Origin of the sequence: Microbacterium sp. 22179 (assembly GCF_052045715.1) — a bacterium.
Classification (GTDB): Bacteria; Actinomycetota; Actinomycetes; order Actinomycetales; family Microbacteriaceae; genus Microbacterium; species Microbacterium galbinum.
In genome coordinates this window covers 273,803-457,723 of sequence record NZ_JBQEPJ010000003.1, presented here as the reverse complement: position 1 = coordinate 457,723, position 183,921 = coordinate 273,803, and the positions used below count along the sequence as shown (strand labels likewise).

178 protein-coding genes, 1 tRNA gene and 1 riboswitch are annotated in these 183,921 nt (G+C 69.9%); of the genes, 100 read left to right on the top strand and 79 right to left on the bottom strand.

Annotation, left to right across the window (positions count from 1 at the left end; genetic code table 11):
- The first annotated feature begins 112 nt into the window (after positions 1-112).
- The 3 genes from ACTJKK_RS09865 to ACTJKK_RS09855 all read left to right on the top strand — a co-directional run bounded on the left by ACTJKK_RS09865 (position 113) and on the right by ACTJKK_RS09855 (position 4,477).
- Positions 113-1,582: an amidohydrolase gene (locus ACTJKK_RS09865; protein WP_440747855.1), complete on the top strand. Its 1,470-nt coding sequence runs from the start codon at positions 113-115 to the stop codon at positions 1,580-1,582.
- Entirely contained in the window at positions 1,582-3,159 is a 1,578-nt protein-coding gene (locus ACTJKK_RS09860) for an amidohydrolase (protein ID WP_440747854.1), read from the top strand. Before ACTJKK_RS09865 ends, ACTJKK_RS09860 begins: the two co-directional genes overlap by 1 nt.
- Before the next feature lie 181 nt (positions 3,160-3,340).
- On the top strand, positions 3,341-4,477 hold the full coding sequence (locus ACTJKK_RS09855) for a CaiB/BaiF CoA transferase family protein (RefSeq protein WP_440747853.1): 1,137 nt from the start codon (positions 3,341-3,343) through the stop codon (positions 4,475-4,477).
- Between the two features lie 331 nt (positions 4,478-4,808).
- Here ACTJKK_RS09855 and ACTJKK_RS09850 read toward each other — a convergent pair whose 3' ends face one another.
- Positions 4,809-6,287, bottom strand: coding sequence for a PucR family transcriptional regulator (locus tag ACTJKK_RS09850; protein WP_440747852.1), 1,479 nt, complete (start codon positions 6,285-6,287; stop codon positions 4,809-4,811).
- A gap of 73 nt (positions 6,288-6,360) precedes the next feature.
- Between ACTJKK_RS09850 and ACTJKK_RS09845 the strand changes: the two genes are divergently transcribed.
- From ACTJKK_RS09845 to ACTJKK_RS09770, 16 genes are all read left to right on the top strand, one after another.
- Positions 6,361-7,467 (top strand): DUF917 domain-containing protein, encoded by a 1,107-nt coding sequence (locus ACTJKK_RS09845; protein ID WP_440747851.1) that lies wholly within the window; start codon positions 6,361-6,363, stop codon positions 7,465-7,467.
- Positions 7,464-9,038, top strand: coding sequence for a hydantoinase/oxoprolinase N-terminal domain-containing protein (locus tag ACTJKK_RS09840; RefSeq protein WP_440747850.1), 1,575 nt, complete (start codon positions 7,464-7,466; stop codon positions 9,036-9,038). The genes ACTJKK_RS09845 and ACTJKK_RS09840 overlap by 4 nt, the downstream gene beginning before the upstream one ends.
- A gap of 62 nt (positions 9,039-9,100) precedes the next feature.
- On the top strand, positions 9,101-10,690 hold the full coding sequence (locus ACTJKK_RS09835; protein ID WP_440747849.1) for an ABC transporter substrate-binding protein: 1,590 nt from the start codon (positions 9,101-9,103) through the stop codon (positions 10,688-10,690).
- Position 10,691: 1 nt separating this feature from the next.
- Complete coding sequence (locus ACTJKK_RS09830) at positions 10,692-11,735, top strand: ABC transporter permease (RefSeq protein WP_247624291.1); 1,044 nt, start codon at positions 10,692-10,694, stop codon at positions 11,733-11,735.
- 3 nt (positions 11,736-11,738) lie between these two features.
- Complete coding sequence (locus ACTJKK_RS09825) at positions 11,739-13,568, top strand: dipeptide/oligopeptide/nickel ABC transporter permease/ATP-binding protein (protein ID WP_440747848.1); 1,830 nt, start codon at positions 11,739-11,741, stop codon at positions 13,566-13,568.
- Entirely contained in the window at positions 13,565-14,332 is a 768-nt protein-coding gene (locus ACTJKK_RS09820; protein ID WP_440747847.1) for an ABC transporter ATP-binding protein, read from the top strand. The genes ACTJKK_RS09825 and ACTJKK_RS09820 overlap by 4 nt, the downstream gene beginning before the upstream one ends.
- A complete protein-coding gene (locus ACTJKK_RS09815; protein WP_440747846.1) occupies positions 14,332-15,546 on the top strand; it encodes a M20 metallopeptidase family protein in 1,215 nt (404 codons plus the stop codon). Before ACTJKK_RS09820 ends, ACTJKK_RS09815 begins: the two co-directional genes overlap by 1 nt.
- Positions 15,547-15,773: 227 nt before the next feature.
- Positions 15,774-17,117 (top strand): MFS transporter, encoded by a 1,344-nt coding sequence (locus tag ACTJKK_RS09810; RefSeq protein WP_336641562.1) that lies wholly within the window; start codon positions 15,774-15,776, stop codon positions 17,115-17,117.
- A complete protein-coding gene (locus tag ACTJKK_RS09805) occupies positions 17,114-18,379 on the top strand; it encodes a CaiB/BaiF CoA transferase family protein (RefSeq protein ID WP_440747845.1) in 1,266 nt (421 codons plus the stop codon). The genes ACTJKK_RS09810 and ACTJKK_RS09805 overlap by 4 nt, the downstream gene beginning before the upstream one ends.
- On the top strand, positions 18,379-19,152 hold the full coding sequence (locus ACTJKK_RS09800; RefSeq protein WP_247624297.1) for an enoyl-CoA hydratase/isomerase family protein: 774 nt from the start codon (positions 18,379-18,381) through the stop codon (positions 19,150-19,152). The genes ACTJKK_RS09805 and ACTJKK_RS09800 overlap by 1 nt, the downstream gene beginning before the upstream one ends.
- A 190-nt stretch (positions 19,153-19,342) precedes the next feature.
- The gene (locus ACTJKK_RS09795; RefSeq protein ID WP_440747844.1) at positions 19,343-21,265 is read left to right on the top strand and encodes a helix-turn-helix domain-containing protein; all 1,923 of its coding nucleotides are present in this window, start codon (positions 19,343-19,345) and stop codon (positions 21,263-21,265) included.
- Between the two features lie 170 nt (positions 21,266-21,435).
- Positions 21,436-23,064, top strand: coding sequence for an ABC transporter substrate-binding protein (locus tag ACTJKK_RS09790; protein WP_440747843.1), 1,629 nt, complete (start codon positions 21,436-21,438; stop codon positions 23,062-23,064).
- A 128-nt stretch (positions 23,065-23,192) separates the two neighbouring features.
- Complete coding sequence (locus ACTJKK_RS09785) at positions 23,193-24,212, top strand: ABC transporter permease (protein WP_247633638.1); 1,020 nt, start codon at positions 23,193-23,195, stop codon at positions 24,210-24,212.
- A complete protein-coding gene (locus ACTJKK_RS09780) occupies positions 24,209-25,081 on the top strand; it encodes an ABC transporter permease (protein ID WP_247624301.1) in 873 nt (290 codons plus the stop codon). Before ACTJKK_RS09785 ends, ACTJKK_RS09780 begins: the two co-directional genes overlap by 4 nt.
- A complete protein-coding gene (locus tag ACTJKK_RS09775) occupies positions 25,078-26,808 on the top strand; it encodes an ATP-binding cassette domain-containing protein (protein ID WP_440747842.1) in 1,731 nt (576 codons plus the stop codon). Before ACTJKK_RS09780 ends, ACTJKK_RS09775 begins: the two co-directional genes overlap by 4 nt.
- A gap of 317 nt (positions 26,809-27,125) precedes the next feature.
- Positions 27,126-31,376 carry a discoidin domain-containing protein gene (locus ACTJKK_RS09770; protein ID WP_440747841.1) on the top strand — a complete coding sequence of 1,417 codons (4,251 nt, stop codon included), beginning with the start codon at positions 27,126-27,128 and terminating at the stop codon, positions 31,374-31,376.
- 23 nt (positions 31,377-31,399) lie between these two features.
- Here the strand turns inward: ACTJKK_RS09770 and ACTJKK_RS09765 are convergent, their stop codons facing one another.
- From ACTJKK_RS09765 to ACTJKK_RS09755, 3 genes are all read right to left on the bottom strand, one after another.
- Complete coding sequence (locus ACTJKK_RS09765) at positions 31,400-31,525, bottom strand: hypothetical protein (RefSeq protein WP_281731258.1); 126 nt, start codon at positions 31,523-31,525, stop codon at positions 31,400-31,402.
- 91 nt (positions 31,526-31,616) lie between these two features.
- Entirely contained in the window at positions 31,617-32,801 is a 1,185-nt protein-coding gene (locus tag ACTJKK_RS09760) for a type II toxin-antitoxin system HipA family toxin (RefSeq protein ID WP_440747840.1), read from the bottom strand.
- On the bottom strand, positions 32,794-33,099 hold the full coding sequence (locus tag ACTJKK_RS09755; protein WP_440747839.1) for a helix-turn-helix domain-containing protein: 306 nt from the start codon (positions 33,097-33,099) through the stop codon (positions 32,794-32,796). Before ACTJKK_RS09755 ends, ACTJKK_RS09760 begins: the two co-directional genes overlap by 8 nt.
- A 174-nt stretch (positions 33,100-33,273) precedes the next feature.
- Between ACTJKK_RS09755 and ACTJKK_RS09750 the strand changes: the two genes are divergently transcribed.
- Together ACTJKK_RS09750 and ACTJKK_RS09745 are read left to right on the top strand one after the other, a co-directional pair.
- On the top strand, positions 33,274-34,395 hold the full coding sequence (locus ACTJKK_RS09750) for a VanZ family protein (RefSeq protein ID WP_440747838.1): 1,122 nt from the start codon (positions 33,274-33,276) through the stop codon (positions 34,393-34,395).
- Between the two features lie 56 nt (positions 34,396-34,451).
- Positions 34,452-35,078: a DUF1684 domain-containing protein gene (locus ACTJKK_RS09745; protein ID WP_440747837.1), complete on the top strand. Its 627-nt coding sequence runs from the start codon at positions 34,452-34,454 to the stop codon at positions 35,076-35,078.
- 16 nt (positions 35,079-35,094) lie between these two features.
- Here ACTJKK_RS09745 and ACTJKK_RS09740 read toward each other — a convergent pair whose 3' ends face one another.
- Positions 35,095-36,453, bottom strand: coding sequence for an MFS transporter (locus tag ACTJKK_RS09740; RefSeq protein ID WP_440747836.1), 1,359 nt, complete (start codon positions 36,451-36,453; stop codon positions 35,095-35,097).
- Between the two features lie 239 nt (positions 36,454-36,692).
- On the opposite strand from ACTJKK_RS09740, the gene ACTJKK_RS09735 reads away from it, so the two are divergent.
- Positions 36,693-37,187: a sigma factor-like helix-turn-helix DNA-binding protein gene (locus ACTJKK_RS09735; RefSeq protein WP_440747835.1), complete on the top strand. Its 495-nt coding sequence runs from the start codon at positions 36,693-36,695 to the stop codon at positions 37,185-37,187.
- Between the two features lie 43 nt (positions 37,188-37,230).
- On the opposite strand, the gene ACTJKK_RS09730 is transcribed toward ACTJKK_RS09735, so the two are convergent.
- Both ACTJKK_RS09730 and ACTJKK_RS09725 read right to left on the bottom strand, forming a co-directional pair.
- Entirely contained in the window at positions 37,231-38,154 is a 924-nt protein-coding gene (locus tag ACTJKK_RS09730) for a DUF1295 domain-containing protein (protein ID WP_440747834.1), read from the bottom strand.
- 27 nt (positions 38,155-38,181) lie between these two features.
- Positions 38,182-40,032 carry an AMP-dependent synthetase/ligase gene (locus ACTJKK_RS09725; protein WP_440747833.1) on the bottom strand — a complete coding sequence of 617 codons (1,851 nt, stop codon included), beginning with the start codon at positions 40,030-40,032 and terminating at the stop codon, positions 38,182-38,184.
- 278 nt (positions 40,033-40,310) lie between these two features.
- Here ACTJKK_RS09725 and ACTJKK_RS09720 point away from each other — a divergent pair, with 278 nt between their 5' ends.
- The 3 genes from ACTJKK_RS09720 to ACTJKK_RS09710 all read left to right on the top strand — a co-directional run bounded on the left by ACTJKK_RS09720 (position 40,311) and on the right by ACTJKK_RS09710 (position 42,264).
- A complete protein-coding gene (locus tag ACTJKK_RS09720) occupies positions 40,311-40,655 on the top strand; it encodes a hypothetical protein (protein WP_440747832.1) in 345 nt (114 codons plus the stop codon).
- On the top strand, positions 40,656-41,393 hold the full coding sequence (locus ACTJKK_RS09715) for a hypothetical protein (RefSeq protein ID WP_440747831.1): 738 nt from the start codon (positions 40,656-40,658) through the stop codon (positions 41,391-41,393).
- Between the two features lie 244 nt (positions 41,394-41,637).
- Positions 41,638-42,264: a flavin reductase family protein gene (locus tag ACTJKK_RS09710; RefSeq protein WP_440747830.1), complete on the top strand. Its 627-nt coding sequence runs from the start codon at positions 41,638-41,640 to the stop codon at positions 42,262-42,264.
- 33 nt (positions 42,265-42,297) lie between these two features.
- Here ACTJKK_RS09710 and ACTJKK_RS09705 read toward each other — a convergent pair.
- A tRNA-Gly gene (locus tag ACTJKK_RS09705) sits at positions 42,298-42,368 on the bottom strand.
- Between the two features lie 103 nt (positions 42,369-42,471).
- Here ACTJKK_RS09705 and ACTJKK_RS09700 point away from each other — a divergent pair.
- Positions 42,472-43,149 (top strand): GAP family protein, encoded by a 678-nt coding sequence (locus tag ACTJKK_RS09700; RefSeq protein WP_440747829.1) that lies wholly within the window; start codon positions 42,472-42,474, stop codon positions 43,147-43,149.
- Positions 43,150-43,171: 22 nt separating this feature from the next.
- Here ACTJKK_RS09700 and ACTJKK_RS09695 read toward each other — a convergent pair whose 3' ends face one another.
- The 6 genes from ACTJKK_RS09695 to ACTJKK_RS09670 all read right to left on the bottom strand — a co-directional run bounded on the left by ACTJKK_RS09695 (position 43,172) and on the right by ACTJKK_RS09670 (position 46,174).
- Positions 43,172-43,585 (bottom strand): hypothetical protein, encoded by a 414-nt coding sequence (locus tag ACTJKK_RS09695; protein ID WP_440747828.1) that lies wholly within the window; start codon positions 43,583-43,585, stop codon positions 43,172-43,174.
- 20 nt (positions 43,586-43,605) lie between these two features.
- Positions 43,606-43,986 (bottom strand): hypothetical protein, encoded by a 381-nt coding sequence (locus tag ACTJKK_RS09690; RefSeq protein WP_440747827.1) that lies wholly within the window; start codon positions 43,984-43,986, stop codon positions 43,606-43,608.
- Positions 43,987-44,163: 177 nt separating this feature from the next.
- On the bottom strand, positions 44,164-44,532 hold the full coding sequence (locus ACTJKK_RS09685; protein WP_440747826.1) for a hypothetical protein: 369 nt from the start codon (positions 44,530-44,532) through the stop codon (positions 44,164-44,166).
- A gap of 13 nt (positions 44,533-44,545) precedes the next feature.
- Positions 44,546-44,941, bottom strand: a complete 396-nt coding sequence (locus ACTJKK_RS09680) for a hypothetical protein (protein ID WP_440747825.1) — start codon at positions 44,939-44,941, stop codon at positions 44,546-44,548.
- Between the two features lie 179 nt (positions 44,942-45,120).
- A complete protein-coding gene (locus tag ACTJKK_RS09675) occupies positions 45,121-45,492 on the bottom strand; it encodes a hypothetical protein (protein WP_247957067.1) in 372 nt (123 codons plus the stop codon).
- Positions 45,493-45,757: 265 nt separating this feature from the next.
- Positions 45,758-46,174, bottom strand: a complete 417-nt coding sequence (locus ACTJKK_RS09670) for a hypothetical protein (RefSeq protein WP_440747824.1) — start codon at positions 46,172-46,174, stop codon at positions 45,758-45,760.
- Positions 46,175-46,319: 145 nt separating this feature from the next.
- On the opposite strand from ACTJKK_RS09670, the gene dcd reads away from it, so the two are divergent.
- A complete protein-coding gene (gene dcd, locus ACTJKK_RS09665; protein ID WP_247624321.1) occupies positions 46,320-46,925 on the top strand; it encodes a dCTP deaminase in 606 nt (201 codons plus the stop codon).
- A gap of 1 nt (position 46,926) precedes the next feature.
- Positions 46,927-47,565: a hypothetical protein gene (locus ACTJKK_RS09660; RefSeq protein ID WP_440747823.1), complete on the top strand. Its 639-nt coding sequence runs from the start codon at positions 46,927-46,929 to the stop codon at positions 47,563-47,565.
- Positions 47,566-47,823: 258 nt separating this feature from the next.
- Here ACTJKK_RS09660 and ACTJKK_RS09655 read toward each other — a convergent pair whose 3' ends face one another.
- Positions 47,824-48,702 carry a hypothetical protein gene (locus ACTJKK_RS09655; RefSeq protein WP_440747822.1) on the bottom strand — a complete coding sequence of 293 codons (879 nt, stop codon included), beginning with the start codon at positions 48,700-48,702 and terminating at the stop codon, positions 47,824-47,826.
- A 107-nt stretch (positions 48,703-48,809) separates the two neighbouring features.
- Between ACTJKK_RS09655 and ACTJKK_RS09650 the strand changes: the two genes are divergently transcribed.
- Positions 48,810-49,367: a MarR family winged helix-turn-helix transcriptional regulator gene (locus tag ACTJKK_RS09650; protein ID WP_440747821.1), complete on the top strand. Its 558-nt coding sequence runs from the start codon at positions 48,810-48,812 to the stop codon at positions 49,365-49,367.
- A 15-nt stretch (positions 49,368-49,382) separates the two neighbouring features.
- On the opposite strand, the gene ACTJKK_RS09645 is transcribed toward ACTJKK_RS09650, so the two are convergent.
- Positions 49,383-50,789, bottom strand: a complete 1,407-nt coding sequence (locus ACTJKK_RS09645; RefSeq protein ID WP_440747820.1) for an MFS transporter — start codon at positions 50,787-50,789, stop codon at positions 49,383-49,385.
- Positions 50,790-50,996: 207 nt separating this feature from the next.
- Between ACTJKK_RS09645 and ACTJKK_RS09640 the strand changes: the two genes are divergently transcribed.
- Positions 50,997-52,109: an MFS transporter gene (locus tag ACTJKK_RS09640; protein ID WP_440747819.1), complete on the top strand. Its 1,113-nt coding sequence runs from the start codon at positions 50,997-50,999 to the stop codon at positions 52,107-52,109.
- Between the two features lie 189 nt (positions 52,110-52,298).
- On the opposite strand, the gene ACTJKK_RS09635 is transcribed toward ACTJKK_RS09640, so the two are convergent.
- A complete protein-coding gene (locus ACTJKK_RS09635; protein ID WP_247633657.1) occupies positions 52,299-53,213 on the bottom strand; it encodes a helix-turn-helix domain-containing protein in 915 nt (304 codons plus the stop codon).
- Between the two features lie 85 nt (positions 53,214-53,298).
- Between ACTJKK_RS09635 and ACTJKK_RS09630 the strand changes: the two genes are divergently transcribed.
- On the top strand, positions 53,299-53,760 hold the full coding sequence (locus ACTJKK_RS09630) for a DUF3817 domain-containing protein (RefSeq protein WP_247633658.1): 462 nt from the start codon (positions 53,299-53,301) through the stop codon (positions 53,758-53,760).
- Between the two features lie 15 nt (positions 53,761-53,775).
- Here ACTJKK_RS09630 and ACTJKK_RS09625 read toward each other — a convergent pair whose 3' ends face one another.
- Both ACTJKK_RS09625 and ACTJKK_RS09620 read right to left on the bottom strand, forming a co-directional pair.
- The gene (locus tag ACTJKK_RS09625) at positions 53,776-54,432 is read right to left on the bottom strand and encodes a hypothetical protein (RefSeq protein WP_440747818.1); all 657 of its coding nucleotides are present in this window, start codon (positions 54,430-54,432) and stop codon (positions 53,776-53,778) included.
- A gap of 58 nt (positions 54,433-54,490) precedes the next feature.
- The gene (locus ACTJKK_RS09620) at positions 54,491-55,417 is read right to left on the bottom strand and encodes an NAD(P)/FAD-dependent oxidoreductase (RefSeq protein ID WP_440747817.1); all 927 of its coding nucleotides are present in this window, start codon (positions 55,415-55,417) and stop codon (positions 54,491-54,493) included.
- Between the two features lie 292 nt (positions 55,418-55,709).
- Between ACTJKK_RS09620 and dnaK the strand changes: the two genes are divergently transcribed.
- The 5 genes from dnaK to ACTJKK_RS09595 all read left to right on the top strand — a co-directional run bounded on the left by dnaK (position 55,710) and on the right by ACTJKK_RS09595 (position 60,453).
- Positions 55,710-57,575, top strand: a complete 1,866-nt coding sequence (gene dnaK, locus ACTJKK_RS09615) for a molecular chaperone DnaK (protein ID WP_247633661.1) — start codon at positions 55,710-55,712, stop codon at positions 57,573-57,575.
- A 2-nt stretch (positions 57,576-57,577) separates the two neighbouring features.
- A complete protein-coding gene (locus ACTJKK_RS09610) occupies positions 57,578-58,237 on the top strand; it encodes a nucleotide exchange factor GrpE (protein WP_247624333.1) in 660 nt (219 codons plus the stop codon).
- Between the two features lie 7 nt (positions 58,238-58,244).
- Positions 58,245-59,231, top strand: coding sequence for a DnaJ C-terminal domain-containing protein (locus tag ACTJKK_RS09605; protein WP_247624334.1), 987 nt, complete (start codon positions 58,245-58,247; stop codon positions 59,229-59,231).
- A 90-nt stretch (positions 59,232-59,321) separates the two neighbouring features.
- Entirely contained in the window at positions 59,322-59,738 is a 417-nt protein-coding gene (locus tag ACTJKK_RS09600) for a heat shock protein transcriptional repressor HspR (protein WP_247624335.1), read from the top strand.
- Between the two features lie 52 nt (positions 59,739-59,790).
- Complete coding sequence (locus tag ACTJKK_RS09595; protein WP_247633663.1) at positions 59,791-60,453, top strand: GntR family transcriptional regulator; 663 nt, start codon at positions 59,791-59,793, stop codon at positions 60,451-60,453.
- An 83-nt stretch (positions 60,454-60,536) separates the two neighbouring features.
- On the opposite strand, the gene ACTJKK_RS09590 is transcribed toward ACTJKK_RS09595, so the two are convergent.
- The 5 genes from ACTJKK_RS09590 to ACTJKK_RS09570 form a co-directional block, all read right to left on the bottom strand.
- A complete protein-coding gene (locus ACTJKK_RS09590) occupies positions 60,537-61,841 on the bottom strand; it encodes a cytochrome P450 (RefSeq protein ID WP_440747816.1) in 1,305 nt (434 codons plus the stop codon).
- 62 nt (positions 61,842-61,903) lie between these two features.
- On the bottom strand, positions 61,904-62,320 hold the full coding sequence (locus ACTJKK_RS09585) for an ATP-binding protein (RefSeq protein ID WP_440747815.1): 417 nt from the start codon (positions 62,318-62,320) through the stop codon (positions 61,904-61,906).
- Positions 62,310-62,642 carry an STAS domain-containing protein gene (locus tag ACTJKK_RS09580; protein WP_247633666.1) on the bottom strand — a complete coding sequence of 111 codons (333 nt, stop codon included), beginning with the start codon at positions 62,640-62,642 and terminating at the stop codon, positions 62,310-62,312. The genes ACTJKK_RS09585 and ACTJKK_RS09580 overlap by 11 nt, the downstream gene beginning before the upstream one ends.
- On the bottom strand, positions 62,626-64,590 hold the full coding sequence (locus ACTJKK_RS09575; protein WP_440747814.1) for a glycosyltransferase family 2 protein: 1,965 nt from the start codon (positions 64,588-64,590) through the stop codon (positions 62,626-62,628). Before ACTJKK_RS09575 ends, ACTJKK_RS09580 begins: the two co-directional genes overlap by 17 nt.
- Positions 64,587-65,747, bottom strand: a complete 1,161-nt coding sequence (locus ACTJKK_RS09570) for a PP2C family protein-serine/threonine phosphatase (protein WP_247957051.1) — start codon at positions 65,745-65,747, stop codon at positions 64,587-64,589. The genes ACTJKK_RS09575 and ACTJKK_RS09570 overlap by 4 nt, the downstream gene beginning before the upstream one ends.
- A 163-nt stretch (positions 65,748-65,910) precedes the next feature.
- Here ACTJKK_RS09570 and ACTJKK_RS09565 point away from each other — a divergent pair, with 163 nt between their 5' ends.
- From ACTJKK_RS09565 to ACTJKK_RS09505, 13 genes are all read left to right on the top strand, one after another.
- Positions 65,911-66,879 (top strand): tripartite tricarboxylate transporter substrate binding protein, encoded by a 969-nt coding sequence (locus ACTJKK_RS09565; protein WP_247957050.1) that lies wholly within the window; start codon positions 65,911-65,913, stop codon positions 66,877-66,879.
- 65 nt (positions 66,880-66,944) lie between these two features.
- Entirely contained in the window at positions 66,945-67,484 is a 540-nt protein-coding gene (locus ACTJKK_RS09560; RefSeq protein WP_440747813.1) for a tripartite tricarboxylate transporter TctB family protein, read from the top strand.
- A complete protein-coding gene (locus ACTJKK_RS09555) occupies positions 67,481-69,136 on the top strand; it encodes a tripartite tricarboxylate transporter permease (protein ID WP_440747812.1) in 1,656 nt (551 codons plus the stop codon). Before ACTJKK_RS09560 ends, ACTJKK_RS09555 begins: the two co-directional genes overlap by 4 nt.
- Positions 69,133-70,002 carry a dihydrodipicolinate synthase family protein gene (locus ACTJKK_RS09550; RefSeq protein WP_440747811.1) on the top strand — a complete coding sequence of 290 codons (870 nt, stop codon included), beginning with the start codon at positions 69,133-69,135 and terminating at the stop codon, positions 70,000-70,002. Before ACTJKK_RS09555 ends, ACTJKK_RS09550 begins: the two co-directional genes overlap by 4 nt.
- Positions 70,003-70,213: 211 nt before the next feature.
- Entirely contained in the window at positions 70,214-70,657 is a 444-nt protein-coding gene (locus ACTJKK_RS09545; protein ID WP_247624341.1) for a DoxX family protein, read from the top strand.
- 302 nt (positions 70,658-70,959) lie between these two features.
- Positions 70,960-72,249, top strand: coding sequence for an ABC transporter substrate-binding protein (locus ACTJKK_RS09540; RefSeq protein WP_440747810.1), 1,290 nt, complete (start codon positions 70,960-70,962; stop codon positions 72,247-72,249).
- Between the two features lie 80 nt (positions 72,250-72,329).
- Complete coding sequence (locus ACTJKK_RS09535; protein WP_440747809.1) at positions 72,330-73,295, top strand: carbohydrate ABC transporter permease; 966 nt, start codon at positions 72,330-72,332, stop codon at positions 73,293-73,295.
- Positions 73,292-74,164 (top strand): carbohydrate ABC transporter permease, encoded by an 873-nt coding sequence (locus ACTJKK_RS09530; RefSeq protein WP_440747808.1) that lies wholly within the window; start codon positions 73,292-73,294, stop codon positions 74,162-74,164. The genes ACTJKK_RS09535 and ACTJKK_RS09530 overlap by 4 nt, the downstream gene beginning before the upstream one ends.
- Positions 74,165-74,193: 29 nt before the next feature.
- Entirely contained in the window at positions 74,194-75,027 is an 834-nt protein-coding gene (locus ACTJKK_RS09525) for an SDR family oxidoreductase (protein ID WP_440747807.1), read from the top strand.
- A complete protein-coding gene (locus ACTJKK_RS09520) occupies positions 75,021-75,941 on the top strand; it encodes a dihydrodipicolinate synthase family protein (RefSeq protein WP_440747806.1) in 921 nt (306 codons plus the stop codon). The genes ACTJKK_RS09525 and ACTJKK_RS09520 overlap by 7 nt, the downstream gene beginning before the upstream one ends.
- 124 nt (positions 75,942-76,065) lie before the next feature.
- The gene (locus ACTJKK_RS09515) at positions 76,066-77,049 is read left to right on the top strand and encodes a LacI family DNA-binding transcriptional regulator (protein WP_440747805.1); all 984 of its coding nucleotides are present in this window, start codon (positions 76,066-76,068) and stop codon (positions 77,047-77,049) included.
- Positions 77,050-77,262: 213 nt separating this feature from the next.
- Positions 77,263-78,789 carry an FGGY-family carbohydrate kinase gene (locus ACTJKK_RS09510; RefSeq protein ID WP_440747804.1) on the top strand — a complete coding sequence of 509 codons (1,527 nt, stop codon included), beginning with the start codon at positions 77,263-77,265 and terminating at the stop codon, positions 78,787-78,789.
- Positions 78,786-80,417, top strand: a complete 1,632-nt coding sequence (locus ACTJKK_RS09505; protein WP_440747803.1) for a fucose isomerase — start codon at positions 78,786-78,788, stop codon at positions 80,415-80,417. Before ACTJKK_RS09510 ends, ACTJKK_RS09505 begins: the two co-directional genes overlap by 4 nt.
- Before the next feature lie 91 nt (positions 80,418-80,508).
- Here the strand turns inward: ACTJKK_RS09505 and ACTJKK_RS09500 are convergent, their stop codons facing one another.
- Together ACTJKK_RS09500 and ACTJKK_RS09495 are read right to left on the bottom strand one after the other, a co-directional pair.
- The gene (locus tag ACTJKK_RS09500) at positions 80,509-81,807 is read right to left on the bottom strand and encodes a glycoside hydrolase 5 family protein (RefSeq protein ID WP_440747802.1); all 1,299 of its coding nucleotides are present in this window, start codon (positions 81,805-81,807) and stop codon (positions 80,509-80,511) included.
- Between the two features lie 162 nt (positions 81,808-81,969).
- The gene (locus ACTJKK_RS09495; RefSeq protein WP_440747801.1) at positions 81,970-83,313 is read right to left on the bottom strand and encodes a DUF2252 domain-containing protein; all 1,344 of its coding nucleotides are present in this window, start codon (positions 83,311-83,313) and stop codon (positions 81,970-81,972) included.
- 49 nt (positions 83,314-83,362) lie between these two features.
- Here ACTJKK_RS09495 and ACTJKK_RS09490 point away from each other — a divergent pair, with 49 nt between their 5' ends.
- Positions 83,363-83,848, top strand: a complete 486-nt coding sequence (locus tag ACTJKK_RS09490) for a GNAT family N-acetyltransferase (RefSeq protein WP_440747800.1) — start codon at positions 83,363-83,365, stop codon at positions 83,846-83,848.
- Positions 83,849-83,890: 42 nt separating this feature from the next.
- Here ACTJKK_RS09490 and ACTJKK_RS09485 read toward each other — a convergent pair whose 3' ends face one another.
- The gene (locus ACTJKK_RS09485; protein ID WP_247624354.1) at positions 83,891-84,478 is read right to left on the bottom strand and encodes a hypothetical protein; all 588 of its coding nucleotides are present in this window, start codon (positions 84,476-84,478) and stop codon (positions 83,891-83,893) included.
- 121 nt (positions 84,479-84,599) lie between these two features.
- Here ACTJKK_RS09485 and ACTJKK_RS09480 point away from each other — a divergent pair, with 121 nt between their 5' ends.
- Together ACTJKK_RS09480 and ACTJKK_RS09475 are read left to right on the top strand one after the other, a co-directional pair.
- A complete protein-coding gene (locus ACTJKK_RS09480) occupies positions 84,600-85,814 on the top strand; it encodes a glycosyltransferase (protein WP_440747799.1) in 1,215 nt (404 codons plus the stop codon).
- Positions 85,815-85,819: 5 nt separating this feature from the next.
- Positions 85,820-87,052 (top strand): glycosyltransferase, encoded by a 1,233-nt coding sequence (locus ACTJKK_RS09475; RefSeq protein WP_440747798.1) that lies wholly within the window; start codon positions 85,820-85,822, stop codon positions 87,050-87,052.
- Between the two features lie 10 nt (positions 87,053-87,062).
- Here the strand turns inward: ACTJKK_RS09475 and ACTJKK_RS09470 are convergent, their stop codons facing one another.
- Both ACTJKK_RS09470 and ACTJKK_RS09465 read right to left on the bottom strand, forming a co-directional pair.
- Positions 87,063-87,707, bottom strand: a complete 645-nt coding sequence (locus tag ACTJKK_RS09470; protein ID WP_440747797.1) for a hypothetical protein — start codon at positions 87,705-87,707, stop codon at positions 87,063-87,065.
- Positions 87,708-87,851: 144 nt separating this feature from the next.
- Positions 87,852-88,013, bottom strand: coding sequence for a hypothetical protein (locus ACTJKK_RS09465; RefSeq protein WP_247624357.1), 162 nt, complete (start codon positions 88,011-88,013; stop codon positions 87,852-87,854).
- An 85-nt stretch (positions 88,014-88,098) separates the two neighbouring features.
- Between ACTJKK_RS09465 and ACTJKK_RS09460 the strand changes: the two genes are divergently transcribed.
- Positions 88,099-89,070, top strand: a complete 972-nt coding sequence (locus ACTJKK_RS09460) for a GlxA family transcriptional regulator (RefSeq protein ID WP_440747796.1) — start codon at positions 88,099-88,101, stop codon at positions 89,068-89,070.
- Positions 89,071-89,261: 191 nt separating this feature from the next.
- On the opposite strand, the gene ACTJKK_RS09455 is transcribed toward ACTJKK_RS09460, so the two are convergent.
- A complete protein-coding gene (locus ACTJKK_RS09455) occupies positions 89,262-90,269 on the bottom strand; it encodes a LacI family DNA-binding transcriptional regulator (protein ID WP_440747795.1) in 1,008 nt (335 codons plus the stop codon).
- Positions 90,270-90,394: 125 nt separating this feature from the next.
- Positions 90,395-91,096, bottom strand: a complete 702-nt coding sequence (locus ACTJKK_RS09450) for an NRDE family protein (protein ID WP_440747794.1) — start codon at positions 91,094-91,096, stop codon at positions 90,395-90,397.
- A gap of 484 nt (positions 91,097-91,580) precedes the next feature.
- Between ACTJKK_RS09450 and coaBC the strand changes: the two genes are divergently transcribed.
- Entirely contained in the window at positions 91,581-92,795 is a 1,215-nt protein-coding gene (gene coaBC / locus ACTJKK_RS09445) for a bifunctional phosphopantothenoylcysteine decarboxylase/phosphopantothenate--cysteine ligase CoaBC (RefSeq protein ID WP_440747793.1), read from the top strand.
- 100 nt (positions 92,796-92,895) lie between these two features.
- Positions 92,896-95,109 carry an ATP-dependent Clp protease ATP-binding subunit gene (locus ACTJKK_RS09440; protein WP_247633688.1) on the top strand — a complete coding sequence of 738 codons (2,214 nt, stop codon included), beginning with the start codon at positions 92,896-92,898 and terminating at the stop codon, positions 95,107-95,109.
- 209 nt (positions 95,110-95,318) lie between these two features.
- Here ACTJKK_RS09440 and ACTJKK_RS09435 read toward each other — a convergent pair whose 3' ends face one another.
- The 11 genes from ACTJKK_RS09435 to ACTJKK_RS09385 all read right to left on the bottom strand — a co-directional run bounded on the left by ACTJKK_RS09435 (position 95,319) and on the right by ACTJKK_RS09385 (position 105,587).
- Positions 95,319-95,906 carry a nitroreductase family protein gene (locus ACTJKK_RS09435; protein ID WP_247957034.1) on the bottom strand — a complete coding sequence of 196 codons (588 nt, stop codon included), beginning with the start codon at positions 95,904-95,906 and terminating at the stop codon, positions 95,319-95,321.
- Positions 95,907-96,074: 168 nt separating this feature from the next.
- Positions 96,075-97,184, bottom strand: a complete 1,110-nt coding sequence (locus ACTJKK_RS09430) for an ABC transporter permease (protein WP_440747792.1) — start codon at positions 97,182-97,184, stop codon at positions 96,075-96,077.
- Entirely contained in the window at positions 97,181-98,077 is an 897-nt protein-coding gene (locus tag ACTJKK_RS09425; protein WP_247957032.1) for an ABC transporter ATP-binding protein, read from the bottom strand. Before ACTJKK_RS09425 ends, ACTJKK_RS09430 begins: the two co-directional genes overlap by 4 nt.
- Before the next feature lie 87 nt (positions 98,078-98,164).
- Positions 98,165-99,376 (bottom strand): benzoate/H(+) symporter BenE family transporter, encoded by a 1,212-nt coding sequence (locus ACTJKK_RS09420; RefSeq protein WP_440747791.1) that lies wholly within the window; start codon positions 99,374-99,376, stop codon positions 98,165-98,167.
- A 54-nt stretch (positions 99,377-99,430) separates the two neighbouring features.
- Positions 99,431-100,132 carry a response regulator gene (locus ACTJKK_RS09415; RefSeq protein ID WP_247633692.1) on the bottom strand — a complete coding sequence of 234 codons (702 nt, stop codon included), beginning with the start codon at positions 100,130-100,132 and terminating at the stop codon, positions 99,431-99,433.
- Positions 100,129-101,418 (bottom strand): sensor histidine kinase, encoded by a 1,290-nt coding sequence (locus ACTJKK_RS09410; RefSeq protein WP_440747790.1) that lies wholly within the window; start codon positions 101,416-101,418, stop codon positions 100,129-100,131. The genes ACTJKK_RS09415 and ACTJKK_RS09410 overlap by 4 nt, the downstream gene beginning before the upstream one ends.
- 236 nt (positions 101,419-101,654) lie before the next feature.
- Positions 101,655-102,359 (bottom strand): hypothetical protein, encoded by a 705-nt coding sequence (locus ACTJKK_RS09405; protein WP_440747789.1) that lies wholly within the window; start codon positions 102,357-102,359, stop codon positions 101,655-101,657.
- Positions 102,356-103,327, bottom strand: coding sequence for a hypothetical protein (locus ACTJKK_RS09400; RefSeq protein ID WP_440747788.1), 972 nt, complete (start codon positions 103,325-103,327; stop codon positions 102,356-102,358). Before ACTJKK_RS09400 ends, ACTJKK_RS09405 begins: the two co-directional genes overlap by 4 nt.
- Positions 103,314-103,829, bottom strand: a complete 516-nt coding sequence (locus ACTJKK_RS09395) for an RNA polymerase sigma factor (RefSeq protein WP_440747787.1) — start codon at positions 103,827-103,829, stop codon at positions 103,314-103,316. The genes ACTJKK_RS09400 and ACTJKK_RS09395 overlap by 14 nt, the downstream gene beginning before the upstream one ends.
- Positions 103,830-103,918: 89 nt before the next feature.
- The gene (locus ACTJKK_RS09390) at positions 103,919-104,731 is read right to left on the bottom strand and encodes a Cof-type HAD-IIB family hydrolase (RefSeq protein ID WP_440747786.1); all 813 of its coding nucleotides are present in this window, start codon (positions 104,729-104,731) and stop codon (positions 103,919-103,921) included.
- Positions 104,732-104,741: 10 nt separating this feature from the next.
- The gene (locus ACTJKK_RS09385) at positions 104,742-105,587 is read right to left on the bottom strand and encodes an exodeoxyribonuclease III (protein ID WP_247633704.1); all 846 of its coding nucleotides are present in this window, start codon (positions 105,585-105,587) and stop codon (positions 104,742-104,744) included.
- A gap of 114 nt (positions 105,588-105,701) precedes the next feature.
- Between ACTJKK_RS09385 and pyrE the strand changes: the two genes are divergently transcribed.
- The 3 genes from pyrE to ACTJKK_RS09370 all read left to right on the top strand — a co-directional run bounded on the left by pyrE (position 105,702) and on the right by ACTJKK_RS09370 (position 108,527).
- Positions 105,702-106,262: an orotate phosphoribosyltransferase gene (pyrE, locus tag ACTJKK_RS09380; RefSeq protein WP_247624376.1), complete on the top strand. Its 561-nt coding sequence runs from the start codon at positions 105,702-105,704 to the stop codon at positions 106,260-106,262.
- The gene (locus tag ACTJKK_RS09375; RefSeq protein ID WP_440747785.1) at positions 106,259-107,161 is read left to right on the top strand and encodes an ROK family protein; all 903 of its coding nucleotides are present in this window, start codon (positions 106,259-106,261) and stop codon (positions 107,159-107,161) included. The genes pyrE and ACTJKK_RS09375 overlap by 4 nt, the downstream gene beginning before the upstream one ends.
- A 205-nt stretch (positions 107,162-107,366) precedes the next feature.
- Positions 107,367-108,527, top strand: a complete 1,161-nt coding sequence (locus ACTJKK_RS09370) for an anhydro-N-acetylmuramic acid kinase (RefSeq protein ID WP_247957023.1) — start codon at positions 107,367-107,369, stop codon at positions 108,525-108,527.
- 13 nt (positions 108,528-108,540) lie between these two features.
- Here ACTJKK_RS09370 and ACTJKK_RS09365 read toward each other — a convergent pair whose 3' ends face one another.
- The 10 genes from ACTJKK_RS09365 to ACTJKK_RS09320 all read right to left on the bottom strand — a co-directional run bounded on the left by ACTJKK_RS09365 (position 108,541) and on the right by ACTJKK_RS09320 (position 115,885).
- A complete protein-coding gene (locus ACTJKK_RS09365; protein WP_247633707.1) occupies positions 108,541-108,705 on the bottom strand; it encodes a hypothetical protein in 165 nt (54 codons plus the stop codon).
- On the bottom strand, positions 108,702-109,268 hold the full coding sequence (locus ACTJKK_RS09360) for a YdeI/OmpD-associated family protein (RefSeq protein WP_440747784.1): 567 nt from the start codon (positions 109,266-109,268) through the stop codon (positions 108,702-108,704). The genes ACTJKK_RS09365 and ACTJKK_RS09360 overlap by 4 nt, the downstream gene beginning before the upstream one ends.
- Position 109,269: 1 nt before the next feature.
- Positions 109,270-110,082, bottom strand: coding sequence for an HAD-IIA family hydrolase (locus ACTJKK_RS09355; RefSeq protein WP_247624381.1), 813 nt, complete (start codon positions 110,080-110,082; stop codon positions 109,270-109,272).
- 64 nt (positions 110,083-110,146) lie between these two features.
- Entirely contained in the window at positions 110,147-110,773 is a 627-nt protein-coding gene (locus tag ACTJKK_RS09350) for a hypothetical protein (RefSeq protein ID WP_440747783.1), read from the bottom strand.
- Between the two features lie 35 nt (positions 110,774-110,808).
- A complete protein-coding gene (locus tag ACTJKK_RS09345; RefSeq protein WP_440747782.1) occupies positions 110,809-111,480 on the bottom strand; it encodes a hypothetical protein in 672 nt (223 codons plus the stop codon).
- Positions 111,481-111,567: 87 nt separating this feature from the next.
- Positions 111,568-113,181: an alpha/beta hydrolase gene (locus tag ACTJKK_RS09340; protein ID WP_440747781.1), complete on the bottom strand. Its 1,614-nt coding sequence runs from the start codon at positions 113,179-113,181 to the stop codon at positions 111,568-111,570.
- Positions 113,178-113,483 (bottom strand): hypothetical protein, encoded by a 306-nt coding sequence (locus tag ACTJKK_RS09335; protein WP_440747780.1) that lies wholly within the window; start codon positions 113,481-113,483, stop codon positions 113,178-113,180. Before ACTJKK_RS09335 ends, ACTJKK_RS09340 begins: the two co-directional genes overlap by 4 nt.
- Positions 113,484-113,574: 91 nt before the next feature.
- Positions 113,575-114,207, bottom strand: coding sequence for a metal-dependent transcriptional regulator (locus ACTJKK_RS09330; protein WP_404597234.1), 633 nt, complete (start codon positions 114,205-114,207; stop codon positions 113,575-113,577).
- Between the two features lie 43 nt (positions 114,208-114,250).
- Positions 114,251-114,550 carry a hypothetical protein gene (locus ACTJKK_RS09325; RefSeq protein ID WP_247624386.1) on the bottom strand — a complete coding sequence of 100 codons (300 nt, stop codon included), beginning with the start codon at positions 114,548-114,550 and terminating at the stop codon, positions 114,251-114,253.
- Positions 114,551-114,586: 36 nt separating this feature from the next.
- Positions 114,587-115,885, bottom strand: coding sequence for an Nramp family divalent metal transporter (locus tag ACTJKK_RS09320; RefSeq protein WP_440747779.1), 1,299 nt, complete (start codon positions 115,883-115,885; stop codon positions 114,587-114,589).
- Positions 115,886-115,955: 70 nt separating this feature from the next.
- On the opposite strand from ACTJKK_RS09320, the gene ACTJKK_RS09315 reads away from it, so the two are divergent.
- Complete coding sequence (locus ACTJKK_RS09315) at positions 115,956-116,585, top strand: TrmH family RNA methyltransferase (protein ID WP_440747778.1); 630 nt, start codon at positions 115,956-115,958, stop codon at positions 116,583-116,585.
- A gap of 62 nt (positions 116,586-116,647) precedes the next feature.
- On the opposite strand, the gene ACTJKK_RS09310 is transcribed toward ACTJKK_RS09315, so the two are convergent.
- Entirely contained in the window at positions 116,648-116,839 is a 192-nt protein-coding gene (locus ACTJKK_RS09310; RefSeq protein WP_440747777.1) for a hypothetical protein, read from the bottom strand.
- 117 nt (positions 116,840-116,956) lie between these two features.
- Positions 116,957-118,279 (bottom strand): MATE family efflux transporter, encoded by a 1,323-nt coding sequence (locus ACTJKK_RS09305; protein WP_440747776.1) that lies wholly within the window; start codon positions 118,277-118,279, stop codon positions 116,957-116,959.
- Between the two features lie 216 nt (positions 118,280-118,495).
- On the opposite strand from ACTJKK_RS09305, the gene ACTJKK_RS09300 reads away from it, so the two are divergent.
- From ACTJKK_RS09300 to ACTJKK_RS09285, 4 genes are all read left to right on the top strand, one after another.
- Positions 118,496-119,053, top strand: a complete 558-nt coding sequence (locus tag ACTJKK_RS09300) for a DUF1992 domain-containing protein (RefSeq protein ID WP_440747775.1) — start codon at positions 118,496-118,498, stop codon at positions 119,051-119,053.
- 65 nt (positions 119,054-119,118) lie between these two features.
- Positions 119,119-121,083: a M13 family metallopeptidase gene (locus tag ACTJKK_RS09295; RefSeq protein WP_440747774.1), complete on the top strand. Its 1,965-nt coding sequence runs from the start codon at positions 119,119-119,121 to the stop codon at positions 121,081-121,083.
- Positions 121,084-121,193: 110 nt separating this feature from the next.
- Positions 121,194-122,129, top strand: a complete 936-nt coding sequence (locus ACTJKK_RS09290) for a serine hydrolase (RefSeq protein ID WP_440747773.1) — start codon at positions 121,194-121,196, stop codon at positions 122,127-122,129.
- 32 nt (positions 122,130-122,161) lie between these two features.
- The gene (locus tag ACTJKK_RS09285; RefSeq protein ID WP_440747772.1) at positions 122,162-122,557 is read left to right on the top strand and encodes a hypothetical protein; all 396 of its coding nucleotides are present in this window, start codon (positions 122,162-122,164) and stop codon (positions 122,555-122,557) included.
- A gap of 25 nt (positions 122,558-122,582) precedes the next feature.
- Here ACTJKK_RS09285 and ACTJKK_RS09280 read toward each other — a convergent pair whose 3' ends face one another.
- The 3 genes from ACTJKK_RS09280 to ACTJKK_RS09270 form a co-directional block, all read right to left on the bottom strand.
- Complete coding sequence (locus tag ACTJKK_RS09280; protein ID WP_440747771.1) at positions 122,583-124,022, bottom strand: MFS transporter; 1,440 nt, start codon at positions 124,020-124,022, stop codon at positions 122,583-122,585.
- A gap of 49 nt (positions 124,023-124,071) precedes the next feature.
- Positions 124,072-124,485: a VOC family protein gene (locus ACTJKK_RS09275; RefSeq protein ID WP_440747770.1), complete on the bottom strand. Its 414-nt coding sequence runs from the start codon at positions 124,483-124,485 to the stop codon at positions 124,072-124,074.
- Positions 124,486-124,555: 70 nt separating this feature from the next.
- Positions 124,556-126,025, bottom strand: coding sequence for a peptide MFS transporter (locus ACTJKK_RS09270; protein ID WP_440747769.1), 1,470 nt, complete (start codon positions 126,023-126,025; stop codon positions 124,556-124,558).
- A 135-nt stretch (positions 126,026-126,160) separates the two neighbouring features.
- Here ACTJKK_RS09270 and ACTJKK_RS09265 point away from each other — a divergent pair, with 135 nt between their 5' ends.
- A complete protein-coding gene (locus ACTJKK_RS09265) occupies positions 126,161-127,546 on the top strand; it encodes a glycine--tRNA ligase (RefSeq protein ID WP_247624398.1) in 1,386 nt (461 codons plus the stop codon).
- Between the two features lie 137 nt (positions 127,547-127,683).
- Entirely contained in the window at positions 127,684-128,166 is a 483-nt protein-coding gene (locus ACTJKK_RS09260) for a hypothetical protein (RefSeq protein WP_440747768.1), read from the top strand.
- Positions 128,167-128,203: 37 nt separating this feature from the next.
- Here ACTJKK_RS09260 and ACTJKK_RS09255 read toward each other — a convergent pair whose 3' ends face one another.
- Genes ACTJKK_RS09255 through ACTJKK_RS09245 form a run of 3 tightly spaced genes read right to left on the bottom strand, consistent with a single transcriptional unit; the run spans position 128,204 to position 130,608 of the window.
- A complete protein-coding gene (locus tag ACTJKK_RS09255) occupies positions 128,204-128,629 on the bottom strand; it encodes a DUF1801 domain-containing protein (RefSeq protein WP_440747767.1) in 426 nt (141 codons plus the stop codon).
- A 2-nt stretch (positions 128,630-128,631) separates the two neighbouring features.
- On the bottom strand, positions 128,632-129,207 hold the full coding sequence (locus tag ACTJKK_RS09250) for an HhH-GPD-type base excision DNA repair protein (protein WP_404597245.1): 576 nt from the start codon (positions 129,205-129,207) through the stop codon (positions 128,632-128,634).
- 57 nt (positions 129,208-129,264) lie between these two features.
- On the bottom strand, positions 129,265-130,608 hold the full coding sequence (locus tag ACTJKK_RS09245) for a glutamyl-tRNA reductase (RefSeq protein WP_440747766.1): 1,344 nt from the start codon (positions 130,606-130,608) through the stop codon (positions 129,265-129,267).
- 83 nt (positions 130,609-130,691) lie between these two features.
- Between ACTJKK_RS09245 and hemE the strand changes: the two genes are divergently transcribed.
- The 11 genes from hemE to ACTJKK_RS09190 all read left to right on the top strand — a co-directional run bounded on the left by hemE (position 130,692) and on the right by ACTJKK_RS09190 (position 140,069).
- Positions 130,692-131,720 (top strand): uroporphyrinogen decarboxylase, encoded by a 1,029-nt coding sequence (gene hemE, locus ACTJKK_RS09240; RefSeq protein WP_440747765.1) that lies wholly within the window; start codon positions 130,692-130,694, stop codon positions 131,718-131,720.
- Positions 131,721-131,837: 117 nt separating this feature from the next.
- On the top strand, positions 131,838-133,355 hold the full coding sequence (gene hemG, locus ACTJKK_RS09235; protein ID WP_440747764.1) for a protoporphyrinogen oxidase: 1,518 nt from the start codon (positions 131,838-131,840) through the stop codon (positions 133,353-133,355).
- A 124-nt stretch (positions 133,356-133,479) separates the two neighbouring features.
- Positions 133,480-133,956: a hypothetical protein gene (locus ACTJKK_RS09230; RefSeq protein ID WP_440747763.1), complete on the top strand. Its 477-nt coding sequence runs from the start codon at positions 133,480-133,482 to the stop codon at positions 133,954-133,956.
- Positions 133,957-133,958: 2 nt separating this feature from the next.
- Positions 133,959-134,369 (top strand): phage holin family protein, encoded by a 411-nt coding sequence (locus ACTJKK_RS09225; RefSeq protein WP_247633729.1) that lies wholly within the window; start codon positions 133,959-133,961, stop codon positions 134,367-134,369.
- Positions 134,356-134,625 (top strand): hypothetical protein, encoded by a 270-nt coding sequence (locus tag ACTJKK_RS09220; protein ID WP_247624410.1) that lies wholly within the window; start codon positions 134,356-134,358, stop codon positions 134,623-134,625. The genes ACTJKK_RS09225 and ACTJKK_RS09220 overlap by 14 nt, the downstream gene beginning before the upstream one ends.
- Before the next feature lie 103 nt (positions 134,626-134,728).
- Entirely contained in the window at positions 134,729-135,406 is a 678-nt protein-coding gene (gene hemQ, locus ACTJKK_RS09215; RefSeq protein WP_440747762.1) for a hydrogen peroxide-dependent heme synthase, read from the top strand.
- 7 nt (positions 135,407-135,413) lie between these two features.
- Entirely contained in the window at positions 135,414-136,406 is a 993-nt protein-coding gene (gene hemC, locus ACTJKK_RS09210; RefSeq protein ID WP_440747761.1) for a hydroxymethylbilane synthase, read from the top strand.
- The gene (locus ACTJKK_RS09205; protein WP_247624413.1) at positions 136,406-137,206 is read left to right on the top strand and encodes a uroporphyrinogen-III synthase; all 801 of its coding nucleotides are present in this window, start codon (positions 136,406-136,408) and stop codon (positions 137,204-137,206) included. The genes hemC and ACTJKK_RS09205 overlap by 1 nt, the downstream gene beginning before the upstream one ends.
- Complete coding sequence (hemB, locus tag ACTJKK_RS09200) at positions 137,203-138,180, top strand: porphobilinogen synthase (RefSeq protein ID WP_440747760.1); 978 nt, start codon at positions 137,203-137,205, stop codon at positions 138,178-138,180. The genes ACTJKK_RS09205 and hemB overlap by 4 nt, the downstream gene beginning before the upstream one ends.
- Positions 138,181-138,212: 32 nt before the next feature.
- Complete coding sequence (gene hemL, locus ACTJKK_RS09195) at positions 138,213-139,538, top strand: glutamate-1-semialdehyde 2,1-aminomutase (protein ID WP_440747759.1); 1,326 nt, start codon at positions 138,213-138,215, stop codon at positions 139,536-139,538.
- Between the two features lie 81 nt (positions 139,539-139,619).
- Complete coding sequence (locus ACTJKK_RS09190; protein ID WP_247624416.1) at positions 139,620-140,069, top strand: hypothetical protein; 450 nt, start codon at positions 139,620-139,622, stop codon at positions 140,067-140,069.
- 77 nt (positions 140,070-140,146) lie between these two features.
- On the opposite strand, the gene ACTJKK_RS09185 is transcribed toward ACTJKK_RS09190, so the two are convergent.
- Entirely contained in the window at positions 140,147-142,135 is a 1,989-nt protein-coding gene (locus tag ACTJKK_RS09185; protein WP_440747758.1) for an ATP-binding cassette domain-containing protein, read from the bottom strand.
- 112 nt (positions 142,136-142,247) lie between these two features.
- Here ACTJKK_RS09185 and ACTJKK_RS09180 point away from each other — a divergent pair, with 112 nt between their 5' ends.
- The 3 genes from ACTJKK_RS09180 to ACTJKK_RS09170 all read left to right on the top strand — a co-directional run bounded on the left by ACTJKK_RS09180 (position 142,248) and on the right by ACTJKK_RS09170 (position 147,464).
- A complete protein-coding gene (locus tag ACTJKK_RS09180; protein WP_440747757.1) occupies positions 142,248-143,309 on the top strand; it encodes an enoyl-CoA hydratase/isomerase family protein in 1,062 nt (353 codons plus the stop codon).
- Between the two features lie 157 nt (positions 143,310-143,466).
- Positions 143,467-145,194, top strand: coding sequence for an ABC transporter ATP-binding protein (locus tag ACTJKK_RS09175; protein WP_440747756.1), 1,728 nt, complete (start codon positions 143,467-143,469; stop codon positions 145,192-145,194).
- Positions 145,191-147,464, top strand: coding sequence for an ABC transporter ATP-binding protein (locus tag ACTJKK_RS09170; protein WP_440747755.1), 2,274 nt, complete (start codon positions 145,191-145,193; stop codon positions 147,462-147,464). Before ACTJKK_RS09175 ends, ACTJKK_RS09170 begins: the two co-directional genes overlap by 4 nt.
- Before the next feature lie 597 nt (positions 147,465-148,061).
- Here ACTJKK_RS09170 and ACTJKK_RS09165 read toward each other — a convergent pair.
- On the bottom strand, positions 148,062-149,693 hold the full coding sequence (locus ACTJKK_RS09165) for a D-alanyl-D-alanine carboxypeptidase (RefSeq protein WP_440747754.1): 1,632 nt from the start codon (positions 149,691-149,693) through the stop codon (positions 148,062-148,064).
- An 83-nt stretch (positions 149,694-149,776) separates the two neighbouring features.
- Positions 149,777-149,888: riboswitch (TPP riboswitch) on the top strand.
- On the opposite strand from ACTJKK_RS09165, the gene ACTJKK_RS09160 reads away from it, so the two are divergent.
- The 3 genes from ACTJKK_RS09160 (at position 149,879) to ACTJKK_RS09150 (ending at position 152,810) form a co-directional block, all read left to right on the top strand.
- Positions 149,879-150,565, top strand: coding sequence for an ECF transporter S component (locus ACTJKK_RS09160; RefSeq protein ID WP_440747753.1), 687 nt, complete (start codon positions 149,879-149,881; stop codon positions 150,563-150,565). (Overlaps the previous riboswitch by 10 nt.)
- Positions 150,565-152,022, top strand: a complete 1,458-nt coding sequence (locus tag ACTJKK_RS09155) for an ABC transporter ATP-binding protein (RefSeq protein WP_440747752.1) — start codon at positions 150,565-150,567, stop codon at positions 152,020-152,022. Before ACTJKK_RS09160 ends, ACTJKK_RS09155 begins: the two co-directional genes overlap by 1 nt.
- Positions 152,019-152,810 (top strand): energy-coupling factor transporter transmembrane component T family protein, encoded by a 792-nt coding sequence (locus ACTJKK_RS09150; RefSeq protein WP_247633740.1) that lies wholly within the window; start codon positions 152,019-152,021, stop codon positions 152,808-152,810. Before ACTJKK_RS09155 ends, ACTJKK_RS09150 begins: the two co-directional genes overlap by 4 nt.
- Positions 152,811-152,831: 21 nt before the next feature.
- Here the strand turns inward: ACTJKK_RS09150 and ACTJKK_RS09145 are convergent, their stop codons facing one another.
- From ACTJKK_RS09145 to ACTJKK_RS09135, 3 genes are all read right to left on the bottom strand, one after another.
- Entirely contained in the window at positions 152,832-153,527 is a 696-nt protein-coding gene (locus ACTJKK_RS09145) for a potassium channel family protein (RefSeq protein ID WP_440747751.1), read from the bottom strand.
- A 37-nt stretch (positions 153,528-153,564) separates the two neighbouring features.
- Positions 153,565-154,893, bottom strand: a complete 1,329-nt coding sequence (locus tag ACTJKK_RS09140; RefSeq protein WP_440747750.1) for a TrkH family potassium uptake protein — start codon at positions 154,891-154,893, stop codon at positions 153,565-153,567.
- A gap of 71 nt (positions 154,894-154,964) precedes the next feature.
- Positions 154,965-155,690: a phosphotransferase gene (locus ACTJKK_RS09135; protein WP_440747749.1), complete on the bottom strand. Its 726-nt coding sequence runs from the start codon at positions 155,688-155,690 to the stop codon at positions 154,965-154,967.
- Between the two features lie 123 nt (positions 155,691-155,813).
- Between ACTJKK_RS09135 and ACTJKK_RS09130 the strand changes: the two genes are divergently transcribed.
- Both ACTJKK_RS09130 and ACTJKK_RS09125 read left to right on the top strand, forming a co-directional pair.
- Positions 155,814-156,578, top strand: coding sequence for an SDR family NAD(P)-dependent oxidoreductase (locus tag ACTJKK_RS09130; protein ID WP_440747748.1), 765 nt, complete (start codon positions 155,814-155,816; stop codon positions 156,576-156,578).
- A 37-nt stretch (positions 156,579-156,615) separates the two neighbouring features.
- Complete coding sequence (locus ACTJKK_RS09125) at positions 156,616-157,446, top strand: SDR family oxidoreductase (RefSeq protein WP_247624426.1); 831 nt, start codon at positions 156,616-156,618, stop codon at positions 157,444-157,446.
- Positions 157,447-157,682: 236 nt separating this feature from the next.
- On the opposite strand, the gene ACTJKK_RS09120 is transcribed toward ACTJKK_RS09125, so the two are convergent.
- The 3 genes from ACTJKK_RS09120 to ACTJKK_RS09110 form a co-directional block, all read right to left on the bottom strand.
- Positions 157,683-158,432, bottom strand: a complete 750-nt coding sequence (locus ACTJKK_RS09120; protein ID WP_440747747.1) for a sulfite exporter TauE/SafE family protein — start codon at positions 158,430-158,432, stop codon at positions 157,683-157,685.
- 7 nt (positions 158,433-158,439) lie between these two features.
- On the bottom strand, positions 158,440-159,081 hold the full coding sequence (locus ACTJKK_RS09115) for a bifunctional 4-hydroxy-2-oxoglutarate aldolase/2-dehydro-3-deoxy-phosphogluconate aldolase (RefSeq protein ID WP_440747746.1): 642 nt from the start codon (positions 159,079-159,081) through the stop codon (positions 158,440-158,442).
- Positions 159,082-159,154: 73 nt separating this feature from the next.
- Complete coding sequence (locus tag ACTJKK_RS09110; RefSeq protein WP_440747745.1) at positions 159,155-159,625, bottom strand: hypothetical protein; 471 nt, start codon at positions 159,623-159,625, stop codon at positions 159,155-159,157.
- A gap of 70 nt (positions 159,626-159,695) precedes the next feature.
- Here ACTJKK_RS09110 and rlmN point away from each other — a divergent pair, with 70 nt between their 5' ends.
- Positions 159,696-160,997, top strand: coding sequence for a 23S rRNA (adenine(2503)-C(2))-methyltransferase RlmN (gene rlmN / locus ACTJKK_RS09105; RefSeq protein WP_440747744.1), 1,302 nt, complete (start codon positions 159,696-159,698; stop codon positions 160,995-160,997).
- On the opposite strand, the gene ACTJKK_RS09100 is transcribed toward rlmN, so the two are convergent.
- Positions 160,946-161,572 (bottom strand): NAD(P)H-dependent oxidoreductase, encoded by a 627-nt coding sequence (locus ACTJKK_RS09100; RefSeq protein ID WP_440747743.1) that lies wholly within the window; start codon positions 161,570-161,572, stop codon positions 160,946-160,948. The genes rlmN and ACTJKK_RS09100 overlap by 52 nt on opposite strands.
- A 66-nt stretch (positions 161,573-161,638) precedes the next feature.
- Here ACTJKK_RS09100 and ACTJKK_RS09095 point away from each other — a divergent pair, with 66 nt between their 5' ends.
- From ACTJKK_RS09095 to ACTJKK_RS09080, 4 genes are all read left to right on the top strand, one after another.
- A complete protein-coding gene (locus tag ACTJKK_RS09095) occupies positions 161,639-162,214 on the top strand; it encodes a TetR/AcrR family transcriptional regulator (RefSeq protein WP_440747742.1) in 576 nt (191 codons plus the stop codon).
- 84 nt (positions 162,215-162,298) lie between these two features.
- Entirely contained in the window at positions 162,299-163,816 is a 1,518-nt protein-coding gene (locus ACTJKK_RS09090; RefSeq protein WP_440747741.1) for a DUF4407 domain-containing protein, read from the top strand.
- A 118-nt stretch (positions 163,817-163,934) separates the two neighbouring features.
- On the top strand, positions 163,935-164,420 hold the full coding sequence (locus tag ACTJKK_RS09085; protein ID WP_440747740.1) for a hypothetical protein: 486 nt from the start codon (positions 163,935-163,937) through the stop codon (positions 164,418-164,420).
- 62 nt (positions 164,421-164,482) lie between these two features.
- Positions 164,483-165,496, top strand: a complete 1,014-nt coding sequence (locus ACTJKK_RS09080) for an aldo/keto reductase family protein (RefSeq protein ID WP_247633749.1) — start codon at positions 164,483-164,485, stop codon at positions 165,494-165,496.
- Positions 165,497-165,636: 140 nt separating this feature from the next.
- Here ACTJKK_RS09080 and ACTJKK_RS09075 read toward each other — a convergent pair whose 3' ends face one another.
- From ACTJKK_RS09075 to ACTJKK_RS09060, 4 genes are all read right to left on the bottom strand, one after another.
- Complete coding sequence (locus ACTJKK_RS09075) at positions 165,637-166,842, bottom strand: aminotransferase class V-fold PLP-dependent enzyme (RefSeq protein WP_440747739.1); 1,206 nt, start codon at positions 166,840-166,842, stop codon at positions 165,637-165,639.
- A gap of 87 nt (positions 166,843-166,929) precedes the next feature.
- Positions 166,930-167,439: a glycine cleavage system protein R gene (locus tag ACTJKK_RS09070; RefSeq protein WP_440747738.1), complete on the bottom strand. Its 510-nt coding sequence runs from the start codon at positions 167,437-167,439 to the stop codon at positions 166,930-166,932.
- 257 nt (positions 167,440-167,696) lie between these two features.
- Entirely contained in the window at positions 167,697-168,764 is a 1,068-nt protein-coding gene (locus ACTJKK_RS09065; RefSeq protein ID WP_440747737.1) for a PLP-dependent cysteine synthase family protein, read from the bottom strand.
- 19 nt (positions 168,765-168,783) lie between these two features.
- The gene (locus tag ACTJKK_RS09060; protein WP_440747736.1) at positions 168,784-169,278 is read right to left on the bottom strand and encodes a hypothetical protein; all 495 of its coding nucleotides are present in this window, start codon (positions 169,276-169,278) and stop codon (positions 168,784-168,786) included.
- On the opposite strand from ACTJKK_RS09060, the gene ACTJKK_RS09055 reads away from it, so the two are divergent.
- Entirely contained in the window at positions 169,259-169,411 is a 153-nt protein-coding gene (locus ACTJKK_RS09055) for a hypothetical protein (RefSeq protein ID WP_440747735.1), read from the top strand. The genes ACTJKK_RS09060 and ACTJKK_RS09055 overlap by 20 nt on opposite strands.
- A 343-nt stretch (positions 169,412-169,754) precedes the next feature.
- Here the strand turns inward: ACTJKK_RS09055 and ACTJKK_RS09050 are convergent, their stop codons facing one another.
- The 3 genes from ACTJKK_RS09050 to ACTJKK_RS09040 are packed head-to-tail and all read right to left on the bottom strand — an operon-like array spanning position 169,755 to position 171,981.
- Positions 169,755-170,579 carry a GntR family transcriptional regulator gene (locus tag ACTJKK_RS09050; protein ID WP_247624439.1) on the bottom strand — a complete coding sequence of 275 codons (825 nt, stop codon included), beginning with the start codon at positions 170,577-170,579 and terminating at the stop codon, positions 169,755-169,757.
- A 1-nt stretch (position 170,580) separates the two neighbouring features.
- A complete protein-coding gene (gene rbsD / locus ACTJKK_RS09045; RefSeq protein WP_440747734.1) occupies positions 170,581-170,985 on the bottom strand; it encodes a D-ribose pyranase in 405 nt (134 codons plus the stop codon).
- Positions 170,986-171,021: 36 nt separating this feature from the next.
- A complete protein-coding gene (locus ACTJKK_RS09040; RefSeq protein WP_247633754.1) occupies positions 171,022-171,981 on the bottom strand; it encodes a ribokinase in 960 nt (319 codons plus the stop codon).
- 121 nt (positions 171,982-172,102) lie between these two features.
- On the opposite strand from ACTJKK_RS09040, the gene ACTJKK_RS09035 reads away from it, so the two are divergent.
- The gene (locus tag ACTJKK_RS09035; RefSeq protein WP_247624442.1) at positions 172,103-172,765 is read left to right on the top strand and encodes a transaldolase family protein; all 663 of its coding nucleotides are present in this window, start codon (positions 172,103-172,105) and stop codon (positions 172,763-172,765) included.
- A gap of 216 nt (positions 172,766-172,981) precedes the next feature.
- On the opposite strand, the gene ACTJKK_RS09030 is transcribed toward ACTJKK_RS09035, so the two are convergent.
- Positions 172,982-173,659: a FadR/GntR family transcriptional regulator gene (locus ACTJKK_RS09030; protein ID WP_247624443.1), complete on the bottom strand. Its 678-nt coding sequence runs from the start codon at positions 173,657-173,659 to the stop codon at positions 172,982-172,984.
- A 47-nt stretch (positions 173,660-173,706) separates the two neighbouring features.
- Between ACTJKK_RS09030 and ACTJKK_RS09025 the strand changes: the two genes are divergently transcribed.
- From ACTJKK_RS09025 to ACTJKK_RS08995, 7 genes are all read left to right on the top strand, one after another.
- Positions 173,707-174,669 carry an amidohydrolase family protein gene (locus tag ACTJKK_RS09025; RefSeq protein WP_440747733.1) on the top strand — a complete coding sequence of 321 codons (963 nt, stop codon included), beginning with the start codon at positions 173,707-173,709 and terminating at the stop codon, positions 174,667-174,669.
- Positions 174,670-174,775: 106 nt separating this feature from the next.
- The gene (locus tag ACTJKK_RS09020; RefSeq protein WP_247956977.1) at positions 174,776-175,144 is read left to right on the top strand and encodes a DUF6507 family protein; all 369 of its coding nucleotides are present in this window, start codon (positions 174,776-174,778) and stop codon (positions 175,142-175,144) included.
- Positions 175,144-177,108, top strand: a complete 1,965-nt coding sequence (locus ACTJKK_RS09015) for an alpha/beta hydrolase (protein WP_440747732.1) — start codon at positions 175,144-175,146, stop codon at positions 177,106-177,108. The genes ACTJKK_RS09020 and ACTJKK_RS09015 overlap by 1 nt, the downstream gene beginning before the upstream one ends.
- Positions 177,105-177,551, top strand: a complete 447-nt coding sequence (locus tag ACTJKK_RS09010; RefSeq protein WP_247956975.1) for a hypothetical protein — start codon at positions 177,105-177,107, stop codon at positions 177,549-177,551. Before ACTJKK_RS09015 ends, ACTJKK_RS09010 begins: the two co-directional genes overlap by 4 nt.
- A 739-nt stretch (positions 177,552-178,290) precedes the next feature.
- Complete coding sequence (locus tag ACTJKK_RS09005; protein WP_440747731.1) at positions 178,291-178,746, top strand: hypothetical protein; 456 nt, start codon at positions 178,291-178,293, stop codon at positions 178,744-178,746.
- Positions 178,747-178,889: 143 nt separating this feature from the next.
- Positions 178,890-179,267, top strand: coding sequence for a hypothetical protein (locus ACTJKK_RS09000; protein WP_440747730.1), 378 nt, complete (start codon positions 178,890-178,892; stop codon positions 179,265-179,267).
- Positions 179,254-179,715 (top strand): hypothetical protein, encoded by a 462-nt coding sequence (locus ACTJKK_RS08995; protein ID WP_440747729.1) that lies wholly within the window; start codon positions 179,254-179,256, stop codon positions 179,713-179,715. Before ACTJKK_RS09000 ends, ACTJKK_RS08995 begins: the two co-directional genes overlap by 14 nt.
- A 146-nt stretch (positions 179,716-179,861) precedes the next feature.
- Here the strand turns inward: ACTJKK_RS08995 and ACTJKK_RS08990 are convergent, their stop codons facing one another.
- Positions 179,862-180,614, bottom strand: coding sequence for an SDR family NAD(P)-dependent oxidoreductase (locus ACTJKK_RS08990; RefSeq protein WP_440747728.1), 753 nt, complete (start codon positions 180,612-180,614; stop codon positions 179,862-179,864).
- Positions 180,611-181,471: a fumarylacetoacetate hydrolase family protein gene (locus ACTJKK_RS08985; protein WP_440747727.1), complete on the bottom strand. Its 861-nt coding sequence runs from the start codon at positions 181,469-181,471 to the stop codon at positions 180,611-180,613. Before ACTJKK_RS08985 ends, ACTJKK_RS08990 begins: the two co-directional genes overlap by 4 nt.
- Positions 181,472-181,595: 124 nt before the next feature.
- Between ACTJKK_RS08985 and ACTJKK_RS08980 the strand changes: the two genes are divergently transcribed.
- Both ACTJKK_RS08980 and ACTJKK_RS08975 read left to right on the top strand, forming a co-directional pair.
- On the top strand, positions 181,596-182,891 hold the full coding sequence (locus ACTJKK_RS08980) for an L-fuconate dehydratase (protein WP_440747726.1): 1,296 nt from the start codon (positions 181,596-181,598) through the stop codon (positions 182,889-182,891).
- On the top strand, positions 182,878-183,849 hold the full coding sequence (locus ACTJKK_RS08975; RefSeq protein ID WP_440747725.1) for an aldo/keto reductase: 972 nt from the start codon (positions 182,878-182,880) through the stop codon (positions 183,847-183,849). The genes ACTJKK_RS08980 and ACTJKK_RS08975 overlap by 14 nt, the downstream gene beginning before the upstream one ends.
- The last annotated feature ends 72 nt before the right edge of the window (positions 183,850-183,921 follow it).

Genomic DNA, 183,921 nt, shown 5'->3' with positions numbered 1-183,921 from the left:
ACCCGAAGGACCTCTTCGGGTTCGCGACCTCGCCCGTCCCCGTCGCCTGACCGGCGCCCGCACCCGCCGACCCCGACCATCCCCGCGCGCACCGCGCGCCGAGAGGAGCAGCATGACCGAGTCCCTCACCCTGCGGGACGTGCGCCCGTACGACGGCGGTGAGCCGGTCGACGTGCTCGTGCGCGACGGAGTGATCGCCGAGATCGCCCCCGCCGGAACGGTCGCGCCCGCGGGCGAGGTCGTCGACGCGGGCGGTCGCTGGATCGGCCCGGGGTTCTGGGACGCGCACGTGCACTTCACGCAGCACGTGATCCGTCGCCGGCGCCTCGACCTCACCGAGACCCGCACCGCCGACGACGTGCTCGACATCGTGCGGCGGGCGCGCGCCGAGGGCGCCCCGCTGAGCGACGGGATGCTGATGGGCTACGGATTCCGCGACGGGCTGTGGCCCGTGCCCGCCTCGCTCGCGGCCCTCGAGGCCACGGTCAGTGACATCCCGGTCGTGCTCGTGAGCGGCGATCTGCACTGCGGCTGGATGAACCGTGCCGCGGCCGCGCGCCTGGGTGTCGAGCTCGACGAGACGGGCCTGCTGCGCGAGGGGCCGTGGATCGGCATCCTGCACGATTTCGACGAGGCCGCGCAGCTGCCGGCGGACGCCTATGCGGATGCCGCGTCGGCCGCCGCCGCCCGCGGCGTCGTGGGCATCGTCGAGTACGAGAAGACCGACAACATCGCCGAGTGGTCGGCGCGCACGGCGGGCGGGCTCACGAGCCTGCGCACCGACATCGCGGTGTGGCCCGACCTGCTCGAGCAGGTGATCGCCACGGGCGTGCGTACCGGCGACATCGTCGACGAGGCGGGTCTGGTCACCTTCGGCCGGCTCAAGGTCGTCGTCGACGGCTCGCTGAACACCCGCACCGCCTGGTGCTGGGACCCGTACCCCGGCATGGACCCCGGTCACCCGCACGCCTGCGGCATGGAGAGCGTGCCGATCCCGGAACTGCGCCGCCTGCTCGAACGCGCCCGCGGCGCCGGCATCGAGGCCGCCGTGCACGCGATCGGCGACCGCGCGAACACCGAGGTGCTCGACACCTTCCAGGCCCTCGACATGAAGGGCGTGATCGAGCACGCCCAGCTCGTGCGCGACGACGACTTCGCCCGCTTCGCCGCGCTCGGCCTGATCGCCAGCGTGCAGCCCGAGCACGCCATGGACGACCGCGACGTCGCCGACCACCACTGGGCGGGCCGCACCGGTCGCGCCTTCGCGTTCGGTTCGCTGCACCGCTCGGGCGCGACCCTGCGCCTGGGATCGGATGCCCCGGTCGCCCCGCTCGACCCGTGGATCTCGCTCAGCGCGGCCACCGCGCGCAGCCGCGGCGACCGCGACGCCTGGCACCCCGAGCAGCGTCTTCCGCTCGACGTGGCGCTCGCGGCATCCGTTCGCACCTCGTTCGCCGTCGGGCAGCCCGCCGACCTCGTGATCGGCGACCGCGACCCCTACGCGAGCGACCGCGACGAACTGCGGTCCATGCCCGTCGCCGCCACCCTGCTCGGCGGCCGCTTCACCCACCGGGAGCTGTGATGACCACTTTCACCAACGGCCGTGTCTTCACGGGCGAGAGCGAGACCGCGTTCGCCTCGGCGTTCCGCGTCGTCGACGGGATCGTCGACTGGGTCGGCGATGCGGCGGACGTGAGCGATGCGGACGCCGTCGACCTCGGCGGCCGCACCGTGCTGCCCGGACTGCTCGACAGCCACACGCACCCCGCCCTGCTCGCCGGAACCGCGGCGGCGGCGGAGTGCTTCCCGCCCGCCGTGCTCAGCGCCGACGACCTCGTGCGCGTGCTCGACGCGCACGCCGCGACGATCAGCGGGGCAGATGCCTGGGTGCTGGGGCGCGGATTCGACGACACCAAATTCCCGGAGGGGCGGATGCCGACGGCCGCCGACCTCGACCGCATCGCCACCGATCGCCCGGTGCTGGTCTGGCGCTGCGACGCGCACTCGGCCGTCTGCAACACCCGCGCGCTCGAGATCGCCGGCATCACCTCCACGACGGTCGACCCCGAGGGTGCCCGGTTCGAACGCGACGCCGACGGCAACCCGAACGGGGTGCTCACCGAGATCGCGGCGGTCAACGTGGTGGCAGCCTTCATCCCGGCGCCGAGCCGCGACGAGCAGATCGATGCGATCGTGGCGATCGGCGACGAGCTCGCATCGCGCGGCATCGTGGCGGTCTGCGACCTGCTGTCGTCGCGCATCGATCGCCCGCTCGAGACCTTCCGCGCCGCTGCCCAGCGAGGCCTGCGCACCCGCGTCGCGCTGTATCCGGGGTGGGACCCGGAGGCGCCCCTCGGGGAGTTGACCGACGACGACCGCACCGGGCCGATCCGCATCGCGGGCGTGAAGGTCGTGCTCGACGGCGCGTACTCCAACCGCACCGCCTGGGTGCACGAAGCCTACCCCGACTCCTGCGACCACGGCCTGCGTCTCGTCGACGACGCCGACGTGCTCGCGGCCGGCGACTGGGCGCGCCGCAACGGCGTGCAGCTCGCCGTGCACGCGATGGGCGACCGGGCGCTCGACCGCGTCGTGGAGCTGTTCGAGGATCAGGAGCCGTGGCTCGACGGCATCCCCTCGGTGCGCATCGAGCACGCGACGATCGTGAGCGACGCGTATCTCGCGCGACTGGGAGCGGGTCGGATGTCGTTCGGCATCGCCACGCACACGGTGTTCTTCTTCGCCGAGTACGACGGGTACGAGAAGGCGCTGCGCGTCGAGCAGGTGCCGGATGCCTACCCGATCGCGCGCCTGTACGCGGGGCTCGAGCCGTTGGCGCTGTCGTCGGACCGGCCGGCCACCGCGTGGAGCGGCGCCGACGACGTGATGCTCTCGGTCGAGGCCGCCGTGCGGCGCCGTACCTACAACGGCATCGAGTTCGGCGCCGAGGCGGCGATCACCGTGCCGCAGGCGCTGCTGCTGTACACCTCGCGGGCGGCCTCGCTGTCGCCGCTGGAGGGTGTCGGGCGCCTCGCGCCGGGGCTCGACGGCAGCTTCGCCGTGCTCGACCGCGACGTCTTCACGGTGCCCGACGACGAGATCGCCGCCGTGCGCGTGGCCGAGACCTGGATCCGCGGCGAGCGGGTGTTCGTGCGCTGAGGGTGGTGGGGATTCCTGCGACGCTTCGACAGGCTCAGCGACCCAGGAATCGGTTCCTGCCCGGGAACCGGGTCCCTGAGCCTGTCGAAGGGCCCACCCCGCGCCCCGTTCGGTGTGCGCAGCACCCATCGCCGACGGCATCCGCTCGTCGATAACCTCGCTCGGGAGCGAAGGGGCGACGATGACTGACGGAGATTTCCGGCCGCTCGAGGGCGTGCGCGTGATCGACTTCACCCGGCTGCTCGCCGGACCGTACGCGACCATGACCCTCGCCGAACTCGGCACCGACGTGATCAAGGTCGAGCAGCCGGGCATCGGCGACGAGACCCGGCACTGGGGGCCTCCGTTCGTGCACGGCGCGAGCGCGTACTTCCACGCGATCAACCGCGGCAAGCGCAGCATCGCGCTCGATCTCGCCGACCCCGCCGATCGCGAAACGGCGCACGAGCTGATCGGCACGGCGGATGTCGTGGTCGAGAGTTTCCGTCCGGGGGTCGCCGACCGACTGGGGATCGGTGCCGACGCGATGCGCGAACGGTTCCCGCGACTGGTCTACGCCTCGATCAGCGGCTTCTCGCAGGAGGGCCCGCTCGCGGCCGGACCGGGCACCGCCGTGACGGTGGAGGCCGAGTCCGGGCTCATGCACGTGACCGGGTACGAGGGTGCCGATCCCGTGCGCTCCGGGGTGGCGATGGTCGACATCGCGACCGGGATGTCGATGATCAACGGCGTGCTCGCCGCTCTTCTCGAACGCGGGCGCACCGGTGTCGGCCGTCGGCTGGAGTTCTCGCTGTTCGCGACCGCGCTCAGTTCGCTGGGCACGGTGATCGCCGCGACCTCGGCCGGCGGACCCCCGTCGAAGCCGTGGGGCAGTTCGCACCCGTCGATCGTGCCGTACCGCGCGTTCGCGGCATCCGATGGTCATGTCGTGCTCGGCGCGACCAACGACGCGATGTTCGCGCGTCTCGTGGCGGCGCTCGACCTGGGCGCCGTGCTCGGCGGGCCGGAGTGGGCGGGCAACCGGGCCCGCGTGGAAGGGCGCGACGAGCTCGAGCGCATCCTGGCCGCTCGGGTGGGATCGCTGCCGCTCGAGACGGTGGTCGGATGCCTGCAGGCGGAGCGTGTGCTCGTGGCGCGCGTGCGCACCCCGGAAGAGGCGGCCCGCGGCCCGCAGGCGGATGCTCTCGGCCTGATCGAGCACGACGACGGGGTGTCGATCGCCCGATCGGCGCTCGGCACGAACGGCACGGTGCGGCTGGCGCGCGCGCCCGGTCTCGACGCCGACGGCGCGGCGCTTCGCGCGGAGCTCGGTCGCTGACCCGGTGAGGGGTCACGACACGCCGCGCGACGGCATCCGTTCGCGGCGTGTTGTGACCCCTCACACCTGACCTGGTGACCCGCACGTGGTTCGGTTCCGCCGCCCGTCCGCACAACTTCGGAGATTCGGGACGACGCGCCGAGGAGCGGATGCCGCAACGCGGCGTGTCTCGCCGGAACTCCGGAGTCGTGCGGGGCGGGACCCTTCGACAAGCTCAGGGACCCAGTGGGGCTCAGGGACCCAGTTTCCGCCGGTGAGGGGTCGCAACACGCCGCGCCTCGGCGCTCGCTTGCGGCGTGTCTTGACCCCTCACGGGCGGGGCGACCGCGACCTACCCCGCCCCGAGCAACCTCACGCGGCAGGCGAGCTCGACGGCGAAGCGGGCGTCGGGGTCGGCGAGGTCGATGCCGAGCAGCTCGCGGATGCGCCGCATCCGGTACCCCACGCCGTTCGGGTGCAGCATGAGCTCGCGGCCGGCGTGCACGAGCGACCCCTCGTGCGCGAGGTACACGAGCAGGGTGCGCACCGACTGCAGCGCACGCTCGGGGCCGAGGTCGTCGAGCGGACGCAGGATGTCGTGCAGCAGCTCACGGCTGATCGGCGAGGCGTAGACGTCGAGCAGCACCCGCCGCAGGCCTGTGACATCGGTGAGCTCGACCCCGCCGAGGCGTCCGGCGGCGATCGCCGACTCGGCTGCGATGCGCGCCTCGGCCGCCGACTGCCGCAGCCCCAGCGCGCCGACCTGCGGGGTGCCGAGCCCGAGCGTGTAGGCCCAGTCGGAGCCGGCGATCTCCTGCGCCCGCTCCTGGATGAGCATCGCGACCTCGCGCACGCGGCGCTGATGGTCGCCGGCCCCGTGCTCCTCGGTGCAGACGAGCAGCAGGTCGTCCTGCAGGAAGGCGACGTGCCACATCTCCTCGCGCGCCTCGACGAGTTGCAGCGCGAACAGTTCGAGCGCGGGTTGCACGCTGCGCGGCGCCCGGGCGTCGGGGTCGGCGGTGCCGGTCGGGGCGAGCCAGGCGACCGCGTGCGACTGGGGGAGGGGCAGCCCGAGACGCGCGGCCTGGGCGACGAAGCCCTCGGCGCGCGAGGGCTCGGCGAGTACGAGCTCGACGAGCAGGTCGGCGCGCGACTGCGTGGGGGCGAACCGGTCGCGGCTCTGCCGCTGCGCGACGCGTGAGAGCAGCGAGGCGATCACGGGCAGCGACACCTCGGTCGCGCCGTCGGTGCGATCGGCCACGAGGCGCCCGATGAGCACCTCGCCGATGAACACGGCATCCGCATCGGTCCACGCCACGGCCTGGTCGGGGGCGATCGACAGGGCGACCCCGAGGGCGCCGCCGGCGACCGACAGGATGCTCTCGGTCGTGCTGTCTGCGGATGCCGCGGCCTCGGTCGCGAGGGCGATGGCGTGCGCGCCGCGCATCATCGCCTCCGACGCCCCGCCCGAGATGGCCCGGTCGATGGTCTTCGCGAGGTCGGCGGCGCCGACGCCCACGGCCGAGAACACGGGGACGCCGGCGCGCTCGGCGAGCACGCGCGCGGTCTCGGCGAGTGTGAGCGGGGCGGTGAAGACGAGGCCGGCGAGGCCGCGGGCGCTGGCCTGCCGCAGGGCGACGTCGATGCGGAAGGGCGGCGGCTGCTCCTCGCCGTCGATGATCGCGAGGGTGCCGGTGGCGAGGGCGTCGAGGCGGTCGACGGCGGCGAGGTCGACGCGCACGATCCGCCGGTCGTCGACGGGGCCGGCGTGCGAGCGCAGCCCGAGTCGGTCGGCGTCATCACGGAGATCCCGCAGTGTGTACTGTGCCATGCGCACAGTATGCCCGGAAACACTGGATGCGGGAAACATTGCCGGGAGGTGAACGGCTCCGTACCGTGAACACATGGCCCAGACTTCCTCCGTCGCACGCACCGCGGCTCCGATCACCGAGATCACGGCAGACGACATCGCCGCGCTCGGCGTCGGCACCGCGATCTTCGGCACCGGCGGCGGTGGCGCCGTCTACACCTCGCAGATCATGGTCGAGACCGCGCTGCGCGAGCACGGCCCCGTGCGGCTGGTGCAGGTCGACGACCTCGGCGCCGACGACGTCGTCATCCTGATGTCGGGCATCGGCGCCCCGACGGTCGGCATCGAGATGCTGGCCGCGAAGGACCAGATCCACGCGCTGCTCGCCGAGGCCGAGCGGCTGCTCGGCCGCAAGGTCACGACGCTCATGGCGGCCGAGATCGGGGGAAGCAACGGCGTGCAGCCGATCGGTTGGGCCGCCCGCCTCGGCCTGCAGATCCTCGACGCCGACGGCATGGGCCGCGCGTTCCCGGATGCCGCGATGGTGGCGATGAACGTCGCCGGTGTCCCCTGCGCATGGGCCGTGCAGAGCGACGTCGTCGGCAACATCTCGGTCATGAAGACGGTCGACCTGCACTGGCTCGAGCGTCACGCCCGCGCCCTCACCGTCGCGAGCGGCTCGATCTGCATCGGCGCGCACTACCCGATGACTGCCGACCAGGTGAAGGGCTCGGTCATCGAGGGCACGGTGAGCGCCGCCATCCGCGTCGGCCACGCCCTGATGTCGTCGTCCGACCCGGTCGCCGCCGTCGCCGCGGAGCTCGACGCCCGGGTGCTCATGACCGGCAAGATCACCGACCTCGACCGCCGCACCGTCGGCGGATTCGTGCGCGGCTCGGTGACCATCACCGGCACCGGCGCCGACCGGGGCCGCCTGCAGCGTCTGGAGCTGCAGAACGAGAACCTGCTCGTGCTCGAAGACGGCGAAGTGCTGGTGAGCGTCCCCGACCTCATCACGATCATCGACGCCGAGACCGGCCACGCGATCACCACCGAGATGCTGCGCTTCGGCCAGCGCGTCTCGGTTCTCGCGTGGGCCTGCGACCCGATCTGGCGCACGCCCCGCGGCCTCGAACTCGCCGGGCCCCTGGCCTTCGGCTACGACTTGCCATACGTCCCGTCCGAAGGAGCGACCCGATGACCGCCCGCGACCTCTCCATCGGCGTCGACGTCGGCGGCACGAACACCGACGCGGTCGTGCTCGACGGCGACGGCCGGGTGCTCGCGTGGACCAAGCGCGCCACGACCGACGACATCACCGGCGGCATCCGTGCCGGTATCCGCGACGTGCTCGCCGCGATCGGCGACGACCGCTCCCGGGTCTCGCGCGTCATGCTCGGCACGACCCACGCGACCAACGCGATCGTGCAGCGCCGCCAGCTCGACCGGGTCGCGATGATCCGCCTCGGCGCCCCGGCCGCGACCGAGTACCCGCCGCTGACCGGCTGGCCCGACGACCTCGTGCGCATGGTGCTCGCCGGCGCCACGATGCTCGGCGGCGGCCACATGGTCGACGGCACCCCGATCGCCCCGCTCGACCGCGACGGCATCCTGCGCTTCGTCGATGGCCTCGACGACTTCGATGCGATCGCCGTGGCGGGCATCTTCAGCCCCTCGTCGCCCGAGCAGGAGCTCGAGGTCGCCGACCTGCTGCGCGGCCACCTGGGGCAGGACACCCGCGTGTTCCTCAGCCAGGACATCGGCCCGACGGGTCTGCTCGAGCGCGAGAACGCGACGCTCCTCAACGCCGCGCTCTACAGCGTGGCCCGGTCGGTGACCGAAGCTCTCGTGACGGTCGTCGCCGAGGAGGGCCTCGACGCGACCACCTTCTTCGCTCAGAACGACGGCACCCTGATGTCGCTCGACTACGCCGCGCAGTACCCCGTGCTCACGATCGGATCGGGCCCCGCGAACTCCATCCGCGGCGCCGCGTACCTCTCGGGCCACGACGACGCGATCGTGATCGACGTGGGCGGCACGACCTCCGACCTCGGCGTGGTCGTGGGCGGATTCCCCCGCGAGTCGACGCTGCCGCGCGAGATCGGCGGGGTGCGCACGAACTTCCGGATGCCCGACATCCTCAGCGTCGGCATCGGCGGCGGCACGATCGTCGACGTCGCCTCGGGCCGCGTCGGCCCGGACTCCGTCGGCTACCGCATCGACCGGGAGGGCCTGCTGTTCGGCGGCTCCACCCCGACGCTGACGGATGCCGCGGCACTCGCCGGCAGCCCCGTCGCCGGTCGTACGCTGCCCGCGCTGTCGTCGCAGGTGACCGAGGCGCTCGAGCAGGCGCTCGCGAAGGTCGCCGATCGCCTCGACGAGGCCGTCGAACGCCTCTCCCTCGGCCGCATGGATATCCCCCTCGTCGTCGTCGGCGGCGGCGGATTCCTCGTTCCCGACAGCCTCGCGAGTGCCGGCAGCATCCTGCGTCCCGACCACGGCGGCGTCGCCAACGCGGTCGGCGCGGCGATCTCGCTCGCCGGCGGCCGAGCCGATCAGATGGCCCCGATGGGCGATCGCGACCAGGCGATCGAGCAGGCATCCGAAGCCGCCATCGCGAAGGCGATCCAGGCCGGCGCCGACCCGCTGCAGGTGTCGATCGTCGAGGTCCTCGAGACGCACGTGCCCTACACCGCCCAGCCCACCGTCAACGTGACGGTCAAGGCCGCGGGCCCGCTCGCGCGGCTCTCGGCCGAGGTTCCGGTCCGCTGACCGGAAGAAGAAGACCACAGCATCCGCAGCTCCACCCCCTCACCCGAAATCAGGAGATCGCTATGAAACGCAGTACCGCAGTACCCGTGGCCGCCGTTCTCTCTGCGCTTGCGCTGACACTGACGTCCTGCGCGGGCTCGAACGATCAGTCCGCGCCCTCCGAGGGCGACTACGTCTCCGGCGGCACCTTCGTGACCGCCGTCGGCGACGACCCGGGCGACCTGAACCCGCTCAAGGCCGTCTCGCCCGACACGTTCGCGGTCGTCAGCCTCGCCTACGAATCGCTGATCGCCGTCACCGACGAGGGGGACCTCGTGCCCTGGCTCGCCGAGAGCTGGGAGGAGACAGGCACCGAGGTCGTCTTCACCCTCAAGGACGGCATCACCTGCACCGACGGGTCGGAGTTCACGGCGCAGACCGTCGCCGACAACCTCAACTACAACGCCGACCCCGCCAACGCGACCTTCTCGTACGGCTCGGTCATCGACGAGACGATCTCGGCCACGGCCGACGGTAACGTCGTGACGGTGACGAGCACCGAGAACAACCCGTTCCTGGCCGTCAACGTCGGCACGATCATGCTGGTCTGCGACGCCGGCCTCGCCGACCCGACCACGCTGTCGGACGCGACCGACGGCACCGGACTCTTCGGCCTGAGCGACGTCAAGCCGGGCGACACCTACACGTTCACCAAGCGCGACGACTACACGTGGGGTCCCGACGACGTCACGAGCGAGACCGTCGGTCTGCCCGACACGATCCAGGCGCGCGTCGTCACCGATGAGAGCACGGCCGCCAACCTGCTCGTCTCCGGCGAGATCAACGCGGCGACGATCTCGGGCGCGGACCGAGCCCGTCTCGACGGCGCCGGACTCACCCACTCGGGTGTGCGCAACCCCGTCGGCATGATCCTCTTCAACGAGAAGGAGGGGCGTCCGTTCTCCGACCCGCTCGTGCGCGAGGCGCTGTCGATCGCGATCGACCGCGACGAGGTCGGCACGGTGATCGCCGACGGCGAGGCACTGGAGTCCGTCTCGCTGGTGACCAAGAACCCGCTGCTCTGCGTCGCCGACGGCCCGAAGTGGGAGCTGCCCGACACCGACCTCGACCGGGCGGCCGAGCTGCTCGACGAGGCCGGCTGGACGGTCGGCTCCGACGGCACGCGCACCAAGGACGGCCAGCCGCTGACCATCAAGTTCGTCTACAACGCCCCCACCTCGACGCACGCGGCCGCGGCCGAGCTCGTCAAGGAGACGTGGGACGAGCTGGGCGTGACGACCGAGCTGTTCGCGAACGACGCGGCGGCCTGGTCGGAGCAGCTCTGGTCGACCTTCGACTGGGACACCGGCTGGGTGCAGGTGGCGCCGGGCGGCCCGGTCGTGCTGTCGACGTTCTTCGACGGCGCCACCCCCGACCAGGGCGGTCTGAACTTCATGTGGGTCGACAACCCCGAGTACTCCGCTCTCGCCGCCGAGGCCTCGAGCGCGAGCCCCGAGGAGACCTGCGGCATCTGGCAGGACGCCGAGGCCGAGCTCATCAACCGCTTCGACGTGTTCCCGGTGACGGACAACATCCTGCCGACCTACCAGTCGGGCGCGGTGTTCGAGCAGCCGAACTTCATCCAGCCGACCTCGATCCGGATGCTGGGCTGACATGACGACGACTCCTCCTCCCGCGACCGCCGAGGTGGTCGACACCACCACGGCCGCCCTGGCGGCGCGGGTGGAGGAGCGCCGCCTGCGTCGGGGGCTCTCCCCGCGCACCGCGTTCCTGCTCCGCCGCCTCGGCCGGCTCGTGATCTCACTGGCCGTGGTGATCGTCGCGTCGTTCCTGCTCATGTACCTCGTGCCCGGCGACCCCGTGCGCGCGGCGCTGGGGCAGAGCGCGACACCGCAGCTCGTCGAGGCGACCCGCACCCAGCTCGGCCTCGACCGGCCGATGTGGGAGCAGTTCTTCCGCTTCATCGGCGGTCTCTTCACGGGCGACCTCGGCACCTCGGTGCGGTTGCAGCGACCGGTGGCGGACGTGCTCGCGCAGCGCTTCCCGACGACGCTGCTCCTCGCGGTGCTCGCCTTCATCATCGCCGTGATCGGGGCGCTGCCCGCCGGTATCGGCGCGGCGGTGCTCGCGCGCTCCGGCCGTCGCCGCGGCCTGTCGATGACGCTGTCGGCCGTGCTCGGCATCCTGATCGCCGTCCCCAGCTTCCTCGTGGCGGTCGGTCTCATCTCGCTGTTCGCGGTGCAGCTCGGCTGGCTGCCGGCGGCGGGATGGGGCAAACCGGCGGATGCCGTGCTGCCGGTCATCGCCCTCGCGATCGGCCCGATGGCGTACCTCGTGCGCATCGTGCAGGTCGAGATGCTGGCGGTGCTCGACACCACCTACATGACCACCGCCCGGGCCAAGCGCCTGCCGCGGCACCTGATCCACCTGCGGCACGCGCTGCCGAACATCGTCACCGCGTCGCTCACCGTCGGCGGGCTCATCCTCGCCGGCCTCACCGCCGCGACCGTGCTCATCGAGACCGTGTTCGCGATCCCCGGACTCGGCACCATCATGGTCTCGTCGGTCGGGGCCAAGGACTACCCGATGGTGCAGGGCGTCGTCATCGTCTACGCGCTCATCGTGCTGGGCGTGAACCTCGTCGTCGACGTCATCCTCGCCACCATCGATCCGCGCTCGTCGATCACGGAGGGCTGAGACATGTCCGTGCGCAAGAAACTCCTCAACGCCACCGCGATCTCCGCCCTCGCCGGCAGCGCGCTCCTGGTGTTCCTCGCCGTCGCCGGTCCCACGATCTGGGGCCCGGCCGCCGACACCACCGATGTCTCCTCGCGGCTGCTCGGCGCGAGCACGGCACACCCGTTCGGCACCGACGAGCTGGGCCGCGACATCCTCGCCCGCGTGCTCACCGCGACGCGCCTCACGCTTCTGCTCACGCTCGGCGCCACGGCGATCGCGCTCGCCGGCGGCATCGTGTTCGGTCTCGTCGCGAGCATCCTGCCCAAGTACCCGCGGCGCTGGTTCACGGGCCTCCTCGACATCCTGCTCGCGTTCCCCTGGCTGCTGATGGTGCTGTTCTTCACCGTCATCTGGGGCGCGACGGCGACCGGGGCGATGCTCGCGATCGGCTTCGCCGGCATCCCCTCGTTCGCCCGTCTCGTGTACAACCTCGCCTCCTCCGTGTCGGGCCGCGACTACGTGCGGGCCGCCCGCGTGGTGGGCGTCGGGCCGGTCGGCATCCTGCTGCGGCACGTGCTGCCGAACATCGCCAACCCGTTCTTCGTGAACGCCGCCGCGACCGCGAGCGTCACGCTGCTGTCGTTCGCCGGTCTCTCGTTCCTCGGCCTCGGGGTGCAGGCGCCCGCGTACGACTGGGGGCGGATGCTGCAGGAGGGCATCCTGCGCATCTACGTGAACCCGCTCGCGGCGATCGGCCCCGGCATCGCGATCGTGCTCGCCGGTCTCGTCTTCACGCTGCTCAGCGAAGCCGTCGCCGCCAGCCGCGGCTCGGGCTTCCGCGCCGTCGCCGCCCGGGCCGCCGGCGGGGTGACGATCACCTCGCGCCGACGCAACCCGGCCCCGGCCGCCGCGGCGCCCGAGAGCGACGTGGTCGCCGAGATCACCGACCTGCACATTGCCTTCCCCACCGCCGACGGCGGCGTGGTCGAGCGGGTGCGCGGCGTCGACCTGCGGGTCGCCCGGGGAGAGATCGTCGGCATCGTCGGCGAGTCCGGGTCGGGCAAGTCGCTCACCGCGATGGCGCTCGCCGGACTCCTCGGCGACGACGCGATCATCACGACCTCGGCGCACCGCTTCGACGACCTCGACATGACCGGGCAGCTGACGGCATCCGATCGTGCCCGCTTGGGCGTCGAGCTCGGCATGATCTTCCAGGACCCGCTCACCTCGCTGAACCCCGCGCTCACCATCGGGCGCCAGCTCACCGAGGTGCCCGAGGTGCACATGGGCATGCGCCCGAAGGAGGCGCGCGTGCGCGCCGCCGACGCGCTGACCGCCGTCGGGATCCCGGATGCCGCGAACCGGCTGAAGCAGTACCCCCACGAGTTCTCGGGCGGGATGCGTCAGCGGGCCATGATCGGCATGGCGCTCACCGGCAAGCCGCGGCTGATCATCGCCGACGAGCCCACGACCGCGCTCGATGTGACCGTGCAGCGCCAGGTGATGGGCGTGCTCCACCGGGCGCAGGAGGAGACGGGAGCGGCGATCGTGTTCATCTCGCACGACATCGCCCTCGTCTCGGCGTTCTGCGACCGGGTGATCGTGATGAAGGACGGGCGGGTCGTCGAGGCGCTCTCGGCCGGCCGCATCCGGCAGGACGCGCAGCATCCGTACACGCAGGCGCTCATCGCGTGCCTCCCCGACATGACGAGCGACCGCACGCAGCCGCTGCCGGTGATCCCGCCGGAGCTGATGCCCGAGGCGTTGGACGATTCCGCGCCGACGGAGGAGCCGTCGGATGCCCGCGAAGGCTCCCACGACGGGGCTCACGAGAAGGAGGTGCCGGTGTGAACGCGCTCGAGATCACGGACCTGAGTGTCCGCTACGGCCGTACCCGCGTGGTCGAACGGGTGAGCCTGTCGGTGCCGAAGGGCCGCACGGTCGGACTCGTCGGCGAATCCGGGTCGGGCAAGAGCACGATCGCGGCCGCCGCCGTCGGGCTCGTGCGCCCCGAGTCCGGATCGATCCGCGTCGACGGCGTCGAGACGGCGACCGGTGGGACGGCCGCACGCCGCGCGCGCCGCCGCATGCAGCTCGTGTTCCAGGACCCGTTCTCGGCCCTCGACCCGCTCATGCCCATCGGCGACTCGATCGCCGAGGCTCTGCGCGCCACCGGGCGCCGGTGGACCCGCGCCGAGCGCATCGCCCGCGTGCGCGAGCTGCTCGCCCAGGTGCACCTCGACCCCGACCGCGCGGGCGAGCGGCCCGGCGCCTTCTCGGGCGGACAGCGCCAGCGCATCACGATCGCGCGCGCCCTCGCGGGCGAGCCCTCGGTGCTCATCGCCGACGAGGTCACCAGCGCCCTCGACGTCTCGGTGCAGGGCGCGATCCTCAACCTGCTGCGCGAGGTGCAGCAGGAACTGGGCCTGTCGATGCTGTTCATCTCGCACAACCTCGCGGTCGTGCGGTACATCAGCGACGAGGTGTGTGTGATGCGACATGGCAAGCTGGTCGAGGCCGGGCCGACCGAAGCACTGCTCGCGAACCCCGCCGACCCCTACACGGTGGACCTGCTCGATGCGGTCCCCGTTCTCGGCGAGAGGATGCAGTTCTGATGGGTTCCGGTTTGGACGCGGGTTCTGGTTTCGACGGCGGGTTCGGGGGTGCGGCGGAAGAACTGCGCGCGCACCTCACGGCCGTGCGGCGCGAGCTGCACGGGGCGGTCGAGATCGGACTCGACCTGCCGAACACGCAGGCCATCCTGCTGCGCGAGCTCGAGGGTCTCGGACTCGAGATCACCGTCGGGCAGTCGCTGTCGTCGATCACCGCCGTGCTGCGCGGCGGGCGTCCGGGCCCGGTGGTGCTGCTGCGCGGCGACATGGACGGGCTGCCCATCACCGAGGCATCCGGTCTGCCGTTCGCCGCGACCTCGGGCGCGATGCACGCCTGCGGCCACGACCTGCACATGGCCGGAGTGCTCGGTGCCGTGCGGCTGCTGGCCGCCCGCCGCGACGAACTCCCCGGCACGGTCGTCTTCATGTTCCAGCCCGGTGAGGAGGGGCAGGCCGGCGGTCGCATCATGATCGAGGAGGGCGTGCTCGACGCCGCCGGGTCGCGGCCGGTCGCGGCGTACGCGATCCACGTCGACAGCGCCACCCCGCGCGGACAGCTCGTCACCCGCGAGGGCGCGATGATGGCGAGCGCCAGCGCGCTGCGCCTGACCCTGCACGGCACCGGCGGCCACGCCGCCTTCCCGCAGCTCGGCATCGACCCGGTGCCGGTGGCGGCGCAGCTCATCCTCGCGGTGCAGACCTTCGCCGCACGCCGCCTGCCCGCCACCGACCAGGCCGTGATCTCGATCACGCGCCTGAGCAGCGACTCCGAGGCGAGCAACGTGCTGGCGGCGACCGTGTCGCTCGAGGCCAACATCCGCACCCTGTCGATGCAGACCCTCGACACGGTGCGCGAGCAGCTGCCGGTGATGCTGGCGGGGATCGCCGAGGCCAACGGATGCCGGTTGGAGTCGGAGTTCATCGCCTCGTACCCCGTGACCTACAACGACCCCGCCGAGACCCGCGAGGTGCTGGAGGTGCTCGACGAGCTCGTCGGGGAGGAGCGCGTGACCCGGCTCGCGGCGCCGTCGATGGCATCCGAGGACTTCTCGTACGTGCTGCAGGAAGTGCCCGGTGCGTTGGTGTTCGTCGGTGCCGCCCCCGACTCGGGCCCGATGCCCCTGCACTCCGAGCAGGCGATCTTCGACGACGAGGTGCTTCCGCTGCAGGCATCCGTCCTCGCCGAGCTCGCCTGGCGCCGGTTGCTGCGCGGCTGAGGCCGCATCTCGCGGGGGACGCTTCGACAGGCTCAGCGACCCAGCTTTCGCCGCACCCGCAACAGGGTCCCTGAGCCTGTCGAAGGGCCCCGCCCCGCGGATGCCTTGGCTCGAAGCGCCACACGGAGGCCACAGGTGTATGCGAGCGAGACATAGGCCCGGGCCTCCCGCCCTGACAGGCTGATCCCTGGCCGGCGTCAGCGGAGACGCCGCGGAAAGGGAACCCCATGACCTCGGCATCCACCGCCCGGCGCGACGCGCCTCCCGCGGAGCGCTCGCAGATCCGCACGATCGTCGCATCGAGCGTCGTCGGCACGACCGTCGAGTGGTTCGACTTCTTCGCCTACTCGACGGCGGCGGCGCTGATCCTCAACAGCCTGTTCTTCCCCGACTACGACCCGCTCGTCGGCACGATCCTGGCGTTCGGCGGTATCGCTGTCGGGTACTTCGGCCGCCCGCTCGGGTCGATCGTGTTCGGGCACTTCGGCGATCGCATCGGACGTAAGCGGATGCTCGTCATCTCGCTCGTCCTCATGGGCGTCGCCACCTTCCTCATCGGTCTTCTGCCGACCTACACCGCGATCGGGGTCGCCGCCCCGATCCTGTTGATGGTGCTGCGTTTCGTGCAGGGCTTCGCTCTCGGCGGCGAGTGGGGCGGTGCGGTCCTGCTCGTCGTCGAGCACGCCGAGCCGCGTCGTCGCGCGTTCCTCGGCAGCTTCCCGCAGGTGGGGCTCGCGCTGGGGCTGACGCTGTCGACCCTGGTGTTCCTGCCGCTGGTCGCCCTCCCCGGCGACGCGTTCCAGGCGTGGGGCTGGCGGGTGCCGTTCCTCATCAGCGCGGTGCTGGTGCTGGTGGGCCTGTTCATCCGTCTCAAGATCAGTGAGACCCCCGAGTTCGAGAAGATGCGCGATGCCGGCAAGGCCGCCCGCGTGCCGCTCTGGGAGACCCTCAAGACCCACCCGGGCCAGGTCGTCTTCGCGGCCCTCAGCTTCGCCGTCATCGGTGCGGTCTTCTACATGCTGTTCACGTTCAGCCTCACCTACGGCACTCAGTTCGTGGGTCACACGCAGCCCGAGATGCTCACGATCGCGACGATCTGCTCGCTGCTGGCGCTGGTCGGGCTCCCGCTCGCGGGGTGGCTCGCCGACCGCTTCGGCGTCGCGAAGGTCTTCGCCTCCGGCACGATCCTCTCGGTGCTCCTCGCGTTCCCGGCGTTCTGGCTGATCGACACCGGCAGCCTCGCCGCCGCATACGTCGCCTACATCGCGACGACGATCGGCTTCTGCGCGACCTACGGCACCCTCGGCGTGCTCTACGCGCAGGCGTTCGACGTGCGCATCCGTTACACGGGCATGTCGCTCGCGCTCGGCATCGGCACGATCGTGGGCTCGGCGTTCGTGCCGATCATCTACCTCGAGCTGCTCGACGTGTTCGGCGGCTCGTGGGCGATCGCCCTCTACATGGTCGTCGCGGGCATCGTCACCCTCGTCTCGGTCACCCTGCTCCACCGCCTCTCGCGTCGCGCCGCCGCGCGTGCCGCCGCTCCCGCCCCGGAAGGATCCTCTCGATGATCGATGACGCCACCCGCGCCCTGCTCGCCGGACTCGGAGGAGTGGATGCCGCTCCCGGTTCACTCGCGGGGGTGGTGGTGGTCGACGTCACACGTGTCGTCGCCGGACCCTACTGCTCGATGATCCTGGCCGACCTGGGCGCAACGGTCATCAAGGTCGAGAACCCCGGCGACCCCGACTACACGCGCACCTTCCCGCCGATGCTGCCGCGCGAGGATGCGGAGCCGCTGAGCGGATTCTTCGCGCAGTACAACCGCAACAAGCTGGGCGTCACGCTGAACCTGAAGAGCCCGGGTGCCGCCGAGGTGCTCGACCGGCTCGTGGAGCGCGCCGATGTGCTGGTCGAGAACTTCCGCCCCGGCACGATGGACCGTCTCGGGCACGGCTACGAGCGTCTGCGTCGGGTGAACCCGAAGCTCGTGTACGCGGCGCTCAGCGGCTACGGCCAGTCGGGTCCGTACCGGCTGCGCCCCGCCTACGACAACAGCGCGCAGGCCACCGGCGGACTGTGGTCGATGAACGGTGAGGCCGGTGGCCCGCCCACCCGTGTGGGCACGATCATCGGCGATCTCGCCGCCAGCCTCTACGGCGTGATCGGGGTGCTCGCGGCGCTCCGGCACGCAGAGCAGACGGGCGAGGGGCAGCTCGTCGACATCTCGCAGCAGGACTCCGTCCTCACCCTCACCGAGAACGCCGTCGTGTCGTACACGGTCGACGGTGTCGTGCCGGAGCCCCTCGGCAATCAGCATCCGTTCGTGCGCCCCTACGAGCTGTTCCCGTGCGCCGACGGCTTCGTCTTCTTCGGCGGGTACACCGACAAGTTCTGGCGCATCTCGTGCGAGACGTTCGGCAGCCCGGCCGACTGGGACGACAACCCCGATCTGCACAGCATGGCCACCCGCTTCGATGCCGAGGTCTACCAGGAGAGGGTCAAGCCGATGGTCGTGCGCTGGTTCGCCGACCGCACCAAGGCCGAGCTCGAAGCGCTCGCCGGAGATCTCGTGCCGTTGAGCGCGGTGAAGGACATCGGCGAGGTGGTCGAGGATCCGCAGATCGCTGCGCGCGGCATGATCGTCGACAACGACTACCCGGGCCACGGGTCGCTGCGCACCTTCGGGTCGCCGGTGAAGCTCGATCGCACGCCCGCGCAGACCGCGGGGCTCGCGCCCGACATGGGTGAGCACACCGATCGGGTGCTGGGGGAGTTCCTCGGCTACTCGGCCGACGAGGTCGCCGCGCTGCGCACGGGAGGCACGATCTGATGGGCATCCGTCTCGACCGCACGGGTGGCATCGGCGTCATCACGATCGACCGCCCCGAGAAGCTCAACGCACTGACGCTCGCGATGTACGACGAACTCGGCGCCGCGTTCGCCGAGGTGCAGGGCGACCCGCGCATCGGTGTGGCGGTGCTCACGGGCGCCGGCGAGCGTGCGTTCTGCGTCGGTGCCGATCTGGGCGAATCGATCCCGGCGCTCACCGAGGAGCGCTTCGACATCAGCGAATGGGATGCCGCGCACCAGAAGCACTCGACGCTCGAGAAGCCGGTGGTCGCGGCGATCAACGGACTGTGCCTCGGCGGCGGGTTCGAGATCATGCTGTCGACCGACATCCGTCTCGCCTCCGCCGATGCACAGTTCGCGCTGCCCGAGACCGGTGTCGGCGTCGTGCCGGCCGGGGGCACGCTCGTGCGGCTCATCCGGCAGATCCCCTACGCGTTCGCGATGGACCTCATGCTGCGCGGCGACCGCATCGACGCCGAGACCGCGCTGCGGTACGGGCTCGTGAACCGGGTGGTCGAGGCATCCGCTCTGCACGACGAGGCGATCGCCGTCGCCGAGCAGCTGCTGACGAAGAGCGCCACGGCGCTGGCGACCGTGAAGCGGGCCGTGCGTGCGCTCGCCGACCTGCCCGAGTCGGAGGCGTTCCGCCTCGAGGCGGTGCTGGGGCAGCAGGCGTTCGCGAGCGACGACGCCCGCGAGGGCCTCGCCGCCTTCGCCGAGCGCCGCCCCCCGCGGTTCCCGTCGCGGGGCTAGCTGGTCCCCGAGCCTGTCGAAGGGTCCCGCCCGCATGACTGGGTCCCTGAGCTTGTCGAAGGGTCCCGCCCGCATGACTGGGTCCCTGAGCCTGTCGAAGGGTCCCGCCCGCATGATTGGGTCCCTGAGTCTGTCGAAGGGTCCCGCCCCGAGCGAGTGGGCGTGGGAAGGTGGGGGTGAGAGGAGCCTCATGGCCGAGAACACCGCGTCCGCGCTCGTGCGCGAGGTCGTCGCGGCCGCGCGCGCCGAGCCGGGGGAGCGGATGCTCGCGCTCACGCAGTTGCTCACCGAGGCGGATGCCGCGGCATCCGATGTCGAGGAGGTCCTCGCCGCGGTGCAGGAGTCGCAGCAGCAGACCGCGCGGCTGCGCAGGCGCACCGTCGAACTCGAGGCTCTGTTCTCGACCGCGCGAGAACTCGTGCGGCTGCAGGACGTGACCGATGTGCTGCGCCGCCTCGTTCAGCGCGCGCACGAACTCATGGGCACCGACGTCACGTATCTCTCGGAGGTCGACAACGCGCAGGGCGATCTGCGCGTGCGGTATTCGGCGGGCACGGTGACCCCGGAGTTCCGCGACCTGCTCGTGCCCGCCGGGTACGGCCTCGCGAGCCTGGTCGCCGACTCCCGCGAACCGGTCTGGGTGCGCGAGTACACGCGCATGGCGGATGCTCCGCACGACCCCTCCATCGACGATGCGGTCGCGCGTGAGGGGCTCGTCTCGTTCCTCGGCGTGCCGCTGGCCGTCGGCGACGAGGTGCTCGGAGCGCTGTTCGCCTGCAACCGATTCGCCCACGACTTCACGCCCGACCAGGTGCTGCTGCTGTCGGCGTTCGCCGATCATGCCGCCGCCGTGCTGCACAGCGCCCGCGTGCTGGCCGAGAACGCGGCCGCCCGCGCCCGCGCCGAAGAGGCGTACGCCGAGCTGGAGCGCCACCTCGCCGCGACGCAGATCGTCGGCGGCATCCATGAAGAGCTCACGGCCGCCGTCGTCTCGGGCGCGACCCTGATCGACCTCGTCGCGACGGTGTCGGATCGCCTCGGGCGGCGCGTGCGCGCGGTCGACGAGACGGGGCTTCCCCTCGATGCGGGAGCGGACGCCCGTGCGGGCCTGCCGCGCCGCAGGCCCCTCACCGATGCGATCCGGGAGAGCCGGGCGAGCGGGCATGCCGTCGCGGTGGTCGACGGGGAGCGCCGGTGGCTGGTGGTCGCGATCCTCGGTGCCGACCGGGTGCTCGGTGCGATGGTCGCCGACGATGAGGACGCCGTGCCCGACGACGTCGCCCGCCCCACGCTCGAGCGCGCCGCGCAGGTCGCCGCCCTCGTCTCCTTCAAACGCGATGCCGTCTCGGCGATCCGCGCCGAACGCCGCGCACGCGTGCTCGGTGCGGTGCTCGACGGTTCGGCCGAGGCATCCGCCCTCTCGACCGAGGTCGTGCACCCGCTCGTGGGCGCGGCCGCGATCGACGTGCGCGGGCGCGAGGGTGCGCTGACGGTGGCCGCGGATGCCGTCGGCGACCACGGCCTCGTCGCGGTGCGCGAACACGGGCTCGTGGTCGCGTGGACGGCATCCGTCGACGGGCCCGGGGCCGGGGCCGGTCTCGTGGCCGCGACCGAGCGGGTGCGGCGGATCCTCGCCGAGAAGCTCGACGATCCGTCGGTCACCGCGGTCGTCGGCGCGACGGTCGATGGGGTGCCGGCGCTGCGCGCGTCGGTCGAGCGTGCCGTGCGCGATCTGCGGTTCCTGGGGCCGCTCGGGGTGTCGGGGGCGACTGTGCGGTCGGACGACTTCGCGCCGTATCACGTGCTCTCCTCGGGGGAGCCGGAGGCGGCCGCCCGGTTCGTCGACGGGATGCTCGGGCCGGTGCGCGCGTGGGACGAACGGCGCGGCACGGCGCTCGTCGACACCCTCGTCGCGTACTTCGACGCGGGGGAGAGCCGCCAGGGGGCGGCGACCGCGCTGCGCGTGCACACGAACACGGTGCAGCAGCGCCTCGACCGGATCTGGACGCTGCTCGACGGCGACCCCGCGGATGCCGAGTACCGGTTCCGCCTGCAGGCCGCCGTGCGACTCGAGCGCCTCCGGCGGGAGTTGCTCGGGCTTCCCGGTTCCTGAGCGAGGAGCGAAGCGACGAGACGAAGGGCGCCGACCCTAGCCCACTCGCCCTCGCAACTCACCCGTGTGACGCAATCTGACGCACGGTGTCGCCCTGTGTAGCCCGGGGCGACCGGCATCCGCGGGCCTGGATAGCGTCGGAAGCCCGTGCCGACCCGAGAGGACCCATCGTGGCATCCGGAATCCCCCGTCGCCTCGGCGCTGCCGTCGCAGCAGCCGTCGTCACCGCTCTGACCCTGACCGCCTGCGCCTCGGCCGCCCCCGAGTCCTCGGGTGACGACGGCGAGCCCGTCACCGGCGGCGACCTCGTCGTCGCGGCCCGCTCCGAACCGCCGCAGCTCAACCCGCTCGTCGACCAGATGGGCGGCGCGCACGTGCTGACCCCGGTCGTCGACTCCCTCGTGTGGGACAACGGCGACGGCACCTACGGCACGTGGCTCGCGACCGACTGGGAGGTGTCCGACGACGCCCGCGTGTACACGTTCACGCTGCGCGACGACGTGACCTTCCACGACGGCACCCCGTTCGACGCCGAGGCCGTGAAGGTCAACTTCGATTACGTCGCCGACCCGGCCAACAAGTCCACGGGTTCGGTCGCGAAGCTGGGCCCGACGGCCGAGGTGCTCGACGAGTACACCGTGCGCATCACGCTCGAGCAGCCGGAGTCGAGCTTCCTCACGCTGATCGCCGCCCCGTACTTCGGCATCGTGTCGCCGACGCAGCTGCTCGACGACCCCGACTCGCTCGCGTCGACCGTGGTCGGCACCGGTCCGTTCGTCTTCGACGAGTGGGTCAAGGGCCAGAGCATCAGCTACGTGCGCAACGACGACTACGACTGGGGCCCCGAGGGCACCCACGAGGGCGCCGCGTACCTCGACAAGATCACGTACCGCTTCCTGCCCGAGGACCAGACGCGCTACAACGCGCTGCTCACGGGCGAGGCCGACATCGTCGACTACATCGCTCCCGAGTACGCCGAAGAGGTCAAGGCCGACGACCGCTACGAGTCCGACGAGTTCCTGCTGCCGGGCGTCGGCTTCACGCTGCACCTGAACACGCGCACCGCGCCGTTCGACGACGTGAACGTGCGTCGCGCGCTGCTCACCGGCATCGACCGCGAGGCGATCGTCAAGAGCGCGACCTTCGGCGCGTACCCCGTGCAGGAGTACCTGGCGACCACGACGCCCGACTACAAGACCGACCTCGAGAACGTCATCGAGTTCGACGCGGATGCCGCGGGCGCATTGCTCGACGAGGCCGGCTGGACGGGAACGGATGCCGACGGCTACCGCACTAAGGACGGCGAGCGCCTGAGCACCACCGTGCCCTACGCCGACAACGACCAGCTCGCCCAGCGCACGCTGGAGCAGGTGCAGATCGACGCGAAGGAGCTCGGCTTCGAGCTCGTGCTGCAGCCGGTTCCGGCGGCGGACTTCTCGCAGCGCCTGTACACCGGCGAGTACGGCATCATGCCGTCGTTCCAGTCGGAGGCGACCGGCATGCAGCTCTGGCGCCTGTACGGCGGCGACAACGTGTCGGACGGTTCGTCGATCGGCTCGAACGCGTCGTTCCTGGCGGATGCCGAGCTCGACGGCATCCTGGCCCAGGCGCGCGCCAGCGCCGACCCGGCCGCCCGCGCCGACTTCTACGGCCAGGCGCAGGAGCTGCTGCCCTCGCTCGCCCCGTCGATCCCGCTGTATTCGCGGGCCCGCGTGGTGGCCTGGCAGCCGAACGTGCACGGCGTCGCGTGGGACTACGCGTGGCCGCAGCCGTACCTGTTCGACGCCTGGAAGAACTGAGTCCGTTCGGACCGGCCCTTCGTCTCGTCGCTACGCTCCTCGCTCAGGAACCGGTGAGTGCCTCCGGTTCCTGAGCGAGCGAAGCGAGACGAAGGGCCGCCCCGAGACGCACACGGAGGAGGAACGACATGAGCACGGTCTGGCGAGTACTGCGCCGTCTCGGCGTGAGCCTGATCACGCTGTGGGGTGCGGCGACCCTCACGTTCTTCGCGCTGCGGCTCGTGCCGGTCGACCCGGCGTTCGCGATCCTCGGCGCCGGTCAGCAGCAGGTCGACATCAGCCCCGAGGTTCTCGCCGTCGTGCGGCAGGAGTACCACCTCGACGAGCCGCTGATCGTGCAGTACTTCCTCTACCTCGGTCGTCTGCTGCGCGGAGACCTCGGCATGTCGTACGTGCAGGAGCAACCGGTCGCCCCGCTGCTTGCCGCGCAGGCGGGTCCGACGATCGCCCTCGCGCTCGCCGCGATCGTGCTCGCCGTCGTGATCTCGCTCGCCGGCGGTGTGCTGACCGCCGGTCGCCGCCTGCCCAGCTGGATCTCCTCGGGCGTCGAACTGGTGCTCGCGTCGACCCCGGTGTTCTGGCTCGGCTTCGTGCTGATGCTGGTGTTCGCCGTGTGGCTGCGCGCGCTCCCCATCCTCGACAGCGGCGATCTGCGCTCGCTCGTCCTCCCCGCCCTCACCCTCGCGCTGCCGACGGCCGCCCTGCTGCTGCAGGTGCTGCGGCAGTCGCTCGACGATGCGCTCGAGCAGCCCTTCATCCTCTCGGCTCGTGCGCGCGGTCTCGGGTCGCTCGCCGTGACCGTGCGGCACGCGCTCCGTCACGCCGCGGTGCCGTATCTGACCATGCTCGGGTTCTCGTTCGGGGCCCTGCTCGGCGGTGCCGCGATCACCGAGACCCTCTTCAGCCGTCCGGGGCTCGGGCGCCTGCTCGTCGACTCGGTGGCCTCGCAGGACATCCCGGTCGTGATCGGCGTCGTGCTCGTCGGCACGGCGGTGTTCATCCTGGTGAACACGCTCGTCGACCTGTCGTACGCGCTCGTCGATCCGCGGGTGCGCGACGCCGACCGCGTGATCGCCCCGTCGAAGGACGACGCCGCCGCTGCGGCATCCGAACCTACGGACGCCGACCGAACGGAGGCCACCGCATGAGCGGGGGAGTCGTCGCTGAGGCCGTCACCGCCCGGCAGCACGTGCGCTGGCGCGGCTGGGTGCGCCTGGCCGCCGACATCGGCACACTGCTGTGCGCGCTGGTGCTGGTGCTGTTCGTACTCGCCGCGCTGTGGCCGCAGCTGCTCACCGGGCAGGACCCGCTCGCCGCCGATCGGGCATTGATCCTCGCGCCTCCGGGGCCGGGGCATCCGCTCGGCACCGACGAGATCGGACGCGACGTCTACGCCCGCATCGTCTTCGGTGCGCGCAGCTCGCTCGTGCTCGGGTTCGGCGCCGTCGTCATCTCGCTCTTCTTCGGAACGATCCTCGGCCTCGTCGCCGGGCTGTCGAACCGGGTGATCTCGACCGTGACGCTGCGGCTCACCGACATCGGAGCGGCGTTCCCCGAGCTCGTGCTCGCGATCCTCATCCTGGCGCTCTTCGGCGGAGGACTCGCCACCGCCACCATCGCGATCGGCATCGCCGGCATCCCGTACTACGTGCGCGTCGTGCGCGGCGAGACGCTGCGCGTGCGCACCTCGACCTTCATCGAGGCGTCCCGAGGCATGGGGCTGTCGCGCGCCCGCGTGCTCGGGCGACACCTGCTGCCGAACGCCGTGCGCCCGGTCGTCGTGATCGCGACCATCGGCCTCGGCGGTGCGACGCTCGCCGGCGCCGCCCTGTCGTTCCTCGGTCTCGGCAGCCCGCCGCCCACTCCCGAATGGGGTTCGATGCTCTCGAACGCGCGCAACTTCCTGACGCTGGGGTGGTGGGCCGCGGTGTTCCCCGGTCTCGCGATCACCCTCTTCGTCATCAGCACGACCGTGCTCGGTCGTCGCCTGCAGGCACGTCTGGAGGGTCGCGGATGAACGCGCTGATCCGGGTCGAGGGCCTGACCGTGTCGTTCGGTGGTCGCACGGCCGTCGAGGGTGTCGGTTTCGAGATCGGCCCCGGCGAGTGCGTCGCGCTGGTCGGCGAGTCGGGATCGGGCAAGTCCGTCAGCGCGCGCAGCCTGCTCGGGCTGGTCGGCGCGGGATCCCGGGTGGATGCCGAGGTGCTCGAGATCGACGGCGTCGACGCGCGACGGTTCTCCGAACGCCGCTGGCGCCGCATCCGTGGCCGCCGCATCGGGTACATCCTGCAGGACGCCCTATCGTCGCTCGACCCGCTGCGCACGGTGGGCAAGGAGGTGCGCGAGGCGATCGCCGCGACCGGCGGACCGCGCGGACGGGCCGGCCGCGAACGTGCTCTCGAACTGCTGCGCCGCACTCACGTGCCCGATCCCGAGACGCGCATCGACGAGCGTCCGGCGCAGCTCTCCGGCGGTCAGCGTCAGCGCGCGCTCATCGCCACCGCGCTCGCCGGAGACCCCGCCGTGCTCATCGCCGACGAGCCGACGACCGCGCTCGACGTGTCGGTGCAGAAGCAGATCCTCGCCCTGTTCAGCGAGCTCAAGCAGCAGGGCATCGCGCTGCTGCTCATCAGTCACGACCTCGCCGTGGTGTCGCAGCTCGCCGACCGCGTGCTGGTGCTGCAGGGCGGCGCCGTGGTCGAGAGGGGCGAGACCGCCGACGTCCTGTCGAACCCTCAGCATCCGTACACCCGCTCCCTCATCGACGCCGCCCCGCGGTTCGACAGCGGCCCCGCCCCGCACAGTTTCGGAGATTCGACCGGACACGCCGGGCCGCAGCATCCGATCTCCGGGGTGTCGCCTCAGATCTCCGAAGTTGTGCAGGGAACGGATGCCGTCACCGACTCGGATGCCGTGACGGAAACCGGGACCCTGACGGAAACCGGGCCCCTGACGGAAACTGGGTCCGTGAGCCTGTCGAAGGGTCCCTCCGCGCAGGCATCCGACGTCGTCCTCGCCGCCGAGCACGTGAGCAAGACCTTCCGCCTGCCGGGTGGCGCGACGCGCCCCGCGGTGAAGGACATCTCGATCGCCGTGCGCCGCGGGCGGTCGCTCGGCGTCGTGGGCGAATCCGGGTCGGGCAAGACGACGGTCGCGCGCATCCTCGCCGGGTTCGAGACCGCGGATGCCGGCACCGTGCGCCGTGCGAGCGACGACCCGCGCGACGTGCAGTTCGTCTACCAGGATCCGGGGTCGTCCTTCGACCCGCGCTGGACCGCGGGACGCCTTCTCGACGAGGCGATCGGGCTGCGGCATCCGTCCCTGTCGCGCACCGAGCGCGGTGCGCGCGTGCGGGACTGGCTCGAGCGTGTCGGACTCCCGGCGGACTTCGCCGACCGGCGGCCCTCGTCGCTGTCGGGCGGTCAGCGCCAGCGGCTCGGCATCGCCCGGGCGCTCGCCGTGGAGCCTGCGGTGGTCGTGCTCGACGAGCCGGTGTCGGCGCTCGACGTGGCGGTGCAGAAGCAGATCCTCGAACTCATCGCGCGCCTGCAGGCCGAGACCGGCGTCGCATACCTCTTCATCTCGCACGATCTCGGTGTGATCCAGAAGGTCTGCGACGAGGTCGTGGTGCTTCAGGGCGGCGTGGTGCGCGAGCAGGGTCCCACCTCGCAGGTGCTGCGTGCCCCGGCCGACGCGTACACGCGCCTGCTGATCGACGCGGTTCCCTCGCTCCCCGCCGTCTGAGTCGCAGCCTGCCCGCCGTCTGCCCGCCGTCTGCCCCACCGTCTGACCCACCGCTTCAGGAGGAGATCTCGGCGTGGGGAGGAGAAATCCCTCCTGTTTCTCCGCCCGACACGGAGATCTCCTCCCGAAGCGCGCCTCGCGCGACCGAGCGTCGTCGCGGCATCCACCGAGGTAAACCGGTTCTTGACGCGCCCGTGACGCGCGGGTTACTGTTGCTCCACCCCGTTCTGACAGCGTTGTCATTCCGAATCTTCCGATGTGACTCCTGTCGATCCGTACGCGGCGCCCCGAAGCCCGCTGAATCCAGGAGACACCCCATGGCCCGCTCCGGCCCCGCCCGCCCCCACCGCGCGACCGACCGCCCCTCCCGCGCGACCGCCCGCCCCCACCGCGCGACCGACCGCCCCTCTCGCGCGACCGCCCGCTCCCGTCGCCTCGGCATCCTGAAGCGCACCGTCACCCTCGCCCTCGCCGCGGCCCTCGCTGCCCCGATCGCCGCCCTCGCGCCCGCGGTGCAGGCATCCGCCGCTCCGGTCGTGAAGACCGCGGCCTTCGGCGCCCCCGACGACATCGCCGCCGACTACTACGCGGCCCTGCTGCGCCACACGCGCTGGGTGAACACGGTCTGGGATCCGGCCATCGGCGCCTACCAGTTCAAGGACTTCAACTTCGCCGTCGTGCTCGGCAACGCCGTGATCCTCACGCACGGCGAGTACGACGCCTCCGTCACGGGCATCCCGAAGGAGCAGCTGCAGCAGCGCACGGTCGACACGATCCGCTACTACGCCGCGAAGAACCGCTTCGTCGATCCGAACGGCACCTGGGGCAAGAAGCTCTTCTGGGACTCGACGTTCCAGTCGTACTTCCTCGACGCCGGGCGCGTGCTCTGGGACCAGCTCGATGCCACGACGCAGAAGAACCTCGAGACCATCGCGGTCGGGCAGTCCGCGTACACGTCCGATCTGAACTACGGCAACGACCCGCTCTCGGGCTCGTGGACCGCCGATTGGCCGACCGGCAAGCACGAGGGAGACACCGCGCAGGAGGAGGCCGGCGTCTACACGCAGGCCCTCGCCCCGGGGCTGGCCTGGGCGCCCGACCACGCGGATGCCGCCCGCTGGGACGCGCAGCTCGGCGACTGGGCGCGCAACGCCGCCGGCCAGCCGACCGCCGACCTCAACAACCCGGCGATCGTCGCCGGCAAGCCCGTGTCGACGAACACGATGCAGACGATCTACGACACGTACCTGGTCGAGAACCACGGGTCGTTCGGTCCGCACTACCAGTCCGACATCTGGCGCTCGGGCGGACGCAACGCGATCCAGTTCGTGCTCAACGGCCAGCCGATCCCCGAATACCTGAAGCACCAGCCCAACTCGGCGGAGCTCTGGGAGGCGATCAAGATGGTGATGTCGAACCAGGGCGAGCCGTTCATGCCCATGGTCAACGACCGCGAGTACCTGTACGGGCGCGACGTGATCCCGATGGCGTTCCTCGGCCAGGTGCTGCGCGATCCCGACGCCGTGCGGGCCGAGGCGAACATGGCCGCCTCGCTCGAGGCGTATCAGGCCTACGCCCCGGTCGATCGCCTGGCGAAGTTCTCGGGTGAGCCGAAGTACGAGCCCGAGGCGCGGGCCGAGATCGCGATCTCGTACCTCCTGCACGTCGCGGCCGCCGAGTCCGAGGAGGGGCCGGTCGCCCCGACCCCGCAGGACGAGTTCTTCGCGCGGCTCGCGGGCGTGCGCGACTTCGGCGCCGGTCCCGGGCTCTCGGTGCAGCAGACCGCGGATGCCTGGGCCGCGGCATCCAGCAAGAAGGGGTTCCTGAAGTTCCCGTGGGTGCCGGGCCACGACTCGTGGCTGTTCGCCCTCTCCGGCGCGACGCCGTACCTCTACCCGAACTCGGCCGCCACGGTCGACGACCGGCGCACGAGCACCTTCACGACCCCGCGCGACGGCTTCGAGGGCACCTCCTCGGTGTTCCGCATCGGCGACGGCTACGCCGGACAGGTCACCCTGCCGAACGGAGCCGCGCTCTACGCGTCGACGGGGGCGGGCTGGCAGGACGGCTCGGTGTCGGTGCGCAACCTCGACATGGGCGGGTACAACGGCCTCGACGGCTCGCGCACGTACGTCACGGCGGAGGGCTCGGCGACCGACACCCTCCCCGTCGTGACGCCGCCGGACCCCGCTGACGCGAACGCCGCCCGCGTCGACGACCTGTCGTTCGACCCGGTGCCGGCGCGCTACGTGCGCATGCAGGGCCAGCAGGGCAACGCGCAGTTCGGCTATTCGCTGTACTCGTTCCACGCCTACGGTGCGGATGCCGAGGCCACGACCGACCTCGCCGCCGGCCGCCCCGCGACCGCATCGAGCGAGGACCCGGCGCGCCTGGCCGCGACCGTCACCGACGCGAACCCGACGACACGGTGGGCGGTGGCGCGCGCGGATCGCACGCGGGCCGACTCGTGGATCCAGGTCGATCTCGGCAGCGAGCGCACCGTCTCCGCGGTTCGTCTGGCCTGGGAGTCGAGCGCGGGTGAGCGCTACCTCGTGCAGACCTCGGTCGACGGCCAGACCTGGACGACGCAGACCGCTCGCACGGGCGGCGTCGACGCGAACGTCGCCCGCCTCGACACGGTCGACCTGACGCCCGCCGGCGCGACTGCGCCCGCACCCGTCGAGACCCGCTTCGTGCGCATGCAGGGCGTGCAGGGCGACCCCGCCTACGGCTACTCGCTGTACACGATGCGCGCGCTGACCGCGGCCGGCGTCGATGCGGCGGCGGGCAAGCCGGCCACGGCATCCAGCGCCGACACCGGTCGTGCGCCCTCGAGCGTCACCGACAACGACGCGTCCTCGCGCTGGGCGGTGTCGCGCGCCGACCGAACGCGCGCCGATTCCTGGATCCAGGTCGACCTCGGCGCCCCGACCGCGATCGCCCAGGTGCAGTTGGGGTGGGAGGCCTCGGCCGGTCGCGAGTACCGGATCCAGACCTCCGCCGACGGCGTGACGTGGACGGATGCCGCGAGCTTCCGGTACACCGGCGACGAGGTGACCTCGACCGAGGGGTCGTGGATCAACGTCGAGGAGCGGGCCGGATTCGTCGTGCGCGGCGGTCAGGCCCCGATCACGGTGTCGGCCGAGAAGCCCGGCATCAACGCGCTCCGGCTCGGCGGCGGCGATCGCCCGCTGCTCGTCGAGATGGTGCCGGGCGACGCTGCGGCGACGGCGGCTCAGGACGCCGCGCCGCAGCCGTCGGCCGAGGGGTTGCTGGTCAGCTCGCTCGGCGGCTACCTCAGCGCGTTCAACCTGTCCGGCACCGAGGTGACGACCGACGTCACGATTCCGTACGTCGGCGACACGGTGTCGCTGTTCGCGGGGGAGCAGACGCTCGGCGCGGATGCCTCGACCCTCCGGGTCACGGTTCCGGCCGGGCAGGCGGTCGTGCTCGCTCCGCGCGCCACGGTGCCCACCGACGTCGCGCGATCCGCGGGCGTCGGAGTCTCGGTGGTCGACGGACGCACGATCCGAGTCGCGGATGCCGCCGCCGATGCGCGAGCGGAAGCATCCGCCGCGGCACCGACCCTCGAGGTGATGAACGCCGAGACGGGCGAGACGCGGGCGCTGCCGGTGGGCGAGCCCGTCGTGGCCGCCGCCGCGAGCTTCCCCGGTGCGACGCCGTTCCCCGTGCCCGACCGGGCGCTGAGCACGCTGACCTTCCCGGCATCCGTCCTGCCCGAGGGCATGACCTCGCCGCAGGGCGCGGTCGACGGCGACGAGGCGACGTCGTGGACGCCGGGCGTCGACGGCCGCATGGTGACCGATCTCGGGTCCGCGCAGCCGATCGGCACCGTCACGACGCTGTGGGACGGATCGGATGCCCCCGCCGCCACCGTGTCGGTGAGCGACGACGGCGTCACGTTCCGCGATGTCGGCACGATCGAGGCGGGAACGACCCACGGTGCCGTGTCCGTCGATGCGACCGCGCGCTACGTGGCGTTGAGCACCGCGTGGAAGACCGGGCACCCGGGCCTCACGGCACTCCGCGTGCTCGCTCCGGGTGCCGTCGACGACGCCGCCCCGGGCGCGATCCGGGGCGAGGTCCCCGCGCTCGTGGTCGGTGCGAACGTGAGCGGCGCCCTGCAGGCATCCGGTGTTCCCGCCCCGACGTACGCGGTCGTGGCCGGGGCCCTGCCCGACGGGGTGACCCTCGATCCCGACACGGGCGCGCTCGCGGGTGCGCCGACGACGGTCGGTGCGTACGCCTTCACGGTCGCCGCCGACAACGGGATCGGCGAGGCATCGACCCGTGCCTTCGCCGGAGAGGTCACCGCGGTGCCGGTCGATCCGGGTCAGCCCGGAGAGCCCGGAGAGCCCGGGGAGCCCGGCACTCCCGGCGGCGGCTCGGGCGGGGGCGCCGGCGGAGGCGGCTCGGGATCCGACGGCGATCTCGCCGCGACCGGCCTGGTGCTCGGGTGGTCGCTCGCGGCCGCACTGCTGCTGCTGGCCGCCGGCGGACTGCTCGTCGCGCGACGCCGCAGGCTCGCCCTGTCGTCCGAGGACTGACGCTCCGACCCCTCGGCGGACGGTCAGTCCTCGTCGGGCTCTTCCGGCGCGCCGCCCGAGGCCGTGTCGGCCTCCTCGTCGGCGCCGGGCGTGCCCTGCGTGTTCTGGTGATCAGCGTCGTGCAGGTCGTTGCTCACGGGATCGCTCATGTCGTCCTCCTTCGGTGTGAGTGGACCTGCACCGTACGTCCGCTCCGACGCGTCCGCGCAGGGGGTTGACGGGCGACGCGGCCGCACTCGTTCAGCGGAGGTCGCGGATCGCTGATTCGATCCGCGAGCCCATCACCTCGACGCTGCGAGCATCCGCGCCATGCGCCGAGGCTCGACGGGGGAGGGTCTCCAAGGTCGGTCGCACCTGCGCGAGGAAATCGCGCGCCGCCTCTTCGGTGATCCGGAAGAGGCTGAGCGCATCGGCTGTCAGCAGTGACGCGATCCGCACCTCGTGGTCGCCGAGGAGTGCGAGCTGGTGCCGATCGCCGTCGCCCAGCGGCTCGGGGTTCACATCGAACGCGGGAGCGAGCGCCCAGTTCGCGCCGCGTCGCAGGAATCCGTGGTTCCGCAGATGGTCGTCGAGGTTGCCGACGAGAGCGCCGAACGCGGCACGCTTCCACAGTTCCGACGTGTCGGCGCCCGACATCTGAGCGAAGTCGACGACGTCCATCCAGTCCCCGCCCTCGCCGTCGACTGCTTCCAGAGCGTTCATGGCGGAGAGGTAGGGGATGCGGATGCCGTCATCCGTGCGGTCGAAGCGGCGCAGGAACAGCACGGTGCGCGCCGTTCCATCGACGACGATCTGCTTCGTCTTGTGCGCAGCGACGTGGATGCCGCAGGCGCTCATGGCATCCAGCAGCGAAGCCTCCCAGGCGATGACGTTCCATTCATCACCGATCGGCTTCGGGAACTTCGCCAACCAGAGGTCATCGCCGAGGATGACGTTCGCCTTCGGGCGTGCACCACCGAGCGAGCCCGTCGCTCGGAACAGGCGTCGCACGGCAACGTCGTCGATGTCGGTCTCGCCACGTTCGATCTGATCGGCGATGTGGATGATGCTCGACAGCTCGGCTTCGGTCGGTACACCGTCGCCATCCGCAACCGCGGTGCCGTCGTCCCAGAAGCGGGTCGCTCCCTGCCGCCCGTGGTCGTTGACTCCGAGCATGAGGGTGAGTTCGTCGAGGCGGCGACCGGCCGCACGATTCTGGACCTTGCGCCCCCACGTGTCGGGCGCCGAGTCGCTGAAGGGATTGGTGGGGGCGAGCGGCTGTGGCCCGGGGTGGAGCCCGAGTGCGGGGCTGAGTGCGAAAGCGTCGCGCCGACGGAGGTATTCGGTGTCGTACTCGAACGCTCCGGAGGCGCGGGTGCGGTAGATCCGCCCGGCGGAGACCTCGTCCCGGCCGATCACCGTCGTCACCCGGTAGCTGTCAGCCATCGGAGCGCACCCGCACTCGTTCGGGCAGCTTCTCGTCCGCCATCAGTCGCCCGCGTTCGGTCGCGTAGGGGTCGGTCGCCGATACGACAGCGTCCATCAGCCCGAGAACACGCAGCACGCGGAGGGTGATCTCCAGCGACGCGCCCTCTCCGTTCTCGAGCCTGCTGATGGTCGGAGCCGTGGTGCCCGCGCGCTCGGCCACCATCTTGGCCGTCAGGCCCAACAGCTTGCGTTGTGTGGTGAGGTTCTGACCGATCGCGCGCAGTGATCGCGAGATCGGTACGGGTCGGTTCGCCATGCGGGCGAGTTTACATCAACAAAATATGCATTAAACAGTCTTTGCATAAAGTTCGCTTTATCTAAAATTACAGCCTACTGCCGCGGCGTGGCGTGAGACGGTGGCGGACGACAGTCATCGTCGGGCTCCTCCGGCGCTCCGCGGCGAGCACGATGCGCTCCTAGGATGGAGCGGGTGACGGGGTGGACGTGGCAGGCGTGGTTCGGACTCATCGGCGGAACGGCGATCTTCTTCGCGGTACTGGTGCCGATGCTTCTGGTGCAGGTGCGGCGCTACGGCGGATTCTCGTTCCGACGTCTCCTGGGCGCCGCTGCGGTGAGCGTGTACGCCGTGGCGCTCGTCGCCTACACGCTTCTTCCCCTGCCCGAGGCGCGGGCGAACTGCGCGGGGGGAGTGACCACTGCGGAGTGGATCCCCGGGCACTCGATCGGTGACATCCTCCGCGAGACCGAGGGACTCTCCCTGGCCGCCACGCTCACGAGCAGGGCCACGCTGCAGGTGGTGTTGAACGTGGCGCTGTTCGTGCCGTTCGGCATGATCGCCCGGCGCTATTGGAACCGCGGACCGGTGGTGTCGATCCTCCTCGGCGGGGCGCTGTCCGTGCTGATCGAGGCGACGCAGTTCACGGGTGTGTGGGGTCTGTACGACTGCGCCTACCGGGTCGCCGATGTCGACGACGTCATCGCGAACACGGCCGGGGCGGCGATCGGCGTGCTCCTCGCGCCGTTGCTGCTCTCGTGGATGCCGAGCGCGCGCAGCCTGCGTGAGTTCCGGTCGACGCCCCGTCCTGTCACGGTCTGGCGTCGCTGGTTCGGCATGATCCTCGATGCGATCGCCGTGAACGTCGCCATCAGTGTCATCTCCCTGGTGCTGCTCGTGCCCAGACTCGTGTTCTCCGACGGTCGTGCGCCCGCCGACCCGCAGAGCGTGGTCGAGGTGATCGCGATCGGAGTGGGGGCCGTGGCGCTCGTCGTCGTGATTCCGGCGCTGATGTCGGAGGGCGCCTCGATCGGTCAACGCCTCGTCTGGCTGACGCCCGTCTGGCGGGACGGGCGCGGATCCATGCCCCGGCGGTTGTATCGCGCCTCGATCGTGGCTCTCCCCTACACGCTGGCGACGGTGGCTCAGCAGTGGCCCGGGGCCGAGACCGGTATGACGCAGACGATCGTGGGAGTGGTCGGCATCGTCAGCTCGCTGATCGTGTTCATCGCCGTCGTGTCGGTGCCGTTCAGTCGTGAGCGCCGAGGGCTGTCGCTGATCGTCTCCGGAGGCGGTCTCCGCGATTCGCGCGAGTGATGACCGGGACGTGCCGCGCGGAGCGGTTCGTCGAAGAACCCCCGTAGCCTGGACGCATGTCGACCCCCGCATCGCGCACCGCCCTCGACGTCGCCGACTGGCGACGCCGTGTCTTCGCCCTCTACGCCGCCGTGCGCGAGGCCGATTCGCCCGAAGACGCCCACGAACTGTGGCGCATCGAACGGGACGACCTGATGCTGCACCACCCCGCCACCGCGCTGCTGCCCGAGGGCCGCGTGATGTTCGAGGGGCTGCCGATCGCCTCGTACGACGCGCAGTGGCGGTTCGAGCTGCCGATCCTCGAGGCCGAGCCCGGCGGATTCGACTTCGCGACCGGCACCGACGGCGTCGTGCCGTTCGAGCGCATCGGTCGGGTCGAGGTGCCGGATGCCGGGTCGCTCGACGTGTGGCGGTTGACGACGTACGGCGGCGGGCTGTTCATCCCGGTGCGCGATGCGCTCGCCGGCAAGCCCGGCGGCACCTATGGCGGCGGCCGCTACCTCGTCGACACGATCAAGGGCGCCGACCTCGGATCGGATGCCGCGGGCGGAACGCTCGTGCTCGACTTCAACTTCGCGTACAACCCGTCGTGCGCCTACGACCCGGCCTGGGCGTGCCCGCTCGCCCAGCCCGGCAACGTGCTCCCCGTCGCGGTGCCGGTGGGGGAGATGTACGCGGGCTGAGCTCTCCGCGCAGACCTCATCTCGTGGAGACCGACTCGTCGGTCGTGTCGGTCGGCGCAGCGGCATCCGCCCGGTGCAGCGTCTCGGGCAGCACGGAGATGCCGATCAGTCCGATGACGCTCAGGCCGACGAGGTAGCCGGCGACCAGCCAGGGAGCGCCCTCGGCGAGGCGGACGAGCGCGGTGGCGACCAGCGGGGCGGTGCCGCCGACGAGGGCGGCCGGGATCTCGCGCGAGATCGCGATGCCGCTCCAGCGCATGCGGGTGGGGAAGAGCTCCGCCAGCATCGCCGCGGACACGCCGATCGTCGCTCCCTGCACGATCGCCAGACCGAGGATCAGGCCGAGGGCGACCAGTACCGAGTTCTCGGTCTGGAAGAGCATGAACATCGGGAACGCGAAGGCGATCGCGAAGATCGCCGCGCCGATGAGCACGGGCTTGCGGCCGATGCGGTCGGCGAGACGCCCGAACCCGAGGGTGGCGGGGATGGTGAGCAACTCCGCGACGATGAGGCCGATGAGAGCGTGCGTGGGGTTCACCGAGAGCGTGCCTGTCGTGTACGAGATCGAGAACGTCTGCACGACATAGACCCACGGCAGGGCGAACACGAACAGCGCCATGCCGGCGAGCAGGGTGCGCCAGTGCGAGCGCACCGCCGTGACCAGCGGCGCACGCGTCACCTCGCCATCGCGCTCGGCGGCCTCGAACGCCGCGGTCTCCTTGACGCGCAGGCGGAAGTACAGCGCGAATGCCACGATCACGATGCTCGCGATGAACGGGATCCGCCATCCCCACGCCTGGAACTGCTCGACCGGCAGCAGGCTGATGAGGGCGAAGGTGGCGGTGGCGAGCGCCATGCCCACGTAGACGGATGCTCCGGGGAAACCCGCGATGAAGGCGCGGTTGCGCGTGTCGGACGACTCGCTCGCCATCGTCATCGCGCCGGCGAACTCCGCACCCGCGCCGGCGCCCTGGAAGAGGCGCAGGACGATCAGCAGGATGGGCGCCCAGATGCCGATGGTCTCGGCGGTCGGCAGCAGGCCGATGAGGGTCGTCGCGATGCCCATCATGAGGAGCGTGGCCAGGAGGGTGCCCTTGCGGCCGATCCGGTCTCCGAAGTGCGCGAACACGAGGCCGCCGATCGGGCGGGCGCCGAAGCCGACGGCGAACGTCGCGAACGCGCCCAGCAAGCCGGCGAAGTCGCCGCCGCCCGGGAAGAACAGCGGCGCGAAGACCAGGGCCGATGCGAGCCCGTAGAGGGTGAAGTCATACCACTCGATGATGGTTCCGACCGAGCTTCCGATGACGGCCCGTCGGCGTTGTGCGCGGGGGTCCAGTCCGGGGCGATCGATGTCGTCGGCGATGTCGATGTCCATGGCACTCCTGTGTGTCGAGGTGGAGGTCCGCGCGCCGACGTCCGTCGGTGGGCGCGCGAACCTCACTCAGGCTAGACAGATCGTCCACAGGTCTTCATGTGCCCAGGGCACAGGGTCGGACGGTCGAAATGAGTGCACCGCACATGCGCGGCGTCCAGCGCGGCCGGTCGGTGATAGCAGCATTCAGTCGTGCGTTCAATGGCTCCCGGGAGATCGAGCCGGGGTGGAACCATCGGAGCATGGATGCCGCAGTCGTGGTCGAGGTCCCCGCGGGGAATGACGAGGCGCTGCTGCGGAAGCTCGTAGAGGCTGCGGCAGGCGGGGATCAGGAGGCCATTGCCCAGGTGTACGACCTCACCTGCGTTCCGGTTCTGCGTCTCATCCGCGACGTCGTCGACGACCCGACGGTCAGCGATGAAGCCCTTCAGGCGACATACCTCGAGATATGGCGTCGCGCGCACGAGGGCGCTTCGACGCGGGGGTCCGTGATCGGGTGGATCTCGGAGATCGCTTACGCGGAGTCGGTGGCCCGGCGCGCTCCGGGGGCCTGGCGCCCGTTGCCGGATGAGCAGCGCCGATGCCTCGCGCTCGCACACTACTTCGGTCTCTCCCAGGTCGAGATCGCATCGGTGACCGGCACGACCCTCGCGATCGTTCGCGCGCTGACGCGCGCCGCGCTCACGAACATTCGGGGCGAGTCCGGCCCCGAGCGCATCGCCGACCTCGCCAGCTGACGGTCTGCCGGAGCGACCGACCGATCGGCCGACGAGGGACTCCTTACCGGGCCGTCTCGCTCACTCGGGGCCGCGTGAGACGCGGCACCAGCACCGGCGTGCTGTCGCGATAGGCGACGTAGTCGGCGCGATCGCCCCACTTCTTCTCGGCGCGCGCCTCGAGCAGCGGGATACCGCTCACGCGCGTGAGCAGCAGGATCACGAACAGCGGCGAGAGCACGGCGGCCCACTGCCACCCGGTGAGCACGGGCGCCGCGGTGATGAAGACTCCCACCCAGATCACGATCTCGCCGAAGTAGTTGGGGTGGCGCGACCGCGACCACAGGCCGGTGCGGATGAACTCGTCCCGATTGCTCGGGTCCTTCCGGAACGCAGACTTCTGGGCGTCGGCGACGATCTCGACCACCATGCCGAGCGCCCACACGACGACCCCGACGATGCTCAGCCATCCGAGGGGCGGCCGGGCCGCGGCATCCGTGCTGATCGCGATCCACGCGGCCGCCGCCGTCAACGACACCCACGCGCCCTGGATCACCCATACCTGCAGGAAGCGCAGCGGCGAGCCCTTGATCTCGTCGAATCGGCCGTCCGATCCCGCCTTGTGCACGCGCATGGCGAGGAATGAGCCGAGGCGCGCGGCCCACAGCATCACCATGCCCGCGAGGATCCAGCTGCGCGCGTCGGGCATCGGCGTCAGCAGCACGAGAACCACGGAGATCACGAAGAAGGTGGCGCTGCCGGTGAGGTCGAAGAAGCGCTCGGTGCGCAGGAGGAATGCGGGGATGAAAGCGAGGATCTGGATGACGAACGCCGCCGCGACCGCGACCGCGAACAGCGGGATGCCGCCGACGGATGCGCCGTTCTGACTGCCGGCGAGTGCGACGAGCGCGCCGATGACGAGGGCGGCGACGATCGCGATCAGCGAGGTGCGCGAGGAGCGGGTGTTCGTGGGCGTCGGCGACGACATGGCGTTCTTTCCGTTTCTCAGGGTGGTTCAGAGGTAGAGGTCGTTGACGGTGACGGCGGCGCGATCGAGCACGACGTTCCGCTTGAGCTTCATGGTGGGTGTGACGAGTTCGCGGTCGTCGAGGTCGGCGAGCACGACGCTGAAGCGGCGCACCTGCTCGCTGTGCGCCACGAGTGCGTTGGCGGCGTCGACGGCGCGCTGCAGGTGGGCGCGCAGCGCTGGATCGGCGACCGTGCGGATGTCGTCGATCGGACCCGAGGGGAGCGCGATGCCTTCGGCGGATGCCCAGGCCCGCGTCTGCTCGGGGTCGAGGAGCAGCAGCGCCGACAGGTAGGGCTTGCCCTCGCCGACCATCACCGCGTGCGAGACCAGCGGATCGGCTTCGACCGTGCTCTCCCAGCGGGTCGGCACGACGGTCTTGCCGTTCGAGGTGACGATCACGTCTTTGAGCCGGCCCTCCAGGAACAACCGGCCCTGGTCGTCGAGTCGCCCGAGGTCGCCGGTGCGGAAGAAGCCGTCGATGAAGGCATCCTCGTTGTGTGCCGGATTCCGGTAGCCGTCGAAGACGCCGATCCCGCGGGCGAGGACTTCGCCCTCGTCGCTGATGCGCACGGTGAGTCCGGGCAGGGGCGTGCCGACGCTGCCCGAGGCGATGAGACCCGGCAGGTTGCCGGTGAGCGGCGCCGTCGTCTCGGTCAGCCCGTACCCCTCGATGACGGGCACGCCGAGGCCGCGGAAGAAGAGCGAGAGCTCGGGGTCGAGCGCGGCTCCGCCCGAGAGGATGTAGCCGACCCGCCCGCCCATCACGGTGCGGAGGCGGCGGTAGAAGAGGGCGTCGAAGAAGCGGTGGCGCAGGCGGAGCCCGCGGCGGTTCGGGATTCTCCGACGCGCGTCGATCCGCTCGGCGCGGCGGCCCCAGGCGACGGCCGTCTCGTGAGCCTTCGCCCAGACGCGACTCAGGCCCTTGTCCGCAGCCTTCGCTGCGGCGGCAGCCTGGATCTTCTCCAGCACGCGCGGCACGACGACCAGGAACGTGGGGCGGAGAGTGTCGAGGGTCGAGACCACCGTGGACGGGTCGGAGAGATGCGCGATCCGCATGCCGCTGGCCAGGCAGATCAGCTGGAGTCCGCGCGCCAGGACGTGGGCGAGGGGCAGGAAGATGACGGTGTTGCCGTTCTCGTTCACGATCTCGCGGTACGCGGCGGCGATGTTGAGCACCTGGCCGAGGAAGTTCCGATGCGAGAGCACGACGCCCTTGGGCTCGCCCGTGGTTCCCGAGGTGTAGACGATGGTCGCGGGGGCGTCCTGCGTGGCGTGCGTTCGGCGTGCCTCGACTTCGTCATCGGCGACGTCGGAGCCCAGCGCGACCAGGTCGTCGAGGGTTCCGGATGCTGCGGCTCCGGGGTCGGAATCGTGCGGGGTGTCGGCATCCATCGTCCACGCGCCGAGCGTCGGTGCGCCGGACTGCGCGAGAGCCGCCTGCAGGAGCTCGGTGTGCGCCGGGCTGCCGCCGATCGCGAGGCGCACACCGGCGTCGGCGACGATCGCGTTCACCTGCGAGGGTGACGACGTCTCGTAGATCGGCACGACGACGGCACCGGCGAACCAGGCGGCGAGATCGGCGACGGCCCACTCGTAGCGCGTCGGCGCCATGATCGCGATCGGATCGCCGGTGCGGATGCCGCGGGCGATGAGCCCCTTCGCGAGGGCCCGTACCTCGTTCGCGAACTCCCGGGTGGTGACCGGCTGCCAGCCGCCGTCGCGGTCGACCTCGAAGGCGACGTGATCGGGGGCATCCGCTTCGCGCCGGGCCAGCAGGTCGGTGACGTTGCGGTAGCCGTCGAGGGCGGCGAGGGGTGGGGTCGACGACTCGATCATCGGGGCTCCTCTCGGTCTGCGGGCGCGCCAGAGCCGCCCGTCGGGTGCTGTTCGGAGCCGGTGGGGATTCGGATGGGGGTCGGGAGGCCTCAGAATCGTTCCGCCTGGTCCCTCATTGTCGGAGCGGACCTGACCACGGTGACGGTGCGAACGGTGCGCCTGCCCCCCTTTCGGGGTCAAACGAATGCTCCACACGATGTGGCGAGCGCGCGTCGCGTATCTTTTCGTCAGGGATCGGCCGGATCACGCGGGTCGACAGCACGGGGCGAGGTGTCGATATGGGCGACGAGAGCATCTGTCAGCTTGCGGAGACGGGTGCCGATCACTCCGTGATCGCGATCGTCGCGCTTCTCTTGCTGGTCAGTGGAGCTGCCCTGATGATCGCGCGCGCACGCGGCGGGAAGCGCGGCATCGGAACGGTTGCAGGGGGTGCGCTCATCGTGATCGGGGTGCTCGTGTTTGCTCCGGTAATCGCCCCCAGCGCTTCCTACGCGGACAGCGGTGACCTCGATTGCAGCTACGAGGATTCCAGCCCGAGTTCACCATTGAGCGCGGAGCAGCCTCTGCCGACGTCGACGCCCTCGCCGTCGCCGTCGCCGTCGCGCCTACCGTCGCCGGCGTAGATGACGGTGACGCCGACCGCGCCGGTCATGGTCGCGTCGGATGTCTGCGGCGTGACGTCTGAAGTGCGGATCCCGGAAGCCCCCGGCGTCGTGTACTCGCAGAGCGTGACGGGATTCGTCGTCACCGTGGGTGCTCAGGCCGCGCCGGGCTACGTCTTCCCGCAGGATGCGACGACGACGTGGACTTTCGACACCACGCCTGAGGAATGCGCCTGCGTGCCTGCGGCGGTTCCCTGGGATGGCGGGGCGATCACCGGCTACGCGGTGTCGTCGGTCAGTGGCGAGATCACCGTGACCTTCGGCCCGAACGGCTGGCTGGATTCCCTCGCTCCGTTCGCGCCTACGTTCGCCGTCGAGCTGGTCCGCACCGATTCTCGAAGCTACAGCTTGGTGGCGACGGGGCCCGCGGGCATGCCGGATGAGCTGGTGGCGACGAACGGCCTGATCTCGGCGAGCAATGTCGACCGTTACAGCGCGGAATCGGGTTCTGTCGTCTCTCCCGACACGGTCTCTTTCGCCCCGGACCGGTCGAGCACCAACGACGACCTGTGGGCGAAGCTCGATGAACGGTACGTGGAGCTCGTCGCTCGATATCCCGACGCCGGGCTGGTCGAGGTCGGTCGAGGTAACTCGGACTCCAACACGCTCGACGTCACCGTGACCGTCATCAATTCCTGCGGTGCCGCGGAGTCGCGGACCCTCACGCAGCGCTCGGGCGGTGGTGGGGGCGGCATCTGACGACTACGCGCGAGCTGCCGTGCGCAGGGTCTGCTCGAACAGTCACCCGGCCGCACGTCACGCAGGGGTAGCGTCTTCCCGACCGGGGGTGCGCCTCGGCACCTTCACGTCGCCGATCCAACTTCCTCTACTCGCCAACCTGATCGTCCGCGCATCGACAGCTTTCCGGTGCGGCACGGACGTGACGCGCCCGGGCGAGGCGCTTCGTTTCACGCGGCGCTGTTCCGGCCGAGAAGATGAAGGGATGGAGAGAACGCGAGACGTCGACCTGCCCGTGCTCTATTTCGGAACTCCGGTCGCGTTGATCACCACGGTGAGCCCCGATGGCTCATCCAACATCGGGCCGATCTCCTCGGCTTGGGCACTCGACGATCGGTACCTGCTCGGACTGGGATCCGAAGGTCACACCCTGGCGAATCTCCGGCGCGTGCCCGACCTCGTCATCAACCTTCCGTCGCCGGAACTCGTCGAGGCCATCGAGGCGATCGCCCCGACCACGGGATGCTCCCCCGTCCCCGAGTCCAAGCGCCCCGCCTATCGGCACGAGCCCGACAAGTGGAGTCTCGGGGGGTTCACGCCGGTCGCGTCCGACCTCGTCCGCGCTCCGCGCATCGCCCAGTGCCCTGTGCAGATCGAAGCGCGCGCGGAGCAGTTCCTCCCGATCGGGGACGGCGGCGCTGTCGCCGTCGAGGCGAAGGTGCTGCGCGTGCACGTTCACGAGAGCATCGTCCGAACGGGGAAGGGCGATCGTATCGACACGGATGCTTGGCAGCCGCTCTACTACTCGTTCCGCCACTACTTCGCACAGGGGCAGCGCGTCGGGAGCAACTTCCGCGCAGAACTCCTCGACCCGTCGTCAGCTGTCAGCTGACCGGGCGGACCGGTGTCCCGCGGGAAAAGACGGAGGGGCTGACGGGAATCGAACCCGCGCTGTCTGCTTGGGAAGCAGAAGTTCTACCATTGAACTACAGCCCCGAACCCCGCATCCTCGCGGAACGGGGTGACGCCAGCCTACCTGCCACCCGGCCCGCGACCAAAGCGCTCACTCGGCCCGTCGGATCCGCGCCATGATGTCGGTATGGGCAGTGTCATCGGGGAGCTTCTTCCGTTCGCGCTCGGTATCGCGATCAGTCCGCTGCCGATCATCGTCGTCATCCTCACGCTGCTCAGCCCGAAGGCGCGCACGAGCAGCCTCGGGTTCCTGATCGGGTGGGTCGTCGGCATCCTGGTGGTGATCGGCGTGCTCACGGCGCTGTCGACGTTCCTGCCCGACCGCGACGATTCCGAACCTGGAGTTGCGGCGGGCCTCGCCAAGCTGGTGGTCGGCGTGCTGCTCGTGGTGCTCGCAGTCGGCCAGTGGCGCAAGCGCCCGAAGCACGGCAAAGAGCCGAAGCTGCCGGGATGGATGCAGAAGGTCGACGCGTTCGATTTCGCCGCGGCCCTGCGGTTCGGCCTCTTCCTCTCGGCCGTGAACCCCAAGACCTACATCTTCAGCCTCAGCGTCGCGATCGACCTCGGCGTCTCCGACCTCGAGGGCACCGAGCTGCTCGTGCCGATCACGGTGTTCGCGGTGATCGCAGCATCCACCGTGCTCGTCCCCGTCGTCGCCTACGCGATCGCCGCCGACCGCCTGCGCGCACCGCTCGCGGCGCTGCACGTCTGGCTCAGCCGAGAGAACAACACCATCATGTGCGTGCTGTTCCTGGTGCTCGGCTTCTCGGCGGTCGGCAGCGGCATCGGCATCCTCTGGCCGTAGCGGATGCTGCGCTCTGTCGCGTCTAGATGTAGATCCGCGGGTTGGACGTGGCCGAGAGGTTGAGGGGAGTTCCCTGGATGCTCTGGACGGTGATCTTCACACGCCCTCGATACTTGCCGAACGAGCAGTACTTACTGCCGAAGTTCGGGATGATCGTGCCCTGGCAGAGCAGTTGGCCTCCCGGCTTTCTCACCGTGTAGCGGTGCGGTCCTCGCGGGTAGCTCGATGTCACTTTGAACTGCACGTCGCTGTAAGCATTGACGGTGAGCGTGCAGGGCGGCGGGTCGTAGAGTCCGCGACAGTACGTCGTCTTGTGTTCGGCGGCGGCGGCCATCTGAGGGATCGCGATCAATCCACCAGCGGCGACGAGCGCCGCGAGGGTCATCGCCTGCCAGCGTCGCAGATGCTTCTTGTCGGGGGACATGGTTCTGTTCACCTCTTCTCTTCCGCGCCTGCTCAGGAGAACGCCGAGATCGTCGCCTGGCTCGATAGCCCGGTCGACACCTTGACGGTCACCGTGCCCCGGTAACCGAACGAGCAGCTCCGCCAGGAACCGGACGTCATCGTGCCCTTGCACAGAGTCTTTCCCGATGCGGTCTTCATGTTCCACGCCATCTTCGTTCCGCGCGGCACGGTCGCCGTCGCGCGGAACTGCACCACTCCGTACGGGGCTTTGATCTTCACCTGGCACGATCCGGTGAACCAGACGGTGGTGCACGTGGTGGATTTCGCTGCTGCGCTCGCCGCTTGTGGCACGGCAATCGATCCGCCGGCCAGCACCAGTGCGGCCAGGGCGAGCGCCTGCCATCGGGTTGTCTTCCTCGTCTTCAGCGACATGTCTTCTCCGGTCTCGTTCAAAAGGGGAGCGGACCGGATGCGGCCCGTCGCAGCAAAGACGAAGTGAATCGCGGAATCGGTCGTCGCGTACGGGCATACCTTCCCTGCGCCCGGTGCTGACGAAAGAAGCGCACCTCCGGAGGGGTACCGGAGGTGCGCTTCGATCTCACTCGTGCATCAGTACGCCACGATGCTCGGGAAGCTCCATGCCGGCGCCTTGACGGCGACCGTGACCTTGCCCGAGTATGTGAACGAGCAGATGCGCAGCTGCCCCGATGCGGCCTTGCCGCTGCACAGGGTGCGCCCGCTGCTCGTCTTCACCGTGAAGGGCATGCTCTTGCCCATGGCGTTCGCGGTCACCCGGAAGTGGATCACTCCGTTCGCCTTCGTCGTCACCTTGCACGTACCTGCCTGATAGCTCGTGCAGTTGACCTGCTTCTTCGCCGCAGCATCCGCCGCCTGCGGTACCGCCACCGATCCCGCCATTACGAGGGCCGCCAGCGCGACGGCCTGCCAGCGGTTCTTCGTCTTCGTGTTCGTCATCATCGTGATGAGCCCCTCAGTACCGGACCGTGAGCGTCGCTCCGAAGAGCGCCGGCTTGCTGATGGTGACCTTCACGGCGCCGTCGTAGTTCGGGAAGTAGCAACCCTTCGTGCTCCCACCGTGCTTGATGGTTCCCTTGCACAGGAGCTTTCCGCCGTTGGTGCGCACCGTGTATCGCGCTTCGGTGTTGATGCCGTAACTCGTCGTGGTCAGGAGGATGCGGTGCTGCGAGGTCTTCACTTTCACGCTGCACGAGGTCGGCCCGAAGTAGCATCCCTGGGTTGTCGTCACGGCGTTAGCGGCCTGCGGCACGGCCACAGAACCCGCGAGGACCAGGCCAGCCAGCAGGATCGCCTGCCATCGCCCCTTCTTCTTCGTCGTTTCTCTGGTGTTGTTCGTCAGCATTGACATGTGTGATCTCCGGTCGTTCTTTCTTGGGGGATACCGGGCCCGGGGTCGAGCCCGTTGTCTACCAGACGACGAGCGCCGGCGAATCGGTCGTCGCGGACCGGTATGCCTCGGATCGACGCAGAAGCGCGCCTCCGGAGGGGGATTCGGAGGCGCGCTTCTTCGAGGTCACGTTGGAGCGATCACCGCAGAACGACGATCTTCTCCTCCACGCCCCACTTGTTCTCGATGGTGATCTTGACGCGTCCGGTGTACGTGCCGAACCAGCAGCTCTTGCTGCCCGCGTTGGGAGCGATGTCGCCCTTGCAGAGCAGGCGCCCGCCGGGAGTGCGGACCGTGTACCGGTGCGAGCCCTGGTTCGAGTCGGTGGAGAGCCGGAACTTCACACTCTTCTTCGCGTTCACGTACGTCGCGCACTGATCCGTGGAGAACCACTTCGCGCAGGTCGCGGTCTGCGTATAGGCGCTCGCCGCCTGCGGCGCAGCCACGGTTCCTCCCGCCACCACCAGGGCGGCCAGTGCGATCGCGGCCCAACGGTTCTTCTTCGTCTTCATCGACATTCTTCTTCTCCAGTCATCATTGATGGATGACGCACCCGGGGGAGCGCGTCGTAAGTCCAGACGGTCGAGATTCCCGAATCGGTCGTCGAATGCGGGCATACTTCGCGTACGTGAGCGGAGGTGTCGATTTCATCGATGAGGCGACGGACGCGAGCATCCGTCGCCTCACTGATGACGGGGCCTTCAGGGATTCAGCCCTCTCGTGCCGGGGGCACGTGCGGCGGCATACGTCTCGTCTCGATCAGAGGCAGAAGGCCGCTTAGCGGAAGCTGTCGGCGATGTCGACCTTAAAATTGGGGTGCCAGCCTTGTGCCACCGTGACTCGGACCCGGCCGCGATAACCGTCGAGGTTACAAATCGGACCAACCGTGTTCGTAGCGACCCGCCCCCTGCAGAGCAATTTTCCACCCGCCGTTCGCACCGTGTAATTGTGCGAGATGTAGTACTTACCGCTTGTCATGATGCCTACAACCGGCTTGGTCGCGTTGATCGCCACGATGCACACCCGAGAGCCGGGACAGCTCTTTTTTGCCCACGCGGCGTTCGCAGCCTGCGGTACGGCCACCGAGCCTGCGATCATCAGTCCGGCGAGCAGGACTGCTTGCCACCGGCCTTTCCTCTTCTTCGTCTGCGTTTTCGCTTCCTGCGGGGTGCTGCTCTGAACAGGCGTCGACATGTTCTTCGTCTCCGGTCTTCACTCATCGATGGGTGACGCACTCGAGGGAGTGCGCCACAAGGCTTGACGGTCGAGATTCCCGAATCGGTCGTCGGATACGGGCATACTTCGTGAGCACGAACCATGCGGCAACTAGGCTGAACCCGTGCTTCTCAGCGATCGCGACATCAGGGCAGAACTCGCTTCCGGAAAGATCGGGCTCTCGCCGCACGACCCGGCGATGGTGCAGCCGTCGAGTGTCGACGTGCGGCTCGACCGGTACTTCCGGCTGTTCGACAACCACAAGTACCCCTTCATCGATCCCTCGGTCGATCAGCCCGAGCTCACCCGCCTGATCGAGGTAGACCCCGACGAGCCGTTCATCCTGCACCCGGGCGAGTTCGCACTCGGAGCGACGTTCGAGCAGGTCAGCCTGGCCGACGACGTCGCCGCCCGCCTCGAGGGCAAGTCGTCGCTCGGACGCCTCGGCCTCATCACCCACTCCACCGCCGGGTTCATCGACCCGGGCTTCACCGGACACGTCACGCTCGAACTCGCCAACGTCGCAACGCTGCCGATCAAGCTGTGGCCGGGCATGAAGATCGGGCAGCTCTGCTTCTTCCGCCTGACCTCGCCCGCCGAGAACCCCTACGGCTCCGGCCCCTACGGCAACCGGTACCAGGGACAGCGGGGGCCGACGGCATCCCGTTCCTTCCAGAATTTCCATCGCACAGACGTCGGCGTCACAGACGTCGGAGCTCTCGGAGGCTGACATGACCAGCGACAGCACCACCCCGCCCGACCCCGACAAGCGCGAGAACGGCGAGGCGGATGCCGTCGTCCCGCCGCCTCCCGTCTTCGACGATGCCGCGGCCGCCGCGGTCGTGCCGCCGCCCCCGGTCTTCGACGACAATCGGGCCGACCTCGTCGTGCCCGCGCCGCCCGCGTTCGACGGTCCGCTGACCGGGTCGGTTCCACCGTTGTCGGCGTCCACCGACGACATCGTTCCCCCGCCTCCCGCCTTCGAGGGAACGACCGGTGACGCTGTGGTCCCTCCGCCACCGGTGTTCGACGGAGATGCCGCGGGTGCTCCGGCATCCGCATCGCTGCGTCGTCGTACCCCGCCCGCGTCGGTGCCCGCCGTCGTTCCCGACGCCGCGTCGACCGCGCCCGAACCCGACCCGGCATTCGTGGCACCCGAGGTTCCGGCATCCGGCGGGTACCGGGCGTGGACCGTCGCGATCTTCAGCATTCTCGTGCTGCTGCTCGCCGGCGCGATCGCCCTCGTCATCTACCTCGCGACGAGCACGACCCTGGACATCCCGGGCTTCGACGATGCCTCGTCCGACCACGGATCGAGCACCCTCGTGGCCGCGGCGCCGGTGCCTGGCTCCGACGCTCTGCCGATCTGACCCCGTTTCCCCGTTCATAACTCCGGAGAAACGGGACGCGAAGGCCCGGAAACCCGGATTTCGGGGGTTGCGGCGAGTGATTTTGAGGAGTTGTGAACGGGGAGCGTGGCACTAACTCAGGACGGATGCCGTGAATCGGCGCCGTTTCGGCCGATTCGACGGGTGTGAGCGCCATTCTTCCTGAGTTGGGTACAGGGCACGACGCGAAGAGGGGCGGATGCCGAAGCATCCGCCCCTCTCTCGATGGGGTGACTCGGGTCAGGCGTCGCGCCCGCGGCTGAAGCCGGCGTCGAAACCGCGCTCGTACGCGTGCTGCGCCAGGCGGGCCGCGCGGTGCGGACCATGCCCGCGGCGGTCACCGTGGGCGTGGGGTCCGTGGCCGCGCTCGCCGTGGGAGCCGTGGGAGCCGTGGGAGCCGTGGCCGCAGTCTCCGTCGTGGCCGGAGCCGTGTCGGGGGCCGAAACCGTGTCCGGGGCCGAAGTCGTGACGGGGTCCGAAGTCGCGCTCGCCGTCGGCGTCCGGTCCGAAGCCGTGCTCCGGTCCGAAGCCGTGCCCCGGTCCGAAACCGCGACCGGGGCCGAAGCCGTGACCGGGGCCGAAGCCACGACCCGGGCCGAAGCCGGGGCCGAAACCGTGACGGCGGCCGAAGCCGTGCCGCGGGCCGGCGTGCTTTCCGAAGCGTCCGCGGGGGCCGAAGCCGTGGCGGCGCGACCGGGGGAGAGGAGTCTCCTCGTACCACCCGAAGGCGCGGGCGATCTTCTCGAGCGAGGCGAGGGTGGTGGCGAGCTCGTCTTCGGAGACGGCTCCCGTGACCTTCGCGCGGATGCCGTCGACGATCGCGCCGAGGCGGTCCTTCGCTGCGCGTCCGTCGTCGGTGAGAGTCCAGCCGTCGCCGTCGCCGTCGGCGATGACCCAGCCGCGCTCGATGAGGCGGTGCAGCTTGTGCTCGTTGAGGGGGCGTCGCGCCGGCATCGTGCCATCGACGACGTTGAGGAGGCGCCAGTCACGGCGACCGACCTCATCGCCCTCGCGGTCGAAGGCGGCGGCGAACTCGGCCGCCATGAGGCGGTCGACGGCCTTCAGCCAGTAGCCGAAGGGGCGGGTGGTGTTCTCGGGGTTCTGTTGAGAGGTGTTCATGGGTTGCGTCCTTTTGCATGTCAGGGTGCACGTGTATGTCACTGTGCATGTACATGTAGTGTGACATGCGATGTGAATGCATGTCAAGTCGCATGTAAAATCGACGTGTGAGCACCGAAGAGATCGACCCCGCCGAAGCGATCGCCCAGGCCCTGTCCCGTCTGCGCGGGCGTCGGCCGGGAGACCGCGGCGACCGCGGGCCCCATGATCACGGGCACGGCGGTCCGCACGGCTGGCGCGGCGGACCGCGCGGGGGAGAGCGCGGGGGACCCTTCGGCCACGGGCACCCCGGCATGCCGCCGTGGATGGGCGATCCCTCCGGCCGCCTCGGCGGACCCGCGCGCATGCGGATGCTCGAAGCCCTCGCGGCGGCATCCGCACCGCTCAGCGTGAGCGAGCTCGGCGTGGCGATCGGTGTCGACCAGCCGCGCGCCTCGCGGCTCGTGCAGCAGGGTGTCGACCACGGGTTCCTGCGGCGCGAAGCCGATCCCGATGACGCCCGTCGCACGCGCATCGCACTCACCGACGAGGGCCGCAGCCTCGCCCGCGGCATGCGGGGCGAGCGACGTCAGCTGCTCAGTGGCGCTCTCGCCGCGTTCACCGACGAAGAGCGCACCGAGCTGGCCCGTCTTCTCAACAAGCTCGCCGACAACTGGCAGCGCTAGCCCGCGGGGCTCCGATCAGCGCGGCGCCTTCACCGGCAGCAGCAGCAGGAAGCCGACGAGCAGCACGATCATGATGCCCAGGATGCCGAACGCGGTCTGCGCCGTGAGCACGATGAGCAGCGTCCAGGCGCCCGAGGCCATCCAGCTCGCCGCGCGACCGGTCGTCGCGTAGAGGCCGAAGATCTCGCCCTCGCGTCCGGCCGGGGTGACCCGGGCGAGGAACGAACGCGCGGCGGCCTGCGCCGGTCCGACGAACGCGCACAGGATGAGTCCGCCGATCCAGAACACCATCGCCCCGCCGTCGCGCAGCAGGAAGACCGCGAGTCCGGCGACGATCATCGAGCCGATCGATACGAGGATGATGCGCTTGGGGCCGACGCGGTCGTCGAGACGCCCGGCGAGGATCGTCGAGACCCCGGCGATGAGGTTCGCGGCGATGCCGAAGATGATGATGTCGTCGGTCTCGAACCGGAACACGGCAGTGCCGATGATCGCCCCGAATGCGAACACCCCGCCGAGGCCGTCGCGGAAGACGGCGCTCGAGAGCAGGTACCAGAACGTCGGGCGCGTCTCGGGTTCGCGATAGAGACCGGCGACGTCCTTCACGAGCAGCACGTAGGAGCGGAAGAATCCGACCTTGCGCTCGGGGCGGCCGAGCGAAGGCTCGGGCACGTTGAGGAAGATCGGGATGCTGAACACGATCGCCCACACCGCGCAGCCGACCGCGATCAGGCGGTAGACGAGACCGTTGTCGGTCGGCATCCCGAACCAGCCGACCGCGTTCAGCGCCACCACGATCGCGAGGGCGATGATGCCGCCGAGATATCCGAAGCCCCAGCCGAGACCCGAGATGCGTCCGACGTTCTGGGGGTTGGCGATGCCGATGAGCATCGCGTTGGAGTTGACCGCCGCGATCTCCTGGAACACCGTCGCCGCCGAGATCAGCGCGACACCCAGCCAGAACAGGCTCGGCGTCGGCTCGACGAACCACAGCCCCAGCATGCACAGGATGAGGGCGCCGGTGCCGATGCCCAACCAGAGCTTCTGTCGCCCCGCGGCATCCGCTCGCTGGCCCAGCACGGGCGCGAGCAGCAGGATGCCGAACGCCGCGATCGTCGATCCCAGGCCGAGGCCCGAGGTCAGGTCGGCCTCGGCCGCCAGGCGCACCGGGTCGTTCTCGTCGAGCGCCGCGATGTCGGCGGGCAGGAACCCCTCGCCCACGAGGTAGAGGGCGGTGAAGACGAAGGTCAGGATGACGGTGTTGAAGGGCTGCGTCGCCCAATCCCACAGCGCCCACGAGAAGACCTGCTTCTTGGGGGCCGGTGTCTCGCCGCGCAGCTCGAGGCCGATGACGGCGACGGCGCCGCTGTTCGCCGTGGCGACCGGCTCGGGGGCGCCGGGCTGGGGTTCGGGTGCGCTCATGAGTCGAAGTCTGGCCGCACCCGGTGAACGGGCGGTGACGGCGCGCCGTGCCGCAGGCCCCGGACGATCGGTCGGATGCCGTGGACGGGCGGTCGGGCGCGCGGCATCCGTGTGCACCAGGCTGGACGCATGACGATCACCTCCCCCGTGCCCACCACCGCATCCGCCCCGGCCGGACGGATGCGCTAGGGCGGGCTCATCGTCGTCATGCTCATGAGCTTCCTGCTCGTGACGGCGGAGTTCCTGCCCAACGGCGTGCTCACCGAGATGGCCACCGCGCTCGGCGTGACGCCCGGGCAGGCCGGTCAGACCGTGACGGTCACCGCGCTCGTCGGATTCATCGTCGCCCCGACCATCGGGCTCGTCTTCCCGCGCCTCGACCGCCGGTCGCTGCTGGTGTGGATGGCGCTCGCCGCCGCCGTCTCGAACCTCATCGTGGCGATCGCCCCCAACCTGATCATCGTGCTGCTCGCCCGGTTCCTGCTGGGGGCGGCGATCAGCGCCTTCTGGTCGATGTCGATCACCGTCGCGGCGCGCATCGCGGGCCCCGAGCGCCTCGGCCGCGCCGTGATGTTCACTGCCGCCGGCACCTCGCTCGCAACCGTCGCGGGTGTGCCGCTCGGCGTGATGCTCGCCGAAATCGTCGATTGGCGCACGGTGTTCGCGATCGCGGGCGTCGCCACCGGGCTCCTCGCGATCGCCCTGCGCGCGCTGTTGCCCTCGGTGCCCGCGGCGCAGGCGTCGAGCATCCGCCTGCTGGTCGACACGGTCCGTCAGCCCGGTATCGGACTCGGTCTGATCGGTCACGTCTTCGTCGTTCTCGGGCACTTCCTCGCCTACACGTACGTGCGGCTCGCGCTCGAGCGCATTCCCGATGCGGATGCCACGACCATCGTCGTGCTGCTCGCGCTGTTCGGCGCCGGCGGTCTGATCGGCAACCTCGTCATCGGTTTCGTGATCGACAAGACCTTCGCGTTCTTCGCCGTGCTCGCGCCGCTGGTGATCGCCGTGTCGGTCGCCTCGATGCTGCTGCTCTCGGGCTCGGTCGTCGGGATCGCGGTCGTCGTGTTCGTGTGGGGCTTCTTCTTCGCCTCGTGGCTGATCGTGGTGAACACGTGGGTCGGGCATCGGATGCCGTCGCGACTGGAGGCCGGCGGAAGCCTGGTGGTCGTCGGGTTCCAGGGCGCCATCATGCTCGCGGCCGGACTCGGCGGATTCCTCGTCGACGGAGCCGGGGTCGAGGTCGCCTACGTGCTGGGGGCGTCACTCCTGGTCGTCGGCGCCGTGCTCTTCGGGCTCTCGAACCGCGTGCGCGGCTGAGCGGCGGGCGACGGTTCGAGGGGGATCGTCGCCCCGCCATCCGGCACGACTTCGGAGATTCGGAACGACACGCCGCGCACGAGCGCGTTTAGACGGGGTGTCGGCCCCAGAACTCCGAAGTTGTGCCGTCCTCGGAGGGGAGGACGGGCGAAGGAACGGGGACGCGAAAGGGCGGGCGGACGCCGTGGTTTACGCCGAGACCGGCGTCCGGTGGGCCAGGCGCCACGACGACGGCGTCATGCCGGTGCGTCGGCGGAAGGCGCGGCTGAACCCCTCGTCGGAGGCGTAGCCCAGAGCGCGCGAGATGTCCGACACCGACCGCCCGGCGTCGAGCATCCGCTTGGCCTGATCGACGCGCACCTCGGTGACGTACTCGGCGGGGGAGCGTCCGATCGCGCTGCGGAACCGCTCCGCGAAGGTCGAGCGCGACATCGCGCCGACGCTCGCGAGGCGCTCGACGGTCCAGTCTCGGCCGGGCTCGTCGTGGATCGCGTCGATCACGCGGTCGAGGAACGGGTCGCTCGACGTCTGCAGCCACCCGGCGGGCGCGCAGCCGTTCTCGGCCCACGCGCGGATCACCGACAGGAACACGGTGGTCGCCATGAGCTTGCAGATCACCGGATCGGTGCGCCGGAGCGGGAACTGCGTCGGGTCGACGAGTCCCATGCTGGCGGCGAGCGTGGCGGCGGCGGGTTCGAGAGCGTCGAAGCCGGTGACGGTCACGAGATCGGGAAGCAGGGCGAGCAGCGGGGATGCCGCGTCGGCGAGTTCGATGTCGAGCACGATGAGAGTGGTGTCGCCGTCGGCCTCGAGAGCGAAGGGGGAGCCGCCCCGTGTGAGGAAGGCGTCGCCCGAGACCAGGAGATCGCGCGGTGCGCCGGCATCGACCGACACCTCCTGCGAGGAGCGATCGACGTCGAGGCGGCATCCGGCCTGGAGCGGCGGATGCCCCGCCACCCCGCCCTCGGCGACGTAGACGAGCGTCATTGCGTCGGGCATCATCGGCAGCAGCTCGCCCGAGGAGATGGGGACGCGGCGGGCGAAGCCCACGCGGAGGTCGACGGTCGCGAGCACGCGCGCCAGAGCATCCGCATCCACAGTCATGCTTTCGGAAACGCGGTCGTGCCCGGCCTTATTCCGCTCATAGGAGCCGCCGATACCCTGGAACCACCCCCACCCGAGGAGTCCCGTGTTTCGAACGCCCGACCGCCTGTACCGAGTTCTCGCGATCGCGGAGGCGATCACCTGGACCCTCCTGATCGGCGCGATCATCGCCCGCGCCCTCGGCGCCCCGGGGATCGTGGTGACGATCGGCGGAGGCATCCACGGGTTCGTGTTCCTCGCCTACGGGGCGACTGCGCTGCTCGTCGCCGTCAATCAGCGCTGGCACGTCGGGGTCGCGATCCTCGCGGTCGCGAGCGCCGTGGTGCCGTACGCGACGATCCCCATGGAGATCTGGCTGCACCGCACCGGCCGCCTCGCGGGAGCCTGGCGCCTCGAGGCCACCGACGACCCGCGCGACCGCCGCTGGTACGACCGCCTCATGCGCTGGTTCCTGCGCCGGCCGGTCGTGCTCGTGCTCCTGCTGGCCGTGGCGATCGTCGCCCTCTACGTGATCCTGCTGATCGCGGGTCCTCCCGGCGGCAAGTGAGCGCGTCCGCAGTCCTCAGGGCGTGACGACGACCGAGTTGGTGTCGGCGATCTCGCCGAGCACAGCCGCGGGGTCGCCGGTCGTGCAGTCGACGATGACGTACAGCCCGACGCCGACCTCGCTGAACGCGCGAGCCGCCATGATCCAGGTGCGGCCGGTGTCCTGGCCGACCACCTGGCGGTTCTCGACCGCGTCGTTGCCGCCGACCTGGTAGCTGAACGCGCCCGTCGTCGCGTTCGGGGTGATGTCTTCGGGAGATCCTCCGAGGACGGCGGCGATGACGGCATCCGAGGTGGCGCTGTCGTCGCCGACGACCTGCATGTCGGCACCGATCGTGCCCTGCCAGAAGTGCGCCGTGCAGGATCCGTCGACCGTGGCGTAGCTCCAGTTGCCCTGCCCGTCGTCGGGCGAGGCCATCTCCCACCCCTCGTCGACGAGCAGTCCGTCACCCCACTGGATGTAGGCGGTCGACGGGAGGGAGAGACCGTCGTCGAACGACAGCGTGGTCGGGATGCCGTCGGCGGTCGACGTCTCCTCCGGCGCGGGGGTGGTCGTGTCCTCCGCTGCGGGCGCGTCGGCGGGGATCTGGGCGTAGATGCAGCCGCTCAGCGGAAGGAGGGCCGCGGTCACGACGAGGACGGCGGCGAGACGGGGCAGGGGCATCGAGGGCATACGGGGAGCCTAATCACTCGCGTTCACCTCGCACAGGGGCAGGACTGCCCATGCGGCGTCAGTGCGAGGTCGCGATCCCGAGCCCGTCGTGCACGATGACCGCCGCGACCCGCGCGCCCGCTCCCGCCGCCACGATCAACTGCTGGGGGCCGGGCGCCGCCGCATCGCCCGCCGCGTACAACCCCGCGACGTCGGTGCGCCCGGAGCGATCGGTGAGCAGGTGGCCCGCGGCGTCGCGCGCCGGGTCGATGCCGTCGAGGAAGGGCAGAGAGGCATCCCACTCCGGGCGGACGAACCCGCCCTCGATCGCGACGGAGGTGCCGTCGGCGAGCCGCACGGCCTCGAGCTGCCCGCGGTCGCCGACGAGCTCGACGATCGGATGCCGCTGCACCACCGCTCCGGCGGCGGCGAGTTCGGCCTCCTCCTGCGCGCTCACGACCGAGGCGCCGTTCGTGAACACCGTGAGGCTCTCGGTCCAGCGCGAGATCAGGCGGGCGCGATCGGCGAGGTCCGTCGTCTCGCCGATCAGGGCGAGTGTGCGCCCCTGCAGCTCCCACGCATCGCAGGCGGCGCAGCTGAACAGGCTCATGCCGTAGAAGCCGCGCAGATCCGGCACCGCGGGGAGCGTCTCGCGCAGGCCGGTCGCGATCAGCACCGCCGGGGCGGATGCCGTTCCCGCGGGCTCGCGGCGGCCGATCTCGGCCGTGAACCCGGCATCCGTCCGTCGCAGCGAGACCACCCGCACCCGTGAGCGGATCTCGACGTTCGGATACGCCGCGAGCTCCGCGCGGGCGAGCCGGCGCAGCTCGTGCGGCGGGATGCCGTCGCGCGTCAGAAATCCGTGCGAGGCGAGTGTGGCGGCGTTGCGCGGCCGGTCGGCGTCGACGACGAGCACCCGGGCGAGGGAGCGGCCGAGGTTGAGGGCGGCCGAGAGTCCGGCGGGGCCGCCGCCGATGATGATCACGTCGTATTCGGTGTGGTCCACAGCATCCTCCTGACCTGCGTTCGTCGCGCACGCGGTCTCGGATGGGATGCGGCTGCGCCGCCCGGGCGACGCCGCCGCGAGCCGCATCGGGTAAGGCTCGCCTTACTTCCATCCTGCCATGCGACTCCGCCGATGGCCCACATCGCTCTCGGATTCAAAGTTGAGCCAGTTCATATCAAGTTTGTTTGACAGTCATCTCGCGTCGATGTACAGTTGAGCCATCGCGACTCAGGTTTCCTGTTCGCCGCAGATTTTCAGACCAACCATCGTCAGCAACACAAAGGAGAACAACATGGCACGTGCTGTGGGAATCGACCTCGGTACGACGAACTCCGTCGTCAGCGTCCTCGAGGGCGGCGAGCCGAAGGTCATCGCCAACGCCGAGGGCTTCCGCACCACCCCGTCGGTGGTCGCCTTCACCAAGGACGGCGAGGTGCTCGTCGGTGAGACCGCCAAGCGCCAGGCCGTCACGAACGTCGACCGCACCATCGCGTCGGTCAAGCGTCACATCGGAACCGACTGGACCTTCGACGTCGACGGCAAGAAGTGGACGCCGCAGGAGATCTCCGCGCGCATCCTCATGAAGCTCAAGCGCGACGCCGAGTCGTACCTGGGCGACACGGTGACCGACGCGGTCATCACCGTCCCCGCGTACTTCAACGACGCCGAGCGCCAGGCCACCAAGGAGGCCGGCGAGATCGCGGGCCTCAACGTCCTTCGCATCATCAACGAGCCCACCGCCGCGGCCCTCGCGTACGGCCTCGACAAGGGCAAGGAAGACGAGCTCATCCTGGTCTTCGACCTCGGTGGTGGAACGTTCGACGTCTCGCTGCTCGAAGTGGGCAAGGACGACGACTTCTCGACGATCCAGGTGCGCGCCACGGCCGGTGACAACCGCCTCGGTGGAGACGACTGGGACCAGCGCCTCGTCGACTACCTGATCTCGCAGTTCAAGTCCACGACCGGTGTCGACGTCTCGGGTGACAAGATCGCCCTGCAGCGCCTCAAGGAGGCTGCGGAGCAGGCGAAGAAGGAGCTCTCGTCCTCGACGAGCACCTCGATCAACCTCCCGTACCTCTCGCTCACCGACTCGGGCCCCGTCTCGCTCAGCGAGACCATCACCCGCGCGAAGTTCGAGGACCTCACGAAGGACCTGCTCGACCGCACCAAGAAGCCCTTCGAGGACGTCATCCGCGAAGCCGGCATCAAGGTCGCCGACATCGACCACATCGTGCTCGTCGGTGGATCGACGCGTATGCCCGCCGTCGCCGAGCTCGTCAAGCGCGAGACCGGCAAGGAAGCCAACAAGGGCGTCAACCCGGACGAGGTCGTCGCCGTCGGCGCCGCTCTGCAGGCCGGTGTCCTGAAGGGCGAGCGCAAGGACGTCCTCCTCATCGACGTCACCCCGCTGAGCCTCGGCATCGAGACCAAGGGCGGCATGATGACGAAGCTCATCGACCGCAACACCGCGATCCCGACCAAGCGCAGCGAGACCTTCACCACGGCCGACGACAACCAGCCGTCCGTCGCGATCCAGGTCTTCCAGGGCGAGCGCGAGTTCACCCGCGACAACAAGCCGCTCGGAACCTTCGAGCTCACCGGAATCGCCCCGGCCCCCCGTGGCATCCCGCAGGTCGAGGTGACCTTCGACATCGACGCCAACGGCATCGTGCACGTGTCCGCCAAGGACAAGGGCACGGGCAAGGAGCAGTCGATGACGATCACCGGCGGCTCGTCGCTGTCGAAGGACGACATCGAGCGCATGGTGCGCGAGGCCGAGGAGAACGCTGCCGAGGACAAGAAGCGCCGTGAGGCCGCCGAGGTCCGCAACCAGGCCGAGACCCTCGCCTACTCGATCGACAAGCTGATCAAGGACAACGAGGACAAGCTCCCCGCCGACGTCAAGGAGTCGGTCCAGGCCGACGTCGACGCCCTCAAGACGGCTCTCGCCGGCGAGGACGACGACGCCGTGAAGACCGCGTTCGACAAGCTCAACGAGTCGCAGACGAAGCTGGGCGAGGCGATCTACGCGCAGTCCCAGGCGGATGCCGCGGCCGGTGCCGCCCCCGAGGGCGACGCTCCTCAGGGTGATGCATCCTCGTCCGACGAGGATGTCATCGACGCCGAGGTCGTCGACGACGAGGACGAGAAGAAGTAATCATGGCTGACAAGGACTTCGAAGAGAACAACGGAGTCGCAGGCGAGGGGTCGGATGCTCAGGCATCCGGCCCCGCGCCGCAGAATCCGGACTCCACCGAGGCCGCAGCGGCCGAGGGCTCGGACGAGACGCCGGTCGACGCGATGGATTCGGTTCCTGAGCCTGTCGAAGGGCTCACGGTCGACGACATCCTCGGCGCGACGCAGACCGGTGAGGCCGCGGCGGAGGACGCCGTGCTCGCCGACCTCGAGTCGACGCTGCTCAATGACCTCAAGCGCCTGCAGGCCGAGTACGCGAACTACCGTCGCCGCACGGAGGAGTCGCGCCAGGTCGAGATCGAGCGCGCGAAGGGCGAGGCCGTCAAGGGCCTGATCCCGGTGCTCGACGATCTCGATCGCGCCAGCCAGCACGGCGACCTCGTCGACGGCACCCCCTTCGCCGTGATCGCCGAGAAGGTGCGCGCGGTCGTGGAGCGGCTCGGCGTCGTCTCGTACGGCGAGAAGGGCGAGGAGTTCGACCCGCAGCGCCACGAGGCCATCTTCCAGCAGCCGACGCCCGGCGTCGACAAGACCACGATCCTCGAGGTCGTCGAGGTGGGATACCGCCTCGGAGACGTCGAGCTGCGTCCTGCGAAGGTCGTCGTCGCCGTCCCCGCGGAGTAGGTGATGCATGGCTAGCCAGGATTGGTTCGACAAGGACTTCTACAAGACCCTCGGGGTCTCGAAGGACGTGAGCGAGGCCGACCTCAAGAAGGCCTACCGCAAGCTCGCACGGAAGTACCACCCGGATTCCAACCAGGGTGATGCCAAGGCAGAGGCGACCTTCAAGGAGATCAGCGAGGCGTACTCGGTGCTCTCCGACGCCGAGCAGCGCAAGGAGTACGACGAGATCCGCGCCATGGGCTCGGGCGCCCGCTTCACGGCGGGCGGCTCGGGTGCCGGCGGGTTCGAAGACGTCTTCAGTCGCTTCGGCCAGGGAGGGCGCGGGCAGTCCGCCGACTTCGAGGACATCTTCGCGATGTTCAACCAGGGTCAGGGCGGAGGAGGCTTCGGCAACGGACGCTTCGGGCAGACGAGCGGCGGATTCCGCGGCTTCGGCGGCCCGCAGCGCGGTGCCGATGTCACGGCCCGCACCACCCTCGACTTCGTCACCGCCGTGCAGGGGGAGACGATCTCGCTACAGGGTGACGACGGCAAGCCGTTCAAGGTGAAGATCCCGGCCGGGGTCGCCGACGGGCAGAAGATCCGTCTGCGCGGCCGCGGTCGGCCTTCGCCGGACGGGGGCGAGAGCGGTGACATCGTGGTGCAGATCACGGTGCGCCCGCATCCCGTCTTCACCCGTGACGGCCTCAACCTGCGCGTCGTCGTGCCGGTGACCTTCACCGAGGCGACGCTCGGCGCGACCATCGAGGTCCCCACGCTGAGCGGAGACGTCGTCAAGCTCCGGGTCGCCCCCGGCACCCCCTCCGGGCGGGTGCTGCGGGTCAAGGGCCGCGGCGTCACGACCGGCAAGGGCACCGGCGATCTGCTCGCCGAGCTGCAGGTGGCCGTGCCGACGCACCTCGACGAGGCGGCGCGCGAGGCGCTCGAGAAGTTCCAGGCCCTGGAGCCGACCGAGAACCCCCGCGCCGAGCTCATGGCGAAGGCGCGGCGATGACGTCCTTCGTCTCGCTCCGCTCGCTCAGGAACCGGGCACTTTCACCGGTCCCTGAGCGAGGAGCGGAGCGACGAGACGAAGGGGCCCGCCATGGACGCTGACACCCCGGTCTTCGCGATCGCCGTCGCGGCCGAGCTCGCGGGCATGCACCCGCAGACGCTGCGCCAGTACGACCGCATCGGCCTGGTCACCCCCGGCCGCACGCGCGGCGGTTCTCGCCGGTACTCGCATCGCGACATCGAGCAGCTCCGTGAGGTCGCCCAGCTGTCGTCCGAGGGGATGAGCCTGCCGGCGATCGCCCGACTCCTCGACCTCGAGGACGAGAATCGGATGCTCCGCCGCCGCATCGCCGACCTCGAGGCCTCTCTGCGTTCCGAGCGCGAGAATCGCCCCGGAGTGCGCGTGTTCGCGGCGGGTTCATCCGGTGTGGTGCCGATGCCGTCGGGCCGACGCCTGCGTCGTTCGACCGAAGTGGTGCTCTGGAGCCCGCGCGACGGGCGCAACTGACCTCTCCCCACCGACCGGTGTGTATCCTGTCAACTGTTAACAGGAGGTCGGCGTGACACAGATCGTCAAGCGGGCAGAGTCGCTCGGAGCCCAGGTGGCACGCGTGCTGCGTCAGCGCATCGTGCGCGGGGACCTCGCGCCCGGCACCCGCATCACCGAGGAGGCGCTCGCCGAGGAGTTCGACGTGAGCCGCGGTCCGATCCGCGACGCCCTCACGCAGCTCAGCTTCGAGAACCTCGTCGAGGTGCAGCGCCCGCGCGGCGTGTACATCACCGGACTCACGAAAGACGACGTCGACCAGCTCTACAGCCTGCGCGGCGCTCTCGAGCAGCTCGCCCTCTCTCGGGCGATGCGCGTCGACGACCCAGCGCGCTGGGCGCCGATGGCGGCGGCCGTCGGGCGCATGAGTGCGGCTGCGGATGCCGGTGATCACGCGGCTTTCGTGACCGCAGACCTCGACTTCCACTCGCAGATCTACGCGCTCGCCGACCACCCGCGGCTCGAGGGGGCGTGGAGTCAGTACCTCCCGACGTTCGCCGCGCTGCTCGAGGTCACGATCAACCACGACGAAGACCTTCACGAGTCCTCGGGCGACCACTTCACGCTCATGGACGTCATGCGCACCGGCACTTCGGAGGAGGCATCCGCCGTTCTGGCCGCGCACCTCGACGGTGCCCGCGATCGGATGCTGAGCGAGATCCAGACGCGGGCCTGATCTCCCTCGGCGTTTCGAGTCGCGCGTCCCGCGGGTCTCGCCAGGCGAAGAGCGCCAGGTGAGCGGTGCGAAAGCCGGGGGCGTCAGCCCCGGCGGTGGAAGGGGCAACCGCGGACTCGACCTCCGGACGCCGGCATGGTCGGCAGGCGGCGGAGGTTCACGTCGAGGCCCTGGTCGAGGATCTCGACCCGTCGGTCGCTCAGCGCGGAGACCGCGGCCGCGAGCCCCGCGATGGCGAGCTTCTCGCCGGGGCAGCGGTGTCCCGTACGCGGATCCGCTCCGCCGTGCGGGACGAAGGTCTCGATCGCCTCGTAGTCGTCGATCCCGACGAACCGGTCCGGAACGAAGTCCGCGGGACGGTCCCACGACGCCGCATCCATGTTCGTGCCGAGGATGTCGAGCACGACGCGGTCGCCCGCCTCCACCCGCTCGCCGTCCAACTCCACGTCCTCCGTCGCCCAGGCGGGAAGCATCGGCACGAACGGCGAGGTGCGGCGGATCTCCTGCGCGAACGCCGTCGCCAGCGGGCCGCCGGTCAGCGAACCCCGCTCGGCTGCCTCGGTCGCGATGCGCCCGCGCCATTCGGGACGCTCGTGCAGTCGCTTCGCGGCGTAGGCGACGAACCGCGCCACGGCGATCATCGGGCGCAGCACGTTCTGCAGTTCGATGCCCGCGAGGCGAGGAGACAGCAGCACGCCCGTCTCATCCCTGTGCCAAGCCCACTCGTGCAGGGCGGTCCCCGCGACGGTCTCGAGCTCGCCGCGCCGCACGGCCATGATGAGGTTCTCGGCGTGGCGGTCGGACCATGCCCGGTTGAACTGCGCGCTGAGGAAGGCGAGGGAGTAGGGCGCACCGAATCCGTCCACGATCTGCGCGAGCCGCTCGGCCCACCGAGTCTTCGCCCGCGCCGTCCCCGGGAGCCCGGCCCAGCGCATGACGGCGCGACCGAAGGCGCCGATCGCGGCCTCGTAGGCGGAACGCCGGCTCGTACCGGCCGCCCAGGCGTCGACCTCGCTCCGCCACTCGCGCTCGAGGTACGGCGCGAGACGCGCGACCTGCTCGTCTTCGTACGCGACGTCGAGGAAGGTCGTCTTGCGGTGGCGGTGCGTCGCGCCGTCGAGGCTGTGCACCGAGCCCTTCCCGAAAAGGGTGTTCTGAACGAGAGCGGGCATCGCGCCGTGCCGGGCGATCCGGTCCCCGTCGTAGAACAGCGACACCGCCTCGGCGCCGCGCACGAACAGCGCAGGCTTTCCCAGCAGGCGCATCCCGACGGCGCGGGCCCCCGGTTCCGTGCGCCGCCAGAGGTGCTCGCCGAGGCGGTAGCCGCGGGTGAGCAGACCGATCGAGTCGTCGTGCAGAGGGCGGGGAGTACTCGATCGCGTCAGCATGCGCCCACTGTCCCCGCACCGATGCGCCGGCGATAGGGGCTTGCACGAAGGGCGAAGCCTGCTTAGGGCGCGAGACTCCGCCGCAGACGCCAGGTGTTGCCGCGGGGGTCGGCATAGTGTCGCAACTCGTCGAGCGCGGCGGTGGAGAGCGCCAGTCCTCGGCCGCTCTCGCTGTCGGCATCCGGCATCTCGACGCCGTCCCAGTCGATCTCCGCCGGCGGGGCGGTATCGGTGAGGGTCGCGAGGAGGTCGTCCGACGAGACGCGGATGTCGACGGTGAGGGTGACCCCGTCCGGGTCGTCGGTGTGCTGCACCATGTTGGTCGCCACCTCGCTCACGGCGAGGGTGAACAGCGTGCGGTCCCGGTCGGCGACGTGCGGGGCGTCCGCCCACAGCCCGTCGAGGGCGTCGAGGACGTGGTCGACGAGCTCGAGCCGGGCCGGCCCGTCGATGTGCACCGCGCGGGTCTCAGCGTCCATCGAACGCCGACTCCGGCGTCGGGTGGTCGCGCAGCACGCGGTCGAGGTTGGTGAGGTGCAGCACGGTCTGCACCGCTTCGGGCACGGCGGCGATGCGCAGGTCGCCGCCGGCGACGCGCGCACTCTTCAGCCCGCCCACGAGGGCGCCGAGTCCGGACGAGTCGACGAACAGCAGACCCGCCATGTCGATGACGATGTTCGATTCGCCCGCGGCGATGAGGTCGCTCACCGCGTTGCGCAGCAGCGGTGCTCCCGTCGCGGTGAGTCGACCCGTCAGGCCGATGACGGCGTAGCCGTCGCGGGTGTCAGTGCTCAGATCCATGGGGCTCCTTCTCGAGGACTCGGGCGGCCGGCCCACGATAGCGGGCGGCCTGGATGATGACGCTCAGCACGACGAGGTCGTAGAGCACCCAGGCGGTGTTGACCAGTGTGCCGGTTCCGTCGGCGGTGCCGATGATGACGCGCGTCACGCCGATGACGAGGGCGACCGTCAGCACCACCATGGCTGTCAGCTGCGGCCAGATCTGCCCCCACGGCACGCCGCGAGGATCGCGACCGTCCTTGCGCGTCACGGCGAACGACAGGGGGCGGCCGAGCACGACGTTCGCGAACGCCGTCCAGCACGCTCGTATCCACACGGGGAAGAGGGCGAGCGAGTACTGCTGCCCGCGCCAGGTCCTGACCCCCTTCGCGACCACCAGGAACAGCACCTGATTCACGATGAAGTACGGCAGGAAACGCACGAAGAAATCGACCGACCATGCGGTGACCGGGAGCACCCCGAACACGAGGTACACCACGGGAGCCGTCAGGTACACGACCGCCGCGAACCCCGACAGGTAGCTCCACATCGTCGCGAAGTACATCAGGCGCTGGCCCACCGAGAGCCCGCGCTTGACCAGGGGGTTGTCGCGGAGCATCACCTGCAACGTGCCCTGTGCCCAGCGCAGCCGTTGGGTGAGCATGGTGCGAAGGTCCTCGGGAGCGAGGCCCTTGGCGAGGATCTCGTGATGGTAGACGCTGCGCCACCCCTGCGAGTGCAGCTGCATCGCGGTCGCCATGTCCTCGGTGACCGAGATGGTCGCCATCGGGAGGATGGGCTGGGCCTCGTCTCCGCGGTCGAGGCGCAGCGCGTCGAGCAGGGCGCGCACGGCGTCGAGCGCCGTGATGGGGGAGAGGTCGGATGCCGCCAGCGTCTCGAGCCCTGCCTCGTCGACGACGATCGCATCGAGTTCGGCATCGTGCTCGATCGGCAGCGCGCCGAGTTCGGCGAGGTCGGCGCGGATACCCGCGAGATCCTGCGCGACGAGGATGCGCGACGCGTCATCGACGGCCGATCGCACCCGGTCGGCCACCTCGGCCACGGCGACGCCCGCCGCCAGGTCGCGCCGCGCCTGGCGGATCACGATCTGCAGCGCGCTGAATTCGCGCGTCAGGTTCGGATCGGCCGCGGCTCGTACCTCCGCCTCGATCATCGTCTCGGATGCGCGCAGCGCACGGGCGGCGGAGTCGGTGACCTCGCGGACGTAACCGATGATGCCGAGCCGCATGAGCGCCTCACGCCGGAGCACGGCGTTCGAACCGCAGAAGAACGCGGCGTTCCATCCGTCCTTGCCCTGCTGGATCGGACCGTAGAACAGCGGTGCCTGGGCTCCGAGAGGATCGGCCTCATCGACGTTCATGAACCACTGCGGGGTCTGGACGACGGCGACCTCGTGGTCGTCGGCGAAGTAGCCGAGGGTGCGGTGCAGGATGAGCGGATCGGGGATCTGGTCGGCGTCGAGGATGAGCAGGAACTCGCCGTCGGTCTGGAAGAGGGCGCTGTTCAGGTTGCCGGCCTTCGCGTGGCGCGGCTTGCCGGTCCAGTCGTCCGGGCGGGTGAGATACGACACCCCGGCATCACGCGCCGCCGCTTCGAGTTCCGGGCGGGAGCCGTCGTCGAGGATCCAGGTCGTGTGCGGATACGCGATGCGCTGGGCCGCACGCGCGGTCGTCATGACGAGTTCGATGGGCTCGTCGTACGTCGTGATGAAGACGTCGACCGTGCCACGCGGCTCCGATACGGGGGCCGGCCTCTCTCTGGCCCGCCACATGGTCAGGCAGAACAGGAAGGTGTCGATGAGGCTGTACGTCTCGGCGATCACGAGCGGTACCGCGATCCACCACGCCGACCAGTTCACCGATTCGAGCCAGCGCCACGCGACGTAGTTCACGCCGAGCAGCACCGACAGCAGGGCGAGGATGCGGATCGTGGCGAACCGGGCGCTCATGCATCCCTCCGGACGACGACCACGGTGATGTCGTCGGTCGCGGTTTCGGCGGTGGCGAGCCCCATCGCCTCCCGGATCGCTCCGTCGGGTCCGAGCTCGGTGAGCACGCGGTAGACGTGGGCGTAGGGATCGTCGGGATCGAGGACGTCGAGCAGGCCGTCGCTGCAGCAGACGAATGCGTCCCCGCGTGCGAGGTTCGCGAGCCGCGGTGTCCGGATCTCCGCCGGCTGCAGGCCCATGCCCATCCCGAGCGGGAGGCTCGTCGAGCGCAGATGCTCCCACGAGCCGTCTGCGCGGAGGATGAAGGCGAGACTGTGCCCGGCGTCGATCACCTCGAGGTCGCCGGACTCCGGGTCGAGTTCCGCGTGTACGGCGGTGACGAACATCGCGGTGTCGCCGAGGTCCTGCTCGAGCAGACGATCGGCTTCGGCGATCGATGCCGTCAGCCCTCGTTCGGGGGCCGTACGCAGGGAGGCGCGTACGCTCGCGGCGATCAGCGCGGGGCCGGTGCCCTTGCCCATCGCGTCGGCGAGAGTGACGCGCAGGGCGCCGTCGACGATGTCGAGGTCGTAGAAGTCGCCCGCCAGAGCGCCACGCGAGATCGAACCGCCGGCGATCGTGTAGCCCGGGACCTCGGGATGGGCGTGCGGGCGCAGCGTGCTCTGGATGACGGCGGCGTGGTCGAGCTCGGCGTCGTTGGCGAGTTCGGACTGCACCCAGAACGCGAGATCGCGCAGCAGATCGAGCTGGGCGTCCGTGAGCGTGTGCGGTTCGGTGTCGAGCACGCACAGGGTGCCGATCGGCTCTCCTCCGGGCGCGTGCAGCGGATGCCCCGCATAGAACCGCAGATGCGGGTCGCCGGTCACGAACGGGTTGTCGGCGAAGAGGTCCGTCAGTGCGGCATCCTCGATCACCACGGTGCGGTCCTGTCGAACCGTGTAATCGCAGAAGGAGTCCTGCCGTGGCGCCTGATCGGCGCCCAACCCGATCTCCGCCTTCCGCCATTGCCTGTCGCGGTCGATGAGCGAGACGCTCACCATCGGCACTCCGAACATCTCCTTCGCCAGTCGTGCCACCCGATCCACCCGCTCATCGCGGGGGGTGTCGAGGATCCCCAGTTCCTCGAGCGCTTGCTGTCTGCGTCGCTCGTCGAACACCTGCCGTCCCTCCTACGGTCTTTCTCCTGCCATCCTCGCATCCGAACGGGCCGAGTGGTGAGGGCGCGCGGAGGTGAAAACTCCGACAGTGTTGACTGTTAACAGTCAACACTGTTAGCCTCACGGTGTCGACAACACGGTCGACCCACGTAGAGGAGCAAAGATGCCCCGCAAGCGCATCACCCGGGCGGCCGCCGCACTCGCCGCCCTCGCAGCCACCGCTCTCGTCGTCTCGGCCTGCACCAAGGTCGAAGAGGGCGAAGATGCCGCGTCGGCATTCCCTGAGAAGGACATCCGCCTGATCATCCAGGCCAACCCCGGCGGCGGATCCGACCTGTCGTCGCGCGCCCTCGCGACCGAGCTCGAGAAGATCCTCGGCGTCAGCGTCATCCCCGAGAACATGCCCGGTGCGGCCGGAGCCCTGGCCATGGAGTACGTCGGCTCGCAGGATGCCGACGGCTACGTGATCGGCTTCGCCCCGGTCGAGATCGCCATGCTCAACACCACGCAGGGCGCCAACGTGCTGCCGGAGGACTTCGACCTCCTCGGCCAGATCATGCTCGCCCCCGGCGTCATCACGGTCGGCGCGAACAGCGGAATCGAGACCCTCGAAGACCTCGTCGCGCAGGCGAAGTCCGGCCCCGTGACCGTCGCCAACTCCGGCGCCGGCTCGATCTGGGAGGCCGCGACCGTCGGCCTCGGCACCGCGACCGATGCCGACTTCACCCCGGTCCCGTACGACGGTGGCGCGACCGCCGTCGCCGCTGCGGCATCCGGTGAGACCGTCGCCGCCGTCTCCGGACTCGGCGAAGCGCTCGCGCAGGGCGACGCCGTGCGCATCCTCGCCGTGATGAACGACGAGCGCCACCCCGACGCCGAAGACGTCGAGACGGTCGAAGAGGCCATCGGCGACGACGTCGTGTTCGGTGGGTGGGGCGGAATCTACGCGCCGAAGGGTCTGCCCGACGACGTGAAGGAGACGCTCGAGGCCGCGGTCAAGGAGGCCGTCGAGTCCGACACCTACCAGCAGTTCCAGGCGGATGCCGGCAACCTCGTCGTCTACCGCGACTCGGCCGAGTGGACGACCTTCGTCGACGACCAGTTCACGCTGTTCCAGGACCTCCTGGGCTGAGAGCACTCCTGCGGGGCCGGCGTCCGTCGGCCCCGCAGCGCACCCCCTCCAACGAAGGAGAACCCATGTCGACCCCCGACATCGCCGCCGACGCGGCATCCGCGGACGAGTACGAGGGCGCACCCGCCTCGCGGGGCCTCGAGATCGCGTTCGGCGTGGTCGCCCTCGCCTTCACCGCGGGCTACCTCTTCCTCTCCACGCAGATCCCGCTGCGCCGCGAGGCCGCTCCCGGGCAGATCGACGCCCGATTCTGGCCCCTCGTCATCGGCGTCACTGGCGTGGTCATCGCGATCGCGATCCTCGCCATCGCCCTCACCCGGCCGGCACCCACCCGTGAAGACCTCGAGCGCATCCAGCCCGGCGGCTACCTGCGCGTCATCGCCACGCTCGCGATCACCGGCGCCTTCATCGCCCTCTGGTCGCTCGGCACGGTCATCCTGTTCGGCTACCGCATCGAGGTGTTCCCGGTCGCGGCCGCCCTGCTCATGGCCGCCCTCATGCTCCTCTACGGCCACCGCCGCTGGCTGAGCCTCGTCATCTACTCCGCCTCCGTCACGGCGTTCGTCTACGTCGTGTTCGGGATGCTCCTGAGGATTCCCCTGTGAACGCGCTCATGGAGGGGCTGAACTCGCTCCTCGACATCTCGATCCTGCTCTACATGGGCGTCGGGCTCGTGCTCGGCTTCATGGTCGGAGCCTTCCCCGGCATCACCGCGACCATGGCCGTCGCCCTCGCCGCGGGCTTCACGATGACCCTCGAGCCCGTGCAGGGCCTGGCGGTGCTGCTCACCATCTACGTCGCCGCCAACTTCGGCGACCGTGTGCCGTCGATCCTCATCAACACCCCCGGCACCCCGGCATCCATCGCCACCACCCTCGACGGGTACCCGATGGCGAAGCAGGGCAGGGCCGGACTCGCGCTCACGATCTCGGCGATCGTCTCGGCCGTCGGCATCCTCGCCTCGCTCGTGCTGTTCTCGGTGGCCGCCGTGCCGATCGCCAGCTTCGCCCGCGACTACTTCAAGTCGCCCGAGCTGTTCGCGCTCGTCGTCTTCGGGATCTCGATCATGATCGGCATCTCGTCGAAGTCGATGCTCAAGGGCATCCTCGCCGGGCTCTTCGGTCTCATGCTCGGCAGCGTCGGCACGTACGCCGCGACCGCCGACCAGCGCTTCACCTTCGGGGTGCTCGAGCTCGTCGAGGGCGTCAACTTCATCGCCGTGATCATCGGTCTCTTCGGCATCGCCGAGCTGTTCGACCAGCTGCTCACGCACAAGAAGTCGCACGTGCGGCCGATCTCGAGCCTCGGTCGCTGGTGGCCGAACAGGTCCGAGCTCAAGCAGTCGGGCCGCGCCACCGCGGTCGGCGGCGCCGTCGGCCTCGGGGTCGGACTCATCCCGGCCGCGGGCGGCGACATCGCCGGCCTCATCGGATGGGAGCGGGCGCGCAAGGTCTCGAAGCACCCCGAGATGTTCGGCAAGGGGTCGATCGAGGGCGTCGCGGCATCCGACACCGCCTCCAGTGCCACGCTCGGCGGATCGCTCACCACCACGATGGCGCTCGGCATCCCCGGCGACTCCGTGATGGCCGTCATGATCGGCTCGATGATCATCTGGGGTATCACCCCCGGGCCCACGCTGTTCACCAACCGCCCCGACCTCGTCGTCTCGATCGTCGGCATCATGCTCGTCGCGACCATCCTGTCCCTCGTGCTCAGCCTCATCCGCATGAAGGGAATGGTGAAGCTGCTCGACGTGCCGCAGCCGTACCTGTGGAGCGGCATCCTGATCTTCTGCATCATCGGCACCTACGCGACCTCGAACAGCCTGTCGACCGTCGTCACGATGCTCGTCTTCGGCGTCGTGGGCGTGCTGCTCAAGCGGATGCAGGTGCCGGCCGGCCCCGTCGTGCTCGGTCTGCTGCTCGGCCCGCTCGCCGAGGAGAACCTCGCCCGCACCCTCGCGATCCTCCCGACGCGCCCGTTCTTCGAGGTCGTCAGCCCGATCGCGATCGTGCTGCTCGCCCTCGCGGTGCTCTCGATCGTGATGCCCGCGATCCGTGCCGCCCGCAAGCCGCGCGCCGAGCGCAAGTCGCTCGAGGACTCGATCCTCGACGACGAGAGCCGCCAGCAGATCGAGAAGGCGCACGACGAACTCGCCGCGAACCCCGACCTGCTCACGTCGACCGTGCGCAACGTCGACACATCCCCCCGCGCGCTCCGCAAGGCGCGCAAGAACTCCAAGGAGAACGAGAAGTGACCCGCTACGACATCCTGACCGCCGTCCCCACCGCGTTCCACCGCGACGGCAGCCTCGACCTGGAGGGGTCGCGCGCGATCTTCCGCTTCGTCGGGCAGTCGGGCAACGAGGGCGCGTTCATCCTGGGCACGACGGGGGAGTTCCCCGCGGTCGACGTCGAGGAGTTCCGGGCGCTCGTCGGTGCGGCTCTGCATGAGCTCGCCGACAAGATGCGCGTGATCGTGCACGTCGGCCAGCCCAGCACCTTCGAGGCCGTGCGCCTGGTCGAGATCGCCCGCGGACTCGGCGCGACCGAGTTCGCCGCCCTCACCCCGTACTACCTGAAGTCGACCGACGACGCGATCTTCGACTACTTCCAGGCGGTGTCGGATGCCGTGGGCGACGGGCGCCTGTACGTCTACATCTACCCGGCGCGCAGCGGCAACACGGTCTCGCCCGAGCTGCTCGTGCGCCTCGCGGCGCTGCCGAACATCGTCGGCGCGAAGCTCAGCGAGCTGTCGCTCGACGAGATCGCCGCGTACCGCGCGGTCGTGCCCGCCGATTTCGACCTGTACACGGGAGCCGACCGCGACCTGATCGCCGCCGTCGGCGCCGGGGCGCAGGGCGTCGTCTCGGGTGTCTCGTCGGTCACGCCGAAGCCGTTCCGGGCGCTCGCGGATGCCGGGCGCTCGGGTGATGCGGGAGCGATCGCCGCCGCCCAGACCGCCGTCGACGACGTGGTGTCTCTGATCGGCGGAGACATGGCGCGCATGAAGGAGGCGTACCGCGTGCTCGACGTGGTCGACGCGTACTGCCGCATGGCGATCGCGGAGCCGACCGAGGCCGAGCGCACCGCCGTCGCCGAGGTGGTCACCGCGCACCGCTGAGTGTCTCGTGTGGGGCGCTTCGACAGGCTCAGCGACCCAGCCGCATGGGTCCCTGAGCCTGTCGACGGGCCTGAGGAACTGGGTCCCTGAGCCTTGCCTGCGGGCCCCGCCCACAGGAAACCGAAAGGTGGCCTTCCTAGCGTCGAAGACGGGTTCCCCTGCCCGCTCCGCGCCTGGCGCGCGGTGTCCTGCCACGAAGGAAGGCCTCCTCATGACGAACACCACCGCCCACACCTCCGCCGCGACCGCGTGGGGACTCCTCGTCCTCCGCGTCGTCGTCGGCGGCATCTTCTTCGCCCACGGCGCGCAGAAGATCTTCGAGTACACGCTCGCCGGAACCACGCAGAGCTTCGCCGGGATGGGCGTGCCGCTGCCCGAGATCGCTGCCCCCTTCGTCGCCTTCCTCGAGCTGATCGGCGGGGCGATGCTCGTGCTCGGCCTCTTCTCGCGCCTCGCCGGCATCCTTCTGGCGGTCGACATGGTGGTGGCGCTCGTGCTGGTGCACCTGCCCGCGGGCTTCTGGGTCGGCGAGGGCGGCTACGAGTTCGTCGCCCTGCTCGGCGCCTCCGCGCTGGCGATCGCCTTCACGGGTGCCGGACGCTTCTCGGTCGACCGCGGCGTGCTCCGCGGGCGCGCCCCGGCCTGGCTCGCCTGACCTCAGAGACGGAACGACGGATGCCGCGGGGCTCAGCCCCCGCGGCATCCGTCGTTTTCCGTCTGTTCTGCACGTGAGGGGTCAAGACACGCCGCAATGCTCCCGCGAGTCGCGGCGTGTCGTGACCCCTCACGGAAGTTGACGCCTCCGCACGCTGGTTCACAGCCGCTGAGGTTGCGTAACCATTTTGTGCTTGACAGGGGGAAGACTACGAAGTTATCTTTATGAAACCGATTTCACGCATCCCGAGCGAGGAGTCGGCTGCATCGTCGCAGAGAACTTGCTGGCCAAAGGAGTGAACAGTGAAGTCGAACCCCCTACACCCGTCCCGCAACGCACGCGCGCTGCGGATCACCGGCCTCGCCGCCGTCGCCGCCATCGCCCTCGCGGGCTGCGCATCGGGCGGAGAGAGCGATGCCGGAAGCGCCGGAGGAGAACTGACGTTCTCGAACTGGCAGTTCCTCGAAGACGGCAAGGGTCCCATCATCTGGGATGCCGTCAAGGGATACACCGGACCGAACGACGACATCGAGCTCACCAAGGTCGAGATCCCGTTCGCGAACTACGCCGACAAGCTCAGCACCGAGCTCGGTGCCGGTGGCGGGCCCGACGTCATGGTGCTGCAGGACAGCCAGTTCGCCTCGCTGGTGGATGCCGGCGTGCTCGAGCCCCTCGACGACATCGCCGACGAGCTCGGAGACGACCTCAACAACACCAACGAGGCGGGCGTCTTCGACGGCGGGCAGTACGGCTTCAACTGGGAGCGCCCGACCTACAGCACCGTCATCTACAACAAGGACATCTTCGCGCAGCTCGGACTCGAGGTGCCGACCACGTTCGACGAGTTCCTCACCACCGCGCAGACCATCAAGGACGAGCTGGGCATCGCCGGCTGGGCGGGTCGACACCAGACCGCCGAGATCGACGGCTGGACGCTCGAGATGGCCAACTGGATCTACGGGTTCGGCGGCGAGCTGAGCGACGGCGATGCGCTCACGATCGACCGCGCCGAGAACGTCGAGGCCGTCGAGGCGTTCCTCGAGACCTTCGCCTCGGGCGTCGCGCCCATCGGCGATGACGCGTCGACGTTCCGCGCGAAGTTCGGCCAGGGCCAGGTCGGGATGCTGTTCGAGAACTCGGGCGTCGCGACCACCATCACGAGCAACCCCGACAACGCCGTGAACGGGCAGAACATGGGCGCGGCTCCGCTGCCGCTGGCGAACCCCGGCTCGAACTCGCAGCTGATCATCGCCGTCAACGCGAACAGCGACAACAAGGAGGCCGCGAAGGACTTCGTGCGCTGGGTGCTCGGCGAGGAGGGGCAGACCGCGATCCGTGCGGGCCTCGGCGCCTCGGCCATGGCGACCGACGTCGAGCCGGATGCCGCCTTCCTCGAGGCGAACCCCTGGGCGACGCAGTTCCTCGAGGCCGCCAAGACCTCGAAGTCGACGCTCGTCGAGGGCTTCGAGACCGAGAGCAAGGTCATCTGGCGCGAGGTGCTCACGGCGATCGAAGACCTGCGGGTCAACGGCGGCGACGTGAAGGCCAAGCTCGCCGAGGTGCAGGAGACCCTCGAAGCCGAACTCGGCTGAGCACTCCGAGGGGCGGGCGGTTCTTCTCCCGGCCGCCCGCCCCTCGGCCACTCCCGCGACACGCGAAAGGACACCCGGCCATGGCCACCCCCACGCTCGAGGCGCCGCAGACCGCGCCCCCTGCCTCGCCGCCGAGGCGTCGCCGCGACAGCGGTGCGATCTCGCGCTTCATCGAGCGCAACGGCGCCTACCTCTTCCTCTTCCCGGCGATCGCCTACCTGGCGATCTTCACGGTCTTCCCCCTGATCCGCGGCGTGCTGCTGTCGTTCACGGCCACCAAGCTCGTGAACCCCTCGGGTGGGCGCCCGGTCGGTCTCGAGAACTACGACTATCTGCTCTCGAGCGACAAGTTCTGGACCTCGGTCGCCACGACCCTCCTCTACACGTTCTTCACCGTCGTGTTCTCGGTCGCTATCGGCACTGCCGGCGCCCTGCTGCTCAACACCGCGTTCAAGGGCCGGGGCATCATCCGCGCGATCGCGACGATCCCGTGGGCCGTGCCCACCGTCGCCGCCGCCCTCATCTTCGTGTGGATCTACAACAACGAGCAGGGCATCCTGAACCGCACCACCAGCGCACTGGGGCTCGGAGAGCACGGCTGGCTCGTCGATCCGCAGTACGGGCTCTTCGCCGTCACGCTCGCGACGGTCTGGAAGCTCACCCCGCTCGTCATGCTCGTGATGCTCAGCGCCCTGCAGAGCGTGCCGCACGAGCTGCGCGAGGCGACCTGGGTCGACGGCGCGACGCGCTTCCAGTCGTTCCGCGCCGTCACCCTCCCGCACATCATGCCGACCATCCGCGTCATCACGCTGCTCATGACGATCTGGTCGATCCGGCGCTTCGAGATCATCTTCCTCATCACCGGCGGCGGACCGCTCGACGTCACCAACACGCTCGTGGTGAACGTCTACCGCACCGCATTCCAGGACCAGAACCTCGGGCGGGCCGCCGCGATCGGCGCCCTCGGCCTCGTGCTCTCGCTGCTGGTCACGGTCGTCTACTTCATCGTCGAGCAGATCCAGGAACGTCAGGAGAGCCAGCGATGACCACCGTGCGCATTCCCACCGACCTCCCGCGCCGCCGCGGCGTCGCCGCCAAGTTCGGCAGCCTCGGCAAGGCCGCGCTGATCACCCTGCTCGTCGTGTTCGCCGGCTTCCCCGTCTACTGGATGCTGTCGACTTCGCTCGGCACCGAGGCCTCGCTGTACGGCGGATCGCAGCCGCTCGTGCCCGAGGTGCAGAACATCGGGCAGTGGGGCGGGTTCCTCGCCGACATCCCGATCTTCCGCTGGCTCGGCAACTCCTTCGTGATCGCCGCGGGCACCACGATCCTCAGTCTGGTGCTGGCGACCATGGCCGCCTACGCGCTCAGCCGCTACAGGTTCCACGGCCGCGGTGTCGCCGGGTTCATCTTCTTCAGCACCCAGATGCTGCCCGAAGCGCTGATCATCGTGCCGCTGTACGCGATCTTCGCCGGGGCCGGGCTGCTCAACAGCCACTGGGGCCTCGTGCTCGCCGACACCGCGTTCGTGATGCCGGTGGCGATGTTCATCATCAAGAGCGGCATCGACAAGATCCCCTACGAGATCGAGGAGTCGGCGCGCATCGACGGTTGCTCCCGCCTGCGCATCCTGACCACCATCGTGCTGCCACTGGTCATGCCGAGCATCGCGGCCGCCTCGGTCATCGCGTTCTTCGACGGCTGGAACGAGTTCATGTTCGCGAACACGTTCATCTCGTCGAGCGATCTGTGGCCGGCATCCGTGGGTCTGTCGTCGTTCCTCGGCCAGTTCTACACGCCGATGAACGTCGTGATGTTCTGCGCCCTGCTGTTCGCCCTGCCCGCGATCATCTTCTTCCTGTGGGCGCAGCGCGGCATCGTGTCGGGGCTGACCGCCGGATCCGTCAAGGGCTGAGCGCCCTGCAACCTGGAGTATCGAAAGACATGTCTGAAGGATTCGACCCGCTGTTCTCCGTGCGCGACAAGGTGGTGGTCGTCACCGGCGGCTTCGGCCAGATCGGCGCCGAGTTCGTGCGCGAACTGCACGGGCGCGGTGCGCGCGTCGCCGTCACCTCCCGCCGCGAGGTGGCCGACCCGGCGGCGGAGCTCGGCATCGCCGACCCCGACGGCCGGCTGCTCGCGGTCGCGATGGACATCACCGACCAGCAGAGCGTGGATGCCGGATTCGACCGGGTGCTGGAGACCTGGGGCGTGCCGACGGTCGTGGTGAACAACGCGGGTCTCGACACCCAGCCCAGCGCGCCGCCCGAGGTCTCGGGCCCGTTCGAGCAGTTCCCCGCGGAGGTGTTCCGCGAGGTGGTCGACACGAACCTCGTCGGCACCTTCCTCGTCACCCAGGCGGCCGGTCGTCGGATGCGCGACGCCGGACTCGGCGGCTCGATCGTCAACGTCGGATCGATCTACGGCATGGTCTCGCCGGTGCAGGACATCTACGCCTACAAGGCCGAGCAGACCGGCATCCCGTTCATCAAGCCGGTCGCGTACTCGGCCGCGAAGTCGGGCCTCTACAACCTCACCCGCTATTGCGCGACCTACTGGGGGCGCGCCGGCATCCGTGTCAACACGCTCACGCCCTCGGGTGTGCGCCGCGACACGCAGGACGCGACCTTCCAGGCCAACTACACCGCCCGCATGCCGATCGGACGGATGGCCGAGGCGAACGAGTTCAACGGCGCCCTGGTCTTCCTCGCCTCCGACGCTTCGACCTACATGACCGGGTCGAACGTCGTCGTCGACGGTGGGTGGACGGCATGGTGAACGACCTGCTGGGTACCCGGCTCTTCATGGCCGCCGTCACGCCGATGCGTCCCGATGAGAGCGTCGATCACGCGGCGCTCGCCGCGATGCTCGACGGCGACATCCGCCGGGGCGTCGAGGGCGTCTACGTGTGCGGCTCGTCGGGGGAGGGCGTGTTGCTCTCGGAGTCCGAGCGCATCGCCGTGGCCGAGACCGCCGTCGCCGCCGCCGCGGGGCGCGTGCCCGTCGTCTCGCACGTGGGTGCGATGTCGACCGGTGAAGCGGTGCGCATCGCGCAGGCCGCGAAGGATGCCGGGGTCGGCGCGATCTCGATGATCCCGCCGCTCTACTACGGCTACTCCACCGACGACGTCGTGCGGCACTTCCGCACCGTGATCGACGCCGTCGACCTGCCGTTCGTGCTCTACAACATCCCGCAGTTCACCGGCCGCGACATCTCGGAGGGCGGCTTCGACGAACTGCTCGCCCTGCCGCAGGTGATCGGCGTCAAGCACACCTCGCGCAACCTCTACGGCGCCGAGCGCATCCTGCACCGCTTCCCGCACCAGACGCTCATCAACGGGTTCGACGAGTTCTACCTGCCGGCGCTGTCGATCGGTGCGCGAGGAGCGATCGGCACCACCGTCGCGCTGCAGATCGAGCTCTTCCTGTCGCTGCGCCGCCGGTTCGAGGCGGGCGACCTCGCCGGGGCTCGCGCCGTGCAGGTGCGCATCAACGACACGGTCGAGGCGATGGTCGAGGTCGGCGTCTTCGGCGCCGCGAAGTACCTCGGCGGCAAGGCATCCGCCCTGTCGCTCGGCGACTGCCGTTCGCCGCTGCCGCGCCTCGACGATGCCGCGCGCGCCCGACTCGACGAGGTGCACGCACGCCTGCAGCAGCACATCGCGACGACCGCCGCCGAGGACGCCGCCTGACCCCGCCCGCGTGCATCGATCGGTGCGAAATGACGGTTCTCGCGGGCCATAACCGACGCTTGGCACCGATCGATGCACGGGCGGGGCGGATAGGGTGAAGCATCCGGGCAGCAGAGGGCGAGACATGACCACGATCTACGACGTCGCGTCGCGCGCCGGAGTGTCACCGGCGACCGTCTCGCGCGTGTTCAACGGCACCAAGGTCTCGCCCGAGAAGGTCGAGGCCGTGCGCCGGGCCGCCGCCGATCTCGACTTCACGCCCAACCGTGCCGCCCGCAGCCTGCGCACGCAGACGTCCGAGGTGATCGCGCTCGTCATCCCCGACATCGAGAACCCGTACTTCACCGAGATGGCCCGCGGCGTCGAAGACGTCGCGAGCGAGGCGGGGTACTCGGTCGTGCTCTGCAACTCCGATTCGCAGCCCGACAAGGAGTCGACCTACCTGCAGATCGCCATCGCCGAGCACATGTCGGGCGTCATCATCGCCGCGGCATCCGACGCGACGAACCTCGACAGCATCCTCGCGACCGGTCGCCCCGTTGTCGCGGTCGACCGCGCCACGCGCTATGACCTCGACGGCGTCGTGATGGCGAACCGCGAGGCGGGCGTCGCGGCGACCGAGTCGCTGATCGCCGCCGGCTACCGCCGCATCGCCTACATCGGTGGGCCGGAAGACATCGACACCGCCGCCGATCGTGCCGCCGGGTGGCGGCAGGCGCTGACGGATGCCGGGCGGGAAGCCGACATCGCGGCACTGCAGCGGTTCGCGACGTTCCGGGTCGACGGGGCGCGGGCGGCGATGGAGGAGCTGTTGGCGCTCCCCGAACCGCCGGATGCCGTCGTCGCCGGTAACAACCTCATCGGCGTCGGTGCGATCCAGGTGCTCACCGAACGCGGGCTGACCCCGCCGGCCGTGGGCGTCGCGGTCGTCGGATCGCTCCCGTTCACGACGCTGTCGCCGACGGCCGTGAGCCTCGTGCGCCTGCCGGCGCGGCACATGGGCGTGACGGCCGCCCGCATGCTGCTCGAGCGCATCGCGGGGGATACCCAGCCCGCTCGCACGGTCGTGCTGCGCGGCGAGACGCAGCGCGCGAGCTCGACCCGCTAGTCGCCCCTTCGTCTCGTCGCTGCGCTCCTCGCTCAGGAACCGGTTCCTGAGCGAGCGAAGCGAGACGAAGGGCCGCCCGGGGATGCTTCGACAGGCTCAGCACCCCAGGAGTGGGTGTCCCGGCCGAGACTGACTACGCAACCACAGATCCCACTTGCGATCTGAAATCGATTTCACATATCCTGAAACCGAGCGTGATCAAGGAGGACCACCATGCGATGCACCCTCGGGGTCGACGTCGGCACATCCAGCACCAAGGGCGTGCTCACGGCATCCGACGGCACGATCCTCGCCACCGCCACCCGCGCGCACGACGTCTCGCGTCCGCGCACCGGCTGGGTCGAGATGGATGCCGCGATCTGGTGGGACGAGTTCGCCTCGATCGCCCGCGAACTGATCGCCGTCCACCCGGATGCCGAGATCTCCGCCGTCGGCGTCAGCGGAATGGGTCCGTGCATCCTGCTCGCCGACGAGAACGACGAGCCCGTGCGCCCCGCGATCCTCTACGGCGTCGACACCCGCGCGACCGCGCAGATCGAGCGCATCACCTCCGACCTCGGGATCGACGAGATCACCCGTGTCGGCGGCTCGGTGCTCACCTCGCAGGCGGGCGGCCCGAAGATCGCATGGATCGCCGAGGAGGAGCCGGATGCCTGGGCGCGCGCCCGTCGCCTCTTCATGCCGGCGTCGTGGCTCGCCCGCAAGCTCACGGGTGCCTACGTGCTCGACCACCAGTCGGCCAGCCAGGTCTCGCCGCTCTACGACATCGAGAACGAGCGCTGGCACGCGCCGTTCTGGGGCCGCTACGCGACGGCGATCGTGCAGCCGCGCCTCGCTTGGGCGGGCGACATCGCGGGCACGGTGACGACGCAGGCATCCGAGATCACCGGCATCCCGGCCGGCACCCCCGTCATCACCGGCACGATCGACGCCTGGACCGAGGCCGTCAGCGTCGGCGCGCACGAGGTCGGCGACCTCATGCTCATGTACGGCACGACGATGTTCCTCGTCGCGACGGGCGAGGAGACCCTCCGCACCCCGTCGATGTGGACCACCGCCGGTGCCTTCCCCGGCACCCGCAATCTCGCGGGCGGCCTCTCGACCTCGGGCGCGCTGACCGCCTGGCTCGCAGACCTGACGGATGCCGACTACCCGCAGCTCCTCGCCGAGGCCGAGGCATCCGGGGCCGGCGCCCGCGGCCTGCTCGTGCTCCCGTACTTCGCGGGGGAGCGCACCCCGATCCAGGACCCCGACGCCCGCGGCGTGATCGCCGGCCTCACCCTCGAGCACACCCGCGGCGACCTGTACCGCGCGGCCCTCGAGGCGACCGCGCTCGGCGTGCGCCACAACGTCGAGACCATGCGCGCGGCCGGCGCCGACATCCGCCGCATCGTCGCGGTCGGCGGCGGCACGCAGGGGCGGCTCTGGCTGCAGGTCGTCTCCGACGTCACCGGGCTCGTGCAGGAGGTTCCGGCGACCACGATCGGCGCGAGCTACGGTGCGGCCTTCCTCGCCGCGGTGGCCACGGCCGAGGAGCCGCCGCTGATCACCGAATGGAACCCGGTGACCGACACGATCACTCCGAACGCCGATCTGCGCACGACCTACGACACCCTCTTCGACCGGTACGTACGCCTGTATTCGGCGACGGCCGACGTCGTCCACGAACTCGCCGCCGACCAGCGCGGCGCCACCCGCCCCACGACCACCGCATCCACCCCCGCATCGGAGGAATCATGACCTACACCCTGCCGACCCCGGCTTCCCGCCCGGCATCCGCCCCGAAGACCGCGTACCTGATCGCCTCGGGCGACCTGCGCGAAGCCGCCAACACCGGCGGTTGGCCCGTGCAGGTCGAGCTCGAGGCGGGCGTCACCGGCGTCTTCAACGACCTCGGCTGGACGGTCATCCGCGCCAACGACGTCGACCCCGCCACCGGCCACGGCTTCATCTCGAGCCAGCGCATGGGCCTCGAGGTCTTCAAGAACATCCCGACGGATGCTCCGCTCATCGTCGCCGAGGCCGTCTGGCAGTACTCGCACCACGTGCTCGCCGGGCTCCGCACGCACCAGGGGCCGATCCTCACGGTCGCGAACTTCGCGGGCGACTGGCCCGGACTCGTCGGTCTGCTCGGGCTGAACGCCGGACTCACCAAGATGGACAAGCCCTACGCCTCGATCTGGTCGGTCGACTTCACCGACGAGTGGTTCAAGAACGGCATCAAGGAGTGGACCGAGACCGGCGCCATCACCCACGACGCCTCGCACGTGCGCCCGCTGCCCGAGCTGCCCGACAGCCCCGAGAAGCAGCTGGGCGAGGCGCTCGCCGCCGAACTCCTCGCCGAGAAGGCCATCATCGGCGTCTTCGACGAGGGCTGCATGGGCATGTACAACGCCATCTTCGATGACGAGCTGCTCAACCAGACCGGCATCTACAAGGAGCGCCTGTCGCAGTCGGCGCTCTACGCCGAGATGCTCGAGGTCACCGACGACGAGGCGAACGCCGCCTACGACTGGCTGATCGACGCTGGCATGACGTTCGTCTACGGCGAGGATGCCGCCACCGAGCTCACCCGCGAGCAGGTGCAGTGGCAGCTCAAGATGTACATCGCCGCGCTGCGCATCGCCGACGACTTCGGGCTCGACGCGGTCGGCATCCAGTACCAGCAGGGACTGAAGGACCTGGTTCCGGCGTCCGACCTGGCCGAAGGCATCCTGAACTCCACCGAGCGCCCGCCGGTCACCTCGCGCGACGGCTCGCGCGTGCTGCACGAGGGTCGTGCCTTCCCGCACTTCAATGAGGCCGACGAGGGCGTCGCGGTCGACGCGCTCGTCACCGACCGGGTGTGGCGCGCGATGGGCCTCGTGCCCGACAACACCCTGCACGACGTGCGCTGGGGTGAGGACTACGACGGCCAGTTCGTGTGGGTCTACGAGATCTCCGGCTCTGTCCCCGCCTCACACCTCGGCGGATGGCAGAACGCCGAGGGCTGGCGCCAGGGCCACGTGTTCTTCCCGGCCGGCGGCGCCACGATCAACGGCGTCTCGAAGCCCGGTGAGCTCGTTCTCTCGCGCGTGTTCATCGCCGACGGCATCCTGCAGGCCGACATCTTCCGGGCATCCGTCGTCGAACTGCCCGCCGAAGAGACGCAGCGCCGCAAGGACGCCACGAACCCGGAGTGGCCGATCGCGCACGTCGTGCTGCACGGCGTCTCGCGCGACCAGTTCATGGCCCGCCACAAGGCCAACCACGCCCAGACGGTCTACGCGCCCGACGCCGAGACCGCCGACAAGGCGCTCATCGCCAAGGCCGCGATGTTCGCCGGTATGGGCATCAAGGTCAACCTCGTCGGAGACGTCGCGGTCTGATCCCCGGCCCTTCGTCTCGTCGCTTCGCTCCTCGCTCAGGAACCGGTCTTCTCCGTCGGTTCCTGAGCGAGCGAAGCGAGACGAAGGACGCTCAGACCTCCGTGTTGCGCGAGACGTACGCCGTGCGCTCGACCACCGGACGCACCAGCTCGCCGATGCCGCGCCGTTCCCGAAGCGCCGCGTCGTCGGCATCCTTCGATGTCACGAACGCGGGGTCGGCGCCGGACTCGCAGGCATCGACCCAGGCCTGGAAGATCGAGCCGCCCGGGCTCATCGCCCCGCGGCTGATCGGCGTCTCGTCCTCGTCGACCTCGACCACGATGCCGAGCGTGCGCTTCGGCGCCGGGCGGCGTTCGCGCAGCTCCGGGATGAGCTCGGCGAAGCGGCGGCCGATCGGCTTCGCCGTGCCCGTCTGGTCGACGAGGCCGAGCGTGTACTCGAGGTCGGGGAAGTCGGCGAGGTCGCGGCTCACGTCGTGCGAGCACCACCACGTCACGCCCCACAGGTCGTCGGTGCGGGCGACCGAGCGCAGCGTCGCCTCGAGGAAGTCGGGGGCCTGCTCGGGGGTGAGGCAGTTCGACGGCGCCCCGACCTCCTGCAGCCAGATCGGCTTGTGCGGGTCGGTCGCGAACGCGCGCGCGAGCTCGATCATGTACTCGGCATGACGATCGGATGCCGTCGACCGCCCGCCGTACTTCTGCGCGGTGCCGTTGAAGATCCACGAGTGCACGGTGGTCATCGCGCCGAGCCGTGAGGCCAGTGCCGGGGTGAAGCCGTGCCCGTCCATGTACCAGGCGGCGTCGTACTCGCTGTGCACGTGGCGCTGCGCGGGCGCGGATGCCTCGGCCGCGTCGAGCAGCGTCGTGATCCAGTTCGCGGCCTCGGCCTCGGTGACCGGCCAGGGCGAGGGATGCGTCTGCGCCGAGAACTGGTTCGTCTCGTTGCCGAGTGTGAAGCCCAGGAAGTTCCGCGCATCCGTCAGTCGCTCGCCCAGGCGTGCGACGAGCTCGGCCTGCCCGCTGAGCGCCTCGGGGTGCGTGAACATGTTCTTGTCGTGCCAGGTGAACAGCCACGACGGGATGAAGTCGAAGCTCGACAGGTGCCCCTGGATCACGTCGACGCTCGCGTCGAGTCCGAACTCCGCGGCGACGTCGACCACGGCGCGCACGTCGTCGACGGCTTCTTCGCGGATGAGCGTGCGGTTGGGCTGCAGCACCGTCCACAGCGGGAAGATGCGCAGGTGGTCGAGGCCGAGATCGGCGAGGGCTGCGAAGTCGCGGCGCACCTCGTCGAGGTCGAGCGACATCCACGCGTGCATCCACTTCGATCGCGGCGTGTAGTTGGCGCCGAAGCGCAGGGGGTCGGCGGGGGAGAGGGCGACGTTGTCCATCCGGCCAGCCTAGCCACGGCATCCGCACGATCGCCGACCTCGGCATCCGCACGGTCGCCGACCTCGGACGTGCGGTCGCCGACCCCGTGAGGGGTCAAGACACGCCCTATCGGATGCCGTGCGCGCGGCGTGTCTTGACCCCTCACGGGGGAACGCCGAGGGCTACCGCGCGCCGGAGAACGCCGCGAAGTCGGCGTACGACACGTCGGCGTAGGCGCGTGCCCAGTCGAGGATCGCCTCGCCGACCACGCGTCCGCCGCCGATGTAGCCGGCGACCTCGGTGGCGGTGACGCACTGGCTGTGCGCCCGGGCGATCACGGCGGCGCAGGCCTGCGCGTAGGTGACGAAGGGGCCGTCGTCGAGCTCCTCGACCTCGACCCCACCCTTCATGTCGTGGAACTGCCGCACGTAGTAGTCGGCTGCCGGTCCCCGCAGGTGGCCGAGGAACGGGTCCGACACGGCCTGGAGGATCCGCTGCATCGCGACGACCCGTGCGCCCTCGCCGTGCTCGTCGATGATGTGCTGGAGCCCCGCGGGTTGCTCCACCCGTCCGTACTCGACGAGCACGCTCTGCGAGGCCTGCTTCGGCTGCATCAGCAGGGTGCCGCCGGTGCCGTCCTGGAACAGCACGAGGTAACAGCGCGTGCCGACGCTCCCGACCCCGACGACCCGGCGGGCGACGTCGCTGACTCCGTAGTGCTCGAACAGCAGCGCGATGTCGGCGCTGGCGTTGCGGCGGTACTGCATGACGAGTTCGTGCACGATCGCGAGCACCTCGGGGCCGACCGGGCTCGTGGTGGGCTCCTGGTGCACGAAGCGGCGGCGGCCGGCGGCATCCGTCTCGGTCAGCCGGCGCACGGCGCGCTCGCCGGTGCGGCGCTGGGCCTGGCGCACGGCCCCGCGGATCGCCTTGCGGGCGGCCGGGTCGAGCAGCCCGCGCGAGGATTCGACGTCGAAGTGCGTGAAGTAGCGGGCGGTCGGGGTGAGCAGGGTCGCCCGACGGATGCCGCGGACGTACGACGCGACGGCCGCCCGCACCGCCGCGTCGATGACCTCGTCGCTGCGTCCCGTGGCCCGTCCGCCGACGACGATGCTCGCCGCGAGCCGCTTGACGTCCCATTCCCAGGGCGCCCACGCGGCCTCGTCGAAGTCGTTGAGGTCGAACATCAGGCTGCGCTCGGCCGAGGCGTAGAACCCGAAGTTCGACACGTGGGCGTCGCCGCAGGACGCGACGAGGATGCCGGAGTGCGGGGCATCCGCGAGGTCGGCCGCCATGAGCGCCGCCGTGCCGCGGTAGAACGCGAAAGGGCTCGCCGCCATGCGTTCGGTGCGCAGCGGCACCAGTTCGGGGATGCGGCTGCGGTTCTGGCGATCGAGGATGCCGAGGGGATCGCGGGGCGTCGTGGCGAGCGCGGCGAGAGCGCGGCGCGGGGTGCGCTTGCGTGAGGCGACGCCCCGATCGCGCAGTGCGTCGCGCGTGATCGGGGGCGTCCAATCCGGGGTCATGGGGTCATTGTGGCAGTCCGGCGGTGCGTACGCGTGAGAGATTTGAGGGATGATCCGTGCCGCCGACCTCCGAGGGGCGGATGCCGTCGCCGTCGGGCGCCTCGTCGAGGACTACCTCCGTCAGACCGAGAGCGAGAAGGTCGCCCACGGTGCGGCGCCGGCCCCGGCATCCGCTGCCCTGCCCGACGCCTACCGCCGCGAGGTCGACGACCCGGCGGATGCCTACGGCGACTGCCGCGTGTTCGTCGCCGAGCTCGACGGCGAGGTCGTGGGAGTGGTGGTGCTGCGACCCGATGCCGAGGGCGTCGAGATCAAGCGGCTCTGGGCGTCACCCGAGGTGCGGGGCCGGGGTGTGGGATCGGGGCTGCTCGACGCGGCGATCGCGGCCGGCTCCGGCGACGTGCGCCTGTCGGTCTGGGACTGGCGGGGCGACGTCATCCGCCTCTACGAGTCGCGCGGGTTCGTGCGCGTGCCCTCGTGGGATGCCCGTCCGGCCCTCGTCTGCATGCGCTTCTCTCCTCGTGAGGGGTCATGACACGCCGCGCCGGAACCGCGACGCGCGGCGTGTTCTGACCCCTCAGGCCGGTGGCAGGCGCAGCACGTCGGGCGACTCGCCCCCGGTGAGGTCGTCGGCGATGCGGATGCTGCGCGCCAGATCGTCGAGTGCACCGTCGAGGGTGCCGAAGCGCTCGCGCTCGCTGCAGATCGCGGTGAGGGTCACCAGGTGCGTCCCCGTGTCCCACGTGTAGGTCGTGAACGGTGGGGCGCTCGGCGACGGCGGCATCGCGACGACGAGCTTCTCGCCCGCGCCGAGCGCCGTGCGGAACGAGACCGTGTCGTCGTACTCCATCGGCATCGACGCCCGCGCGATGCGCACCTCGGGCGTGAGTTCCTGCGTCGTCGCCATCGCGACGACCAGCTCGGGGTCGGCCTTCCACGTCCACACCAGCACGCGCCCGTCAGCGCGCTTCATGAGCATGGGGGCGGCCTGGCTCATCATCCACGCGCCGAGGCGCGACCCCGGCCGCTCGGTCGCGCCGAGGGCCGCGTTTGCCTGGCCCAGCAGCATCCGGATGGCCGCCTTGCGGTGGCGTCGGCCCTTCCAGCCCAGCGAGTCGGTCACGGGGATCCACAGCGAGGGGTCGGCATCCGCAGTCAGGCGCATGTCTCCACGGTAGACGGTGTTGCCGGGAGGATGCCGGTGGGCCTCGAAGCCCCGCCCAGGGGCCTCGGGTAGAGTTGCCAGCGCCCTCCGGGGCACCCCTGGCCGCGAACCGTAAGGCAGCATGTCTGTTTCTCCCACCGACCCGACCAGCGCACCCGACACCGGGGAGCGACCGCTGCGCATCCTGATCGGCGCCGACACGTTCGCGCCCGACATCAACGGCGCCGCCCGCTTCGCCGAGCGTCTGGCCGCCGGTCTCGTGCAGCGCGGCCACGACGTGCACGTCTCGGCTCCGAACCAGGCGTACCGCCGCTCGAAGCCGCACATCGAGATCATCGAGGGCGAGCGCATGACCCTGCACCGGCTGCCGTCGGTGCGCTGGGCGCCGCACGACTGGCTGCGTTTCGTGTGGCCGTGGCGTTCGAAGCACTGGGCGCGCACCGTGCTCGACCGCGTCAACCCCGATGTCGTGCACATCCAGTCGCACATCGTGATCGGCCGCGGCCTCGCCCGCATCGCGCGCCAGCGCGGCATCCCCGTGATCGCCACGAACCACGTCATGGCCGAGAACATCCTCGAGCACACGACGATGCCGGATGCCGTCAACCGCTTCATCACGAAGCACGCGTGGGCCGACGCCAAGCGCACCTTCGACCTGACGCGGGCGGTCACCACGCCCACCCGTCGGGCCGCCGACTTCCTCGAGAGCACCGTCGCGGTGCAGAACGTGATCCCGGTGAGCTGCGGCATCGACCGCTCGCAGTACACCCCGGTGATCGCCCCGCGCGAGAAGAACCGGATCGTGTTCGTCGGGCGTCTCACGGCCGAGAAGCAGATCGACGTCATCCTGCAGGCCATGACCAAGCTCGACCCGGCGCTCGACACCACCTTCGACATCGTCGGCGGCGGCGATCAGCGCAAGCAGCTCGAGAACCTCGCGAACCAGCTCGGCCTCGGCGACCGGGTCACCTTCCACGGCCGCACCTCCGACGACGAGCTGCGGATGCTGCTCTCGCGGGCGAGCCTGTTCGTGATCGCCTCGATCGCCGAACTGCAGTCGATCGCGACGATGGAGGCCATGGCCTCGGCGCTGCCGATCGTCGCCGCGGATGCCGTCGCCCTCCCGCACCTCGTGCACCACGGTGAGAACGGCTACCTGTTCGAGCCCGGCGACGCCGACGCGCTCGCCGCGCGCCTGACCGACGTGCTGACCGCCGAGCCGGGCGAGTACGCGCGCATGCAGCAGGCGTCGCTCGACGGCGTCGCGATCCACGACATCAATCGCACCCTCGACACCTTCGAGGCGCTGTACCGCGACGCCCCTCTGCCCGAGTGACGCGCATGCACGTCGTGTTCTTCGGCGACCAGCACCTCGACTCGCTCGGTGGGGCGCAGGTCTCGATGCGACTGCAGCGGGAGTTCCTCGAGCGAGCCGGGCACACGGTCACCGTCGTCGCGCCGCGCATGCACGGGGCGCGGGCAGCGGCCGGGGCGACGGATGCCGCGTACCTCGACCTGCCCTCGATGCCGATCACGCTCGACCGCGAGTACTCGATGACCTGGCCGGGGCGGGCGACCGACCGCTTCCTCGACCGTGCGATGACCACGCGTCCGCCCGTCGATCTCGTGCACGTGCAGGCCGATTTCTGGGGCGCGTTCATCGGTCACCGCTACGCGCAGCGCCACGGCATCCCGGTCGTGCACACGATGCACAATCGCGTCGATGTCGGGATCGCTGCGGTCACCCCGCTGCACCGCCCGGTGCTTGGGGCGTTGAACCTGTGGCGCCGCGCGGCGCTGCGCGGGATCGGTCGGCCGGTCGGCGGCGGCGACGGCTGGGCGTTCCTGCGCGGGCTCGCGGCCGGGGCATCCGCCGTCACCGCCCCCTCGACGCACTTCGCCCGCCGCCTCGAGCAGCACGACGTGTTCGATGCGGTCGACGTGATCTGGAACGGCATCGATGACGACGTGCGCGCCGCCGTGCTCGCCGACCGCGCGCATTCGGTTGCGGAGCCTGTCGAAGCACGGATGCCGGGACGCCCGCGGTTCGTGTGGCTCGGCCGCATGAGCCCCGAGAAGCGGCTGCTGCCGTTCCTCGAGGCGTGGAACGCGGCGGGCATCGACGCCGACCTCGAGATCATCGGCGGGGGAGGGCAGCGTGCGGCGGCCGAGAAGCTCGTCGCCGGACGCCCGGGCGTGCGTTTCGCCGGGCGCCTCACTTATCCGCAGACCCTCGCCCGCATCGCCGCGGCCGACGCGCTCGTGCAGACGTCGATCGGCTTCGAGACGCAGGGCATGACCCCGTTCGAGGCCGCGACGCTCGGCACGCCCTCGATCATCAGCGACCCCGACATCGCCGCCGAGCTCGGGGGCGGGTTCTGGGCGGTGGCCGACGCCGACGGTGCGGAGCCGGCGCGCGTCGCGGCGCTCGCCGAGACGCTGCGGGTCGCGGCATCCGATATCTCCGCCGGCACGGCACCCACCCCGCTTCCCGCGGTGGCCGAGGCGTTCCGCCAGTCGTCGCGCACCGCCGCGATGATCGAGGTCTACGAGCGCGTGCTCGCCGAGGACTGAGTGAGTCTGCTTACAGGAACGCGTAGAACAGGCTGGAGATCCAGCCGAGGATGATGCCGAGCAGCTGCACGCCGCCGACGCCGATCGCGACCCCCGCGAAGACCTGGCCGCCGGGGCGCCGCACCGCGATGAGTCCGAGCACGAGGGCAGCGGCGCTGGCGAGGAACGTGACGACCCCGAACAGCAGGGTGAAGATGCCGTAGCCGCCATCGCCGTAGCCCGAGTAGTAACCGATCGACGACAGCAGGAACGGCTGGATCAGCACCTGCAGCGCACCGATCGCGGCGACCGCGAGGGCGATGATGAACGCGACGCGCGCGAGGGTGTTCGATGAACCGGCGGCGCGCGCCGGTGCCGGGCTCGCGCCGTATGCGGGCTGCTGTGTGGCGGCGTAGTAGGCGGCGCCCGGGTGCGGGTAGGCGCCCTGCGGGGCGGCCTGACCGTAGGGCTGTGCCTGCTGCTGGCCGTATGCCGGGGCCTGCTGCGGGGCCTGCTGCGGGGCCTGCTGACCGTACGGCAGCGCGGCCGGGTACTGCGGGTCGGCGGGAAGAGCGGATGCCGCCGGCGGAGCGCTCGGGAACTGCTGCTGCGGCGGGTTCGTGGCGTTCCCGTTCGGGGGCGTGGGGGGAACGGGAGGCAGCTGCGGGTCGCTCATGGCTCCGAGCGTACTCGTCCGGGCGACCCGGCGGGGTGAACGGTTCGGGACGGCCCTTCGACGAGCTCAGGGACCCAGGATCCGGGGAACGGCGCGAGGCACTGGGTCGCTGAGCCTGTCGAAGCGCCCTCGCGAACGGGCACGTCAGCGGTAGACGTGGCCGGACTCGGCGCGTCGCAGGGGTTCGCGATCGACGACGCGGGTCCAGTCGGTGGGCGTGGCGCGGTATCCGTCACGGCGCAGTTCGACGACCGTGGCGACGAGAGCCCAGAGGGCGAGGGCGGCGAGGAGGATGAGGAGTACCATGGCAGAAACGCTACGGTCGACGTCGATCCGCCACGAGTGGCAGGATGGACGCATATCGTATGAAATCTGCCATTCGGGAGTGCGCATGAAGACAGTCGCCTGCATCGTCCAGGACGGGTTCGCCCCGTTCGAGTTCGGCCTCGCGTGCGAGGCCTTCGGGCTCGACCGGTCGAACGACGGCGTTCCGAACTTCGACTTCCGCGTCGTCGCCCCGCATCCCGGCGTCGTGGCCTCCAAGCTCGGCTTCTCGCTGAACGTCGAGCACGACCTCTCCTTCGCCTACGAGGCCGATCTCGTCGTGTTCTGCCCGGTTCCGCGGGAGTACTGGGACCGCATCGATCCGCTGCTGCTCGACGTCGCCCGCGATGCGGTCGCCCGGGGCGCCTGGGTGCTCACGATCTGCAGCGCCTCGTTCATCCTCGGGGCCGCGGGAGTGCTCGACGGTCGTCGCGCCACCACGCACTGGATGTACTCCGAGATCATGGCCTCGATGTACCCGGAGGTCGAGGTCGACCCCGACGTGCTCTTCGTGCAGGACGGTCGCATCATCACCAGCGCCGGCACCGCCGCGGGCATCGACGCGTGCCTGCACCTGCTGCGGCAGGAGCTCGGCGCCGAGCTCACCAATCGCATCGCGCGCCGCATGGTCGTGCCGCCGCAGCGCGACGGCGGCCAGGCGCAGTTCATCGACCGTCCGATCCCGGTCGTGCCGAGCGACTCGCTCGCCGCGGTCGCCGACTGGGCCGTCGAGCATCTGCGCGACGAGCTCGGGGTCGATCAGCTCGCCGCCCGCGCCCTCATGTCGCCGCGCACCTTCGCCCGCCGGTTCAAGGCCGAGTACGGCGCGACTCCGGCGGCCTGGCTCGCGCGCCAGCGCATCATCCACGCCCAGCGGATGCTCGAGCGCACCGACCTCCCGCTCGATCGCATCGCCGACGAGTGCGGGTTCGGCTCGGCGGCCGTGCTGCGTCAGAACTTCGCCCGCGTGCTCGGCCTGACGCCGACCGCCTACCGCGCCCGCTTCTCCTGCGCCGACGACGAGGTGCCGGCCGCCTGAGGTTGCACCCTCGGGAGGAGATCTCGCCTTCGGCAGGATGCATCCGCTGTTCCGGTCCTGCGGAGCCCGTGTTCTCCTGCGCAGCACGTGCGTGGTGGGGCCCTTCGACAGGCTCAGGGACCCAGTATTCGGGGGACGGCGTGAGGAGCTGGGTCGCTGAGCCTGTCGAAGCGTCCCCGCCAGAGCCCGCGTCAGAGGGCGCGGGTCGTCGACCGCTCGACGAGAGAGCAGGGCAGCAGCACGTGGGCGGCATCCTGCTCGGGCGAGGCCAGGCGCGAGAGCAGCAGCTCGACCGCGCCGTGCGCCATGTCGAGGATCGGCTGCCGCACCGTCGTGAGGTCGAACGCCTGCCACGACGACATCGCCACGTCGTCGAAGCCGAGGATCGAGACGTCCTCGGGCACCCCGACGCCGAGCGCGGTGGACGCGTTCAACGCTCCGAAGGCGACGAGGTCGTTGTGGCAGAAGAGCGCGGTGGGCGGCTCGGGCAGCTGCAACAGGCGGGTCGCTGCGTCGAAGGCGCGCGTGTAGTCGAGGTCGGCGACCTCGAGCAGGTCTTCGTCGAAGGAGACACCGGCGGCGGCGAACTCGAGCAGGAAGCCGCGGTGCCGGTCGTTGACGGATGCTGCGCCCAGGGGTCCCGAGATCACGCCGATGCGCCGGTGGCCGAGGTCGAGCAGGTGCCGGGCGGCGATGCGTCCGCCCTCGAAGTTGTCGGGTGAGATGGAGTCGGATGCCGGTGCGGCGCCCGGGCCCATCGTGACCGAGGGTACGCCGAGCGAGACGATGCGCCCCTCGTCGTCGGGGGAGAGCAGCGTGGTGGTGAGGATGACGCCGTCGACGTTGGTCTCCCAGAGCGTGCGGGCGAGGTCTTCGGTGGTGTCGGCGCGACCCGAGAGGATGAGCGTGCGGTAGCCGGCGTGGTTGAGCTCGCCGCTGATGGTGTGCAGCAGTTCGGCGTAGTAGCTGTTGCGCGGGTCGCCGAGCACGACGCCGATCGTCTGCGTGCGGCTGGTGACGAGGCTGCGGGCGCTGAGGTTGGGGCGGTAGCCGAGCTTCTCGATCGCCGCCTCGACCTTGGCGCGGATGTCGTCGGACACCCCTTCGCGCCCGTTGACGATGCGCGAGACCGTGGTCTGCGAGACTCCGGCCGCTTTGGCGACATCGATGCTCGTGACACCGCGGGACTTCGGCGGCATGGGATCTCCTCTGGGCGTGCCGGGACTCCCATGCTAGACGGCGCGGGGCGGCGATGACTACGCAACCCTCGGTGCGGCCCCTCCCGCGTCGCGCGAACGCGGCCCGGAATGTCGCCGAACGCCGGTCAGGCGTGCCAGTGCGCGGGCGAGGGCAGGGTGTGATCGCGCACGTCGACGCCCGACGGGGTGACGGATGCCGTGGCGTACAGCAGCGACTGCGTGGGGTAGCCGTGCGGGCGGTTGTCGCGGATGATCGCGCGGTCGTCCTCGGGGGAGAGTTCGGCGCTCTCGGCGAGGAGGGCGGTCCACTCGGTCACCCAATCCGCGGCCTCGGCGGCCGGAGCGAGCGCGCGGAACCTCGGCAGCCAGGTGCGGATGCGCGGGGTCACCGCATCGTCGAGATCGTCGTGGGCGATCATGTGCGTGCCGGCGGCGACGGGCGTGGTGCGCAGCTCGGCGCCGTCCCACGAGAGCACCCGCGCTCCCTCGGGTCCGACCTCGAGCAGGTTGAAGCCGTGCATCGGCAGCGGTCCCTCGGGTGAGCGGCCCGCGACCGAATCGAGGGCGAGCGATCCGCGCGAGACGGCGCGGTCATCGGGCAGCTCCTGCACGTCGGCGCGGTTGAGCAGCACGGCGAGGCGTCGGCGCTGCGGATCGACCGCGAGCCAGGCACCGCCCGCACGACGGTCGCGGATGCCGATCACGCCCGGGTACTGCTCGGGCCACCACGGGCCCAGAGCATCCCACTCGCGCTGCGGGTCTTCATCTCGCACCGCCAGGAGTCTCACCGACGCGGCATCCTCGACATCGATCACGACCGTGCACACGCTCTCGATCCTATGCGCGCCGTTGGGCGGAGTTCTCCCCGTTGGGCGGACTTTCCGGGGCGAAGCATCCGCCCCACGTGGAGTTCTCCGCCCGTTGGGGAGGAGACCTCTCGCTCCGCAGGATCGGAAGGGCGGATGCTTCCTGCATAACGTGAGTTCTCCTCCGCTGCGGGGTCAGGGCCTCGGCTCCTGAGCGAGGAGCGCAGCGACGAGACGAAGGGCGTCCGGGCGGAGTTCTCGTCGTTGGGCGGACTTTCCGGGGCGAAGCATCCGCCCCACGCGGAGTTCTCCGCCCGTTGGGGAGGAGAACTCTCGCTTCGCAGGATCGGAAGGGCGGATGCTTCCTGCGGAAGGCGTGTTCTCCTCCGCTGCGGGGCCCTTCGTCTCGCTCCGCTCGCTCGGGGACCGTTTGGGCTCCGCCCGCGACGGAACCACCTCACTAACCGGCGCCCCGCACCCCCGGATGCTGCGGCAGAATCGAAGCGTGAACATCGTCGTCGGAGTCACGGGCGGCATCGCCGCGTACAAGACGGTGCACCTCGTGCGCCTCCTCATCAAGGCCGGTCATGACGTGACCGTCGTGCCCACCGAAGACGCGCTGCGCTTCGTCGGCACCCCCACGTGGGAGGCGATCAGCCGGCATCCCGTCACGACGAGCGTGCACGACGACGTCGCCCGCGTGCGCCATGTCGCTCTGGGGCAGGCGGCCGAGCTCGTGATCGTCGCGCCGGCCACCGCGAACACGATCGCGTCGATGACGGCCGGGCTGGCGAGCGACCTGCTCGGCACGACGCTGCTCGCCACCGAGGCTCCCGTGCTGATCGCGCCCGCCATGCACGCCGAGATGTGGCGGCATCCGGCGACGCAGTCCAACATCGCGACCCTCCGCGAGCGAGGCGTGCACCTGGTGGGTCCCGCCGACGGCGAGTTGGCCGGGGGAGACAGCGGGCCGGGGCGGATGTCGGAGCCGGAGGAGATCTTCGCCGCGGCCCAGGCGCTGCTCGCTCCCGGCGATCTCGCGGGCCTGCGTGTCGCCGTCTCGGCGGGCGGCACCCGGGAGCCGATCGACCCCGTGCGCTTCCTCGGCAACCGTTCGAGCGGACGTCAGGGCACCGCGCTCGCCGCGGAGGCCGCCGCCCGCGGTGCCGAGGTCACCCTCGTGGCCGCGCACATCGATGCCGCGATCCTGGCGTCGGCGCGGCATCCGTCGGTCGCGATCGTTCGCGTCGGAACGGCCGCCGAACTCGGAGAGGCGATGAAGGATGCCGCGGCGACGGCGGACGTCGTGATCATGGCCGCCGCGGTCGCCGACTACCGACCCGCGCGCGCCGCCGACCACAAGCTCACGAAGGAGGAGGGCGTGCTCGATCGCGTCGACCTCGTCGAGAACGAGGACGTCGTGGCCGCGCTCGCCGCTCTCCGCGCCGAGGGGCGTGCCCCGAAGGGGCAGACGATCGTGGCGTTCGCCGCCGAGACGCTGACGGATGCCGAGCAGCGCCGTGAGCGCGCTCGCCGCAAGCGCGAGCGCAAGGGCGTCGACCTGCTGGCCGTGAATCTCGCGGATGCCGAGAACGGGTTCGAGCGCACCGACAACGCGGTCGAGATCATCGGTGAGGGCGGGGCGGTCGTGGCCGAGGCATCCGGGACCAAGCGCGAGGTCGCGGGCGCGATCTGGGATGCGGTGCGGATGCTGCGCTGATGAGGGCATTGTCGATGGGGTGCCGCCCTGCTAAACTTGAGTCAACACAACTCAACTTTTGAGTACTCATCGACCAGAAGGAGTCTCCCAGGAGGGACAGATGACCACCCCGCAGACCGGTTCCCAGAACGACCAGCAGTCCGCACTCGAGCAGTTCGGGATCAACCTCACCGACCGCGCCCGTCAGGGCAAGCTCGACCCCGTGATCGGCCGCGACAGCGAGATCCGCCGCGTGAGCCAGGTGCTCACCCGCCGCACCAAGAACAACCCGGTGCTCATCGGTGAGCCCGGCGTCGGCAAGACCGCCGTCGTCGAGGGCCTCGCCCAGCGCATCGTCGCGGGTGACGTCGCCGAGTCCCTCAAGGACAAGGAGCTGATCACGCTCGACATCTCGGCGCTCGTCGCCGGCGCGATGTACCGCGGGCAGTTCGAGGAGCGGCTGAAGCAGGTCCTCAAGGAGATCACCGAGTCCGACGGGCAGATCATCACGTTCATCGACGAGCTGCACGTGCTCATGGGCGCGGGCGGCGGGGAGGGATCGGTCGCGGCATCCAACATGCTCAAGCCGATGCTCGCCCGCGGTGAGCTGCGCCTCATCGGCGCCACCACGCTCAACGAGTACCGAGAGTTCATCGAGAAGGATGCCGCGCTCGAGCGCCGCTTCCAGCAGGTCTACGTCGGTGAGCCGACCGTCGAAGACACGATCGCCATCCTCCGCGGGCTCAAGGAGCGCTACGAGGCGCACCACAAGGTCGCCATCTCCGACGGAGCGCTCGTGGCGGCGGCATCCCTGTCGAACCGGTACCTGCCCGCGCGGCAGCTGCCCGACAAGGCGATCGACCTGATCGACGAGGCCGCTTCGCGCCTGCGCATGGAGATCGACTCGGCCCCGGTCGAGATCGACGAGCTGCGCCGCCACGTCGACCGCCTCAAGCTCGAAGAGCTCGCGCTCAAGAAGGAGAAGGACCCGGCCTCGAAGGAGCGCCTCGCGACCCTCCGTGCCGACCTCGCCACCGAGCAGGCCAAGCTCGGCGAACTTCAGGCCCGGTGGGAGCGCGAACGCGCATCGCTCAACCGCGTCGGCGACCTGAAGACGCGCCTGGATGCCGCCCGCAGCGACGCCGAGCGCGCGCAGCGCGAGGGCAACCTCGAGCGCGCCTCCCGGCTGCTCTACGCCGAGATCCCGGCGCTCGAGCGCGAGGTCATGGAGGCCGAGCGGTCGGAGTCCGTCGACTCCGACGGCGAGCGGCGCATGGTCAACGAGCAGGTCACCGATGAAGACATCGCCGGCGTCATCGCCGCGTGGACCGGCATCCCCGTCGGCCGCCTGCTGCAGGGCGAGACCGAGAAGCTGCTGCACCTCGAGTCCGAGCTGGGCAAGCGCCTGATCGGACAGAAGGATGCCGTCAAGGCCGTGTCGGATGCCGTGCGCCGCTCGCGCGCGGGCATCAGCGATCCCGGTCGCCCCACCGGTTCGTTCCTGTTCCTCGGGCCGACCGGTGTCGGAAAGACCGAGCTCGCGAAGGCGCTCGCCCAGTTCCTCTTCGACGACGAGCACGCCATGGTGCGCATCGACATGTCGGAGTACGGCGAGAAGCACTCCGTCTCGCGTCTCGTCGGAGCCCCTCCCGGGTACGTCGGGTACGAGCAGGGCGGTCAGCTGACCGAGGCCGTGCGTCGTCGCCCGTACAGCGTGATCCTGCTCGACGAGGTCGAGAAGGCGCACCCCGAGGTGTTCGACGTGCTGCTGCAGGTGCTCGACGACGGCCGCCTCACCGACGGGCAGGGCCGCACGGTCGACTTCTCGAACGTGATCCTGATCCTGACGTCGAACATCGGCTCGCCGATCCTCATCGACCCGGTGCTGTCGGTCGACCAGAAGCGCGAGCAGGTGATGGCGCTCGTGCAGCAGGCGTTCCGGCCCGAGTTCCTCAACCGTCTCGACGACATCGTGATGTTCCAGGCGCTCAGCGAAGACGACCTCGCGCAGATCGTGGAGCTGTCGATCGATCAGCTGCACACGCGGTTGCACGATCGCCGGCTCACCCTTGCGGTCACGCCCGACGCGCGATCGTGGCTCGCCGAGCGCGGGTACGACCCGGTGTTCGGTGCGCGCCCGCTGCGCCGCCTCATCCAGAGCGAGGTGCAGAACAAGCTGGCGACCGCGCTGCTCTCGGGCGGCGTGCGCGACGGCGACACGGTGCGCGTCGACGTCGCGGCCGACGGCACGGGTCTCGTGCTCACGGCCGAGGCTCCGGCATCCGTTCCCGACGACGATGACGACGTGATCGAGGCCGAACTCCTCGACGACTGAGCGGCGGTGGCTGCGACGCTTCGACAGGCTCAGCGACCCAACCACGGGGTTCCGCATCCCGCACGGGGTTCCGCATCCCGCACGGGGGTTCCGTATCCCGCACGGGGTCCCTGAGCCTGTCGAAGGGCCCGCCACGAGACGCCCGCACACGGAAAAGGGGCCCGGTCCGCGAGATGCGGACCGGGCCCCTTTTCGTGTGGAGCGTGAGATCAGGCGCTGAGAATGACCGTCTCGGCGATCGGGCGGCGCACGCGCGGTGCGGTCTCGCGCTGCTGCAGCACCTCGGGGAGGGCGGTCACATCGCCGAACTCGCCGACGGCGAAGACCGTGACGGCCGAGAAACGGGGCTCGAGGTCGGCGAACTCGCGCACGGCCTCCGGGTCGAATCCGCTCATCTGGTGCACGAGGAGTCCCTCGTGGTGAGCCTGCACCGAGAAGTGCGCGACGGCCTGGCCGAGGTCGTAGAGGGCGTGGGTGATCGGCGTGCCGTCTTCGGTGGCGGTCTCGGCGACGGCGACGACGAGGACGGCGGCGTTCACGGCCCAGGCCTGGTTGAAGCCGACGAGTGCGTCGACGACTTGTGCGTGCAGAGCCGTTCCGCGGCGGGCGACGATGAAGCGCCACGGCTGCGAGTTGTTGGCCGAGGGCGTCCAGCGGGCGGCTTCGAGGGAGGCTGCCAGCTTGGCCTCGTCGATCGCGTTCTCGGCGTCGAAGGCGCGGGGGCTCCAGCGCTCGGCGAGCACCTCGAGGACGGGGTGCTCGGTGGGCGCGGTGCGGACGAGGGTGGGAGTGCTCACGGTTGTGCCTTTCAGACGGGGTGCCGATCGGACTCCGTCGTCCGCCTACGCGTGTCTGAACGCATGTGCCCGCATGGATATTCCGGTGGATGCGCGGGTTTCGTCGTGTGACGCGAAAGAGGGACGGATGCCGTTGCCCCGGCATCCGTCCCTCTCGCCCTGCGCGCCTCAGCCGCGCAGCGCCTCGGTGAGCTTGACCCGCGAGCCCATGCGCAGCAGTGAGTTCTCGTAGATCTTCGCGCCGATCGCGATCGCGGCGATGCAGCTCACCAGCAGGATCACCAGCGACAGGATCGGCTCCCACCACTGCGCCTCGCCGACGAACAGGCGCATCGGCATCCCGACCGGGGCCGAGAACGGCACGTACGACATGATCGTCAGCACCAGCGCGTTGTCGTTGAAGACGATGACGAGGATGTACGGCGCCATGATGAGCATCGTGATCGGGGTCGTGGTGGCGCCGATGTCCTCCTGGCGCGACACCATCGAGGCCGCCGCGGCGAACAGCGAGGCCAGCAGCACGAATCCGAAGAGGAAGAACACCGCGAACCACAGGATCGGGCCGCCGAGCAGCGTCAGCACGTCTCTCTGCCCGGTGACGATGAGTCCGACGGTGGCGATCGCGGCGAGGCCGACGATCTGCGCCATCGCGAGGATCGTGTTGCCGATGACCTTCCCGGCGAGGAGGGTGCGGGCGGGGATCGCCGACAGCAGCAGCTCGACCACGCGGGTCTGCTTCTCTTCGACGACGCTCTGCGCGATCGTGCCGCCGAAGGTCGACGCCGCCATGAGGAAGACGATGCCGAAGGCGAGCGCGATGAAGTACCGCAGCAGCGGGTTGGTGGTCGCAGGTTCGAGGATCTGCACCTCGGGCGTCTGCGAGAGGCCGCTGACGAGCGAGCTCGGGGCGTCCTTCAGCGCGATGACGGTGTACCCGGTGGGCCCACCGCTCGACACGACCGCCGCGTCGACCTTCTCCTCGCGCACGAGCTGCTCGGCGGCCGCGTCGTCGGCGACCTCGGTCACCTCGACGTCGGGCAGCGCCGATACCGCGGATGCCGTCTCGGAGGTCGCGGCGACCGGGGTCTTGTCGGTGCCGCTGTTGTTGCTGGCGAACCCGCCGATCAGCACGCCGGCGAGGGCGATGAGCATGAGGATGACGGTCGAGATGACGAACGCCTTGCTGCGCAGCTTCGAACCGATCTCGCGCTCGGCGACGAGCCAGATCCCGCTGGAGCTGCGGATGGGGGAGCCTCCCCCGGGAGTCGACGTGGTCACTGGATGACCTCCTTGAAGATCTGGGCGAGGGACGGATGCTTGGGGGCGAAGCTCGCGACATCGCCGTGGGCGACGGCGGTGCGCAACACGCGCTGCGCGGTCTCCGCTCCGTCGGTGTCGAACAGGGCGTACCCGCCCTCGAAGTCGACGACGGTGACGCCCGGTTCGGTGCGCAGCCATCCGGCGTCACCCGCCGAGACCAGCTCATAGCGGCTGCCGGCGTGCTGGGCGCGGAGCCCGTCGCGGGAACCGGCGGCGCGGATCGTGCCCCCGGCGAGGATGACGAGGTCGTCGCAGAGGCGCTCGACGACGTCGAGCTGGTGCGAGGAGAACAGGATGGATGCGCCCTGGGCGGCGGTGGCCTGCAGCGTCGAGGCGACGACGTCGACGGCGAGCGGGTCGAGGCCCGAGAACGGCTCGTCGAGGATGAGCACCTTCGGGTCGTGCACGAGGGCCGCGGCGATCTGCGCGCGCTGCTGGTTTCCGAGCGACAGCGACTCGATCGTGTCGTTCAGGCGCTCGCCGAGGCCGAGGTCGGTGAGGATCGCGGTGGCGCGGGCGGCGGCATCCGTCTTGCTGAAGCCGTGCAGCCGGGCGAGGTAGACGATCTGCTCGAGCACCTTCATCTTGGGGTAGAGCCCGCGCTCTTCGGGCATGTACCCGAAGTTGCGGCGGTCGTCGCCGGTGACGGCCGTGCCGTCGAGGGTGACGGTGCCGGAGTCCGACGAGAGGAGTCCGAGCACGATGCGCATGGTCGTGGTCTTGCCCGCACCGTTGCCGCCCACGAAGCCGGTGAGCCGGCCGGGGGCGACGTCGAACGAGACGTCGTCGAGCACGCGCCGCGAGCCGTAGCTCTTGGTGATGCCGTGGAGTTCGAGCTTTCCTGAGGTCATGCCTCCACGTTAGGGACGGGGCCGATGCCACGGCATCCCCCCTGTGGGGGATTGTCGGGCATCCACCGCGCGGATGATCGGCCTGCGCTACCGCCGCGCGCTGTGCAGAACCGTGCGCACGACGAGTCCGGCCACCAGCGCCCAGAACGCGGCGCTGACGCCGAGCACGGAGATGCCGGATGCCGCGACGAGGAAGGTGACCACGGCCGGCAGCCGCTCGCCCGGATCGTCGATGGCCTGCTGCACGGCCGAGCCGAAGGCCGCGAAGAGGGCGAGTCCCGCGACAGCGGGGATGACGGCGGCGGGCGCGAGCAGGACGAGCGCCGCGAACGCGGCGGACGCGGCGCCGAGCACGAGATAGGAGGCCCCGGTCGAGACACCGGCGACCCAGCGGCGCTTCGGGTCGGGGTCGGCGTCGGGAGAGGCGGCGAGGGCGGCGCTGATCGCGGCGAGGTTGATCGCGTGCCCGCCCGCGGGAGCGCCGATCGCCGTGCCGAGTCCGGTGACGAGCATCGCCGGTCGCCACGGCACCTCGTAGCCGAAGCTGCGCATGATCGCGACGCCCGGAACGTTCTGCGAGGCCATCGTGACGATGAAGAGGGGCAGCGCGAGGCCCACGATCGCGCCGACGGTGAAGGTGGGGGCGGTGAGTTCGACGCGGGGGAGCAGGATGCCCGGATCGATCGCGGTGCCCTGACGCACGAGCTCGACGGCCACGACCACCGCCGCGGCGAGGAACGCGACGGGAACCGCCCAGCGCGGCGCGAGCCGGGCGACGATCAGCCAGGTCACCACGACCGGCACGACGCCCCAGGGGTTCTCGACGATCCCGGTGATGGGGGCGAGGCAGAGCGGCAGCAGCACACCCGCGAGCATCGCCTGCGCGATCGACGCCGGGATGCGCGCGATGAATCCGCCGAGGGCCGGCCACATCGCGGTGAGCAGGATGAGCGCCGCCGTGACGAGGAACGCTCCGACGGCGGCGGACCAGCCGCCCTCGATGGCGCCCGCCGTGGTGCCGGTCGCGGCGAGCAGAGCGGCGCCGGGCGTCGACCACGCGACGGTGATCGGCATCCGATAGCGCCAGGCGAGCACGATGCACGCGAGCCCCATGGTGAGGCTGGCGGCGAGCAGGCCGCTGGCGGCCTGGGCGGCGGATGCTCCCACCGCCGAGAGCCCGGTGAGCACGACCGCGAACGAGCTGGTGAAGCCGACGAGCGCCGTGACGATGCCCGCGAGGATCGGGCGCGAGAGCGGGGCAGGGGGCGCGGCGGATGCGGCGGACGCGTCGGCGGACATGGATCCGAGGCTATCGCCCGACGCCGACACGCGCCGTAGTCAGGAGGATGCGGTTCAGGCGAGCCCGAGGCGGTGCGCGAGCACCACGGCCTGCACACGATCGCGGGCTCCGAGTTTCTGCAGGATGCGCGACACGTGGGTCTTCACGGTCGCCTCACCGATGAACAGGGCGGCGGCGATCTCGGCGTTGCTGCGTGCGTCGGCGAGGAGGGTCAGCACCTCGGCCTCCCGCTCGGTGAACGGCTCGGCCAGCGCGACGGGCGCGGGTGCGGTGCGCGGGGGCGACGGCTCGGCCATCGCGACCGGCGCCGTGGCGGGCGCCGATCCGGCGAATCGGGCGAGCACGCGACGGGTCACCTCGGGCGCCAGCATCCCGTCGCCCACGGCCAGCGCGCGCACGGCGGCGATGAGGTCTTCGGGGCCGGCGTTCTTGAGCAGGAAGCCGCTCGCCCCGGCATCCAGCGCCTGGTAAAGGTAGTCGTCGCGGTCGAAGGTGGTCACGATCGCGATGGCCGCGGTGATGTCGGGGTCGGCGACGATGCGGCGGGTCGCCTCGATGCCGTCCATGTCGGGCATCTGCACGTCCATCGTGATGACGTCGGGGTGCAGCGCGGCGGCCTGGGCGACGGCATCCGCTCCGGTCGCGGCCTCGCCCACGATCTCGATGTCGGGCTGGGTGCCGAGGATCGTGCGGAATCCCGCGCGCAGCATCGCGTGGTCGTCGACGAGGAGCACGCGGATCGGCGAGTCGGTCATTCGGGGATCCTCACGGCCTTCGCGGTCGAGCGAGATGCGGCGGCGGGTGCGACCTTCAGCGGCACCCGCGCCCGCACGCGGAGTCCGCCGAGGGGGCGCGGCGTCACCTCGATCGTGCCGCCCGAGGCGATCGCGCGCTCGCGCATGCCCAACTGCCCGAGGCCCGGTCGCAACTGGCCGACCATGCGGCCGGTGTTGACGACCTCGACCTCGACGCCCGCGTCGTCGTAGCGCACGCGCACGTCGGCGGTGGCGCCGACTCCGGCGTGACGACGGGCGTTGGTGAGGGACTCCTGGGTGATGCGGTAGAGGTTCACCGCGACGAGGGAGGGCACGTCTACCGGTTCGCCGATCACGGTGTAATCCGTCGGCAGTCCCGCCTCGGTCGACGCTTCGACCAGTTCGCGGATGTCGTCGAGCCCGACCGTCGAGGCGGGGTCGGAGCTCTCGCCGCCCGGAGCGCGCAGGGTCTCGAGCAGCTGGCGCAGCTCGCCGATCGCATCGCGCGCCGATCCCTCCACTCCGGCGAGGAGCTCCTTCGCGCGTTCGGCATCCTGGTCGATCACGAGCCGCGCAGCCCCCGCCTGCACGCCCATGACCGACACGTGGTGGGCGACGACGTCGTGCAGTTCGCGGGCGATGCGCACGCGGTCGAGCGCGACGGCCTGCGCCGCCGTCACCTCGCGCTCGCGCTCGAGTTCGGAGGTGCGCTGCTCGAGAACCGAACGTTCGGATGCCGAGATCCACGAGCGCTCGCCGAAGTAATAGGCCCCGCCGAAGTAGAGGAGGTTGAGCAGGATCTGCAGCATCATGAAGGCGACGTAGGGCGACATCGCGCCTGCGATGACCTCGGCTTCGTCGGCCTGGCTGATCGCGTCGCGGTACATCGTGATCAGCAGCCACGCGAACATTCCGACGATGATGCCGATGCGCACGAGCATCGCCGCACGGCGGTTGTTCATCCAGGCGCCCGCGGTGTAGATGCCGATGAACATCGCGATGTTGCCGACGTAGATCTCCGGCACCCGGATGGTGACGGCGGCGAAGTACGCGGCCGAGACGACGATCGCGACCGCGGCCGGGTAGCGCCGCCGGAACGCCAGCGGAGCGGTGATGATCACGGCGTAGACGAGGGCGGTCCACAGCTCGGCCTGCTCGTCGCCGTAGATCTGCGAGATCGACGAGAGCGCGGCGCTGAGGATCGCGCCCACGAACAGCACGGCGGCGAGCAGCAGATCGCTGCGCCGCTCGCGCGCGGTCGGTGTGCGGTGGAACTCGGCGGGCATCCCTCCACCGTAGGGCGCGGCGCAGGGCGGCGGCATCCCCCGTGCGGCGGATGCCGGGGAGGCAGGTCGCCCGACGAGAAAACGGAGGTGAAGAGCGGATGCCGCGGCGCGTTGCGCCCCGACACGCTCACAGTGAACCCTCCCGTCTGGGTTTTCTCGCGGCTGATGCCGCTTTCACTGGGGTGACCGAGATCGCTCAACGGCCGTCGACACCTTCTAGCGCGCCAGCATCCGCATCAGTCCTCGACGTCGACGCGGGCGGCTTCCTCCTCGGACAGCACGCCGACGGCCGACCCGCCGGGGAGTGCTTCCTCGATGGAGCCCTCGCGGGTCACGTCCGTCCACGGCCAGTAGATGGTGTTCCCCTCGGTCTGCACGGCGAAGCCCTGGGGGCCGGTCGCGTACAGGTCGATCCCCTCGAATGCCTCGAGGCCCTTCGCGTCGATGCCGGATTCTTCGGGGGCGGTCGGGCGCTCGGAAGACATCTTCGTCAGGTAGACGGCGACTCCGGTGCCTTCGGGGAACGCCTTGTTCCAGGCGTCGAGGTCGGAGTAGGCGGATGCGTAGAGCACGAGGTTGAGCTCGTCATCTACGGAGACGTCGCCCTTTGCCACCTTCAGCGGCTTGATCGTGACCACGACCGTATCCATATCGGAGAAGTCGTCGTCGAAGCGTCCGTAGGTCGGACCCGACTGAATCTTCACGACGGATCCGCTCGCGACCACGTCTGCGGATTCGGCGAGTTCTTCATTGCTGTGATGCGGGATGAAGTCGTAGCTGATCCCATCGGTCAGCGCGCTCACGACCTCTGTGCTCGTCGCAGCCGTGGTGGTGGACGAAGGCACCGTAGCGGTCGAGGCGGCGATGTCCTGCGGCGTCGAGCACGACGTGAGCAGGAGCGCCGCGGACAGGACGGCGACCGGGAGAATCCAGGATTTCATTCGTCGCCCCCGTCATCGAGCCACACTGTGTACGCGACCACCGCCGGGGCATGAAGATCTTCGCGCGCGTCGCCCTCGTAGACCACCTCGAAACCGAGGACCCGTTCGCCGTCGGGCGAGACGATCAGCGAGGGAACCTCTCCTCCTTCGTCGGGTGCGGTCGCTGCGAACGCGACGCCGTCACGGCCTTCGCGGTCGACGACAGAGCCGGTGAGGGTGACGTCGGCGAGCCCGCTCAGATAGTCGACGAGTGCGAGGGTCTGCGCCGAGTTCAGGCGATCGACGGCAAGCAGGCTTTCGATCGCGCGCAGCGCTTCGGGCCCCGTCAGGGGCGAACCCGAGCCGGCTGCAGACTCCAGGTAGGGGCCGACACGGGATGCGTCGTCCGGTAACGGCTCCAGGTAGGGCGAGGTGAACGCGCCGGGCTCCCATTGGCGCTGACTCAGCCGTGTGCCGGCGGGCGGGGCGTTCCCAGTGTCAGAACCGGGCGCGGAGGTCGGCTGCGCGGCTGTGACGGTCTCGGTGCGAGTGCCATCCTCCGCAAGTCGCACGCTGTGCACCTGTGGTGCGATCACGTCGGGCGCGGAGTCGTCCAACGACCACGTCCGATAGGCGAACGAGGTGTTCAGTGCATCCGAGAGCGTCTCGTCCGAGGCATCCGGCATGAGGCCCAGCGCGTCTCCGGACGTGTCGGTGGCCAAAGGCGTCGGCGTGAACGCCTCCGGTGTGGCCGTCGGTCGCAGAACGAAAGTCCCGACGACGACCGCCACTGCGGCCGCCACAGCTGCGGCGGGCACGAGCAGCCGAACGCGTCTCCGTCGTCGGAGCGCCACCCGACGAGCGGCATCCTGCGCGCCGTCCGCGATGATCAGTTCGCCGAGCTCCCGCTTCGCTCGGTCGGTGAGGGGAAGGTCACGATGGCCGCTCACCGGGCGGGCCTGGCGAATGCGTCGCTCAATCTCGTCCATCCCGCACCTCCTCGATATCTGCGTAGCCTGCTCGTTCCAGCTCCCCCTTCAGTCGCTGCCGAGCGCGTAACAGCCGCACCCGAGCCGTGACGACCGAGCAGCCCAGGATCCGTGCGATCTCCTGGCGCGTCAGGTCTTCCCAGTAAGCCATGTAAAGCAGATCGCGGTCACTGACGGGGAGTCGCTCGAGTGCACGTCGTACCTCGAGTGCGTCCTCATCCGCTCGTTCATCGATCGAGTCGACGGCCACCGCAGCCATCGCCTCGGCGAGACGACCGGATGCCGCAAGCCGTCGGTACTCATTGCCGATGACGTTCCGCAGCACCTGGTACAGCCACGGCAGCGCGAGCGGACCTCCATCTTTGTGGTGTGCCCAGGCGATCCGGAAAACCTCGGCGACTACGTCCTCCGCGCTGCCGATGCCGCGAAGACGCTGCTCCGCCACCGTCAACATCAGTCGGTGGTAGCGGTTGTAGAAGTCGGCGAACACCTCGATCGACATCGCCACCTCCTCAGCGGGCTCAAGACTCATTGAGGAGGATATTTCGGGAACGGAACGAAGCGTTACACCCGGGTCCATAAACGAGCCTTCTAGCTCGACAGCACCCGCTCCACCACCCGCGCAACCCCGTCATCATCGTTCGAGGCGCCGATCTCGTCGGCGGCATCCTGCACGACGGCATCCGCGCCGGCCATCGCGACGCCGTACCCAGCCCAGCGCAGCATCTCGACGTCGTTGAGCGCATCGCCGAAAGCCATCACGTCGGCGCGGTCGACGCCGAGGTGGGCGCAGAGACGGGCGAGACCGGTGGCCTTGGTGACGCCCTCGGCCATCACCTCGACGAACGGTGCACCCGACAGCGTCGCCTCGAACCCGGTGAGGCCTAGCGAGGTCAGCGCGTCGAACAGGGCCGACGGCGCGAGCTCCGGATGCCGGATCACGAACTTGAGACTCGGCGCGTCGAGCACCTGGTCGAGCGGCACCCCGCCCATGGTCTTCGGGTCGCGCTTGTGGTCGGAGAGATCGGCGATCGCCGCATACCCCTCCTGGGCGACGAAGGTCTCGCCGCCCTCGCGCACACTCGCAAACAGCAGCCCGGGCACGCTCGCGCGCAGCGCCTCGGCCAGCGTGCGGATGGTCTCGGCCGGCAGCTCTTCGGCGAACAGCATCCGCCCGTCGGTCAGGTGCGTGGCGTAGGCGCCGTTGCTGCAGAGCGCCCACTCGCGGAAGTCGGCGTCGCCGGCGATCGCACGCAGGCCGATCGGCTGGCGGGCCGTGACCGGAACGACGTGGATGCCGCGGGCCCGCGCCGCGTCGAGCGCCGCCCGCGTGCGGGGCGTGACCGACGAGGTCGAGTCGAGCAGGGTGCCGTCGAGATCGGTGGCGATCAGCCGGAGCGTCATGGGTGGAGCGTCACGAGAAGATCATCGGCAGATCGTCGTCGTCGTCCGCGCCCCCGAGGTCGATGTCGGCCACGACCGGCACATGGTCGCTGGGCTGCTCGCCCTTGCGCTCGTCGCGGTGGATAGAGGCGCCCGTCACCGCGTCGGCGAGCGTGCGGGAGCCGAGGATGAAGTCGATGCGGATGCCCTCGTTGCGAGGGAACTTGAGGCGCTGGTAGTCCCAGTAGGTGTAGCCCTCGGGGAGGATCGGGCGCACGACGTCGGTGAGCCCGGCATCCGCCATCGCGAAGAATGCGGCGCGCTCGGCGGGGGAGACGTGGGTGGAGACGCCCTCGACGATGTCGGGGTCTCCGTTGTCGGTGTCGAACGGGATGATGTTGAAGTCGCCGACCAGCGCGAGCGGCAGGGCGGGGTTCGCCGCGAGCTCGGCCGCGGTCGAGTTCTTCAGCGCCTCGAGCCAGTGCAGCTTGTAGGCGTAGTGCGGGTCGTCGAGCGAGCGGCCGTTGGGCACGTAGAGACTCCACACCCGTACGCCGTCGACCATCACGCCCAGCGCGCGCGCCTCGAGCGGGGCATCCGGACCCTCGTGACCCTTCGCGAAGCCGGGCATGCCGTCGAACCCGGTGCGCACGTCGCTCATCGGCAGGCGGCTCGCGATCGCGACGCCGTTCCACTGGTTGAGGCCGTGCACCTCGACCTGGTAGCCGGCCTCTTCGAACGGCCCGTAGGGGAACTGCTCCGGTTTGCACTTGATCTCCTGCATCGCGAGCACGTCGATGTCTTCGCGAACGGCGAATTCGACGGTGCGGGCGACACGGGTACGGATGGAGTTGACGTTCCAGGTGGCCAAGCGCATGCGTCCAGCCTAGTTGCGGCCTCGGACACGCGATCTGCGGCCCGCGACACGCAGATGACGCCCCGACGACTTCTGACAGCGCAGTCAGAGCGCGACTCTCCTACACTGGATGCCGTGACCGCACTCGACGCAGACCGCCAGAACCTCCTCGCCCTCATCACGGACGAGGCGGTGTTCCATGGCGACTTCACCCTCTCCAGTGGCAAGAAGGCGACGTACTACGTCGACATGCGCAAGCTCACGCTCGATCATCGCGCCGCCCCCGCCATCGGCCGCATCATGCTCGACCTGATCGCCGACCTCGACGTGGTCGCCGTCGGCGGGCTCACGCTCGGCGCCGACCCGATCGCGAACTCGGTGCTGCACGCCTCCGTCGCGGCCGAGCGTCCTGTCGACGCGTTCGTCGTGCGCAAGGAGCCCAAGGACCACGGTCGTGGTCGTCAGATCGAGGGAGCGGATGTCGCGGGCAAGCGCGTCGTCGTGCTCGAAGACACCTCGACCACCGGCCAGTCGGCACTCAAGGCGGTCGAAGCGCTCCGCAAGGAGGGTGCCGAGGTCGTCGCCGTCGCCGTGATCGTCGACCGCAAGACCGGAGCCCAGGCCGCCATCGAGGCCGAGGGTCTCGAATGGCGCGCCGCCTTCGACCTCGACGACCTCGGACTCGACCCCCAGTGACCCGCTACGCCCTCGCCGTCGACGTCGGCGGCACGAAGATGGAGGCCGCCCTCGTCTCCGAGGACGGCACGCTCGTCGACGGCTCCCGCAGCCGCCAGGCGACCGGACGCGAGGCGACGCCGGAATCGTTCGACGCCGCGGTGGCCGCGATCGTACAGCACGCCCTCGCCGCCCTCCCCGCCGATGCCGAGCTCGTCGGCGCGGGTGCGGGAAGCGCCGGTCCCGTCGACCGCCCGAGCGGCACGATCGTGCCCGTGAACATGCCCTCGGCGCGCGGCTACGGTCTCGCCGCCGCGGTTCGGCGCGAAGCATCCGCCGTGCTCGGTCGCGATGTGCCGACCGTGCTCGGTCACGACGGCGGCGCGCTCGCGCTCGCCGAATCGTGGCGCGGTGCGACGCAGGATGCCGCGGCCTCGCTCTCGATCGTCGTCTCGACCGGTGTCGGCGGAGGCTTCGTTGTGAACGGCGCGTACATCCCGGGAGCCTCGGGCAACGCGGGGCACCTCGGGCAGATCCGCCGCGAGGGCGGGCTGACGCTCGAGGAGATCGCGTCGGGCCCCGCGAGCGTCACCTGGGCGCAGCAGCAGGGATGGGTCGGTTCGACCGGCGAGGATCTCGCGCGCGACTCGGCCGCCGGAGACGCGATCGCGCGTGCCGCGATCGAGCGCTCGGCGAAGGCCGTCGGTGAGGCACTGGCGGATGCCGCGACGCTCGTCGACCTCGACATGGTCGCGATCGGCGGCGGCTTCTCGCGCGTCTCCGACGATTACATCGAGCTGGTGCAGGAGGCGCTCACCGCGAGCGCCGTGCACGAGTACTCCCGTCGCGCGCGAGTCGTGCGCTCGGGATTGGGCGACGAAGGCCCGCTGATCGGCGCCGCGGCGCTCGTGCTGCGCTAGCCCCGCGATCGCGGATTCCGCCCGAGCGACCGTCGCATGGGGGCGTTCGCACGCCCGCCCACCCGAGACACCACATTCGTCGCGAGACACCACGTGCGCCGTCATGTCTCGCGAAAGAAATGGTGTCTCGACGCGCGAGCGGCATCCGTACGCACTCCTAACAAATTCCGCGTACCCTCGTAGCAAGACGACGAAAGGGGCACGCATGCGCGTACTCGGACTGCTCTCGGGTACTTCCCACGACGGGATCGACGTGGTGGTGGTCGACTTCGCCGAGCACGACGGCGCCCTGCGTGGCACCGTGCTCCACGAGGACAGCGTGCCGTACGCGCCCGACCTCCGCGCCCGCCTCGTCGCCGCCCTCCCTCCGGCCCAGACGACGCTCGCCGAGGTGTGCGAGCTCGACACCCTCATCGGCCAGGCCTTCGCCGACGTCGCCGCCTCGGCTGCGGCATCCGTCGGGGGAGTGGATGCCGTCTGCACCCATGGCCAGACCGTCTACCACTGGGTCGAGGGCGATCACGCCCGTGGCACCCTGCAGATCGGCCAGCCGGCCTGGATCGCCGAGGCCGTCGGTGCGCCGGTCGTGTCGGACGTGCGCATCCGTGACATCACCGCGGGCGGGCACGGCGCTCCGCTCGTGTCGTTCCTCGACGAGCTGCTGCTGCGCGGCCGGGGTGAGGTCGCCGCGGCCCTCAATCTCGGCGGCATCGCCAACATGACCGTGGTCGCCGACGGACGCGTCTCGGCCTACGACATCGGCCCCGCCAACGCGCTCGTCGATGCCGTCGTGGTCGACCGGGGCCTCAACGACAAGGGCTACGACGAGGATGCCGCGATCGCCCGCGCCGGCACGATCGACGAGGCGCTGCTCGCCGACCTCCTCGCCGAGCCGTACTACGCGCTGTCGGCGCCGAAGAGCACCGGCAAGGAGCACTTCCACCTCGACTACGTGCGGGCGCACGTCGCCGAGCGCGAGATCAGCGATGCCGACCTCGTGCGCACGCTCACCGAACTCACCGTGCGCACCGTCGCGCAGGACGTCGCGGCCGCCGGCATCCGCTTCCTCGCCGTGTCGGGCGGCGGATGCCACAACCCGGTGATCCTCGACGGCCTGCGTTCCGCCCTGCCCGGCGTCGACGTGGTGCTCGCCGACGAGCTGGGAGCCTCGGTCGACAGCAAGGAGGCGATCCTCTTCGCGCTGATCGGCTGGTGCACGATGCACGGCGTCGCCGCGATCGTGCCGGGTGGCACGGGCGCCAGGGCGCCGCGCATCCTCGGCACGATCACGCCGGGTGAGGGGCCGCTGCGGATGCCGGAGCCGGTCGACGCGGTGACGAGTCTGACGCTGACGACGGCGGGCTAGTCGCCGGCGGGATCTAGCGCCGCTGGTCCTCGTCCCAGGGGCCTTCCCACCAGTTGCCGCCGCGCCCGTCGGAGTCGCCCCCGCGTCGCCGTGATCGCACGAACTGCACGATGACCAGGGTGAGCGAGCTGAGCCCGATCACGATCAGCACCAGGAAGAGCATGTCGCTCTGGTTCACGGTCGCTTCCCCTCCGCGGCATCCGCCACGATCTTGGCGATGCGCGCATCGCGCGTCTCGGCGCGCTTGGCCATCGCGATATGCGTGAGCCCGAACTTCTTCACCGACTTCGGGAACGCATCCCAGTTCGCCCGCGCGGCCGGCACGGCATCGAGCGCGGTGGTCAGCTCGGGCGGCTCGATCCCGGCCTCGGGGCCGTCGAGCATCGTCCACGATCCGTTCGCCTTGGCGGCGTCGAGCACGCGGATGCCGGCCGGCGCGAGCAGACCTGCCGCTTCGAGTTCCGCGATCCGGGCTTTGTTGGTCGCCGCCCAACCGCTGCCCGGGCGGCGCGGAGAGAACCACTGCGCGTTGACGCCGTCGAAGGTGCGCACCGGTCCGTCGATCCAGCCGAAGCAGAGCGCGTGCCGCACGGCGTCTTCGTAGCCGAGGCCGTCGCCGGAGCCGCCGCGCACGCTCAGCAGCCAGACGCCGGCGGTTCGTTCGTGGTTCTCGTCGAGCCACGAGCGCCAGGCCGCAGCATCCGCCGCGGTGAGGCGCTCGCCGTCCTCGAGAACGCCCATGTCAGTCCTCGTCGAGCGTCGGGATCGACGAGGTGACCGTGGGCAGCAGGTCGGCGACCGAGTCGACGATCTCGTCGGGACGGAACGGGTACTTCTCGATCTCGGCCTGGTCGCTGATGCCGGTGAGCACGAGCACGGTGTGCAGGCCCGCCTCGATGCCGGCGACGATGTCGGTGTCCATGCGGTCGCCGATCATGCCGGTCTTCTTCGAGTGCGCGCCGATCTTGTTGAGCGCCGAACGGAACATCATCGGGTTCGGCTTGCCGACCACGTAGGGCTCCTTGCCGGTGGCCTTCGTGATCAGCGCCGCGATCGCCCCGGTCGCGGGAAGCACGCCGTCGGCGCTGGGGCCGGTCGCGTCGGGGTTGGTGACGATGAAGCGCGAGCCGTTGATGATGTGGCGGATCGCCTTGGTGATCGCCTCGAACGAGTAATTGCGGGTCTCGCCGACGACGACGAAGTCGGGGTTGGTCTCGGTCATGATGAACCCAGCCTCGTGCAGGGCGGTGAGGATGCCGGCCTCGCCGATCACGAACGCCGAACCGCCGGGCAGCTGCTGGGCGAGGAAGTCGGCCGTCGCGAGCGCCGAGGTCCAGATGCGCTCCTCGGGAACCACCAGGCCGCTCGCGCGCAGACGGGCAGAGAGGTCGCGCGCGGTGAAGATCGAGTTATTCGTGAGCACGAGGTAGGGGATCTCGTTCTGCTCCCACCCGGCAAGCATCTCGGACGCGCCGGGGATGGCCGTGTTCTCGTGCACGAGAACGCCGTCCATATCGGTCAGCCAGCATTCGATGTCGTCGCGGTGTTGTCCCATGTGCTCAGCCTAGAGCCAGCGGGTTGCGCGCGCCTGAGCGTGTTGCGCGAGGGTCTCGTGCGGCTCAGGGGGTGGGAGTGGGGGAGGGGGCACGGACGAACTGGGGGTCGCCCGGGGTGATGCCGAAGAACAGGGGGTCGGTGGGGGACTCGGTGTCGATCGGAAGATACCCCTGGCCGAGGTTTTCATCACCGAAGAGGAGATCGCCGAGTTCCCCTGCGTCGCCGGGGCGGCAGGTGGTGGTGGCGGAGACGACGGCGGTGCCGTTGGAGCCGAATTCGATGAGGAGTTGTTCGAGTCCTTGTTGGTCGCGTGCTTCGATCTGGATGAGGGACTTCGCTCCCTCGCCCAGCGTGCGGCGTCCGGGCGTCATGCCGATGTCGAGGAGGTGTTGCTCGATCGCGTCGGCGTTGCTGTCGCGGTCGGCGACATCGAGGCGCAGGAGGCGGCCGAGGCTGAACTGGTAGCCGGTGCCGTTGTCGCAGCGACTGGGCTGCATGCCGTACTCGCCGAGCTGCCCCACGATCCACGGGCCCGACGAGAGCACGGACTGGACGCCGTTGACGAGCGTCCGGTACTCGATGTACGTCCTCTCCGCATCCGGGACCAGGTCATCACCGGCCGGTGCGGGCGTGGGAGAAGTGCACGAGGTCAAGAGGAGGATGCCGGTGAGGGCCTGGATTCCTGCCATGGGCAGGGGCCCGCCGCGAGTCCGTCGACCGGCGTTCACGGCGTTGGTGCGGGGGAGGGCTCACGGACGAATTGAGGGTCGCCGGGGGTGATGCCGAAGAATAGGGGGTCGGACGGGGATTCGGTGTCGATCGGGAGGTAACCCTCGCCGAGCCGTTCGCCGTGGAAGATCAGGCGGCTGAGTTCGTCGCGGTCGCCCGGCCAGCAGGTGGTTTCTGCGGCGATCCGGAGCTGGCCGTCTCTGCGGATTTCGACGAGGAGAAGCGAGAAGTCTCCTTGGTCGCGTACGGTCACTTGGATCAGTTGGCCCTCTTGGTCATCTCCGCCGAGGACGCTGCGTCGCGGGGACATGTCGTGGTCGGTGAAGAAGGATTCGACCGTGTCTGCATATTCCTCGCGCTGCGTGCCGTCGAGGGCGATGCTGCGGTTGAGGTCGAATCGATACTGATGCGCGTCACATTCGACCGGCTGCATGCCGTAGACGCCGATCTGTCCGATCGTCCATCCATCGGTCGAAAGTGTCGACTGGAGATCGTTCACGAATCCGCGATAGCGAAGATAGTTCGCTTCGGCTTCATCGAACAGCGCCTGGCCGCTCGGGGCGGGTTCGCTCACCGTACATCCGGTCATGGTGATCACTCCGATTACTGCGAGCGTCAGGCTCGCTATCCGCTTGATTGCCGTACTTCGCACGCTCGGGTCACCCATCGACTGTCTCCAACGGCTCACCATAGTTGATGATGCTGGCGATGTTCGCGAACGATTCGCTGCCCTCTTGCAGGTACCCGCCGTCATTTACGACGGAGCCGATCGGTAGGTTGGCTTCCGAGTGCGTTCCGTGACCGGGGTCTTGTCGAGGTAGGTCCCGTCGGGAAGATATCCACCATCGCTGGAGAAAGTGACGGAGCCGTCGAGGCTATCGGGGTCGATTCCGTGATCGGGGGACATACGACCAAGCAACGAGACCCAGTCGTTGCTCGCGCGTGTCGTAAAGATCTCCGTTCCGGCGTAGTCCACGCCTTGGCCTTCGTCGTCACCGAGCGGCCGGTCGGTGAGACCTGCCGATCCCAACGAGATGATGTTGTCCACTCCGAGGTTGTCTTCCGCGCTCCCGACGGCGAGGAAAGCGGTGGTCGTCCCATACGAATGAGCGACCACCGTTGTTGTCGCTCCGCTGGGCGCGGCAAAGTCCAGTCCGCGAAGTGCGTTGGTGAGCTGTTCGGCGCCGATTCTCGCCTGTTCGGAGCTGGCGACTGTGGCGAAGTTCGGGGTGTCGTACCCGAACCAGGCGATCGTCGCTGATGTGCCGTTCGTGACGACGTTGAGATCGCGTGCGCTCTGCGACCAGTCGGCGATCTGATTAGCCTCGCTCATCATCCCGCCGATCAGTATGTTCAGATTGTCGATGCCGCTGAGCGGGTCCGTCAGATTCGCAGGATCGAAGACATAGCCGTCCACGTACAGGACGGCCGCAGTCGGCTGGTTCTTGTCCCAGAGGTTGAGTGATACTGGCAGGCCGTCATTCTCCAAGTACTCGGCCATCAGTCGATTAATGGTCGTGTCAAGAGGCTCGCCCCAGGACGTCTTGCTTGCCTCTTCGAGCACCGCGACGTTGGCGGCGATCCGGTACTCGTACGGAATCCCTTCCAGGTTCCCGATGAACTCCGGGTACGACGCCGCGATGCGTGCGCGCTCCGCCTCGCTCATCGAGTCCCAGATGGCCGCGACCTCTTCCGGGCTGTGGGCATCCGCGAGCGCAGCCAACGAGGGAGCATCCGCGGTGCTGACGTACCCGCCATCCACGCGAGCGAGTGAGGCGACGGCGCGCGCATACGCATCGTCCCAGGCCTCGAATTCCTTCTCCCACGCCGTCCAGGCATCCGCGAGGTCCTCGGCAGCGCGATCGCGCGTACCCTGGGCCGTCGTGACCGCTTCGCGAAAGCGGTCGTCGCGCGAGAGCAGAGTGGAAGACGACGTCGCGGTCTCTTCGCCCGCGCTCCATGAACGGTAGTCGTCGCTGCGAGTCCAGGTACTCAACTCGGTCTCAGCGAGAACGACCTCGGTATGCGCGGAATCGAGCGCGGTCTGCGCCGCGGTGACGTCGGCCATCAGTTGATTCGCCTTCCCGCCGTGCGCTTCGACCGCCTGGCCGTACCTGAGTACGACCCCCTTGATCCGTCGGATGCGTGCGGTTGGGGGAGTGAACTGCGCGGCGACATCGTTCGCCATGCTCTTCACCCTGTCGAGCGCCTGGCCGTGACCTTCGAGGTTGTCGGTCAGGTTTCGCAGCACGAGTTGCATGGTCTCGACCTCGTCGATCGCGTCTTCGAGGTGGCCGTGAAGGGTATTCATCTGGCCCACGTCGTAGTCGATGCTCTCAAACGGGTAGCCCTTGGGTGACGCGGTCACAGCGGGAGATCCTCCCAGCCTGCACCGAGTCGAAGATCGAGATCGGCCGTCTGCGTCTCGAGCGTCATGATCCGGCCTGCGATGCTCATGACGTCGTCTTGTCCGAGCTGCACGAGGGCGCGGGTTTCACCAACGGCCCCCTCTAATAGCTCGCGAAGAATCGTACGGCCGAGGGGCGCCCGAACGCCCGTCTCCGATGAGTGTGCTGCCACCATCTTGTTGTCGAGCTCTCGCGCCGACACCTCGAGTTCCGTGCGCTGAGTCGACAGCACGAACTGCGTGACGCTGAAATCCTGTGTCAAAGAACTAACCCCCCGGTTTGCTCGAATCGTACAAGCGTCGAAAGGTCGTTTCGCTCCCTGAACGAAAGCATGTGGAAACTACGTACGCGCCCTACGCCCCGAGCCAGACCACCTCGGCCGCACCCTCGGGCAGCTCCACTTCGGCGCCGTCGATCTCGACACCGGATGCCGTCACCCGCACGGTCGACGACACGTCGAGGCCGAGTGATTCGAGGGCGCGCAGCAGCTCAGGGTCGCGGTCGTCGACGCGCAGCACCGTGCCGGTGTGACCGGTCGGAGCATCCGCCAGCAGCACGAACGGCACGCGCTCGACGTGGCCGTCGGCGTCCGGGATCGCATCGCCGTGCGGGTCGAAACGCGGGCGCCCGAGGCGGGCGTCGATGCCCTCGAGCAGCCGGTCGCTGATGGTGTGCTCCAGCACCTCGGCTTCGTCGTGCACCTCGTGCCAGCCGTAGCCGAACTCCTGCACCAGCCATGTCTCGATCAGCCGGTGGCGGCGCACCATCGCGAGGGCGCGGCGGGTTCCGGCATCCGTCAGGCGCACGGCGCCGTAGGGCACGTGCGAGACGAGGCCGGCCGCCGCCAGCTTCTTCACCATCTCGGTGACCGACGAGGGGGCGATGCCGAGCTTGCCGGCGAGCACCGACGGGGTGATCGGGGCGTCCTGCCACTCGGTGTGCGCGTACACCGTCTTCAGGTAGTCGTCTGCTGCCGGGGATGCCACCGCACCAGTTTAGGTGAGGCCACCCCTGCGGCCCGGGCCGGGGTCAGTTGGCGACGGCGACCAGGATGCCGAACGCGGCCTGACCGGCGAAGAAGATCACGAGGAATCCGAGGATCGCCCCGGCCAGCGACAGCCGCCCGTCGTAATCGGGCACCTCGGCGATGCCGATCTTGCGGGCGCGGAACGCCAGCACCAGCGTCGCGATGCCGAGCGCGAGCTGCACCCACGGGCTGGCCAGGCCGATGACGGTCGGGAAGGCGACCAGCACGCCCCCGAGCAGTCCGGTCGCGAGTCCGATCCAACTGAGGAGACGGACGTTGCGGCGGGCGGTGTCGGCAGACATGACATCGAGCCTATCCGCGCCCCGGGTGCCTGCGGTTCAGGCCCCCGTGAGCACCAGCCAGAGCAGGGCGGCGTTCAGCGCGATCAGCAGCACCGAGGCGACGACCCCGGCGACGGTGGTCCAGGCGCGGTTCGCCCACACTCCCAGCGTGCGCTTCTGCGCCGTGAGCGCCACCAGGGGGATGAGCGCGAACGGGATGCCGAATGACAGCACCACCTGGCTGAGCACCAGCGCGAGCGTCGGGTCGACGTTGAGTCCCAGGATCACGAGAGCGGGGATCAGCGTGATCAGTCGGCGCGCGAGCAGTGGGATGCGCACGTGCAGCAGGCCGTGCATGATCTCCGCTCCGGCGTAGGCGCCGACGGATGTCGAGGCGAGACCGGAGGCGAGCAGGCCGACGGCGAAGAACGTGGCGACGACCGGACCGAGACCCGCGGCCAGGGCTGCGTGCGCCCCCTCGAGCGAGTCGGTGCCCGGCACGCCCGCGAGGTTCGCCGCGGCCAGCAGCAGGATGCCGAGGTTCACCGAGCCCGCGATGATCATCGCGATCGTGACGTCCCAGCGGGTCGCGGTGAGCAGACGGCGGATGCGCGAGGGCTCGGTGCGCGCGGCCTCGGTCGCGGCATCCGCGGGTGCCAGGCGAGGATTGGCGCCGAACCGGTCGCGGCTCAGGGCGGAGTGGGCGTAGATGGCGTGCGGCATGATCGTGGCGCCCAGGATGGATGCCGCGAGCAGCACCGACCCGGCTCCCTCGAAGCGGGGCACGAGGCCGCCGACGACACCCGCCGGGTCCGGCGGTGCGACGAAGACACCCGCGACGAAGCCGATCGTGATGATCGCCATGAGCGCGATGATGACGAATTCGAAGGGGCGTGCGCCCCGACGGTTCTGCACCGTGAGCAGGATCATCGAGACCGCGCCCGTGATGAACCCGCCGAGCAGCAGCGGCACGTTGAAGAGGAGGTTGAGGGCGACCGCGCCGCCGATGATCTCGGCCAGGTCGGTCGCCATCGCGACGAGCTCGGCCTGCAACCAGTAAGAGCGCCGTGCCCAGCGGTTGCGCAGGCGGGAGCCGAGCACCTCGGGCAGGCTCTGGCCCGTCACGACGCCGAGCTTGGCCGACAGGTACTGGATCAGCCAGGCCATCACGTTGCCGGCGACCACGACCCAGACGAGCAGGTAGCCGTACTGGGCGCCGGCGGTCATGTTGCTGGCGACGTTGCCGGGGTCGAGATAGGCGACCCCGGCGACGAGCGCGGGGCCGAGCAACCAGAAGCTGCGCGGGGGCGCGGTGCGGGTGGCCGGAGCGTCGATCAGCGAAGAATTTTTAGGCACACCGAAACCTTAGCGGATATTTAGGCACACCGAAATCTGTTTCGGGTCGGACGACGGATAGCCTGGCGGGATGGAAGAGCAGACGCCGGAGCGCACCACCCACGGCGTCGGCCCCTGGCCCGGAGGGTCTTCTGAGTGGCCGACCGGCGAGGAGTACGACCCCGAACTCCTCGAGCACGGCGACACCCGCAACGTCATCGACCGCTACCGGTACTGGCGGATGGAAGCGATCGTCGCCGAACTCGACACGCATCGGCATCCGTTCCACGTCGCCATCGAGAACTGGCAGCACGACATGAACATCGGGTCGATCGTGCGCAGCGCCAATGCGTTCCTCGCCGACACCGTGCACATCATCGGACGCCGCCGGTGGAACAAGCGCGGCGCCATGGTCACCGACCGCTATCAGCACGTCGTGCACCACGAAGACATCGAGACGTTCGCGGCGTGGGCGGCAGCCGAGGGGATGCCGATCGTCGCCGTCGACAACGTCGAGGGATCGGTGCCGGTCGACAAGGCCGAACTGCCCGAACGGTGCGTGCTGCTCTTCGGTCAGGAAGGTCCGGGGTTGTCGGCGGAGGCGCTCGCCGCAGCATCCGCCCACATCGAGATCACCCAGTACGGGTCGACGCGCTCGATCAACGCGAGCGCCGCGGCGGCCGTGATCATGTACGAGTGGTGCCGCCGGTACGCGGACTGATCACCCCAGTCGAGCGCTGACGCGGATCTCGTCGTTGACCGTCACGCGCAGTCATGTCGAAATCAGTCGCGATCGATGCCGAGGACGTGCCGGTACAGGGCGCTGACGTCGCGGTCGAGTGCGTCGATGCGGCTGTGGACGCTCCGGATCTCGGTCCTCATCACGTGGATGAACAGCGTCGACACGATCGTGATCATGCCGAACATGGCCGCGGCGAGGACGCCGATCAGCACCCAGACCTGCGGGTCGTTCATGCTCAGCATTCCTCCATTGTCGATCGCGGAGCTTCGGACTTCCAGGCCGGGTCGGGGTGAGATTTCGCGCGGAACGCGAGCTGTGGAAAGCGCATCGAACGGCACGGATGTGCAGGACTAGACGCCGGCCGTCATCCATCGGCCCGAGCGCACGCGCCAGCCGAGCGTGGCGAGTCGTGCGAGCAGATAGACGCCGAAGAAGGCGACGGACAGCCAGATGAGTCCTGCGGATCCATCGACGCCGAGTGCCGAGATGATCCACAGCGTCGGCAGGAACGGCACCAGGGTGAGCCCTCCCGCGAGCGCCAGGTACCGGGCGTCGTTCGCGCCCATGAGCACCCCGTCGAGCACGAACACGACGCCGGCGATCGGCTGCGCGACCGCGAGCACGAGCAGCGCGGGCTGCACGAGGGCGGCGATCTCGGCATCGCCCGTGAAGACGATCCCCAGCACGCCCGAGAGCGCGGCGATCGCACCGCCCACGATCACCCCGAACCAGGCACCCCACGCGACCGTTCTCCCGAGCACGCGTTGCACCTGCCGCTCGTCACCGGCACCGAGTTCCTTGCCGATCAGAGCCTGTGCGGCGATCGCGAGCGCGTCGAGCGCGAAGGCGGCGGCCGAGAAGATCGTGAAGACGATCTGCCAACCGGCGAGCTCGTCGGTGCCGACCGCGGTCGCGACGGCGACCGTGGCGAGCAGTGCGACGCGCAGGCTCACGGTGCGCAGGAACAGCCATCCGCCCGACTTCGCGGTGCTCGTGAGACCGTCGCGCTGCGCCCGCAGCGAGGCGTCGTGCTTCGTGGCGAGGCGCCGCACGACCAGTACGTAAGCGCCGACCATGCCCCACTGGGCCGTGACCGTGCCCGCGGCGGACCCGGCGATGCCCCACCCGAGCCCGTAGATGAAGAGCACGTTGAGCAGCGCGTTCGCGCCGAAGCCGAGACCCGCGATCCAGAGCGGCGTCATCGTGTTCTGGAGGCCGCGCAACAGGCCCGTGGCCGCGAACACGATGAGCATGGCCGGCAGGCCCCACATCGAGATCACGAGGTAGTCGTTGGCCTGCGCGGAGACCGCCTCGCTCGCGCCGAAGAGCGACACCAGCCAGGGGGAGGACACGGCGCCGACCACCGCGAGCACCGCACCGAGGCCGAGCGCGAGCCACATGCCGTTGATGCCGACGCTGACGGCCTCTCCCGGCCGTCCGGCCCCGAAACGGCGGGCGACGGCGGGCGTCGTGGAGTAGGCGAGGAACACCATCAGGCCGACGATCGTCTGCAGCACGGCGCCGGCGATGCCGAGGCCGGCGAGCGGCGTCGTGCCGAGGTGGCCGATGAGAGCGGCGTCGACGATGAGGAACGCCGGCTCGGCGATCAGCGCACCGAGCGCGGGGACGGCGAGGCGCAGGATCTCTCGGTTGAGGGAGCGGCGCGCGGTCATCCTCCGAGCCTATTGGCCGCTGCCGACATGGTGACGCCCGGTCGGGGGCGATCCGCGCGTGTGACGGAGGAGAACTCACGGAACGGAGGATCGTAATCGCCGAAGCATCCTGCGTGCGGGAGATCTCCTCCCGAACGTGCGGTCGTGACGATCCCGCGACCCGGGCGGGTGCCGGTCGTAGGCTGGAAGAGATCGGATGCAGCAGATCGGAGCGTCATGACGGATCCCCGCGAGGAGGCCGCACGCTATCGGGCGCGGCAGCAGGCGCGTCGCCACGGTCACGAGATCGACGACGACGAGGGCGCGGCGCCGGGCATCGCCGCGGCCGTCGATCGCGCCGCCTTCATCGAGACGGCGATCCAGGTCGCCATCCGACGCGGCGACTTCGACGATCTGCCGGGCGCCGGCAAGCCGCTCGAAGGGCTCGGCGACCATCACGATCCCGATTGGTGGATCCGCCGGAAGATCGAGACCGAGAACCTCACCGGTCTCGGACCGCCCGCGCTGCTGCTGCGCACGGAGGATCGGGGATTGGATGCCGAGCTCGATCTGCTCGGGCGCGAAGCCGACGTGCGCTCCGTGCTCGATGACTTCAACCGTCGCGTGCGCGAGGCGCGTCGGCAGCTCCAGGGCGGACCGCCCGTCGTCACCGAGCCACGCGACGTGGATGCCGAGGTCGAGGCGTGGGCGCGACGCCGTGCCGAGCGGTCGGCGGCCGCGGCGAACGCCTCCGAGACCCCGAGGCGACGGCGATTCGGACTGCGCAGACGCTGACGCGGTGTGACGGAATCGCACCTGCCCTGGACACGATGTCGGGGGTGCGTCCTAGGGTGGAGCGTATGACTGATGCGCTTCCTTCGGGCCTTGCCCTCGACGAGTTCAGCTCCGACATCCGCCCGCAGGACGACCTCTATCGCCACGTCAACGGCGCGTGGCTCGACCGCACCGAGATCCCCGGCGACAAGGCTCGCTGGGGATCGTTCCACCTGCTGGCCGAGCAGGCGGAGAAAGACGTTCGAGCCATCATCGAGGAGTCGCAGGATGCCGAGCCCGGCACCCTCGCGCGCAAGATCGGCGACCTCTTCGCGAGCTTCATGGACACCGAGCGCATCGCCGCCGCCGGCACTGCGCCCCTCGCCGAGACCCTGGCCGAGATCGACGCGATCGACGATGTCCCCTCCTTCCTGCGCACCGTCGGCGCCTACGACCGCGACGGCCGCGCCGCCGTGATCGGGCTCTACGTCGACGGCGATCCCGGCAACCCCGAGCGCTACGTGCCGGTGCTGGTGCAGGCCGGGCTGTCGCTCCCCGACGAGAGCTACTTCCGTCTCGACACCTTCGCCGAGACGCGTGCGGCGTATCGCGCGCACCTCGAGCGCCTTCTGGCGCTGGCGGGAATCACGGATGCCGCGGCGAACGCCGATCGTGCGATCGCGCTCGAGACCGAGCTCGCCGGCCACCACTGGGACAACGTGCGCAGCCGCGACGCGGTCGCCACCTACAACCTCAAGACCTGGAGTGAGCTGCAGGAGCTCGCCGGGGTCGATCTGACGCCGTGGCGCGAGGCGGTCACCCCGTCGAACCCGAGTGCCTTCGACGAGGTCGTCGTCTCGCAGCCGAGCTTCTTCGAGGGCCTCGGCTCGCTGCTCGTCGCCGAGCGCCTCGACGACTGGAAGGCGTGGCTGCGCGCCAAGGTCGTGCACGCCGCCGCGGCGTACCTCACCGACGACCTGGTCGAGGAGAACTTCTCCTTCTACGGCACCCAGCTCACCGGCGTGCCCACCCTCCGCGAGCGGTGGAAGCGCGGCGTCTCGCTCACCGAGGGTGCTCTCGGCGAGGCGATCGGTAAGGTCTACGTCGAGCGGCACTACCCGGCGACGGCCAAGGCCGCGATGGACGAGCTGGTCGCGAACCTCATCGAGGCTTACCGGCAGAGCATCACCGAGCTCGAGTGGATGACGGCCGAGACGCGCGAGCGTGCGCTCGCGAAGCTCGACTCCTTCACCCCGAAGATCGGGCACCCCGAGGTGTGGCGCGACTACTCGACCCTCGAGATCGACCGCGACGACCTCTTCGGCAACGTGCGCCGGGCCTCGACCTTCGAGCACGACCGCAACATCGACAAGGTCGGCAAGCCCATCGACCGCACCGAGTGGCACATGCCGCCGCAGATGGTCAACGCCTACTACAACCCGTCGATGAACGAGATCGTGTTCCCGGCCGCGATCCTGCAGTACCCCTTCTTCGACGCGTCCCGCGACGCGGCCGCCAACTACGGCGGGATCGGCGCCGTGATCGGTCACGAGATCGGGCACGGCTTCGATGACCAGGGCAGCCGCTACGACGGCGACGGTCGCCTCGAGGACTGGTGGACGGATGCCGACCGCTCGGCGTTCGAGGAGCGCACCAAGGCCCTCATCGCGCAGTACGACGCACTGGTGCCCGAGGGGCTCGATGCCGAGCACCACGTCAACGGCGCTCTCACGATCGGTGAGAACATCGGCGACCTCGGCGGTCTCGGCATCGCGCTGAAGGCCTACGAGCTCTCGCTGAACGGGGCCGAGGCACCCGTGATCGACGGGCTCACGGGTGTGCAGCGCCTGCTGCTCTCGTGGGCGCAGGTGTGGCAGCAGAAGAGCCGCGATGCCGAGACGCTGCGTCTGCTCACGATCGACCCGCACTCGCCCAACGAGTTCCGTTGCAACCAGATCGTGCGCAACATCGACGCGTTCTACGAGGCGTTCGACGTGACCTCCGGCGACGCTCTGTGGCTCGCAGAAGACGCACGCGTGACGATCTGGTGACCAATCACCGGAGTCTGTGAGGACGTCCCACGCGGCGGGGTTACGATAGCCCTGCCGCGGGGGACGAGCCCCTCGGCATCCCGCCATCCATCCCCCGGTAAGGATCACGCGTGGGCTCCCCCCAACCCTCGATTCCCGAGCCTGTCGACGGCTCGAACGCGGTGCTGCGTCGCTCGCAGCGCCCCAGCAGGCGCAGTCCCCGGCGCGCAGCCGTTGGCCGACGCTCCTTCACCGCGACGCTCGGCGCACTCGAGAATCTGGTCGATTCCGGAGCCCAGGTCTCGGTGCACGTCGTCGATCTCGACAGCCACGTGCACGTGCTCGCGGGCGACGACCACGTCACCATGCCGGTGGCCGGACTCGGTGTCGTGCCGCTCCTGATCGAGGTCGCGGCGGGCTTCGAGAGCGGCGCCCTCGACCCGCTCGAGATCATCGACCGATCGAGCGTCGACGAGGTCTCGACCTCCGGGCTGTGGCGGCACCTGCACGCCCCGGCGCTGCCGCTCGAAGATCTCGCCGTGCTCGCTGCCACCGCGGGAGACCCGATCGCCGTCAACGCCCTGCTCCGCAAGGTCGGCCACGACCGGGTGCGCGGACGCATCGAAGCGCTCGGGCTGCGACGCACGGCCGTGCTCGACCGGTTCCGCGACAAGCGCGGCCCCGATGATGCCCCCCAGGTGGCCGTCGGCTCCACCCGCGAGCTCGCGGGTCTCTTCTCGGCTCTCGTCAACTCCGCCGTCGTCGACGCAGCGGTCAGCGCCCGCGTGTCGGAGTGGCTCAGCCTCAACCAGGATCTGAGCCTGGTCGCGGCATCCACCGGTCTCGATCCGTTCGCTCACGACCACGACGCGCACGGCCTCCTCTTCATCAACAAGACCGGACGCGACCGCGGCGTGCGCGCCGAGGCGGGAGTGCTCGCCGGCCCGCGCGCAGGGGTGGCCTACTCGCTCATCGTCTGCTTCGACGACCTCTCGATCACCCACCGGCTGCGCGCCCACGACGCGTTCCGCGTGCTCGGAGTCGAACTCATGGAGTACACGCACTGACCCCGAGAAGGGCCCCTCGCTAGGCTCGTCGGATGACCCGACCCGACTGGACCCCGCACCGCCGTGACGACGGCGAGCTGCTCGGCTGGATCCACCCGGCGGGCGACGACTGGCTGGCCGTCGATGTGCTCGGGCGCCCGGCGTCCGCTCCCACCGACTGGCTCGACGCCGAGGCCGCCCTCGAAGAGCGGGGCATCGCCTGGCTCGCCGATCCGTGGATGCTCGACGGCGAAGCCGAGCGCCCGCTGCGGGTGCGCATCGTCGAAGTGACCCCCGATCGAGACGGCGTGCCGGGACGCATCGTGGTGAAGGTCGACGACTTCGGCGACGTCACCCGTCCGCCGACCGAGCGGTTCGAGCTGCCGTGGCCGATCCCGAGCCGCCTGCGTCCGCCCCGCCCCGACGACCCCGATCCGCGCACCCTCTGACCGGCTCCCCCGGACAGAAGCCCGCTCAGGGCAGCGACGGATGCTGTTCGGCGGCGCGCTGCTTCGGGATGAAGAGCGACAGCACGAGGGCCACGATGCCGGCCGCGATCGCCAACCAGAAGCACACCTGGAACGCATCGTGCGTCGGCACCGCGACGCCGTCGATGTCGATGCTCATCGCCGCGAGCACCCCGCCCATGACGGCCGAGGCGCTCGACGTGCCCACCGAGCGGAAGAGCGCGTTGAGGCCGTTGGAGGCGCCGGTCTCGTTCGCCGGAACCGAGCGCATGATGATCATCGGCATCGCTGCGAAGGTGAATCCGATGCCGACGCCGATGAGCAGGTTGCCGACGAGGATGTGCCACACCTCGCTCGACAGCAGCAATACGAAGACGTAGGCGAGCACGATCGCCGCGGCGCCCACCGTGAAGAGCGGGCGGGGACCGACGGTGCGCTCGAGCCAACCCGACAGCGGCGAGATCACCATCATCACGAGACCGGCCGGCATGACCACGAGCGATGCCGAGATCATGTCGAGGCCGAAGCCGGCGCCGGTGCCGGCGGGCATCTCGAGCATCTGCGGGAAGGTCACGTTCGAGGCGAAGAGCGCGAAGCCCATGCCGATCGCGGCGATGTTCGTGAAGAGCACGGCGGGGCGTGCGGCGACGCGCAGGTCGAGCAGGGGATCGGTCGTGCGCAGCTGATACCAGCCCCAGACCAGCAGCACGACGACTCCGCCGATGATGCAGGCGAGGGTCGGCAGCGACGTCCAGCCCCACTCCGCGCCGCGCGACACGAAGAGCAGGATGCCGGTCAGGCCGATCGCGAGTCCGATCGCGCCGAGCACGTCGAGACGCCCGGGGGAGCGGAGCACGTCTTCGGGGACGACGAAGAAGATGAGCAGCAGCCCCACCGCGCCGAGGGCGGCGGCGAGCCAGAACAGGGCGTGCCAGTCGGCGTTCACCGCGAGGTACGCGGCGATCGGCATGCCGAGCGCGCCGCCCACGCCCATCGTCGCGCTCATGAGGGCGACCGCGGTGCCGAGGCGCTCGGGAGGCAGCACGTCGCGCATGATCGCGATGCCCAGCGGCACCACGCCCGTGACCGCACCCTGCAGTCCGCGCCCGATGATCACGCCGATGATCGAGCCCGACAGGGCGGCGATCAGCGACCCGACGATCAGCAGGGCGAGCAGAACGATCGCCACGCGGCGCTTGCCGTACATGTCGCCGAGGCGGCCCGAGATCGGCGTCGCGACGGCGGCGACGAGCAGCGTGATCGTGACGACCCAGGTGGTGTCTTCACGTGACGAGTTCAGCAGCGCCGGAAGCTCGGCCTGCAGCGGCACCACGAGGGTGAACATGAACGACGAGCACAGGCCCGCGAACGCGAGCACTGCGACGATCGCCCACCGCGGGGTGTTCCGTGAGAGTCGTCGTCTGGCCTTGTCGTCGTTCGCTCCCACCGACTCAGGCTATCGGCGTCCGAGAGGGGCGAGGGTCGTCGGGAGCCGCTCATCGCGGCGGCAGCACGAAATCACCCGTCTCGCCCGGATTGACCGCGACCTCCCAGCGGAAGCCGTCGGGGTCGGAGAAATACCCGGAGTACCCGCCCCACTCGCGCTCGCGTCCCGCGCTCACCGGCGCACCCAGCAGCGCGACCTCGGCGAGCACCGCATCGACCTCGGCCGGGGTGGCGAGGTTGTGCGAGAGCGTGATCGGGGCGACGCCGGATGCGGGGGCCTCGCCGATCTCGGCGGTGAAGCCCTCGATCGACCACAGCGACAGCATGAGCCGCTCGCCGATCGGGAGCATCAGCACATCGTCGCCCGAGAACATCGGTTCCCACCCGAGCCCGTCGACGTAGAAGGCGCGGGTGCGCGCGAGGTCGGACACGGCGAGAGTGATGAAGCTGACGCGTTGTTCCATGCGGGCGAGTCTGTCACCGGCATCCGACATCCGGAACGGCGTCTGCGACCGGCATCCGGAAGCCCGCGCGTCAGCGCACGTCCTTCATGAGCTTCAGCACCGGCTTGATCGACAGCAGCAGTCCGATGCCGACGAGGATCGCGATGCCGCCCAGGATCGAGAAGTACGGAACCTCGTCGTCGGGGTTGTAGAACCCGACGAGCCAGCCCGAGATCGCCGTGCCGAGCGCGACAGAGAGGAAGAACAGCGCCACCATCTGCGTGTGGAAGACCTTCGGGGCGAGTTTCGTCGTCACCGACAGACCGACGGGCGACAGCAGCAGCTCCGCGACGGTGAACACGAAGAGGATGCCGACGATGGCCAGCAGCGGCGTGGAGTTCGGCCCGCCGCCCGCGAACGGGAGGAAAAGCAGGAAAGCGACGCCCATGATGATCGCGCTGAGGCCGAACTTCGCCGGCGTCGACGGCTGGCGCTTGCCGAGGCGGGTCCAGATCGCGGCGAAGACGCCCGACAGGATGATGATGAAGACGGGGTTGATGGACTGCACCCACGAGACCGGCATCTCCCAGCCGAAGAGGTCGCGGTTCAGACGCTCGTCGGAGTAGACCGTGAGCACCGTGAACTGCTGCTGGTAGAGCGACCAGAAGGCGACGCTCGTGACGAACAACGGCAGGAAGCCCCACACGCGCGAGCGCTCGGTGGCGTCGATGCGGCGGCTCGAGAGGATCACCGCGAAGTACGCGATCGCGGCGGCGACGGTCACACCGATCACGATCGGCGCGAGGTTGTCGGCGCGGATGACGCCGAGCAGCACCAGCACGACGATGACGGCGACGGCGGTGAGGCCGACGACGGCGACCATCGGATAGCGCGCCGCGGGCAGCGGGTTCGGCACGCGCCGCGCCTCGTCGGGCAGGGCGCGGCGGCCGAAGGCGTACTGCACGAGACCCAGCGTCATGCCGATCGCCGCCAACCCGAATCCGTAGTGGAACCCGAGGGTCGACTGCAGGATGCCGGTGAGGATGGGCCCCAGGAACGCGCCCAGGTTGATGCCGAGGTAGAAGAGCGAGAAGCCGGCATCCCGGCGCACGTCCTCCGGGGCGTACAGGGTGCCGACCACCGAGGTCGCGTTGGCCTTGAGTCCGCCCGAGCCGAGCGCCACCAGGATCAGGCCGACCCCGACGCCGAGCAGCCCCGGCAGCAGGGCGAGGGCGAGGTGCCCGGCGACGATGACCATCGCGCTGACGAAGAGCACGCGCTCCGAGCCGAAGAGACGATCAGCGAGCCAGGCGCCGAGGATGGTCGACAGGTATACCGAGCCGCCATACGCGCCGACGATTCCGCCGGCGACCGCCTGCGGGATGCCGAGGCCGCCCTCGGTCACGGAGTAGTACAGGTAGATGAGCAGGATGCCCTGCATGCCGTAGAAGCTGAACCGCTCCCACATCTCCACGCCGAACACGTGCACGAGCGCCCACGGTTGCCCGAAGAAGCGGGTGTTCTCGTCGCGGGGCGGGCGGGTCTGGGCGGTCGAACTCATGGTTAGACGGTAGTCCTCGAGGCCTGTGCGCACGAGGGGCAGAAGGCTCCGACCTCGCGCAGACCCGCAGATAGAATGGGGATGCCGCGGCATCCGCGTGCCGCATCCCACTCGCATCCGACCATTGGAGCCACCATGGCCGAACAGTCCCGCCTCGACAAGGTCATCGCCCTCGCCCGCCACCGCGGGTTCGTGTTCCAAGCGGGTGAGATCTACGGCGGTTCGCGCTCGGCCTGGGACTACGGCCCCCTCGGCACGGAGCTCAAGGAGAACATCCGCCGCCAGTGGTGGCAGACGTTCGTGCGCGGTCGCGGCGACATGGTCGGCCTCGACTCGAGCATCATCCTGCCCAAGCGCGTGTGGGAGGCATCCGGCCACGTCGCCACCTTCACCGACCCGCTGGTCGAGTGCCTCCACTGTCACAAGCGCTTCCGTGCCGACACCCTCATCGAGGACTTCGAGGCGCGCAAGGGCCGCAAGGCCGAGAACGGTCTCACCGACATCCCCTGCCCGAACTGCGGCACCAAGGGTCAGTACACCGAGCCCAAGTCGTTCTCGGGTCTCGTGAAGACCTACCTCGGCGTCGTCGACGACGAGTCGGGCCTCTACTACCTGCGCCCCGAGACCGCGCAGGGCATCTTCGTGAACTTCTCGAACGTGCTCACCGCCAGCCGCAAGAAGCCGCCGTTCGGCATCGGCCAGGTCGGCAAGGCGTTCCGCAACGAGATCACCCCCGGTAACTTCATCTTCCGCACCCGTGAGTTCGAGCAGATGGAGATCGAGTTCTTCACGCCGCCGGCGGATGCGCAGGAGTGGTTCGAGCACTGGGTCGAAGCCTGCTGGAACTGGTTCATCGACCTCGGCATCGATCCCGAGAACATGCGCCAGTTCGACGTGCCCGAAGACGACCGCGCGCACTACTCGGCCGGCACGATCGACGTCGAGTACAAGTTCGGGTTCGCGGGCAAGGAGTGGGGCGAGCTCATGGGTGTCGCCAACCGCACCGACTACGACCTGTCGAGCCACAGCGAGGCCTCGGGCCAGAGCCTGACCTACTTCGACCAGGCGACCGGTGAGCGCTACACGCCGTTCGTGATCGAGCCGTCGTTCGGTCTGACGCGCGCCATGATGGCGTTCCTCGTCGACGCGTACCGCGAAGAGGAGGTGCCCAACGCCAAGGGCGGCACCGACGTGCGCACCGTGCTCAAGCTCGACCCGCGCCTCGCGCCGGTCAAGGCAGCGGTGCTGCCGCTGTCGCGCAACGAGCGCCTCTCGCCGCTCGCGCGCGAGGTCGCCGACACGCTGCGCAGCTCGTGGGCGGTCGACTTCGACGACGCCGGCGCGATCGGACGCCGCTACCGTCGCCAGGACGAGATCGGCACCCCGTTCTGCGTCACGGTCGACTTCGACTCGCTCGACGACCGCGCCGTCACCGTGCGCGACCGCGACACCATGGCGCAGGAGCGCGTCTCGATCGACGAACTGCACGAGTACCTGGCCGAGCGCCTGAAGGGCGCGTGAGCCGCGGCATCCGTTCGTCCTGATCCAGGGCGGATGCCGAGCCACCACTCTTCGCCCGACACACCCCTCTGCGCACCGTTCGCAGGGGGGTGTTTCGTCTCTAGAGGGGTGGTTCGGCGCGGGGCTATGCTGACCGCATGATCGAGGAGTGGAGCGAGTTCAACGTCGCGATGGCGGGCGCGACCGCGGCCCTCGCCGGCCTCGTGATCGTCGCCGCGAGCGTCAACATCGCCGAGATCGTGAAGTCGCGCACGCTCACCGCACGTCTTCTCGCGGGCATCGCGGCGCTCGTGCTCGCGCTCGCCGTGTCGGCAATCGGCCTCGTTCCCGGCCTCGATCTCACCTGGTACGGCGTGCTCATCGTCGTGGCGACACTGCTGATGTCGGTGTTCCAGGTGAACGTGACGCAGCTCATCGCGGGCGACCCGAACCCGGCCGACCGCGCGCGGCCGCTCAAGTACCTGATCGGTTTCCTGCCCCTGGCCGCGTATCTCGTCGCCGGCGTGCTGGTGGGGATGGGGCATCCGTCGGGGCTGTACCTCGCCGCCGCCGGATGCCTGCTCGCGATCGTCTCGGCGATCGTCGTGTCGTGGGTGGCGCTGGTCGAAGTGCTGCGCTGAGCGCCGCGCCGCGCCGGAACGAGCGGATGCCGCGGCGTCAGCCCGTGACGGTGAGCTGCATCTCGGGGGTGCCACCCGCCTCGACCCAGGCGAGCGAGCGTTCGAGCACGCCCCGGAGCACGTCGAGGTCGATCTCCTCGAGGTCGGTGATGTAGAGGCATCCGGCGCCCGTGGTGTGGGGGCCGAGTGCGGCCAGGGCCTCCTCGTGCGCGGCGACGCCGTCGAGCAGGTAGATCGTCGTCGCCGCCTTGCGCGGCGCGAAGGCCAGCAGCCCGGAGTCGCCCTCGGTGCCGGTCGGATACCGGTAGTGGCACGACCCGAACCCGATGATCGTGCCCCAGGTCGCGGGCTCCCGGCCGGTGATCTCCTGCATGAGGGCGGTCAGCGTCTCGGCATCCCTCCGGCGCTTCGCGGGGGAGGACCGGGCGATCAGGCCCGCGACGTCGCGGCCGGTGGGCTTCACTCTCAGGCCTTCTCGGCCTTCGCGGCGGCCTTCATCGCCTTCTTGTGCTCGCGCACCTTCGTCAGGGATTCGGGCGAGACGATGTCGGCGACGCTGCGGAACGAGCCGTCAACGCCGTAGTCGCCCGCCGCCTCGCGCCAACCGGCGCCGGTGAATCCGTACTGCTTGCCCAGCAGCGCCAGGAAGATCTTCGCCTTCTGCTCGCCGAAGCCCGGCAGCGCCTTCAGGCGCTTGAGCACCTCGGCGCCGTTCGGCTCGCCCTGCGTCCAGAGTGCGGCGGCGTCTCCGCCCCAGTCGTCGACGATGGTCTGGCACAGCGTCTGCACGCGCGTCGCCATCGACCCCGGGAAGCGGTGCACCGCGGGCGTCGTCTTGAACGCCTCGAGGAACTCCTCGGGGTCCATGCTCGCGATCGCCGAGGCATCCGTCGCGCCCGTGCGCTGCTCGATCTTCAACGGACCCGCGAACGCGGTCTCCATCGGCACCTGCTGATCCAGCAGCATCCCGACCAGGAGGGCGAGCGGGTTGTCGGTCAGGAGAGCGTCGGCGGCGGTGTCTCCGGTGATGTGAAGGGCCATGCGTTCATTCTCGCATCGGGCGGTTTCCTGTGGGGCGATGGGCACTCGCCCCCGGCGTCAGGCCGAGGCGGCGTCGTCGAGCGGGTCGACGGCCGAGACGGCGGGCTGCTCGGGCGAGAGGCCGTAGAGCGTCGCGAGGGCCGCGGCGAAGTCGTCGGCGCGGCCGGCGGCGGCGAGCTCGTGCGCCCGGGTCGTCGGCTCGTGCAGCAGCACGCCGGTGAGGTGGCGCAGTGCCTGCTCGATCTTGCCGTCCTCGTCGCCGCGCGCGCGGGCGCGGGCGATCTCCGAGTCGAGCAGCGAGAAGATGTGCGAGCGCAGGGCGATCACCGACGGCGTCACGCTCTGGCGGGCGCCCACGACGTGGAAGGTGTCCGCGGCCTCGCGAACGACGGTGCGTGCGGCATCCGTCGCCTGCAGCTCTTCGAGCGGAGCGTGCAGGCGGATGGTCTCGAGGTCGAGCAGCGCGACACCCTCGAGGGTGGCGACGGCCGGGTCGACGTTGCGGGGCATGCCGAGGTCGACGACCAGCTGTCCACGCTGGGTCCCTGAGCCTGTCGAAGGGGCGACCGGGCAGCCCGCGGCAGCGGCCGCGGCGAGTCCGGCGGGCGCCTGCAGATGCTGCGGCCCGAGCACCGGCTCGGTGGCGGTGGTGCACGTGATCAGCAGGCTCGACCGGGCGGCGGTGCGCGCGTAGTCGGCTTCGGCGACGGGACGGATGCCGTGCTTCGCGGCGAAGATCTCGGCGCGACCCGACGGCGAGTAGACGGAGATGTCGACGGCGCCGCGCTCGCGGAGCGTGGCGAGCGTGACGGCGGCGTAGGCGCCGGTGCCGACGAGCAGCACGCGCTCGGCCGACCAGTCGGCGATGCGGGAGTCAGCGAGCTCGAGGGCGAGGCGCACCAGCGACCGGCCGGCGCGGCCGAGGGCCGTGACGTTCTTGACCTTGCGCTGCGCCTGGCTGGCGCGCTGGAACAGGCGCTCGAGCTCGGGGGAGGTCGTGCCCTCCTTGCGGGCCGACTTGAGTGCGCGGCGCACCTGGCCGGCGATCTCGCCCTCGCCGGAGACGACGGATTCGAGACCGGAAGCCACGGAGAAGAGGTGCTCGGCGACGCGGCGGCCCGAGTGCACGGTGTAGGCGCCGTCGAGTTCATCGGCGGGAACGCCGGTCGCGGCCTCGACCGCTTCGAGCACGGCTTCGACGCCGATCGCGCCGGCTGCAGTGACGGGTTCGTCCATTTCCACGTACGCCTCGAAGCGATTGCACGTCGCGAGAACGACCGCACCCTGCACGCACGGCGTCATGCCCACGAGAGTGGGGGCGACGTCGTCGGGGGTGCGGCTCAGGCGTTCGAGCAGATCGAAGCTGGCGGTCTTGTGACTCGCCGTGACACACAGCAGCACCCTTCGATTGTACCGGAGGCTCCCGACGCCGAGGTCGCCGGGCCCACAGCATCCGCATCGGGGGCGGATGCGAGGATGGAGGCATGGCCCTCTCCGACGCTCCGCTCCTGCGCGCCCTCGCGGGCGAACGCCCCGCTCAGACCCCCGTGTGGTTCATGCGCCAGGCCGGCAGGTCGCTGCCCGAGTACCGCGAGCTGCGTGTGGGCACGCGGATGCTCGACGCCTGCCTCACCCCCGACCTCGCCGCCGAGATCACGCTGCAGCCGGTGCGCCGCCACGGCGTCGACGCGGCCGTCTTCTTCAGCGACATCGTCATCCCGCTGCGCCTGGCCGGAGTCGAGGTCGAGATCGAGCCGGGCCGCGGTCCGGTGTTCGCGAACCCGGTGCGCACGGCATCCGATGTCGACCGCATCACGGCGATCGATCCCGCCTCGCTCGACGCCACCGCGATCTCCGAGGCCGTGCGCCTCACCGTCGCCGAACTCGGCGACACCCCGTTGATCGGCTTCGCCGGAGCGCCCTTCACCCTCGCGGCCTACCTCGTCGAAGGCGGCCCGTCGAAGGAGCACCTGCGCGCACGGGCCATGATGCACGCCGACCCCGACTCGTGGAACCGCCTCGCCGGATGGCTGGCGCAGGTGTCGCGGGTCTTCCTCTCGGCGCAGCGCGACGCCGGGGCATCCGTCGTGCAGCTCTTCGACTCGTGGGCGGGCGGTCTGAGCCCCGCCGACTACCGCACCTTCGTGCGCCCGCACTCGAAGACCGCGCTCGAGGGCATCGGGCTGCCGACCATCCACTTCGGCGTCGGCACCGGACCCTTCCTCGCCGACATGCGTCTCGACGGTGCGGCCGACGGCGTGGGCGTCGACTGGCGGCAGCCGCTCGACGAGGCGGCCGCGATCCTCGGCCCCGACACGACGGTGCAGGGGAACATCGATCCCGCGCTGCTGTCGGCTCCCTGGCCGGTGCTCGAGGCGCACGTGCTCGACGTGTTGCGGCGGGGCCGCGCCGCTCGGGCGCACATCGTCAACCTCGGCCACGGCGTGCCGCCCGAGACCGACCCCGATCAGCTCACGCGCATCGTCGAGCTGGTGCACGCGCAGCGCGACTGACGGATGCCGTGAGGGGTCATGACACGCCGCGCCGGCGGTCTCGCGTGCGGCGTGTTGTGACCCCTCACCGGGTTATCCCCGGTGAGCGCTGAGCGGGGCGATGCGAGGATGGAAGGCATGACCGAGCCCTCCGAACTCGCCGCCCGCGCCGCCGAGAAGCACGTCGTCGTGATCGGCGGTGGGATCGGCGGTCTCATCGCCGCCCGTGAGTGCGCCAAGGTCGGCATGCGCGTGACGGTGCTCGAGGCGTCGGATGCCGTGGGCGGCGCGATCCGTCGGGCCGAGCTCGACGGGGTGGCCCTCGATGCGGGGGCCGAGAGCTTCGCGACCCGCGGCGGACACGTGCGTGCGCTCCTCGCCGAACTCGGCATCGACGACCGCGTCGTCGCACCCGCTCCCGGAGGAGCCTGGCTCGCCGGGGTCCCGGGTATCGGCGCCGCACCGCTCCCCGTCGGCGGGCTGCTCGGCATCCCCGCCAACCCGTTCCAGGACGACGTGCGCCGCATCATCGGCTGGTCGGGTGCCTGGAGGGCGTACCTCGATCGGGTACGTCCGCCCCTGACCATCGGCCACGAGCACAGCCTCGGCAAGCTCGTCTCGACGCGCATGGGCGACAAGGTGCGCGACCGCCTCGTCGCTCCCGTGACCACGGGGGTGTACTCCGCTTCACCCTCCGATATCGATGTCGAGATCGCCGCGCCGGGCCTCAACGCCGCGCTCACGCGCACCGGATCGTTGTCGGGTGCAGTGGCCGCGCTGCGCGACGAGGGGGCGGCCCGCACCGCCGCGAAGAAGCCGGGTGCCGCGGTCGAGGGACTCGACGGTGGGATGACCGTCCTCGTCGATGCGCTGCTCGCCGACCTCGAGAACTTCCGTGTGGAGGTGCGCACGGCATCGCCCGTCCGCGCGATCGCCCGCGACGGAGACGGCTGGACCGTCGTCGCCGATGCGCCCGTCGACCCGGCATCCGACATCGCGCTCGAAGACGCCGCGGACTCCGATGACGAGGTCGTCGCGGTCGCGGAGGAGTGGCAGGCGGATGCCGTCGTCGTCGCCGTCGACGAGCGCACCGCGCGTGCGCTGCTCGCCGACGCCGTGCCCGCACTCGTGCCGACCGACGACGTACCGGCGCCCGAGATCGAGATCGTCACCCTGCTCCTCGACGCTCCCGCGCTCGACCCGGCGCCGCGCGGTACGGGCGTGCTGACGGTGCCCGGCAGCCATGTCGCCAAGGCGCTCACGCACTCCACCGCGAAGTGGGAGTGGGTGCGCCGGGCGGCCGGTGGTCGTCACGTCGTGCGGGTGTCGTTCGGTGCGCAGGGCGAGCCGGCGGCCACCGCAGGGCTCGACGACGGGGCTGCGTCGGACCTCGCGCTGCGCGAGGCATCCGCTCTTCTGGGCGTCGATCTGGCACCGTCCGCGCTGGTGGCCGCGCACCGTTCGCGCTACGTGCAGGCGCAGCCAGCATCGGTGATCGGATCGGCGGAACGTCGTGCGGCCGCACGCTCCGCCGTGCAGGCCGTTCCTGGCCTCGCGGCGGTCGGCGCCTGGCTCGCGGGCACGGGTCTCGCGCAGGTGATCCCCGATGCGACCGAGGAAACGGACCGCCTGCGCCGCACCCTGATCTGGGAGTGAGCGCCTCGCGCCTGTCAACCCCCTGCCCTCTCAATGCCGAAATCGGCATATGGGGCTACGCTGGGTACCTGGCCGACGGGGATCGAACGCCTGCGGCTCGACCGGAACAACGTGAGGAGACCCCATGAAGGGGAAGATCGGACTCGTCGTCGGAATCGGCGTGGGATACGTCCTCGGAACGCGCGCCGGACGCGAGCGCTACGAGCAGATCAAGACGCAGTGGCTCAAGGTCTGGCATCTCGACCCCGTGCAGGAGCGCGTGGAGCAGGTCAAGGACTTCGTGGGACAGAAGGCCGCCGCGGTTCCGGGCGCCCTCTGGAACGGCGCCGTCAAGGTCGTCAAGTCGGTCGGCAGCGACGGCACGCCCGGGCAGAAGCTCGACTCGGTGATCGCCGCCGGCAAGGACGTCGCCGAAGACCTCGAGGATGCCGCCGAAGAGGTGAAGGACCGCGTCGAGGAGGCCAAGAAGTCGTCGACGTCGAAGGCCTCTTCGTCGAAGACGTCCTCCGCGAACTCGTCGGCCTCGACCGGTGCCGCTCGCAAGCCCGCCGCCAAGAAGCCGGCGACGCGCAAGCCCGCCGCGAAGAAGACCGGGAACTGACCATGCCCCGCGGCTATCGCGACCGCGCCGATGACAGCTTCCTGTCGCTGATCGGCGACCTCCCCGAACTCGTCTCGAACCTCGTCAAGGCCGAGATCAACGCCGCCAAGGCGTGGGTCTCGCGCACCGCGAAGGACGCGGGCTTCGGCGCCGTGTGGTTCGTCGTCGCCCTGTTCTTCCTGTTCTGGGCGATCCCGGTGCTGCTGGTCTTCGCCATCGCGGGCATCGCCTCGTGGTGGCCCGTGTGGCTCTCGGCACTGGCGGTGTTCGGCATCCTGATCCTGGCCGTGCTGTTCTTCGCACTGCTCGGCCTTCTCAAGTTCCGCAAGGTGCTGCGCCGGGAGAACCCCGCGCAGGCCGTCGCCACAGACGTTCGCATCGTGAAGGAGGCCGGCGACAATGACGAATTCTGACCTGCCGATCACCGCCGTCCCCGGCGGCATCGTCGACCCCGTCGCCTCGGCGCGGGCAGAGCTCAAGGCGGCTCTCGCCGCGATCGAGATCAAGGGCAACGTGCCGCGTCGTCTCGACAAGGCCTCGAAGCGCGCGGCCGTGCGTCTGCGACTGTTCTCCGAGCGCAACCCCGCGGGCGCGATCGCGATCGCCGTGGGTGCGGCGGCCGTCGTCGGCAGCGCCGTCTGGGTGATCGCCCGGGCGATCTCGCGCTGACCATTTCTTTCGCGACGCCCCGGAACTCCGCTTCCGGGGCGTCGCGTTTTTTGCACGCTCGGCTGCATTCGCAGCCGTCCGACAAAAGGGGCAGACTGGGACCATGTCCGATGAGAGCGCAGAGAACCCGTCCGGCTTCACCCTCTGGGCCGTGTGGCGACGCAACCCCGATGTGCCCGTCACCGAGTCCGACTCGACCGAACTCGAGACGATCGTCTCGTACGTCGAGGACTCCGGGGTCACGGTCCGCGGCTTCTACGACGTCTCGGGCCTCAAGGCCGATGCCGATCTCATGGTGTGGCTGCACGGCGACACCGCGGAAGAACTGCAGAAGGCGCTACGTCGTCTGCGCCGCACCGAGCTGCTGCGCTCGCTCCTGCCCGTCTGGAACGTGATGGGCGTGCACCGCGACGCCGAATTCAACCGCTCGCACGTGCCCGGCTTCCTCCGTGGCATCGAGCCCAAGGACTGGCTCTGCCTCTACCCGTTCGTGCGCACGCCCGAGTGGTACCTGGCACCCGAGGCCGACCGTCGCGCGATGCTCGCCGACCATGGCCGCAAGGGCGCCGCGTTCACGGGCGTCATCGCGAACACCGTCGCCGCATTCGCCCTCGGCGACTACGAGTGGATCCTCCCGATGGAGGCCGACGACGTCACCGATCTCGTCGACATGATGCGCGACCTCCGCTACACCGAGGCGCGTCTGTTCGTGAAGGAGGAGGTGCCCTTCTACACGGGGCGCAGGCTCCGCTTCGACGAGATCGCGGACGTGCTGCAGTAGGCCCGCCGTGAGCTCCCCGATCCGCCTCGGTACTCGCCGCAGCGCTCTCGCGCAGGCCCAGTCCGGTCACGTCGCCGCCGCCCTCGAGAAGGTCGTCGGCCGCCCCGTCGTGCTCGTCCCGATCACGTCCGAGGGCGACACCAATCGCGCCTCGCTGTCGGAGATCGGCGGGCAGGGCATCTTCGCCACGCGTCTGCGCGAGGCGCTGCTCGCGGGGGAGTGCGACTTCCTGGTGCACTCGCTCAAGGACCTCCCCACCGCGGTTCCCGAGGGCCTCGTCATCGCGGCGACTCCCGTCCGCGAGGATGCGCGCGATGTCGTCATCACCCGCGGCGGTACTCCGCTGCACGAGCTGCACGCCGGCAGCACGGTCGGCACGGGTTCGCCCCGCCGCATCGCCCAGGTGCGTCGCCGGGCCCCGCACTCGACGGTCGTCGACCTGCGCGGCAACGTCGACTCGCGTCTCGCGCGCGTCGCATCCGGCGAGCTGGATGCCGTCATCCTCGCGGCCGCGGGGCTCTCGCGGCTCGGCACCGACTCGCCGCTGCACCGGGAGGAGCTGGGGCTGAGTGAGTGGCCGACCGCGCCCGGGCAGGGAGCCCTGGCGGTGGAGACGACGACGGATGCCCCGGCCGAGCTGCGGGAGGCGCTCGCCGTTCTCGACGATGCGCCCACCCGCCTCGCGATCACGCTGGAGCGCGCGATCCTCGAGGGTCTGGACGCCGGATGTCAAGCCCCCATGGCCGCGCATGCGGTCGTCGAAGGCGCCGAGATCCGCGTCAGGACGGTCGTGTACGCGGCCGATGGCGGTCGCCGGATCGGGCTCGACGTCACCGAACCCCTGAACGAGGGGTATATTCAACGGAACGGCAGTGGCAATGATGCGGATGCTGCCGATGGTGCAGATCCGATCCAGGCCGTTCGATCGCTGGGATTGGCTGTCGCCCGTCGGCTGCTCGAACAAGGGGCGGCCGAACTCGTCCCCCGAGAGCAATCCTGATGACCACGACACCCGAATCGAAGCACGACAAGCCTCTAGACGGCTGGCGGATCCTCGTCCCCCGCGGAGGCCCGTGGGGCGACGGCGTCGCCGCGAGCCTGCGCCTGCAGGGAGCGGTCCCCGTCGTCGCGCCCCTCATCAACTTCGCCCCCACGACCGACCAGGCGGCCCTCGACGTCGCCCTCGAGCAGCTCGCCGCCGGCGCCTACGACTGGCTCACGGTGACGAGCGCGACCACGGTCGACGTGCTCTTCGCGCACCGTGCGGTGGTGCCGGCCACGACGCGCATCGCGGCGGTCGGCGAGACCACCGCGGCGGCGCTGCAGGCCGTCGGGTACGAGGTCGCGCTGGTGCCCACGCAGGACAACTCCGCCGAGGGCATGGCGCAGCAGATGATCTCGCTCGAGACCGCACCGCGCCGCATCCTCGCTCTCCGCAGCGAGATCGCGAAGCCGGTGCTGAGCGTGCTGCTCACCGAGGCGGGTCACGACGTCGACAGCGTGGTGGCGTACCGTACGGTCGGCGTACCGGTGACGGATCGCATCAAGCGCGACGTCGAGAACGGCCGCATCAACGCGATCCTCATCACGAGCGGTTCGGTCGCCGAGCAGGTGCGCGAGCAGTTCCCCGAGATCCCCGATGACACGCTGCTCGCGGCGATCGGTCCCCGCACGGCGCGCGATGCCCGCAACGCCGGACTGTCGGTCTCGGTGGTCGCGGATCGCCAGACGGTCGACGCGCTCATCGACGCGGTCTCGCACTTCACCCTCCCGCACTCGGCCGACGAGTTCACGCCGTGAGCTTCCCCGAGGTGCGCCTGCGTCGACTGCGCCAGTCGCCGGCCGTCCGCCAGCTCGTGCGCGAGACCGGCCTCCAGCCGCAGCAGCTCGTGCTGCCGATGTTCGTGCGCGAAGGGCTCACCGACCCCGCGCCGATCGGCTCGATGCCCGGTGTCGTCCAGCACTCGATGGATTCGCTGCGCGCCGCGGCGGTCGAGGCGGCCGAGGCCGGCGTCGGCGGCGTCATGCTCTTCGGCGTTCCGGCGGTGCGCGATGCCCGGGGCTCCGGCGCAGACGCTCCCCACGGCATCCTCAATCTCGCGACCGAGGCGCTGGCAGCCGAGGTGGGCGACGCCCTCGTCGTGCAGACCGATCTGTGCCTCGACGAGTTCACCGATCACGGCCACTGCGGCGTGCTGGCCGCCGACGGTTCCGTCGACAACGACGCGACCCTCGAGCGCTACACCTCGATGGCTCTCGCCCAGGCGCGGGCCGGCTCGCAGCTGCTCGGGCTCTCGGGCATGATGGACGGCCAGGTCGCCGCCATCCGCCGGGCGCTCGACGCCGAGGGGTTCACGCGTACGATCCTGATGTCGTACGCGGCGAAGTACGCGAGCGCGTTCTACGGCCCCTTCCGCGAGGCGGTGGACTCGCAGCTCACCGGTGACCGCCGCACCTACCAGCTCGACCCCGGCAACCGTCGCGAGGGCGTGCGCGAGGCCGTGGTCGACGAGCAGGAGGGTGCCGACATCGTCATGGTCAAGCCGGCGATGGCCTTCCTCGACGTACTGCGCGAGGTGCGCGACACCGTGCATATTCCGGTGTGGGCATACCAGGTGTCCGGCGAGTACGCGATGATCGAGGCCGCCGCCGCGAACGGATGGATCGACCGCCGTGCGGCGATCCTCGAGTCGCTGCTGTCGATCCGGCGCGCCGGTGCCGACGCGGTTCTGACGTACTGGGCGACCGAGGCCGCCCGCTGGCTGCGCGACTGATCGGTCGCCGCCGCACTTCGAGAGGAAGCACCATGTCCGATCGCAACGATGATCTCTTCTCCGCCGCCCGCGCGGTGATTCCCGGCGGCGTGAACTCTCCCGTCCGCGCCTACGGGTCGGTCGGTGGCACGCCGCGGTTCCTCGCCTCCGCGCAGGGTGCGACGGTGACGGATGCCGCGGGCACGACGTACATCGACCTCGTGGCCTCGTGGGGCCCGGCGCTGCTCGGTCACGCGCACCCGGAGGTCGTCCAGGCGGTGCAGGAGGCCGCGACCCGTGGCCTGTCGTTCGGAGCGCCCACCGAGGGCGAGGTCGAGCTCGCGGCACTGATCGCCGACCGCGTGCGGTTCGGCGAGATCCGTCCGATCGAGCGCGTGCGCCTGGTGTCGACGGGCACCGAGGCGACCATGACGGCGATCCGCCTGGCCCGCGGCGCGACCGGGCGCGACCTGCTCGTGAAGTTCGCCGGTCACTACCACGGCCACTCCGACGGGCTGCTCGCCGCGGCCGGCTCGGGCGTCGCGACGCTCGCGCTGCCGGGTTCCGCGGGCGTGCCCGCGCCGATCGCCGCGCAGACGCTCGTGATCGACTACAACGACCCCGAGGCGCTGGCGGCGGTGTTCGCCGAGCACGGCCCGCGCATCGCGGCGGTCATCGTCGAGGCATCCGCGGCGAACATGGGCGTCGTCGCCCCGCTCCCCGGGTTCAACCGCCTCATCGCCGACACGGCCCACGCGCACGGCGCGCTGATGATCCTCGACGAGGTGCTCACCGGGTTCCGGGTGCACCCGGCCGGGTTCTGGGGCCTGCAGGCCGCGGAGGGCGAGGACTACCTCCCCGACATCGTCACCTTCGGCAAGGTCGTCGGCGGGGGGATGCCGCTGGCCGCCCTCGGCGGACGGGCCGATGTGATGGATCTCCTGGCGCCGCTGGGGCCGGTCTACCAGGCGGGCACGCTCTCGGGGAACCCGCTCTCGGTCGCCGCGGGCCTCGCCACGCTGCGCCTCGCGACGCCCGAGGTCTATGCGACCATCGACGCGGCGGCCGACCGGCTCTCGCGTGCGCTCGACGCGGCGCTCACGGATGCCGGTGTCGAGCACGCGGTGGCGAAGGCGGGAAACCTCTTCAACGCGTCGTTCCGTCCCTCCGCCCCGCGCGACTACGCCGAGGCCCAGGCGCAGGAGTCGTTCCGCTACGCGCCGTTCTTCCACTCGCTGCGGGAGCAGGGGATCGCCCTGCCGCCGAGCGTGTTCGAGGCGTGGTTCCTCACGGCCGCACACGGCGACGAAGAACTGCTGCGCATCGAGGCGGCGCTGCCCCTCGCGGCCGCCGCCGCGGCATCCGCTCGTCCTGAGTGAGCGCATTCCCACAACGGATCGTTGTGTTCCTGTGAGCAAGATCCAGACAACTGGGAGGATGCCGCTGGCAGACTGGGTGTCATGGTGACGTTGCTGTTGGATCAGACGCAACTCGAGATCGTGCTCTCGCCGCTGGAACGCGCCGCGAGCTTCCACCGCGACAACCTCCGCATCGTGCGCGAGACGATCACCAAGGTGCAGCTCACCGATGACGCCTGGACCTGGCTGCGCGGTGTGCCCAACCCCGGCACCCACATCCCCGGCATCCTCGCCGCCGGCACGTGGAAGGCCGCGGGCAGCACCGACTTCGTGCTCATCCGCAAGCGCCGCCCGAGCGTCGTGATCGACCTCACCGGAGACGAGCAGTACCGCCGTCTCATCCTGACCACCCGGCACGGCCTCGCCCTGACGCAGGCCCTGCGGCTCGAGGTCTCCGAGGAGCCGGCCGACGTCGAGGAGATCGTCTCGACCGGCTCGATCCCCACGACCAAGCAGCCCCGACGCCCGGTGATCCGGCCGCGGCCCGCCTGAGCCACCGCGCTCGCAGACCACAGCGAAACGCCCTCCGCGACCATCGGGTCGGGAGGGCGTCTCGCTGTGCGGATCGATCAGTCGCGGGGGCGGTACTCGCCGTGCTCGTGGTGCTGGTCGCCGTCGCCGCTCTGGTCGTAGTGGTCGGCGTTGGCGAGCTCGTCGTCGGTCGCCGTGAGCGGGATCTCCGGGATGATCTCGATCACGGTCGTGCGGGGTGCGCCGTCGGCGGGAGCGTCGTCGGATGCTTCGTCGTCGGACGCTTCGTCGCTCGGGGCCTCGTCGCTCGGGGCCTCGCCGGTCGCCGTCTCGGCTTCCGCCTGCGTGTCGGCTTCCTGCTCGGAGGGGGCGGCGTCGTCCGACGCGCTGCCGTCCGACTCGGAGGGAGCCTCGCCGAGGGGGTAGTCCTTCGGCTCGTCCTCGAAGTAGGCGCGGGCGGCGTCGGCGAGCATCGAGCTCACCGCGGCCGAGCGCGGGTCGGCGTCCTGGTCGCCGGCCGCCTCGTCGCCGGCAGCCTCGTCGCTGTCGGACGTCGCCTCGGATGCGCCGTCGGTCGGGCCCAGGTCGTCGAACACCTCGACCCCGGCCTCCTCGCCGATCGGAACACCCGCGGCTTCGCCGTCGACGGCGTGGGCGGGAGCTTCGGCGCCCGGGAACGAGGTGGCCTCCTCCTCGGCGGCCGCGCCGTTTCCGAAGAGGATGTCGTCGAAGGAGGGGAGCCCTGCGGCCGACACCGGGCCCGGTGCGGCCTGCGCGGCATCCGCATCGGTGGCCGTACCGTCTGCAGGCGTCTCGTCCGCAGGATCGTCGTCGGACGCTGCGGTGTCGGATGCTGCGGTGTCGGATGCTGCATCGTCGGATGCAGCGGCGCCGTCGACGGAGACGTCGACCGCTTCCTCGGCATCCGCTTCGTCCGCGACGACGTCGCCGTCGTTCACGATCGCGGCTCCTGCTCCGGAGGCGACCACTGCCGCCGCGACGGGACCGCCGGGCACGGCTGCGGCGGCATCGGCGGCGATCGCGGAGGCGGTCATCGCCGACGTGTCGTCCGTCGTGGCCTGCTCCTCGGCGTCGGCCGGAGCGGTCGCGTGCGCGGGCTCTTCGACGGGAGCCGCCGGCGCCGCGGCGGGAGCGACGAGCTGCGTCGCGAGGAGGCCGGCGTGCGGCTCGAGCCGGCCGCCACGGGTGAGCTGGATGAAGACGTCTTCGAGCGTCGGACCGCGCTGCACGAGAGTGGTGAGGGCGATCCCGGCATCCGCGGCGACCGCACCGACCCGGCGGGCGTCGGTGCCGCGCACCGTGAGCCCGGAGCGGAGGATCTCGATGTCGAACCCGGCGGCGGCGAGGGCGGCGGTGAGCGCGGCACGATCGGCCGCGTCGACGATGACGGCGCCGGCCGAGGGATCGGCGAGCTCCTCGATGCCGCTCGCGAGCACGAGACGACCCTTCGACAGTACGAGCACGTTGTCGGCGACCTGCTCGACCTCGCTGAGCACGTGCGACGACACCAGCACGGTGCGCCCCTCGTCGGCGAGACGGCGCATGAGCAGGCGCATCCAGCGGATGCCTTCCGGGTCGAGCCCGTTGGCCGGCTCGTCGAACACGAGAGCCCCGGGGTCGCCGAGCAGAGCGTGCGCGACGCTCAGGCGCTGACGCATGCCGAGCGAGAATCCGCCGATGCGGGCGTCGCCCTCGTTCTCGAGCCCGACCAGGGAGAGCACCTCGGCGACGCGACCGAGCGGGATGTCGTTGGCCTTGGCCGCGATCGTGAGCTGACGGTTCGCGGTGCGGCGCGGACGGTAGACGGTCTCCTCGAGCACCGAACCGATCACCCGCAGCGGCTGGCGGAGTTCGGCGTACGACTGGCCGCCGATCGTCGCGGTGCCGGAGGTCGGGCGAACCTGGCCCAGCAGCATCCGCAGCGTCGTCGTCTTGCCGGCCCCGTTGGGGCCGAGGAACGCGGTGACCGCACCCGGCTCGATCCGAGCAGAGAAGTCGGAAACGGCGGTCACCTCATTGAAGCGCTTCGTCACGCCCGTGAATTCGAGAACCTGTCCGTCGGTCATGCGCGACCTCTCCTTGCTTGGTCAATTCCCCCTATCCTGCCGGAAAACCGTCCGGATCGCGTATTTCCTGTGGATTGCGAGCCCTCGAGGGGACCGGGGTAGCCTGGCTCCCGTGACCGAGACCTCTGCCTCCGACCGTGTCCTCGTCCGCACGGAAGGCGCTCTCGGGCGGCTCACGCTGCAGCGTCCCGAGGCGATAAACGCCCTCGACCTGGGCATGGTGCAGGTGCTCACCGCGGCGCTCGACGCCTGGCGCACCGACACCGACGTGCAGATCGTGCTGCTCGACGGTGCGGGCGACCGCGGCTTCTGCGCCGGGGGAGACGTGCGCGCCCTGCACGCGCAGATCGTGTCGGGGCATCCCGAATCCACCGCCGAGTTCTTCCGCGCGGAGTACGCGCTCAACGCCATGATCGCCGAGTATCCGAAGCCGATCGTCGCCTTCGCCGACGGCATCACGATGGGCGGCGGCATCGGGCTCGCGGGGCACGCGGCGATCCGCATCGTGACCGAGCGCTCGAAGCTCGCGATGCCCGAGACGCGCATCGGCTTCACCCCCGACGTCGGCGGCACCTGGCTGCTCGGCCGTGCGCCGGGTCGCCTCGGCGAGTACCTCGCTCTGACCGGCGGTTCGATGAACGGGGCGGATGCCATCGCGCTCGGTTTCGCGGACTACTACGTGCCCTCCGCCAATCTCGACGCCCTGCGCGAGGCCCTCGCGTTCCGCGCCGACCCGACGGGGCCGAGCGAGATCGTGCTGCTGTTCGACGAGACGCCGGAGCCCTCGGAGCTCTCGCCGTCGCCGGAGTGGATCGACGAGGCCTTCTCCGCCGGCACGGTCGTCGAGATCGTCGAGCGGTTGCAGGCGCAGGGTACGACGGATGCCGCGGCCACGGCCGACCTGCTCGAGGGGCTCGCACCGACGGGGCTGGTCGTGACGCTCGACGCCGTGCGCGAGGCGCGGGCGGCCTCCGGGCTGCGCGAGGCGCTCGAGGGCGAGTACCGGCGGGTGCTGTGGTTCGTGCACGAGCATCCCGATCTCGTCGAGGGCATCCGGGCTCAGCTGGTCGACAAGGACCGCAACCCGAAGTGGCAGCCCGCCTCGCTCGCCGAGCTGGGGACGGATGCCGGGGCGGACGCCCGTGCGTACGTGCCGGCGACGCCGCTGTTCTGAGTGCTGGCCCGGCTGTCGACGGGTTCGCTGTGAGCGAAGGTTCCGAACTCGGCGGTACGAATGTCGGAGCTTCGTGTCACGCTTTGTTGTGGCCGATCCCGGTCGGCACCTTCCCCCACGCCTGAGTCCACAGCTTCATCTCTCAGAAAGTCCGCCTGTGCTGGGTAAAATTCTCGTTCGGTATCTGTCCCGCTACAAGTGGCTGCTCGTCGCCGTCCTGGTCTTCCAGTTCGCGAGCGCGATCGCCACCCTCTATCTCCCGCGTCTCAACGAAGACATCATCAACAGAGGCGTCGCGCAGTCCGACACCGACTACATCTGGCGCACCGGTCTGCTCATGCTGGCGGTCTCGCTCGGTCAGATCATCGCGTCGATCATCGCCACGTACTTCGCCGCCCGCGCGTCGATGGGCGCCGGCCGCGACATCCGCGCCGACGTGTTCAGCAAGGTGAGCGGATTCTCCGAGCGAGAGGTGTCGCAGTTCGGCGCCGGCTCGCTCATCACGCGCAACACCAACGACGTGCAGCAGGTGCAGATGCTGGCGATGATGGGCGCCACCATGCTCGTCACCGCACCGCTGCTGGCGATCGGCGGCATCATCTTCGCGGTGCAGACCAACATCGGGCTGAGCTGGCTCATCGCCGTCTCCGTCCCCCTCCTGCTGATCGTCGCCGGACTCGTCGTCAGCCGCATGGTCCCCCTGTTCCGCAGCTACCAGGGCAAGCTCGACACCGTGAACCGCGTCATGCGCGAGCAGCTCACCGGCGTGCGCGTCGTGCGCGCGTTCGTGCGCGAGCGCATCGAGGAGGAGCGCTTCCGCGGCGCGAACACCGACATCATGGTCGTCGGGCGCAAGGTGGGTTCGCTGTTCGTGCTGCTGTTCCCGCTCTTCATGCTCATCCTCAACGTCACGGTCGTCGCGGTCGTCTGGTTCGGTGGCGTCGAGGTCAACAGCGGCACGGTGCAGGTCGGCACGATCTTCGCGTTCATGCAGTACATCGGACAGATCATGGGCGGCGTCATCATGGCCAGCTTCATGGCGATCATGATCCCGCGCGCCGCGGTCTCGGCCGAGCGCATCGGCGAGGTGCTCGACACGACGTCGAGCATGGAGCGTCCGGCGAACGGCGTCACCTCGTTCCCGACTCCGGGTTCCGTGGCCTTCGACGATGTCGAGTTCACCTACCCCGGGGCGGACGCCCCCGTGCTCTCCGGCATCAGCTTCGCCGCCGAGCCCGGTGAGACCGTCGCGATCGTCGGATCGACCGGTGCCGGCAAGACCACGCTGGTCTCGCTGATCCCGCGCCTCTTCGACGTCTCGGGCGGAGCCGTCTTCGTCGGAGGAGCCGACGTCCGCACCGCCGATGTCGAATCGCTGTGGGCGACGATCGGACTCGTTCCCCAGCGCCCGTTCCTCTTCACCGGCACGGTCGCGTCGAACCTCCGCTACGGCCGTGAGGACGCCACCGACGACGAGCTCTGGCACGCGCTCGAGATCGCGCAGGGCCGTGATTTCGTCGAGGAGATGCCGCAGGGGCTCGAGTCACGGATCACCCAGGGCGGAACCAATGTCTCGGGCGGTCAGCGCCAGCGCCTGGCGATCGCCCGCGCGATCGTGCGTCAGCCGCAGATCCTCGTCTTCGACGATTCGTTCTCGGCGCTCGACCTCACCACCGACGCCCGTCTGCGACAGGCGCTGTGGAGGGAGCTGCCCCACGTGACCAAGGTCGTCGTCGCGCAGCGCGTCTCGTCGATCACCGATGCCGACCGCATCGTCGTGCTCGAGGGCGGGACCATGGTCGGCGTCGGAACGCACGCAGAACTCCTCGAGACGAGCACGACGTACCGAGAGATCGTCGAGTCGCAGTTGGGGGTGGACGCATGAGCGAGCAGAACTCCTCACGTACCCGTCGCGGTCGCGGAGCCAAGAGCGCAGCCGCGGGCACCGCGGCCGTCGTCGGGCCCGAACTGACCGACGAGGAGAAGTACGAGGCCGAGCTGGCCGAGAAGGCGCGTCAGGACGGCGGCGGCTGGGACAGCGTCGCGCCCGGTAAGGCCGACAACTTCGGCAAGAGCTTCAGCCGCATGATCGGCTTGCTCAAGCCCTCGGCGGTCTGGTTCGTGATCGTGTCGATCCTCGGCGCCATCGGCGTCGTGCTCACGGTGGCGGCTCCGAAGGTGCTCGGCGAGGCGACCAACCTCATCTACAAGGGCTTCATCTCGGTGCAGCTCGGGCAGGCGAACGGCGACTTCCCCGGATTCCCCGCGGGCACCTCGCAGGACGACGTCGTCGACGCGTTGCGGCAGGGCGGCCAGACCGACTTCGCCAACCAGGTCGCCGCGCTCGGTGACTTCCAGGTGGGTGACGGCGTCGACTTCGACGCGCTGCGGTGGGTCATCGCCGCCGTCCTCGCGATCTACGTGGTCGCGGCGTTCCTGAGCTGGATCCAGGGCTACGTCATCAACGTCATCATGGTGCGCACCATGTGGCGTCTGCGCGAATCGGTCGAGGCGAAGATCAACCGACTGCCGCTGTCGTACTTCGACAAGGTGCAGCGCGGTGACCTGATCTCCCGCGTCACCAATGACATCGACAACATCACGCAGACCATGCAGCAGTCGCTGTCGGGCGCGATCACCGCGGTGCTCACGGTCGTGGGCGTGCTCGTGCTCATGTTCTCGATCTCCTGGCAGCTGGCGCTCGTCGCGCTGGTGGCGCTTCCGCTCATGGGAGTGATCTTCGGCGTCATCGGTCCGCGTTCGCAGAAGGCCTTCGGCACGCAGTGGCGCAAGGTCGGACGGCTGAACGCCCGCGTCGAGGAGGCCTTCTCGGGCCACGCGCTGGTCAAGGTCTTCGGCCGCGAGCAGGACGCCCTCGACAAGTTCAAGGACGAGAACGAGGAGCTCTTCCAGGCCGCGTTCAAGGCGCAGTTCCTGTCGGGCATCATCATGCCGGCGATGACCTTCGTCGGCAGCCTCACCTACGTGGGCATAGCGGTGCTCGGCGGCCTCATGGTCGCGAACGGCCAGCTGCGTCTCGGCGACGTGCAGGCGTTCATCCAGTACTCGCAGCAGTTCACGCAGCCGCTGTCGGAGCTGGGCGGAATGGCGGCGGTCGTGCAATCGGGAACCGCCTCGGCCGAGCGCGTGTTCGAGCTGCTCGACACCGAGGAGCAGGAGGCCGACGACGTCGACGCTCCCGCGCTCGACGAGGGCAAGGGCGTCGTCGAGTTCGAGAACGTCGCGTTCTCGTACACGCCTGAGCGTCCGCTCATCACGGACCTCTCCTTCCGGGTCGAGCCGGGGCAGACGGTGGCGATCGTCGGACCGACCGGCGCGGGCAAGACCACGCTCGTCAACCTGATCATGCGGTTCTACGAGCTGAACGGCGGGCGTATCCTGCTCGACGGTCAGGACATCTCGGAGGTCACGCGCGACGAGCTGCGTTCCCGCACCGGCATGGTGCTGCAGGACCCGTGGCTGTTCGCGGGCAGCATCCGCGAGAACATCCGATACGGGCGTTCCACGGCGACCGATGACGAGGTGCTCGAGGCCGCGAAGGCGACGTACGTCGATCGCTTCGTGCACGCGTTGCCCGAGGGGTACGACACCGTGCTCGACGAGGACGCGTCGAACGTCTCGGCGGGTGAGCGGCAGCTGATCACGATCGCCCGGGCGTTCGTCGCCCAGCCGTCGATCCTGATCCTCGATGAGGCCACGTCGGCCGTCGACACCCGCACCGAGCTGCTCCTGCAGAACGCGATGGCGGCGCTCCGCGAGGGACGCACGTCGTTCGTGATCGCTCACCGCCTGTCGACGATCCGCGATGCCGACCTCATCCTCGTGATGGAGCACGGCGACATCGTCGAGAAGGGCACGCACGACGAGCTCATCGCCGCGCAGGGCGCCTACTGGAGGCTGTACCAGTCGCAGTTCGAGCAGGCGGCGACCGACATCGACGCCGAGGAGGCACTCACCGGCTCGACGCCGACCGTCATCACGGGCGACGCCGACGACGCGGATGCTGCGGAGGCCGCAGCAGCGGATGCCGTCACCGGTGCATCGGTCGGAGCCCAGCAGCCCGTCGCCGAAGCTGCCGCGGCTCAGGCCGTGATCGAGCACCCGTCTCCCGAGGGGGACACCCGCCACAGCTGACCCGCCTCGGCTGACCCACCACGGTACTCGGGCTCACGCCCACCCGACGCGCCCCGACCCGCATCCGCGGGCCGGGGCGCTTCCTGTGCGGCGCCGTCGCCCCGAGAACCCGCCGCTGCGGCATCCGCCCGATCCCGCTCATCTGCACGGAGCGCGCACGTCTGCACGGCGATCCCGGGGGTCTCGCCGTGCGGACGTGATCCGTCCGTGCAGGCGTGATGGCGCGGCACCACGTGCAGGGAGAAAAGACATCTGCAGGGAGGTTCGGCGGGATTCTCCCTGCACGTGTCGTTCTTCCCTGCGGATGAGCGGGCGGCAGAGGGCGACAGGCGTGCGAGGAGGCAATCTGAACGTGAGGGGTCACAACACGCCTCACGGGCGGGTACGAACACGGCGTGTCTTGACCCCTCGCCGGGGATGGGCGCCAGGGGTCGAGCACACCCTCCGCAGGGACCCATCGCCGGCACTCGCCACGGGGACCCTCCGCCGGCACTCGCCGCTCGTGGGTAGTCCCGAACCCGAGGGGTCAAGACACGCCTCACGGGCGGGCACGATCACGGCGTGTTGTGACCCCTCACGGAGTCAGGAGATCCGGCTCTACTCCGAGTCGAGGCCGAACAGGTTCATCGGATGCGTGAGGCGCCACCAGATGCTGGGGCCCTCGACGTCGTCGTCGAGAACGAGTTCCGTCGTGGTCGCGTCGATCGGGCCGGCGGTGCTCAGCGAGCCCACGGCGTCGCCGTCCTCCCGCGCATCCCCGAGCGAGAAGCTCGTCGAGGTCGTTGCCGCGGCACCGTTCCAGAGCAGCACGTCGGCGTCGGCATCCGTCACGATGTCGACCTCCGCGCCCCACTCGGTGCGCACCTGACCGACGACCGTGCCGGCCGGAACCGCGGGTTCCTGGGCGAGGAGCGCCGCTTCGACCTCGGCGAACAGCGAGCGCGTGGCCGCGAGCCGCTGGGCATCGTCGTCCTGATTCAGCACTGCCGCGTAGAGCTGCACGGTGCTGTCGCCCACGGTCACGTCCTTCGCCGTGAGCAGGTTCCACCCGACGAGCGTGCCCGTCTTGATGCCGACGACACCGGGGTCGGCCAGCATCCCGTTCGTGTTGGTCACGAGGCCCGCGCCGGGCAGTTCGACGGCCGGCGTGCCGACGATCTCCGCGAACACCGGGTTCTTCATCGCGAGCTCGCCCAGGCGCACCAGGGCGTCGGGTGTCGCGACGTTGCCGATGTCGAAGCCCGACGGCGTGACGACCGTGATGTCGCTGAGGCCGCGCTCGCTCAACCAGATCTCCGCGGCGGCCGCGAACTCGCTGTTCGATCCCCAGATCTCCCGCGCGAGGCGGTCGATGTAGTTGTTCGCCGACCCGAGCAGCGTGCCCTGCAGCATCTGGTACTCGGTGAGCACTCCGCCGACCGGCACATCGAGCGACGACTGATCCGACATCCGATACGACCAGTACGACTGGCTGTCGGCGCGGGTGAACGAGAATTCGGGACCCTGCTCGCCGAGGGCCAGGGGCATCCGGTCGAGCACCATGAGCGAACTGACCACCTTGGTGATGCTCGCGATGCTCGCCGGATCCACCGAGGATGCCGTCGAGCCGATGCCGCCCACGCCGACGGCTGCGCTGCCGACGCCGGGCCACGCCACGGCGGCCGGGGGAGCAGCGACGGTGGCGAATTCGACCGAATGAACGGTCGGGGCGACCTCGTGCAGCGGCCACAGGATGGTCGTGCCCGCGTATGCGCCGACGAGACCGAGAACCATGCCGATCGGCACGAGCACGCGGGCGCTCGCGATCGCCGGGCGCAGTCGAGCGCCGCGCATGATCGCGACGGCGGGATCCTCGACGTACGGCTCGTCGTAGGTGCGCGCTGCGGAACCTGCGGCGACGGCAGCGGTGTCGATCCAGGTCAGGGCCGTGGCCGGGCGCTTCTCATCTGCCCATGCGGCCTCGGGAGTCTCGCTCTCGTTCGCCCCCGGAGCGGCGGATGCCTCGACACCGGATGCCTCGACACCGGCGGTCTCGGCGCCGGCAGCCTCGACGTCAGTACCTTCAGGACCAGCTTCCTCGGCGCCGGCAGCCGTCGCCTCGTCCGGACCCGCCACGGTGGGTGTGGATGCCGTCGCAGGCGGCTCGAGTTCGCCCGGGGCGTCGGTCGCAGCCGCGCCGGAATCGGGCACGGCGGCGGTGGCGGCGTCGGTGGGATGAGCGGCGGTCACTCGATTACGGTACCCAATCCCCGGGCTGATCTGCGGCGATGCGTCACGGGCGGGCGCGGGTGTCGTCGCGCGGGTATGCTGGTCAGCACAACCACGGGAGTCCGGCGAGCCGGGCTGAGAGGGAGCGAATCGCGCTTCGACCGTCGAACCTGATCTGGGTCATGCCAGCGCAGGGAGGAGTTCAGATGAGTACGTCCACGCCCGAATCCGCCGCGAAGAACGCCGGCGAGACGGCATCCAACCCGGCATCCGCCGCGAAGCCGGCATCCGCGAAGAGCGCATCCGTCACGATCTGGCGTTGGCGCGTCGTCGACATCGTGGTCGCCAGCGTGCTCGGCGTCGCCGCCGGGCTGATCTTCCTCGCGTGGAACGTCGGCTACCTCGGCCCGAAGGCGCTCCTCGAGCCGCTGCTCCCGGGCCTGCAGGGGCTGCTCGACGGCCCGTGGCTGTTCGCCGGCGTGCTCGGCGGCCTCATCATCCGCAAGGCGGGTGCCGCGATCTACGTCGAGCTGCTCGCCGCGGTCGTGTCGGCCCTGATCGGCAACCAGTGGGGCGGGTTCCTGACGCTCGAGGCCGGACTCGTGCAGGGCCTGGGAGCCGAACTGATCTTCCTGCTGTTCTTCTACCGTCGCTGGTCGCTGCCCGTCGCGATCCTCGCCGGAGCGGGCGCGGCCCTCGCCGGCGGCATCAACAACCTCATCCTCTGGTACGCGGGGTCGGGCACCGAGTTCACGGTGATCTATCTGATCAGCACGGTCGTGTCGGGCGCGGTGATCGCCGGGGCCCTGTCGTGGGTGCTGGCGCGTGGCATCGCGGCCACGGGAGCGCTCGATCGCTTCGGCTCGGGCCGTGAGGCGCGTGTCCGCGTCTGATGACGATCGATCAGACCGGGCCCGCGACGGTCGAGGCGACCACGTGGGGCTGGCGTCATGCCAGCCGTCTGGCCTGGGCGCTGCAGGACGTCTCGTTCCGGATCGAACCGGGGGAGCGCGTGCTGGTGCTCGGCGCCTCCGGTGCCGGCAAGTCGACGCTGCTGCAGGGACTCGCGGGGGTGCTCGGCGGCGATGAGGAGGGCGAAGCCCAGGGCTCGCTCCTCGTCGACGGCATCCCCGCAGCGTCGACCCGCGGGCGCACGGGGCTGGTGCTGCAGGACCCCGACTCGCAGGTGATCCTCGCCCGGGTCGGTGACGACGTCGCCTTCGGGTGCGAGAACCTCGGCATCCCGCGCGCCGAGATCTGGCCGCGCGTGACGCAGGCGCTCGACGCGGTCGGCCTCGACGTGCCGCTCGATCGCCCGACCAAGGCGCTGTCGGGCGGGCAGAAGCAGCGGCTCGCGCTCGCCGGCATCCTCGCGATGCGGCCGGGGCTCGTGCTGCTCGACGAGCCGACGGCCAACCTCGATCCCGCGGGCGTGGTCGAGGTGCGCGACGCGGTCGAGCGGATGCTGCAGGCGCACCCCGCGACGCTGATCGTCGTCGAGCACCGCCTCGACGTATGGCTGCCGCTGATCACGCGGGTGATCGTGGTCGGGCAGGGCGGGGTCGTGGCCGACGGACCGCCCGCGCACGTGCTCGGCGTCGAGGGCGCCCGGCTCGCGGCCGACGGGGTGTGGGTGCCGGGGTTCGCTCCGGATGCTCCGCCCGCTCCGCTGTCGGCGTCCGGCGAGGTGCTGATCTCGGCCCGCGATCTCGCCGTCGCCCGCGTGAAGGGGAAGCCCGTGGCGAGCGGCATCGACCTCGACGTGCGGGCAGGACAGGCGCTCGCGATCACCGGGCCGAACGGTGCCGGCAAGTCGACCCTCGGGCTCACGCTCGCGGGACTCCTGCCACCCGCGGGCGGTGCGGTCGCGGCATCCGCGGCCCTGGCCGCCGGCATCGGATCGACGCCGATCGACTGGGCCTCGCGCGATCTGCTCACCCGTATCGGGATGGTCTTCCAGGAGCCCGAGCATCAGTTGCTGGCGAAGACCGTGCAGGACGAGCTCGCGGTCGGCCCGCGCGCTCTCGGCATGCCCGAAGACGAGATCGCCGCGCGCAGCGAGGAGCTGCTGCACCGGCTGCGCCTCGACCGGCTCGCGCGCGCCAACCCCTACACGCTGTCGGGCGGCGAGAAGCGTCGGCTGACGGTCGCCGCCGCCCTCGCGACCCGGCCCCGGGTGCTCGTGCTCGACGAGCCGACCTTCGGACAGGACGCCCGTACCTGGGCCGAACTCGTCGCGATGCTCGCCGCCCTGCGCGACGAGGGCACCGCGATCGTGACGATCACGCACGACCTCGACGTCGCCCGCGCGCTCCACGCCGAACGCTACGAGCTGGGCGGCAGCCGATGACCGTGCTCGACACCACCGCCCGCACCGGACGCATCGCCGGCATCAACCCCGTCGCCAAGCTCGGGGTGAGCGCGCTGATCGCGATCCCGCTGATCCTCACGCTCGATCCGGTGTCGGCATCCGTCGCCCTCGTGCTCGAGTGCGTGCTGTTCTTCTTCGCCGGCATCGGCTGGCGCGAGTTCTGGCTGCGCACCTGGCCGGTCTGGCTCGCGGCGCCCCTCACCGCCGTCACGATCGCGCTCTACGGCGAGACGAGCGGCACGATCTACGTCGAGTGGTTCGTGCTGCGCATCAGCGACGGGTCGCTCGCGCTCGCTCTCGCGACCTTCCTGCGCGTGCTCGCGATCGCGCTGCCGTCGGTGGTGCTGTTCATCACGGTCGACCCCACCGACCTCGCCGACGGACTCGCTCAGGTGCTGAAGCTGCCCGCCCGGTTCGTGCTGGGCGCGCTCGCCGGGTTGCGCATGATCGGGCTGTTCCTCGACGACTGGCGGGCGCTCGAACTCGCGCGTCGGGCCCGCGGAGTCGCCGATCGCGGACGCATCCGCCGATTCTTCGGCATGGCGTTCGCGCTGCTCGTGCTCTCGATCCGGCGCGGCGCGAAACTCGCCACCGCCATGGAGGCTCGCGGCTTCGGCGCGCCCGGTCGGCGCACGTGGGCGCGCGAGTCGCGATTCGGGGCGGCCGAATGGATGCTGCTCGCGATCGGGCTCGCGATCTCCGGGGTTGCCGTCGCCGCCGCGATCGCGACCGGCGCGTGGAACTTCATCCTCGGGCCGAGCTCCTGAGCGGAGCGCGTCGTCCGGCGGTCAGCGCAGCTGGGCGAAGCGCTCGACCTTCGTCGTCGGGCCGACGACGAGCACCGCGTCACCGTCGCGGAGGACGGTGTCGGCCTGAGCGTTGTGCCAGTCCCCGTGCGCGTGACGGAAGGCGGCGATGGTCACGCCGTGCGTGCCGCGCACGGCCGCTTCGGTGAGGGTGATGCCGTGTAGCGACTGCGGAGCGACGGTCTTGACCATCGCGTATCCACGATCGATCTCGAGGTAGTCGGCGGCGGCGCCCCGAACGAGGTGCGCGACCCGGCGCCCCATGTCCTTCTCGGGGTAGACCACCCGGTGGACGCCGAGCTGCTCGAGCACAGCGCCGTGCCGCTCATCGACCGCCTTCGCCCAGATCACAGGCACGCGCAGCTGCAGCAGCAGGGAGGCGGTGAGGATCGACGCCGTGATGTCGGTGCCGATGGCGACGACCACGCGATCGAACTCGCCGATCGCGAGCTGCTCCAAGACGTCGAGCCGAGTCGCGTCCGCGCGCACGACCTGCGTGAGCTGACCGTTCAGCGACTGGACGATCTCTTCATCGCCGTCGACCCCGAGCACCTCTGTGCCCGAGGCCATCAACTCGAGAGCGAGGGACGTGCCGAACCGGCCCAGGCCGATGACGGCGACGGAGTCGGCCTCCGCGATCCTGCGAGCGTCCTGTCCGAAGGAGAGGAATTTTGCCACCGGTATGTCCTTTCAGGGGGTCTGGTCGCCGAGGCGATCAGCCGATCGCGGGTCGTTCTTTGGGGAGTTCATAGGCGGGCTGGCGTTCCCGCAACGCCAGAGCGGTGCCGAGCGTGAGGGGTCCCAGTCGACCGAGGAACATCAGGAAGACCAGGATCACCTGAGCCGCGTCTGGAAGGCCGGCGGTGATACCGGTCGACATGCCGACCGTGCCGAAGGCCGAGACGACTTCGAAGAGCACCTGATCGAGATCGAGGTCGGTCATGGCGAGGATGGCGACGACGGCGGTCATGACGGCACCGAGTGCCACGATGACCACCGTTATCGCCTCACGGTGCACGGCGCGCGAGAGACGCTTGCCGAAGACGTTCACGGCCGTTCCTCCGCGGAGCTCGGTCCACATGATGAAGAACAGCACGGCGAAGGTCGTGACCTTGATGCCGCCGGCGGTTCCCGCCGGGCCGCCGCCGATGAACATGAGCACGTCGGTGACGAGCCACGTCTCGTCGTGCAGGGCGGCGGTGTCGACCGAGTTGAAGCCGGCGGTGCGCGACTGCACCGAGTGGAAGAACCCGGCGAGCACGCGCGCGCCGGGATCGAGAGCCCCGAGCGTGCGAGCGTTGTTCCACTCGACGATCACGACGAAGACCGTTCCCGAAAGGAGGAGCACCAGCGTGGCCGCAAGCACGATCCGGGTGTTCATCGACCAGTGCAGGGGGCGCCGAAACTCCTTGCGCAGCTGCCGCAGAACGGGGAACCCGAGTCCACCGATGATGATCGCTGCGCAGATGGGAAGGCAGATCCAGGGGTCGGCCACGAAGCCGGAGAGGCTGTCGCTGTAGAGGGCGAATCCCGCGTTGTTGAAGGCCGAGACGGCGTGGAACACTGCATGCCACGCCGCCCGGTCAGCGCCGTAGCCGTAGCCGATCGTGAAGCGGGCGAAGAGCAGGATCGCGACAACGGCCTCGATCGTCAGGGTCGTTAGAAGGATGCCGGTCGCGATCCGCTTGACGTTGCCGCTCCCCGGGGTCTTCGTCTCGGTTCCTGTGATCATGCGCGACCTCACGCTCAGGCGGCGCGCCAAGGCGATACCGACGAGCGCGGCGAACAGCATGATTCCGAGTCCGCCGAGCTGGATGAGGAGCAGGATGACGATCTTCCCGAAGGGGCTCCAGTAGACCGGAGTGTCGACCACGATGAGCCCCGTCACGCACACGGCCGACGTGGAGGTGAAGAGAGCATCCATGAACCCGGTCCACGTTCCGCGCGCCGAAGAGATCGGCAGCATGAGGACGAGGGTGCCGATCAGCACCGCCGATCCGAACCCCACTGCGATCGCCTGCGCCGGCGCGAAGCGTCGCGTCACGGGCCGGCGGGGACGGGCGGAAGAAGCGGGCACATCACAGGAGATTACCGTCGGACCTGCTCGAGCGCCGCTCAGGTCTCGTTCCAGAGCCGCATGTAGAACTCGAGCCGTGCGTCGTCGCGTTCGACGCCGTACGCCTCGAGCAGCGGGTCCTCCCAGCCGGGCCCGAAGTTCCACCCGGTGCTCATGGCCGCGGCGGCGAGGTCGGCCCACCGGTCGGCGAGACCGAGGGCGGCGAGATCGACGTGGGCGGCGGGCTCACCCGCGGCGTCGAGGAGCGTGTTGGGCATGCAGGCGTCGCCGTGGCACACGACCAGGCGGTCGATCGGCGGGGCCTCGTGCAGCTCGGGCGGCACGACGACCCCGCGCTTGGAAGCGTTCGAGACGCGCCAGTGCACGCTCCACTCCCACGGGCAGTCGGCGACGGGGAGGGTGTCGTGCAGCATCCGCAGGGCGCGACCGACGGCGGGTACTGCGATCTCAGCCTTGCCATCCCAGCGCGGATCGACGGCGCTGAACGCGTCGATCGCGCGGGTGACGAGCCACTCGTGCGCGTCGTCCTCGCCCTGGGCGAGCACCTCGGGCACCGTGATCCAGCGGCGGGCCCAGCGCATCCGCTCGGCCTCGTCGTGCATGTTGGCCTCGTCATCGAGCGGACCCCACTTGATGTAGCGCCCGTCGTCGGTGCGGAACGTGAGGCCCCCGATGCCGTTGCGCCAGACCGGGGTGACGGCGGCGCGACCGGCGAGGTCGCATACGCGCGCGGGGATCTCGATGTGGGCGTCGGGGATGCTCATCCCTCCAGTCTGCCGTGCCGACCCCGTAGGCTCGCTGACACAGCCTTCCCCGGGGATCGTAGTGACACCAAGAACCACGTAGGCTGAAACTCAGTCGCACGACGACGTTCGAAGGAGAACACCATGCAGATCAGTGGACAGGGCGCGCTCATCACCGGAGGCGCCTCGGGTCTGGGCCTCGCCACCGCACGTCGGCTCGCCGCCGACGGCGCCCACGTCACGATCATCGACCTCTCGACGTCGAAGGGCGCCGAGGTCGCCGACGAACTCGGGGGACTCTTCGTGCCCGCCGACGTCACCAGCGTCGACGAGGTGCAGGATGCCGTCGCCCAGGCGCAGGCCGTCGCCCCGCTGCGCGTCGTGGTCAACTGCGCCGGCATCGCTCCGCCCGCGAAGGTGCTCGATCGAGACGGCAACCCGGCCGTGCTCGCCGACTTCGAGCGAATCGTGCGCATCAACCTCGTCGGCACGTTCAACGTGCTGTCGCAGGCATCCGCCGTCATCGTGAAGAACCCCGTCGACAGCGACACCGACACCCGCGGCGTCATCGTCAACACCGCCAGCGTCGCCGCCTTCGACGGCCAGATCGGCCAGCCCGCGTACGCCGCGTCGAAGGGTGGTGTGCACGCGATGACCCTGCCGGTCGCCCGCGAGCTCGCCCGCTACGGCATCCGCGTGGTCACCATCGCCCCCGGAATCATGGAGACCCCGATGCTCATGGGGCTGCCGCAGGCCGCGCAGGACTCCCTCGGTCAGCAGGTGCCGCACCCCTCGCGGCTCGGGCGCCCCGATGAGTACGCCGCCCTCGTGCAGCACATCGTCGAGAACGACTACCTCAACGGCGAGACGATCCGCCTCGACGGCGCGATCCGCATGGCACCGAAGTAACCCCGTCCGCACCGGCATCCGACCCAGAAGGAGACCCATGTCACTCGCAGGAAAGACCATCCTGATGTCCGGCGGCAGCCGCGGGATCGGACTCGCGATCGCGCTGCGCGCCGCGGCCGACGGCGCGAACATCGCCATGCTCGCGAAGACCGACACCCCGCATCCCAAGCTCGAGGGCACGATCCACACGGCGGCCGAGCAGATCCGCGCGGCCGGCGGGCAGGCGCTCGCGATCGTCGGCGACGTGCGCGACGACTCCGACATCACCGAGGCCGTGATGAAGACGCAGGGCGAGTTCGGCGGCATCGACATCGTCGTCAACAACGCCAGCGTCATCGACCTCTCGCGGTCGCTCGACCTCGATCCCAAGAAGTACGACCTGATGCAGGACGTCAACGTGCGCGGCACGTTCATGCTGTCGCGCGCGGCCGTACCGATGCTGAAGGATGCCGAGAACCCGCACATCCTGTCGCTCTCGCCGCCGCTCAATCCCACGCCGAAATGGCTCGGTGCGCACACCGGATACACGCTCGCGAAGTTCGGGATGACGATGGCGACGCTGGGTCTCGCGGCGGAGTTCGCGCGCGACGGCATCGCGGCGAACACGCTCTGGCCGCGTACGACCATCGCGACCGCGGCGGTTCAGAACCTGCTCGGCGGCGACAAGGTCATGGCCGCGAGCCGCACGCCCGACATCTACGCGGATGCCGCGTACCAGGTGCTCCTGCAGCCCGCCGGGTCGTACACGGGGCAGACGCTCATCGTCGAGGACGTGCTCGAGGCTGCGGGGGTGACCGACTTCTCGGGCTACGCCGCGATCCCGGGGACCCCCGACGCGGCGCTGTTCCCCGACATCTTCCTCGACTGACGCGGGGCGTCTCGCGGGGGACGCTTCGACAGGCTCAGCGACGCAGTTCCGGGACCGGGCGCCGCCGCTTGTTGCTGGGTCCCTGAGCTTGTCGAAGGGCCCCGCCGCTCGTTACTGGGTCCCTGAGTTTGTCGCGAAGGGCCCCGCCCCTGTTACTGGGTCCCTGAGCTTGTCGAAGGGCGCCGCCGCTCGTTGCTGGGTCCCTGAGCTTGTCGAAGGGCGCCGCCCCGTGACGCTCAGAAGAGCAGGTACACCGCGCCGAGCACCGTGAGCACGATGACGATGCGGTCGAAGAGCCGCTGATCGAGTCGCTTTGCGACGGCGAGCCCGATGAGCGCGCCGATGACGACGAGCGGGGCGAGCGCGGCATCCATCAGCAGCACCTGCCCCTCGAAGAGTCCGAGCCCCGCGAGGAACGGCACCTTGATGAGGTTGATGATCGCGAAGAACCACGCCGAGGTGCCGAGGAACACCTGCACCGGGGTGCGCGTCGCGAGGAAGTACATCGACATCACCGGGCCGCCGGCGTTCGCGACCATCGTCGTGAACCCTCCGAGCGTGCCGTAGGTGCCGGCGAGCAGAATGCCGCCGCGGGCGGGGGCCACGGCATCCGCCCTGTTCTGCCGCCACCGTCGCCAGAGTGTCACCGCGATCATGACCAGCAGGATCACGCCGATCGCGCGTCGCACGACCCCGTCACCGGTGAGCGCGAGGAACGCGAAGCCCGCCAGGAGGCCCAGCACCACGGCCGGTGCGAGGCGCAGCAGCGTCGGCCAGTGCGCGTGCCGGCGGTAGGCGATGAGCGCGAACACATCGCCGACCATCAGCAGCAGCAGCATGGCCGCGGTCGAGGTGCGCGCCGGCAGCACGGCCGCGAACAGGGCGATCGCGAGGATGCTGCCGCCCGGAAGCGCCGTCTTCGAGATGCCGATCGTCACCGCGGCGAGGGCCAGCGCGGCCCACGCCCACGGGTCGAGGGCGATCACCGAGGCGTCAGGCGCGGACGGCCGCGAGGGCGGCGGCGAAGCGAGCGGAGCGCTTCTCGATGTCGGCCCAGTCCTGGGCCTTGAGCGAGGCGCCGTTGGCGAGGTCGCCTCCGGCTCCGACGGCCACGGCGCCGGCAGTGAACCAGTCGGCGAGGTTGTCGGGGTTCACGCCACCGGTGGGCATGAGGGGAGCCTCGGGGAACGGGCCGCGCAGGGCGCCCAGGTACGAGGGGCCGCCGAGCGACGCGGGGAAGATCTTGACGACGTCGACCCCGAGTTCGAGCGCGCCCATGACCTCGGTGGGGGTCATGGCGCCGGTCATCACGACGCGGCCGGTGTCGAGCATGCTGCGCGTGAGGTGGGGGAGCGTGCCCGGGCTCACGAGGAACTCGGCGCCCGCATCGGCGGCGAGGGCGGCCTGCTCGGCGGTGGTGACGGTGCCGGCGCCGACGTAGGCGGCGTCGCCGTGCCGGGCGATGAGCTCGCGGATGACGGCGGGCGCGTCGGGGGTCGAGAACGTGACCTCGATACCGGTCACTCCGCCCCGGATGATGGCCTCGGATGCCTCGAGGGCGAGCTCGGGGGTGGAGGCGCGGAGCACGGCGAGGACTCCGGTGGCGCGGGCACGGGTGAGGCGGTCGGACATCATGCTCCTTGTGGTGGGGGTCGTTCTATTCTCGCCGACGCCAACTTGTCATTACAACGGGCGCGTCCGGGCCTGCTCAGGCACGCCAGGCGTCGATCAGGTCCTTCGACTCCTTGAGGCCGAGGCCGGCCTCTTCGCGCAAGAGCTTGATTGCGGCGATCGGCTGCTCGGCGGCGACGAGTCGATCGATCTCGGCCACTGCCTCGGACGGCAGCGAGGCGCGCAGCGACCCGACGTCGTGGAAGACGGGCGGCTGGATCGGAATCGCGGTCGTCGCGGGGGCGGTGCCGACCCGCCAGTGGTCGATGCGGCGCTTCGCGGACTGCAGGCTCTCGCCGGTGTGCTCGCGCAGGGTCTTGATCGCGACGATCTTGCTGTCGGCACGCACCAGATCGTCGATCTTCGCGACCACTTCGGGGGCGATCGGCACCGGAACGCCTGGGGTGACCTCGGGCACCTTCGGCCGCATGCCCCGCAGGGCTGCGGCCACGATGGCGATCACGATGATCGCGCCGACGATGATCCCGATGATCCACACGAAGTCCATGCCGGTCAGTCTAGGCAGGGGCCCCGACAGTCCAGCCGTCTCCCACCCGCTCGCCGGTACCCTGGAAGGTATGACCGAGAACCCCCGCACGCGCGAGACGCGCCCTGCAGCATCCGCGTCCGCCCCCGAGGGTCGACCCGCCCAGGGCAAGGTGCGCACCACGGGTCCCACCCAGGTGCGCCCGGCGACCGAGGGCTGGACCCAGCAGAAGGACGCCGAGGGGCGCCCGCTGCTGCAGTTCGCCAGCCCCAAGCGCGGCAAGCCGCCCGTGCACCTCGCCGACCTCACGCCCGAGGAGCGCGTCGAGAAGGTGAAGGAGCTCGGCCTGCCCGGCTTCCGCGCCAAGCAGCTCGCGACCCACTACTTCCGGCACTACACGTCCGACCCCGCGCACATGACCGACCTCCCGGCCGGGATCCGCGACGAGCTTGTCGCCGGCATGCTGCCCCCGCTCATGACCGAGGTGCGCCGTCTCGAGACCGATCGCGGCGACACGATCAAGTTCCTCTGGCGCCTGCACGACGGCGCCCTCGTCGAGTCGGTGCTCATGCGCTACCCCGGCCGCATCACGCTCTGCGTGTCGAGCCAGGCCGGCTGCGGCATGAACTGCCCGTTCTGCGCGACCGGCCAGGCGGGCCTCACGCGCAACATGTCGACGGCCGAGATCGTCGAGCAGATCGTGCGCGCCAACCGCCTCATCGCCGAGGGTGGTCTGGGCGGCAAGAAGTCCGACGACCACAGCATGGAGCGCGTCTCCAACATCGTCTTCATGGGCATGGGCGAGCCGCTCGCCAACTACAAGCGGGTGATGGATGCCGTGCGCATCATGGTCGCCCCGGAGCCCGAGGGGCTTGGCATGAGCGCCCGCGGCATCACCGTCTCGACCGTCGGCCTCGTGCCCGCGATCAGGAAGCTCGCCGACGAGGGCATCCCGGTCACCTTCGCGCTGTCGCTGCACGCGCCCGACGACCACCTGCGCGACGAGCTCATCCCGGTGAACTCCCGCTGGAAGGTCGACGAGGCCCTCGACGCCGCCTACAACTACTACGAGAAGACCGGTCGCCGCGTCTCGATCGAGTACGCGCTCATCAAGGACATGAACGACCACGCCTGGCGCGCCGACCTCCTCGCCGAGAAGCTCAACCAGCGCGGTCGCGGATGGGTGCACGTGAACCCCATCCCGCTGAACCCGACGCCGGGGTCGATCTGGACCTCGTCGGAGAAGGACGTCACGGCCGAGTTCGTGCGCCGCCTCAACGACGCCGGCATCCCGACGACCCTCCGCGACACCCGCGGCAAGGAGATCGACGGCGCCTGCGGTCAGCTCGTCGCGACGACGGAGGACGAAGCGGCCTCGGCCGCGATGGCCTGACCGCGCCGCGCATCGCGGCGCCCGTCCGCGGTGCCGAGCCGTTCGGCATCCGTGAGCCAGCGCCCGATCCTCTCGGGTGAGGCGTTCTTGACGCCCAGCATCCGGTGCGCGCGCACCGATCGGATGCCGCAGAACCGCATCGTGTTGCGCACCACCTGGCGCTGCGCCGGCAGTCCCGTGAAGGGTGCCGCGTACCAGGGGGTGTCGGCGAGCAGCAGCAGGCGTCCGTGCGGTGCGGTGAGCAGACCGATCGGCAGCCCCTGCGGCGAGTAGCGGTACTCCTGCTGCGGCAGCAGGGCGCGATCGAAGAAGCCCTTGAGCAGCGCCGGCACCGACCCCCACCACAGCGGCGTCGCGATGACGATCGTCTGCGCCTCGGCGAGAGCCTGCTTGGCGTCGAGCAGGTCGGGTTCGAGGGTCATGCGCTGCCGGTATCCGAAGCGCAGGTGCGGGTCGAAGTCGAGGTCGCGCAGGGCGAGCACGCGGGCATCGCCGTGACCTGTGGCGTAGCGCTGCGCGAGTGAAGCGGTGAGGGATTCGGCGTACGGGTGGCCGTCGATCACGAGAGCGGTCATGCGTCGGTTCCAATCTGGACAGTGTCAAGCAGGTGGACAGTGTCAAGATAGGAGACAATGTTGCGCGTGTCAAGTTCGAAGACGGGGTACCACCACGGTGATCTCGCGCGCGCCCTCGAAGACGCCGCGATGCAGTTGCTCGAGCGGATGCCGGCCGCCGACATCAGCCTGCGCGAGGTCGCTCGCGCCGCCGACGTCAGCCACAACGCGCCGTACCACCACTTCTCCGATCGTCTCGGCCTGCTCAAGGCGATCGCCGAGCGCAGCATGGCCGATCTGCTCGCCCAGGTTCGGAACGCGACGACGGATGCCGCGACCCCCCGGGCGGCGCTCGCCGCGGGCGGCGAGGCCTACATCCGGTTCGCCGTCGAGCATCCGCATGCCTTCGACGCCGTCTACGACCCCACCGTCTGCGTGCCGGGCTCGCCCACCGCGACGATGGCCCCGCTGATCGATGCGCTCGAAGGAGCGCTCGCCGCGGCGGCGGCCGCCACCGGACTCGACCGACCCACCGACGTCGTCGCGCTCTGGGGCCTCATCCACGGCCTCGGCACCCTCGCCGCCGCCGGGCACTTCGGCCTCGACGACGCCCTCGGCTCCTACGAGGCTCTTCTCGGCAGGCTGCTGCCCGCCGGGGTGTGATCCGGAGCGCGCCCCTCCCGAACCTGGGAGCCGTCAAAGCCTTCTTCCACCGCGCGCACAGGCGACCTTTCGTAGATTGTCGGGATGCCCTATTCCGCCCACCGACCGGGTCGCTTCGACTCGCAGGGTCGGATCATCATCGACGGCGACCCGAACGCCCCGACGGATGACCTCGACTTCCTGCGCGAGTACGAGCCCACAGGTTCCGCCGACGAGCCGTTCATCACGGACTCCGCCACGCGCGAGACCCCGCGCCCGGAGACCGCCGACGACTCGGCAGGATCGGATGCCGCGGCATCCGCACCGTCGAAGCCCGCCCGCGCGCCCCGCCCGCCGCGGAAGCGCAAGCCCCGCGCGCCCCGCACCCCGGGCTCGCGCCTGCGGCAGCTCGCGATCCTCGGCGGGGCCGAGGGCGAGATCCTCGACCGCGTCCCCGGCGAGACGCCGCGCTTCGTGCAGATGTTCTTCGTGCTCGCCGGCACCGCCCTGGTCTCGGCGATCTCGATGCTGTTCGCGCTCACGACCGGTGTGGGGGCCGCGATCTGGCTGGCCGTTCCGCTCGCGCTCGTCTGGGCGCTGATCATCTTCAACCTCGATCGCTTCCTCACCTCGACCATGGCGTCGACGCGCAACGTGTGGCGCCTCATCGGCCTCGCGATCCCCCGAGTGATCATGGCCGCGATCATCGGATTCGTGGTCGCCGAGCCGCTCGTGCTGCAGGTGTTCCACAACGACATCGCCCGCGAGGTCGCCTCGACCAACATCACGCAGTCGCAGACCGACCAGGAGGCCCTCGAGTCCGGCCCCGAGAAGATCGCTCTCGACGCCGCGACGGCCAAGGTCGCCGAGCTCGAGAACCAGGCGGCGACGGGCATCGTGGCGGGAACCGATTCGTCGTCGGCATCCGAATCCGCCGCCCAGGCGACCGTCGACGACCTCACGACCAAGCTCGCGGACCAGCAGACCGTCATCGACCAGGCCCGCGCGCTCTACCAGTGCGAGCTCACCGGCGAGGGTGCGGGCACCGTTCCCGGCTGCACCGGGGTGAACGGCGAGGGCGCGAGTTCCGACGCTGCCCAGGCCCAGCTCGCCCAGGCCCAGCAGACCTACGACGGCCTCGCCGAGCAGCTGCGCGTCGCGAACGAGGAGCTCGCCGCGGCCGGCACCGCCGCGAAGGAGAACACCTCGACCTCCGAGGCGACGAACCGCCAGACCGCGCAGGACCAGCTGCCCGCCGCACGCGACACCTACGACCAGGCGCTCGCGGCCTACAACGCCCGAGCGGATGCCGTGGCGCAGGGCAACGCCGGAGCGACCGGCCTCCTCAGCCAGATCAGCGGGCTGAACCGCCTGAGCGAGAAGGAGCCCACGATCCTCTGGGCGCACATCCTCATCGCCGCGCTGTTCTTCATGATCGAGCTGCTGCCCGTGCTGGTGAAGGTGCTCACCTCGTACGGCGACCCGAGCCTCTACGAGAAGGCCGCGGCGATCCGCAAGCAGGTCGCGCTCGACAAGGTCACCGCCGAGGGCTTCGCCGATCGCGCCTCGATCGTGCAGACGCAGTCGGCCGCGGTGACCGAGACGGCGGCGCGCACGAGCTGAGCGGTTTCACCCCTCGGTGAGGGGCCAAGACACGCCGCAACGGATGCCGAGTGAGCGGCGTGTCTTGACTCCTCGCGGTGGCGGCGGGTTCCCAGGCTCGGTCTCTACGGTGATGGCCATGGCTTCATCTCGTCGTGCGACCGTGTGGGTGTCGCTGGTCGGCGTCGTCGCGGTCGCCGTCTACGCCGCCGTCGCCGCGCTGCAGATCATGGTGCTCAACCCGCTCGCCGCGGCTCCGGGCCGGACGCTCGATCAGATCCGGGCCGACATGGGAGAAGCGGGCGAGAGCCTGAGTCCGATGTCGGTGCTCGGCATCCTCGGTATCGGAGTCGTGCTGTCCGTCGTCGTCGCGATCGTCGCGATCGTCGGGCGGATGCCGGCGGCGATCGCCGCGATGGTCTTCCTGGGCCTCGTGGTTCTCGGGACCCTCGGGTACTTCGCCGCATCGTTCGGGGCGGGCATGGGGCTCGCCGACACCTACGGGATCGGCGGTGCCGACTACTCGCCGTGGGCGCGTCCGCTCTACGCCGCGAGTCTGATGGCACTCGGCGTCCTGCTCGTCCTCGCGGTTCGCGAGATGCGTCACCGCGCGCGCCGGACATGAACGTCTGAGACCGGTCACGGAAACCGACCCGCGGTGTCGGCGACCGGCGCTAGCGTTAGAACATGGTCAACTATCGCTATCTCGGCAACAGTGGTCTCAAGGTCTCTGAGATCACCTACGGCAACTGGGTCACCCACGCCTCTCAGGTCGGCGACGACGCCGCCGTCAAGACGGTGCACGCGGCGCTCGACGCCGGCATCACCACGTTCGACACCGCCGACACCTACGCCAACACCGCGGCCGAGGTCGTGCTCGGCAAGGCCCTCGAGGGGCAGCGCCGCGAAGGCCTCGAGATCTTCACCAAGGTCTACTTCCCGACCGGTCCCAAGGGCCCGAACGACACCGGCCTCAGCCGCAAGCACATCATGGAGTCGATCAACGGCTCGCTGACCCGTCTCGGCACCGACTACGTCGATCTCTACCAGGCGCACCGCTTCGACTACGAGACCCCGCTCGAGGAGACGTTCCAGGCCTTCGCCGATGTCGTCCGCCAGGGCAAGGCGCTCTACATCGGTGTCTCGGAGTGGACGGCCGAGCAGCTGCGCGAGGGCCACGCGCTCGCCCAGCAGCTCGGCATCCAGCTCATCTCGAACCAGCCCCAGTACTCGATGCTGTGGCGCGTCATCGAGGGCAAGGTCGTTCCGGCCTCCGAAGAGCTCGGCATCTCGCAGATCGTCTGGTCGCCGATGGCGCAGGGCGTGCTCAGCGGCAAGTACCTGCCCGGTCAGCCCGTGCCCGAGGGTTCGCGCGCGACCGACCCGCACAGCGGTGCCGACTTCATCAAGAACTTCCTGCAGGACGACATCCTCACCGCGGTCCAGCGCCTCAAGCCGATCGCCGAGCAGGCGGGCCTCACGATGCCGCAGCTCGCGATCGCCTGGGTGCTGCAGAACCCGAACATCGCGGCAGCCCTGGTCGGAGCATCGCGCCCCGAGCAGCTCGCCGACACCGTCAAGGCATCGGGAGTGAAGCTCGACGCCGACACGATGGCGGCGATCGACACCGCCCTCGGCGACACCGTCAACCGCGACGCCGAGCACACCTACTCGACCTCGCCGAAGACCCGCCTGGTCTGAGCATCCGCGTCTGACGCACCCGTACGAGGCCCCCTGCACACCGCGGCAGGGGGCATCGTCGTGCGAGAGGGGCTTCGAGGATTGAAGCCGGGGACGATCGGTCTCGGCGCCCGCCGACGCGTCGACGGTGTGGCGGACGGTCAGCGGATGCCGGCGCGCGCCACGAGCCACGGCACTGCGACATCGACGAACCGCTCGATGTCGGATGCCTCCGTGTAGAGATGCACCGAGAGCCGCACGTACCCGGCACCTTCAAAGCTCGTGAATGCGGTCTCGATGCCGGTCGCGGGGAGGATCTCGGCGCGCAGCGCATCCGCCTCTTCCCGGGTCGCCCCCAGCCCGCGCGGCAGGCGGATCAGTCGCATCGACGGGACCGGCGAGGGGACCGGCGTGAGCGGTTCGGCATCGGCGAAGCGACGGAACGCCGCCGCGATCGCCTCGGCCCCGGCATCCGCCATCTCGGTCATGACCGTGCGCGTGCGCTCCCACCCGATCTCGCGCTCGACGAACTCGATCGCGGTCGGCGTCGCGAGATACCCGGTCGCGTCGATCGTGCCCTGGTAGTCGAAGCGCGAGGGGAAGGGGTCGTGCGCATTCCACGAGTCGATCAGCGGCCAGAGGTCGTCGCGATCCGCGGCGGTCGTCACCAGCAGCGCAGATCCGCGCGGCGCGCACGGCCACTTGTGCAGATTGCCGAACCACCACGTGCCGCCCGCCGCTGACGCGGCATCCGGGAGGAGGCCCGGCGCGTGCGCACCATCGATCAGCGTGCGCGCACCGTGGTGCGCGGCGATGTCGGCGATGCGTCGCGTCGGCATCAGCCGGGCCGTCGGCGACGTGATCTGATCGACCACGACGAGACGCGCGCGATCCCCGATCTCGGCGGCGAATCGGTCGACGATCTCGTCGTCGGAGGCGAGCAGGGGGATCGTCACCGTTCGGACGGTCGCACCCGTGCGGCGCGCCAGCCGCTCCGCGCCCATCGTCACCGCGCCGTATCCGTGATCGGTGACGATGATCTCGTCGCCCGGTTCGAGGTGCATCGCGTTGTAGACCACGGTCGCCGCGGCCGAGGCGTTCGGCACGAATGCGACGTCATCGGCGCGCGCGCCCACGAAAGGTGCCGTGCGCTCGCGGGCCTCGCGCGTGCGCTCGCCGAGAGTGGGAAACCACGCGACCGGATTGAGGTCGCCCTGGCGACGCAGAGCATCCTGATGCTCGATCACGGCGGTCGGCGGAGCGCCGAACGATCCGTGATTGAGGTGCACGGTCGCGGGATCGAGGGGCCACGCGTCGCGTGCCCGCGCGAACGACCGCAGCGCCACGGGAGCGGGGAATGCTGTCATCGCGGGGCTTTCCACATTCTGTTGTCTGCTCCTGCCGGCCATCCGGGCGGCTCGGCGAGAGGCGCGGGCGAGTGGCGCGCGAACCCGTCAGGCGAGAGTGATGTCGACCTGGATCTCCGCCGCCAGCTTCTCGAGGTCGGTGCGCAGCGCATCGAGATCAGCGGATGCCGGCACCGTCGCCGTGACCGTCGACTCGAACAGGCGCCCACCGGCCATCGCGGCGTCGCGCGTCTCGGTGTCCATGCTCGTGATGCTGAGCGCGTGGGAGGTCAGAACCCCGGAGATCTCGTGGACGATCCCCGCGCGGTCGTTGCCCAGCACCGAGAGCGAGATCGAGCTCGCGTCGGGGTGGGCCTCGGCATCCGATCCGGTGTGGATCGTCACGGTGAGCAGTCCTGTCAGGGCGCGCAGCGCGGCCTGCAGTTCGGCGACCCGATCGGCGGCCACCGAGACCTCGATCACCCCGGCGAAGGTGCCCGCGAGCTCGGCGAGGCGGCTGTTCTCCCAGTTGCCCCCGTGGGCGTCGACGGCATCGGCGACGGCGGCGACGAGGCCCGGACGGTCTGCACCCGCGACGGTGAGGATCAGAGTAGTCATGGGGTCAGCGTAGTCGGCGGTGCGCGAGGGGCCCGGGCCTAACTCAGGAAGAACGGATGCCGGGGCGCGTGAAACGGGCCGAATCAGCCGATTTCGACACGATGTTCCTGAGTTGGGTACGGGGCGTCTCGGGGTGGGACCCTTCGACAGGCTCAGGGACCCAGTTTCTGGGGCCCTTCGTCGCGCTGCGCTCGCTCAGGAACCGGGTCTGGGCAACGGCCCCTGCGCGAGGAGCGCAGCGGCGAGACGAAGGGCGCTCAGTCGGCGAGCTCGGTCCAGAGGCCGGTGTCGAGGAAGCCGTCGAGGCGGGCGCGGTGCGGGGCGAGGTCCCAGCCCTGTGCTGCGACCCACTCGTCGGAGTAGTAGGTGCCGGCGTAGCGGACTCCGCTGTCGCAGATCAGGGTCACCACGCTCCCGGTCTCGCCCGCGGCGCGCATGCGCGCGATCAGCTGGAACGCCCCGTACAGGTTCGTGCCGGTCGACCCGCCCGCCCAGTGCAGGGTGCGCTCGCGCAGCAGACGGATCGCCGCGATCGAGCCGGCGTCGGGCACGCGGATCATCTCGTCGATCACGCTCGGAACGAACGACGGCTCCACGCGCGGTCGGCCGATGCCCTCGATGCGGCTCGGGCGCCCGGCCGGAGCATCCGCCGTTCCCGCCCAGCCGTCGTAGAACGCCGAACCCTCGGGATCGACGACCGCGATCTCGGTCGTGTGCCGCCGGTAGCGCACGTACCGGCCGAAGGTGGCGCTCGTGCCGCCGGTCCCGGCGCCGACCACGATCCAGCGGGGGATCGGATGCCGCTCCTGCGACAGCTGGCTGAACACGCTCTCGGCGATGTTGTTGTTGCCGCGCCAGTCGGTCGCGCGCTCGGCGTAGGTGAACTGGTCGAGGTAGTGGCCGTGGCAGTCGGCGGCGAGGCGACGGGCCTCGGGCGACATGTCCTCGGCGCGGTCGACGAAGTGGCACGTGCCGCCGTAGAACTCGATGAGGTCGATCTTCTCCTGCACGGTCGAGCGCGGCACGACGGTCACGAACGGGAGCCCGAGCATCCGGGCGAAGTACGCCTCGGACACGGCGGTCGAACCACTCGACGATTCGACGAGGGTCGTGTCGCCCCGGATGAGTCCGTTGACGAGGCCGTAGAGGATCAGCGACCGCGCGAGGCGGTGCTTGAGCGAGCCGGTCGGATGCACCGACTCGTCCTTCAGGTACAGGTCGATGCCCCACTCGGCGGGCAGCGGGAAGACGTGCAGGTGGGTGTCGGCACTGCGGTTGGCGTCGGCCTCCAGCAGAGCGATCGCGTTGCTGGTCCAGGAGTCCACCGTTCGAGCGTACCCGGGCTCAGTTGTCGGTGTAGCCGCCTTCGCCGGTGTCGCCGTCGTAGGTGAACGTGCGGTCCGACAGGATGATCTCGATGTCGGAGCCGAGGGGCTCCTGGGCGAGCAGCTTCCGCTCGAGTTCGGCGACCTCGTCGAGATACTCCGACGGGTCGGCTCCCCAGATCGCCGCTACCTTCATGTCGGTGAGCAGGTACAGGAACGCACTCACAGCCGTCTGGTTGAACTCGTTGTCGGGGATCTGCTGCCACAGCGAGCCGTTCTGCCGGGCGCGCTTGTACTCGTCGATCTTGCTCTGGATGACGACATCGGCCGATTCCCCGCCCGTGTCGCTCGGCGGGGTGGAGGACTCCTCCTCGGGCGCGATCTCGTCGTCGTCGGCATCCGGTGCCGCCGGTGCGGAATCCTCGCTGCTGGTGGGAACGGCTTCGGGCCGGTTGTTCTGCGAGACGATCACGCCCGCGATCGCGGCGATGCCGATGAGCAGCACGACGCTCATCGCGATGATCGCCACCGTCAGGCCCGATCGGCGCGGCTTCGACGGTGGTGGGGACGCGGGACCGACGGAGGCCGGGTATCCGGCGGCGGGCGGGTACGCGTTCGGAGCCGGGTACGCTCCCGGCGCCGGATAGCCGCCGGGAGCGAATGCCGGCGCGGATGCGGCGGGTGGTGCCGGATATCCGGGTGCCGACGGCTGTTCGACCGGCGCGGACTGGCCCGGTGGCGCGTAAGACGGCCCGGGCCGATACGCGGATGTCGGCCGGTAACTCTGGGGTGGCTGGTACTGCGTCGGTCGGTACTGCCCCGGCTGGTGCTGACCGGGAGGCAGCGGGGCGCCCGGTGGGAGAGCCGGGGCCGTGGCATCCATCCCCACCGGCGGAGCCAACGGAGGCTGGGCGGGCGGCGGGGGAGTTGCGGGCGTCGGCGGAGCGGGAGGCACGACGGGCTCGCTCCCGGATGCCTGCTCGTCGCCCGTCACGGCTGGACCCGCGTGCTGCCGGCGAGTGTCATGCCGCCGCGGCCGTCGACATGCAGGAGGGAGGCCTGCGACTGCTCCTGCTGCAATTGGAACTCGAAACGCGAGCGGTCTCCGCGGTGGTAGGCGATGAAGTACTCGATCGGGGTGTCGTCGTCGGTGCGGCTCACGCTGCGCAGACGCAGCAGGGCGGATCCGGCGCTGACACCGAGGTGGCCGGCCTGCTCGTGCGTCGCCACCGTCGCCTCGGCCGATCGCACACCGCGGGTGGCGACGATGCCGTGCTCGGCGAGCACCCGGTACAGAGAGGAGTCCGACAGATCGACGCCCAGGGTGACCGCGCCGACGGCATCCGGCATCCACGTGGTCGACAGCGACCAGGGCTCGTCGTCGACGTGGCGCAGCCGCTCGAGCACCACGACCCGCGACCCGACCGGGATCTCGAGAGCCGCCGCGATCTCGTCGTCGGCGACGGCGAACTCGTGGCGCAGCACGTCGCTGTGCACATGGCCGCCGCGACGCTCGACGTCGTCGTACAGACCCACGAGCGTGTGCACCAGGCTCTCCGCCGTGCGCGGGCGCGAGACGAAGGTGCCCTTGCCCTTCACGCGCTCGACGAGACCCTCGTGCTCGAGCTGCGCGAGCGCCTGGCGCACGACGGTGCGCGAGACGCCGTAGCGCTCGCAGAGTCCGTGCTCACCCGGGAGGGGATCGCCCGGCTGCAACCCGTCGCGCGCGATGCCGTCGACGATCAGCTGCCGCAACTGGTCGTACATCGGTGCGGCGGAGTGGCGGTCGATCGCGTCGGGAAGCACGGCGGACATGTTAGTACGCCACGCCCGCGTGCAGGATCACATTCGCGTACGGGGTGAACTCGCCGGAGCGCACGAACGCCCGCGCCCCGTGGGTGAGCTTCTTGAAGTCGATGTGCGGCACGAGCTCGATCTCGAAGTCCATGCCGGCGAACCGCTCGCGCAGCGCCTCGAGCACCTCGGGGCTCTTCTCGGCTACCTCGGCCGAGACGGTGGCGCCCTCGACGACGAGCTCGGCGAGCACGGTGTCGAGCACGTCGAAGAACGCGGGTGCTCCCGGCCGGTAGGCCAGGTCGATGCGCTCCGACCCCGGAGGGATCGGCAGGCCCGCATCGGTCACGACGAGCAGGTCGGTGTGCCCGGTCTCGCTGATGACCCGCGACAGCGCGGGGTTGATCGTGGTCGCGGTCTTGCGCATGGCGGCTCCGGTCTCTCTGTGTGATGTGGTGGGCGGTCAGCCGACGGGCGCCGCTTCGCGCTCCGCGAGGAACGCGTCGACGTCGGCGCGCAGCGGCAGGCTCGGCGAGGCGCCCTGCTTCGTGACGGTCAGGGCGCCCGCGGCCGTCGCCAGACGCACGGCGTCGGCGAGGCTGCTGCCGTTCGCGAGCGCGGCGCCGAGATACCCGGCGTAGGCGTCGCCGGCGGCGGTGGTGTCGACAGCGGTGACGGGGAACGGGGGAATGACGGATGCCCCGTCCGAGGTGACCACGCACGACCCCTGTCCGGCGAGGGTGATGACCGCGGCGCCGACGCCCTGGTCGAGGAACCAGCGTCCGGCGCGCTCGGCGGATTCGGCATCCGTCACCTCGATGCCGCTGATGAGCGTCGCCTCGGTCTCGTTCGGTGTGACGATGTCGATGTTCGCCCACACCTCGACGGGCAGCGTCGCGGCCGGTGCGGGGTCGAGGATCACGGTCATGCCGTGCTCGCGGCCGCGGCCGGTGATGTGCGCCGTGAGGGCCGAGGGCGTCTCGAGCTGGGTGAGCAGCACCGAGGTGGTCGGGGCGAGGGCGGCGAGCGCCTCGTCGATCTGGTCGGTGTTGAGGGAGGCGTTGGCGAGCGGCACCATCACGATGTCGTTCTGCGCCGAGGCGTCGACCCGGATGTGCGCGATGCCGGTCGGGCCGGGCACGGTGCGCAGGTGTGCCAGGTCGACCCCGGCCTCGCTCAGGCCGTCGACGACGAGGTCGTGGAAGAGGTCGTCGCCCACGCATCCGACGAAGCTCGTGCGGGCGCCGGAACGGCCGGCGGCGACGGCCTGGTTGGCGCCCTTGCCGCCCAGCATCAGGGTGAACTGATCGCCCAGGATCGTCTCGCCCCGCGCCGGGAGGCGCTGCGAGAAGGTGGTCACATCGGCGGTGACGCTGCCGACGATCACGACGCCGGAACGGTCTTCGGGGTGTGCGGGGGCCATGTCGCTCCTGGTCGTCTTCGACGGCGATGTACGTCGGCCGGAGCTTTGACATCGCCCCGCGCCTGTCATTACATTAGCCGAAAGCGAACCTGTAACGACAGGTTGTCCCCGAGGAGTCCCGATGACCGTGATCGCCCCCCGCCTGTACGTCGACAGCGCCGACGTCGACCGGGTGTCCCGGCTCCTCGCCGCGGGCGTCGTGCACGGTGTCACCACGAATCCCACCATCCTCGAACGCGGCGGGCGCACCGCCGGCGAGATCCCGGAGCTCTACGCCCGGTGGGAGTCCGAGGGAGCCGCCGAGATCTTCTTCCAGACGTGGGGCGGCGACACCGCGTCGTTCCTGCGCAACGCCGAGCGCATCCGCGAACTCGGACCGCGCGTCGCCGTGAAGGTGCCGGCGACCGCTGCCGGGTTCGCCGCGGCATCCGCTCTCGTCGCCGATGGAGCGACCGTGCTCGTGACGGCCGTCTACTCCGTCGCCCAGGCGCTCGCGTGCGCGAGCATCGGTGCGCAGTACATCGCGCCCTACCTCGGGCGCATGCGCGACGCGGGCATCGACGGCGACACCGTGATCGCCCGCATGCAGGAGGTCTGCGAGGGCAGCGGATCGAACGTGCTCGCCGCGTCGCTGCGCACGGCCGACGACATCGTCGGGCTGCGCCTGGCCGGAGTGCCCTACTTCACCGCCGCGCCCGACGTGATCGAACAGGCGCTGTTCCACGAGGTCAGCGACAGCTCGGCGGCCGAGTTCGACGCGGCCATGGTGCGCCTCGGGGCGTAGCGGTTTCACCCTGAGGTGAGCTACTGCAGGCGTGAGGGGTCAAGACACGCCGCCTCTCGGTCGAGCATCGCGGCGTGTTGTGACCCCTCGCGGATCGCGCGCGGGGGCACTTCTGCGTGAGGGGTCAAGACACGCCGTGTCCCGAGTGAGCTAGGCGGCGTGTTGTGACCTTTCGCGGTCGGGCGGGCGAGAGAGGTGGGCGGGAGGGACGGATGCCTAGGCCGAGGCGGCCTGGCGCAGCCACCGCTCCACGCCCGCGATGTGGGCCGTGGCGAGCGAGGTCGCGAGCGCCGGGTCGTGGCGGGCGATGGCATCGGCGATCGCGCGGTGCTCCGACAGGGTGCGCTCGACCGCGCCGCCCTCGGTGAGTCCGCGCCACACGCGGGCGCGCACGGTCTGACTGCTGAGGTGCTCGATCAGGCTCGCGAGGTACGCGTTGCCGGCCATGCCGACGATCTCGCGGTGGAAGCGGATGTCGTGCTCGACGAGTTCCTCGATCGTCACCGAGGCGTCGACGCGCTCGACCTCGTCGACGAGGGCTGCGACCTGCTCGTCATCGCCGAGGGTCGCGGCGAGGCCGGTGGCCTGCGACTCCAGCATCCGCCGTACGGCGAAGATCTCGAGCATCGAGTCGTCGTCGTGCATGTCGACCACGAACGAGATCGCCTCGAGCAGCAGGTGCGGTTCGAGGCTCGTCACGTAGGTGCCGTCGCCGCGGCGCACGTCGAGCACGCGGATGACCTCGAGGGCCTTCACCGCCTCGCGCATCGAGTTGCGTGACAGGCCGAGACGCTCCGACAGTTCCTTCTCGGGGGGAAGCCGATCGCCCGGCGACAGCTCGCCCGACACGATCATCGCCTTGATCTTCTCGATCGCCTCATCGGTGACTGCCATGGCCGTCATCCTAGCCAGTGATCCGATGTCTGAGGCAGGATGGGCGTATGCGAGTCCTCGATACGCACCTGCACATGTGGGACGAAGAAGTCCTCACCTACACCTGGCTGGAGGGTCCCTACGCCTACCGCTTCGCCGAGACCGAGGTCGAGCACGATCGCCTCGACGTCGAGCGCGAGGAGGCGGTGTTCGTCCAGGCCGAGACGACCGAGGGCGATTACATCGGAGAGGTGCGGTGGGTGCAGTCCCTCGCCGGGCGCCTCGGGATCGCCGGAATCGTCGCCGGAGCGCAGCTGCACCGCGGCATCGACACGGTGACGCACCTCGAGGAGCTGGCGACGCATCCGCTCGTCGTCGGTGTGCGCCACAACCTGCAGAACGATCCCGACGGCCTCGCCGTGTCGAGCGCCTTCGTGACCGGAGCGCGCGAGGTCGCCGCCCGCGGGTGGACGTTCGACGTCTGCGTGCGGGCCGCGCAGCTGCCCGACATCGCCCGCCTCGCCGGCGCCGTGCCGGAGCTGCGGATGGTGCTCGACCACCTCGGCAAGCCCGCCGTCGGCACGGCGGATGCTCCGCTCGCCCCGTCGGCGGAATGGGTGCGCGACATCGAGGAGGTGGCGAAGCATCCGGAGACGTTCTGCAAGCTCTCAGGTCTGCCCGCCGAATCCGGGGGCGTGTGGAGCGCCGAGCAGCTCGTGCCGTTCCTCGACGCCGCCGCGGATGCCTTCGGCGTCGAGCGCCTGATGTGGGGGAGTGACTGGCCGGTGTCGTCGATCGGCCCGGCCGAGGAGGGCGACCCGCACGCGCCGGCCGACGGCTCGGCGACGTACCAGCCGCACGCGCGGCAGCGCTGGCTCGACACCGTGGTCGAGTGGGCCGAGACGCGCGGGCACGACGTCGACGCGATCCTGTGGGCGAACGGACGGCGGTTCTACCGATTGGACGACCCACGGGTGGAGTCGGCGGATGCTCCCCGCCGGGGGTTCTTCGGGCGGCTGTTCGGGGGCTGAATCAGCGGGGCGTACGGGCTATCCACATCAATCTCCGTCCGCCGATTCTCGCCTCGCGGATTATGGGAGGCTCACCTCGTCAGTCGTGCGTGCTGGAGGGGGTCCCGTGGGGCAATGGAGTGTGGATGCCGAGGGTGTTCTCGGTGTCGTGACGGGTGTGGATACGGCGGGACCGGACTGCGAGAAAGCCCACCGCGACATCACCGATGCGGCAGACTCGGGCGCGACGCTGTCGGTGGGCGGGCGAACGGTGTTGAGCGCGGCGTGGGAAACGTTCATCGAGGACCGTGCGCTCGTGCCGGGCAAGATCATGCACACGATCGCAGCCGCGGCTGGAGCGCTGAGCGAGGCGACTTCTGCACTCGTGGCGGGCGATGAGCAGATGTCCCTCGACATCAACGCGGCTCAGCGCACTGCCGAGAGCTGGGGCATTGCTCCGCCGAGGGCTTACAACCCGTCAGGGGGTGCGAGCTGATGGCGATCTCCGAAGACACGGTCGCCGAGGTGGTGTCGCCCGCGAACGTCGAGTATCTCGACTCGCTGCTGTCCTCGGCGCAGTCGGCGCTCGATGCCGCGATGGATGTCGCGCAGGAACATTGGCTGACAGTGCCGGATGTCTTCCAGGTCGTCGGGGCGGAGGGCGTGGACTACCTGCTCGACCCGTCGTCTCGCGCGGTGCAGGAATGGGGCACCGCACTCGCATCGGCGCGGACGGCGCTGTCGGATGCCGCGACCGACACCCTCCCCGCATTGGTCACCCGGCGCACGCGACTTCTCGAGCGGATCGTCGAGGTGAACAGGCAGTCGTCGGATGCCGATGGTGCGGTGGCCCTCGCGGATGCCCAGTACTGGTCGGCGTACGGCAGCGACCCGGAGTCTTCTTCGACCACGTCGGCTCGGGAGTCGCGGACCGACGCGCTGCACAGCCAGGAGCAGGCCCGCGAGATCGTGTCGCAACTCGAGATCGATATCGAGACGTTCCGTCGTGATGTCGAAGCGGAGGAAGAGGCCATCGCGAGGAAACTGACGGGAATCAGTGGTGGCGATGAGGTTCTCGGCGCGTGGGGTGACGAGGTGCGGGTCTCGCAGACGTTTTGGGGTTTTGCCGAGCAGGCGTATCCGGGTGCGCCCCGGGAGATCTCTGATCTGTCGGACAACCTGCGTGACTCCGTCGCGCAGGCGACTGTCGCGCGGATCAATAAGTTGAGCGTGATCGATCCGACCGCCGCGGAGGAGTGGGTCGATGCCCATCCCGAGTTCGTCTCGGCAGTCGGGTTCATCGACCCGGCAGTGGCGGCGCGTCTGTGGCAAGGGATGGCCTCGGAATCGACGCGAGCCTCAGACGACGGAGGTGAGCGCTGGGCGACGGGGCCGCTGGCTCAGCTCTTCGATATCGCGCCGTTCGCCATCGGGAACTTGAACGGGATCCTGGCGAAGGACCGCGACGAGTTCAACCGCGAAACGCTGCGGCAGACTCTCGACGATCCCGATGCATCCGCGGAGCAGCGTGCCGCGGCTGAGCAGACCCAGAAGGCGCTGGATCGCGCGCTGGCATCGTCGCCCGCGGGCACGGTCGTGCAGCTCGTCGCGTTCGAGGTTCCGTCCGACGGTGGAGAGCGCGACATGCGGGCAGCGGTCTCGGTGGGCGACCTCGACACTGCGCAGGACGTGGGAATCATGATTCCTGGCATGAACAGCAGCGTTGCGGAGTCGATCGCGGGGTTGGTGGGGAATGCCGTCAACATGCAGGAGGCGCAGGTCAACATCAGCAATCCCCGGACGACGGCGACCGTCGCGTGGATGGGATACGAGTCGCCCACGAGCGTTCCGATGGGGCGTACCTACGTCGGTGAGGAGACCTTCGCCCAGACCGGCGCAATCTCCCTCGGCCATTTCCTCGGCGGTGTCGACGCGGCCAACGCGACAGCCCAAACGACGGTGCACGCGCACTCGTACGCAACGCGAGTGGCGACCTACGCGCTGTCTTCGGGCGAGTACGGCGGGGCAGAGGTGGATCACTTGGTGCTCTATGGCTCGCCAGGGATCGCGGAGTCAGTGCGAACGGTGGACGACCTGACGGGCGTGCCGATGGGCGAAGTCTATTCGACGAAATCGCCGGGAGATCAGTACGTCGCGCCTGCGTATGGCGTCGATCGGACACTGGCGCATGTCGGACTGTCCCTGCTGACGGGCAACGTTGGCGCCTTGGGTGTCGCGGAGATGGGGGAGGCGGAGTCCGACATTCGTGGCGAGGACAACGTCGATCCGAATGACTCGGATTTCTGGGGCAAGGACGAGCGCAATGTCTTCACTTCTGACGGCGTGCTCGGGCACTCAGTGGACCAGACGGAGGTGTCAGACGGGTACTGGAGCAGGGGATCGGACCCTTTAAAAGACGGGGCACTGATCTCGGCCGGAAGAGGGGGTGAGGCGCGATGAAGAGAGGCAAGCAGGCGATCATGGTGCCGTTGATTCTGATCTTGATCGCACTCACCACATCAGGTTGTGGGTTGATCGGAGCGAATCAGATGAACAGTGATGTGGCGCGGGAGCAGCTGGATTCTGCAGTTGAGGCCGTGCAGACGGTCGTCGGAGAGCACTGGGAGGTCGAGGTTGCCCCGGTCATCTCGAGTTGCTCTCGAACCCATGGTCAGTGGGTGGGGACGTGGACCGCAACGACTGCGGAGGATCGCGCCTCGTCATATGACTCGGTAATGGGCGCGCTCAGCGACCTCGGGTTCACCACTCGGATTCTCGGTCCCAACTCCACGACGCCCTCGGTCGGGGCTCAGTCATCCGATGGCTTCGGAGCCGAGTTCGTCATCCTCAATGACGGAGAAACCATCAGATTGAACGTCGGGTCGGATTGTTTCGTCGAATAGAGGACGGGGCATTCAATGTCTTCGAGTCGGACGGTGTTCTGGGGCACTCGGCAGACAAGACTTCAGATTCGGACGGCTATTGGAGTCGGGGATCCGACTCGATCGACGATGGTGCGCTGATCGCGGTAGGACGGGGGGACGAAGTCGAATGAGGGGGCGGGGTGTATACACGGCGAGGTTGTCCGGTGTGCTTGCGGCAATGGTTCTGATCTTGGGGACGTTTGGTTGCGCCGGCGCGGATGGGAATGAGATGAATTCGAACAAAGCGCGAGAGCAGTTAGAACTCGTGGCGGAGGCGGTGCAGTCGGCTACGGGCGCGGAATGGGAGTCCGTGACCGAGGTAGGGCCGTTGGATTGCTCCTCTGAGCTTGAGCAACTGGCTGCGTCCTGGAAGGCAACGGCCACGGTAGACCGTGAGGCGGCGTACTCGGCGGTACGTGAAGCTCTCGAGCATGTTGGGTTCTCGACGTACGTGATCGCAGCGAGCTCGACAACACCCTCAATCGGATCTCAAACAGGCGAGGGGTTTGGGCTGGCGTTCTCGTATCCGATCGAGGGAGGCCCACTGTATCTATCTGTGGGGAGCGACTGCTTCCCACTTGAGGAGTGGCCGGATGAGGAGGGCTAACTCGGCCGCGATCGGCTCCTCCGACATCGCAACTCTCGCGATCGGCGTCCTCAGCTCGAACGTCTCGCTTTTCGGCCGGTTTCTTGGACGGCCCAGAGGGGAAGAAGCCAGATGAATTCTGCAATGAAAACACGCTGGCTTGCCGTGGCGGCCCTGTTGCTGAGCCTCCACGCGCTGACGGCTTGTGGATCACCCGGAAGGAACGAGATGACCAGCGAAGAGGCGCGAGAGCAACTGTCAACGGCTGTGGATGTGGTCAAGACTGCGACCGGGCAAGGGTGGGTTGTCGACATAGAACCGACCCTCCTTGGATGCTCCCGAGCGCATAGCCAATGGACCACGAGTTGGAGCGGTTCGCCGACAACGGACCGCGATTCGTCGTACGCGTCTGTGCGCGAAGCTCTTGAAGAGGCCGGATTCGCGACTTACATCAATGGAGAGCACACGACGACCCCGGTTCTGTCGGCGCAGGCTGCCGATGGTTTCGGCCTTGACTATTCGCAACCGATCGAGGGTGGGCCCGTCGGATTCAACGTGAGTAGTGGTTGCTTTCCTGAAGGCGAATGAACACTCTCGATGGCCAACAGGCGGTGGACAGAGGAACTCCAATAAGCGCACAATCTGGGCACCTCGCGAGGCGATGGCTTGCGTCCGCGGCAACGGTGCTGGTTCTCGGGCTGATCGGCTGTGCGCACATCGAAGGGAATGAAATGAACTCCGACAAGGCCCGAGAGCAATTGACAGTGGCGGCCGAGGCAGTGCAGTCGGCGACAGGTGCGGACAGGGAGCCCATGACCGACGTGGGTCCGATCGGCTGTTCGCCCGGTCTTGAGCGGATGAAGGCGTCCTGGAAAGGCGTTGCAACGGCAGATCGTGATGCGGGATACGCGGCTGTCCGTGAGGCTCTGGAGGAAGTCGGGTTCGAGACGCGCATTCTCGGCCCGAACTCCACGACACCTGCCGTGGCGTCTCAAACGGTCGACGGTTTCGGACTCGACTTCGCGTACCCGACCGAAGGCGGGCCGCTGTACCTCTACGTGAGCAGCGATTGCTTCCCGCTCGAGGAATGGCCGGATGAAGAAGATTGAGCAGACGGCGACGCGCACGCTCTCGGTAACAGCGATCGGACTCGCCCTCGTCTTCACCGGGTGCAGCACCGACAAAGACGCCGCCATGAACTCGACGAAGGCTCGTTATCAGTTGGACATCGCGGTGGAAGCCGTGCAGTCGGCGACAGGGGAGGACTGGGTGCTCGAAGTAGCGCCCGGGCCGATCGGTTGTTCTACTCCCGGTCTCGAGCACCTGACTACCTCGTGGAAGGCGACGGCGACGGTAGATCGTGATGCGGCGTACACGGCGGTGCGCGAGGCCCTGGAAGACGTCGGGTTCGAGACTCGGGTTCTCGGACCGGACTCCAGGACTCCCACTGTCGCATCCCAGACCGGAGAAGGATTCGGGTTGGACTTCGCCTACCCGATCGAAGGCGGACCCGTTTATCTGCACATCGGAAGCGATTGCTTCCAGCTCGAGGAGTAGCCGAGCGACGAACCGGACGACTCCGCCCCCTGACCCGCATACACAGCGAAGGAGATCTCACCTCCCGCAGGAGCATCCGACCCATCTGCTCCTGCGCAACGCGAGATCTCCTCCGTGACGTGCGACGTGCGACGTGCGACCCGCGTCTACTCCGACCGCAGTCGCAGCTGCGCCATGCCGCCGTCGACCTCGATGAACGTGCCGGTCGTCGAACCGGCCGCCGGCGAGACGAGGTAGGCGACGGCCGCCGCGACCTCGGCCGGGCTCACGAGTCGGCCGTGCGGCTGGCGGGCTTCGAGGGCCGCGCGCTCGGCGTCGGGATCGGATGCCGCGCCCAGCAGTCGCCCGACCCAGGGCGTGTCGGCGGTGCCGGGGTTGACGGCGTTCACGCGGATGCCCTCACGCAGGTGATCCGCCGCCATCGCGCGGGTGAGGGCCGAGACGGCGCCCTTCGATGCGGTGTACAGCGCGCGCTGGGGGAGTCCGGTGGTGGAGGCGATGGATGCCGTGTTGCAGACCGCCGCGGCCGGCGACTCGCGCAGCCAGGGCAGAGCGGCCGAGGTCACGCGGGCGATGCCGGTGACGTTGATCGACAGCACGCGGGCCCACTCGTCGTCGTCATTGGCGGTGATGTCGCCGGTCGCGCCGATACCGGCGTTGTTGACGACGATGTCGAGGCGTCCGAACTTCTCGCCGACGGCTGCGATCGCTGCATCGACGCTCGCCCGGTCGGAGATGTCGGCCGTGAACGCGGCGAAACGGGCATCCGCTCCGGAGGTGTCGCGGTCGAGGATGGCGACCTGGGCGCCATCCTCGTGCAGCCGCACGGCGATCGCCGCGCCGATGCCCGAGGCGCCGCCGGTGACGATCGCGACCAGGCCGTCGAGTGCGCCGGTCACTTCGCCGCCTCCCAGGCCACGAACTCCTGGCGCTGGTGGCCCAGGCCGTCGATCTCGACCTCGACCACGTCGCCCGGGGCGATGTAGGGGAAGTTGCCCGAGAGCGCGACGCCCTGCGGGGTGCCGGTGAGGATGAGGTCGCCCGGCTCGAGGGTCACGTACTGCGACAGGTGGTGCACGATGTGCTCGACCGAGAAGATCATGTCGCTCGTGTTCGAGTCCTGACGCGGCTCGCCGTTGACGAAGCTGCGCAGGCCGAGCGCGTGGTGGTCGACCTCGTCGGGAGTGACGAGCCACGGGCCGGTCGGGTTGAAGCCTGCCGCGATCTTGCCCTTCGACCACTGGCCGCCCGAGACGACCATCTGGAAGTCGCGCTCCGAGACGTCGTTCGCGAGTACGAAGCCGGCGACGTGGGCCATCGACTCCTCCGGCGAGTCGAGGTACGCGGAGCGGGTGCCGATGACGATGCCGAGCTCGACCTCCCAGTCGGTCTTGCTGCTGCCGCGGGGGATCGTGACGGTGTCGTTCGGGCCGACCACGGTGTTCGGGGTCTTCAGGAACAGGATCGGGATGGTCGGCGGTTCGGAGCCGGACTCGGCGGCGTGCGCGGCATAGTTCATGCCGATGCAGATCACCGCGCTCGGACGCGCGATGGGCGCGCCGATGCGGAGGGCCGCGGCATCCTCGAGCTCGGGGAGTTCGCCGGCATCGCGGGCGGCGGCGACGCGGGAGACGAAGTCGCTTTCGAGGAAGTCACCGTTCACATCGGATGTCACCGACCGGAGGTCGAGGTAGCGATCACCCTCGACGAGGACGGGGATCTCTGTACCTGGGGTGCCGAGCCGCGCGAACTTCATGATTCTCCTGATCCTTCGGGTGGCCGCCCAGTGACGGCCGTCGTCGTTGACAGTATAGACATCGGATGTTTACACTCCAAGGGATTGCATGGGATTTCTCCATGCCCCGAGAGGAACCGTACCCGTGAGCCGCATCGTCGCACTCGACACCACCGACATCCGCTTCCCCACATCGCTCAGCCTCGACGGCTCCGACGCGATGAACCCCGACCCCGACTACTCGGCCGCGTACGTGGTCGTGCGCACCGATGCCGAGGACGGCATCGACGGCCATGCGTTCGTGTTCACCATCGGCCGCGGCAACGACGTGCAGGTCGCGGCGATCGACGCGCTCGCGGGGCATCTCGTCGGACGCGAGATCGAACCGCTGCTCGACGACATGGGCGGAACCTTCCGCGAGATCATCGGCGACTCGCAGCTGCGCTGGCTCGGCCCCGAGAAGGGCGTCATGCACATGGCCATCGGCGCCGCGATCAACGCGCTGTGGGACATCAAGGCCAAGCGCGCGGGGATGCCCCTCTGGCAGCTGCTCGCCCGGATGACGCCCGAGGAGCTCGTCGACCTCGTCGACTTCCGCTACCTCACCAACGCCCTCACCCGGGACGAGGCCCTCGAGATCCTCCGTGCCGCCGAGCCCGGCCGCATCGAACGCGAGCGCGAGCTGCTCGCGTCCGGCTACCCGGGATACACGACCAGCCCCGGCTGGCTCGGCTACTCGGACGAGAAGCTCGAGCGTCTCGCCCGCGAGGCCATGGCCGACGGCTTCACCCAGATCAAGCTCAAGGTCGGCGCCGACCTCGACGACGACATCCGCCGCTTCCGCAAGGCCCGCGAGGTGTGCGGCCCCGACTTCCCCATCGCGATCGACGCGAACCAGCGCTGGGAGGTGTCGGAGGCGATCGAGTGGGTGAACGCGCTCGCCGAGTTCCATCCCGCCTGGATCGAGGAGCCCACCAGCCCCGACGACATCCTCGGTCACGCCGAGATCGCCCGCGGCGTCGCCCCGATCCGGGTCGCCACCGGCGAGCACGCGCAGAACCGCATGATCTTCAAGCAGCTGCTGCAGGCCGACGCGATCTCGGTGATGCAGATCGACGCCGTACGCGTCGCCGGCGTCAACGAGAACATCGCCAACCTGCTGCTCGCCGCCAAGTTCGGGGTCCCCGTCTGCCCGCACGCCGGCGGAGTGGGGCTCTGCGAGGCCGTGCAGCACCTGTCGATGTTCGACTTCGTCGCCGTCACCGGCACCCGCGAAGGCCGGATGATCGAGTTCGTCGACCACCTGCACGAGCACTTCGTCGTGCCCACCGACATCCAGGGCGGGTCGTACATGGCCCCCACCGCACCCGGGTCGGGCATGGAGATGAAGGCCGACAGCATCCGCACCTACACGTGGACCGGCGCGCATGTCGTCGCCTGATCGCGTGCTCGACATCCCCGCCCTCGGCTACGGCGCGGCGAACGTCGGCAACCTCTTCCGCGCACTGAGCGACGACGACGCCTGGGCGGTGCTGGATGCCGCGTGGGAGAGCGGCATCCGCTACTACGACACCGCCCCGCACTACGGCCTCGGCCTGTCGGAGCGGCGCCTCGGCGCCTTCCTGCAGACGAAACCCCGCGACGAGTTCGTGCTGTCGACCAAGGCAGGACGACTCCTGCGCCCGAACCCCGAGCACACCGGCGGCCTCGACACGGCCAACGACTTCCACGTGCCCGACGACCTGCAGCGGGTGTGGGACTTCTCGGCCGACGGCATCCGTCGGAGCCTCGACGAGTCGCGCGAACGCCTCGGCATCGAGCGCATCGACCTGCTGTACCTGCACGACCCGGAGCGGCACGACCTCGACCTCGCGCTCGCCGAGGCCCTGCCCGCGATGGAGCAGCTGCGCGCCGACGGACAGGTCGCGGCGATCGGCATCGGATCGATGGTGTCGGATGCCCTGGCGACTGCCGTGCGCTCCGCCGACCTCGACCTCATCATGGTCGCGGGGCGCTACACGCTGCTCGAGCAGCCGGCCGCCGCCGACGTGCTGCCGGCGTGCCGGGAGACCGGAACGGGGATCGTCGCGGCATCCGTCTTCAACTCCGGACTGCTCGCGGCGAGCGAACCGCGCCGCGATGGTCGGTACGAGTACGGTCAGCTGCCCGACGACCTGTGGGATCGCCTCGTGCGCATCGCCGCGGTCTGCGCCGACCACGGTGTGCCGCTGCCGGCCGCCGCGATCCAGTTCCCGCTGCAGGCGGCCGAGGTGCGCTCGGTCGTCGTCGGCGGCAGCCGCCCCGCGCAGCTCGAGCAGAACGCCGAGTACGCCGCGCTGGCGATCCCCGCCGAGCTCTGGCAGAACCTGGCCGCCGAGGGGCTCATCCCGGCGCGCTGACCGCCGCTGCCCCGTGGCCGTAGAGACCCGGGGGGGTGCGGGAACGAAAAAGGAGGCAAAACAACACAACAA

Bases quoted from the DNA above. Each gene is read 5' to 3' on its own strand.
- ACTJKK_RS09865 (WP_440747855.1), top strand. From the start codon at position 113: ATGACCGAGTCCCTCACCCTGCGGGACGTGCGCCCGTACGACGGCGGT.
- ACTJKK_RS09860 (WP_440747854.1), top strand. From the start codon at position 1,582: ATGACCACTTTCACCAACGGCCGTGTCTTCACGGGCGAGAGCGAGACC.
- ACTJKK_RS09855 (WP_440747853.1), top strand. From the start codon at position 3,341: ATGACTGACGGAGATTTCCGGCCGCTCGAGGGCGTGCGCGTGATCGAC.
- ACTJKK_RS09850 (WP_440747852.1), bottom strand. From the start codon at position 6,287: ATGGCACAGTACACACTGCGGGATCTCCGTGATGACGCCGACCGACTC.
- ACTJKK_RS09845 (WP_440747851.1), top strand. From the start codon at position 6,361: ATGGCCCAGACTTCCTCCGTCGCACGCACCGCGGCTCCGATCACCGAG.
- ACTJKK_RS09840 (WP_440747850.1), top strand. From the start codon at position 7,464: ATGACCGCCCGCGACCTCTCCATCGGCGTCGACGTCGGCGGCACGAAC.
- ACTJKK_RS09835 (WP_440747849.1), top strand. From the start codon at position 9,101: ATGAAACGCAGTACCGCAGTACCCGTGGCCGCCGTTCTCTCTGCGCTT.
- ACTJKK_RS09830 (WP_247624291.1), top strand. From the start codon at position 10,692: ATGACGACGACTCCTCCTCCCGCGACCGCCGAGGTGGTCGACACCACC.
- ACTJKK_RS09825 (WP_440747848.1), top strand. From the start codon at position 11,739: ATGTCCGTGCGCAAGAAACTCCTCAACGCCACCGCGATCTCCGCCCTC.
- ACTJKK_RS09815 (WP_440747846.1), top strand. From the start codon at position 14,332: ATGGGTTCCGGTTTGGACGCGGGTTCTGGTTTCGACGGCGGGTTCGGG.
- ACTJKK_RS09810 (WP_336641562.1), top strand. From the start codon at position 15,774: ATGACCTCGGCATCCACCGCCCGGCGCGACGCGCCTCCCGCGGAGCGC.
- ACTJKK_RS09805 (WP_440747845.1), top strand. From the start codon at position 17,114: ATGATCGATGACGCCACCCGCGCCCTGCTCGCCGGACTCGGAGGAGTG.
- ACTJKK_RS09800 (WP_247624297.1), top strand. From the start codon at position 18,379: ATGGGCATCCGTCTCGACCGCACGGGTGGCATCGGCGTCATCACGATC.
- ACTJKK_RS09795 (WP_440747844.1), top strand. From the start codon at position 19,343: ATGGCCGAGAACACCGCGTCCGCGCTCGTGCGCGAGGTCGTCGCGGCC.
- ACTJKK_RS09785 (WP_247633638.1), top strand. From the start codon at position 23,193: ATGAGCACGGTCTGGCGAGTACTGCGCCGTCTCGGCGTGAGCCTGATC.
- ACTJKK_RS09780 (WP_247624301.1), top strand. From the start codon at position 24,209: ATGAGCGGGGGAGTCGTCGCTGAGGCCGTCACCGCCCGGCAGCACGTG.
- ACTJKK_RS09775 (WP_440747842.1), top strand. From the start codon at position 25,078: ATGAACGCGCTGATCCGGGTCGAGGGCCTGACCGTGTCGTTCGGTGGT.
- ACTJKK_RS09770 (WP_440747841.1), top strand. From the start codon at position 27,126: ATGGCCCGCTCCGGCCCCGCCCGCCCCCACCGCGCGACCGACCGCCCC.
- ACTJKK_RS09765 (WP_281731258.1), bottom strand. From the start codon at position 31,525: ATGAGCGATCCCGTGAGCAACGACCTGCACGACGCTGATCACCAGAAC.
- ACTJKK_RS09760 (WP_440747840.1), bottom strand. From the start codon at position 32,801: ATGGCTGACAGCTACCGGGTGACGACGGTGATCGGCCGGGACGAGGTC.
- ACTJKK_RS09755 (WP_440747839.1), bottom strand. From the start codon at position 33,099: ATGGCGAACCGACCCGTACCGATCTCGCGATCACTGCGCGCGATCGGT.
- ACTJKK_RS09745 (WP_440747837.1), top strand. From the start codon at position 34,452: ATGTCGACCCCCGCATCGCGCACCGCCCTCGACGTCGCCGACTGGCGA.
- ACTJKK_RS09740 (WP_440747836.1), bottom strand. From the start codon at position 36,453: ATGGACATCGACATCGCCGACGACATCGATCGCCCCGGACTGGACCCC.
- ACTJKK_RS09735 (WP_440747835.1), top strand. From the start codon at position 36,693: ATGGATGCCGCAGTCGTGGTCGAGGTCCCCGCGGGGAATGACGAGGCG.
- ACTJKK_RS09730 (WP_440747834.1), bottom strand. From the start codon at position 38,154: ATGTCGTCGCCGACGCCCACGAACACCCGCTCCTCGCGCACCTCGCTG.
- ACTJKK_RS09725 (WP_440747833.1), bottom strand. From the start codon at position 40,032: ATGATCGAGTCGTCGACCCCACCCCTCGCCGCCCTCGACGGCTACCGC.
- ACTJKK_RS09720 (WP_440747832.1), top strand. From the start codon at position 40,311: ATGGGCGACGAGAGCATCTGTCAGCTTGCGGAGACGGGTGCCGATCAC.
- ACTJKK_RS09715 (WP_440747831.1), top strand. From the start codon at position 40,656: ATGACGGTGACGCCGACCGCGCCGGTCATGGTCGCGTCGGATGTCTGC.
- ACTJKK_RS09710 (WP_440747830.1), top strand. From the start codon at position 41,638: ATGGAGAGAACGCGAGACGTCGACCTGCCCGTGCTCTATTTCGGAACT.
- ACTJKK_RS09700 (WP_440747829.1), top strand. From the start codon at position 42,472: ATGGGCAGTGTCATCGGGGAGCTTCTTCCGTTCGCGCTCGGTATCGCG.
- ACTJKK_RS09690 (WP_440747827.1), bottom strand. From the start codon at position 43,986: ATGTCGCTGAAGACGAGGAAGACAACCCGATGGCAGGCGCTCGCCCTG.
- ACTJKK_RS09685 (WP_440747826.1), bottom strand. From the start codon at position 44,532: ATGATGACGAACACGAAGACGAAGAACCGCTGGCAGGCCGTCGCGCTG.
- ACTJKK_RS09680 (WP_440747825.1), bottom strand. From the start codon at position 44,941: ATGTCAATGCTGACGAACAACACCAGAGAAACGACGAAGAAGAAGGGG.
- ACTJKK_RS09675 (WP_247957067.1), bottom strand. From the start codon at position 45,492: ATGAAGACGAAGAAGAACCGTTGGGCCGCGATCGCACTGGCCGCCCTG.
- ACTJKK_RS09670 (WP_440747824.1), bottom strand. From the start codon at position 46,174: ATGTCGACGCCTGTTCAGAGCAGCACCCCGCAGGAAGCGAAAACGCAG.
- ACTJKK_RS09660 (WP_440747823.1), top strand. From the start codon at position 46,927: ATGACCAGCGACAGCACCACCCCGCCCGACCCCGACAAGCGCGAGAAC.
- ACTJKK_RS09655 (WP_440747822.1), bottom strand. From the start codon at position 48,702: ATGAACACCTCTCAACAGAACCCCGAGAACACCACCCGCCCCTTCGGC.
- ACTJKK_RS09645 (WP_440747820.1), bottom strand. From the start codon at position 50,789: ATGAGCGCACCCGAACCCCAGCCCGGCGCCCCCGAGCCGGTCGCCACG.
- ACTJKK_RS09640 (WP_440747819.1), top strand. From the start codon at position 50,997: ATGCTCATGAGCTTCCTGCTCGTGACGGCGGAGTTCCTGCCCAACGGC.
- ACTJKK_RS09635 (WP_247633657.1), bottom strand. From the start codon at position 53,213: ATGACTGTGGATGCGGATGCTCTGGCGCGCGTGCTCGCGACCGTCGAC.
- ACTJKK_RS09625 (WP_440747818.1), bottom strand. From the start codon at position 54,432: ATGCCCTCGATGCCCCTGCCCCGTCTCGCCGCCGTCCTCGTCGTGACC.
- dnaK (WP_247633661.1), top strand. From the start codon at position 55,710: ATGGCACGTGCTGTGGGAATCGACCTCGGTACGACGAACTCCGTCGTC.
- ACTJKK_RS09610 (WP_247624333.1), top strand. From the start codon at position 57,578: ATGGCTGACAAGGACTTCGAAGAGAACAACGGAGTCGCAGGCGAGGGG.
- ACTJKK_RS09605 (WP_247624334.1), top strand. From the start codon at position 58,245: ATGGCTAGCCAGGATTGGTTCGACAAGGACTTCTACAAGACCCTCGGG.
- ACTJKK_RS09600 (WP_247624335.1), top strand. From the start codon at position 59,322: ATGGACGCTGACACCCCGGTCTTCGCGATCGCCGTCGCGGCCGAGCTC.
- ACTJKK_RS09590 (WP_440747816.1), bottom strand. From the start codon at position 61,841: ATGCTGACGCGATCGAGTACTCCCCGCCCTCTGCACGACGACTCGATC.
- ACTJKK_RS09585 (WP_440747815.1), bottom strand. From the start codon at position 62,320: ATGGACGCTGAGACCCGCGCGGTGCACATCGACGGGCCGGCCCGGCTC.
- ACTJKK_RS09580 (WP_247633666.1), bottom strand. From the start codon at position 62,642: ATGGATCTGAGCACTGACACCCGCGACGGCTACGCCGTCATCGGCCTG.
- ACTJKK_RS09575 (WP_440747814.1), bottom strand. From the start codon at position 64,590: ATGAGCGCCCGGTTCGCCACGATCCGCATCCTCGCCCTGCTGTCGGTG.
- ACTJKK_RS09565 (WP_247957050.1), top strand. From the start codon at position 65,911: ATGCCCCGCAAGCGCATCACCCGGGCGGCCGCCGCACTCGCCGCCCTC.
- ACTJKK_RS09560 (WP_440747813.1), top strand. From the start codon at position 66,945: ATGTCGACCCCCGACATCGCCGCCGACGCGGCATCCGCGGACGAGTAC.
- ACTJKK_RS09545 (WP_247624341.1), top strand. From the start codon at position 70,214: ATGACGAACACCACCGCCCACACCTCCGCCGCGACCGCGTGGGGACTC.
- ACTJKK_RS09535 (WP_440747809.1), top strand. From the start codon at position 72,330: ATGGCCACCCCCACGCTCGAGGCGCCGCAGACCGCGCCCCCTGCCTCG.
- ACTJKK_RS09530 (WP_440747808.1), top strand. From the start codon at position 73,292: ATGACCACCGTGCGCATTCCCACCGACCTCCCGCGCCGCCGCGGCGTC.
- ACTJKK_RS09525 (WP_440747807.1), top strand. From the start codon at position 74,194: ATGTCTGAAGGATTCGACCCGCTGTTCTCCGTGCGCGACAAGGTGGTG.
- ACTJKK_RS09520 (WP_440747806.1), top strand. From the start codon at position 75,021: ATGGTGAACGACCTGCTGGGTACCCGGCTCTTCATGGCCGCCGTCACG.
- ACTJKK_RS09515 (WP_440747805.1), top strand. From the start codon at position 76,066: ATGACCACGATCTACGACGTCGCGTCGCGCGCCGGAGTGTCACCGGCG.
- ACTJKK_RS09510 (WP_440747804.1), top strand. From the start codon at position 77,263: ATGCGATGCACCCTCGGGGTCGACGTCGGCACATCCAGCACCAAGGGC.
- ACTJKK_RS09505 (WP_440747803.1), top strand. From the start codon at position 78,786: ATGACCTACACCCTGCCGACCCCGGCTTCCCGCCCGGCATCCGCCCCG.
- ACTJKK_RS09500 (WP_440747802.1), bottom strand. From the start codon at position 81,807: ATGGACAACGTCGCCCTCTCCCCCGCCGACCCCCTGCGCTTCGGCGCC.
- ACTJKK_RS09495 (WP_440747801.1), bottom strand. From the start codon at position 83,313: ATGACCCCGGATTGGACGCCCCCGATCACGCGCGACGCACTGCGCGAT.
- ACTJKK_RS09490 (WP_440747800.1), top strand. From the start codon at position 83,363: ATGATCCGTGCCGCCGACCTCCGAGGGGCGGATGCCGTCGCCGTCGGG.
- ACTJKK_RS09485 (WP_247624354.1), bottom strand. From the start codon at position 84,478: ATGCGCCTGACTGCGGATGCCGACCCCTCGCTGTGGATCCCCGTGACC.
- ACTJKK_RS09480 (WP_440747799.1), top strand. From the start codon at position 84,600: ATGTCTGTTTCTCCCACCGACCCGACCAGCGCACCCGACACCGGGGAG.
- ACTJKK_RS09475 (WP_440747798.1), top strand. From the start codon at position 85,820: ATGCACGTCGTGTTCTTCGGCGACCAGCACCTCGACTCGCTCGGTGGG.
- ACTJKK_RS09470 (WP_440747797.1), bottom strand. From the start codon at position 87,707: ATGAGCGACCCGCAGCTGCCTCCCGTTCCCCCCACGCCCCCGAACGGG.
- ACTJKK_RS09465 (WP_247624357.1), bottom strand. From the start codon at position 88,013: ATGGTACTCCTCATCCTCCTCGCCGCCCTCGCCCTCTGGGCTCTCGTC.
- ACTJKK_RS09460 (WP_440747796.1), top strand. From the start codon at position 88,099: ATGAAGACAGTCGCCTGCATCGTCCAGGACGGGTTCGCCCCGTTCGAG.
- ACTJKK_RS09455 (WP_440747795.1), bottom strand. From the start codon at position 90,269: ATGCCGCCGAAGTCCCGCGGTGTCACGAGCATCGATGTCGCCAAAGCG.
- ACTJKK_RS09440 (WP_247633688.1), top strand. From the start codon at position 92,896: ATGACCACCCCGCAGACCGGTTCCCAGAACGACCAGCAGTCCGCACTC.
- ACTJKK_RS09425 (WP_247957032.1), bottom strand. From the start codon at position 98,077: ATGACCTCAGGAAAGCTCGAACTCCACGGCATCACCAAGAGCTACGGC.
- ACTJKK_RS09420 (WP_440747791.1), bottom strand. From the start codon at position 99,376: ATGTCCGCCGACGCGTCCGCCGCATCCGCCGCGCCCCCTGCCCCGCTC.
- ACTJKK_RS09415 (WP_247633692.1), bottom strand. From the start codon at position 100,132: ATGACCGACTCGCCGATCCGCGTGCTCCTCGTCGACGACCACGCGATG.
- ACTJKK_RS09410 (WP_440747790.1), bottom strand. From the start codon at position 101,418: ATGCCCGCCGAGTTCCACCGCACACCGACCGCGCGCGAGCGGCGCAGC.
- ACTJKK_RS09405 (WP_440747789.1), bottom strand. From the start codon at position 102,359: ATGAAATCCTGGATTCTCCCGGTCGCCGTCCTGTCCGCGGCGCTCCTG.
- ACTJKK_RS09400 (WP_440747788.1), bottom strand. From the start codon at position 103,327: ATGGACGAGATTGAGCGACGCATTCGCCAGGCCCGCCCGGTGAGCGGC.
- ACTJKK_RS09395 (WP_440747787.1), bottom strand. From the start codon at position 103,829: ATGTCGATCGAGGTGTTCGCCGACTTCTACAACCGCTACCACCGACTG.
- ACTJKK_RS09390 (WP_440747786.1), bottom strand. From the start codon at position 104,731: ATGACGCTCCGGCTGATCGCCACCGATCTCGACGGCACCCTGCTCGAC.
- ACTJKK_RS09385 (WP_247633704.1), bottom strand. From the start codon at position 105,587: ATGCGCTTGGCCACCTGGAACGTCAACTCCATCCGTACCCGTGTCGCC.
- ACTJKK_RS09370 (WP_247957023.1), top strand. From the start codon at position 107,367: ATGCGCGTACTCGGACTGCTCTCGGGTACTTCCCACGACGGGATCGAC.
- ACTJKK_RS09360 (WP_440747784.1), bottom strand. From the start codon at position 109,268: ATGGGCGTTCTCGAGGACGGCGAGCGCCTCACCGCGGCGGATGCTGCG.
- ACTJKK_RS09355 (WP_247624381.1), bottom strand. From the start codon at position 110,082: ATGGGACAACACCGCGACGACATCGAATGCTGGCTGACCGATATGGAC.
- ACTJKK_RS09350 (WP_440747783.1), bottom strand. From the start codon at position 110,773: ATGGCAGGAATCCAGGCCCTCACCGGCATCCTCCTCTTGACCTCGTGC.
- ACTJKK_RS09345 (WP_440747782.1), bottom strand. From the start codon at position 111,480: ATGGGTGACCCGAGCGTGCGAAGTACGGCAATCAAGCGGATAGCGAGC.
- ACTJKK_RS09325 (WP_247624386.1), bottom strand. From the start codon at position 114,550: ATGTCTGCCGACACCGCCCGCCGCAACGTCCGTCTCCTCAGTTGGATC.
- ACTJKK_RS09315 (WP_440747778.1), top strand. From the start codon at position 115,956: ATGGAAGAGCAGACGCCGGAGCGCACCACCCACGGCGTCGGCCCCTGG.
- ACTJKK_RS09310 (WP_440747777.1), bottom strand. From the start codon at position 116,839: ATGAACGACCCGCAGGTCTGGGTGCTGATCGGCGTCCTCGCCGCGGCC.
- ACTJKK_RS09305 (WP_440747776.1), bottom strand. From the start codon at position 118,279: ATGACCGCGCGCCGCTCCCTCAACCGAGAGATCCTGCGCCTCGCCGTC.
- ACTJKK_RS09300 (WP_440747775.1), top strand. From the start codon at position 118,496: ATGACGGATCCCCGCGAGGAGGCCGCACGCTATCGGGCGCGGCAGCAG.
- ACTJKK_RS09295 (WP_440747774.1), top strand. From the start codon at position 119,119: ATGACTGATGCGCTTCCTTCGGGCCTTGCCCTCGACGAGTTCAGCTCC.
- ACTJKK_RS09285 (WP_440747772.1), top strand. From the start codon at position 122,162: ATGACCCGACCCGACTGGACCCCGCACCGCCGTGACGACGGCGAGCTG.
- ACTJKK_RS09275 (WP_440747770.1), bottom strand. From the start codon at position 124,485: ATGGAACAACGCGTCAGCTTCATCACTCTCGCCGTGTCCGACCTCGCG.
- ACTJKK_RS09270 (WP_440747769.1), bottom strand. From the start codon at position 126,025: ATGAGTTCGACCGCCCAGACCCGCCCGCCCCGCGACGAGAACACCCGC.
- ACTJKK_RS09265 (WP_247624398.1), top strand. From the start codon at position 126,161: ATGGCCGAACAGTCCCGCCTCGACAAGGTCATCGCCCTCGCCCGCCAC.
- ACTJKK_RS09260 (WP_440747768.1), top strand. From the start codon at position 127,684: ATGATCGAGGAGTGGAGCGAGTTCAACGTCGCGATGGCGGGCGCGACC.
- ACTJKK_RS09250 (WP_404597245.1), bottom strand. From the start codon at position 129,207: ATGGCCCTTCACATCACCGGAGACACCGCCGCCGACGCTCTCCTGACC.
- hemE (WP_440747765.1), top strand. From the start codon at position 130,692: ATGGCCCTCTCCGACGCTCCGCTCCTGCGCGCCCTCGCGGGCGAACGC.
- hemG (WP_440747764.1), top strand. From the start codon at position 131,838: ATGACCGAGCCCTCCGAACTCGCCGCCCGCGCCGCCGAGAAGCACGTC.
- ACTJKK_RS09230 (WP_440747763.1), top strand. From the start codon at position 133,480: ATGAAGGGGAAGATCGGACTCGTCGTCGGAATCGGCGTGGGATACGTC.
- ACTJKK_RS09225 (WP_247633729.1), top strand. From the start codon at position 133,959: ATGCCCCGCGGCTATCGCGACCGCGCCGATGACAGCTTCCTGTCGCTG.
- ACTJKK_RS09220 (WP_247624410.1), top strand. From the start codon at position 134,356: ATGACGAATTCTGACCTGCCGATCACCGCCGTCCCCGGCGGCATCGTC.
- hemQ (WP_440747762.1), top strand. From the start codon at position 134,729: ATGTCCGATGAGAGCGCAGAGAACCCGTCCGGCTTCACCCTCTGGGCC.
- ACTJKK_RS09205 (WP_247624413.1), top strand. From the start codon at position 136,406: ATGACCACGACACCCGAATCGAAGCACGACAAGCCTCTAGACGGCTGG.
- hemL (WP_440747759.1), top strand. From the start codon at position 138,213: ATGTCCGATCGCAACGATGATCTCTTCTCCGCCGCCCGCGCGGTGATT.
- ACTJKK_RS09190 (WP_247624416.1), top strand. From the start codon at position 139,620: ATGGTGACGTTGCTGTTGGATCAGACGCAACTCGAGATCGTGCTCTCG.
- ACTJKK_RS09185 (WP_440747758.1), bottom strand. From the start codon at position 142,135: ATGACCGACGGACAGGTTCTCGAATTCACGGGCGTGACGAAGCGCTTC.
- ACTJKK_RS09170 (WP_440747755.1), top strand. From the start codon at position 145,191: ATGAGCGAGCAGAACTCCTCACGTACCCGTCGCGGTCGCGGAGCCAAG.
- ACTJKK_RS09160 (WP_440747753.1), top strand. From the start codon at position 149,879: ATGAGTACGTCCACGCCCGAATCCGCCGCGAAGAACGCCGGCGAGACG.
- ACTJKK_RS09155 (WP_440747752.1), top strand. From the start codon at position 150,565: ATGACGATCGATCAGACCGGGCCCGCGACGGTCGAGGCGACCACGTGG.
- ACTJKK_RS09150 (WP_247633740.1), top strand. From the start codon at position 152,019: ATGACCGTGCTCGACACCACCGCCCGCACCGGACGCATCGCCGGCATC.
- ACTJKK_RS09135 (WP_440747749.1), bottom strand. From the start codon at position 155,690: ATGAGCATCCCCGACGCCCACATCGAGATCCCCGCGCGCGTATGCGAC.
- ACTJKK_RS09130 (WP_440747748.1), top strand. From the start codon at position 155,814: ATGCAGATCAGTGGACAGGGCGCGCTCATCACCGGAGGCGCCTCGGGT.
- ACTJKK_RS09125 (WP_247624426.1), top strand. From the start codon at position 156,616: ATGTCACTCGCAGGAAAGACCATCCTGATGTCCGGCGGCAGCCGCGGG.
- ACTJKK_RS09115 (WP_440747746.1), bottom strand. From the start codon at position 159,081: ATGATGTCCGACCGCCTCACCCGTGCCCGCGCCACCGGAGTCCTCGCC.
- ACTJKK_RS09110 (WP_440747745.1), bottom strand. From the start codon at position 159,625: ATGGACTTCGTGTGGATCATCGGGATCATCGTCGGCGCGATCATCGTG.
- rlmN (WP_440747744.1), top strand. From the start codon at position 159,696: ATGACCGAGAACCCCCGCACGCGCGAGACGCGCCCTGCAGCATCCGCG.
- ACTJKK_RS09100 (WP_440747743.1), bottom strand. From the start codon at position 161,572: ATGACCGCTCTCGTGATCGACGGCCACCCGTACGCCGAATCCCTCACC.
- ACTJKK_RS09090 (WP_440747741.1), top strand. From the start codon at position 162,299: ATGCCCTATTCCGCCCACCGACCGGGTCGCTTCGACTCGCAGGGTCGG.
- ACTJKK_RS09085 (WP_440747740.1), top strand. From the start codon at position 163,935: ATGGCTTCATCTCGTCGTGCGACCGTGTGGGTGTCGCTGGTCGGCGTC.
- ACTJKK_RS09080 (WP_247633749.1), top strand. From the start codon at position 164,483: ATGGTCAACTATCGCTATCTCGGCAACAGTGGTCTCAAGGTCTCTGAG.
- ACTJKK_RS09075 (WP_440747739.1), bottom strand. From the start codon at position 166,842: ATGACAGCATTCCCCGCTCCCGTGGCGCTGCGGTCGTTCGCGCGGGCA.
- ACTJKK_RS09070 (WP_440747738.1), bottom strand. From the start codon at position 167,439: ATGACTACTCTGATCCTCACCGTCGCGGGTGCAGACCGTCCGGGCCTC.
- ACTJKK_RS09055 (WP_440747735.1), top strand. From the start codon at position 169,259: ATGAGCAGCACGACGCTCATCGCGATGATCGCCACCGTCAGGCCCGAT.
- ACTJKK_RS09060 (WP_440747736.1), bottom strand. From the start codon at position 169,278: ATGAGCGTCGTGCTGCTCATCGGCATCGCCGCGATCGCGGGCGTGATC.
- ACTJKK_RS09050 (WP_247624439.1), bottom strand. From the start codon at position 170,579: ATGTCCGCCGTGCTTCCCGACGCGATCGACCGCCACTCCGCCGCACCG.
- rbsD (WP_440747734.1), bottom strand. From the start codon at position 170,985: ATGCGCAAGACCGCGACCACGATCAACCCCGCGCTGTCGCGGGTCATC.
- ACTJKK_RS09040 (WP_247633754.1), bottom strand. From the start codon at position 171,981: ATGGCCCCCGCACACCCCGAAGACCGTTCCGGCGTCGTGATCGTCGGC.
- ACTJKK_RS09035 (WP_247624442.1), top strand. From the start codon at position 172,103: ATGACCGTGATCGCCCCCCGCCTGTACGTCGACAGCGCCGACGTCGAC.
- ACTJKK_RS09030 (WP_247624443.1), bottom strand. From the start codon at position 173,659: ATGGCAGTCACCGATGAGGCGATCGAGAAGATCAAGGCGATGATCGTG.
- ACTJKK_RS09025 (WP_440747733.1), top strand. From the start codon at position 173,707: ATGCGAGTCCTCGATACGCACCTGCACATGTGGGACGAAGAAGTCCTC.
- ACTJKK_RS09015 (WP_440747732.1), top strand. From the start codon at position 175,144: ATGGCGATCTCCGAAGACACGGTCGCCGAGGTGGTGTCGCCCGCGAAC.
- ACTJKK_RS09010 (WP_247956975.1), top strand. From the start codon at position 177,105: ATGAAGAGAGGCAAGCAGGCGATCATGGTGCCGTTGATTCTGATCTTG.
- ACTJKK_RS09005 (WP_440747731.1), top strand. From the start codon at position 178,291: ATGAATTCTGCAATGAAAACACGCTGGCTTGCCGTGGCGGCCCTGTTG.
- ACTJKK_RS09000 (WP_440747730.1), top strand. From the start codon at position 178,890: ATGAACTCCGACAAGGCCCGAGAGCAATTGACAGTGGCGGCCGAGGCA.
- ACTJKK_RS08995 (WP_440747729.1), top strand. From the start codon at position 179,254: ATGAAGAAGATTGAGCAGACGGCGACGCGCACGCTCTCGGTAACAGCG.
- ACTJKK_RS08985 (WP_440747727.1), bottom strand. From the start codon at position 181,471: ATGAAGTTCGCGCGGCTCGGCACCCCAGGTACAGAGATCCCCGTCCTC.
- ACTJKK_RS08975 (WP_440747725.1), top strand. From the start codon at position 182,878: ATGTCGTCGCCTGATCGCGTGCTCGACATCCCCGCCCTCGGCTACGGC.